Consider the following 227,769-nt stretch of genomic DNA (forward strand, 5'->3'; position numbering starts at 1 on the left):
GGTCAACAGCGCACCTGCGACCTCGGCGAGCCGCACGATGCCCGTCGCCGGGCGCGGCGCGTCCGACGCCGGCAGCGGCGCATAGAGCACTGCCGCCGCGACTTCCGAGCCGTCGTTCGCCGTGTTGTCGTATGGCGCATACTCACCGGTGCTCGTCACGCCGAGCACCTGTCCGGCCGGCAGCGCCGGCCCTGCCTTGACCACGATGCGCTCGCGCGAAATCTGCCCGTTGCCTTCCGACACGAGAAATTCGGCCGTCAGCACGCCTTGTTGCTTCACGTTCGACATGAGTTTTCCCCTCCTCGGGTAACGTCAAAGTTGCTTGCCGCTCTTGCGAGCCGCGTAGATGGACGCCGCTCGCGGCGCGTTCGCGACCACGGTCGACTCGGCCGGTGCGACCGGTTGAGCGCGATGATTGATCCGCGTCTGCGACGCGGTCACACGCTCGAACAGCCGTGCGCGAACCTGATCGGGCGACAGGCCGTCCGCCACGAAGCCCGCTGTCAGCTCGGTCAGATTCGCCGCGAGACAGATGCCCGCAATGTCCTGCGCGTTGCGGATCGCCGCATCGACCGTCGCGCGATCGCGCAGCCCGGTGGCGAGTACGATGCCTTCGGCGCAGTGCTCGATGCGCGCGTCACGGCACGCGGCGTACACGTGCGACGCAAGCGCCGTTACGTCCGGCGCCGGCTGCGGTGCCGGCGTCGAGGTGGGCTGCGGCTCAGGAACGGGCGGCGCTTCGGCATCGTCGGCAAGCAGCGCACGGATCGGATCCGGCACGGCCGCGAACCGCGCGACGTGTCGCGCAGCGCCCGCATACGCCGCGATACGGATCGGCTCGGCGATCGTGTCGCAGAACCCCTGCTCCTGCGCCTGCGCGGCGGTGAGCCACGTTTCCGCGTCCATGATGGCCCGCACTTCGTCCTCGGTCCGGCCGCTGCGCTCCACGTAAGCCGCGAGCATGTTGTCCGACGTGCTGTCGAGCAGGTCCGCGAGCTTGCGCAGGTCGGCGGCCTCGCCGGCTGCGACCGTGTGCGGGTTATGAATCATCAGCATCGCGTTCGACGGCATCACGATCTCGTCGCACGCCATCAGAATCAGCGATGCCGCCGATGCAGCGACGCCGTCGACGCGGCCCGTCACCTTGCCGGCGTGCCGACGCAGCGCGTTGTAGATCGTGAATGCGTCGAACACGTCGCCGCCCATCGAATTCACGGCCACGACGATCGACGTAGCCGTCGCGGCGACCTCATCGAGCTTCGACGCGAACAGCTCTGCGTCCGTACCCCAGAAGCCGATATCGCCGTAGATCCGGATCTCGGCCACCTGCTCGCCGGCCGCGTTCGCCTGCGCCCGGATGTCCCACCAACGCTTCTTTCCCTTCATTCGCCATCCCCATTTGAAAAACCGCCTCCACCGTCGACCGGTTCGAGCGTGTCGTACCGAAGGCCGAGCCGCCGCTCGCGCGCAAGATCGGCCGCGTTCTCGTCGTCCACCTGCTCGGGGTCGTCGCCGCGCGCGAGCACCGCGCCCGAACGGCTCGCCAGTCCGGCCCGGATCTCCATTCGCTTCGCCGTGACGTCCTGCACGGGATGGATGTACGGCCAGCCCTGCGGCACCCATCGAACCCGCAGGTAGTCGCGCCGGTTTCGGTAGTAGTCCGGCATCGGCATCGCACCCGACAACGCGCAAGCATCGACCCACCAGCGCCAGACCTTCCGGCAGAACTGGTGAATGAACACGTTCCATTGCAGCTGCTCGATCGAGCGGCGGAACTCGTTCAGGATCACGCGCAGCACGCGGTCGCTCACGTCGCGCAGGTCGCCGGTCAACACTTCGTACGGCATGCCGACCGACGCCGCTGCGGCCATCAGTTGCTGGCGCATGAACGGGCCGTAGTCGGCACCCGCACCCGGCGGCGCAGCGAACTTCACGTCCTCGCCGGGCGCAAGCTCCTGCATGCTGCCCGGCTCGAGCGAAACGACGGGCGAGAACCCGTCGACGTCGTACTGCATGGCGCCGCCGGTCACGGGGTCGCCCGGCATGCCCGGCTCGGTCGGCGGCTTCGTGATGAAGCCGGCAAAGAGGTTGCTGACCTCCTGCCGAAACAGCACCGCGTCATCGAAGTTGTCGAGTGACTTCAGCCGAAGCAACACGGTCGACAGCTCGGGAACGCCGCGCACCTGACCGGGCCGAAGCGCGAGGAAGACGTGCGCAATCTCATCGGCCGGCACGCGCACGGTCTGCATGTTCGCGATCGATGCGCGCCCGTACTCGCCGGGATGACGCCGCAGCAGGTGATACGCGACACGTCGGCCGTCTGCGTCGAACTCCACGCCGTTGATGACCTCGCCACCGGGAACCAGCTCGTTTTTCTCCATCGGCAGCAGATCGCCTTCGAGTAGCTGGATCTGCATCGGCACTGCAAGACCGTCACGCGGGCTGCGCATCCGGCGACGCACCAGCACCTCGCCGTCGCTGAAAAACGACCGTGCGGCGAGCGTTTGGATGCCCGCGATGTCGAACACGTCGTCGGCGTCAATCTCCTGCCCGCTGTCCTCCCAAAGTTGCTTTTGCATCTTGCGCACCGCATCGTTCGGATGCTGCGGATGCGCTTGAATACCCGTGCCGATCGTGTTCGAAACGAGCCGCGCGATCGCCGTCTTGGCCCACGGGTCGTTTCGGATCGCATCGCGCGCGCGAGACCGCATGAGCGACAGGTTTTGCACGGCAGCCGTGTTCGGCCCCGCTCCTGATACTCGCCACGACTTCGCCCGCGCCCCTACAGTGCTCGCCGATTCGTATGCCGCCGCCTTCAACCGCGTCGGCACCACGAAGCCACGCCGGGCGAGCGCGGGATACGTGCGACTCATCGCACCCCCTTGCCCGCATGCCGCAGCCGGAAGATCGTTGAGCGCCCTGCAGCGCCGCTCAGATCGCGAATGATCTCGGTGCGCGCTTCGCGCAGCTCGGCGATCGAGCGATATTTCACTCGTCGATCCGCGTACTGGACTTCCAGCTCGCCTTTAGCGATCGCCGACTGGATACGCTCCAGATCCTGCTTTGTGTATGCCATGAACACCTCCTAGCGTCGCGACAGGTAGCTCGACCGCCCGACTCGACGCCCCTGAATGCGCGAAACCCCGCTCGGTGGCGGGGTTTCGGTGGGTTTTGCAGCTTGCTGCGCGAGCCGCGGGGTCTCGACGGCAACCGGTTCGGCCGGCGGATCGGGCAACGGCTCAACCGGTAGCACCGAAGGCAACGTCTCCAACACGGGAACCGCGTCGAACAACGAAACCTGAGAGACACGGTGCTGTTCCAGTTGCCAGTGCTCCTCCTTCATCAGATGCACCTTGACGCTGCGAGCCGCATGCAGCGCGTAGCCTTCGCAGTCCAGCGCCTCGTTTCTCGCACCGGCCTTCTTCTGCCACACTCGCTTGCCGCCGCGCGGCCCCGGCACCTTCACCTCGGCCGTGAGCTGCGACAGGTAGTCGCCGCGTACGTCGCGATACCAGTGCATGCGGCCCGGCCCGTCGCCTTCGAGCTTCAGCCGGTTTTCCAAAATCAGATCCTTCGCGCGGCTCACGCCGACCATGTACGGGCGCAGACCGTACTTCGCGGCCTTGCTGTTGTTCCGGGTCGAATCGATCGACGCCTTCGGCACGCTGAAGATCTCCGCGTCCGGATTGCTGCTGCCCTTGACCGCCATCACGTGATGCCCGGCCTGTTGCGCCGCGCGCACGTACTTGTAGACGGCGTCCGACGTGGAGCCGTCCGACGAGTCGATCGACGTCGCGCGCACGCGCAGCAGCCAGCCGTTTTCATGCCGGTAGCCGTGCGTCAGAAGCGTCGTGAGCGCACCCCATACGCCGCCGACGAGCGGATCCTGCTGTTGCTCGAGCACGTTGCCGTGGATTTCGCCCCACGCGACCAGCCAACTTTCCTCGCCTCGCCCCCACGCACGCAGGATGATCGCCAGACGATCGTGCTGCACGTCGACGCCGAGCGTCAGCAGCAAGCCGCCGGCCGGCACCGTCAGTTCGTCGTACGGCAGCGCCCGTTCGGCGAGCACATCGAGCTCCGGCAGGTCGCTCTTGTACTTGTACGGCCGACCCTGCGAGTTGTTCACGAACGAGCGCATCTTCGTGTCGTCGCCCTCGCGCAGCGCCTTCTCGGCCGTCAGCCACTTCTTGACCAGCTCGGCCATGTTGGAGCCGGGAAACGGCGACACCAGCTCGTTGATACGAAAGCCGGCGACACCGTGAAACGGCGCAGTGGCGACCCACCGCCCGCGCCGTACCGCGCGAATGCGCATCGCGTCGTCCCACAACGAACCGCAGTGCGGACACGTGTAGCGGGCCGATTCCGGCCGAGCGCGGCCGTACACCTCGTGCACAACATCCGCGTCCTCGCTCCACGTGACGTTTTCCCACGCAAGTTCGTGCTCTTCGTCGCAGTCGGGGCACGGCACCAGATACACACGCTGGTCGGACGCTGCGTACGCCTGCTGGATCCGCGACAGGCCGTCGACGGTCGGCGTGCCGCCCAAGATCATCTTGCGGCGCCGGGCCGAATAGCTCTTGTTCCGCTCCTCGAGCAGCGTGATCGAGTCACCCTGCTCGCGCACGTTCGTGTTCGCGTCGTCCGGCTCCTCCACAGCCACGACCGGAGCCGGCGTCGACTTCACTTCGTCCGGCGCGTTCGAGGTGATGAACTTCAGGAACCCTCGCGCAAACGTCTTGTGATCCCACAGGTTGTTTTTATCCCGCGCCGAATGGACCGGCAGTTTCGCCGAAAGCCGAGGCGTCACCTCGACCATCGGTTCGAACTTTTCGAGATTGAACTTCTTCGCCGTCTTCTCTTTCGGGAACATCACGATCATCGGACACGGATCGACGTCGATCCGCTTGCCGATGTAGTTCAGCAGGACGCCGTCCGTCCACGCGACCTGCGCCGATTTCATGCACACGACCTTCTGCACGTTCGGATCGTCCAGCGCGTCGTGCATGCCAAACACCCACGGCGTGATGGCCGGGTTATAGCGCCCCGGCGTAGCGGTCGCTTTCGCGCTCATCCTCCGATGCTTGCGCGCCCATTCGGTCGTCCCGATCCGCTCGGGTGGACGCAGCATCTTCGCGATCCGGCGAATCACTGCGTGCACCGTCTGGGTCGTATTCAGAAAGCTGCTCAAGGCATCCATAGATATGCTCGTTCAACCATTCGACGTCGACGTGGACGCCGTATAGCGCGTGCAGCTCCTGCACCAGCTTGTCGGCGAGCGACAGCAGTTCCGTTTGAAAAGCGCCGACCATCAGGCCGTATGCCTGTTCCAGCTGCGCCGCGTTGACGAGCTGCCCCTTCTTCTCGGCCAGCGTCAGCAATTTGATCTCGCGATCAACGCGCTCCGTCATCGCGCGCTCGGCGACGAGATCGATGCCGGTCTCGCTCGCGCGGCCGGCAGCGACTTCGCGCAGGTGCCGGATATATGCGACGCGGATCTCGTCTATCGACGCGGTCTTGTAATCGAGCCGAGCCTTGTCGACAAACCGTGAAACGGCCGACTGATCAAGATCAAGATGCTCGGCGATCTGCTGCTGAGTCGGCATGAATATGACCCCCTAGGGAGACTCGCCAGTAGAGAAAAAACGCGGGTGCGAGCCCCCGCGTATGGCGATGCCCAGAGGGTCCCCGCCTGCTCAAAAAATAGGCAGACCCGTACCGATCGCGACATCCGCGGTCCCGCCGTCGCCTGCTCGGTCCATCGCCCACACGATACGGTCGATCGCGTCGTCAATCACGAAGCACCGCGCGGTAACGCGCCCCATGCTTCGATCTTCATCCCACGTCGACCAGACCTCACTCGGCCCGGCGCTCGTCGACTCGATTCGCATTTCAGCGCCCCAATGCAAAAAGCCCTGAGAGCGTTCGCACTCAGGGCTTCATATCTCTGTACAGCCGGTCACTGAGTACGCTGGCCGCGGCGTGTCACAATTGCACGCTCGGGGCCAAACAAACCAACACCGGAGCAATAATGGATAAGCCGGAAATTGAACAACTTCAGGCCGAGGTACAGCGACTTCGTGCCGAGGTACAGCTACTAATCAAAGGCACGCAGCTTCGCGACGCAAACGCAGCTGCCCACACCTCCATCCTGCAAGCCCTCGCCAACCTGACGATGTTGTCGCCGGATACTTGGGAGCCGCTGGCTGCTGCACTTCGCATGATGTACGAGATCCGACGCGACCAGCCGGGCGTCACCGCCCTATATCGAGAGCAATTCGAAGCTGCCTTCAAGGCAACGTTGCCCGACCATCTAAAGCGGCTCGTGCTGCCCGATTAACCTTCTCAACCGCAGCCACCTCATTCAAGGCGTCTGCTACCAGCCCCGAGCAGACGCGCGTCTGGATGACGCGGGAGATTGGGCCGGCAAATCCACTGCATGTGCTCAGGGCCGCGGACATCGTCCGTAACGCATCGACTCCATCAGCGTCACCCGCCGTCGCCCATGACAAACGCGCCCTGTCCTCGAGAAGTTCATCGCCGACCCGATACAAGCGCCGCGCAAGATCTACGTCGTCGGCCGCAACAACCAAGCCCTCCGAGCGCAACCACGACTCGAAGTCGTTCCATTCGCGCCACTCACCATACAGCCGGCCGTTACAAGCAACCACCAATCCCTCAGGCGCTTCAGTCAACAGAACCGGTCGGGCGACAAATCTCTGGCGCGCATCGCCCTGCCGCTCATCATCCGCATCCATTTGCCACGCGACGACGTCACCACAATAGCGTGCGAGCCGCCGGCTGTCGGCCTGAAGAATTCCCCACGCCATGTATCCCTGTTGCGCGGCGACAAAACGATTGTTGTTCATCGGATACCTCGACAGGACGCATGCCCCAAAAGAAAAAGCCCCGAGGGCTTTCGCACTCAGGGCTTTGGAATTCGTTTCGTAAGGGCGAACGCCCCCACACGACCTAACGGGCTCCGCTATGTGTTCTTATGTCCCGAGAGGTTTGCACGACTAACGCGCGGTGCCAGCGAACATCCAGTGATGCGGTAAAGGATGTGCGAAGTTTACGCGATCCGCTCTTGGAATGGAAGACGTTTCATTCTCGCAATTGCCGGCGCATTGTGTCGTACACCGATCCATTCACGCTATCGAGCAGCGCGAGCATGTCGTGAAAGCGACGCGTCCAGTGTCGTCGGTAGTCGGCAAGCGGGACACCGAGCGCGTGAGCACGTGCCGCCTCATCGATCGGGCGCTTGCCTGAACCGGAGCAATCGGGGCAGATATACCGGCCGCCCCGGCGCACCACGCCGCGGCCCTCGCATTGCACACATTGGTCGTTGACCCATTCGTCGAGCAACCGCAGCGCGAATCGCTCAACGATATCGACCTTCGCTCGCTCGACTTCGTATCCCGCGCGCTGCTCGCGGCGATCGTCGCGATTCAAACCGGTGAAGCGGTTGCGCTTGAACCGGCCCGACGTCCGGATCATCTGCGCCAACAGCAGCGTCGCGCGTCGCACAGTCTCACGCGTGACGTCCTGCCCGGCCTTGATTCGAACCAGCAACCGACCGAGATCGTTCGCAAAGGCGAGCGCACCCAAAGTAACTTTCGGATCGGCAATTGGGTCGGTGAACTGACCACGAACGCTCATTGCGATACCCGCACGCTCCATCAAATCAATCACGACTCTCTCCTATTCGTCCTAACGTCTCAATGTCCCAAGGGAAAAGGCTTGCAGGTGTGCGCGCCTACGACATGCGCGACATGCGCCCTCACGTCGCGCATGTCGCGCCCGCGCACCCGCGCCCGAGGCCGCGCTTTGGGACGTCGGGACATGGGACGTCCACGGCGCGCCAAAGCTGGCGCAGCGGCGCGCCGACAATGCCGGCACGGTGCGCCAACGCATTACAGCGGGCTGTCGTCATCACCGGCCGTAACCAGTTCGCGTTCGACTTCAGGCTCCTGTTCCTCGCGCACGTAGTACCAGCCGCGTGAACCGGTCGATTCGCGCTTGCGCACCCAACCGAGCGACTTCAACGCCTTGCCGATACGGCGCTGCTCCGGGAGCGTCCATTTCGACGTATCGAGCTTCAGGACGTCGGCGAGGATTTCTTCCATCGTCGTGCGCGCAACGTATTCGAGGGCCTTCGCGATCTTGTCTTCGTACACGTCGCCTTCGTAGCGCTCAGCCTGTTCGATCTCGAACAGGGGACGCTCGTCCTCCGTGACGTGCCAAACGACGCCCGAGCGGTACAGATGCACGGCCTCGGCCCACAGCTGATCGCGCACGGCGACGATGCCGTCGATGTCCACCATGCCGCCGACGCGCAGCGGCCAGTAGCGGCGGTTGCCCGATTCGTCCTTCAGGTACGTATCGAAGTTGACCGAGCCGGCGAACACGCACTGACGCGGCACGTCGGTCGCCCGCTTGCCGTAGAAGTTGCGGAACCGGTCAACGGCCGTCGCGAAGAAGCTCTTCACCGCCGAAGAATCGGCCTTGTTCAGCGAATCCAGCTCGGCCAGCTCGATCACCCACTTGCCGGCCAGCACGGCATACGTGTCCTTGTTGCCGATCTGGATCGGCGTGTCGGTGAACCACGGAGCGCCCGCCAGCACCTTCAGTGCGGTCGACTTGCGGTGTCCCTGCTTGCCTTCGAGGATCAGCACGTTATCGACCTTACAGCCCGGTTCCATGACGCGCGCGACGGCCGCGATCATCCATTTCATGAACGCGAGCTGCACGTACTCGCTGTCGGCCACGCGCAGGTACGTCGACGGCATCTTCCGCACGCGCGGCACGCCATCCCATTTGAGCCCTTCGAGGTATTCGCGGACCTCGTGGAAGTGGGTCGCGTCCGCCACCAGCAGCACCGCGTTCATCACGATGTCGGTGCGCACCGACAGACCGTACCGCTGCGACAACCACAAGGCGCAGCGCTGGTCATCCATGTCGGTCCACTCGCCCGTCACACCTTGCGGGAACGGCGGCGCTTTGCGCTTCATCACGCGGCCACCGAAGTCGTCCTGCTCGATCACGCCCTTCCACGCCTTGTGGTTCGACAGGATCATGTGCACGTTGCCGAGCGTTGGTAGCAGCGTGCCCTTCTCGGAGCGCGCGAGATCCTGTTCCCACGTATGGGCGCCGTTCTCCGCTTCGCGGCCATCCCATTGTGGCCCTTCTGCGGCAGCGGACGTCGCGGCGGGTTTCGATTTCGGCACGTCCGCGGTCGACGGTGACATCGTCGCGGGCCGAATGTCTGCGTTCGCTGGCGCGATGACGCGCAAGATCGCTGCTTGTACCTGCTCGGTGACGGCTTCGAGGCCTTCTTCGACATGCAGGTCGTTGAAGTCGGTTAGCTTGCGCTCGCCGCGATCGGCGAACACGGGATAGACGACGCTCACGTCGTCAACCTCGGCTGCCGCCTCGTACGCGCGTTTCAGGCCCGTGTTCTCGAAACGCTTCCGGCGCACTGGCATCACATCGTTGCCGTAGCTCACCTCAACGTACGGCACACCATTGTCATCATGACGGCGTGCTGCGGCGACCATGTACCACGTATTCTTCGCCTCGATCCGCACCGGGTCAGCACCGAAGATCAGTTCGCCCCGGAAAGCGAACTCGTCGGCCAGCCACTCGCGCATGCGCTGCTCGATTTTCCAGTCGTCGTCGGCGCAGATCAGGACGTGAACGTCCGGGTGCATCGCACGTAAGCGGCGCACGGCCGGCAGTATTCCGCCCGCGTCAAAGCAAACATCGACTGCGAATGCCCGGTCGACCGCCATGCGGATCGATCGTGCCGTCGCGTAGCCTTCGGCGACCATCACGATCTGATCGTCAGCCCCCACCACGCCAAGCAGGCACGATGCGCCCTTCTTCTCCATGCCCTTGCTGAAGCGTTTCGCGCCGTCGGGCGTGATCTTCTGCAGGCCAACAAGGCGCGGTTCTTCGCCGTACTGGTACATCGGCACGAACATCGTGCCGTCGACATCAAAGCGCACGCCTTCGGCCGTGATCTGCTTGCGCTCCAGGTATGCGGACGTGCCGTGTTCGGATGCACGGCCCCACTGATCACGTGCACGGTTCGCGGCCAGCTTCGCCTGCCGCGCGTCGCGTTCGGCCTGCTCGCGCTCGGCAGCTTCCTGACGGCGACGGGTTTCCGCCAGCGCTTCTTCGCTCAGCGGTGCACCGCCCCATTCGAAACGCTCGGTACCGGGATCGTCGCCCGAGAAGTGACCGTAAGTGCCGGCGTATCCGATCACCGCACCCTTGCTGACGACTTCGCGCAATTGGTACCAGTACTTCTTTCGCGGCCCGTAGCGGTGGTGCTTGCCATCCGCGATCGGGTGGCCAGCCGGCAGTTCCGGATGTCCAGCTGCCGCAAGCTGCGCGCGGATCTGGTCTAGCGACGACATTCAGCGATTCTCCTTTCCAGTTCACGTTGATGAAGGGTTGAGCGCCATGCCTTCCGGCCGGCGCTATACACATCGGTCCCGATCGTCTTGCGTTGCGGCATCGAATGCCGGCGGCGCAGGCCGCTGCTGACGCTCTGCAAAGTCACTTTGGTCTCCGGTTACTTGCCGCGCAGTCGACGCCATTCGGCGGACATACGCTCATCGAATGCGGAAAGATCGGCCGCACAAAGCTGGCCGACGATCTGATCGCGGAACGCGTGGCGTTCCGGCTTGGTGGGAAGTGCGCCGCAGAAACGGGCCGCCGCCGCGATGAACACGTCAACGCGACTGACTCGCTCCGCCTCCGCAAGAAACACGGCGACGCGATCGGGAAATGTCGCCATCAGATCACCAAGAAATCGGCCAGCGTCGTCAGGCGCAGTGGCAAAGCGATGAGCAAGGCTTGCGGTCGCGCACGCGAGCTGCTGCGAGTAGCTGCAGCACAGTTCGACCTGCTCGCGCGTCACACGGCAGCACCCCATGCCGGGCTTGAATCGCTCCATGTCAGCGGCGGCGGCGCTTCGCAAGGTTGCGGGCGGCATGGATCAGCCGCTGGAACAGGCGCTGCCCCTTTCGCCCCGTCGCGATGATCTCTTCGGCCTTGCGATCGTCGATCCGCTGATCTTCGAGCGCGCGGGTCACATCGTCCGCGACGCGGCCCACGTGCGCCTGCAGATGCAGCGCAGTCGAAACGAGCCGCATTGCGCCCGGCTCCAGCGCATCATCGACACCGTGCTCGTCCACGTGCTCTGCGACCAATCCGAAACGTGCGTTCAGTGCATGGAGCGCATCGAGTGCGTGCGCCTTGGCCTCGGTCTTTTCCTGCATCCACTCGATCAGCAGCTCGAACATTTCCATCGACAAGCGGCTATCGCCGACGCCGCGCAAGCGCAGGCGCAACGACTCTGTCGTGACGTTTTTGCCGCGTCGCACGGTGAGATAGTTGGCGGCGTCGGCGACGCCGCCGGGCGTGTTGCGAACGGACGTGTACAAGACGTCCAACCATTCAGTGCTGTCGTATCGGCAGGTCATTTTGACGCGAACTCCAAATTGATCGGGCATTGAATCTGGCGTACGCCCTCTCCACCAACGAATCTGGCCGCGACGGAGTGATACAGTCGAGTTCCGCAAAACAAACGAACGAGGAAGCCTATGGGATTGTTGGAAGACATCATGAAGACTCTCGAACGTGTACCGGGCTGGAAACGCATTTCGGGAGCGCCGGCAGAGATCGACGCGCTCAAGGCGCGTGTTGCGGCGCTCGAAGCGAAGCTCGCACCGGGCGGGCAGATGTGTCCGTTATGCAACGAGCCAGCAATGAAAGTCACTGCGTCGATTCCTCACCCGGAGTTTGACTTTGCGGGTGTGAAGCTCGACACGCTTCGTTGCTCCGCTTGTGGGCACGAAGAGACACGGCAGAGGGAACCGCGCTAGCTGCGGCCCGCCCGAGCACTTCGGCGATAGCGGACAGAACGTCCGAACCTGCATCCGCGTTATCCGTCATCCCCGCGATAACACGGATGCCCATAGGGTCGCCGCCGTCGTCAGCTTCCATCGTGATATGCACGACTCCACGAACCCAGTTCATCTTGCCTCCTGTGCAGCGGTTATCAAGGCGACCGTGAAACACACAGTCTCTGTCCGGACCAAGCTCCGGTAATTCAGTAGCGGAATCTCTTCCGTGCGCGCGCACGCGTGCGCCATCGATGTATCGGCAGGTCATATGAGGCGTTTGGGATTGAGATGCTTTCATCCTGTCGGGGCGGTACGCTGGCGATTACGATTCAGCCAAGATCCATGCATCCCGTAGACTCGACTGCTACTCGAGTCCCGGCACCGGGCGTATTACGACTCTTCGGCTTTTGAATCGAGAGCCTCGAACAAGTCAGGGCGCGCCAGTCGTAAAAACAGCAGACGCGCGCGCGGGATACCGTTTCTTCGCCATTCGGAGACAGATGGCATTCGCACTTGGCACAGTTGGGCAGTAGCGGCCGTTCCCCCAAATGCATCGATTACGGCGCACGCGTACGGGTCTAGGGGTGATGGTGTTTTCATACCGCTATGTTAGGCGTTCCTTACATCAAATGCAAGGCATTCCTTATTCGCATTGAGTTAGGCTTTCCTAATGACGACACTAGCCGAACGCTTGGAACAGGCAATGAAGATGCCGCCCGAAAAGAAGGCGGCCGACTTGGCGCGCGCGTGCCGCGTCCGTGCCCCGTCAGTCAGCGACTGGCTGAGCGGCAAGACCAAAAAGATGGAGGGCGCCAATTTGCTGCTCGCGGCCGAATTCTTGAATGTCGACCCGTGGTGGCTCGCGACAGGCGAAGGACAGATGGAGCGTCGAGCGAACGCACCAGCTCCGCAGAAGCAGGAGAAGCTGGGCGCTCACGCTCAGGCTCTTGTCGATGCGCTTACCGAAGCAGATAAGGTCGGGCTTCCGTCAAGCGCTTTTGTTGCGCTACTGCAAACCCTCAAGGTGTTTGAAGACCTGCGCGGACAGCAGCCGAATGACCTTCTCGACCTGAATGGTCCTGACCCGGAAGAGGCGTGAGGTTCCAATCGAACACAGCGGCCGTGCGGTATTCGCCAACGCGGCCCGTGCGTATCCCGCGCCCCCTGATCGGGCCGCTAAGAAGCTCCACGTCCCAATCGTAATCGGCAGTGCTGTGCGGGCCCACAACCCGCACTAGCATTCCAATGCGTGACTCGTTTTGGCAACGGCTCACGATCGCCAAATCCCCCGGTCTGCAGCGCATTTCTCCTTTCGACATAGCCCCGTAGCTTTCTCCCCTCGGCAATTCTTCTGCTCGAATACTGTATAAACATACAGTATTTCATCCGACTTATTCAAGAGCTTTCACGGACATTAGTCGTCACCGATTAGGCGGTCCTGTCATATTCTCGCGACCGAAGTTAGGAATTCCTATTGCAAAGAGACAAAGGAATGCCTAACATTCGACTCCATTGCTGCAGTTCGCAGCGTTCGGAGAAGCTATGAAAATGTTCGATCACCAGTCCACTGCCCGGCGCAATTGGCTTCGGGACGAGCAAGCAGCGCGCATCGCGCCGTCTGAGTCGGCACGCCAAAGCAACTTTGAGAAGTCGAAGGTCTTCCGCTGGACCGTCGTGGCGTGCCTGATATTCGTTGTCGTCAATGTGTTTCAGGACGATCCGGTCGTCGTGCCGACTACCGCGTATCAAGTCACCGTCTAATCCGCCCCGACACGCCGGGGCGGCCCGCCCCGGCGTCATGGAGACCCGCCATGTCGCGCATCAAATTCACAGCCGAGCCGCCTTTTGACGTCGTGCGTCGTGACACCCTGTCCCTTCGGAGCGTGGTGCGCTACGACCGAGACGCGAAGCGCCCGACAACCCCGATCCTCGTCGGCAAATACATCGTTGCCCGTCGGCCCCTCGCAGACAGCGTCCACACGCTCTACATGATCCTCGATGGGACGGAGATAGCCGGAACTCAAATCTCGTATCCAAGCGAAGATGACTGCGCCTCGGCGATCAAACGGCTGCGCGACGCGAAACGCGCACTGGAGGCAGCAGCAGCAGCGGCCGTGATCACCCGAGCGAAAAAGCCGCGGAAGCCGCGTGCGCTCACCATCCGGGAGGCCGCGTGATGATGAGCACGGTCGATTCCACGCAGTGCGTGAACCCGTTCGTCGACATGACGTCCGCACAACGCGCAGACCTCACCATCCGCATCCTCGACGTGTTCAAGCGACTGAATCGCGCGATGACATCCGAGGAAGTCTGCAAGATGTACTTCCCCGACATGGCCGGTGTTGCAGCTCAGCACATCGACAAGCTTGCGCGCGGGGGACTGCTGCGCCGACAGCCGCGGCCGCACGATCTACGCTTCGTGTACTGGCTTGCAGGATCCGATGCAGCGCCGCCCCTGCCGATTCCATGCAAGCAGGCCGACGGCACCTACACCACCGGCGCGGACGACTCATTTCGACCGCGGCGAGCGGCACATGCGGAGGTCGTCACCGGATCGATGCACACCCGCCCCGCGTTCCATCCGATCGTCACGCGCGACGGTCGCAACCACGTGTCCGTGTCGTTCCCGCACCTGTATCCGCTCGAGATCACGCCGGACACGCTGCAGGATTCCGCCGCGCACGCGTTGCGCTATCTCCGACTGTTCCGCCAGAGTATCGACCTCGAAGTCGCGCGCCTCGAATTCCTGATTCAACGTCGGAGGTGCGCATGATGGACGACCGTACGCAGCAACTCGACCTGACCTCCCCGATCCCGACCGGGAACATCAAAGCCGCCGCGGCCGCAGCCGGCGCGACGTCGGCTGACCTCTGGATGGTGCCGTACGAACAGCTTCGCTACGACCCGGCGGACAACATTCGCCCGGTCGATCCCGAATGGGTCGAGCACCTAACCGCGCTGATCGTCGCCAACGGATTCGACAAGGGCTCCCCGCTGCATTGCTACGCGCGAAAGGTCGACGGTAAAGACCTGCTGTACGTGTACAAGGGCCAGCATCGCTACCTCGCGGCAGGCAAGGCAATCGAGGCCGGTGCCAACCTGCATAAGATCCCTGTCGTAGTACGAGACGCGAAGACGGTCAATCGCGCCGAAATGATCATCGACGGCATCGTCAGCAACGAAGGCAAGCGGTCATCGCCGCTCGATCTGGCTGCGGCTATCGCGGAGTTGCGTGACGTTCATGGCATGACGGTCGCGACGATCTGCAAGCGGCTCAACATCACGGATCAAACCGTCCGTGATGTCGCGCTGCTCGAACGTGCACCAGCGGAACTGCACCAGATGGTCCGCGACGGGACGGTCTCGGGCACGCTCGCGATCGAACAGATCCGCGACCACGGGGCAGAGAAGGCGCTCGACCGGCTCCAGAAAGGGGTGGCAAAGGCTGCTGCGGCCGGCAAGACGCGCGTGACGAAGAAGCACCTCGACATGGCTCCTGCGTCCTGTACGTCTCGCGTCGCAGGTGTAGCTGCGTCGACCGCAGCAAAACCGGCCGCGCGCTCGAACGCGCCCCGCAAAGTCGCTGACGGGCAGGCCAAGCAACTTTTGCAGGCGCTGCAAGCAGTCCTGCACGACGACGGATTCGGCAAGCTTTCGCCTGCAACTATTGAAGCCGTCCACACAGCGCTGATGCCCGTCGCCGATTTGCTGGACGTTCGTCCAATCACCACGACGTCGGCCGCCGCGAAACGCGGGCTGCACCCCGCGACCGCATGGCCGTTTCCGACAGGAGTCGCCAATTGACCGCGCGCCCGGCCCTTTCTACCCCTCGTCCGCTGCCGCGAAAGCGGGAACACGCGAAAAAGCGCACGGCTATCGCACTGGCGAGCCTCAACGGCACTTCGTTGCAGTCGAACAACGATGGGCTGACGCCCGAAACAGCGATCCAGAAAAACGAAGCCTTGGCGGATACCCGCCAAGGCAACCTCGCGCGGCTCGACGCGATTCGCATCGAGATCCGCGCGTTGATCACTGAGATCTCGCACGCGGCCGACGTCGAGCTACTGGACCTGATGGCCAACGAGGTCGGCTCCTTCGCCCGCCATAAAGCCGCGCAGGAAGCCCGCACGTGGGCGGCGACTGCCAGCATCACCCTCGAGACCGGGCTCATGCAGCTCGATCGCGCAATACCTACCAGCTCAAAGCACGGAGGCCAATAATGGGTTCCCTAGTCAATCTTCCGGGCGTCGAGGCCGGCCGTATCGACAACGTACCCTTCTTCCAGTCTCCCGCTCATGCAATGCGCCTGCTTCGGCAACATCGCGCCTGTACCGACGCAGGCGATCACGGAGCAGTGTCGATTTGGCGAGCAGATGACGGTAAGTGGAACTGCCTGTTCAGTCGACGTCACGTCGACATCGAGCATTCGACCTTCGCGTTCAAGAAGCACGTACGCGCATGGCTCGAAACGTGGCATCCCAAGATCAACGGAGACCAACGATGACTTCAAACACGATCCGCGTCGTTCCCTGTACACGCCGCGACGGTTTCGACGTGATGTCGATCGCACTGGAACTCAACGTCGCGCGAGGGCAGTAACGCATGACCGTCGCAATGAAGCCGATCTATCTGGATATTGAATCGGTCTCCGCAGCTATCTCGCTTTCGCCCGCCGTCATTCATAAACTGGTTCGCCAAGACCAGTTTCCGAAGCCGCGGGCGCTCTCGGGTCGTCGCGTTGGATGGCTTACTCGGGAAATCGAAGAATGGGCCGAAGCTCGCACGCCCTCGGAGTTTCTGCCCCCGCCGAACTGTGGAACTGGCCGACGCAAGGCTAATGCGCACGCGCCCGAGTAAGTTGTATAGGCCGAGACCTCACCGGTCAATCAACGTCAGGTTAGGTCTCGGACAGTACGACCGCTCGTCGCCAATGGCGGTGATCGACCCGTTGCGGTCACCCGCAGATCCGTAACGCTGGTGGCCGTCCACGAAGTACAACGGTCGTTCCGCCGGCGCGCAGGTCCGATCACCTTCCGCAGGAGATAGCGGGGGACCGGATCTCTGCCCACATGCAGTCAGATTGGTCCGGGCAGTAATCATCGGCCCCAGCCGCTGCGCGACCACCCGGCTCCATACAAAGACTATGCCGCCGCCTCGTCGTCCTCGGCTGCGTCGCCGTTGCCCGGACGGTGCATCCCAAACCATCCGGTTCGCGAAACGCCTTTCTTAGACTGCCCCGCGAAGACGACCGCATCGAGTACGGCGAGGTTGACGATGTCCGCGCGGCGGTCTTGCACACTGATCAGCGCGCGCCGCAACAGGTCTTCTAGGAGCAGGTAGCGTGCCGGCGTAAGGCTGCAGTCCTCCGGTACGATACCTTGAAGGTACCCCATCCAGCGGGAATCTAACGGAACGACGTTGCGCGCCAAGCCTCCATTCACGAGGATATTTCTCAACTGCTTGTCGCCAATCCCTGTGAAATGTGTGTGGTCGAGCTTCTTGCTAAACGCTGCCGACCTATCAAGATCGTGATCGTCCACCGTTCCACGCGCGAGGTCGCAGAAAAGCTTGAGCGCCCCCTCTTCATAGCAGAGATCGGCGAGGCGATCGCCCGCCTTTCCCGCCTTCTCGAAGTGCGCAAAGTTTCCGACGATGAGCTTCACCTTGATCTTCGTAAAGCTCAGTCTGTGGCCTTCTATTTGGGACCGAACCCATTCCGGCTTGCAGTCCTCTACCCTGATTTTTTCCAGATCCAGCAGCGGGCCGTCGTCAGCCAGGAAAAGTGCAAGATTGCCGTCGTCCTCGGAGTTCTCCCGACTTGAGAAGCCACACACGACGAACAGTCTCCAAAGGTCGCCAAGGGTCTCCACCGGTGCTTTCTGCAATTCGCGCCGCGCGCGGCCGTTCGGGATGGTGTCAGCGAGCGGCAACTGCAGGAGCAGTTTTGCAACTCGGTCGACTGCGTCAGGGGAGAAGGGCAGTTTGATCATAAGCCCGTCCCTTCTCTCAGATTTGATCTTGGAGCCAGTGTCATTGCCGTTTTTCTTGACGTGCGGCTCGGGCGCATAACAGCCATCGGCCAGCACCTTATCGCAGGCTGCAACAATTACGGGCTTACGCCTTACGCCCGAGACAATTCTCGCGAAGCGCGAGGACGCCCTTACGGGGCAGCGTCCTGATCCGCTCGATGGGCCACTCGTTCTTATTCCAGGTCACGCTGCTTTCTATCGCTTAAAGGCTGAAGGTGTGATCGCAATCCATGCACTTATAGTTATCAAGTAGATGTTCGTCTACTACCTCCCCGGCTTTTGAGCCTATAAGGGCTCCCGCAGCCAAGCCCCCAAGAGCGCCGAGCACGCCGCCTACGACCGTCCCAAATCCAGGGATAATGGAGCCGATAGCCGCGCCAACCGCAGCCCCGCCTTCAGCACCTGCCAAGGTGCCCGCAACGCCTGCGACCGCGCCTGCTGCCGTGCCGGCTTTTTTCGCGTAGTTTCGTTTGTCGATATTGGTTCCGCCGCAACGCGGGCATTTTGCCACTGCCATCGCAAACTCCTGAAAGTCGTATGTAATATAAATCCGCAAGCAACACGCAGAGCGGACGAGAGAACGAATACCGATCGTTTACGGCAGTAGCGAAAGTTTCTTTAGTCACGCACTCCGTGTTTTAAATCGCGAAGAAGAGGTTCAACTGTTGATCGCAGACGCAGTAGCTGCGCGGGGCCCACAAGCTTCCATCGCGCATCTGGCAGGTTAAGAAATGAACGCGCCGTTGGAACGACCGCTGTCTGTGTTCCGCGAACGGCAACTATTGGCCGAACTGAGTCAGCCGATCTGACGCTGACCGTTGGATCTAGTCCAACCTTTTACAAGCAAGCTCTTCAAGCTTCGCATCCAGCTTCGTCAACCACTGCCGGCGCTCGGCGTCGTACCTGTGACGATTGTAAACGCCGCCGACTCCGGGCAGCATGTGCCCGATGATCGCCTCACCGACCTCGTATGGGCAGCCGAGCGCCGCCAGCATGGTGCGCGCTGTCCGACGCAGGTCGTGAGGTGCCCAATGCGTAACGGGTAGCCGCGGCCGAGACTGCTCCGGCCGCGTTTCGCTGTAGGGCATATGGAAATGAACCGCCTGCCCAAACACCTTTTGCTGCATCGGTCCGCCCCTTTCCGCCGGAAATAGCCATCCCTTGCCATAACGCGCGAGCCGGCGGCGCACGATCGCTTCTGCTCGGCCGATCAATGGCACTCGCAGGTCGGTAGCGTTCGCATGCCGTGCGTTCTTCGTCTTTGCCTTGGGAATCGTCCACCACAGGCCGTCTGGTTCGTCGCTAATCTCGGCGCCCTCCATCGAAGCAATCTCTGCGCCGCGCGTTCCGGTCCAGAGGTAAAGAGTCAAAGCGTCCTCAACGTTGCGGCTGAAGTTCGGCAACCAGTTTATTAACGCCCCAACCTCACCCTCATTCAGAAACCGCTTTACGGTCCCGACGGGCTGCCCCTGAATACGCTTGCCATTGCTCCTCAGCCTACCGCGCATAATTTGGCGCCACCAGTTCGGCGTCGACTCTGGAATCTTGCCGGCGTCTAACGCGTAGTCCCATGCCGCGCCCAGCTCGAGCCGGAGCTTCGACGCTTGCACCGGAATGTGCCGAAAGGCGTCGATTTTGGCGAACGCACGCTCGCGCGTCACCTCGGCAACCGGCAAGTCGGCGATGTCTTCGATCATGGTTCGGAACATGCGGGCGACCTCAGTCGCTCCCTTGACGCCTCGATTTACATCTATGTGGCCTTTCAGATATGCCGCACATATTTCGCGCACGGTCGGCGAATCCCCTTGCTGTACCATTACGCCGACAGAACCGTGTGCTTGCCGCTTCTTCAGCGCCGGATCGTTGCCTGCGTTGCGCTCGTCCCTCAAGCGCTCCCACTCAACGGCCGCCGCGGCGATCGACAGCGCGGGCCATTCGCCGATCTTGATTTGTCGCATACGTCCATCGACGGGCGACTTGTAACGGTAAATCCAGCTACGGCGCGACGTAGTCGCCTGCAGCCGAAGACCCGGACATCCGTCAATATTCAGGTGTGCACCGGGCAAAAGTTGCTTTGCCGTACGGGCGTCAAACCGCATTCAGACCTCAGCGTAGGTTTCTGCCATACGCTGGGGTAGCCCGGCGTAGGCTCGTGTTGTGACAGAGGCAAAAAGCTACGCTGACAACGGAAATTTCGCAAGATGTCGCGACATGGGGAAATTCGATAGCGGATACCCCAAAACGGACGGAATGCCTTGATGGATAAGGACGTGCAGGAAATTACGGAAGTGAAACAGCAGCTTACGGAAGCCGCAATAAGCAATCATACGCCAATGATGCAGCAGTACCTACGCATCAAGGCCGAGCATCCCGACACGCTCGTCTTCTACCGGATGGGCGATTTCTACGAGCTGTTCTTCGAGGACGCCGAGAAGGCCGCGCGCCTGCTCGACCTGACCCTCACGCAGCGCGGCGCATCGGCAGGCAATCCGATCAAGATGGCCGGCGTGCCGCACCATGCGGTCGAGCAATATCTGGCGAAGCTCGTGAAGATGGGCGAGTCGGTTGCGATCTGCGAACAGATCGGCGATCCCGCGACGTCGAAGGGCCCCGTCGAACGCAAGGTCGTGCGTGTCGTCACACCGGGCACGCTGACGGACGCGGCGCTGCTGTCCGACAAGAACGACGTATACCTGCTCGCGATGTGTACCGGGCACAACAAGCGCGGCGTGGCGGTCAACATCGGCCTCGCATGGCTGAACCTCGCGAGCGGCGCGCTGCGGCTCGCGGAAATCGAACCGGACCAGCTCGGCGCGGCGCTTGAGCGGATCCGGCCGGCCGAAATCCTGACGGCCGACGGCGCGACCGACGCGATTCCGGCCGGCGCAGGCGCGATCAAGCGCGTGCCTACATGGCACTTCGATATTGCTTCGGGTACGCAGCGTCTGTGCGAGCAGTTGGACGTCGCGAGCCTCGATGGATTCGGTGCGCATTCGCTGACAAGCGCGTGCGGCGCGGCTGGCGCGCTGCTGCTGTATGCGGCCGCGACGCAAGGCCAGCAACTGCGTCACGTGCGCAGCCTGAAAGTCGAAAACGAAAGCGAATACATCGGCCTCGATCCCGCGACGCGCCGCAATCTCGAACTGACCGAAACGCTGCGCGGCACCGAGTCGCCGACGCTCTATTCGCTGCTCGATACCTGCTGCACGACGATGGGCAGCCGCCTGCTGCGCCACTGGCTACATCATCCGCCGCGCGCGTCCGTCGCCGCGCAGTCGCGCCAGCAGGCGATCGGCGCGCTGCTCGATGCGCCGGCGGACGCCAGTCTCGACGCGCTGCGCAGTGCCCTGCGCCAGATTGCCGACGTCGAACGGATCACCGGGCGTCTCGCGCTGCTCTCGGCGCGGCCGCGCGACCTGTCGAGCCTGCGCGATACGTTCGCCGCACTGCCGGCGCTGCGCGAGCGCATCAAGCCGATCGTCGCGAACGCCGATGCGCTTGCGCGCCTGGACGCGGCGCTCGCCCCGCCCGCCGAATGCCTTGACCTGCTGACGACCGCGATCGCACCCGAGCCTGCCGCGATGGTGCGCGACGGCGGCGTGATCGCGCGCGGCTACGATGCCGAGCTCGACGAGCTGCGCGATATCTCCGAGAACTGCGGACAGTTCCTGATCGATCTCGAAGCACGCGAGCGCGCACGCACCGGCATTGCGAACCTGCGCGTCGAATACAACAAGGTGCACGGCTTCTATATCGAAGTCACGCGCGGCCAGACCGACAAGGTGCCCGACGACTACCGGCGCCGCCAGACGCTGAAGAATGCGGAACGCTACATCACGCCCGAACTGAAGACGTTCGAGGACAAGGCCCTGTCCGCGCAGGAGCGCGCACTGTCGCGTGAGCGCGCACTGTACGACTCGGTGCTGCAGGCGCTGCTGCCGTTCATTCCGGAATGTCAGCGCGTCGCCTCGGCGCTTGCGGAACTGGATCTGCTCGCCGCGTTCGCCGAGCGCGCACGCGCGCTCGACTGGGTCGCGCCGACGTTCACCGACGAAGTCGGCATCGAGATCGAACAGGGCCGGCATCCGGTCGTCGAAGCGCAGGTGGAGCAGTTCATCGCGAATGACTGCCGGTTCGGCGCCGAGCGCAAGCTGCTGCTGATCACGGGCCCGAACATGGGCGGTAAGTCGACGTTCATGCGGCAGACGGCGTTGATCGCGCTGATGGCCTACGTCGGCAGCTACGTGCCGGCGAAGTCCGCGCGCTTCGGCCCGATCGACCGGATCTTCACGCGCATCGGCGCAGCCGACGATCTGGCAGGCGGCCGCTCGACGTTCATGGTCGAGATGACCGAGGCCGCCGCGATTCTCAACGACGCAACGCCGCAGAGCCTCGTGCTGATGGACGAGATCGGCCGCGGCACGTCGACGTTCGACGGTCTCGCACTCGCCTGGGCGATTGCGCGCCACCTGCTCGCACACAACGGCTGCTATACGCTGTTCGCGACGCACTACTTCGAACTCACGCAACTGCCGCTCGAATTCCCGCAGGCGGCCAACGTGCATCTGTCGGCCGTCGAGCACGGGCACGGGATCGTGTTCCTGCACGCGGTCAACGAAGGGCCGGCAAATCAGAGCTACGGGCTGCAGGTCGCGCAGCTCGCCGGCGTGCCGGCGCCGGTGATCCGCGCGGCACGCAAGCATCTGGCGCACCTCGAACAGCAGTCGGCGGCACAGCAAACGCCGCAGCTCGACCTGTTCAGCGCGCAGCCGGCGCCCGGCGATCTCGAGTGTGCGGATGCGCCCGTCGTCCCCGACGCACCGCATCCGGCGCTCGAGAAGCTGCGCGAAATCGATCCGGACGATCTGAAGCCGCGCGAAGCGCTCGACCTGCTGTACGAGCTGCGCGCACTCGTGCGGGACCACGATGGCGACGCACGCGCGTGAGCGCGTGATGCCCCGCCTGCCGGCGTGCGCGATGGCTGCGCTCGCCGCAGCGGCAATCGTGCTGTCGCCGGCCCGCGCGCATGGCGCGCCGGCCGCGCGCGCGGCCGCACCCTACTCGTTCGCGGTCGTATCGGGCGTCATGAGCACGCCCGCCGACGAGCCCGCCGCGCAACGCATGCTCGAATCGATCGCACGCGAACGCAATCTCGCGTTCGTCGTCTATGCAGGCAACCTGAAGGGACCGAAAGAAGCGTGTCGCGACGCGATCTATACGCAGCGCAGTGCGATCCTCGACGCGTCGCGCGTGCCGCTCGTATTCGTCCCCGGCCACGACGACTGGGTGACCTGCGGGACACCGACGGGCGGGCATTACGATCCGGTCGAGCGACTCGACTTCCTGCGGCAGACGCTGCTCGCCGAATCTGCGCTGCCCGATCGCAACGCATTGCCGATCACGCGCGAAAGCGAAGTCGCGCGGTTCCGCCCGTATCGCGAAAACGCGCGCTGGATGCAAGGAGACGTCGTCTACGTCGCGCTGAATGCGCCCGCGCCGAACAACCACTTTCTGACGGCCGGCGGCCGCAACGGCGAATTCGAGGATCGCGTGATCGCCAACGCGTTCTGGGTCGACCATGCGGCCGAATACGCGAAGCGACGCGATGCGCGCGCGATGGTGGTGATTTTCGAAGGCGATCCGCAGTTCGATCGCTATGAACGCGCGGAACGCTTTGCGTGGCTGCGCTTCAACCGGCCGCGCGTGCGCGACGGATTCCGCGAGCTGAAACGCACGTTGGTCAAGGCAGCGGCGACATTCCGCGGGCCGATCCTCGTCATTCATGCGAGCGCGGAACCGCTCGCGAACGGCTTTCTGATCGACCGTCCGCTGCGCGCAGACGATGGCGAACCGGTGGGAAATGTGACGCGCGTCGCGATCGGCCCGCGTCAGCCGGCGAATCAGTGGGTCAAGGTGAGCGTGTCGCCGGCGCGGCAGACGCCGTTCGGCGTGAGCTTGCAGACGGTGCCGAAGAACGTGCCGGTGCCGCCCTCGCTGCCGCTCGTCCCGCACGACGACGTGCCGTTGCCGCAAATGCCGGAGATCCCGGCATTGCCTGCGCTGCCGGACTCGTCGTCGGTCGCGCCGCCGCTGCAGGGCGACGGCACGGCGCCCGGCAGCGCATCATGGCCGGCGCCGCCGCAGGCGACGCCAGGCGAACCGGCGAGCTCAGTGCAGCGTGCGTCCTGACGGCGACGCGTCGTTCGGGCGATCGTCTTCGTCGTCTTCGTCCTCGTCGACGATCTCCAGCCCTTCCGCGCCGTGCACGTGCTCGTGTTCGATCTCTTCCTCGGTCGCTTCACGCACGTCCTTCACGGTCAGCGCGAAACGCAGCGCCATGCCGGCGAGCGGATGGTTGCCGTCGAGCACGACCTTGTCTTCGGCGATGTCGGTGACCGTGTAGATCAGCGAGTCGACTTCCTCGTCGCCGTCTTCCGGCGTGCCTTCGAACTGCATGCCCACTTCGAGCGGCTCGGGAAAACGGTCGCGCGGCTCGATCTTCACGAGTTCGGGATCGTAGTCGCCGAACGCGTCCTGCGGCTCGAGCTGGATCTGCGTCTGGTAGCCGGGCTCCTGGCCATCGAGCTGTTCCTCGATCTTGGGGAACGTGCCATCATAGCCGCCGTGCAGATAGACCATCGGCTCGTCGCTTTCCTCGATCAGATTGCCTTGCGCATCCGACAGCTTGTAAGCGATAGACACGACAGTGTTTTTTGCGATTTTCATCCAATTCTCCCAAATACAAGTCTCATTATACGATGCGCAACCGGTCTCAAGCCGAACCGCGGAACGCCGCTGCCGCGCCGCTCGGCGCGCCGCCCCCCGATCTTCCCACTCCGCTGCTCGGCGGTCTCACCCCGGCGCAATTCATGCGCCGCTACTGGCAGAAAAAGCCGCTGCTGATCCGCCAGGCGATGCCCGGCGTAAAGCCGCCCGTCACGCGCGACGCACTGTTCGACCTAGCTGCAGACTATGACGCCGAATCGCGACTGATCACCCATTTTCGTAACAAGTGGCAACTGGCGCACGGTCCGTTCGAGCCGGGCTCGCTGCCGGCCGTGACGCGCGATGCCTGGACGCTGCTCGTGCAGGGGCTCGACCTGCACGTCGACGCGGCGCGCGCGCTCCTCGACCGGTTCCGCTTCATCCCCGACGCGCGTCTCGACGACCTGATGATCTCCTACGCGACGAACGGCGGCGGTGTCGGCCCGCACTTCGATTCGTATGATGTATTCCTGCTGCAGGTCGAGGGCCGGCGGCGCTGGCGCATCGGCGCGCAGCAGGACCTGTCGCTGCAGCCCGGCGTGCCGCTGAAGATTCTCGCGAACTTCGAGCCGACCGACGAATGGGTGCTGGAGCCGGGCGACATGCTCTATCTGCCGCCGCATATCGCGCACGACGGCGTCGCCGAAGGCGAATGCATGACCTGCTCGATCGGCTTTCGCGCGCCGTCCGCCGGCGAACTGGGCGCGCAGTTCCTGTATTACCTGGCGGAGCGCGGCGGCCTTCGCGACAGCGGCGCCGACGACCTCTACCGCGACCCGAAGCAGCCTGCGGTCGCCGCGCCGGCCGAACTGCCGCCGGCGATGGTCGCGCGCGTCGCCGAGATCGTCGATGCGATTCGCTGGCGCAAGCGCGACGTCGCGGAATTTCTGGGCTGCTACCTGAGCGAACCGAAGTCGAACGTGGTGTTCGAGCCGCCGGCACGGCCATTGTCCGAAGCCGCATTCGTTGCGCAGGCATCACGCCGCGGCATCCGTCTCGACAGACGCGCTGCATTGTTGTATAACGCGCGCTCGTACTTCATCAACGGCGAGGAAGGACCGCTCGAGGAGGCCGGAGAATGGCTGCCCGAGCTGGCAAATCAGCGCCAGATGGAGGCGAAACGGTTTGTAACACTATCCCGGGTTCCCTCCATGACAGCCCTGCTGCACGAGTGGTATCGTGCGGGCTGGATACGGGTCGGAAACCGGAATGAGTGGTAGCCGAACTGTTCGCCCATATGAATCAAATTTTGTATGGGAAAGACAACGTATTGACCCCGCATTTGTCGACGGTCGATAGGAAAGTGCATATAATTTCCGCCCAAGCCGTAGGGAAGATTCACGCTCTAGAAGTGCGTCTCCACCAGCGGCCCAGGTCGGTGTTGGAGCACATTACCGGTATTGTTTCGCGCTGTTGCTTACCTTTAACCATAAAAGGACGTGATCATGAAGAAATCCCTCCTCGTAGCTTCCCTGTTGGCTGCTGTTGCACTGGCTGCTTGCAACAAGAGCGCTGACCAAAGCGCTTCGTCGGCTGCTAGCGACGCTGCTGCTGCCGCTTCGTCGGCTGCTTCGGCAGTTGCCGGTGCTGCGAGCGATGCAGCTGCTGCTGCTTCGTCGGCGAGCGCTGCTGCGAGCGATGCAGCTGCTGCTGTGGCGTCGGCTGCTTCGGCAGAGACGGCTGCTCCGGCTTCGGGCGCAAGCCAGTAAGCGTCAGCATCAGCTGAAAAAAAACCGGCCCGAGGGCCGGTTTTTTTGTGTCCGTCGTTTTTGCAATCGCGCTCGGACCACGTGCTGCGGCGCCCCACCCTGCTCCTGCGCAGGTTCAGCCGAGCATGAGCCAGTCGAAGCCGGCCTCCTGCGTCGCGACGACCACGTCGTCGCCGTCCGTGCCGAGCACGTCGGCCAGCGCCGCGCGCGCGAGTTCCGGCCGGTTGTTCTGCTGACTGAGGTGAGCCGCAACGAGATGCTGCAGACGGCTGCGTTCCAGCGACGCCAGAATGCCCGCTGCCGCGTCGTTGCTCAAGTGCCCGTGCGTGCCGCCGATTCGCGCCTTCAGCGACTGCGGATAGCGGCTCGCGGCGAGCATCGCGGTGTCGTGGTTGGATTCGAGCACCAGCGCGTCGCAGCCGCTCAGCACGGCCGTGATGTGCGGCGTCGCCATGCCGACATCGGTCAGCACGCCGAGCCGTCGGCAACCGTCCATGAACACGAATTGAAGCGGTTCGCGCGCGTCGTGCGGCACCGTATAGGGCATCACAGCCAGATCGCCGATCGCGGCCGTTTCGTCGCCCCACAGCACGCGCAGATCGACGTCGGCTTCGTCCGCCCCCGCCGCGCGCGCAGTGCCCCAGCTCATGTAGAGCGGCAGCGATGCGCGCCGCGCGAGCGTCAGTGCGCTGCCGACATGGTCGCTATGTTCGTGGGTGACGAGGATCGCGTCGAGATCGTCGACGCAGAGATTCAGGCGGCCGAGCCGGCGCTCGACCTCTTTTGCGGAAAAGCCGCAGTCGAGCAGCACGCGCGTGGTCGTCGTGCCGCTCGTGGCCTCGACGACCAGCGCGTTGCCTTCGCTGCCGCTTCCCAGGCTGGCGAATCGCACGCGCTCAGTTCAGCTGCGCGTGGAGCAGCGAAATGATTCGCTTCGCATCCGACGAGTTGTCGACCTGGCCGTTCGCATCGACGACCGCGACCTGCGTGCCGCCGTTGCCCTGCGCGCGCACGTTGACCAGGAACTCCCTGCCCGGCTTCGCGGCCGACGGGCCGCCGTAGAACAGCTTGCCGAACAGGCCGTCGCGCTTGAGCTCTTCCATCGAGTTCGCGTAACGGACCGTGTACATGCCCTTCTCGCGGTCGCGGTTGTCGACCGTGAAGTTCGTCCGGTCGAGCGCGAGGCCGACGCGCAGCCACGCACGATCGAACGATTCCGCCAGTTGCAGCGTCGCCGCGCCGTCGCTCGTGTCGGCCACTTGCGCGGGCGCGGTGGCCGGACGCGCATCGGTCAGCAGCTGCTTCGCCTGCGCATCGGTCAGCCCGAACTTCTGCATCAGCTTCGTCAGGAACACCGCTTCGAGCACGGGGTTACGCGGACGCTCTTCCCAGCGCGACGACGTGCCGCCCTGCGGCCCGACCATCATTTCCTCCATCGCGCTGTGCGTGATCGAGATGTCGGTGTTGCCGCCCGACGTACGGCTCACCAGTGTGCGGAAGCGGTCGCGCGTGCCGGACGAGTACGCGAAGTCGATCACCTTGCCGATCGTGCGGCGGAACCAGTCGTCGGGAATGTTCGCGCGGTTCTCGGCCCAGTCGGTGACCATGATGCCGGTCGACGGCGCGTCGGTCTTCAGCGAGAAGCCGTTCTCCTGCCAGAACTCCTTCAGGATCGGCCACAGCTGCTCCGGCGTGCGGCCGTCGACGACGAGCCAGCGGCGGTCGCCGTCGCGCTCGATGTGCATGCCGAGCGGATCCTGCGCGTTCGGAATGCCGTCCGTCGCGTTGCCCGCCGCGGTGGTGGCGCGCGGCGGCAGCGTGCCGAGCCCGGCGTTGGTCGGCGGCGCGACGAACTGCTGTGTGGTCGGCACCGGCTTCAGGTCGCTCGGCACCGCGAGCGGCGGCGCCGAACCCGTGTTCTTGTAGTTGACCCGGTCGGGAGCCAGGTAGTCGTTCAGCGTATCGCAGCCGGCGAGCGCGCCCAGCGCAAGCACCATCACCGACATCTGGATGGCGCGAGAGGAAATGGCGAAACGTTTCATGAAATCCTTCGTCTTGCTAGAACGCTCGTCAGGAGCGGCGCCGGACGGAGCCGGCCGGTGCGGGTTGATCAGGGGTCGAGCCGGCGGCCGCAGGACGCGGCCGCCTCCGTGTCAGGCGAGAACGCCCGCCTCGACGAGTGCCGAACGCACGGCATCGTGGCAGCGCTCGTCGAGCGCCGTGAGCGGCAGACGGATGCCGCCCTGCATCTTGCCCATCGCATGCAGCGCCCACTTCACCGGAATCGGGTTCGCCTCGATGAACAGATTCTTGTGCAGCGACAGCAGCTTCATGTGCAGCTCGCGCGCAGTTTGCACGTCGCCGGCCAGCGCGGCGCGGCACAGCGCGCTCATCGCGCGCGGCGCGACGTTCGCCGTCACCGAGATGTTGCCGTGGCCGCCGAGCAGCATCAGCGCGATCGCGGTCGGATCGTCGCCGCTGTAGATCGCGAAATGCTTCGGCGCGGCCTTGATCAGCTGCGCCGCACGATCGATGTTGCCGGTCGCTTCCTTCACGCCGACGATCCCCGGCACCTGCGCGAGGCGCAGCATCGTTTCGTTCGACATGTCGGCCACCGTCCGGCCCGGCACGTTGTAGAGAATCACCGGCAGGTCGACCGCTTCCGCGATCGTGCGGAAATGCCGGTACATCCCTTCCTGCGTCGGCTTGTTGTAGTACGGCACGACCTGCAGCGTCGCATCGGCGCCGACCGCCTTCGCGTGCTTCGTCAGCTCGATCGCTTCGGCGGTCGAATTGCCGCCCGCGCCCGCGATGATCGGAATGCGTTTGGCCGCGTGCTCGACGGCCGTGCGGATCATCAGGATGTGCTCTTCGACGTTGAGCGTCGCGGATTCGCCGCTCGTGCCGACCACGACCAGCGCATCGGTACCTTCTTCGATATGCCAGTCGATCAGTTTGCGAAATGCCGGCAGGTCGAGACTGCCGTCTTCGAGCATCGGGGTGACGATCGCGGGGATGCTGCCGCGGATTTGAATGCCGTCTTGGGTGCCGTTAGCCATGAAACGCGATTGATTGTGTACCGGTAAACGTTGAGATTGTAGCGGATTAGCCGGGCAGTCCGTAACGTGGAATTCCCGCCCCCGCCTTCGGGGTCGCGTCCTCGCGCACCGCGCAGATGCGCTGAACGAACGCTTCGCGCGGCGCCGCGACGAAACCGTCTTCGTACGCGACCACCCGTAGATGGCCGCGCACGGCGTCCAGCAGCTCGCCCGGCGCAAGCAGGAACGCGGGGTTGGACGGTTTGCCGACCGTTTCGTTTCCGCGCGCGAACGTTTCGTAGATCAAAACGCCGCCCGGCTCGAGCGCGTCGAGCAGATGGGGCCAGAGCGGACGATGCAGATAATGCGTGACGACGACGGCCGCGAACCGCGCATCGGCCGGCAAGGGCCATGGCGCGCCTTCGAGATCGGCATCGCGCGCATCGACGCCGGGAATTGCGCCCAAGACGGAGAGCGCCGCCGGATCGCGGTCGAGCGCGACGACCGGATGCCCGCGCGACGCAAACCAGCGCGCATGGCGGCCGCCACCCGCCGCGACGTCGAGTACCGCGCCGTGCGCGCGCACGAGCGCCGACCAGCGCACGACCCAGCGCGACGGCTCGGTGTGGGCGACATGACCGCCCGCGGCGGCAAGGATCGGTTCACGCATGCGATCAGGTGTACGACAGACCCATCGCGTCGCGCACGTCGCGCATCGTTTCGGTCGCGTGCTTGCGCGCCTTGTCGCAGCCGTCCGCGACGATGGCGCGCAGCAGCGACGGATCGTCCATGTATTTCTGCGCGCGCTCGAGCATCGGCTGCTGCTCGCGCAGGATGCCTTCGATCACGGGCTGCTTGCAGTCGAGACAGCCGATGCCGGCCGAACGGCAGCCCTTCTGCACCCACTCGTGCGTCGCTTCGTCGGTATAGACCTGGTGCAGCTGCCACACCGGGCACTTGTCGGGATCGCCCGGATCGCTGCGGCGCACGCGCGCCGGATCGGTCGGCATCGTCCGGACCTTCTTCGTGATCGTCTCGGCGTCTTCGCGCAGGCCGATCGTGTTGCCGTACGACTTCGACATCTTCTGCCCGTCGAGGCCCGGCATCCGCGACGCTTCCGTCAGCAGTGCCTGCGGCTCGACGAGGATGATCTTGCGCGCACCTTCCAGATAGCCGAACAGGCGCTCGCGATCGCTCATCGACAGGCTCTGCGATTCCTGCAGCATCGCCCGCGCCTGTTCGAGCGCCTCGTCGTCGCCTTCCTGCTGATACGCGTTGCGCAGCTCGTGGTAGAGCTTGGCGCGCTTGCCGCCGAGCTTCTTCGCGGCTTCGAGCGCCTTCTCCTCGAAGCCCGGCTCGCGGCCGTACAGATAGTTGAAGCGGCGTGCGATCTCGCGTGTCATCTCGACGTGCGGCACCTGGTCCTCGCCGACCGGCACGAGCGAGCCGCGGTACAGCAGGATGTCGGCGGCCATCAGCACCGGGTAGCCGAGGAAGCCATAGGTCGACAGATCCTTGTCCTTCAGCTTCTCGATCTGTTCCTTGTAGGTCGGCACGCGTTCGAGCCAGCCGAGCGGCGTGCTCATGCCGAGCAGCAGCGCGAGTTCCGCGTGCTCGGGCACCTTGCTCTGGATGAACAGCGTCGCCTGCGCGGGATCGATGCCGGCGGCGAGCCAGTCGATCAGCACGTCCCATACGTTCTTCTCGATGACCTCGGGCGTCTCGTAGTGCGTCGTCAGCGCATGCCAGTCGACGACGCAGAAGAAACACGGGTACTCGGACTGCAGTTTCACCCAGTTTTTCAGCACGCCGTGGTAATGGCCGAGGTGCAGCGACCCGGTGGGTCGCATGCCGGAGAAGATACGATCTGGGAACATGATTGTCGTTAGAAAAGCAAGGCCAAAGGAGTCAGGATGGCGTTCAGGACGTCCGCGCCGACGTTGACGAGCGGACGCAGCCAGAAATTCGTCAGCACGCCCGTCGCAACCAGCACGAGGACGATGATGAAACCGTACGGCTCGATACGCGACAGCGCGATCGATTGTTTCGGCGGCAGCAGCGCCGCGAGGATGCGGCCGCCGTCGAGCGGCGGCAGCGGAAACAGGTTCAGCACGCCGAGCACGAGGTTCGCGCTGACGCCGGCGAACGCCATCCGCGTGAAAAACGGCTCGTCGACGCCCGCCGCGCGCAGCAGGACGCCGATCACGCCCCACGCCAGCGCCTGCACGAAGTTGCACGCCGGGCCCGCGAGCGACACCCACAGGCTGCCCCAGCGCGGATCGCGCAGGTTGCGGAAGGCGACGGGCACCGGCTTCGCATAGCCGAACAGGAACATGCCGCCGGTCAGGAAATACATCGCGAGCGGAATGGCGATCGTGCCGAGCGGATCGATGTGCCGCATCGGATTGAACGACACGCGCCCCATCATGTAGGCGGTGTTGTCGCCGAGCAGGCGGGCGGCATAGCCGTGCGCCGCCTCGTGCAGCGTGATCGCGAAGATCACGGGCAGCGCGTAGACGGCGATGGTCTGTATCAGGGAAGCATCCATATCGCGTTATTGTAACAAGCGCCTCCGCGCAAAAATGAAACGGCGCGCTTACGGCGCGGTGAGCCCGAACGGCTCGAGTGCGCCGCGCCCTGCGCGCACGAGTTGCGGCACGTCGCCGGTCAGGTCGATCACCGTCGACGGTTCGCGCGGACACGCGCCGCCGTCGATCACGAGATCGACCTGCTTTTCGAGCCGCGCGCGGATGTCCTCGGGATCGTTGAGCGGCTCGTCGTCCGGCGGCAGGATCAGCGTCGTGCCGAGCAGCGGCTGGCCGAGCGATTCCAGCAGCGCGAGCGTGATCGCGTGATCGGGCACGCGCAGCCCGATCGTCTTGCGCGACGGGTGCGACAGCCGGCGCGGCACTTCCTTCGTCGCCTGCAGGATGAACACGTACGGCCCCGGCGTGACCGACTTGATCTGCCGGTACTGGCGATTGTCGACCATCGCGAAGTTCGCGAGCTCCGACAGATCGCGCACGAGCAGCGACAAATGCTGCTTTTCGTCGAGGCCGCGAATGCGGCGCACGCGCTCGACCGCGTCCTTGTCGTCGAGGTGGCACGCGAGCGCATAGCTCGAATCGGTCGGCATCGCGACCACGCCGCCCTTGTTGACGATCTCCACCGCCTGCTTGATCAGGCGCGGCTGCGGATTATCCGGATGAATCCTGAAGAACTGGGACATGGGAGCACGTAAAGAGAAGGAGTTCGGACGCCGGCACGGGCCGCGGCACGCACGGCCGCGTGCCGCGGCGGCGCATCAGAGCCAGCGTGCCCAGACCGGTTTGAGATCGGACGGCAGCGGCGGCAGGCCGCCGAGCTCGACGCGGCCCTCGCCGGGCGCGTGAAAGTCCGACCCGCGCGACGCTTCGAAACCGAAGCGGCGCGCCACATCGGCGTATTCGCGATACTGATCCGGCGTGTGGCTGCCCGTCACGACTTCGATCGCGCGGCCGCCGAGATCGATGAATTCGCCGAAAAACGCGTCGAATTCGACCGGCGTATAGCGGTAGCGGCCCGGGTGCGCGACGATCGCCTCGCCGCCCGCGCCGCGAATCCATTGCACGGCGTCCGACAGCGTCGCCCAGCGGTGCGGGACGAAGCCCGGCTTGCCGTCGCCGAGCAGGCGGTCGAACACGTCGGCCGTCGATTCCGCGTAGCCGTTCTCGACGAGAAAGCGCGCGAAGTGCGTGCGCGAGATCAGGTCCGGGTTGGACACGTACTTCAGCGCGCCGTCGTACGCGCCCGGGATGCCGAGCGTCGCAAGCTGTGCGCCGATCGCCTGCGCGCGCGCCGCGCGGCCGTGGCGCGTGCGGAACAGCCCGTCGACGAGCGCCGCGTTCTCCGGATCGATGTTCAGGCCGACGATGTGCACGGTACGCGACGCCCACGTGACCGAAATCTCGACGCCGCTCAGGTAGCGCATGCCCAGCGCTTCGGCTTCGGCGCGCGCCGCCGCCTGGCCGCCGACCTCGTCATGATCGGTGAGCGCCCAGAGCGTCACGCCGCCGTCGTACGCGCGGCGCGCGACGTCGGCGGGCGACAGCAGCCCGTCGGAAACATTGGAATGGCAGTGGAGATCGGCGTTCATTGTCGGCATGGCAGGTGAAGCTTCATTCTACTGCAATGCGGCATTGCGCCGCCCGCCTGTCGGCGCGCCTGTCCGCCCGCCTCTGCGCGCGCCGGCTCGGCCGTCACGCCGCCTGCCGGCCGCGCCGCTACGCGCAGAACGCCTCGATCAGCGCCGCAATCTGCTCGGGCTGGTCGTGATGCACCATGTGGCCCGCATCCTCGACCAGTTTCTCGCGCCAGTCCGGGAATGCGCGGAAACGCGCCTTGAACTCGGGCAGCGGGATGTCGCCGGCAAGCTGCGCAAGCGTCGGCGAATTGACGGCCTCGACGTGCAGCACCTTCGCGCTGACCTTCGCCCAAATCGCCATCACCTCGTCGAGCCGGTACAGCAACGGCCCCGGCAGCTTGTGCGCGGGATCGGCGAGCAGATGGTAGAGGCCGTCGTCGCCGCGCTTCGACCAATGCGCGGCGAGAAACGCCGCGCGTGCCGGTGCGAGACGCGGATTGGTCTTGATCAGTCGCGCGGCAACCTCGTCGAGCGACGCGTACGCGCGCAGCGCCGGCGGCTCGCGCAGTTCGTCGAGCCAGCCGCGCAGCCGGCGCGGCGCCTGCTCGGCGCGCGCGGGCGCGAGCCCGAAGCCTTCGAGATCGACGACGCGCCGCACGCGCTCGGGACGCGCGCCCGCATAGAGACACACGACGTTCGCGCCCATGCTGTGGCCGACCAGGTTCACGGCGCCGGTCGGCGCATAGTGGTCGACGAGCGCGTCGAGGTCGGCCAGATAGTCGTGGAACCAGTAGTGACCGCCGCCCTGCCGCGCGACCGGCCAGTCCGACAGCCCGAAGCCGCGCGCGTCCGGTGCGATCACCTGCCAGTCGCCCGCAAGCGCATCGACGACGAACTGGAACGAAGCGGAGACATCCATCCAGCCGTGCAGCATGAACAGCGTCGGCGCATCGGGCCGGCCCCAGCGCCGCACATGCAGCCGGACGCCGCGCACGGTAACGAAATCGGAAACGGAACTCGAGGCATTCATTGCGGCCGCCAAAAAAAGAATGATCGTTCGATTATAGCGATCGCGGAGGCCGGCACGCGCCGGGGCACGGCGTTCCGCGCGCGTGTCGAGGCACTTCTCTAGCCTGACGAGAACGACGCGCGGCCGCGCTACTCGCCCGCCGGCCCGGCCGCGGCGTCCTGCGCGGCCAACTCGTCCAGTTCGGCCGGCTCGAAGCCCGCGCTGCGGCGCGCGTCGAAGTTGAACGGGCCGCGCAGCCGCGGCGCGCGGTACTGCTCGGCCAGCAGCCGGTAAGTCGGCACCGGATCGCGCCCGGCGGCCGCGCACAGGTGACGGAACCAGCGATTGCCGATCGCGACATGCCCGATCTCGTCGCGCAGGATCACGTCGAGAATCGCGGCCGATGCGTGATCGCCCGCCTGCGCGAGCCGTGCGCGGATCGGCGGCGACGCGTCGAGGCCGCGCGCTTCGAGCGTACGCGGCACGAGCGCCATGCGTGCGAGCACGTCGTCCTTGGTCCGTTCGCACATCTCCCACAGGCCGTTGTGCGCCGGAAAATCGCCGTACGCATGGCCGAATGCCGCGAGCCGATCGGCCAGCAGCGTGAAGTGATAGGCCTCCTCGGCCGCCACTTTCAGCCAGTCCGCATAGAACGCGTCCAGCTGGCCCGCGAAGCGCCAGACTGCGTCGAGCGCGAGGTTGATCGCATTGAATTCGATATGCGCGAGCGCATGCAGCAGCACCGCGCGCCCTTCGGGCGAGCGCATGCTGCGCCGCTCGAGCTGGCGCGGCTCGACGAGCGGCGGACGCGCCGGACGTCCGGGCAGATCGGCCGGTTCGGGCAGCGCGAGCGACGATGCGATCGCGGCCTGCCCGGCCTGGAGCGCGTCGTACAGCGCACGCACGCGCTCGGCCTTCGCGGCGGGCGCGGATTCACGCAGCGCGGCGAGCGCGGCGCGGCGCACGCATTGCGTCGCATCGGGAAAAGAAGACGCCATGTTCGAAAACGGGGACACTGTCGCGCCGCGCGCGCGAGCGCGCACACGCGACGGTTTACAATACGGACTTTCGCTGCGGCGCGACCGGCGCACCGCGCAGACGCGCCATTCTACCGGCGCCCATCATCGAAGAGACAAGGAGACTCCGTGACGATCTACAAGCTGGGCGATACGGCCCCGACGATCCACGAAAGCGTGTTCGTCGCCGATACGGCGGCCATCATCGGCAAAGTCGTGCTCGAGGAAAACGCGAGCGTGTGGTTCGGCGCGACGATTCGCGGCGACAACGAGACGATCACGGTCGGCGCGGGCAGCAACGTGCAGGAGGGTGCGGTGCTGCATACCGACCCCGGCTATCCGCTGACGATCGCCGAAAACGTGACGATCGGCCACCAGGCGATGCTGCACGGCTGCACGATCGGCGAAGGTTCGCTGATCGGAATTCAGGCGGTGGTCTTGAATGGAGCGGTGATCGGCCGCAACTGTCTGGTCGGCGCCGGCGCCGTGGTGACGGAAGGCAAGACGTTCCCGGACAACTCGCTGATTCTCGGCGCACCGGCGAAAGTCGTGCGCGAGCTGTCGGCAGACGACATTGCGCGGCTGCGCGCGAACGCGAAGACGTATGTCGAGCGGCGTGCGCATTTCAAGGAGCAACTCGTGCGGATCGGCTGATCGGCACGGATTTCAAGGAACAAGAGTGAGCGACCAGTTACAGAAATTCATGTTCAACGCAGCGCCCGTGCGCGGCGAGATCGTTTCGCTGCGCAACACGTGGCACGAAGTGCTCGCGCGGCGCGACTATCCTGCCCCGGTGCGCACCGTACTCGGCGAGATGATGGCCGCGTGCGCGTTGCTGTCCGCGAACCTGAAGTTCAACGGCACCCTCATCATGCAGATCTTCGGCGACGGGCCGGTGAAGATGCTGGTCGTCCAGTGCAGTTCGGATCTGTCGATGCGCGCCACCGCCAAATTCTCGGGCGACGCCGCGCAAACGATCGGCGACGATGCGACCTTCGCAACGCTCGTCAATGCGAGCGGCCACGGCCGCTGCGTGATCACGCTCGATCCGGCCGACAAGCAGCCGGGTCAGCAGCCGTATCAGGGCATCGTGCCGCTGAACGGCGCCGACGGCCCGCTCGAATCGGTGTCGCAGGTGCTCGAACACTACATGCACCACTCGGAGCAGCTCGACACGCGGCTGTGGCTCGCGGCCGACCGCGATCGCGCGGTCGGGATGCTGCTGCAGAAGCTGCCCGGCGACGGCGGCATCGTGCCGCGCAACGCGGAGACGGACATCGACACGTGGGAACGCGTGTGCACGCTCGGCGGCACGCTGTCCGCGAAGGAGCTGCTCGAGGTCGAGCCCGAGGTCGTGTTCCGCCGGCTCTTCTGGCAGGAAAACGTCCAGCACTTCGAGCCGGCCGGCACGCGCTTCCAGTGCACCTGCTCGCGCGAGAAGGTCGGCGCGATGCTGCGCATGCTCGGCCGCGACGAAGTCGACAGCGTCATCGCCGAACGCGGTCACGTCGAGATCCACTGCGAGTTCTGCAACCAGCGCTACGAATTCGATCCGGTCGACGTCGCGCAGCTGTTCGCGGCACCCGAACTCGCGAGCGGCATCACGCCCGCCGCCGAGCAGCGTCACTGAAGCGCGCGCCCGCACCGCGCGGGCGCATAATGACGCACGAGAGCGCCGCACTGCGGTCAGGCGCCCGGGCCTCGGCCCGCGGCGCCGATCGTTTCCCGCCGGCGGCGCGCTGCAGGAGAATCGCATGAACCGCCCGTTTCGCCTCTTCGTCCTGACGAGCGCCGCCGCCGGCACGCTCGCCGTTGCCGGCTGCGCAGTGCAGCCGTCGTCCACGATCCTGAGCCGGCTGCCGGAGCCGGGCGCATCGTCGGGGCAGCCGCCCGTGCTGTCGGCCGCCGAGCGCAAGCGCTACGACGAAATCGACAAGCAGGTGCTGCGCGACCAGAACAACGCGATGGCAGCCGAGGCCGCCGCCCGCGCGTGGTCGTACTATGCGGCGCCGCCCGTCACGGTGTACGGCGGGTATTACGGCGGATGGGGCAATCGCTGGGGAACCGGCATCAGCTACGGCTATCCGGGCTGGTGGTGGTAACGCCCACCGGAATCGCCGCCGATTGACACTCGGCAGGAAATAAAAAAGCGCGGCATTTCCCGCGCTTTTTCAATGGATCGGCTCATGCGCACTCAATGATGCGCGGCCTTACCCTTGTCGCCGCCGTGATGCCGCGACGGCTTCGCGATCGACTGCGGGTTCGGGACCACGCGCACCGGCGCCGCCGAGACGACGCCGCGCGTCGACGTATTCGACGGCGTGTTGCTGACCGGCGCGGGCGGCGCATTCGGCGACACGAACTGCACGAACACTTCGCCGTCCTTCACCATCCCCATCTCGTAACGCGCGCGCTCCTCGATGGCGGCCGTGCCGCTCTGCAGATCCTGCACTTCGCCTGCGATGCGCTCGTTGCGCAGCTTCTCGTCCGCATTCTTCTGAAGCTGGTCGTCAAGTTGCTGACGCAACTCGTGCACCCGCAGCCAGCCGCCGTGTCCCCACCATAGGGGGTACTGAATGAGCGCCAGCAGGACAATCAGGACGACAGTGACAAGCCGCATGTAGAAGACGCAGATATAAGAAGCGCCGCTCCGCGCGTCGGCACAGAGCGGCGTCGAGATGACGAACCCGATAGTAGCGCGTTAGCGCAGGTTATAGAAAGCCGATTTGCCCGGGTAGCTCGCGATGTCGCCGAGATCTTCCTCGATGCGCAGCAGCTGGTTGTACTTCGAGATGCGGTCGCTGCGCGACAGCGAACCCGTCTTGATCTGACCGGCGTTCAGGCCGACCGCGATGTCGGCGATCGTCGAATCTTCCGTTTCGCCCGAGCGGTGCGAGATCACGGCCGTGTAGCTCGCGCGCTTGGCCATCTCGATCGCTGCGAACGTTTCGGTCAGCGTACCGATCTGGTTGATCTTGATCAGGATCGAGTTCGCGATGCCCTTCTCGATGCCTTCCTTCAGGATTCGCGTGTTCGTGACGAACAGATCGTCGCCGACGAGCTGAACCTTCTTGCCGAGGCGATCGGTCAGCAGCTTCCAGCCGTCCCAGTCGCTTTCGTGCATGCCGTCTTCGATCGACACGATCGGGAACTTGTCGGCGAGCGTCGAGAGGTAGTCGGTGAATTCGGCCGACGACAGCTGCAGGCCTTCGCCCGCGAGCTGGTACTTGCCGTCGTGATAGAACTCGGATGCCGCGCAGTCGAGCGCGAGCAGCACGTCTTCGCCCGCGCGATAGCCGGCCTTCTCGATCGCCTGCAGGATCGTCGACAGGCACTCGTCGTTGCTGCCGAAGTTCGGCGCGAAGCCGCCTTCGTCGCCCACGGCGGTGCTCATGCCGCGGTCGCTCAGGATCTTCTTCAGCGCGTGGAACACTTCGGCGCCGCAGCGCAGCGCTTCGCGGAACGTCGGCTGGCTGACCGGGACGATCATGAATTCCTGGATGTCCAGGCTATTGTTCGCGTGCGCGCCGCCGTTGACGATGTTCATCATCGGGACCGGCAGCTGCATCGCGCCCGAGCCGCCGAAGTAGCGGTACAGCGGCAGGCCGGCTTCCTCGGCCGCCGCCTTCGCGACGGCCATCGACACGGCCAGCATCGCGTTCGCGCCGAGGCGCGACTTGTTGTCGGTACCGTCCAGCTCGAGCAGCGTCTTGTCGAGGAACGCCTGTTCCGACGCGTCGAGGCCCATGATGGCTTCGGAGATTTCCGTGTTGATGTGCTCGACGGCCTTCAGCACGCCCTTGCCGTTGTAGCGGCCGGCTTCGCCGTCACGCAGTTCGATCGCTTCGCGCGAGCCGGTGGACGCGCCCGACGGCACCGCCGCGCGGCCCATCGTGCCCGATTCGAGCAGCACGTCGCATTCGACGGTGGGGTTGCCGCGCGAATCCAGAATCTCGCGGCCGATGATATCTACGATTGCACTCATGGGTTTCCTCTGAGAATGACGATGGATTCTTCAAGCTGCGACGGCCTGCGCGCCGGGACTGCTTTCGCTACTGACGCCCGAAGCCGCCGCAAGGTTCATTCGGTCTTTAATTGAAATCGTTTTCCAGGAACGGACCGCGCTTCACCGCCTGGTCGAGCGTGACGAGCGTTTCGAGCAGCGCGCTCATCCGGTTCAGCGGCACTGCGTTAGGACCGTCCGACTTCGCTTCGGCCGGATTCGGATGCGTTTCCATGAACAGCCCCGCGACGCCGGTCGCGACCGCCGCCCGTGCGAGCACCGGCACGAACTCGCGCTGGCCGCCCGAGCTCGTCCCCTGCCCGCCCGGCAACTGCACCGAGTGCGTCGCGTCGAACACGACCGGCGCGTTCGTCTCGCGCATGATCGCGAGCGAGCGCATGTCGGACACGAGGTTGTTGTAGCCGAACGAGACGCCGCGCTCGCACGCCATGAAGCGGTCTTCCGAGAGACCGGCCTCACGCGCGGCATCGCGCGCCTTGTCGATCACGTTCTTCATGTCGTGCGGCGCGAGAAACTGGCCTTTCTTGATGTTGACCGGCTTGCCCGAGCGCGCGCACGCGTGGATGAAGTCCGTCTGGCGGCACAGGAACGCGGGCGTCTGCAGCACGTCGACGACCGACGCGACCTGCTCGATCTCGTCGATCGAATGCACGTCGGTCAGCACCGGCAGCCCGAGCTGACGCTTCACCTCGGACAGGATCCGCAGCCCCTCGTCCATTCCGAGGCCGCGAAACGACTTGCCCGAACTGCGGTTCGCCTTGTCGTACGACGATTTGTAGATGAACGGAATGTTCAGCTTCCCGCAGATCTCCTTCAGCCGGCCGGCGGTGTCGATCGTCATTTGCTCCGATTCGACGACGCAGGTACCCGCGATCAGGAAGAAAGGCTTGTCGAGACCGACCTCGAAATCGCAGAGCTTCATGCTTGCACTCCGGCGCGCGCTTCCTTGTTGGCGAGCGCGGCTTCGACGAACGACTTGAACAGGGGGTGACCGTCACGCGGCGTCGACGTGAATTCCGGGTGGAACTGTACGCCGACGAACCACGGGTGCATCGAACGCGGCAGTTCCATCATTTCCGGCAGATCCTCGCTCGGGGTACGCGCGCTGATGATAAGGCCGCCGCTTTCGAGCTGGGGCACGAAGCGGTTATTGACTTCATAACGGTGGCGGTGACGCTCGTTCACGTCCTTGCCGTAAATCTCTTCCGCGAGCGTGCCGGGCTTGATCGGGCAGCGCTGCGAGCCGAGACGCATCGTGCCGCCGAGATCGGAATCCTCCGTGCGCGTCTCGACCTTCCCTTCGCGGTCGTACCACTCGGTGATCAGCGCGACCACGCGTTCCGGCGTGTCCGGATCGAATTCCGTGCTGTTCGCCTGCTTCAGGCCGACGACGTCGCGCGCGAATTCGATCACCGCGAGCTGCATGCCGAGGCAGATACCGAGATACGGCACCTTCGCTTCGCGCGCATAGCGGATCGCCGCGATCTTGCCTTCGGTCCCGCGACGGCCGAAGCCGCCCGGCACCAGCACCGCGTCGAGATGCTTGAGGCTGTCGACGCCGTTCGTCTCGATCTCTTCCGAGTCGATGTACTCGATGTTGACCTTCGTCGACGTGTGCAGCGACGCATGGCGCAGCGCCTCGATCAGCGACTTGTACGACTCGGTCAGGTCGACGTACTTGCCGACCATGCCGATCGTCACTTCGTGCTTCGGATTCTCGAGCTTCTCGACGAGCTCCGACCACATGCTGAGGTCGGCGTCCTTCGGCGACAGCTTCAGTTCCTCGCAGATGATGCGGTCGAGGCCCTGGTCGTGCAGCATCTGCGGAATCTTGTAGATGCTGTCGACGTCCCACACGGAGATCACCGCGTCTTCCGGCACGTTCGAGAACAGCGAGATCTTCTTCGATTCGTCGTCGGGGATGCGGCGGTCGGCACGGCACAGCAGCACGTGCGGCGAGATGCCGATCTCGCGCAGCTTCTGCACGCTGTGCTGCGTCGGCTTCGTCTTCAGTTCGCCGGCCGTCGCGATGTACGGCACGAGCGTCAGGTGCACGAAGCACGCGCTGTTGCGGCCGAGGCGCAGGCTCATCTGGCGCGCGGCCTCGAGGAACGGCAGCGACTCGATGTCGCCGACCGTGCCGCCGATCTCGACGATCGCGACGTCCGGCTCGCCGCAGGTGGCCGACGCCGCGCCGCGCTCGATGAACGCCTGGATCTCGTTCGTGATGTGCGGGATGACCTGCACGGTCTTGCCCAGATAGTCGCCGCGGCGCTCCTTGCGGATCACCGATTCGTAGATCTGGCCGGTCGTGAAGTTGTTGGCCTTGCGCATCTTCGTGCTGATGAAGCGCTCATAGTGGCCGAGGTCGAGATCCGTCTCTGCGCCGTCTTCCGTCACGAACACTTCGCCGTGCTGAAACGGGCTCATCGTGCCGGGGTCGACGTTGATGTAGGGATCGAGTTTGAGGAGGGTGACTTTCAGACCGCGCGATTCGAGGATCGCGGCGAGAGAGGCGGCGGCAATGCCCTTGCCGAGGGAAGAAACTACGCCGCCGGTGACGAAAACATATTTGGTCATCGCTGGATGCTCGCGGGAAAAACGGATTATACCGTAAAGCCCGCCCTTCTCTCAGCAATCGACGCGGTGATCGCGCCCCTTCGCGCTGTGCCGCGCGCGGGCGCGTCAGCCGCGCGGACCGGCCGCGACCGGCGGCCCGTGCCGGCCTGCGGCGCGGCCGGCGCCGCGCGTCACGCGCTCTGTGCGAGCGGCAGCACCGCTTCGTCCGCGCGCAGCGAATTCAGCATCCGCTGCAATGCGCGGGCGGTCTCGAGCGGGCGCTCCATCGGGAACAGGTGGCTGCCCTCGATCCATTCGATGCGCCCGCGCGCCGCGCGCCGCGTCGCGTCGAGCCCGACCTGCCGCACCTCGCGCGAGCGCGTGCCGGCCAGAAAGCCGAGCGGTACCGGCGCGCCGTGCGCGAGCCGCGGCCCCAGCGTGTGCGGCAGCGTCCGGTAGATGAGGTATTCGATCTGCCGATCGAACGCGAGCGCGCGCGTGCCGTCGGCGTCGACCTGCGGAATGCCGTAGTCGATGTAGTCGGCGAGCATCCGTTCGTCCCAGCGCGCAAACGCCGGCTTCTCGCGAAAGTGCCGCCACGCTTCGTCGCGGTTCGCCCAGTGCGTGCGGCGGTTGCGCGTCGCGGCGGCCGGCGACAGCCGCTCGTCGAGCCCCGCCCACTGCGTCGCGCGCAGCGCGCCGGCACGCCACCCGGCGATGATCGGCGAATCGAGCATCACGACGCCGCGCACCCAGTGCGGCTTCTTCAGGGCCGCCATCAGCGACAGGTATCCGCCGAGCGAATGGCCGACGAGCCAGACGGGACGCTCGTAGCGGCTGCCGATGTCGTCGAGCAGTTGCTCGACGAGATGCGGCCAGTCGCGCGTCACCGGATAGCGACGGTCGTGGCCGATCCGCTCGATGTAGCGCAGCTCGTAATCGTCCGCGAGTTCGGCAAAGAGCGTCCGGTACGTCGAGGCCGGAAAGCCGTTCGCATGTGAAAAATGCAGAATGTCCTTCAAACGCCGTTGTCTCCTGTGTCGCCGCCCGCCCCGCGCCGTCGCATGCCTGCGTCAGCGGTCCATCCAGTACCGGCGTCGCTCATCGCGGTAGCGCGCGAATCCGAATCCGCGCTCGGCCGGCCCGACGTCGAAGCGCACCGCGCCGTCGCGATCGGTGCGCGGCAACGGAATGCCACGCGCCGCATAGCGCGCGATGACCGTGCGGTGCGGGTGCCCGAAATGGTTTCGATAGCCTACAGGAAATACCGCGACGCGCGGCCCGACCGAGTCGAGGAAAGGCTCGACCGACGAGGTCCGGCTGCCGTGGTGCGGAACGACGAGGATCTGCGCGGCCAGCGCGTCGCGCATCGTGTCGACGAGCCGGCGCTCCGCATACGCGTCGATGTCGCCGGTCAGCAATGCCGACGTGGCGCCCGCGTCGATGCGCAGCACGCACGACTGCCGGTTCGACGGCCCCGCGCGCGGGCCGCCCGGCGGCCACAGCACCGTGAAATCGACACCGTCCCAGCGCCAGCGCTGCCCCGCCGCGCACGGCACGCGGTCGGCCACGCCGGCCGCCTGCGCGTCGCGCCATCGCGCGTGGCCGGCCGGAATGCCGGCCAGCAGCTGCCGCACCTCGGCCGCGCCGTAGACGGCCGGCGCGCCGCCCGTATGGTCGCTGTCCGCGTGACTCAGCACGAGCGTATCGAGCGTGCGGATGCCGCGCGCACGCAGCGACGGCGCGACGATCCGCTGCCCGGCGTGCGTCGATTCGGCGCCCGGCCCCGCATCGAACAGCAGCGTGCGGCGCGCCGTTTCGACGAGCACCGACGTGCCCTGCCCGACGTCGAGCACGGTCAGCCGGAACGCGCCGATCGGCGGTGCGTCGGGCGCGGGCGCGACGAGCGGCAGCCACGTGAGCGGCGCCGCCCAGCGCAACGGCCAGCCGCGCGGCATCAGCATCCAGACGACGCCGACGCACGCGAGCACGAGCACGGGCGCGTCCGGCATGCGCAGCCACATCACGCCGGCCGGCCACGCGGCAAGCCGTGCCAGCAGCGCCATCATCGGTTCGAGCGACGCATGCGCGAGCCGCAGCATCGCCGCGTCGAGCGGCGCGGGCAGCACGAGGCCGGCAAGCACTGTCGGCGTCACGACGAAACTGACCCACGGAATCGCGAGCGCGTTGCCGAGCGGCCCCGACAGCGAGATCTGCGCGAACCATGCGGCCGTCAGCGGTGCGAGGCCGATCGTCACCGCATACTGCACGCGCGCGGCGTCCGCGAGGCGGTGCAGCGCACGCATGGTCCACCCATGCAGCCGCTGCATGACGCCGGGCGGTTCACCCTCGCTGTCGTGTTCGCGTACCGCGCGCCAGCCGGCCACGGACAGCAGGATCACCGCGACCGCACCGAACGACAGCCAGAAGCCGGCCGACAGCACGGCCCACGGATCGGCGAGCAGCACGCCGCCGAGCGCCGCGCACAGCACCGCGGACGTCGGCACGCTGCGGCCGGCCAGATACGCGACGCCGCCCGCGGCGATCATCCACCACGCGCGTTGCGCGGGCACGTTGAATCCCGCTAGCGCCGCGTAGCCGCCGGCCGCGGCAAGCGCCGCCAGCGCGGCGACGTACGGTGCGGGCACCACGAGCGTCGCGGCCCGCCCGCGCCGGTGCAACCGACGCCACACCGCCGACGCGAGCGCGCCCGCCAGTGCGCCGACCAGCCCGACGTGCAGCCCCGAGATCGCGACCAGATGACTCGTGCCGGTATCGCGCAGCACGCGCCAGTCGTCGTCGCCGATTGCCGACTGGTCGCCGATCGCGAGCGCGGCGACGATGCCGCGATGTCGCGCGTCGTCACCGAGCGCCGCGGCGATGCGTGCACGCAATATGTCGCGCAGCCGGTCGACGGACGCGCGCCAGCCCGATGCGCGCGCATCGATCAGCACCGCGCGCGACGGCGCGCTCACGTAGCCGACCGCGCGAATGCCGGCCGCGAGCCATGCGGCCTCGGCGTCGCGCACGCCGGGATTCGCCTCGGCGTGCGGGCGCTTCAGGCGCACGACGAACTGCCAGCGCTGCGCGGCGCGAAAGTCGGGCACGGCCGGCGCGCGATCGTTTCGCCACGATAGGCGGATCAACGGCGGGAACCGCGCGAGCCGCGCGTCATTCGACTCGACTGCGAACAGCAATCGCGCGCCCGTTTCGTCGACAATCGGCAGCCCCCGGATCACGCCCGTCACGACGATGTCGCGCCGCTCCCATTCGACCGGCAGCACGTCGCGCAGCCGCCATTCGGCGCGCGCGGCCGCGTAGCCGAACCCCGACACGCACGCCGCGACCGCACACAGTGTCCATCCCGGCACACCCTTCGCGCAGCGCCGCCAGCGCCGACGTGCCAGGTACAGCGCCGCGCAGGCGCCCAGCACCGCCGCGCCGGCCGCCCACATGCGCGGGCCGGGCAATGCCGCCTGCCGCTGCAGCACAACGACGCCGAGCGCAAACGCCATCCACCACCCACGCATCCCGCCTCCTTGCCGAACCGGCGCCGCGCTTGCGCATGCGGCGCTCTGCGGCAACGATTATGCGGACGAAAGCGCGAGGCGCGGCAGCGCGGCGAGCGCGTTAGCCGAAGTGGATAGGGACAGCGCGTGCGCGTCGATGCCGCGCAGTTCGGCGAGCACGTCGCCGATGCGCGGAATCTGGTCGGGCGTGTTGCGCGACTTGTATGCCCATTCGGGCGCGATGTCGGGCGCGTCGGTCTCGACGACGATCGCGTCGAGCGGCAACTGCGTCGCGAGCCGGCGGATCTGCCGCGCGCGCTCGAACGTCACGTTGCCGCCGAAACCGAGATGCAAGCCATGAGCGAGATACGCTTCGGCCTGCTGGAAGCTGCCGTTGAACGCATGCGCGATGCCGCGCCGCACGCCCGCGCGCCGCAGGCCCGCGAGCACGCGATCCTGCGACTTGCGGACATGGCACAGCACCGGCAGGTCGAATTCGCGCGCGAGCCGCAGCTGCCCCTGATAGAAGAGTTGCTGCCGGTCCTCGTCGAGGCCCGGCACGAAATAGTCGAGGCCGATTTCGCCGATTGCGACGAAGCGCGGATCGTCGATGCTCGCCTCGATCTCCATGCGCAGCCGGTCGAGATCCTCGTCGCGCGCTTGCGGCGTAAACAGCGGATGAATGCCGAGCGCATAGACGGCGCCCGGCGTGCGGTGCGCGAGCTCGCGCACGGTCGTGAAATTGTCGCGCCCGACGCTCGGAATCACGATGCGCGACACGCCGGCCGTGCGTGCCGCGTGCGCGACCGCGTCGCGGTCGCCGTCGAATTCGGCGGCATCGAGATGACAATGCGTGTCGATCCACATGTCGGCACTCCTGCATCCCGTGCGCCGCGCCGCCGCGCCGAGCCGCACGCGGCAGGCCCGGCACGCGGGCGTTCGTCGTTTACACCGGCAGCGCCGGCTCCTCGTGCAGCACGCCGTCGCGCAGCCGCATCGTGCGGTCGCAGCGCGCGGCAAGCTCCGGATCGTGCGTGACGATCACGAAGCTCGTGTCGAGCGTCTCGGACAGCTCGAGCATCAGGTTGAACACCGTGTCGGCCGTCGTGCCGTCGAGGTTGCCGGTCGGCTCGTCGGCCAGCACGCAGGCGGGCTTCGTCACCAGCGCGCGCGCGATCGCGACGCGCTGCCGCTCGCCGCCCGACAGCTCGCCGGGCCGATGCTTCGCACGCGGGCCGAGCCCCACGCGTTCGAGCATCGCGCGTGCCTGCTCGCGTGCGTCTTCGGTCGCCATCCGGCGGATGCGCAGCGGCATCGCGACGTTGTCGAGCGCGCTGAATTCCGGCAGCAGATGGTGAAACTGATACACGAAGCCGAGCGCGCGATTGCGCAGGTCGTTGCGTTCGCGTTCGGCCAGTTGCGTAAACGGCTTGCCGAGCAGCGAGACCTCTCCTGCGCTCGGCTCGTCGAGGCCGCCCAGCACGTGCAGCAGCGTGCTCTTGCCGGAGCCCGACGCGCCGACCACCGCGAGCTTCTCGCCGCGCCGCACCGCGAGTTCCGTGTTGTTGAGCACCTGCACGTTGAAGCCGCCCTGCACGAACGCTTTCGTGATGCCGCGCGCCTGAAGCACGTATTCCTGCATACCTGCCGAATCCTGTTTGAGGTGTTGTCGTGAATCCGCGAAGGCGGTGGCGTGATCATTCATAGCGCAGCGCCTCCGCCGGCTTCACCTTCGCGCCGCGCCAGCTCGGATAGAGCGTCGCAACCGCCGACAGCGCGAACGCGATCAGGCCGATCTTGATCACGTCGCTCGCGACGAGTTCGGACGGCAGTTCGCTGATGAAATACACGGACGGCGGCAGGAACTGCACGCCGAACAGATGCTCGATCATCGGGATCAGCCACGGAATGCTCCACGCGATCAGGCAGCCGAGCGCGACGCCCGACGCCGTGCCGACGAAGCCGATCGTCACGCCCTGCACGACGAAGATCTTCATGATCGAGCCGGGCTGCGCGCCGAGCGTGCGCAGGATCGCGATGTCGGCCTGCTTGTTGGTGACCGTCATCACGAGCGACGACACGAGGTTGAACGCCGCCACCGCGATGATCAGCGTGAGGATGATGAACATCATCCGCTTCTCGATCTGCACGGCCGAGAACCAGGTCTTGTTCTGCTGCGTCCAGTCGCGGATGTAGAGGCTGCCCGACAGCGTATGCGACAGCTCGAGCGCGACCTGCGGCGCCTTCTGCATGTCCTTGAGCCGCAGCCGTACGCCGGTCGGCGCGGACATCCGGAACAGCGCCTCGGCGTCGCGGATGTCGATCATCGCGAGCGTGCTGTCGTATTCGTAGTGGCCGGACTCGAACACGCCGACGACCGTGAACTGCTTGAGCCGCGGCATCATCCCGGCCGGCGTGATCGAACCTTCGGGCGCGACGAGCGTGATCTTGTCGCCGACGCTCACGCCGAGATTGCCCGCGAGCGCGTCGCCGAGCACGATGCCGAACTGGCCCGGCACCAGCGCGCTCAGTTGCCCGGCCTTCATGTCCTTGCCGATGTCCGACACCTGCGGTTCGAGCGACGGCTCGATGCCGCGCAGCATCACGCCGCTCACCGCATCCTGGCGCGTGAGCAGCGCCTGCGCTTCGACGTACGGCGCGGCGCCGATCACCGACGGGTTGCGGCGCGCTTCCTGCGCGGTCAGTTGCCAGTCGGGCATCGAACCCGTCGGCGAGAAGATCTCGACGTGCGCGAGCACCGACAGCATGCGGTCGCGCACTTCCTTCTGGAAGCCGTTCATCACCGACAGCACGACGATCAGCGCGGCAACGCCGAGCGCGATCCCGAGCATCGAGACGAGCGCGATGAAGGAAATGAAGCCGTTGCCGGTCGTGCGTTTGCCGGCGCGCGTATAGCGCCAGCCGATTTGCCATTCGTACGGAAGTTTCAAGCGAATCCTTTCTGCTGGTTACGGCGGGAGGGCGGCCGGCGCGCGGCACGCTGCGGCCGCAACGCCGCCGGCCGCGGACGCGGGTCGAAAAACGGCCGCCGGACGCGACCGGGCCGTCGGCCGGCCCGATCACGCGCGCAGTTTGCCATACAATGCGCAGCATCATGCACGACCGACGTCTCCATTTTCTCGTTCCGTTCGCGCTGCCGTCGGCGGCCGATGCGGCCTCGTCCCTGCACACGCTGGACAGTCCCGCGCTCGAAAAGTTGCTCGCGCGCGCGAGCGTCGTCGAGCGCGTGGCCGGCGAGGACTTCCAGCGCACGCTGCCGCACGAGCGCTGGCTGGCGCGCCAGTTCGGCGCGACGCACGGCAGCGCCGCCGACGAGGCGCCGCTCGCGCCCTACATGCTGCTCGCCGACGGCGGCGAGCCCGGCACGCAGCCGTGGGCCTGCGTCGAGCCCGTTCACGTCGAAATCGCGCACGACCATCTGGTGCTCGTCGACCCGGCCGCGCTCGCGCTCGACGACGGCGACGCCGCCGCGCTGCTCGCCGTCGCACGGCCGCTGATCGAGGAGCTCGGCGTGCGCGTCGAAGCGCCGACGCCGGCGCGCTGGTATCTGTCGAGCGATCAGCTCGCGCATCTGGCCGGCGCGGCACCGCTGCGCGCAAGCGGCCGCAACATCGAAATCTGGCTGCCGCACGAGGCGCACACCGGCGAGCGCTCGCGGATGTGGATGAAGCTGCAGAACGAAGTGCAGATGGCGTGGTTCCAGCACCCGGTCAACGAAGCGCGCGAAGCGCGCGGGCTGCCCGCCGTCAATTCGATCTGGTTCCACGCACAGGGCACGCTGAAACCGGTCGGCAAGCCGTTCGCGCGCGTGCTGTCCGCGTCGCCGGCCGCACTCGGCCTCGCGCGTGCAGCCGGCATCGATGGCGGCGCGCCGCCCCGCGCATTCGATGCGCTGCCGGCCGCCGAGGGCGCGACGCTCGTCGAGCTGACGCCCCTCACTACCCCGTTTATCGAACAGGACTGGGCACGCTGGCACGATGCGCTCGCCGCGCTCGAGCGCGACTGGTTCGCGCCGGCGCTCGCCGCCCTGCAGCGCGGCGAACTGGCCGGTATCGACGTCACGCTGTGCGGCGACACGAGTTCGGCCACGCTGCGCGCGACGCGCGGCGCACTGCGCAAGTTCTGGCGCCGCCGCGCGCTCGCCTCCCTGTTCGAATAAGCCCCACCCGATACCGAATGACCCGCATCGTTACCCGTCCCGTCGCGCCCGCCGACGCCGAAGCGCTCGCGCGCCACGGCCTGCATCCGGTGCTCGCGCGCCTGTACGCGTCGCGCGGCGTGCAATCGCCCGCCGACATCGAGACGGCGCTCGCGCGCCTCGTCCCGCCGACCGAACTGAAAGGCTGCGCCGACGCCGCCGCGCTGCTCGCCGACGCGATCGCCGAGAAGCGGCGCCTGCTCGTCGTCGCCGACTACGACTGCGACGGCGCGACCGCCTGCGCGGTGGCAGTGCGCGGGCTGCGCATGTTCGGCGCGCAGATCGACTACCTGGTGCCGAACCGCTTCGAATACGGCTACGGGCTCACGCCCGAAATCGTCGAGCTGGCCGCCGCGCGCAAGCCCGACCTGCTGATCACCGTCGACAACGGCATTGCGAGCGTCGCCGGCGTCGAAGCGGCGAACGCGCGCGGCATCGACGTGCTCGTCACCGACCACCATCTGCCCGGCGAAGCATTGCCGCCCGCGCGCGCGATCGTGAACCCGAATCAGCCCGGCTGCGCGTTTCCGAGCAAGCACATCGCGGGTGTCGGCGTGATGTTCTATGTGCTGCTCGCGCTGCGCGCCGAGCTGCGTCGCCGCGGCGCATTCGCGAGCAAGGCCGCCGAGCCGCGCCTCGACGGGCTGCTCGACCTCGTCGCGCTCGGCACCGTCGCCGACGTCGTCCGGCTCGACGGCAACAACCGCGTGCTCGTCGCGCAGGGGCTGCAGCGCATCCGCAACGGCCGCATGCAGCCGGGCATCGCCGCGCTGTTCCGCGCGGCAGGACGCGACGCCCGCACCGCGTCGGGCTTCGATCTCGGCTTCGGCCTCGGCCCGCGGCTGAACGCGGCCGGCCGGCTCTCCGACATGTCGCTCGGCATCGAATGCCTGATCACCGACGACATCGGCCGCGCCTGGGCGCTCGCGCAGCAGCTCGACACGATGAACCGCGAACGGCGCGAGATCGAGGCCGGCATGCAGCAGCAGGCGCTCGCCGATCTCGCCGACGTCGATCCGGCCGATGCGTGCTCGATCACGCTGTTCAATCCCGAATGGCACCAGGGCGTGATCGGCATCGTCGCCGGCCGGCTCAAGGAGAAGTTCCACCGGCCATCGTTCACGTTCGCGCACGCGGACGAGCACGGCACGCGCGTGAAGGGCTCCGGGCGATCGATTCCGGGCTTCCATCTGCGCGATGCGCTCGACCTCGTCTCGAAGCGCGAGCCGGACCTGCTCGTCGCGTTCGGCGGCCATGCGATGGCAGCCGGCGTCACGCTCAACACCGACAACGTGCCGCGCTTCGCCGCCGCGTTCGAGGCCGTCGCTCGCGAATGGCTGTCCGACGACGCGCTCGCGCGCGTGATCGAGACCGACGGCGAACTCGAGGACGCGTACTTCACGCCGCAGTTCGTCGGCCTGCTCGACGAGGCGGTCTGGGGCCAGGGCTTTCCGGCCCCGCTTTTCTCGGGCGAGTTCGACGTCGTGTCGCAAAGCCTCGTGAAGGACAAGCACCTGAAGCTGCAGCTCGCGCGCGGGCGCCAGCGCTTCAACGCGATCTGGTTCAACCGGACCGAGCCGCTGCCGGCGAGCGCGCTGCTCGCGTATCGGCTCGTCGCCGACACGTGGAACGGCGTCACGCGCGTGCAGCTGATCGTCGAGCACGCGGACGCGTGACGGGCACCGCGGCCTGGCGCGATGCCGCGCCGGACGGGCCCGCCGCGGCCGCCCGCATTCGATCGGCGCCACCGGGAGCCTCTGCCGATCGGCTATAATTCCGCTTTTTTACGAAGCACGAAAAGCGAAACGATCATGGAAGCGGAACGTCTCAACGCGATCGAAAGCTCCCTGCTCGACCTGCGCACGCGCGCGGGCGAGCTTCGGGGGTATCTTTGACTACGACGCCAAAGCAGCGCGTCTGACCGAAGTCAACAAGGAACTCGAAGACCCGAACGTCTGGAACGATTCGAAGAACGCCCAGGCGCTCGGCCGCGAAAAGAAGCTGCTCGAAGGCGTCGTCACGACGCTCACCGAACTCGATAACGACCTGCGCGACGCGCTCGACCTGTTCGAGCTTGCACGCGAGGAAGGCGACGAGGACACGCTCATCGCCTCCGAAGAGGACGCCGCGAAGCTCGAAGCGCGCGTCGCCGACATCGAATTCCGCCGGATGTTCTCGAACCCGGCCGACCCGAACAACTGCTTCATCGACATCCAGGCCGGCGCCGGCGGCACCGAGGCCTGCGACTGGGCGTCGATGCTGCTGCGCCAGTACCTGCGCTACTGCGAGCGCAAGGGCTTCAAGGCCGAAGTGCTCGAAGAATCCGACGGCGACGTCGCCGGGATCAAGAACGCGACGATCAAGGTATCGGGCGAATACGCATACGGCTACCTGCGCACGGAAACCGGCATCCACCGGCTCGTGCGCAAGTCGCCGTTCGACTCGTCGGGCGGCCGTCACACGTCGTTCTCGTCGGTGTTCGTCTATCCGGAAATCGACGACTCGATCGAAGTCGAGATCAATCCGGCCGACCTGCGGATCGACACGTACCGCGCATCGGGCGCGGGCGGCCAGCACATCAACAAGACCGACTCGGCGGTGCGGATCACGCACATGCCGACCGGCATCGTCGTGCAGTGCCAGAACGACCGCTCGCAGCACCGCAACCGCGCGGAAGCGATGGCGATGCTGAAGTCGCGCCTGTACGAAGCCGAGCTGCGCAAGCGCCAGGCCGAGCAGGACAAGCTCGAATCGAGCAAGACCGACGTGGGCTGGGGTCACCAGATCCGCTCGTACGTGCTCGACCAGAGCCGCGTGAAGGATCTGCGTACGAACGTCGAAATGAGCAACACGAAGGCGGTGCTCGACGGCGATCTCGACGACTTCATCAGCGCGAGCCTCAAACAGGGCGTGTAAGCGCCGCGGCGCGGCCGGGCCGCGCCGCCCTTCCCGTTTGCGTTGCCGCACCCATTCCGAATTCCGACCATCATGACCGAACCGACCCAAACGCAGCCCGCCGTCGCGGCGGACGAAAACCAGATCATCGCCGAACGCCGCGACAAGCTCCGCGCCTTGCGCGAGCAAGGCGTCGCCTATCCGAACGACTTCCGCCCGACGCACCGCGCGGCCGAGTTGCAGGCGAAATTCGCCGAGTCGGACAAGGAAGCGCTCGAAGCGAACCCGTTCGAGGTCGCCGTCGCGGGCCGGATGATGCTCAAGCGCGTGATGGGCAAGGCGAGCTTCGCGACCGTGCAGGACGGTTCGGGCCAGATCCAGTTCTTCGTGACGCCGAACGACGTCGGCGCAGAAACCTACGACGCGTTCAAGAAGTGGGACCTCGGCGACATTGTCGCAGCGCGCGGCGTGCTGTTCCGCACCAACAAGGGCGAGCTGTCGGTCAAGTGCACGGAGCTTCGGCTGCTGTCGAAGGCGCTGCGTCCGCTGCCCGACAAATTCCACGGCCTGTCCGACCAGGAAATGCGCTATCGGCAGCGCTACGTCGACCTGATCGTCACGCCGGAGACGCGCGACACGTTCCGTGCGCGCACGAAGACGATCGCATCGATCCGCAAGTTCATGAGCGATGCCGAGTTCATGGAAGTCGAGACGCCGATGCTGCATCCGATTCCGGGCGGCGCCGCGGCGAAGCCGTTCGTCACGCATCACAATGCGCTCGATATGCAGATGTTCCTGCGCATCGCGCCGGAGCTGTACCTGAAGCGGCTGATCGTCGGCGGTTTCGAGCGCGTGTTCGAGATCAACCGTAATTTCCGGAACGAAGGCGTGTCGCCGCGCCACAATCCGGAATTCACGATGATGGAGTTCTACGCCGCGTACACCGACTATCGCTGGCTGATGGACTTCACCGAGCAGCTGATCCGCCAGGCCGCGATCGATGCGCTCGGCACCGCGACGATCCAGTACCAGGGCCGCGAGCTCGACCTCGCGAAGCCGTTCCATCGGCTCACGATCACGCAGGCGATCCAGAAATACGCGCCGCAGTACACCGACGGTCAGCTGTCCGACGACGCGTATCTGCGCAGCGAACTGAAGCGCCTCGGCGTCGACGTCACGCAGCCCGCGTTCCTGAACGCCGGCATCGGCGCGCTGCAGCTCGCGCTGTTCGAAGAAACGGCCGAATCGCAGCTGTGGGAGCCGACGTTCATCATCGACTACCCGGTCGAAGTGTCGCCGCTTGCACGCGCATCGGACACGGTGCCGGGCATCACCGAGCGCTTCGAGCTGTTCATCACCGGCCGCGAGATCGCGAACGGCTTCTCGGAGCTGAACGATCCGGAAGATCAGGCCGCGCGCTTCAAGAAGCAGGTCGAGCAGAAGGATGCGGGCGACGAGGAAGCGATGTACTTCGACGCCGACTATATCCGCGCGCTCGAATACGGGATGCCGCCGACCGGCGGCTGCGGGATCGGCATCGACCGTCTCGTCATGCTGCTGACCGACAGCCCGACGATCCGCGACGTGCTGCTGTTCCCGCACCTGCGTCGCGAAGACTGACGGTTGGCGCGGTTGCGTGCGCCGCCGCTGCGGCGCACGCGCGTCAGCTTTGTAACGGCGCGTAAATCCTGCTGGCCGAGACGCGCCGGCCCTCGATCCTCCCCCGTTTTATTCGCTTCACCGGCGTCGCGCGCGCCCGGCCGCCCTCTCCTTCGCCGCCCCGGCATACGGGCGCGATCGCTGCAATTCGTTACACCTTGATACGGCACGCCGTTTGCGCGTGGACGACACTCCCGATGCGTCACCACGCATTGCAACGGGGCCGGCACGGCGGCATGCACGCCGCGTCCGATCGATCCCGACGCGTGGGATCCGCTTCAGCGCTGCTGCGCAACGCGGATCGACCCTCGGAGAGCCAAAATGGACAATCAGAATCAGACCACACCGCAAAAGCAACGCCTTCATCCGCTGATCGCCACGGCCGCGGGTGCCGTGATCGTCGCGAGTCTCGCGGCAACGGCCGCGATCACGGGCGTATTCCCGAAAGCGAACAGTACCGGCGAGCAGAACGGGCAGACCCAGGCCGCGCTGATCGCCTCGCAGCCGGCCGTCGATACGGCGGCGGCCGCAAGCGCCGCGCTCGCCGCGCAGGCGCAGCAGCAGGCGGCCGAACAGGCTGCGCAGCACAAGGCCGCGGCCGCTCAGCCCGAGCCGAACCCGGCGCCGCGCCCGGTTCACCGGCGCCATACGCCGGCGCCGCAGCCGCCGCAGTATGCACAGCAGCCGTCCGCGCCCGCGCAAGCCGCGTACTGCCAGTCGTGCGGCACGGTCGTCGCGATCACGCAGACGCGTACGGCCGGCCAGAGCTCGGGTATCGGCGCGATCGGCGGCGCGGCCGCGGGCGGCCTGCTCGGCAACCAGTTCGGGCACGGCAACGGCCGCACCGCGATGACGATCATCGGCGCGCTGGGCGGCGGTCTCGCCGGCAACCAGGTCGAGAAGCAGGTTCGCGCGGAAACCGACTATCAGGTGCAAGTGCAGATGGAGAACGGCGCGACGCGCACGTTCACATACCGCAACCCGCCGCCGTTCGGCCAGGGTCAGCGCGTACGCGTCGAGAACGGCACGCTGGTCGGTGCATGATCGTCGCGGCCGCCCGCACGGCGGGCGGCTACGCGCTGAGGCAATAAAAAACGGCTCGTGACGCAGGTCACGAGCCGTTTCTTTTGCGCGAAGCGCGGGGACGTCAGTCTTCGTCGTCGAAGTCCGATTCGTCGATCCAGTGCGCCTGGATCGCTTCGAGGATTTTCTCGCCGGAGCGGTTCGGATCGTCGTCGAACCCGTCGAGCGCGATCACCCACGCGCGCAGATCGACGAAATTGATCCGCTGCGGATCGACATCCGGATGCTTATCTGCAAGCGCGATCGCGATTTCGCGCGAATCGGTCCATTTCATGGCCTGCTCTCCCGTATCGATGGCGGGCCGGCCCGGCAGACAGGCCGCCTGTCGCCCCGCCCGTCCGTCAGTGATTTTCCTTCGCGTGATTGATCGAGTACTTCGGAATCTCGACCACCAGATCCGAATCCTCCTTGACGATCGCCTGACACGACAGGCGCGACGTCGGTTCGAGCCCCCACGCCTTGTCGAGCAGATCGTCCTCGTCCTCCTCGGACGGATCGAGTTCGTTGAAGCCTTCGCGGATCACCACGTGGCAGGTCGTACACGCGCACGACTTCTCGCACGCGTGCTCGATCTCGATGCCGTTGTCGAGCAGGTTGTCGCAAATACTCTTGCCGGGCGTCGCGTCGATCACCGCGCCGTCCGGGCACAGTTCGACGTGAGGCAGCACCACCAGTTGAGGCATGTCCGTTCCGTCAGTCAGAGTGCGGCGACGCGCGCCGCACGGTTCAATATCGCACGGGCCGTCGGGCCCGCGCGCGAGTCGTCGTTCGTTCAGATCTCGTCGAGCCGCCGGCCCGACAGCGCGCGCTTGATGCTCTTGTCCATCCGGCGCGCCGCGAATTCGTCGGTGCCGTCGGCGAGCGCCTTGGTCGCCGCTTCGATCGCGTCCGCGTCGTCGCCCTGCGCGATCGTGCGCAGCGCCGCGACGCGCGCATCGATTTCCGCGCGCTCCGCGGCATCGAGCAGTTCGCCGTCGGCCGCGAGCGCGGCCTGCGTCGCCTCGATCATTCGCTCGGCCTCGACCTGCGCCTCGCGCAGCGCACGTGCGCGCATGTCGACTTCGGCCGTCTTGAAGCTGTCCTCGAGCATCTTCGCAATGTCGTCGTCGGCGAGGCCGTACGACGGCTTCACGACGACCGACGCCTCGACGCCCGAATGCTGTTCGCGCGCGAACACCGAGAGCAGCCCGTCCGCATCGACCTGATACGTGACGCGAATGCGCGCCGCGCCGGCCGTCATCGGCGGAATGCCGCGCAGCTCGAAGCGCGCAAGCGACCGGCAGTCGGCGACGAGCTCGCGCTCGCCTTGCACGACGTGAATCGCCATTGCGGTCTGGCCGTCCTTGAACGTCGTGAATTCCTGCGCGCGTGCGATCGGAATCGTCGAATTGCGCGGAATGATCTTCTCGACGAGTCCGCCCATCGTCTCGACGCCGAGCGACAGCGGAATCACGTCGAGCAGCAGCCAGTCGTCGCCGCTGCCGCGATTGCCGGCGAGCAGATCGGCCTGGATCGCCGCGCCGAGCGCGACGACCTGGTCCGGATCGAGGTTGACGAGCGGCGGCTGGCCGAAATACTTCGCGACCGCCTCGCGGATCACCGGCATGCGCGTCGCGCCGCCGACGAGCACCACGCCCTTGATGTCGGCCGGCGTCACCTGCGCATCGCGCAGCGCCTTGCGCGTCGGCGTCAGCGTGCGCTGCACGAGCGGCTCGACAAGCGTCGCGAACGTGTCGTGCGAGATCGTCTGCGCGAGATGCGTGCCGTTCGACAACGTGACGTCGAGCGCCGCCTCGGGTGCCGACGACAGCGCCTCCTTCAGCACGCGCACGCGATCGAGCAGCAGGCGCACGTCTTCGGGCGCGAGCGTCTTCGCGTCGAGACCGGCCTGCGCGAGCACGTGATCGAACAGCGCGTGATCGAAATCGTCGCCGCCGAGCGCGGAATCGCCGCCCGCCGCCAGCACTTCGAACACGCCCTTCGTGAGCTTCAGGATCGACAGGTCGAACGTGCCGCCGCCGAGGTCGTAGACGGCGTAAAGCCCTTCGGCCGCATTGTCGAGACCGTATGCGATCGCCGCCGCGGTCGGCTCGTTCAGCAGACGCAGCACGTTCAGGCCGGCGAGCCGCGCGGCATCCTTCGTGGCCTGACGCTGCGCGTCGTCGAAGTAGGCCGGCACCGTGATCACGGCGCCGACGAGCTCGTCGCCGAGCGTGTCTTCGGCACGTTGCCGCAGCGTCGCGAGAATCTCGGCCGACACCTCGACCGGGCTTTTCACGCCGTCGACCGTGCGGATCTGCACCATGCCCGGCGCATCGACGAATTCGTACGGCGCGTTCGCCGCCCCTTCGACTTCGGCCTTGCCGCGCCCCATGAAGCGCTTGACCGACACGATCGTGTTGCGCGGATCGGTGGCGGCCTGCGCCTTGGCGTCGTGGCCGATACGGCGGCCGCCGTTCTCGAGATAACGGACCACGGACGGCAACAGCACGCGGCCCGCGTCGTCCGGCAGCACTTCGGGCACGCTGTTGCGCACGGCCGCGACGAGCGAGTTCGTCGTGCCGAGATCGATCCCGACGGCGAGCCGCCGCTGGTGCGGCGCCGGCGCCATGCCCGGTTCGGAAATTTGCAGTAAAGCCATCTTGGTTCGTTCGGGCGCTCGGCCCGTTTGCTGCGCGTGCCGCGAGGCACGCGGTTAAGTTTCGAGGCGCTCGATCTGCGCGCCCACTTCAGACGCGACGCGCTCGATGAACATCAGCTGGCGCACGGCCTCGGCGGCCGCCTGATCGGCGCCGCTGTCGAGCAGCGTGCCGAGCCGCTCGAGACGCGCGCGCTTCTCGTCGCGCAGTTCCGCAAGCAGGGCGTCGAGCGCATCGACGTTGCGGGCTGCCGCGGCGTCTTCGATGCTTTCGCGCCATTCCATCTGCTGCATCAGGAACGCGGGCTCCATCGCAGTGTTGTTCTCCGCGCCGATGTCGACGCCGCGCAGCGACAACAGATAGGTCGCGCGCTTCAACGGATCGCGCAGCGTCCGGTACGCTTCGTTCGCGCGCGTCGCCCACTGCATCGCGATGCGCTTCTGCGCGTCGCCGGCCGCGGCGAAGCGGTCCGGATGCACCTGCGTCTGCACGGCCCGATAGGCGGCGTCGAGCGCCGCTTCGTCGAGCGCGAACTGCGCCGGCAGATGAAACAGATCGAAATGGCTGTCTTTCAGCGAGACCATCGTCGCGTTCAATTCCGGTTCGTCGTGCGGCGAACGCCGCCCATTAAAAAGGCGGCCCGTGCCGCCTCTTGCCCGCGTCGCGCGGAGATCCGCGTCAGACGCGGAAGGATTCGCCGCAACCGCACTCGTCCTTCACGTTCGGGTTGTTGAACTTGAATCCTTCGTTCAGGCCTTCGCGCGCGAAGTCGAGCTCGGTGCCGTCGATATACGCGAGGCTTTTCGGGTCAACGACGACCTTCACGCCATGGCTCTCGAACACCTGATCCTCGGGGGCAAGCTCGTCGACATACTCGAGCTTGTACGCGAGCCCCGAGCACCCGGTCGTGCGAACGCCGAGCCGCAGGCCCAGGCCCTTGCCGCGACGGACCAGGTATTTCTGGACGTGCTGTGCTGCTTTTTCGGTCAGTGTAATTGCCATGATGTCCTTGCCGCGGCGCGCCGTCGGCACGCCGCGATTCCCTTCACAAGCCGCTCGATGCGTCAGGCCGCTGCCTGATCGTCCTGCTTCGTGTCGTGGCGCTTCTTGTAGTCGGCCACGGCTGCCTTGATCGCGTCTTCCGCGAGGATCGAGCAGTGGATCTTCACCGGCGGCAGCGCGAGTTCTTCGGCGATCTGCGTGTTCTTGATCGCGAGCGCTTCGTCGAGCGTCTTGCCCTTCACCCATTCGGTGACGAGCGAGCTCGATGCGATCGCGGAACCGCAGCCGTAGGTCTTGAACTTCGCGTCTTCGATCACGCCATCCGCGCCGACGCGAATCTGCAGCTTCATCACGTCGCCGCAGGCCGGCGCGCCGACCATGCCCGTGCCGACCGCATCGTCGTCCTTCGCGAACGAACCGACGTTGCGCGGGTTTTCGTAGTGATCCAGAACCTTGTTGCTGTAAGACATGACTCAGACTCCTTGACTCGTTACGTCTGCGTGCGCGAATCCGCCCGCGGGTATGTTCGATATGCGGTGCTCAGTGTGCGGCCCATTCGATCGTCGACAGATCGATGCCTTCCTGGTGCATTTCCCAGAGCGGCGACAGCTCGCGCAGCTTCGCGATCTTGCTGTTCAGCAGTTCGATCACGTAGTCGACTTCCTGCTCCGTCGTGAAGCGGCCGACCGTGAAGCGGATCGAGCTGTGCGCGAGCTCGTCGTTGCGGCCGAGCGCACGCAGCACGTACGACGGCTCCAGCGACGCCGACGTGCAGGCGGAACCCGACGACACCGCGACGTCCTTGATCGCCATGATCAGCGACTCGCCTTCGACGAAGTTGAAACTGATGTTGAGGTTGTGCGGGATACGGTGCTCCATGTCGCCGTTCACGTACGTTTCCTCGATCTGCGACAGGCCACGCAGCAGCTTGTCGCGCAGCATGCGGATGCGCTCGTTCTCGGTCGCCATTTCTTCGCGCGCGATGCGGAACGCTTCGCCCATGCCGACGATCTGGTGCGTCGGCAGCGTGCCCGAACGCATGCCGCGCTCGTGGCCGCCACCGTGCATCTGCGCTTCGATGCGCACGCGCGGCTTGCGACGCACGTACAGCGCGCCGATGCCCTTCGGGCCGTACGTCTTGTGCGCCGAGAACGACATCAGATCGACCTTCAGCTTCGCGAGATCGATCTCGACCTTGCCGGTCGCCTGGGCGGCATCGACGTGGAACACGATGCCCTTCTCGCGGCAGATCTCGCCGATCGTCTCGATGTCCTGGATCACGCCGATCTCGTTGTTCACGTGCATCACGGACACGAGGATCGTGTCGGGGCGCAGCGCGGCCTTGAACACGTCGAGGTCGAGCAGTCCGTTTTCCTTCACGTCGAGATACGTGACTTCGAAGCCGTCACGCTCGAGCTCGCGGCACGTGTCGAGCACGGCCTTGTGCTCGGTCTTCACCGTGATGATGTGCTTGCCCTTGCCCTTGTAGAAGTTCGCGGCGCCCTTGATCGCAAGGTTGTCCGATTCCGTGGCGCCGGACGTCCAGATGATCTCGCGCGGATCCGCGTTCACGAGCGCGGCCACCTGCTCGCGCGCCTCCTCGACCGCGCGCTCGGCATCCCAGCCGTACGCATGGCTGCGCGACGCCGGGTTGCCGAACTGTTCGCGCAGGTACGGCACCATCTTGTCGACCACGCGCGGATCGACGGGCGTCGTGGCGCTGTAATCCATGTAGATGGGCAGGTGGAGGGTCTGTTGAGTCATCTGTCGCTCCGGGATTCTGTGCAGGGACGATATGCGTTATAGGGTGTGGCGCGGTTCGCGCTCACGAACTCGCGATGTTGAACACCGAATTGGGACCGAGCGGCATCGTGCGCACCGGCTCGGCCGGCGCGGCGACGGGCTCCGGCGCGCGCCGGTCGCGCAGCACCGCGGGCGCGCCTTCGCGTGCGCGCTGCTGATCGACGAGATCCTGCAGCGACACGGAATCGAGGTATTCGACCATTTTCTGGTTCAGCGTCGACCACAGCTCGTGCGTCATGCAGTGGCCGTCCGGCTGCTTCGAGCCGTCGCACGTGCCCTTGCCGCCGCATTGCGTCGCGTCGAGCGGTTCGTCGACCGCGATGATGATGTCGGCAACGGTCACGTCCTGCGCGCGTCGCGCGAGGTTGTAGCCGCCGCCCGGGCCGCGCACGGATTCGACGATTTCATGCCTGCGCAGCTTGCCGAACAGCTGTTCGAGATACGAGAGCGAAATCCGCTGGCGCTGGCTGATGCCTGCAAGCGTCACCGGGCCCTGCTCCTGGCGCAGTGCCAAGTCGATCATCGCCGTGACGGCGAAACGGCCTTTGGTGGTGAGTCTCATGGTGTCTAGGGGACTGCAATCTTGACGATTTTGGTCAAGTATAAATATTTGACGATTTTAGTCAAGTATCCATGTCTTCGGCAGGGTATTCGCAGATCGCTGAATACCGCGCCGCGTTCAGCGGGCGAGGCGCGCGCGCAGCGTGTCGAGCAGGCCCTCGCACGCGCGCTCGACCTGGTCGAGCACCTGTTCGAAGCCCTGCGCGCCGCCGAAATACGGATCGGCCACCTCGGTTTCGGTCGCGTCGGGCGCGAATTCCATCAGCAAGCGCACCTTGTCGCGATGCGCGGGCGGGCAGCGCCGCCGCAATTCCGCGAGATTGGCTTCGTCCATCGCGAGCAGCAGGTCGAAGCGCTCGAAATCGTCGGCGCTCACCTGCCGTGCACGCAGCGTCGACAGATCGTAGCCGCGCGTGCGCGCCGCGGCCTGCGCGCGCGTGTCGGGCGGCTCGCCGACGTGCCAGTCGCCGGTGCCGGCCGAATCGATCTCGATATGGTCGGCCAGCCCTGCCGCGTCGACCTGATGCCGCATGACGCCCTCCGCGGTGGGCGAGCGGCAGATGTTGCCGAGACAGACGAAACAGATCGCAACGCGGGTCATCGCACTATCGGAAAGCCGCGGCGGACCGCGTGGAGGAAGAACGCGCCATTATACAAAGGCGCCCGAGATCGCGCCGTCGCGCCATGCGACGGCGACCTGTACTACAGCGTCTTCGGGGCGGCGAGCACGACGTCGCCGGAGGCGGCCGGCAACGGCTGCGACGCGTCGCCGACGAGACCGAACGACACGGCGCGCGCCAGTTCGGCGGAAGCCTGATGAACCGCGACCGGACCGCGCGACGGCGCGTTGTCCATCGCGTGCAGATAAGCGGCCGCTGCAAGCGGTACGACGATTGCAAGCGGCCAGTACGTCGCTATTGTCTTTCTCATGATGCGGACCTCGTTGACCTGATGCCCCGGAAACCCGATTCCGGGGAGTACAGGACGTATTCTATAGACCGCATCTATCAGGATAAATACGCAAATAGTGAATGCAGTGTTGCGTCGCGATGAACAGTATCAGCCGAGATGGCTTTGCGACGCCGCGTACAGCTCGCGGAACGTGCGCCCCGTCGGCGTCGGCATGTCGCGCGTGTCCATCCAGCCGCCCATCATCGGCAGCCGTCGCAGCATCCCGCCGTCGCCGCCGAGCCGCTCGAGAATCCGCACCGCCAGCTTCGTCGTCAGCGCGTACAGCATCGGACGGCGCGCGAGGAAGCCCCACGCGGCAAGCGCCGCGCGTTCGCGCCACGGCCGCAGGTGACGCTCCACCTGCTTTTCGCGCAACGTGCGCAACAGGTGCGACAGCGGAATCCCGACCGGGCACACGCTGTCGCATTCGCCGCAGAGCGTCGCCGCCTGCGGCAGGTCGAGCGCGCGGTCGAGCCCCACGTAGCTCGGCGTCAGCACCGATCCCATCGGGCCGGGATACACCCATCCGTAGGTGTGGCCGCCGACCTTCTGATACACGGGACAATGGTTCATGCACGCGCCGCAGCGGATGCAGCGCAGCATTTCCTGGAATTCGCCGCCGATGAGGCCGGTGCGTCCGCCGTCGACCAGCACGACGTAGTTGTGCTCGGGGCCGTCCTCGTCGCCGGGCCCGCGCGGGCCCGTCAGCAGCGAGAAATAGTTCGACGTCTTCTGGCCGGTCGCGGAGCGCGGCAGCAAGCGCATCGCGGTCGCGAGATCCTCGAGCGTCGGCAGCACCTTCTCGATGCCCGTCACCGCGACATGCACGCGCGGCATCACCGTGCACATCCCCTCGTTGCCCTCGTTCGTGACGAGCGCGACCGAGCCGGTTTCCGCGATCACGAAGTTGCCGCCCGTCACGCCCATGTCGGCCGACAGGAAGTGCGGGCGCAGCATCTCGCGCGCCTCGCGCGTCATGTCCGGGATCTCGGTCAGCCGCTCGCGCCGGTGCGTGCGCGCGAACAGATCGGCGATTTCGTCCTTGTCCTTGTGGACGACCGGCGCAATGATGTGGCTCGGCGGCTCGTTGTCGTTGATCTGCAGGATGTATTCGCCGAGGTCCGTCTCGATCGACTGCACGCCCATCTCGGCGAGTACCGCGTTCACGTGCATTTCCTCGGACACCATCGACTTCGTCTTGATGACCTTCTTCACGTCGTGACGGCGCGCGATGTCGGCGACGAGCCGCGCCGCGTCGGCCGTCGTTTCGGCGAACAGCACAGTCGTGCCGCGGCGCGTCGCTTCGCGCTCGAAGGCCTCGAGCCACACGTCGAGATTGTCGAGCGCGCGGTTGCGGCGCGCCTTCAGCGCCGCGCGCGTCGCCGGAAAGTCGATCGCCGTCATCGCGTCCGCGCGCGCGGACACGAACTTCGTCGACAGTTTCTTCAGGTTCTGCTGCAGACGCTGATCCGCCAGCTTCTGGCCGGCGCGCGCCTTGAAGTGCATCGATTGGACTTGCATCGCGGTATCGGGGGAAAGTGAGCGGAACCGGGCGTCAGACGTCGCCCGCCAGCACCTGCGCGACGTGCAGCACGCGCGTATCGCGGTCGCCGGTACGGCGCAACCGCCCTTCGATGTTCAGCATGCAGCCGAGATCGCCGAGCACGACCGTGCCGGCGCCCGACGCGCGTACGTTCGCGCACTTCTCGTCCGCGATCGCCGCCGAAATGTCGCCGTACTTGACCGCGAACGTGCCGCCGAAGCCGCAGCAATGCTCGCAGTCCTTCATCTCGGTGACCGCGACGCCGCGCTGCGCAAGCAACGCGCGCGGCTGCGCCTTCACGCCGAGTTCGCGCAACCCGGAACACGAGTCGTGATAGGTCACGGGCCCCGCGAACTCGCCGGGCGCCAGCGCGACCTTCGCGACGTTGACGAGGAAATCGGTCAGCTCGTAGACCTTCGGCTGCAGCCGCGCATAGCGGGCCATCAGCTCCGGATCGTCGCGGAACAGGTCGCCGTAGTGCGCGCGAATCATCCCGCCGCACGACCCGGACGGCGCGACGACATAGTCGAACTGCTCGAACTCGCGCAGCATCTTTTCGGCGAGGTCGCGCGCGAGCGCGCGCTCGCCCGAGTTGTAGGCAGGCTGGCCGCAGCACGTCTGCGCGGGCGGCACGAATACCTCGTAGCCCGCGTCGCGAATCAGCTTGAGCGCCGAGAAACCAATTTCGGGACGCATCAGATCGACCAGACAGGTCACGAACAAACCGACTCGCATACGCGCTCCTCCGGGAAAACGGCCCTCATTATCCGCCGTTTGGCCGACAAGACCAACGCCGGCGCGTGCCCCTGCCGCAAACGAGGACTTCCTCGAACAGCGTTCGCTTTTTTCACCATACGAGATACAATCGGTTCAACACCGCTTGCCGCGTCAACTGATTCTCCCGCCGACATGAACCAACCCACCCCGGATTCCAAAACGTCGATCCAGGTGATCGAACGCATGATGAGGCTGCTGGACGCGCTCGCCGCTCACAGCGATCCCGTCAGCCTGAAGGAACTCGCGCAGCGCACGGAACTGCATCCGTCCACCGCGCATCGCATCCTGAACGACATGGTGACCTGCCGCCTCGTCGACCGCTCCGATCCCGGCACGTACCGGCTCGGCATGCGGCTGCTCGAACTCGGCAACCTCGTGAAGGCGCGCCTGTCGGTGCGCGACGCGGCGCTGATGCCGATGCGCGAACTGCACCGCCTCACCGGCCAGACGGTCAACCTGTCGGTCCGGCAAGGCGACGAGATCGTCTATATCGAGCGTGCGTATTCGGAGCGCTCGGGCATGCAGGTCGTCCGCGCGATCGGCGGCCGCGCGCCGCTGCATCTGACCTCCGTCGGCAAGCTGTTCCTCGCGGCCGACGAAACGTCGCGCGTCCGTGCGTACGCGACGCGCACGGGGCTGTCCGGCCACACGCAGAACAGCATCACCGATCTGACCAAGCTCGAGCGCGAGCTGACGCTCGTGCGCCAGCAATCGTGCGCGCGCGACAACGAGGAGCTCGAGCTCGGCGTGCGCTGCATCGCGGCCGGCATCTACGACGATTCGGGCAAGCTCGTCGCGGGGCTGTCGCTGTCGGCGCCGGCCGATCGTCTGCAGGATGCGTGGATCAGCCAGCTCAGCCGCACCGCGCTGACGATCTCAGAAGCGCTCGGCTACCGACCGGAAGTCGTGAAGGAAGCGGAAGGCCTGCAACGGCAGGCATGATGCGCCGCCGCAGGCGCCGGAATGCAAAAAGCCTCGCTGTCGCGGGGCTTTTTTTCGACTTCGGGCGCGGCAACTGCAGCGGCAGCGCCGCGTCGCGCGATCGGGTTCAGGTGCCGCCGGCCGGCGTGTTGGCCGCGGTCAGGCGCTCGCCGCCGCCGGCGTCGAGCCAGTTGCGCAGGCGCGACGCATCGGCGAAACGCGAATACTTGCCGAACGAATCGAGCAGCACCATCACGACCGGGCGGCCGTGAATCGTCGCCTGCATCACCAGGCATTCGCCGGCCTCGTTGATGAAGCCCGTCTTCTGCAGACCGATATCCCACGAGCCGTTGCCGCGGATCAGCGCGTTCGTGCTGTTGTAGACGAGATTGCGCTTGCCCGTATAGACCTCGTAGGTGCGATCGGTCGAGAACTTGCGGATCAGCGGATACTGATACGCGGCGTTGACCATCTTCACGAGATCGCGCGCGCTCGACACGTTCGAGCTCGACAGCCCCGTCGAATTCTCGAAGTGCGTATCCGTCATCCCGAGCGCCTTCGCCTTCGCGTTCATCGCCGCGATGAAGGCCGGACGGCCGCCCGGGTAATAGCGCGACAGCGCGGCCGCCGCGCGGTTTTCCGACGCCATCAACGCGATGTGCAGCATGTCTTCCCGCGACAGCACCGAGCCGACCGACAGGCGCGAGCCCGTGCCCTTCTCGTAGTCGCGGTCTTCGTCGGTGACTTCGATCTGCTCGGTCATCGGCGCTTTCGAATCGAGCACGACCATCGCGGTCATCAGCTTCGAGATCGACGCGATCGGCACGACGGCGTGCGAGTTCTTGTCGAACAGCGGCTCGCCGGTGTTCTGGTCGACGACATACGCGACGCTCGAACGCAGCGCGAGCGCGTCCGGCGTGTCATGCAGGCCGAAGGCCTGGCCGACCGTCGGCTGACGCGGCTGGAACGCAACGCGGCGCACCGCGCCATGGTGGCCGCCGCGCACGTTCGCCGCGAGCGTCACGCGCTTGCGCGACGCCTTCGCGCGCGGCGCCTCGGCCGCAGCGACCTTCGCGGATTTGCCGGATGCCGCCTTCTGCTTCGCGGGCGAAGCGGCTTTCTTGGCGGCGTGGTGAGTCTTCGCAGTGGCGGCAAAGGCGTCAGCGGGCGTGACGGACGCGGCGGTCGCGAGCAGCGCGACGGCGACCGACACAGCCGTGCCGAGCGTCATGCTCTGCAACAATCTGCGCGGTGAAAACGATTCGGCTTTCATTGGGGTCTGGACAAAGCGGGCGGGAGGGTTCCGCCAGTGTAGTTAAAGCTGAAAAAAAGAGCAATATTAGGCACTTACCGAGCGTCGTTAAACCGAATTGTAAGCGTCCGCCAACATTCGGTCGATCGACCTGCGCGCTTCCATCGAAAAAAATCATCGATACGGCGCGACAGCGGCCGTCTCCCGATTACCGCACGGTTAATTGAGATAACGTCACTTCGGGGGCGTTTTAAAGCGGGGTTACTACGTAGTCCGCGCCAGGCCTGCCGCGGCGCGGGCTCGGCACGGGCGAAGGCACGTCGCCACGGGCGCGTGTGTCGAAACGGCGCGCATTTCGACACGGACATAAGCATAACGTTCCACGCGCGTGCGCGGTGTACCTGCGCGCGATCATGGTGCGCCGCGCGCCGGGGCACGCGCCGTGCACCAGGGTGGACAGCCGCTGAAACCGATTCCGGAACGCGGCGGTAAGCCGTTGTTTTGTCGATAATTTGTCGTTATTGTGCAATGCACAAAAAATGCTTGACAAGGTTTTTCTCTGCCCTAAAATAGGCTCCATTGCTGCGTTGCACAAAGCACGTCGCCGCAAGATTCCCCAGCGCAGTGCCCTTTACCCCGCGATCGACGCGATCGCTTTCCAGGAGCTTGACATGTCCTTGCTGACCCCCGAGCAAATCGCCGCCGCCCAAAAAGCCAACCTCGAGAGCCTGTTCGGTCTGACCACCAAGGCGTTCGAAGGCGTCGAAAAGCTGATCGAACTCAACCTTCAGGTCGTGAAGTCGACGCTGGCCGAAGGCCAGGAAAACGCGCAGCGTCTGCTGTCGGTGAAGGATGCGCAGGAGCTGATCGCGCTGCAGGCGAGCCTGACGCAGCCGGTCGCGGAAAAGGTGCTGTCGTACGGCCGTCATCTCTACGAAATCGCGTCGGCCACGCAAGCCGAGTTCGCGAAGGTTGCCGAAGCGCAATTCGAAGAGCAGAACAGGAAGGTGCAGGCGCTCGTCGACAACGTCGCGAAGAACGCACCGGCCGGTTCGGAAACGGCTGTCGCCGCGCTGAAGTCGGCGCTGAACGCCGCGAACACGACGTACGAAACGGTCCAGAAGGCCACGAAGCAGGCCGTCGAGATCGCCGAGACGAACTTCAACGCAGCCGCTGCGGTCGCGTCGAAGGCTGCGACCGCCGCTGCGTCGCGCCGTACGAGCAAGCCGGCCGCGTAAGCGTCCTCTGCTCCCGGAAAGAGCCGCGCACTGCGCGGCTTTTTTCATTTCCGCAGCTCGCGCAGGGACCGGCGAGCGCCCGCCCCAACGAAAACGCCGCCTGCCGGAAAGCCCGGGCAGGCGGCGTTCGTTTCGACCGGCGCGCGGCCGGTCGTGCGCGTTACTTCTTGCGCTGCGGCGGCAGGTCCGTACAGACGCCTTCGTACAGTTCGGCAGCCATGCCGATCGATTCGCCGAGCGTCGGGTGCGGGTGAATCGTCTTGCCGATGTCTTCGGCGTCCGCGCCCATTTCGACCGCGAGGCACACTTCGCTGATCAGATCGCCCGCGTTCAGGCCGACGATACCGCCGCCGATCACGCGATGCGTCTCCTCGTCGAAGATCAGCTTCGTGAAGCCTTCGTCGCGGCCGTTGGCGATCGCGCGGCCCGATGCGGCCCACGGGAACACGGCCTTGCCGTACTTGATGCCTTCGGCCTTGCACTGGTCTTCCGTCTTGCCGGCCCACGCGACTTCCGGATCCGTATAGGCGACGGACGGAATCTGCAGCGCGTCGAAGTACGCCTTTTCGCCGTGTGCGGCTTCGGCGGCGACGTGGCCTTCATGGACGGCCTTGTGCGCGAGCATCGGCTGGCCGACGATGTCGCCGATCGCGAAGATGTGCGGGACGTTCGTGCGCATCTGCTTGTCGACTTCGATGAAGCCGCGGTCCGTGACGGCGACGCCGGCCTTGTCGGCACCGATCTTCTTGCCGTTCGGGCTGCGGCCGACCGCGACGAGCACGAGGTCGTAGCGCTGCGGTTCCGCCGGCGCCTTCTCGCCTTCGAACTTCACGTAGATGCCGTCTTCCTTCGCTTCCGCGCCGACCGTCTTGGTCTTCAGCATCACGTTGCCGAAGCGCTTCGCGTTGTACTTTTCCCAGACCTTCACGAGATCGCGGTCTGCGCCCATCATCAGGCCGTCCATCATTTCGACGACGTCGATTTCGGCGCCGAGCGTCGAATAGACCGTCGCCATTTCGAGGCCGATGATGCCGCCGCCGATCACGAGCATCCGCTTCGGCAGCTGGCGCAGCTCGAGCGCACCCGTCGAATCGACGACGCGCGGATCTTCCGGCATGAACGGCAGCTTCACGGCCTGCGAGCCCGCGGCGATGATCGCCTGCTTGAACTTGACGACCTTCTTGCCGTTTTCGCCCTGCACTTCCATGTGGTGCGGATCGACGAACGTGCCGACGCCGGTCACGACTTCGACCTTGCGCGCCTTTGCCATACCGGCGAGGCCCGTCGTCAGCTTCTTGACGACGCCGCCCTTGAAGTCGCGCAGCTTGTCGAGATCGACCTGCGGCTTGCCGAACGAGATGCCATGCGCCGCGAGCGCCTCGGCTTCCTCGACGACGAGCGCCGTGTGCAGCAGCGCCTTCGACGGGATGCAGCCGACGTTCAGGCACACGCCGCCGAGCGTCGGGTAGCGCTCGACGAGCACCGTCTTCATGCCGAGGTCGGCCGCGCGGAACGCGGCCGAGTAGCCGCCGGGGCCGGCGCCGAGCACGAGCATGTCGCACTCGATGTCGGCTGCGCCCGCATAGCTGCCCGCTTGCGGCGCGGGTGCCGGTGCGGCTGCGGGGGCGGCCGCCGGCGCGGCTGCGGCGGGCTTGGCCGGCTCCGGCGCTTTCGCCGGTGCCGGGGCGGCTGCGCCTTCCGCTGCTTCGACGAGCGCGATGATCGTGCCTTGCGAGACCTTGTCGCCGGCCTTGATCTTGATTTCCTTGACGGTGCCGGCGACGTCGCTCGGCACTTCCATGGAGGCCTTGTCCGATTCGAGCGTGATGAGCGTCTGCTCTTTTTCGATCACGTCGCCCGGCTTCACGTTGACTTCGATGACATCGACGCCGCTGAAATCGCCGATATCCGGAACCTTGACTTCGATGAGACTCATATACGTCCCCTTCTTGTTTAGCTGCAGAGAGAGGAAGGGAAACTCGCATTGAACTACGGCCTGACCGGAGCACGCCGACACCGGCAGTACCCCCTTTGCCGTCCGCCCAAGGACGCGCCTTTCTTTTGGTTACTTTTCTTTGGCAAGACAAAGAAAAGTGACCGCCGCCCCGCGCAGGGGCGACGCCGGCAGACCGTCAAGAAAGCGAGTTCAACGACAGGGCGCGGATCACCGACATGCGGCCCGCGCCCCTGCGAGCACCCCTCAGCTCATCAAAGAATCACCCGACGGAAGTCGCCGAGCAACGACCCCAGATACGCATTGAACCGCGCGGCCTCCGCGCCATCGATCACACGATGGTCATACGACAGCGACAGCGGCAGCGTCAGACGCGGCACGAACTGCTTGCCGTCCCACACCGGCTTCATCTGGCCGCGCGACAAGCCGAGGATCGCGACTTCCGGCGCGTTGATGATCGGCGTGAAATGCGTGCCGCCGATCCCGCCGAGCGACGAGATCGAGAAGCAGCCGCCCTGCATCTGGTCCGGCTTCAGCTTGCCTTCGCGCGCGGCCTTCGACAGCTCCGCCATTTCCTTCGCGATTTCGACGAGGCCCTTCTTGTCCGCATCGCGGATCACCGGCACGACGAGACCGTTCGGCGTGTCGGCCGCGAAACCGATGTGGTAGTACTGCTTGAACACCAGGTTGTCGCCGTCGAGGCTCGCGTTGAAGGTCGGGAACTTCTTCAGCGCGGCGACGACCGCCTTGATCACGAATGCGAGCATCGTGAACTTCACGCCCGCCTTCTCGTGCTCCTTGTTCAGCTGCACGCGCAGCGCTTCGAGATCGGTGATGTCGGCTTCGTCGTTGTTCGTGACGTGCGGAATCATCACCCAGTTGCGATGCAGGTTCGCGCCCGAGATCTTCTTGATGCGCGACAGCGGCTTCGACTCGAACGGGCCGAACTTCGAGAAGTCGACCTTCGGCCACGGCAGCAGGTTCAGCTCGCCGCCGCCGGCCGGCGCGGCCGCTGCGGCCGGCGCCGCCTGCTGGCCCGTCATCACGCCCTTCACGAAGGCCGTGACGTCTTCCTTCGTGATGCGGCCCTTCGGACCGCTGCCCTGCACGCGCGACACGTCGACGCCCAGTTCGCGCGCGAACTTGCGCACCGACGGCGACGCGTGGCTCGCACGGTGTTCGCCCGACGGCGCAGCAGCGGCCGGCGCGGCAGCCGGTGCCGCGGCCTTCGCCGGTGCCGGTGCGGGCGCGGCAGCCGGAGCGGCGGCGGCCGGTGCCGGCGCCGGTGCGCTCGCCTGCGGCGCCGCAGCGGCCGGCGCTGCGCCGGCGGCCTCGAGCAGCACGATCAGCGTGCCTTCCGACACGGTGTCGCCCACCTTCACCTTGATGTCCTTCACGACGCCGGCGGCCGGGCTCGGCACGTCCATCGTCGCCTTGTCCGATTCGAGCGTGACGAGCGACTGCTCCTTCTCGACCGTGTCGCCGACCTTCACGCCGATCTCGATCACCGGCACGTCCTTGTAGTCGCCGATGTCGGGCACCTTCACTTCGAGCGTGCCGCCCGATGCGGCGGGCGCGGCGGCCGGTGCGGCAGCAGCGGGGGCCGCGGCAGCCGGTGCCGACGCGGACGCCTGGGCCGGTGCGGCCGCCGGCGCAGCGGCGCCGTTCGGCTGCGCGGCGGCGCCGCCTTCGAGCAGGATGATCAGCGTGCCTTCCGACACGGCGTCGCCCACCTTGACCTTCACTTCCTTGACCGTGCCCGCGGCGGGGCTCGGCACGTCCATCGTCGCCTTGTCGGACTCGAGCGTGACGAGCGACTGCTCGGGCTCGACCGTGTCGCCCGCTTTCACGAGCACCTCGATGACGGGCACGTCCTTGTAATCGCCGATATCCGGCACCTTCACTTCGATCGCTTGACTCATCTGTCTGTGTCTCCAGGACCGCGCGCCTCCCCGCGAGGCGGCGCGCGGCATCACGCGGCGCGTGTCGTTAAACGGTCATCGGGTTCGGCTTCGACGGATCGAGGTTGTACTTCGCGATCGCGTCGGCGACGATCTTGCGATCGATCGTGCCCTCGTCGGCCAGCGCGTTCAGCGCGGCCACCGTCACCCAGTAGCGGTCGACTTCGAAGAAGTGACGCAGCTTCTCACGCGTATCCGAGCGGCCGTAGCCGTCGGTGCCAAGCACGACGTAGCGGCGATCGATCTGGCCGCGGATCTGGTCGGCCAGCGCACGCACGTAGTCGGTCGAGGCGATGACCGGGCCCTGCGTGTCCTTCAGGCACTTCTGCACGTGCGACAGGCGGCGCTCCTCGGTCGGGTGCAGCAGGTTCCAGCGCTCGACGTCGTGGCCTTCGCGCGCGAGCTCGGTGAAGCTCGGCACGCTCCACAGATCGGCGGCGACGCCCCAATCCTTCTTCAGCAGATCGGCGGCAGCGATCACTTCGTTGAAGATCGTGCCAGCGCCGAGCAACTGCACGCGCGGCGCCTTCGCGTTGGCGTCCGCCTTGCGGAACGCGTACATGCCCTTGATGATGTCGGCCGCCACGTGCTCGCCCTGCGGAATCGCCGGGTGCTCGTAGTTCTCGTTCATCACCGTGATGTAGTAGTACACGTCTTCCTGGTCCTGCACCATTCGGCGCAGGCCGTCCTGGATGATGACCGCGAGCTCGTAGCCGAACGTCGGGTCGTAGCTGACGCAGTTCGGCACCGATGCCGCCCACAGCAGCGAGTGGCCGTCTTCGTGCTGCAGACCTTCGCCGTTCAGCGTCGTGCGGCCCGCGGTGCCGCCGAGCAGGAAGCCGCGCGAACGCATGTCGCCTGCCGCCCAGGCGAGATCGCCGATCCGCTGGAAGCCGAACATCGAGTAGAAGATGTAGAACGGCACCATGATCTCGCCGTGCGTCGAGTACGACGTCGCCGCCGCGATCCAGTCGCACATGCCGCCCGCTTCGTTGATGCCTTCCTGCAGGATCTGGCCGGTCTGCGATTCCTTGTAGAACATCAGCTGGTCGGAATCTTCCGGCACGTACTTCTGGCCTTCCTGGTTCCAGATGCCGATCTGGCGGAACAGGCCTTCCATGCCGAACGTGCGCGACTCGTCCGGGACGATCGGCACCACGCGCTTGCCGAGCGCCTTGTCCTTCAGCAGGATGTTCAGGATCCGCACGAACGCCATCGTCGTCGAGATCTCGCGGCCTTCGCCCGTGCCCTTGAGCAGCGGCTCGAACGCGTCGAGCGCCGGCACCGGCAGCGATGCCGCCTTCTGGCGACGCTGCGGCAGGTAGCCGCCAAGGTCCATGCGCTTCTGGCGCATGTATTCGAGCTCCTTCGAGCCTTCCTCGAACTTAAGGTACGGCACGTCGGCGATCTGCTCGTCGGTGATCGGCAGGCGGAACTGATCGCGGAACTTCTTCAGTTGCTCGACCGGCAGCTTCTTCTGCTGGTGCGTGATGTTCATCGCCTGACCGGATTCGCCCATCCCGTAGCCCTTGATGGTCTTCGCGAGGATGACGGTCGGCGCGCCCTTCGTGTGCGTCGCTTCATGGAACGCCGCGTAGATCTTGTGCGGATCGTGGCCGCCGCGGTTCAGGTTCCAGATGTCGTCGTCGGACCAGTCCGCGACGAGCGCCTTCAGCTCCGGCGTGTTGAAGAAGTGCTCGCGGACGAACGCGCCCGACTCCGACTTGTAGGTCTGGTATTCGCCGTCGACGACTTCCATCATCCGGCGCATCAGCGCGCCCGTCTTGTCGCGTGCGAACAGCGCATCCCAGCGGCTGCCCCAGATCACCTTGATGACGTTCCAGCCGGCGCCGCGGAATTCCGATTCCAGTTCCTGGATGATCTTGCCGTTGCCGCGTACCGGGCCGTCGAGACGCTGCAGGTTGCAGTTGATCACGAACACGAGGTTGTCGAGCTTCTCGCGGCTCGCCATCCCGATCGCGCCGAGCGATTCCGGTTCGTCGGTCTCGCCGTCGCCGAGGAACGCCCACACCTTGCGGCCTTCCGTCTTCGCGATGCCGCGCGCCTCGAGGTACTTCATGAAGCGTGCCTGGTAGATCGCCATGATCGGGCCGAGGCCCATCGAGACGGTCGGGAACTGCCAGAAGTCCGGCATCAGCCACGGGTGCGGGTACGACGAGATGCCGTTGCCGCCCACTTCCTGGCGGAAGTTGTCGAGCTGCTCCTCGGTCAGGCGGCCGAGCAGGAACGCGCGCGAGTACACGCCCGGCGACGAGTGGCCCTGCACGAACACGAGATCGCCGCCGTGCTGGTCGGACGGTGCGTGCCAGAAATGGTTGTAGCCGACGTCGTACAGCGTCGCGGCCGATGCGAACGACGCGATGTGGCCGCCGACGTTCGTGTCCTTGCCGGCGCGCAGCACCATCGCGAGCGCGTTCCAGCGCGTGTACGAGCGGATGCGGTGCTCGATGTCCTGGTCGCCCGGAATCTTGGCCTGGGCTTCGACCGGAATCGTGTTGATGTACGGGGTGTTCGCGGAAAACGGCAGATGTTCGCCGTGCATGCGTGCGAATTCGATCTGCTTTTCGATCAGGTAGTGCGCGCGGCCGGTACCCACGGAGGAGATCACGCCGTCCAGCGCCTCGAGCCATTCAACGGTTTCCTGCGGGTCGTCGTCACGCTCGGCGGCGACATACTTCATCACTTCGTTCGGTACAGCGGACATTCTCGTCTCCTGGGTCCTGGAATGTGAGGATCGCTCTCGTGCAGACGACGCGGCGCGGCCGGCTGCGGGCAAGCTCAGCGGATTGTAATGAGCGTGCCGGGCCGCACGCAACAAAATTTTCGAATTATGAGATCTTTTCTCGTAATGCGGAATATTGCTGCGCTGCACCCATGCTGCGGGGCGCTGCGGCCCGCGCCGGCCGCATAAATCCGTTTCGGCTCAACATATCGGGTATAGGTTTTCCATGTATTGCGCTGCGCTACAATCCTGCCATGTTGACCGATCGGCTTTTCGCACGCTCGGCGCGACCGTCGGGCCCGCCGGCGGAGTCGCAGCCGTCCCGTTGGCACCACGGACCGTGGTGGTCCAATTCCTATTTGCTGACGCCGCTGCTGTCGATCCTCGTGTTCCTCGTGGTGATGAGCCTCATTCTATGGAGCCTCAACCGCCGGGAACAGCAGCAGCAGGAAGACACGCTGTTCCGTAACGTCGCGTGGGCGCAGCAGCAGATCCGGCTGTCGATGACGGGCGCGCAGGAACAGCTGCAGGCGCTGTCGCGCGACCTCGCATCGGGCCGCCTCGACCAGAACGCGTTCCAGATGGCCGTCGCGGACGTCATGCAGACGCATCCGGAAATCCTCTATCTGAACTGGTATACGGCGCCCGGCGTGCAGCGCTGGCCGACCGTGCATCCGCCGCTGCTCGGCCAGCGGCTCGCGAAGCCCGGCGACGCGCAGCTGCAGGACGCGGTGCGCGGCGCCTACGACGAAGCGCGCAGCTCGCGCCGCCAGGCGTATTCGCCGCTGATCTACGACGACTTCGGCAACGGCTACATCACGCTGCAGACGCCCGTGATGCGCGGCGACCGCGACTATCTCGGCTCGCTCGCCGCGGTGTTCTCGGTCGAGGGCATCCTGAAGCACGACATCCCGCAGGAACTGTCGTCGAAGTACAAGATCTCGATCACCGACGCGAACAACCGCGAACTGTCGTCGACTTCCACGCGCCCGCGCCTGCCGCGCGACTCGCACTACGACCTGCCGCTCGATCCGCCCGGCCAAGGGCTCACGGTGCGCGTCTACGCGTTCCCGCAGCTCACGAACCTGACCAACAACACGCTCGTGTGGCTCGTCGCCGGCCTGTCGTGCTTCGTGCTGTGGAGCCTCTGGAGCCTGTGGAAGCACACGCGCCAGCGCTTCGAGGCGCAGCAGGCGCTCTACGCGGAAGCGTTCTTCCGCCGTGCGATGGAAAACTCGGTGCTGATCGGCATGCGCGTGCTCGACATGCACGGCCGCATCACGCACGTGAACCCCGCGTTCTGCCGCATGACGGGCTGGGACGAAAGCGATCTGGTCGGCAAGGTCGCACCGTTCCCCTACTGGCCGCGCGACGCGTATCCCGAAATGCAGCGCCAGCTCGACATGACGCTGCGCGGCAAGGCGCCGAGCTCGGGCTTCGAACTGCGCGTGCGGCGCAAGAACGGCACGCTGTTCCACGCGCGGCTCTACGTGTCGCCGCTGATCGACAGCTCGGGGCGCCAGACCGGCTGGATGTCGTCGATGACCGACATCACCGAGCCGAAGCGCGCGCGCGAGGAGCTCGCGGCCGCGCACGAGCGCTTCACGACGGTGCTCGAAAGCCTCGACGCCGCGGTGTCGGTGCTCGCGGCCGACGAAGCCGAGCTGCTGTTCGCGAACCGCTACTACCGCCACCTGTTCGGGATCCGCCCGGACGGCCATCTCGAGCTGTCGGGCGGCGGCTTCGACCGCGCGCAGGCGTCGTCCGATTCGATCGACATGGTCGATGCGTTCGCGGGCCTGCCGGCCACCGCGCTGACGAACACCGCGGCCGACGCGCAGGAGGTGTACGTCGAAAGCATCCAGAAATGGTTCGAGGTGCGCCGCCAGTACATCCAGTGGGTCGACGGCCACCTCGCGCAGATGCAGATCGCGACCGACATCACGACCCGCAAGAAGGCGCAGGAACTCGCGCATCAGCAGGAAGAAAAGCTGCAGTTCACGAGCCGGCTGATGACGATGGGCGAAATGGCGTCGTCGATCGCGCACGAACTGAACCAGCCGCTCGCGGCGATCAACAACTACTGCTCCGGCACGCTCGCGCTCGTGAAGAGCGGCCGCGGCACGCCGGAGATGCTGCAGCCGGCGCTCGAAAAGACCGCCCAGCAGGCGCTGCGCGCGGGCATGATCGTCAAGCGGATCCGCGAATTCGTGAAGCGCAGCGAGCCGAAGCGCCAGCCGGCGCGCGTCGCGGACATCGTCGCCGATGCGGTCGGGCTCGCCGAAATCGAGGCCAGGAAGCGCAGGATTCGGATCGTCACCGAAATCCTCGCAAGAATGCCTATTATTTATGTCGACCCCGTGCTGATCGAGCAAGTGCTCGTGAACCTGATGAAGAACGCGGCCGAAGCGATGGCAGACGTGAAGCCGCCGTCGGCCGACGGCGTGATTCGCGTCGTCGCCGACATCGACGCCGGCTTCGTCGACATTCGCGTGATCGATCAGGGGCCCGGCGTCGACGAAGCGACGGCCGAGCGCCTGTTCGAACCGTTTTACAGCACCAAGTCCGACGGCATGGGCATGGGGCTGAACATCTGCCGTTCGATCATCGAATCGCATCGGGGGCGCCTGTGGGTGGTCAACAACGTCGAGCCGGACGGCCGCATTTCCGGCGCGACGTTCCACTGCAGCCTGCCCATTGGGGAACCCGCTGATCTCGGCCAAGGGGGGTCCGAGACATCGGCATCACATACCGTTACGGGAGAACTATGAATAGTCCTGTCACCACCACCCAGGAAACCGTCTTTGTCGTCGACGACGACGAGGCCGTGCGGGACTCGCTGCGCTGGCTGCTGGAGGCGAACGGCTATCGCGTGCAATGCTTCTCGAGCGCGGAGCAGTTTCTCGACGCGTATCAGCCCGCGCAGCAGGCCGGCCAGATCGCGTGCCTGATCCTCGACGTGCGGATGTCGGGCATGAGCGGCCTCGAACTGCAGGAGCGTCTGATCGCCGACAATGCCGCGCTGCCGATCATCTTCGTCACCGGTCACGGCGACGTGCCGATGGCCGTGTCGACGATGAAAAAGGGTGCGATGGACTTTATCGAGAAACCGTTCGACGAAGCGGAACTGCGCAAGCTCGTCGAGCGGATGCTCGACAAGGCCCGAAGCGAAAGCAAGAGCGTGCAGGAACAGCGCGCGGCGAGCGAGCGCCTGTCGAAGCTGACCGCGCGCGAGCAGCAGGTGCTCGAACGCATCATTGCCGGCCGCCTGAACAAGCAGATCGCCGACGATCTCGGGATCAGCATCAAGACGGTCGAAGCGCACCGCGCGAACATCATGGAAAAGCTCAACGTCAACACGGTAGCCGACCTGCTGCGCCTCGCGCTGTCGAAGAAGCCCGCCTGAACACGCGGCGCGCACGCCGGGCCGCGCGGCCCGGTGCGCCCGCTCCCCTTCCGCCCCGAGCGATACGGCCCTCTCGCTCGGGGCGGCGTTGCTTGCGGCGCCCGTGCGCGCCGATCATGACGCATTCCGCGCATTCGCTGTCGGACCGCGACAGGCGAACGGTATAATTGCGTGCTTTGCTGCGGCGTTTCCCGACGCCGCACGCCCGCATTCCAACTTCCCGGCAGAACCCACCACCATGACAGCCCTCCTCATCGACGGCAACGCCCTCTCGAAGACCTTGCGCGCGCAGGCCGCCGAACGCGCCGCCGCCCTGACCGCCCGCGGCCACCAGCCCGGCCTCGCGGTGATCCTCGTCGGCGACAACCCGGCGAGCGAAGTCTACGTGCGCAACAAGATCAAGGCGTGCGAGGACAACGGCTTCTTCTCGCAAAAGGACGCGTACCCGGCGACGCTGTCCGAGGCCGACCTGCTCGCGCGCATCGACGAACTGAACCGCGATCCGAAGATTCACGGGATCCTCGTGCAACTGCCGCTGCCCGCGCATATCGACAGCCACAAGGTGATCGAGGCGATTGCGCCCGAGAAGGACGTCGACGGCTTTCACGTCGCCAACGCCGGCGCACTGATGACGGGCAAGCCGCTGTTCCGCCCGTGCACGCCGTACGGCGTGATGAAGATGTTCGCCGCGCACGGCATTGCGCTGCAGGGTGCGAACGCGGTCGTGATCGGCCGCTCGAACATCGTCGGCAAGCCGATGGCGATGCTGCTGCTCGAAGCGGGCGCGACCGTGACGATCTGCCACAGCAAGACGCGCGACCTCGCCGCGCATACGCGGCAGGCCGACATCATCGTCGCCGCGGTCGGCAAGCGCAACATCCTGACCGCCGACATGGTGAAGCCGGGCGCGACCGTGATCGACGTCGGGATGAACCGCGACGACGCAGGCAAGCTGTGCGGCGACGTCGATTTCGCGGGCGTGAAGGAAGTCGCCGGCTACATCACGCCGGTGCCGGGCGGCGTCGGGCCGATGACGATCACGATGCTGCTGATCAACACGCTCGAATCGGCCGAGCGCGCCGCCGCGGCCGCCTGACCCCATGCCCGCCGGCGCGTGTGCGCGCCGGCTTCCTGCCGGCCGCCGCTCGGCGGCCCCCGCGCGAGCGCCGCTCGCCGCGCGCCTCGCCCATTGCGCAGTGCGTACGCGCCGCGCATCCGACCCTGCCTCAATCGCGCCGTTAGAAACTAACGATTGGAAAGCGCGCGACGCGCCCCAATAATGTCGGTATCGGCGCGCCTCGCGCCTCACCGTTTTCATCCCGGTTCATCCGGCAACAGACAGGGAGTCTTATGTCCGACAGCGCCCACACCAATCCGCTCCTCGATTTCTCCGGCCTGCCCCGCTTCGGCGAGATTCGCCCCGAACACGTGACGCCCGCGCTCGACGCACTGCTCGATGCCGCCAATCGAGCGGTCGAAACCGCGAGCGCGCCGGCGACGCCCGCAACCTGGGCCGACGTCGTCGAAACGGTCGAGCGTGCGACCGAGCCGCTCGGCCGCGCATGGGGTATCGTCGGCCACCTGAACGCGGTCGCCGATACGCCCGAGCTGCGCGCCGCGTACGGCGAAAACCTGCCGCGCGTGACCGAGTTCTGGTCGAGCGTCGGCCAGAATCTCGCGCTCTACGACAAGTACAAGGCGATCGCGGCCGGCGCCGAATATGCGACGCTGTCCGCCGAGCGCAAGAAGATCCTCGACAACGCGCTGCGCGACTTCCGCCTGTCGGGCGCCGAGCTGCCCGAAGACCGGAAGCCGCGTTTCGCGGAACTGCAGGAGCAGCAGGCCGCGCTGGCGAAGGCGTTCTCCGATCACGTGCTCGACGCGACCAACGCGTATGCGTACTTCGCGCACGACGAAGCCGAACTGGCCGGCCTGCCGGGCGACGCGATCGAAGCCGCGCGCGAAGCGGCGCAGAAGGACGGCAAGGAAGGCTGGAAATTCACGCTGCACTTTCCCTCGTATTTCCCGGTGCTGCAGTACGCGGACAACCGCGCGATGCGCGAGGCGCTGTACCGCGCGTATGCGACGCGCGCCTCGGAGCTCGGCCCGCAGTACGGCGGCGGCAAGGCCGAATGGGACAACACCGCGATCGTCGCCGACGAACTGAAGCTGCGCCGCGAAGAGGCGCAGATGCTCGGCTACCGTAACTTCGCCGAAGTTTCGCTCGCGCCGAAGATGGCCGAGTCGCCGCAGCAGGTGATCGCGTTCCTCGAGGATCTCGCGACGCGCGCGCGTCCGCACGCGGAAAAGGACTGGGACGAGCTGCGCGCGTTCGCCTCGAAGGAACTCGGCCTCAGCGAACTCGCGCCGTGGGACGTCGCGTACGCGGCCGAGAAGCTGCGCCAGCAGCGCTATGCGTTCTCGGAAAACGAGGTCAAGCAGTACTTCCCGGAACCGGCCGTGCTGAAGGGTCTGTTCACCGTGACCGAGACGCTGTTCGGCGTGCAGATCAAGCCGGACGATGCGCCGGTCTGGCACAAGGACGTGCGCTTTTTCCGCGTCGAAAACCGCGACGGCTCCCTCGTCGCGCAGTTCTATCTCGATCTGTACGCACGCGAAGGCAAGCGCGGCGGCGCGTGGATGGACGACGCGCGTTCGCGCGCGAAGCGCGGCGACGGCGTGCAGACACCGGTCGCGTATCTGACCTGCAACTTCTCCGCGCCGGTCGGCGGCAAGCCCGCCTGCTTCACGCACGACGAAGTGATCACGCTGTTCCACGAATTCGGCCACGGGCTGCATCACATGCTCACGCGCGTCGACGAGCTCGGCGTGTCCGGCATCAACGGCGTCGAATGGGATGCGGTCGAGCTGCCGTCGCAGTTCATGGAGAACTTCTGCTGGGAATGGGACGTGCTGTCGTCGATGTCGTCGCACGTCGATACAGGCGCGTCGCTGCCGCGCGCGCTGTTCGACAAGATGATCGCCGCGAAGAACTTCCAGAGCGGGCTCGGCACGCTGCGCCAGATCGTGTTCTCGATGTTCGACATGCTGCTGCACGTCGATTTCGATCCGGCCGGCGCGCTCGCCGTGAACGACTTTGCGCGCGACATCAACGAGCGCTATCACGTGATCCCGCAGGCACCGTTCTCGCGCTGGCCGAACACGTTCAGCCACATCTTCGCGGGCGGCTACGCGGCCGGCTACTACAGCTACAAGTGGGCCGAAGTGCTGTCCGCCGACGCGTATGCGGCGTTCGAGGAAGCGGCCGCCGCGAACGGCAGCGTGCTCGATGCGGCAACCGGCACCCGCTATCGCCGCGAAATCCTCGAGGTCGGCGGCAGCCGCCCGGCGATGGATTCGTTCAAGGCATTCCGCGGCCGCGAGCCGAAGATCGACGCGCTGCTGCGTCATAACGGGATGGCCGCGCCCGCGCACTGACGGGCCGCGCCGCGTCGCCCCCGCACAGGCACCGCTTCGGCGGTGCCTTTTTCATTGCGCGCGCGATTCGTCGTCGAACAGCGAGAACTGCCCGTGGCGCTCGGGCGTGTTTTCGTCGATGCGCACGCCGACGCCGAGCAGCCGCACCGCCTGCGCGCGCCGCAGCAGCCCTTTCGCGAGCAGCGCGACGGCCGTATCGGCATTCGTGGCGTCGGCCACGCATTCGACCGTCGTGCGCTGAAAATCCGCGAAGCGGATCTTCACGTACAGCTTGCGGATCGCACGTGCGGCGCCTGCGCGGGCGATCCGCGCATCGAGCTGCACGACGAGCCGGCGGATCTCGTCCGCGCACTGCTCGAGGGTGGTCAGATCGGTCACGTAGGTCGTCTCGACGCTGACCGACTTGCGCTCCTGATCGGCCTGCACCGGCCGTTCGTCGATCCCGCGCGCGAGCTCGTACAGCCGCCGGCCGAATGCGCCGAATTCGCGATGCAGATCGATCAGCGACCAAGTCCGCAGCTGTGCGCAGGTCTGGATTCCGAGCCGGTCGAGCCGCGTGGCCGTGACCTTGCCGACGCCGTGCAGCTTGCGCACCGGCAGCGCGGCGACGAAGGCGTCGACTTCGTGCGGCCGCACGACGAATAGACCGTCGGGCTTGTTCCAGTCGGAGGCGATCTTCGCGATGAACTTGTTCGGCGCGACGCCGGCCGACACCGTCACGCCGACCGTCTCGTACACGCGCTGCCGGATCTCGCGCGCGATCAGCGTCGCGCTGCCCTGACAGCGCTCGGAGCGACTCACGTCGAGATAGGCTTCGTCGAGCGACAGCGGTTCGACGTCGGCGGTGTAGTCGCGGTAGATCGCCATGATCTGCCGCGATGCGGTGCGGTACTTGTCCATCGCGCTCGGCAGGATCAGCAGATCCGGACACTTGCGCATCGCCAGCGCCGACGACATCGCCGAGTGCACGCCATAGCGCCGCGCCTCGTAATTGCACGTCGCGATTACGCCGCGCTGGTCGAGCCGGCCGCCGACCGCGAGCGGACGATTGCGCAACGACGGATCGTCGCGCATCTCGACCGATGCGTAAAAGCAGTCGCAATCGCAGTGGATGATCTTGCGCACGCGCGGCGGTGCGTCGCCGTCGGGCGGCGGCTCGCGCGGATCGGAAGACGGAATGGCGGACGGATTCACGGTGCCGATACTGTACAAAAACACAGTGGGCGTTTCAACCGCCGCGTGAGGCAGGCGCGGACCGCCGTCGTGCGCTGCCCTGCCGCGCGCCGCCGTCTCGTACTGCGCCGTACCGGCCGGCTTTGCGCGAAGCGTACCGCCGCGCACGCGCACCGGCCCCTATACTCGACTGCGACCATACGAACCAAAGGGCAACGGATGAAGACGATCGGACTGATCGGCGGAATGAGCTGGGAATCGTCGGCCGAATACTACCGACTGATCAATCGCCATTCGAAAGCGCTGCACGGCGGTCATCACAACGCGAAGAGCGTGCTCGTGACCGTCGATTTCGCGGAGATCGAGGCGCTGCAGCGCGCGCACGACTGGCCTGCGCTCGGCGAACGGATGGCCGACGCCGCGCGGCAGCTCGAAGCGGCCGGCGCCGATCTCGTCGTGCTGACGACCAACACGATGCATCGCGTGCACGACGCGATCGAAGCGGCCGTCACACTGCCGTTCCTGCATATCGCCGATCCGACCGGCGCCGCGCTGCGCGACGCGGGCGTCGAGCGCGTCGCGCTGCTCGGCACGCGCTATACGATGGAACTGCCGTTCTACGCGCAGCGGCTGCGCGAGCGGTTCGGCATCGACGTGCTCGTGCCCGACGAACGCGAGCGCGCCGACGTGCACCGGATCATCTACGACGAGCTGTGCCACGGCATCATCGCGCGCGAGTCGCGCGGCACGTACGTGCGGATCATCGAATCGCTCGCGCAACGCGGCGCGCAGGCGGTGATTCTCGGCTGCACGGAAATCACACTGCTGATCGGCACCGACGATTCGCCGCTGCCGGTGTTCGACACGACGGCACTGCACGCCAAGGCGGCCGTCGAATGGGCCGCGCGCTGACGCAACGACGCGCAGCGGACGCACAAAACAAAAAACCCGGCACGGGGCCGGGTTCCTGTCGACGAAGCGCGCATCGGTCACTTGTGCTGCACATCGTCTGGTGTGCTTGGTTGCGGGGGTAGGATTTGAACCTACGACCTTCGGGTTATGAGCCCGACGAGCTGCCAGACTGCTCCACCCCGCGTCAGAGAAATAAATTATAGGGTGGCTAAGCACTTACGTCAACACTTTTGTCATATTCGTACTTAATGCATCGCGGCGCTTCGCGCGTTCCTGCCCCGTGCTCGCGGTAAGATGGCGGCCTTTGCATTGATCCGCACGCGCGCTTCCCCGTTCATGAAAATCGCCACCTGGAACGTCAACTCGCTCAACGTCCGCAAGCAGCACGTGCTCGACTGGCTCGCGCAAAGCGCCGTCGACGTACTGTGCCTGCAGGAACTCAAACTGCCGGACGAGAAATTTCCGCGCGCCGATCTCGAGGCGGCCGGCTATCGCAGCTGGTTCGCCGGCCAGAAGACCTACAACGGCGTCGCGATTCTCGCGCGCGACACGCTGCCGTTCGACGAATCGGACGTCGTGCGCAATATTCCGGGCTTCGAGGACACGCAGCAGCGCGTGATCGCCGTCACGATCGACGGCGTGCGGATCGTGTCCGCCTACTTCCCGAACGGTCAGGCGGTCGGCTCCGACAAATTCCTGTACAAGATGCAGTGGCTCGACGCGCTGCACGCGTGGCTGCGCACCGAGATGCAGCGCTACCCGAAGCTCGCGCTGCTCGGCGACTACAACATCGCGCCCGAAGATCGCGACGTGCACGATCCGGCGAAATGGGAAGGCGAGAACCTCGTGTCGCCGCAGGAGCGCGCGCACTTCGCGAAGCTGATCGAGCTCGGCTTCGTCGATGCGTTCCGCCGCTTCGAGCAGCCCGAGAAGACTTTCACGTGGTGGGACTACCGGATGTTCGCGTTCCGCCGCAACGCCGGGCTGCGCATCGACCACATCCTGCTGTCGCCGGCGCTCGCGGGCAGCTGCACGTCGTGCGAAGTCGATCGCGTGCCGCGCACGTGGGAGCAGCCGTCCGACCATACGCCGGTCGTCGCGGTCCTCGGCTGACGCCGCCGCCCTGCCGCTTCTGCCCTGCTCCTGCCCCGCGTGCCCTTAGATGCGCGCGGGCGCGGGCCCGAGATGGGCCCACAGAAAGCCGAATTCGGCCGCGTCGGATTCGGCGCGCTCCAGATCGTCGGCGCTGCCGTGACCGCCGTCGGTGTTCTCCCAGTACCACACGTTGCGATGACCGAGCGCCTGCATGCGCGCGGCCATCTTGCGCGCGTGCGCCGGATGCACGCGGTCGTCGCGCGTCGACGTCGTCAGCAGCAGCGGCGGATACGCGACGCCGTCGCGCACGCGGTGATACGGCGAATACGCGGCGAGCGCCGCGCCTTCGTCCGGATCGTCCGGGTCGCCGTATTCGTCGAGCCACGCGGCACCCGCATGCAGCTTCGGATAGCGCCGCATATCGAGCAGCGGCACGCGGCACAGCACGGCGCCGAACAGCGCCGGGCGCTGCACCATGCATGCGGCGACCAGCAGCCCGCCGTTGCTGCCGCCTTCGATGCCGAGCTGCGCGGCCGTCGTCACGCCGGTCGCGATCAGGTCCTCCGCGACCGCGATGAAATCGTCGAACGAACGCTGGCGATGTTCGCGCTGTGCGTCGACGTGCCAGCGCGGCCCGAATTCGCCGCCGCCGCGGATGTGCGCGAACGCCGCGACGCCGCCGCGCTCGAGCCACCCGATGCCGAGCGCGTCGCTGTAGCCGGGCAGGTTCGGCAGCGCGAAGCCGCCGTAGCCGGACAGCAGGCACGGCCGCGCGACGCGCGTAGCGCCGTCGAGCGCATCGCGCGGGCCGATCAGCGTGTACGGCACGCGCGTGCCGTCGCGCGAGCGTGCGCTCGCGCGACGCACGACGAGCCCGGCCGCATCGAACTGCACCGGCGGACGATCGAGCAGCACGCGCCGCGACGCGGCATCCGCCGCGCGGTCGGCTAGATCGGCGAGCCAGCATTCGGGCGGATCGAGATAGGTATCGACGTCCACGTAGACGTCGTCGTTCAGCGTCGGCTCGACGGGCTCGACGTCGATCTGCGCGTCGCCCGGCCAATCGAGCGGCCGCGCATCCCAGGTCCACGTACCGTCGGCCGACTGCCGCGGCTCCCATAGCAGCGTGCGGTTGTGCACGTCGTCGAGCCAGCTCGCGATCAGCGTGTGGCGCGTATGCGTCCACGTGCAGGCGGACGTCGACGGCTGCGGCTCGAACAGCGTCGTGAACGCGCGCGAACCTTCGAGGAACGCGCGCTCGCGGATCGCGAGCAACGACCCGCCCGCATGACGCACGCCGTCGCAGTCCCAGTCGAGCCGCGGCTCCAGCACGAGCCAGCCTTCCCAGAAGCCGACCTCGACGTGCGTCGGCACGTCGTAGCGCGCCCACTCGCCCGCCTCGGTCAGCCGGTAGGTATGCGCGTCGAAGAAGTCGACGCTGCGCCACGCGGCGTGACGACCGTCGATCGGATCGAACCACGCACCGGCGCTGATGTCGTCCGGTTCGCCGCGAAACACGACCGGCGCCTTTGCGAGCGGCGTGCCGCGCACCCAGCGCCGCACGTCGTACGGATAGCCGGCTGCGGTCGAATGCGCGTCGCCGCGATCCCAGCTCACGTACACCGTATCGCGATCGATCCAGCCGACCGTGTGATGGCCCGGCACGTCGATCGTGAAGCCGTCGTCGACGAAGCGCCGCAGCACGAGATCGAACTCCCGGACGACGACCGCATCCGCGCCGCCCGGCGACAGCGACAGCAATGCGCGATCGCCGTCCGGATACAGGATCGCGTCCTGCTCGAACACCCACGATTCGCCTTCGGCCGCACCGAGCGCATCGACGTCGAGCAGCGTCTCCCATTCGGCGCGGCCCGCACGCCAGTCGTCCCAGCGCGCGCGACGCCAGAGCCCCTTCGGATGCAGATCGTCCTGCCACAGGTCGTAGGCCCAGTCGCGCCAGCGCGTCGGAATGACCGGCCGTTCACGCGGCAGATACGCGCGTGCGAGCCGTGCGGCGAGCGCGCGATACGCGTCGTTGTCGCGCAGCGCGGCGCGCGTGCGCGCGTTCTGTTCGTCGACCCACGCGCGAGCGCGAGCGCTGTCGAGCGCTTCGAGAAAACGGAAGGGATCGGCCGCAGCGGGCCAGCGGAAGGAATCGGACATGACGGAATCGCGCGCGCAACACAAAGCGCGATTATGTCCGATCGCGGCATGCGCGGCGCCGCGCATGCCGCGATACAGGCTCAGGGCTCCAGGTGCAGTTCCTGGATCTTGCGCGTGATCGTGTTGCGGCCGATGCCGAGCCGCTCGGCGGCCTCGACCTTGCGGCCGCGCGTGAAGTCGAGCGCCTCGCGAATTACGGCCGCCTCGAAGCGGCGCGCGAGTTCGTCCATCACGCCGGCCGAATTCTCGCGCAGCAGTCGCGCGACTTCGGTGCGCAGCCCGTGCTCCCACATCGGGTAGCCGGCAGGCGCACCGTTCGGCGCAGCCGTGCCCGCCATCGATGCCAGCGGCACCGCGGCGGCGACCGTCGGCGCGGCCGGCGCCTCGTGGCTGCCGGGCGCATTCGCGCCGTCGCCGGCCGATACGGCGATCGGCGCGCCCGACGGGACGAGATCGGGCGGCAGATCCTTGATTTCGACCGTCTGCGCGGGCGCCATCACGGTCAGCCAGTTCGCGAGGTTCTCGAGCTGGCGCACGTTGCCGGGAAACGGCAGCGAGGTCAGATACGCGAGCGCCTCGTCCGACACGCGCTTCGGCTCGACGCCGAGATCGCGCGCACTCTTCTGCAGAAAATGGCGTGTGAGCAGCGGAATGTCCTCGCTGCGTTCGCGCAGCGGCGGCAGCCGCAGCCGGATCACGTTCAGCCGGTGATACAGGTCTTCGCGGAACAGCCCCTGCCGCACGCGCGCCTCGAGGTTCTGATGGGTCGCGGCGATCACGCGCACGTTCGCGCGCAGCGGGCTGTGCCCGCCGACGCGATAGAACTGCCCGTCCGACAGCACGCGCAGCAGCCGCGTCTGCAGATCGAACGGCATGTCGCCGATTTCGTCGAGAAACAGCGTGCCGTTCTCGGCCTGCTCGAAGCGGCCCTGCCGCGTCGTCTGCGCGCCGGTAAACGCGCCGCGCTCGTGGCCGAACAGTTCCGATTCGAGCAGATCCTTCGGAATCGCGGCCGTGTTGAGCGCGATGAACGGTCCGTTCGCACGCGGGCTATGTCGGTGCAGCGCACGCGCGACGAGCTCCTTGCCGGTGCCCGATTCGCCGGTGATCAGCACGGTCGCGGCCGAATGCGACAGCCGGCCGATCGCGCGAAACATGTCCTGCATCGCGGGCGCCTGGCCGAGCATCTCGGGCGCCTCGGCGACGCGGTCGTCCTGCGGCGTGCCGCCGCGCAGGCTCTCTTCGACCGCGCGGCGGATCAGCTCGACGGCCTTGTCGACGTCGAACGGCTTCGCGAGATATTCGAACGCGCCGCCCTGGAAGGCTGCGACTGCGCTGTCGAGATCGGAGAACGCAGTCATGATGATGACGGGCAGCCCGGGCAGGCGCTCATGCACGGCCTGCAGCAGCTCGAGCCCGGACCCGCCCGGCATCCGGATGTCGGATACCAGCACCTGCGGCGTCTCGTGATCGAGCGCGGCGAGCGCGTCGCGCACGTTGGCAAAGCTCTTGGTCGCGAAGCTGTCGCGCGCGAGCGCCTTCTCGAGCACCCAGCGGATCGATTGATCGTCGTCTACTATCCAGATCGGCTTCATAGGTCGGTCAGATATTGGTGTATCGCAATGTCGCCGCTCATGCGTCGAGCGGCAGCAGAATCTGAAATTCGGTACGCCCCGGCCGGCTTTCGACCTCGATCGTCCCGTCGTGCTGCTGCACGAACGTCTGGGCGAGCGTCAGGCCGAGGCCGCTGCCGTCGTCGCGGCCGGAGACGAGCGGATAGAAGATCCGGTCGCGGATCTCGTCCGGAATGCCGGGGCCGTTGTCGATCACATGCAAGTCCAGTGCCAGCCGGTACAGCCGCTTCGCGATCGTGACCTTGCGCGCGACGCGCGTGCGCAGCTCGATCTTCGCGTCGCCCTGCGCGATCCGTTCGCGCAATGCCTGCGCCGCGTTGCGCACGATGTTCAGCAGCGCCTGGATCAGCTGCTCCTTGTCGCCGCGCAGGTCCGGCACACTGACGTCGTAGTCGCGCACGATCGTGAGGCCGCGCGGGAATTCGGCGAGCATCACGGCGCGCACGCGTTCGCATACTTCGTGGATGTTCACGTCGCCGACGATGTGCGGATGCCGGTGCGGCTCCAGCAGCCGGTCGACGAGCGTCTGCAGGCGATCGGACTCCTTGATGATCACCTGCGTGTATTCGCGCAGCTCGCCGCGTTCGCGCTCGCCGAGCTCGAATTCGAGCAGTTGCGCGGCACCGCGGATGCCGCCGAGCGGGTTCTTGATCTCGTGCGCGAGATTGCGGATCAACTGCTTGTTGACCGCGGTCAGGTCGTGAATGCGCTCCTCGCGATCGGTGCGCGACTGCCGCTCGTTCTCGAACAGTTCGACGAGCACGAAATCGGGCGCGCTCTCGAGAAAGCCGACGATCGCATGCACGTGCAGCAGCTCGTGGCCGGGCCGGTCGAGCACGGTGTCGAGATGCGTCGCGTGAAAGCGCTCCTCGCCGATCGCGGTGATCGTCGAGGCGAGCTCGTTCGCGTTCGGGAAAATCTCGCCCCACGGCCGCTGCGCGAGCTGGCGGCGCGAGATGTCGAGCATCGCCTCCGCGGACGGATTCGCGAAGGCGATCCTGAGCGTCTTGCGGTCGAGCACGAGCACGACCGTCGGCAGCGCCTCGAGCCCGGCGAGCAGGCCGGAACGGGCGAGCCGCTCGTCGTCGGTCAATTGCTCGGGCTGTCCCGTCTTCGCCTTGATCAGATTCTTCAGAACCATCGTGCGTGCGTGTCGCGCGTTGCCGCGCCAAAGATTCGTCCAGTCGCGAACAAAAAAGGGACGGCTGGGCGCCGTCCCCTTTTCAGACTCCGCCGTTCCCGCCGCAAACCGCGCGACGGGAACGAATCGGCATGACGGCGCTGAATCGAAGCGCCATCGCCGATTACAGCGAGTAGTACATCTCGAACTCGATCGGATGCGTCGTCATGCGGAACTTCGCCAGCTCCTGCTCCTTCAGCGCGAGGTACGCGTCGATCATGCCGTCCGTGAACACGCCGCCGCGCGTCAGGAACTCGCGATCCTTGTCGAGCGCTTCGAGCGCCTGATCGAGGCCCGCGCAGACGGTCGGGATCTTTGCATCCTCTTCCGGCGGCAGGTCGTACAGGTTCTTGTCCGCTGCTTCGCCCGGATGGATCTTGTTCTGCACGCCGTCCAGACCGGCCATCATCAGCGCCGAGAAGCAGAGGTACGGGTTCGCCATCGGATCCGGGAAGCGCGTTTCGATACGGCGGCCCTTCGGGTTCGACACGTGCGGAATGCGGATCGATGCCGAACGGTTGCGTGCCGAGTACGCGAGCTTGACCGGCGCCTCGAAGTGCGGGACCAGACGCTTGTACGAGTTCGTCGTCGGGTTCGTGATCGCGTTCAGCGCGCGGGCGTGCTTGATGATCCCGCCGATGTAGAACAGCGCGAATTCCGACAGGCCGGCATAGCCGTTGCCCGCGAACAGGTTCTGGCCGTCCTTCCAGATCGACTGGTGAACGTGCATGCCCGAACCGTTGTCGCCGACGACCGGCTTCGGCATGAACGTCGCCGTCTTGCCGTACGAGTGCGCGACGTTGTGGATGATGTACTTCGACCATTGCGTCCAGTCGGCGCGCTGCACGAGCGTCGAGAACTTCGTGCCGATTTCGTTCTGGCCCTGGCCTGCCACTTCGTGGTGGTGCACTTCGACCGGAATGCCGAGTTGTTCGAGCAGCAGGCACATTTCCGAACGCATGTCCTGGAACGTATCGACCGGCGCGACCGGGAAGTAGCCGCCCTTCGTGCCCGGACGGTGGCCCGTGTTGCCGCCTTCGAATTCCTTGCCGGCCGACCACGGTGCTTCTTCCGAGTTGATCTTCACGAAGCAGCCCGACATGTCCGTGTTCCACTGGACCGAGTCGAAGATGAAGAATTCCGGCTCCGGACCGAAGTACGCGGTGTCGCCCAGGCCCGTGCTCTTCAGGTACGCTTCCGCGCGCTTCGCGAGCGAACGCGGATCGCGCTCGTAGCCCTTGCCGTCCGCCGGCTCGACCACGTCGCAGGTCAGCACGAGCGTCGACTCTTCGTAGAACGGGTCGATGAACGCAGCGCTCGGATCCGGCATGAGCAGCATGTCCGACGCCTCGATGCCCTTCCAGCCCGCGATCGACGAGCCGTCGAACGCATGGCCGCTTTCGAACTTGTCTTCGTCAAACGCCGAAACCGGCACCGACACGTGCTGCTCCTTGCCGCGCGTATCCGTGAAGCGGAAATCGACAAACTTGACGTCCTCGTCCTTCACGAGCTGCATGACGTCGGCGACGGTTTTACTCATAACCTCTTCTCCTGATTGAACAATTCCGGCGGACTGGGAACCGCCTCGTTTATCGAGCTGATCGGGCCCGTGCGCAGCGCCCCGATTCGACCGAATTCTTTAAAGCAGCTTCCGTGCCAGCATGTGCTCTTCGCATGCGAATCGCGCAGAGAGCTTGCTGCGTCGGGGCGCCGCTGCGCAGTTGCGGGGCGTCGCCCGCCGTATTGCGTTGCGCCGATGCACCGTACGAGTGCAGCAGCCGCGCTACGCGCGTCCGAACGTTTCGTTTTGGTGCATGCGCGCCATTCTGCACCTTTTTGGTGAGCGCGTGTGCGCGGTACGCGGGCGCTTGCCGGGAGACGCCCGCGCCGCGCGGCGGCGCTAGAATGCTCGTTTGACCGATACGGAGACTCCCGCCATGAGTACGCTCGAACAGCTTTACGCGAAGGCCGACGAACGCCGCGCGCAAGGCTCGCTCAACTACGCCGGCGCACTGCTGCCGGCCGAGGCCTTCGAACTGCTGCAGCTCGATCCGTCCGCGCGCCTCGTCGACGTGCGCACGCGTGCGGAGCTCGACTGGATCGGCCGACCGCTCGTCGGCGACGGCCAGTATCTGCACGTCGAATGGTCGCGCTACCCGGGCGGCGTGCCGAACACCGAATTCCTCGACGAACTGCGCGCCGCCGTGTCGCCCGACACGCCGGTGCTGTTCCTGTGCCGCAGCGCGGCGCGCTCGAAGCTGGCCGCGGTCGCCGCCGCGCAGGCCGGCTTCCGCAAGGCCTTCGATCTGCTCGAAGGCTTCGAAGGCGCGAAGGACGCCGAAGGCCATCGCAAGACGGTCGACGGCTGGTGCTTCCGCAAGCTGCCCTGGATCGGCGCCTGACCGCACGCCGCTGCCGGTCGCGTCATCGTCGAGCCGCGCGATGACATGCCGATGACGGGCCGCCCTGCGCGGCCCGACGCCACCCTACGCCCCTGGCTGGCCCGCGTGCCGGCCGCCGCGATTACGCGCGCGGCGCGGCGGCCGGCTCGACGATGTCGCCGCCGAGCAGATGCACGCCTTCGCGCAATTTCACGAACGCGGCCGCGACCGCTTCGGGCTCGCCCTTGACGCCGAGGTCGATATGGCGGCGCGCATAGATGCCGCCGCGCTCCGCGTCGCCGACGCTCGGCAGGCTGAACACGCGCACGCCGGGAAAGTCGCGCTCGATCTTCTCCATCAGCGGCGTCAGCGTCGATTCCGGCAGCTCGAACACGTACAGCGAGCGCTCCTCGTGCGGCGTCGCGTGATGCAGGTGCGCGTACTTCGTGTCGAGCACCCATTCGATCATCGGCCACGCCATTACCGGAAAGCCCGGCACGAAATGCAGATCGCCGACCGAAAAGCCCGGAATCCGGTTGTAGCCGTTCGGGATGATCGTCGCGCCGACCGGGAACACGCCCATGTTGAAGCGGTGGCGGTTCTCCGGCGAGTCGAAATCCACCGGACGGTCGGGATCGGCATGCGTCTCGCGGATCCGCTCCGCGATCAGCGCCTGCGCCTCCGGATGCAGTTCGAGCGGCACCCCGAGCGCCGCCGCCGCGCACTGGCGCGTATGGTCGTCCGGCGTCGCGCCGATGCCGCCCGTCGAGAACACGATGTCGCCCGAGGCGATCGCGCGCTTGAGCGTCGCGGTGATGCGCGCCGGATCGTCGCCGACGTATTCGGCCCAGTCGAGCGCAAGGCCGCGCGCGCCGAGCAGCTCGATGACCTTCGCCAGATGCTTGTCCTGCCGGCGGCCGGAGAGGATTTCGTCGCCGATGATGATGATGCCGATGCTCATGCGTGCCCCATGTCGATGGTGGTCGCGCGCGATGCCGCGCGCAGGTCTTCGAGCGCGCGCAGGCAGTAGTGCCCGAACCACAGCGCGGAGAAGACGAGAATGAAAGCGTAAACCCAGATCATCGCCGCCGCGACGAACGGAAACAGCACCATCATCCAGACCGACGATACCCACACGAAGGTCGGAACGGTGCCGAGCAGCCCGGTCGCGATGCCGATGCCGATCAGCGGCCAGCGATGGCGCCGCACGAGCGCGCGGCGCTCGTCGCGGCTTGCATGCAGCGCGAGCGCGTCGTAGGTCATCACGCGGTACGTGAGCCAGCCCCAGATCACCGGTGGCAGCAGCGCGAAGAACGGCGGGATCAGCCACAGCGGGATCGTGACGATCAGCAGCACGACGCCGACGATCGCCGCGCCCAGCGAATTGAACACGCTGCCGACGAAGGTGCCGCCGCGCTTCGCCTCCAGCGCGGCGAACTGCCGGTTCGACAGATGCTTGACGACGACCGGCATCGAGATCGACGCGATCAGCAGCAGCACGGTCAGCACGATCAGCGGAATCGCGAGCGACACGACGACGAACGGCGCAACGACCGCATGCAGCTGCGACATCCCGATCGCGTCGAATGCGCGGTACAGCGCGGCGGTCAGCACGAAGCCGTCGAGCGCGCCGCGCGCGGCGTCGACGAGCGTCTGCCACGAGAACCAGAGCACGACGCCCCATAGCAGCGCCGATACGACGAACGGCATCAGGGTGAGCCACAGCATGCGCGGGTGCAACGCGCTCGCCAGTGCGCGGACGAAGGAGCGCAGCAAGTCGTTCATGCGAGCCTGTATCGACGAAGAAAAACGGGGAAAGGATAAACCACACGGCCCGCATGCGCCAAAGCGCAGGCGGGCCGTGCGAGCGGGCGATGCACGCGGGACGGGCCGATCAGGCCGACGACGCGGCGCCGCGCTTGGCGGGGAACAGGCGACGGAAGATCCGCGCGAACGCGAGGCCGTGCTGCGCCCAGAAGCCGTCGCCGTACGAAATGCCTTCGACCTGTTCGCGGATGCCGGTCGGCTCGACCGTGCGATTCCACGACGCCGTGCCGAACATCATGTCCCACCACGGAAACAGCACGCCGAAGTTGCAGCCGTACTTCGTGCCTTCGTGCCCGTAGCCGACCGCGTGATGACGGCGATGGAAGGTCGGGCTGACGAGCAGCCGCTCGCCGAGCCGGCCGTACGACAGGCGCGCATTCGTGTGCTGAATGCTCTGCAGGAAGTTCGTGACAGCCGTGAGCACGACGAACTGCGACGGCGTCACGCCGATCACGAGCGCGATCGCCGCGAAGAAGCACGACTGGATCACGTCGTCGAGCAGGTGGTTGCGATCGTCGCACCACAGCGACATCTGCCGCTGGCTGTGGTGCACCGCGTGCAGCTCCCACCAGACGCCGAACTTGTGCTGCCAGCGGTGATACCAGTAGCCGGCGAAGTCGAGCACGACGAGGTAGATCGCGAACGCGACGATCGGCTGCGATGTGACGCCCGGCCACAGATAGTCGAGATTGAAGTTCGCGATGCCGTGCAGTCGCAGCCAGGCCTGGAAGCGGTCGAACAGCGGCTGCAGCGCGAAGAAGAAAAACAGCGAATAGATGCCGAGCTTCGCGATCGCCGTATAGATCACGTCGACGCGCACCGCCTTGCGGTCCTTCCACCGCTCGACCGGCCGCAGCGCCTCGAGCGGGCGCAGCAGCACGAACATCAGCACCATCTGCAGCGCGCCGATGATCACCCAGTACAGCGCGTCGTAGGTGTCCTCGTCATAGTCCATCAGGTTGAACTTGAAGAGGAGCGGCTGCACGACGTCGACGTACAGCCAGGTCTGGATGTCCGAGACGAACGCGTCGATCAGATGCAGCATGTTCCGCCCCCGTCCGTCACGCGCCGTTCGCCGCCTTCCACGGCGCACGGTCGTAAAAGTAGATGCCGTGCGGCGAGCGGCCGACCGCGATCGTCTGCACGAGCTTGCGCGACGCGAGATCGATGATCCCGACCTTCTTCGCGAAGCGGAACGTCACCCACAGCGTCTTCTTGTCGGCCGACAGTTCCATGTCGTCCGGGCCCGGCAGCAGCCCCGTGATGTCGCCGACGTTGGTCAGCGTGTTCTCGTCGATGATGCTGATCGTATTCGCGACGCGGTTCGTGACCGCGACGTGCGTGCCGTCGGCGAGCGAGCGGAAGTTGTGCGCGCCCTTGCCCGTGTAGATCTGCTTGACGACCTTCTGGTTGCGCCAGTCGACGACCGCGACGTAGTCGGCGCCCGTCATGCCGACGAGCAGGTACTTGTCGTCGGGCGTCAGCCAGAGCCCGGCCGGCACCTTGCCGACCTTCATCTTCCACTTGACCGTCTGCGTCGGCAGATCGATCGCCGCGATCTCGCCGGACACCTGCAGCGAGACGAGCAGCGTCTTGCTGTCCTTCGTGAACGCGAGGTGGCTCGGCATCACCGCGAGCGGCACGCGCTTCGCGAGATGCAGGTCGCGGCCGTCATACGTGTAGATATCGACGCGGTCGAGCCGCAGGCCAGCCGCCGCGAACCACTTGCGGTCGGGCGAGAAGCCGAGCTGGTACGGATCGTCGATGCCCTCGACGGTACGCTGCAGCTTGCCCGTCTTCGGATCGAGGAACATCAGGCTGTTCGAGACCGAATTTGCGACGATCAGCGACGAATTGTCGGGCGACGCCATCAGATGGTGCGGTTCCTTGCCGGTCGGCATCGTGCCGACGACTTCGCGGGTCTGCTGATCGATCAGGGAAAGCGTGGCTTCGGCCGAATTGAGGACGATCACGTTATTCGCGTGCGCGGCGGGCGCCAGCACGGCGGCGGCCAGCGCGAGCGTGCGGCCGAGGGAAAGGAAATTGCGCATGAAGACTCACGTCGTGGGACAACCGTCATTGTAAAACGGCCGACCGGCCCGGCCGGTTGACCGGCGCCCGGTCTTATTGCGCCACTTCGACGCACGCCGCCGCAGCCGTGCCGGCGCGCGCCGCGCGATACGGCTGGCCGCGCCGACGGTATCGCGCCGGAAACGCTGCCGCGCTAGCGCTGCATCGATTCCCAGACCTTGTACAGCCGCTTGACAGAGACCGGCATCGGCGTGCGCAGTTCCTGCGCAAACAGCGAAATGCGCAATTCCTCGAGCAGCCAGCGGAACTCGGCGAGCCGCGGGTCGACGACGCCGCCGCGCTGCGACACCGCGCGCTGGTACTGCTGGACGAGCGGCTGCAGCTCGCCGAGCTGCTTCGCGTCGCGGGCCGGATCGGCCTTCAGCTTGTCGATCCGCAGTGCGATGCCCTTCAGGTAGCGCGGGAAATGCACGAGCTGCGCGTAAGGCGTGTCGATCACGAAGCGCTTGCCGATCAGCGCCGACAGCTGCTGCTGCAGGTCCGCGTGCGCCTGCGCGAACGGCTTCGCCTGCGCGAGCTTCTTCACGACGCCCGCGTATTCGGTGAGGATCTGCCCGACGAGCCGCGCGATTTCCTGCGCGAGCAGGTTCAGCCGGCTGCGGCCTTCGTCGCGCCGCGCATGAAAGCTCGCGTCGTCGTCCGGCAGCGGGTCCTGCAGGCACGCGCGATCGAGCGCCGTATCGATCAGCTGATCGCGCAGCTCGTCCTGCGTGCCGAGCGACATGTACTGCATCGCCATCTCGCGCAGGCCCGGCAGGTTCTTCTCGAGATACTTGATCGGCTCCTTCAGCTGCAGCGCGAACAGCCGGCGCAGCCCCGCACGGTGGATCCGCGCGGCTTCCTCGGGCGAATCGAACACCTCGACGTCGCAGTGCGTGCCGCGATCGACGAGCGCCGGATAGCCGTACAGCGTCTGGCCGCGCCGCCGGATCTCCAGCAGCTCGGGCAGCTTGCCGAAGTTCCACGTCGTCAGGTTCTCGTACAGTGCGGTCGCGCCCGGCTCGGGCGCGGCGAGCGTCTGCGGTGCGACGGTTTTGCCGCCCTTCGCGCCGCGGCCGTCCTTGCCGGCGGGCTCGCCCGACGCGGCCGGCGCGGTGCCGCCGTCGGCATCGGCGCCGACCGCGAGCGTCGACGCCGCCGCGATCTTCTGGAACTGCTGCTGCGCCTGCGCGCCGAGTTCCTGTCGAAGCTGCGCGAGATTGCGCCCCATCGCGAGCTGGCGGCCGTGCTCGTCGATCACCTTGAAGTTCATGAACAGGTGCGCGGGCAACGTCTCGAGCTTGAAGTCGGCCGCTTTCATCGCGACCTGCGTCTGCTCGCGCACGTCGGCGATCAGCGCTTCGACGAGACCGCCCGCGCCGAAGCGCTCGCGGCCCGTGCGTTCGACGAAGCCGGCCGCGTAGTCGGGCAGCGGCACGCAATGCCGGCGCAGCTTCTGCGGCAGCGATTTCAGCAGCAGCTGCACCTTCTCCTTCAGCATTCCCGGCACCAGCCACTCGCAGCGGCGCGCATCGACCTGGTTCAGTGCGTACAGCGGCACCGCGAGCGTCACGCCGTCGCGCGGCGAGCCCGGCTCGAAATGGTAGGTCAGCGCCATCTCGACGCCCGCCATCGTCGCGCGCTTCGGGAACAGCTCGGTCGTCACGCCGGCCGCCTCGTGACGCATCAGGTCGTCGCGCGACAGGTACAGCAGGCGCAGCTTGTCGTCCGGCTGGCCGCTCTTTTTCACTTCGTCGCGATACCAGCGCTCGAACGCGGCGCCCGTATGAATGCCCGCCGGAATCGCGTGGTCGTAGAACGCATAGATCAGCTCGTCGTCGACCAGCACGTCCTGTCGGCGCGACTTGTGCTCGAGCTGCTCGATGTCGGCGAGCAGCTTGCGGTTGTGCGCGAAGAACGGCAGCTTCGTGTCGAACTCGCCGTCGACGAGCGCGCCGCGAATGAACAGCTCGCGCGCGCGTGCCGGGTCCTGCCTGCCGAACGCGACGCGTCGCCGATGGTAGATCGGCAGCCCGTAGAGCGTCGCGCGCTCGAACGCGCTGACCTGCGCCGGCCGCTTCTCCCAGTGCGGCTCCGACAGCGATTTCTTCAGCAGATGCGCGCCGACCTTCTCGACCCATTCGGGCTCGATCTTCGCGAGGCAGCGCGCGTACAGCCGGCTCGTCTCGACGAGTTCCGCCGCCATCACCCAGCGGCCGGCCTTCTTCGCGAGCGCGGAACCCGGCCACAGGTAGAACTTGATCCCGCGCGCACCGAGATAGTGCGGATCGTCGTCGGCCTTGAGGCCGAGGTTGCCGAGCAGGCCCGTCAACAGGGCCAGATGCACCTGCTCGTACGTCGCCTCCGATTCGTTGAGCCGCCAGCCGTGTTCGCGCACGACCGTCAGCAGCTGCGAGTGCACGTCGCGCCATTCGCGCAGCCGCAGATGCGACAGGAAGTTCTGCCGGCATGCGTCGACGAGTTGCCGGTTCGACTTCTTGTGCGCGACCGCTTCCTCGAACCACGACCAGATCTTCAGCCACTGCAGGAATTCCGAGCGCTCGTCGGCAAAGCGTCGATGCGCCTGGTCGGCCTGCTCCTGCGCGTCGATCGGGCGGTCGCGCGGGTCCTGCACGGACAGCGCGCTCGCGATGATCAGCACCTCGCGCAGCGACTGCTGGTCGCGTGCGGCCAGGATCATCCGGCCGACGCGCGGATCGAGCGGCAGCCGTGCGAGTTCGCGGCCGAGCGGCGTCAGCGCGTTGTCGTCGTCGACCGCGCCGAGTTCGTTCAGTAGCTGATAGCCGTCCGCGATCGCGCGCCCGGGCGGCGGCTCGAGGAACGGGAACGACTCGATCGCCGTCAGATGCAGCGACTTCATCCGCAGGATCACCGAGGCGAGCGACGAGCGCAGGATCTCCGGATCGGTAAAGCGCGCGCGCGCCTGGAAGTCGCTTTCGTCGTACAGGCGGATGCAGATGCCGTCCGCGACGCGGCCGCAGCGGCCCGCGCGCTGGTTCGCGGCCGCCTGCGAGATCGGCTCGACCTGCAGCTGCTCGACCTTGTTCCGGTACGAATAGCGCTTCACGCGCGCGAGGCCCGTGTCGACGACGTAGCGGATGCCGGGCACCGTCAGCGAGGTCTCCGCGACGTTCGTCGCGAGCACGATCCGGCGCGCGTTCGACGGCTTGAAGACCTTGTCCTGATCGGCCGCCGACAGCCGCGCGAATAGCGGCAGGATCTCGGTATGCGGCGGATGATGCTTGCGCAGCGCCTCGGCCGCCTCGCGGATCTCGCGCTCGCCGGGCAGGAACACGAGCACGTCGCCGGGGCCTTCGCGGCACAGCTCGTCGACCGCGTCGACGATCGCGTCCATCAGGTCGCGCTCGGCCTCGCGCGCGGTCTTCGCACGGTCCCGGCTCGCGGTGCCTTCCGCATGCTTGACGGCCGGCCGATCCTCGGCCACCGGGCGGTAGCGCACCTCGACCGGATACAGCCGCCCGCTGACCTCGATCACGGGCGCCGGGTGCGCGTCGCTGCCGAAATGGCGCGCGAAGCGATCGGCGTCGATCGTCGCGGACGTGACGATCAGTTTCAGGTCCGGCCGCTTCGGCAGGATCTCCTTCAGATAGCCGAGCAGGAAATCGATGTTCAGGCTGCGTTCGTGCGCCTCGTCGATGATCAGCGTGTCGTACGCCTTCAGCAGCGGATCGGCCTGCGTCTCGGCGAGCAGGATGCCGTCCGTCATCAGCTTCACGGACGCGCCCGGCGCGAGATTGTCGGTGAAGCGCACCTTGTAGCCGACCACTTCTCCGAACGGCGTGCCGAGTTCCTCGGCGATCCGGCGGCCGGTCGACGATGCCGCGAGCCGGCGCGGCTGCGTATGGCCGATCAGTCCGGTGCCGCCCGCGCCGAGCCCGCGGCCCAGTTCCAGGCAGATCTTCGGCAGCTGCGTGGTCTTGCCCGAGCCCGTTTCGCCGCTGACGATCACGACCTGATGCGCGGCGATCGCGCGCGCAATCTCGTCGCGCCGGCCCGATACGGGCAGGCTTTCCGGGTAGGTGATCGGCGGAACGGGATTCGGTGCGACCGCCGCGCGCGGCGGCCGTTCGCGGCGCGGTGCGCGCGCGTCCTGCGGTTGCGCGGCGCGCGGCGGCTTGCCGGCCTGCTCGTCCTGCTGCCGGCGCGGCGGCTGGCCCTGCTGCCCGCGCGCGTCGGCCGCACCATCCGGGTGCCGGGCCGACGGCGCTTTTGCCCGCGTCGCCGCGGGACTTTTAGGTACATTCGACATGGGGGCGCATTATAATCCCGCCCATGAATTCCCAAACCGACCTCCCCCCGGCGCAGACCGCCGACGCGAACCTGCCGGCCGCCGACGATTCGGCCCTCAGGCACGCGCAGTTCGTCGACTGGATGCGTTCCGTCGCGCCCTATATCCACAAGTTCCGCAACAACACGTTCGTCGTGGGGTTCGGCGGCGAGGTGGTGCAGCAGGGGCTGCTGAACGCGCTCGTGTCCGACATCGCGCTGCTGCAGGCGATGGGCATCCAGATCGTGCTCGTGCACGGCTCGCGGCCGCAGGTCGAGGAGCAGCTGAACCTGCACGGCGTCGAATCGGAGTTTTCGCACGGGCTGCGGATCACCGATGCGCGCGCACTCGAATCGGCGAAGGAAGCGGCCGGCGAAGTGCGCCTCGACATCGAGGCCGCGATCAGCCAGGGTCTGCCGAACTCGCCGATGGCGCATGCGCACATCAGCGTCGTGTCGGGCAACTTCGTCACCGCGCGGCCGGTCGGCATTCTCGACGGCGTCGATTTCGCGCACACGGGTATCGTGCGCAAGATCGACGCGGAGTCGATCCGCCATTCGCTCGCGAGCCGCAAGCTCGTGCTGCTGTCGCCGCTCGGCTTCTCGCCGACGGGCGAGGCGTTCAACCTGTCGATGGAAGACGTCGCGTCGGCCGCCGCGATCGCGCTACGCGCGGACAAGATCATCTTCCTGACGGACGGCCCGGGCATCGTCGACGACGCGGGCGAGCTGATCCGCGAAATGTCGCTCGACGCGGCGGCCGAACTGCTCGACTCGGGCAACATCCAGGGCGACGACGCCTTCTTTCTCAAGCATTCGATTCGCGCGTGCCGCGGCGGCGTCACGCGCGCGCACCTGATCCCGCAATCGCTCGACGGCAGCATGCTGCTCGAGCTGTTCCTGCACGACGGCGTCGGCACGATGATCTCGTACGAGAACCTCGAGAGCCTGCGCGAGGCGACGCCGGACGACGTCGGCGGCATCCTGTCGCTGATCGAGCCGCTCGAGGCGGACGGCACGCTTGTGCGGCGCGGCCGCCACCAGATCGAACGCGACATCGATCATTTCTCGGTGATCGAGCACGACGGCGTGCTGTTCGGCTGCGCGGCGCTGTATCCGTACCAGCAGGAGAAGATCGGCGAAATGGCGTGCCTGACGGTCGCGCCGGAAGCGCAGGGCTCGGGCGACGGCGAGCGTCTGCTCAAGCGCATCGAGCAGCGTGCGCGTGCACGCGGCCTCACGCACATCTTCGTGCTCACGACGCGCACCGAGCACTGGTTCCTGAAGCGCGGCTTCGTCAAGGCGACGGTCGACGACCTGCCGGAAGACCGCCGCAAACTCTATAACTGGCAGCGCAAGTCGCTCGTGCTGATGAAGCAGCTCTGAGCGCAGGCACGCCTGCCCTCCCCCAGACCGATTACAGGAGAAGTACACGATGGCTCGAATGATTCAATGCGCGAAGCTCGGCAAGGAAGCCGAAGGCCTCGATTTCCCGCCGCTGCCGGGCGAACTCGGCAAGCGCATTTACGAGAACGTCTCGAAGGAGGCCTGGCAGGGCTGGCTCAAGCAGCAGACGATGCTCATCAACGAAAACCGTCTGAACATGGCCGACCCGCGCGCGCGCCAGTATCTGATGAAGCAGACCGAGAAGTACTTCTTCGGCGAAGGCGCGGATCAGGCGTCCGGCTACGTGCCGCCCACCGAAGGCTGACGTGCGACAGGCGGGGCCGCGGCACAGCGCGCGGCCCGTGCCCAAAACGAGGCGGCACCGCGCATCGCACGGTGCCGTTTTTCATTGGCGAGGCCGCATGTGCGGCGGCGCGAGTGGCGACCCTGCCGTGCCGCACGCGATCATGCGGTTTCCCCGGCCGGCTTCAGCCTGCGCGCGTCGTCGCGCGGGGCCGCCGCGTCGCCGGCCGGCTCGGCCGCCCATTCGGCTGCATCGCTACGCTCGGCGCTCGACAACGCGTCCGCGCGATGGCCGGTGCGATTGAGCAGCGCGATCATGCAGACGAGCGACACGAGCGCGTAGATGCCCGACGCGATCGCGACGCCGACGATGCTGCCGGTCGAATTCAGGATCGCCTGCGCGAGCACCGGCGTGCCGCCGCCGACGACGAGCGCACTCAACTGATACGCGAGCGACAGCCCCGTATAGCGGACATTGGCCGGAAACACGCGTGCGAGCACCCCGCCGACCGCCCCGTAGAACATCGCGGACGGAATCGTCGAGATGCACATCCCCGCGACCGCGACCCAGTACGAACCGGTGCCGACCGCGTGGAACATCAGCGGCATCAGCACGATTTCCGGAATCAGGATCCAGCACATCGCGCGGCGCATGTCGACCTTCGACACGAACCACGCGCCGACCGGCTGCATCAAGAACTGCACGACGAGCGACATCGAGAGGATGCCGAGGAACGTGCCCTGCGCGTAGCCGAGTTCCTTCGTCGCCCACGACAGCGCGAACGTGCTGCGGAAATACGTGACGTTGATCACCGGCAGCGTGCCGGCCGCGAGCAGCACGACGACCCAGTGATCGCGCACGACCTCGCGCAGCGGCAGTTTCACGGTGCGCTTGCGTGCGAGTACGCGCTGCATGTCGGCCGACTCCTCGAGCTTCAGCCGGATCACCATCCCGACGATCACGAGCACCGCCGACAGCAGGAACGGAATGCGCCAGCCCCACATCAGGAAATCGGGCGTCGGCATCGCGCTCAGCGCGAAGAACGCGCCCGTCGCGAGCAGGTTGCCGGTCGGCGAGCCCTGCTGCGCGAATGCCGCGTAGAGGATGCTCTTGTGCTTTGGCGCGTTCTCGCTCGCGATCAGCACCGCGCCGCCCCACTCGCCACCGACCGCGATGCCCTGCAGCACGCGCAGCACGACGAGGCCCGCCGGCGCCCATACGCCGATCTGCGCGTAGGTCGGCAGCAGGCCGATGCCGGTCGTCGCGAGCCCCATCATCACGAGCGTGATGACGAGCGCGGTCTTGCGGCCGACGCGGTCGCCGAGATGGCCGAAGACGATGCCGCCGAGCGGCCGCGCGGCGAAGCCGGCCCAGAACGTGACGAACGCGAGCAGCGTCGCGACGCCCGCGTCCATGTCGCTCGAAAAGAACACTTTGCCGAACACGAGCGCGGCGGCCGTGCCGTAGATATAGAAGTCGTACCACTCGATCGTCGTGCCGACGAAGGCCGCGAACGCGGCGCGGCCGGGCTTCGCGGGCAATGCGGGTTGGGTGTGCGGACCGCTCATCGATGTCTCCATGTTTGTTGTCGGCGGCGCGATGCGGCGCGCCGTCCGTGCGGCCGGGATCGCCGCCGGCCGGCGGCGGCTCGTCAGCCGTGCGGTTCGCTCCCGGCGGCGCGTTCGGCGCAAACCTCGCCGCCGGCCGCTTGCTCACCGGACGCGTCCTTTAGCACGCCGGCATCGAACAGTTGCTGCTGCAGCGCCGGGTCGACGCCCAGCCGATCGAGTACCGCGCGCGTATCGCTGCCGAGTGCGGGCGGCGGCCGCCGATAGGTGGCCGGCGTGCGCGAGAGCTTCACCGGCGAGGCGGTGCCGCGATACGCGCCGATCTCGACGAACAGGTTGCGGTGCAGCGCATGCGGATCGCGCGCGACGTCGGCGACCGTACGCACGGGCCCGCACGGCACGCCCGCGGCCATCAGGTCGCGCGCGAGCGGTTCGCACGCATGCGCGGCGAGCCGCGCCTCCAGCGCGGCCTTCAATTCCGCGCGGTGCGCGCAGCGGCTGCGGTTGTCGACGAAGCGCGGATCGTCAGCCAGCGCCGGCACGCCGAGATGCCCAACGAGCCGCGCGAACTGCCGATCGTTGCCAACCGCAAGAAAGATCGGGACGGTCGCCGTCCGGTAGCTGTCGTACGGCGCGATGTTCGGATGCGCGTTGCCGCTGCGCTCGGGCACGCGCGCCGAGCCGAAGAAGTTCGGCAAATGCGGATGCAGCAGCGACACGCCGCAGTCGTACAGCGCGATGTCGACCGACTGACCGCGCCCGCTCTTCTCGCGCTCGGCGAGCGCGAGCAGGATGCCGGCCAGCGCGTTGAGGCCCGTCACCATGTCGACGATCGGCAGGCCGATGCGCGTCGCGTCGCCGTCGCGCTCGCCGTTCACGCTCATCAACCCCGCCATCGCCTGGATCACCGCGTCGTAGCCCGGCAAGCCGCCAAGCGGGCCGTCGGCGCCGAAACCCGTCACTGCACAGTGGATCAGCCTCGGGAAACGCGGCTGCAGGTCGCGCGTATAGTCCATCCCCCAGCGCGCGAGCGTACCGGGCTTGAAGTTCTCGACCAGCACGTCGGCGTCCTCCAACAGCCGCCAGAGGATCGCGCGCCCTTGGTCGCGCGACAGGTCGAGCGCGAGCCCTTCCTTGTTGCGGTTCACGCCCAAGAAGTACCACGCGGTGTCGCCCGCGAACGGCGGCCCCCAGCCGCGCGTCTCGTCGCCGGCGGGCGGTTCGATCTTGATGACCGTCGCACCGTGGTCGGCGAGTGCCTGCGTGCAGTACGGGCCGCCGAGCACGCGGCTCAGGTCGACGACCTTGAGGCCGTCCAGTGCGCCACGCGAAGCGTTCATCGCTCGACCTCCGGCAGCAGGTCGAGCGCGACGTCGAGCGACACCGGCGCGCCGCGCAGCAAGGTGTCGAACGCCGCGGCTTCGTCGTCGCGCGACGCCGGTGCGAGCGGATCGACGGGCAGCAGCTTGTGGCGCACGAGCAGATGCGCGAGCGCGAGACGGCGGTAATCGGGCGCGAGCCGCGCGCCCTCGCACGCCATCAGCACGACCGCGCTCGCGTAGTACAGCGCGGAAGCCGCCTGCCGCACGCACGCGTCGTCGCCGTCGGCCGCGACGCGCGCGAGCCCGTCGCAAGCGCGCGCCAGAATGCGCCGCAGCGCGGCGCGGCTCGCGTCCGGCAGCGGCGCCGCGCCGAGCCGGTCGCCGAGGAACGTGCGCAACGCGTCGAGCGCCTGCTCGCGCCGCGCGGCGCGCGCGACGTCGAGCGCGACGATATTGCTCGTGCCTTCCCAGATCGAGCCGAGATGGGCGTCGCGCACGAGCCGCGCATCGCTCCACTCCTCGATGTAGCCGGTGCCGCCGCGCACCTCCATCGCATCGCCCGTCACGCGCCGCGCATCGCGACACGCGCGGAACTTGATCAGCGGCGTCAGGATCCGCACGCAGCGCGCCGCCTGCTCGTCGCCTGCATCGGCCTGCGGCAGCAGCAGCGCGATCTGCATGAACATCGTGCGCGCGGCCTCGGCCGGCAGCAGCATCTTCATCAGCTGACGCTGCATCAGCGGCATGTCGATCAGCTTGCGGCCGAACGCTTCGCGATGCGCGGCCACGTGCAGCGCCTCGTTCATCGCGCGTCGCATCAGCCCGGCCGCGCGCACGCCGTTCGACAGTCGCGACATGTTGATCATGTCCGCCATCTGGTGAAAGCCGCGCCCGATTTCGCCGATCAGATACGCATGCGCACCGTCGAGCACGATCTCGCCGCTCGCCATCGAACGGCTGCCGAGCTTGTCCTTGAGCCGCACGATCCGGTAATGATTGCGCGTGCCGTCCGCTAGCGTCTTAGGCAGCAGGAACAAGGCGAGCCCGTGAATGCCGTCCGGCGCGCCGTCGGGGCGCGCGAGCACCATCGCGAGATCGGCGTCCGCGTTCGAGCAGAACCATTTGTCGCCGTATAGCCGCCACACGGTGTCGCCGTGCGCGTCGGTGTCGCGTGCGGCGCGCGTCGCGATCCGGCCGACGTCCGAGCCGGCCGCCTGCTCCGTCATGAACATCGCGCCCTGGTACAGCGTGTCGAAGTCGCGCGACGCGAGCATCGGCAGATAGCGCGCCACCAGTTCACGATCGCCGAAGCGGCGCAGCGTGCGCGTCAGCGAGTCGGTCATGCTGACCGGGCAGCACAGTCCGAATTCCGCCTGCACGAACAGAAAGGTCAGCGCGTACTTGACGAGCGGCGGCGCGGCGTCCGGCTGATGGCTGAGCGCCGAGAGCCCGAGCTCCGAATACGCGACGCGTTCGAGCGCGACGTACGCCGGATCCTTGTCGATCCGCTGCACGGCCTCGCCGCGCCGATTGCGATGCTCGAGCACCGGCGGATGCTTATCCGCGCGCGAAGCCCATTCATCGAGTTCGCCCGACACGCGCGCGCCGAGCGCGCGAAGCTGCGGTTCGAGTTCGGTGTAGTGCGCATCGCCGAGATGCAGCCTCAGCAACGCGCCGAGATCGGGATCGACGGAAAAGAAGTTGAGGCCCCGGCTGTCGGGGATATTGGACGCGCCGGCGGCCGGCGTGTGCGCTGTGTCGTTCATGTGCGTCTCCGATGTGCGCCGGCGTCGCGGCGTGTCGCGCGAGCCGGTCTCGTGCCGGGCGATTGCCCGGCGCCGATGCGCGGCCGGCAATCGCGGCGCGCGGTGTCAGGCGTTTCGGACAGCGTAGGCCTGCGGTCGATAAGCGTCCAATACAGGATTTATTCGGTACGATAGATATCGCTTATCGACGCGCGGACGAGGAGGACACACGATGGAACTGAGGCAGTTGCGCTACTTCGTGGCGGTCGCCGAAGAACTGCATTTCGGGCGCGCGGCGAAGCGCCTGTTCATCTCGCAGCCGGCGCTGAGTTTCGACATCCGCAAGTTCGAGGAGACGCTCGGCGTGCAGCTGCTGTCGCGCACGAACAAGGCCGTCGCGCTGACCAACGCGGGCGAAGTGCTGCTCGGCGAAGCGCGCCGGCTGCTGCTGCAGGCCGCCGAAGCGGAACGGCTGACGGTGCGGTCCGCATCCGGTCTCGCGGGCCGGCTGCGGATCGGCTTCGTCCACTCTATGCTCTATCGCGGGCTGCCCGATGCGGTACGTCGCTTCGAGGCCGATTACCCCGGCGTCGAGATCGTCCTGAGCGAGATGAACACGCAGGCGCAAGTGCAGGCCGTGCAGCGCGGCCAGATCGACCTCGGCTATGCACACTGGGGCCGCTTTCCGCCCGAGGTCGAATCGGCGCCCGTCTATGCGGAGCCGTTCGTCTGCTGCCTGCCGGCCGCACATCCGTTCGCGCGGCGCAGAAAGATCGCGCTCGCGGCACTCGCCGCGGAACCGTTCATCCTGTTTCCGCGCGACGCCGCACCGCACTATCACGATCTGATCATCGCGCAGTGCGTGAACGCCGGGTTCAGCCCGGTGATTCGCCACGAGGCGCGGCTGTGGCAGACGATCCTGTCGATGATCGAGTTCGGCATGGGCATTGCGCTCGTGCCGCGCGTACTGCAGCAGGCGAACAGCGAGCGGCTCGCGTTCCGGCCGCTGAAGGACGCGTCGCTCGAATCGCGCACGCTCGAGCTGAAACGCAGCGGCAGCGCGGAGCCGGTCGCGCTGCGCTTCGCCGAATATGTGCGCGCGTCGATCGATGCGCTCCCGGCACGCGCGCGCTGATGATGCCGGCCGCGGCGTGGCGACGGCGCGTTCGGCGTGTGGAACTGTTCGAAAACGAGCGTCGCAGCCGGACCTCGGCCTGCCCCGCGCATGCGCTCAAAAAAATTTGCAGAAAGGGCTTTACGAACCCAAAAAGCTCTGACATAATTTCAGCTTCTTTGGGCGGTTAGCTCAGCGGTAGAGCACTGCCTTCACACGGCAGGGGTCACTGGTTCGATCCCAGTACCGCCCACCAAAGAATTCGAGGGCCTGCGTTTCACGACGCAGGCCCTTTTCGTTTTTGCGGCGCGCACGCGCGCTCCGCCCGCGGTATCGCCCCCTGCGCTGGTCTACCCCACTCCCGACCGATGCGGACATTGTTGTAACGAACCGTAACTAATTCGTAATGCCGCATTGATAATGGTCGATTAGAATCGGCCGCCAACAATGTCGATCCATGAATCGACGCTGGTTACCGCGCCGTCCCCATTCCAGTCACGATGACCTCGTACCACTCCCATACGCTGTGGCTCACCGGCCTCAGCGGCGCCGGCAAATCGACGCTCTCGCAACGCGTCGCCGCGCATCTTCGTGAACGCCGGATCCCGGTCTGCATTCTCGACGGCGACGAACTGCGCTCCGGCGTCTCGCCCGACCTGGGCTTCAGGCGCGAGGACCGCTCCGAGAACTGCCGGCGCACCGCCGAAATCGCCAAGCTGCTGAACAGTCAGGGCATCACCGCGGTCGTCGCGCTGATCTCGCCGTATGCGGCCGACCGCCAGCGCGCGAGAGAGATCGTCGGCGACGATCGCTTCGTCGAAATCTATCTGAAAACCGACATCGCAACCTGCTCCGCGCGCGATCCGAAGCGCCTCTACGCAAAGGCGACGACGGGCCAGACGCCGCAGTTCACAGGCATCTCCGATCCGTACGAAGTGCCGGTCTCACCTGATCTCGTGATCGAAACCGGCGCGCTGACCGTCACCGATTCCGTCGCCCGCATCATCGCGTTCGAAGAACAGCGTTTCGCGCGCGCGTAACGGCGCCGACGCAACGCTCACGCGCTCCGCCGCACCCGCTCCGCCGTCGCATCGAATGCCCGCTTCGCGCTGTCGACGAGCGCATCGATCTCGTCGTCGCGAATCACGAGCGGCGGCGATAGCAGCATGCGGTCGCCGGTCGCGCGCATGATCAGGTTGCCGCTGAAGCAGAAGTCGCGGCAGATCGTGCCGACGTCGATCGCGGCGTCGAACCGCACGCGCCGTTCTCGATCGCGCGCGAGCTGGACGCCGGCGACGAGCCCCGCGCCTGCGATCTCGCCGACGATCGGATGGTCGGCGAGCGCCTCGCGCAGCCGACGCTGAAAATACGGCCCCGTATGCCGCTTCACGCGCTCGACGATGCCCTCGTCGCGCAGCAGCTTGAGGTTCGCGACCGCCACCGCCGCGGCCACCGGATGCCCCGAATACGTGAGCCCGTGATTGAATTCGCCGTTGTCGACGATCGGCCGCGCGACGCGCTCGTGAATGCCGACCGCGCCCATCGGCACGTAGCCCGACGTGAGCCCCTTGGCCATCGTGATCAGATCCGGTTCGAAGCCGAAGTGCTGATGGGCGAACCATTCGCCGGTACGGCCGAAGCCGCCGATCACTTCGTCCGCGACGAGCAGAATGTCGTACTTGCGGCAGATTCGCTGGATTTCCGGCCAGTACGTCGACGGCGGAAAGATCACGCCGCCCGCACCCTGGAACGGCTCGCCGATGAATGCCGCGACGTTCTCCGCGCCGAGCTCGAGAATCTTCGCCTCCAACTGCTGCGCACGCGCGAGCCCGAACGCTTCGGGCGTCTCGCCCGGCTGCGCTTCGCCGAAGAAATACGGCTGATCGATATGGACGATGTGCTCGACCTTCGACGGCATCTGCTCGTGCATGTAGCCCATGCCGCCGAGCGTGCCGCCCGCGATCGTCGAGCCGTGATAGCCGTTCTTGCGCGAAATCACGTACTTCTTCTGCGGCTTGCCCTGCACGCGCCAGTACTGATGCACGACGCGCAGCACGGTGTCGTTGCCTTCCGAGCCGCTGTTGCAATAGAAGAAGTGATTGAAGCCGGGCGGCGTGACTTCGGCGAGCATCGCCGAGAGTTCGATCACCGGCGGGTGCGTGGTCTTGAAGAACGTGTTGTAGAACGGCAGCTCCTGCAGTTGCCGATAAGCGGCGTCGGCCAGCTCCTTGCGGCCGTAGCCGACGTTCACGCACCAGAGCCCGGCCATGCCGTCGATGATCTGGTTGCCGTCGGAGTCCCACAAATAGACGCCGTCGGCCTTCACGATCACGCGGCTGCCGGCGCGGTTCAGCGCGCCCATGTCGGAGAACGGATGGATGTGGTGCGCGGCGTCGAGCGCGCGGTATTCGGCGGTCGAGCGCGCGCTCGGCCGTGCGTCGTGACGATCGTTCATGTTGCCTCCGGATGACGATGCCGCACGCTCATACGTGCAGCAGCAGATGGCGGCGCTCCCACGAGCTGATCACGCGGAAGAACGCTTCGTATTCGGTTTCCTTCAGCGCGAGATACGCCTTCACGAACTTGTCGCCGAGAATGTCGGCGAGCGGCGTGCACGCGGCCATCAGCGAGATGCCCTCTTCCAGGTTGCGCGGCAGCTGGTACGGCAGCGAGTAGCCGTCCGAGGCGATCGGCTCGGTCGGCGCGAGCTGCTGCTCGAGACCGAGATAGCCGGCCGCGAGCGTCGCCGCGAACGCGAGATACGGGTTGCAGTCGACACCCGGAATCCGGTTCTCGATACGCCGCGCGACCGGATTCGACTGCGGGATCCGGAAGCCGACCGTGCGGTTGTCGTAGCCCCATTGCACGTTGATCGGCGCAGCCATGAAGCGCGACAAGCGGCGATACGAGTTGATGTACGGCGCGAAGATCGGCATCAGCGCGGGCGTGTATTTCTGCAGCCCCGCGAGATAGCTATGGAACATCGGCGACACGGCCCCGCCTTCGTCGGCGAACAGGTTGCGTCCGGTGCGCGCATCGGCGAGGCTCTGATGGATATGCATCGCCGAGCCCGGTTCGCCTTCCATCGGCTTGGCCATGAACGTCGCGTACATGTTGTGGCGCAGCGCCGCTTCGCGCACGGTGCGCTTGAACAGGAACACCTGATCGGCAAGCGACAGCGCATCGCCGTGCACGAAGTTGATCTCCATCTGCGCGGCGCCGACCTCATGGATCAGCGTCTCGATGTCGAGCCCCTGCATCTCGCAGTATTCGTAGATGTCCTCGAACAGCGGATCGAACTCGTTGACGGCCTCGATCGAATACGACTGCCGCCCGGTCTCCGCGCGTCCGGTGCGGCCGACGGGCGGACGCAGCGGCAAGTCGGGATCGGCGTTCATGTCGACGAGATAAAACTCGAGCTCGGGCGCGACGACCGGCTGCCACCCCTTCTGCTTGTACAGCTCGAGCACGCGTCGCAGCACGTAGCGCGGCGAGATCTCGACCGGCGAGCCGTCGAAGTGCACGCAGTCGTGAATCACCTGCGCGGTCGGATCGACGGCCCACGGGATCAGGCAGATCGTCGACGGATCGGGCACGCACACCATGTCGGGATCGGTCACGCCGGTCAGCGTGCCGTCTTCCGGATAGTCGCCGGTCACGGTCTGCACCATCACGGCCTGCGGCAGCCGCATCGATTCGCCGGATTCGAATTTGTTGCGCGGAATGATCTTCCCGCGCGCGATGCCTGCCATGTCGGGGATGATCGCTTCGACCTCGGTGATGCGGTGCTGGCGCAGGAATTCGGTCAGTTCGGGTTGCATGATCGGCCTCTTTCAGTCGACGTCGGACGCGTTCGGCGGCGGCGACCCGCCGGCGAACGCATGAATGCGATGCGCCATTCGCGCGCGGCATGCCGCGCCGAATGCCGCGAAGATGTCGCGCGACAGCGGCTGCTCCGCGTAGCGCCATTCCGGATGCCATTGCACGCCGAGCGCGAACGCACGCGCACCGCGCACGCTGACGGCCTCGACGAGCCCGTCGTGCGCACGTGCCTCGACGACGAGCCCGGCGCCGATGCGCGCGATGCCCTGATCGTGCAGCGAGTTCACGCGCGCGTCGGTCGTGCCGCGGGCGATCCGCTGCAGCAGTCCGTTCGGCGTGAACTGCACGACGTGCGCGGGGCCGTACTGCCGCTCGAGCGGATCGTCGAGCCGTTCGCGGTGATCGTCGAAGCCGGCCGTCGCGTGCAGCCGCTGATGCAGCGTGCCGTCGTATGCGACGTTCAGCTCCTGCATGCCGCGACAGATCGCGAGCACGGGCACGCCGGCGTCGATCGCCGCGCGGATCAGCGGCAGCGCGGTCGCATCGCGCGCGCGATCGTGCAAGGTGTCGCGCGCGCTCGGCGCGCCGCCGTAATGATGCGGCTCGACGTTCGAATAGCTGCCGGTCAACAGCAGTCCGTCGATCGCCGCGACGATCGCGTCGAGCGGCTGGCGCGCACCGAGCGCGGGCAGTACCAACGCGAGCGCGCCGGCACCGTCGACGAGCGCGTCGAGGTACTTCTCGCCGGCCGTATGGTTCGGATGCGGACCGCGCATGATGCGGTCGGCGGTGACGGCTACGATCGGGCGTGCGCGCATGGTGGCGGCTCCGTTGTCTGCGCAACGAAAGTCTGTACGCAGCGCGACGCAGGCGCATGCGACACTGGCGCGCCTGCGCGGCGACGCGCGCCGCACGCGCGCACGCGTCGTCCGCGTGCACGCAGCGGCGGCACGGCATACGACTCGGTTCGCAACGGGAAGAGGACGCTAGGGCAACAACGACGCGCTGCCGTCGCACTGCACCGCGCTGAAGACGTGCGCGGTCGCGAGGTTGAAGCGGCGCACGCCGCAGCGGGAAACGGTCAAGCGGCAAGGCTTGCGCAAACGGGCGGCATGCGCGCCGCGATCAGCAGGCCGGATCGACCCGGCCTGAGTCGGCGCGCCCGCCGACGGACTTCGCGTCCGACGTATCGATGGGCTGGCGGCTTTCACGATCGTTCTCGATGGACAGACGAATGCTCGGACACGCGTCGCGATCGGGCGCAAGCGGCAGCCGCGCCGCGGCGACGCGTCGGGAAGCCGCCGAAGCCCGGCATCGCGCGGAGCGCCCCTCCCGAGCGCGGTCGCGGCCGATGCACGTGCGGCGACTTCCTGACATTCAGCTTATATCAACGAAAAATTGCGTCAAATTTTCGGGTGACGATCGGACGGTTCGCCGCGGCAAAAAAAACGGCATCGGCCGCAACGACCGACGCCGTGTTGTTGCGCCGCGGCAGCGCGACGTACGCACGAATAGAGGCGCGCCACGCCGCTTCGCCGCACTGCCGCATGCGGCGCGCGGGCGCTCAGCGGTACGCGAGCGCCGTTTCGACGAGCGTGCGCAGCAAGGGCGCGACGCGCGCGGCGCGCGCTTCGTCGTACGCATACGGCCGCGTCTCGTCCATGTACGTGATCTGCGACAGCTCGAGCTGCACGGCCTGCACGCCGGTCTCCGGCACGCCGTAATGACGCGTGATGTAGCCGCCCTTGAAGCGCCCGTTTGCGACCGCCGTATAGCCGCCGTGTTCGAGCACGCGCGCGGCGAGCGCTTCCGCGAGCCCGGGCGCGGCACTCGCGCCGCTCGCGGTGCCGAAATTGAAATCCGGCAGCCGCCCTTCGAAGAAACGCGGCACGTGCGAGCGGATCGAATGCGCCTCCCATACCAGCACGCGACCGTGGTCGCGCTTGAGCCTCGCGATCTCGTCCTGCAGCGCGCCGTGGTACGGACGCCAGTAGCGGTCGCGGCGGCGTGCGATCTCGTCGTCGTCGGGCAGCGCGCCCGCCGGATACAGCGGCAGCTTGTCGAACGTGTCGACCGGCACGAGCCCCGTCGTGTCCTGCCCCGGATAAAGGTTCTCGTTGTCGGGCGGACGGTTCAGATCGACGACGTAGCGCGCATGCGACGGCACGAGGATCGATGCGCCGAGTTCGACCGCGAACGCGTAGAGCCGCTCCAGATGCCAGTCGCAGTCGTCGACGAAGCGCGCATCGGGCGTCATCGTCGCCGCGATGTCGTCGGGGATGTGCGTGCCTGCGTGCGGAATCGAGATCAGCAGCGGCACGGTGCCCTGCTTCAGCGTGAATACAGCCGGTTGTTCAGTCATGTCGCGTCACCGTGGAAGTCGAGCGGCGCACGCGGGTGCGTGCGCCGGTAGCCGCGCGTCAGCGCAGCAGTTGCGCCAGTGCGGCGCGGTAGTCCGCATAGGCGGCCGCTTCGTCGCGATGGCGGCGGCCGCTCACCACGCGCTCGCCGCCCGTATAGACGTCGAGCACCGGCGTATCGCCGTGTTCGGCGAACACCGCGCCGGACAGCCACGCGGTGCTGTCGTGTTCGGCGATCGCCGGATGATCGGGATCGAGCACGAGCCAGTCCGCGCGGCAGCCTTCGCGCAGCGCGCCGATCGGCCGCCCGCTCGCCTGCGCGCCGCCCGCGAGCGAGGCGTCGAACAATCGATCGGCCACGTACGCGTGCGTCTCGCTCGCGAGCACGTTGCGCGCACGATGCACGAGCCGCTGCCCGTATTCGAGCAGGCGCAGCTCCGCGCGCCAGTCGACCGATGCATGGCTGTCCGAACCGATCCCGATCGCGCCGCGTTGCGCGAGATAGTCGACGGCCGGAAAGATGCCGTCGCCGAGATTCGCTTCGGTCGTCAGGCACAGGCCGGCTACCGCGCCGCGCTTCGCGAGCGCCGCCGTCTCGGCGGCGTCGATGTGCGTCGCGTGCACGAGGCACCAGCGCGCGTCGACGTCGAAGCGATCGAGCAGCCACTGCACGGGCCGCGCGCCGTACGCGCGCATGCAGTCGTCGACTTCGGCCGTCTGCTCGGCAATGTGGATGTGCACCGGCGCGTCGTTCGGCAGCCCGTCGAGCAGCACGCGCAGCCCGTTCTCCGACACCGCGCGCAGCGAGTGCGGCGCGACGCCGTAGCGCAGTCCGCCATGCTCGGGTGCCGTGCGGCGCATCGCGTCGAGCAGTTCGAGCAGGCCGTCCGGCGTGTTGATGAAGCGGCGCTGATCGTCGCGCGGCGGCTTGTTGCCGAAGCCCGCGAATTGATACGAGACCGGCAGCATCGTGATGCCGATGCCGGCCGCGCGCGCCGCGTCGATCACGCGCGTGCCGAGTTCGGCGATCTGCGGATAGCGCGAGCCGTCCTGCGCGTGATGCACGTAGTGGAACTCGCACACCGACGTGTAGCCGCACTTCAGCATCTCGACGTAGAGCCAGCGTGCGATTGCCGCGAGCGCGTCGGGCGTGATCTTCAGCGCGAAGCGATACATCAGGTCGCGCCAGCTCCAGAAGCTGTCGGCCGGATTCGCGCGGTATTCGGTGAGCCCCGCCATCGCGCGCTGGAACGCGTGCGAATGGAGGTTCGGCATGCCGGGCAATACGGGCCCGGCCGCGCGCGCGACGCCGGCCGGCGCATCGGTGTCGGGCGTCACGCCGGTCAGCGTGCCGCTCGCGTCCCAGCGCAGCAGCACGTTGCGGCGCCAGCCGTCGGGCAGATAGGCATGGTCCGCGAACAAGGTCATGTCGGTCATCGTGAGTCTCGTCTTGTCCAGGGCTAGCCGATCATCCGCCGAAACACGGTCGTGCCGCCGCGCACGACCTGCTCGCAGAGCGGCCGGCCGATCCAGTATGCGAGTTCCGCCAGCGAGCCGACCGACCACACCGCGAAATCGGCCTGCCGACCGACTTCGAGCGCGCCGTGGCGATCGGCTCGGCCGAGCGCGGCGGCTGCGTGGCGCGTGACGCCCTGCAGCACTTCGGGCACCGTCATCCGGAACAGCGTGCAGCCGAGATTCATCGTCAGCAGCAGCGATTCGAGCGGCGACGTGCCGGGATTGTGATCGGTCGCGAGCGCGATCGGCACGCCGTGCCGGCGCAGCAGATCGATCGGCGGCAACTGCGTCTCGCGAATGAAGTAGTACGCGCCCGGCAGCAGCACGGCGACCGTGCCGGCCGCCTTCATCGCTTCGATGCCGGCTTCGTCGAGAAACTCGAGGTGGTCCGCCGACAGCGCGCGATACCGCGCAGCGAGCGTGGTGCCGCCCGCGTTCGACAGCTGCTCCGCGTGCAGCTTCACCGGCAGCCCGCGCCGTGTCGCGGCTTCGAACACGCGCTCCGTCTGCGCGAGCGAAAAACCGATGCGCTCGCAGAACACGTCGACCGCATCGATGAGCCCTTCGTCGGCCAGTGTCGGCAGCATGCGCTCGCATACTTCGTCGATGTACGCGTCCGCGCGGCCCGCATATTCGGGCGGCAGCGCGTGCGCGCCGAGGAACGTCGTGTAGACGCTCACCGGAAAGCGTTCGCCGAGCTGCCGCGCGACGCGCAGCATCTTGCGCTCGCTCGCGAGGTCGAGACCGTAGCCCGACTTGATCTCGATCGCGGTCACGCCTTCGGCCAGCAGCGGCTGCAGCCGCGCGGCGGCCCGCAGGAACAGCGCGGTCTCGTCGGCCGCGCGCGTCGCGCGCACCGTCGACACGATCCCGCCGCCCTGCCGTGCGATCTCCTCGTAGCTGACGCCGGCGAGGCGCTGCGCGAATTCGTCCGCGCGCGTGCCGCCGTACACGAGGTGCGTGTGGCAGTCGACGAGGCCCGGCGTCACCCAGGCGCCGTGCAGGTCTTCGCGCCGCCAGTGCGCATAGCCGTGCGGCAGCGCAGCGCATGCGCCGAGCCACACGATCGCGCCGGTTTCGTCGACGGCGATCGCCGCATCGTCGATCGTTTCGTCGGGATGGCCGTGCGGACACAGCCTCAGGTGATGCCAGACAGTCGGTTTCATGCGTTCAGTCTCGTTCGCCGACGACGAGCGACACGGCCAGCAGCGCGCCGCCTCCGCTCACGACGACGTCAAGCGCACGCGGCGGCCCGTCGAGCCGCAACGTGTCCATTTCTTCCAGGGTGAAGCGCGCGTCGTCGAGCGCGACCTCGACGACGCCCGCCGCGCAGAACAGCAGCACGGTGTCGGCATGCGCGACGCGGTGCGTGCCCGCGCGCCATACGTCGAGCGTGCCGCGCGCGGCCGCGCGACGCGTCATCAGGTTGAAGTCGCGCGTCGGTCCGTCGTGCAGCGTCGCGTCGATCGACGTTTCGCCCGCGAAGTCGGCACGCGCGAGCGGCGCATCGAGCACGTGACGCCGCCCGCCCGCTTCCGCGAGCGTCATCCCGGCGCCGGACAGCAGCACGAGCGTGCGGTCGACGCCGTCGAAACGCGAGAACGGCCCGGCCGCGCCGACGTCGGCGACGCTCACGCGCCACACGAACGTGTCGAGCGCGCCGCCTCGCGGCGCGGCGGCGCCCGGCGCGTCGGCGCCCGGCGCGTCGGCATGGCCTGCTTCGGGGAATCCGGCGGCGATCTCGCGCGTCACGCCCCCGCCGTTCTTCCACGGCGACGCAACGAGATCCGCCGCGCGGATCAGCGCGGCGGCCATCGGCGCGCGGTCGTGCGCCGTCATGCTCAGCGACCGAGCATCGGCAGCTTCAGGCCGACTTCGCGGGCCGTCTGCTGCGCGAGTTCGTAGCCGGCGTCCGCGTGGCGCATCACGCCCGTCGCCGGGTCGTTCAGCAGCACGCGGCCGAGACGCTCGTGCGCGTCAGCCGTGCCGTCGGCGACGATCACGACGCCCGAGTGCTGCGAGAAGCCCATCCCGACGCCGCCGCCGTGATGCAGCGACACCCACGACGCACCACCCGCGGTGTTCAGCAGCGCGTTGAGCAGCGGCCAGTCGCTGACGGCGTCCGAGCCGTCCTTCATCGATTCCGTCTCGCGGTTCGGGCTCGCGACCGAGCCGGTGTCGAGGTGATCGCGGCCGATCACGATCGGCGCCTTCAGCTCGCCGTTCTTCACCATCTCGTTGAACGCCTGGCCGAGGCGGTAGCGATCCTTCACGCCGACCCAGCAAATGCGCGCCGGCAGACCCTGGAACGCGATGCGCTCGCGCGCCATGTCGAGCCAGTTGTGCAGGTGCGGATCGTCGGGGATCAGTTCCTTCACCTTCTGGTCGGTCTTGTAGATGTCTTCCGGATCGCCCGACAGCGCGACCCAGCGGAACGGCCCCTTGCCTTCGCAGAAGAGCGGACGGATATAGGCCGGTACGAAGCCCGGGAAGTCGAACGCATTCTCGACGCCCATCTCGAGCGCCATCTGGCGAATGTTGTTGCCGTAGTCGAGCGTCGCGGCGCCGCGTTGCTGCAGCGTCAGCATCGCGCGCACCTGCACGGCCATCGACTGCTTCGCGACCTTCACGATGCTCTGCGGATCGACCTTCTGCGCCTCGCGCCATTGCGCGACGGTCCAGCCCTGCGGCAGGTAGCCGTTGATCGGATCGTGCGCGCTCGTCTGGTCGGTCACGCAGTCCGGCGTGATCCCGCGCTCGACGAGTTCGGTGAACACGTCGGCCGCATTGCCGAGCAGGCCGACCGACACCGGCTTGCCGGTCCGCTTCGCTTCCTCGATCATGCCGAGCGCTTCGTCGAGCGTCGTCGCCTTCTTGTCGACGTAGCGCGTCTTCAGGCGGAAGTCGATGCGCGTCTCGTCGCATTCGACGGCGATCATCGAGAAGCCGGCCATCGTCGCGGCGAGCGGCTGCGCGCCGCCCATCCCGCCGAGGCCGCCCGTCAGGATCCAGCGGCCAGACGGATCGCCGTTGAAGTGCTGGTTCGCGACCGAGAAGAACGTCTCGTACGTGCCCTGCACGATGCCCTGGCTGCCGATGTAGATCCAGCTGCCGGCCGTCATCTGGCCGTACATCATCAGGCCCTTGCGATCGAGCTCGTTGAAGTGATCCCAGTTCGCCCAGTGCGGGACGAGGTTCGAGTTCGCGAGCAGCACGCGCGGCGCGTCCTTGTGCGTGCGGAACACACCGACCGGCTTGCCCGACTGGATCAGCAGCGTTTCGTTTTCCTCGAGATCCTTCAGCGACGCGAGGATCTGGTCGTAGCATTCCCAGTTGCGCGCCGCGCGGCCGATGCCGCCGTATACGACGAGCGCATGCGGATGCTCGGCGACTTCCGGGTCGAGGTTGTTCTGGATCATCCGGTACGCCGCTTCGGCGAGCCAGGTCTTGCAGGTCTTCTCGCTGCCGCGCGGCGCGCGGATCGTACGCGTCGGATCGAGACGGGGATCGATGTGTTTCGGATGGTTCATGACGACTGCTCCCGAAGGAAAGGAAATATCAATAGGAATCAGAAATGCCCGGTGAAGCGATAACGGCTGCCGGGATGCCACAAATTCGCCACCGAGGCGACGACGCCCTGCGACCAGGTGCGCCGATGTAAAACCAGACACGGCTCGACGTCGTCCATCCGAAGCTGCTCGCGCCGCTCGGGCGCGGGCACCGCCGCTTCGATCCGGTACTCGACGCGCTGCAGCGGCGCCGCGCGCATCAGGTACTGGTTCGGCGTCGTGTTCGTGAAGTCCTGCGCCGCGTAATCCGGCGCGACCGCCGGATTCACCCAGCGCTCTTCGAGCTGCACCGGTTCGTCGTTCTCGAAGTGCAGCACCTGCGAATGAAACAGCTTGGCGCGCACGGCCACCTGCATCTCGTCGGCGAGCGCGTCGTCCGCGCGGATCGTCTCGAGGCCGAGCACGCGCGCGTGATACGCATGCCCGCGCGCGTCGACCTCCTCGGAGATGCTGCGGATCGCGACCAGCGTCGACTCGTACTTCGGACGCGCGACGTAGGTGCCGGCGCCCTTCATCCGCGTGAGCACCTGCTCGTCCGTCAACTCGCGCAGCGCGCGGTTGACGGTCATGCGCGCGACCTTGAACTCGCGGGCCAGTTCGTTCTCGGACGGCACCTGATCGCCCTCCGCCCATTCGCCGGCGTGGATGCGGGCCAGGATGAAATCCTTGATCTCCTGGTAGACCGGCGCGCTCATCGGCTTACTGCTCCGATGCGAAGGCGAACGGGCAGTGCTTCGCGAACGCGCGCTCGCCGACGAGCTTCGCGATCACGGCGATGTCCGGCGCGAAGTAGTGGTCGAGCTCGTAATGCGCGACCTTGCTGCGAATCGTCTTCATCACTTCCGCGAGCTTCGGGCTCGTCTCGTTCTCGCGCAGATCGACGCCCTGCGCGGCCGCGAGCAGTTCGATCGCGAGGATGTGCTTCGTGTTGTCGGCGATGTCGGCCAGCTTGCGTGCCGCGAACGTCGCCATCGACACATGGTCTTCCTGGTTCGCGGACGTCGGCAGCGAATCGACCGACGCCGGATGCGCGAGCGTCTTGTTCTCCGATGCGAGCGCGGCAGCCGTCACGTGCGCGATCATGAAGCCCGAGTTCACGCCGCCATCCTTCACGAGGAACGGCGGCAGGCCCGACAGCGTCGCGTCGATCAGCAGCGCGATGCGGCGCTCGGCCAGCGCGCCGATTTCCGCAGCCGCGAGCGCGAGGTTGTCGGCCGCGAACGCGACAGGCTCCGCATGGAAGTTGCCGCCCGACAGCACTTCACCGGTGTCCGGGAAGATCAGCGGGTTGTCCGATACCGCGTTCGCCTCGACGAGCAGCACGTCGGCCGCATGACGCATCTGGTCCAGGCACGCGCCCATCACCTGCGGCTGGCAGCGCAGGCTGTACGGATCCTGCACCTTGCCGCAGTCGCGATGCGACAGGTTGATCGCCGAGCCTTCGAGCAGCTTGCGATACGCGGCCGCCGCATCGATCTGGCCGCGATGCCCGCGCAGTTCGTGGATGCGCGCGTCGAACGGCTTCACCGAGCCGGCCGCCGCATCGACCGACAGCGCGCCGGCGACGAGCGCCGTGCGGTACAGGTCTTCGATCGCGAACAGGTTGTCGAGCGCAAGCGCCGTCGACGCCTGCGTGCCGTTCAGCAGCGCGAGGCCTTCCTTCGCCTGCAGCGTCAGCGGCGCGAGGCCCGCGACGCGCAGCCCGTCGAGCGCGCTCGCGCGCTCGCCGCGAATGAACACTTCACCGACGCCGAGCAGCACCGCCGACATGTGCGCGAGCGGCGCGAGGTCGCCCGATGCGCCGACCGAGCCCTTCACCGGAATCAGCGGCAGCACGTCGGCGTTGAACAGCTTGATCAGCGCGTCCATCACTTCGCGGCGAATGCCCGAATGGCCGCGGCCGAGGCTCGACAGCTTCAGCGCGATCAGCAGACGCACCGACGAACGCGCCATCGGCTCGCCGACACCGACTGCATGCGACAGCACGAGGTTCTTCTGCAGCAGTTCGAGCTGATCGTGCGGGATATGCGTGCTGGCCAGACGACCGAAGCCCGTGTTGATCCCGTAGGCCGGCTCGCCCTTCGCGGCGATGTCGGACACGGCCTTCGCGCCCGCGTCGATCTTCGCGAAGCTGGCCGGATCCAGCATCAGCTGCACGGGCTCGCGCGCGATCTGGCGCAGTTGCGGGAGGGTCAGGTGGCCGGGGGTAAGCGTGATCATGTGTGCAATCCTGTCTAGACAAGTTCGGGATGGATTGCAGTGTAGCGACCGTGACTTGTCTAGACAACCCGTTTTCGCCGATTTCGACTCAGGAGTTTCCCTGATGTCCGGCGCGGGCCGCCGGCTCGGCCCGCGGCAGCACGGGTTTAACATATGTTGCAATTATTTTGTCTTTGGCAACATACGAATCACCATTCGCCTACAGAGACCCGCCATGAACTTCCCGTCCCGGCTCACCGCCCTGCTCGTCACCGCCGGCGCGCTCGCCGCCGGCACCGCGCACGCCGCCGAACCGCTCTCCGGCACGCTCGAGAAGATCCGGCAGAACAACCTGATCTCGATCGGCCATCGCGAAACCTCGGTGCCGTTCTCGTACGTCGACGCGAACGGCAAGGTGATCGGCTTCTCGCAGGATCTGTGCGACCGCGTGATCGCCGCCGTGAAGGCGCGCACCGGCAAGCCCGACCTGCAGGTGCGCTTCATCCCGGTCACGTCGCAGAACCGCATTCCGCTCGTGCAGAACGGCACCGTCGATCTCGAATGCGGCGTGACGACCAATCTCGCCGCGCGTCATGCACAGGTCGCGTTCTCGACGACCTTCTTCGTCGCGACGACGCGTCTGCTCACGCGCACCCAGTCGGGCATCCGAGACTTTCCCGATCTCGCCAGCAAGACGGTCGTCACGAACCAGGGCACGACGTCCGAACGCCTGCTGCGCAAGATGAACGAGGAAAAGAAGATGAACATGCAGATCATCAGCGCGAAGGACTATGGCGAAGGACGCCTCACGCTCGAATCGGGCCGCGCGGTCGCATACATGATGGACGACGTGCTGCTCGCGGGCGTGCGCCAGCTTGCGGCGAAGCCGGCCGACTGGCAGATCGTCGGCACGCCGCAGTCGTCGGAAGCCTACGGGTTCATGCTGCGCAAGGACGATCCGCAGTTCAAGGCGCTCGTCGACGGCGTGCTCGTCCAGCTGATGAAGCGCGGCGAGATCGACGCGCTGTACGACAAGTGGTTCATGAAGCCGGTGCCGCCGAAGGGGCTGTCGTTCGACTTCCCGATGAGCGACGTGATCAAGGCGCGCTACGCGTCGCCGAACGACCTGGCGCTCGAATGAGCGCCGGCGCCGCTCACGCGCGCGTCCACGCGACGCACGCCGCGTAGTCGGGCGCTGCGTCGAGCCAGGCGGCGTCGAACGCGGCCACGCCGGCGGCCGGCGCAGCCGGATCGACGATCGTGGTTGCGGGCGTCGCCGCGTCGCGCGGCGGCACGACCGCGAACGCGCTCAGGCCGCCGACGATGCCCGTGCCCAGCGCCTTCAGCAGCGCCTCCTTCGCCGACCACACGCGCATGAACGCGGACGCGCGCGCATCGTCCGGCAGGCTGTCGAGATACGCGGTCTCGGCCGGCGCGCACACTTCGCCGGCGAGTGCGCGCCAGTCCGTCGGACGGTGGCAGCACTCGATGTCGACGCCGACGCGGCCCGCCGGCGCCCAGGCGATCAGCGCGTGCTCGCCCGCATGCGACACGTTGAAATCGAGCGGCACGCGATGCGCGGGATCGAGCGACGGGCGCCCCGCTTCGTCGACGACGATCGCGATCGCGTGCGGTGCGACGTGCAGCGCCGCGCCGAGCACGTCGCGCAGCGCGGCCCGCGTCGCGGCGCTGCGCACGGCATCCGCGTGCCGTAGATAGCGCGCGGCCCGCGCGCGCTCCGCCTCGCTCAGCGCCGCATACGCGCGTGCGGTGAGCGGCACCTCCCAGTCGAAATCGACGCGCACGACCTGCACGCCGGCCCGCGCAGCGGCAGGCGGCACGTCGAGCGCGCGCATGCGGTAGGCGGACGGCGAATCGGCCGGGGAAACGGAATCGGGCGGCATGGACATCGGCGGGCGGTGAAACAAAACGTCCGATGGTAATCGATCGGCCGACCGCGGCGGCCGCGGCGATCGGCGCACGGCGTCCGCCATACGAGCACAGCGCGCCGCCGCCACGCGGCGCGTTGTCAGCCGTGGGCGACGGCGCCCGGCACGCGGCCACCACGCTGCGACGCATCGCGCGTCGCGGGATGATGCGCATATGCGTGCCCCGGCGCATCGTCCGGCAACGCCCCGTGCTGCAGCCACGACAGCGCCAGCGGCCACAGTGTCTCGGCGAAGCGGCTGTGGAAGAACGCGAAGTGCCCGATTGCGTCGACACCGATCGCGCGCGGCGCGATCCGCCAGTGCGTGACGTCGCTACCGGCGTAGTACGCGACGAGCCGCTCGATCGCGTCGACGGTGCCGAACGGATCGTCGTCGAGGCCGATCGCGAGCATCGGTGCGGACAGCGCCGCGAAGCGCGCGGGCAACGCAGCACGGCTCGCCGCAGTTTCGGCGAGCAGGCCGCGCGTGTAGGCGTCTTCGAAACGCGGCCGCGAACGCGCCCACGAGAGCGCGACGCCGCGCGGCGTGTCCTCCATCCAGCCGAGCCGCTTCGCGGGCACGTAGCCGAACGCGGCGGCGAGCACGGGCATCGCGACGTGCCACTTCCACCACATCCGCCGCCGCTCGGCCGGCAGGTAGTCGCGCCAGTACGCGAACTGCGCGCCGACCGTCACCGCGTGCCGCACATGCGCATTCGATGCGGCGAGCCCGAGCGCGACGCCGCCGATGCTGTGCGCGACGACATCGAGCGGCTGCCCGGGGAACGCGTCGCGCGCGTATCGCAACGCCGCGTCGCAATCGAGCCGCCCCCAGTCGAGCCAGTTCGCCTGCAGCGATGCGAGCCGCGCGGGCCGCGAGCCGCCGATGCCGCGATAGTCGTAGACGAGCACGTCGCGCCCGTGCGCGAACAGCCAGGCCGCGAACCGGAAGTAGTAGTCGCAGCGCACCGACGTCGCGCAATTGATCACCGTCACGGGCCGCACGGCGCCCGCCCCGCCGCGATGCCGCCACACGTGCGCGCGCAGCGCGTAGCCGTCCTCCGCGTGCAGCGTCACGGATTCGGGCGGCAGCGCCGCGCCGCTGCTGCGCTCGCCGCGCGCCGCGCCGCCACCTTGGTTCGAAATCGTCATGCCGTCTCCTGTCGCGTGCGCATCGGTCGCCGATATGCTGCGCGCGGTCGCCGATGCGCGCCGCGTCGCCCGTCCATTGAACTTGACGGGCGCCGCGTTCTCAACCAATCTTGCTGCTCCGTTCGCATGAGCCCCACGCATGTCAACGCCGCTCGTTCGCCTTCCGTCGCTCGATCTGGTGCGCGGCTTCGTCGCCGTCGGCCGCCGGATGAGCATCACGCTCGCCGCCCAGGATCTGTGCGTCACGCAGTCGGCCGTGAGCCGGCAGATCCATGCGCTCGAAGCGCATCTCGGCGTCGCGCTGCTGCGGCGCGGCTACCGGACGATCGCCTTCACGCCCGAGGGCGAGCGGCTGTTCCGCGCGGCCGATGCGGCGCTGCATAGCCTGCAGGACACCGTCGCGTCGCTCGCCGTCGCGCGCGAGCGTCAGCCGGTCACGATCACCGCGAGCATCGGCGTCACCGCGCTGTGGCTGCTGCCGCGGCTCGGCGGCCTCCAAGCGCGGTTTCCGGACGTCGATCTGCGCGTCGCCGCGAACGACAAGGTACTCGATTTGCGCGCCGAAGGCATCGATCTCGCGATCCGCTACTGCCCGCGCGATCGCGCGCCGGCCGGCGCGCTGCGGCTGTTCGACGAGATCGTGCTGCCGGTCGCACACCCGGCGCTCGCCGCGCGTCCGCTCGTCGATGCCGCCGCGCTCGCCGAGCACGTGCTGCTCGAATTCGACGGGCCGCCGCAAGCGCAGTTGCAATGGCAAGCGCACCTGCACGCGGCCGGGCTCGGCGATGCGCGGCCGAAGGGCGTGCTGCGCTTCAACCAGTACGACCAGGTGATTCAGGCGGCGATCGCGGGCCAGGGCGTCGCGCTCGGGCGCCTCGCGCTGGTCGCGCCGATGCTGTCGGACGGCCGGCTCGCGGTGCTCGGCCCGCGCATCCGCGCGCGGCCCGATACATACGGCTACTGGCTCTACCAGCACGATCCGGCGCCGCGCCGCGAAGTCGCCGACGTGCGCGACTGGATGCTCGCCGAAGCGGCCGCGTGCGACGTCGCGATACGCGCGCACGATGCGGCACGCGACTGAGGCGGCCGTGTCCGGCGCACGAGACTTCGGCGAAACGGACTGCACCGCACGACACCCACCGCGACGCCGGCGCACCGCCGCTCGCATTCCCGCCACGCATGCGAACCTGACCGAATGATCGCTTGAGCGACGATCGCGCCGATCGTCTAATCGGAAGCGGCGCGGCGCCTTTCGTCGCACACCTTCATCCGGAGACACACATGAGCCCGATCGAGCAAGACGCCCGACGCCGCTGGCTGCCCGTACTCGCCGGCGGCCTGATCATGGGCGCCGCGCTGGGTATCCGCCATGTGCAGGGCCTGTTTCTTACGCCGGTGACGCTCGACCACGGCTGGTCGCGCGAAGCGTTCGGCCTTGCGCTCGCGCTGCAGAACCTGATCTGGGGCATCGCGCAGCCGTTCACCGGGATGGTGGCCGACCGCTTCGGCTCGGTGCGCGTGATCGTCGTCGGCATGCTGCTGTACGCGCTCGGGCTCGTGACGATGGCACTGGCGGGCTCCGCCGCGCTGTTTACTGTCGGCGCGGGGCTCGTGATCGGCATCGCGCTGTCGGGCTCCGCGTTCGCGTCCGTCTACGGCGCGCTGAGCCGGCTTTGCGCGCCCGAGCGGCGCAGCTGGGCGCTTGGCGTCGCCGGCGCGATCGGCGGCCTCGGCCAGTTCTGCATGGTGCCCGTCGCGCAGACGCTGATCGGCGGAATCGGCTGGCAGCATGCGTTCGTCGCGCTCGCGCTGGTCGCGCTGCTGCTCGCGCCGCTCGCGGTGCTGCTGCGCGACCGCCCCGCACAGGCCGCGAACGCGCAGGCCGACGCCGAACAGTCGATCGGCGAGGCGGTACGCGAGGCGTTCTCGCATCGCGGCTTCTGGCTGCTGAACGCGGGCTTTTTCGCGTGCGGGTTTCAGCTTGCGTTCATCGCGACGCATCTGCCCGCGTATCTGCTCGACCACGGGCTGCCGTCGCGGCATGCGAGCGTCGCGCTCGCGCTGATCGCGTTGACCAACGTGGCCGGCACCTATGCGTGCGGGCACCTCGGCGGCCTGCTGCGTCGCAAATACGTGCTGTCGGTGCTGTATCTCGTGCGCGCATTCGCGATGGCGGCGTTCGTCGCCGTGCCGCTGTCGCCGGCGAGCGTGTACGTGTTCGCGGCCGTGATGGGCCTCACGTGGCTCGGCACGGTGCCGCTGACGAACGGCGTGATCTCGCAGGTGTTCGGCGTGCGCTACATCGCGACGCTGTTCGGCTTCGTCTTCTTCGGCCATCAGCTCGGCAGCTTCTTCGGCGTATGGCTTGGCGCAGTGGTTTACGACGCGACGCATTCGTACCTGCCGCTGTGGATCGGTTCGATCGCGCTCGGCGTGCTCGCGGCGCTGCTGCATCTGCCGATCGACGATGCGCGGATCGCGCGTCCGCTGGACGGCCGCGCCGCGTGGGCATGATTCGCGCGGCGCTTGCGGCCGGTGCGCTCGCGTTCGTCACGTGGTGCGGCACCGCGTATCTGCGGCCGGACGTCGCGTTCGCGCTGCTCGAGCACGTCGCGTTCTGCAATTGATCGGCGACGCCGTACAGTCGCATGCTGTGCGGCGAGTGGCGAGTGGCGAGTGGCGGGCGGCAAGCGATGAGCGAGGATTGGTTCATCGATGCCGGATTGCTCGCCGGTCGCGACGCGTCGCGCCGGCGATACGGCACGGCACGGCACGGCACGGCACGGCACGCAGATCGACGTCACATCGATGCGTGCGTTCGCGCATGCAACAGCGCCGGCACCCGCCTACAAGGCAATCAGCCTAGCCGGAACGCCGCCTCGAAGCGCGCGACGAACGCGTCGAATTCGCTTTCCGGCAAATGATTGATCCCGCCCGCGCGCTTGCGCCCGCCGCCGGTCGGAAAGCCGCGACAGAATTCGTCCGCGCCCAGCGGCCTGCCGTCGGGCACGCGCACGCTGACGACGAGCCCGCCCTGCGCACGCGGCGACAGCACCGCGAGAGCCGCATGCGGCGCGTCGCGCATCCGCTGGTTCGCGAGCATCCCGGCGACGCGGCGCGCCCACGGGTGATCGGGCATGCGGATCAGCGTCGCACCCGACACCTCGCGCAGCGGCGCGAGCGCGCAGGCGCGCGCCATGTCGTCGAGATAGCCGTCGCGCAGCGCGGCGAACACCGCGGTGTCGCGCACGAACTCGAGCGGATCCGCGCACGGCAGCATCGCATCGGCGAGCGCGGCCGGATCGAAATGCAGATCGCCGATGCAGTCTCCGTACGCGTTGTAGTTCAGATAGCGCCCGAGCTCGGCGAGCGTGTCGCGCTCCGCTGCATCGATCGCGTGCGCATGCGCGAGCGCGTCGCCGAGCGTCGGCAGCTCGTCGCCGAAGGCCGCGACGATCGCCCAGCGCACATGCCGGCCGCCGAGATAACGGTTCACGAGCACGCTCGTGCAGACGTCGGCCGACGTGTCGATGTGCGCATCGAAGCGCGGATCGTCCGGCAATTCGCCCGCGAAGTGATGATCGAAATAGCGGACCGTCGCGCCGGCCCGCAGGAGCCGCGCGCAGGCGTCGCGGTTCTGGTCGTGCGAGATGTCGAGCACGGTCACGCGATCGCCGGCGCGCGCATCGATCCGTTCCAGCAGCCGGATGTCGCGCTTCACGCCCGTCACGAGCGTGCCGCGCACGCGCTCCGCGAGCCGAAGCTGCTGAAGCGCGCAGAGGCCGTCCGCGTCGCCGTTGAAGGCGAAGAAATGTCGTTCGTCGTCGTGTTGCTGCACCGTCCGTTGCTCCCTCTCATCCCATGAATTCGCGACTGCGACCGCGGCGCACGACGCGCGGCACGCGTCGTGCCTGCGCAATACGCCGCGCCGCCGGCACGCCGCGCGTCCGTGCGGGACGACGTGCGGGCGCGCGCCCGTATTGTGCCGCGATCGGACACGGGCGCGGGCACGCTTCGACACAGCCCGGCGCAGGTCGCCTTCAATCGGCATGCGCGATACGCGCGCGCGACCGGCCTGCATGCGAGGCCCGCAACGCTTCTTCTCCTGCGCCCTTCCGTCTCACGTCGTCGCGCAGGCCGAGACAACATGCCGCCATATCATCGGTCATCCTACCTCCAGGAAACACCGGGACGTACAATGCGCCTCATCAACGACAGTGGACCATAGAGGAAAATCCCGGGTAAACCCGTGACGCCATTGCACCGCGCCCCGCGTACCATGTCATACGACGACATACTACGTAAATCGCAAATCGCCATCGGCGCACGCACGGCCAGCCGCTCCGTGCGCCGTCGGCTACCGCCGGAGACACGCCTTGACCTCGCCCGCCCCCGTCCTGCCCGAGCGCGATCCGCTCGCGTCCGCCGTGTCGAAAGTGAAATGGCACGTGCTGCCGCTCGTGCTCGTCATGTTCATCGCGAACTACATCGACCGCGTCAACGTCGGGTTCGTCGACCGCCATCTCGAAGCGTCGATCGGCATCGGTGCGGCCGCCTACGGGCTCGGCGCCGGCCTGTTCTTCGTCGGCTACGCGCTGTTCGAGGTGCCGTCGAACCTGCTGATGCAGCGCTACGGCGCGCGCGTCTGGCTCGCGCGGATCATGGCCACGTGGGGCATCGTCGCGGCCGCGATGGCGTTCGTCTGGAACGACACGTCGTTCTACGTGCTGCGCTTCCTGCTCGGCGCGGCCGAAGCGGGCTTCTTCCCCGGCGTCGTCCTCTATCTGTCGCAATGGCTGCCGCCGCGCGAGCGCGGCAAGGCGATGGCGATCTTCCTCGGCGGCTCCGCGTTCGCGTCGGTGCTGTCCGGTCCCGTGACGGGCGCGCTGCTGTCGATCCGCGGCCTCGGCCTCGAAGGATGGCAGTGGATGTTCATCATCGAAGGCCTGTTCTCGGTCGCGCTCTGCGGTGCGAGCTGGCTGCTGCTGAAGTCGCATATCCGCGATGCGACGTGGCTCGACGCGCAGGAGCGCGCGGCGCTCGAGCAGGCGCTCGACGAAGAACGCGCGCGCCGGGACGTGCGCGCGAACGGGCACGTGCCCGCACTCGCGCTGCTGCGCGATCCCCAGATCGTATTGTTCTGCTTCCTGTACTTCTCGATCCAGCTGACGATCTACGCGGCCACGTTCTGGCTGCCGACGATCATTCGCAAGATGGGCGGCCTCAGCGACTTCCAGGTGGGCCTGTACAACACGATTCCGTGGATGATCGCGATCGGCGCGATGTACGGCTTCGCGGTGCTGTCCGCGAAGTGGCGGCATCCGCAGCGCTGGCTCGCCTGCGCACTCGTGCTCGCCGCGTGCGGACTGTTCGCGTCGACGTCGCACGATCCGGTGTGGTCGTTCGCGTCGATCTGTTTCGCGGCGCTCGGCTTCAAGGCCGCGTCGTCGCTGTTCTGGCCGATCCCGCAGGGCTACCTCGACACGCGCGTCGCCGCGGCCGTGATCGCGCTGATCAACTCGATCGGCAACCTCGGCGGCTTCGTCGCGCCGACGGCCTTCGGCTATTTGAAGCAACATACGGGTTCGATCACCGGCGGGCTGTATGCGCTCGCGATCGCCTCGCTCGTCGCCGCGTTCGCCGCGCTGTTCGCGCGCACGCACCGGCGCAGCGATCCGCCGCGCGGCCTGCCTGCCGCCGATACCGTAACCAACGCTTCGATGCTCCGCCATGCCGAACACTGAACTTCCGACCGTCGTCGTGTCGAACGCCCTCGACGGCGACCTTGCCACATTCTCGCTCGCACACGACGGCACGCTCGCGCCGCTCGCGCGCTATCCGGCCGGCGACGCCACGATGCCGATCGCCGTGCAAGCCGACCGTGCGCGGCTGTACGTCGCGACGCGCGGCGAGTCGCCGGCGATCGTTGCGTTCCGCGTCGCACCGACCGGCGCGCTCGCACGGCTCGGCACGACCGCGATCGATGCGAGCCTCGCCTATCTGTCGGTCGACCGCAACGGCCGCTGGCTGCTCGGCGCCTCGTACGGCGGCCACACGTTCAGCGTCTACGATGCCGCGCGCGTGCGCGACGGCGACGGCACGCCGCTGCACGTCGCCGGCGGCATTGCGAACGCGCATGCGGTCATCGTCTCGCCCGACAACCGCTTCGCATACGTCAGCTCGCTCGGCTCCGATCGCGTGTTCTGTTTCGCGCTGATCGAGGATGCGGCCGGGCTGCGGGTGTGCGAGCAAGGCGAAGCGCGCGTGCCGGCCGGTTTCGGGCCGCGTCATCTGCGTTTCATGGAGGGCGGCCGCGCGCTCGTCGCAGTCAGCGAATTCCACGGCATGCTCGCGACGTTCGCGCGCGATGCCGACAGCGGCCGGCTCGGCGATGCGCAGGTCAGCGCGCGTCACCCGGCCGTCGCGGGGCTCCCGGCCGGCCATGCACGACCGCCCGCCCCGGCCGAGCCCGCCGTCTGGGCCGCCGATCTGCACCTGACGCCCGACGAGCGCTTCGCGTACGTCAGCGAGCGCACGACGAGCCAGTTGCTCTGCTATCGCCGCAGCGCGGACGGCCGGTTCGAGCCCGCGCATGCGACCGCCACCGAAACGCAGCCGCGCGGCTTCGCGATCGATCCGTCGGGACGCTGGCTCGTCGCGTGCGGCGAACGCTCGGAGCACGTGGCGGTGTACGCCGTGTCGCGCGACGACGGCACGCTGACGCTGCATACGCGCGTGCCCGGCGGGCGCGGCGCGAACTGGATCGCGATCGTCTGATCGCGTACGGCCCGGCGTGCGGCGCGCGCAGCGTCGCGCGCTCGCGGCGTGAGCGGCCGCGTCAGTCGCCGATCGGCGGCATCGGCTGCCGTCCGCGAATCCACGCCCAGGTCGCGAGCTCGGCCATTTCCTTGTCGCCGCGGCTGTCGCCGTAGGCGAACAGCCGTTGCGGCGGCCGCTCGCCCCACCATCCGCGCAGCCGCGCCACCTTCTGCGGCCCCCAGCAGTTTTCGCCGTCGAGGCGTCCGACAAATACGCCGTGCTCGAACGCGAGGCGCGTCGCGAGCACAGCATCGAAGCCGGCCGCCTGCGCCCACTTGTCGAGATACAGCGACGGCGACGCGCTGACGAGCACGAGCCGATGCCCGCGCGCACGATGTTCGCGCACGCGCTCGAGCATCTCGGGGCGCACGAGGCGCGGCAGATACGTATCGACGAACGTGCGCGCCAGCGCGTCGAGCGCGTCTTCGCGGATCGGCCCGAATGCGAACCACGCGAACTTCGCCTTCGCGTCGCCGCGCGACAGCAGCCCGGCCTTCATCGCGACGAGCCACGGCAGCGCGCGCAGCGCCGCCCACACGAAACGCGGCGTGCCGACGGATGCGCGTACGAAATGGCGAAAGCTGTCGGACGTCGTGATGGTGCCGTCGAAATCGAACGCGGCGACGATGCGGTCAGTCATGAAATGGCAGTGAGCAGGCAACGAGATGCCGGGGAAGATAGCAGAGTCGCGCGCGGTTGCGCCGATCGGCGACCGTCGCCTCCCACCCGCCATCCCAAATACTGATACGTCTCATTGTCAAATGACAATGATTCTTGTTTACGTTAAACTCCGCGCCGCTTTCTCAAAAACAACGCGTCCGCGATCGTACGGACCGATCTTTCCGCCCGGATTCCGACTTGCCGCCCTGGGACGGATCACCGATCACCTCCGTTTTGCGTTCCATGTCGACACCCTCATTTCCCGTTCGGCGTCTCACGCCGATTGCATTCGGCATCGCGCTCGCGAGTGCCGTCCCCGCGGCTGCGTTCGCGCAGGCCGCCGCTGTCTCCGCCGCGGCGCCCGCTTCGGCGGGTTCGTCCGCCTCGACGCCATCCGCCGACGGCGCCGTCCTGCCGTCGATCGACGTGACGGGCACCGTCGAACCGCTGCCCGGCGACCTCGCACCGACCTACGCGGGCGGCCAGGTCGCGCGCGGCGCAGATTTCGGCGTGCTCGGCCGCCAGAAAGCGAGCGACGTGCCGTTCAGCATGACGACCTACACGTCGAAGCTGATCGAGGATCAGCAGGCGCGCACGCTCGCCGACGTGCTCGACAACGACCCCGCGGTGCGCAGCGCGGCCGGCTACGGCAACTACGCGCAGGTGTTCGTGATCCGCGGCTTCAAGCTCGACGGCGACGATATTTCGCTGAACGGCCTGTACGGCGTCACGCCGCGGCAGCTCGTCGAGACCGATGCGATCGAGCGCGTCGACGTGTTCAAGGGTGCGAACGCGTTCCTGAACGGCGCATCGCCGAACGGCTCGGCCGTCGGCGGCGGCGTGAACGTGCAGCTCAAGCATGCGGACGACAAGCCGCTCACGCGCGTCACGGTCGACGGCTCCGTGTCGGGCTCGATCGGCACGCACGTCGACGTCGGTCGCCGCTTCGGCAGCGACGGTCAGTTCGGCATTCGCGTGAACCAGTCCATCAGCGGCGGCGATACGGCCGTCGACGACGAACGCCGCCGCAACAACGTGACGGCCGTCTCGCTCGACTGGCGCGGCGACAAGCTGCGCGTATCGGGCGACTTCCTGTATCAGCGGCAGCGCATCGACGGCGGGCGGCCGACCGTGCTCGTCGGCGGCAACCAGTTGCCGGCGGTGCCGTCCGCGACGCACAACTACGCGCAGCCGTGGAGCTTCAGCGAACTCGAGGACACGGTCGGCATCGTGCGCGCCGAATACGATTTCCTGCCCGCGTGGACGGCCTACGTGGCCGCCGGCGCGCGGCACACGAACGAACACGGCGACTACTACACGCCGACCTACACGAGCGCGGGCACGACGGGCTCGCGGCTCAGCGTGCCGTACAAGCAGGATGCGCAGTCCACCGAAGCCGGCGTGCGCGGCCGCTTCGCGACCGGCCCGGTCACGCATTTCGTGACGGCCGGTGCCTCGTTCATCCGGATCGAGAGCCAGTCCGCATACACGATGTCGAGCGCGTTTCCGACCACGCTGGACGATCCCGCGCCCGTCGCCTTTCCCGCGACCGTGTATGCGGGCGGCGACATGGGCGACCCGGGGACGGTCGCGAAGACATGGCTGCGCAGCGTCGCCGTATCGGACACGCTCGGCCTGTTCGGCGATCGCGTACTGTTCACGATCGGCGCGCGGCGCCAATCGATCTCGGTCGACAACTTCGACTACACGGGCACGCTGTCGGCCGCATACAGCGACGCGGTCACGACGCCCGTGTTCGGGCTCGTCGTGAAGCCGTGGCGCAACGTGTCGATCTTCGCGAACCGCAGCGAAGCGCTCGCGCAAGGCGAGACCGCGCCCAGTACCGCGCGCAACGCGGGCCAGTCGCTGGCGCCGTATCGTTCGAAGCAATACGAGGCCGGCATCCGGTACGACGCCGACAAGATCGGCGCGTCGCTTGCGCTGTTCCAGATCGAAAAGCCGATGGCGTACACCGATCCGTCGTCGAACGTGTTCGCCGCGAACGGCACGCAGCGCCACCGCGGCATCGAGACGGCCGTGTACGGCGAGCCGTGGAAGGGCGTGCGGCTGATCGCGGGCGTCACCTACCTCGACGCGACGCTGCAGCACACCGCCGGCGGCGCGAGCGACGGCAACCGGCCGATCGGCGTGCCGTCGTTCCTGCTCAATGCGGGCGCGGAATACGACGTGCCGCTGCTGCGCGGCCTCACGCTGAACGCGCGCTGGATCCATACCGGGCCGCAGTATCTCGACGTCGCGAACACGATGTCGATCCCCGCGTGGGACCGCTTCGATCTCGGCGCGCGCTATGCGACCGAGCTGTTCGGCCGGAAGACGACGTTCCGCGCGACGGTCCGCAATGTCGCGAACCACGCGTACTGGGCCTCGACGATCGGCGGCTATCTGACGCAAGGCAGCCCGCGGTCGGTCTGGCTGTCGATGACGACCGATTTCTGACGCGCTCGGCCGGCCGGCGCGCCGGATCGCGCGGGAGTGGCGAACCGCGACCGGAGTTTGCTATACTCTCGGTCTTCCCGGAGAGATGGATGAGTGGTTTAAGTCGCACGCCTGGAAAGCGTGTATAGGTTAATAGCCTATCGGGGGTTCGAATCCCCCTCTCTCCGCCAGATCCGAAATGCCCGCGCAAGCGGGCATTTCCCTTTCCGGCGTACCGCACCGCCCGCCTCGCGCATTCAAGGGTGCCGAATATAGTCGACGAGCGCCCGCGTATAGTCATCGGGCCGCCGATCGAGCAGGCTCACGACGATCGCCACCGCAAACCCGGCCGGCACGCCGAACACGCCCGAACTGATCGGCTCGATCCCGAACCACGTCGGCCCGGCAAAGCCCGTCAGCTGCGTGAAGAACGGATACGTCGACACGATGTAATAGACGCATACCGCAAGCCCCGTCACCATCCCGGCGATCGCGCCGCGCGTCGTCGTGCGCTTCCAGAACACGCCGAGCACGAGCACCGGAAAAAAGCTCGAGGCCGCGAGCGAAAACGCCGCGCCCACGAGAAACAGGATCTTCCCGGTATTGAGCGACGCGACGTACGACGCGAACAACGCGACGCCGAGCAGCAGCACCTTCGAGATCGTCACACGACGCTGACTCGTCGCGTCGGGCGCGACCATGCAGTAGTAGACGTCGTGCGACAGCGCATTCGCGATCGTCAGCAGCAGTCCGTCCGCGGTCGACAACGCGGCGGCGAGCGCACCGGCCGCAACGAGCCCGGACACGACATACGGCAGCCCCGCGATTTCCGGTGCGGCGAGCACGACCATGTCCGGCTGCATCTGGATCTCCGCCCCATGCACGATGCCGTCGCGGATCTCGTCGATCACGCTGATCAGGTCGGGCTCGAAGTGATGCCACTGCGTAACCCACGCGGGCAATTCCGCAAACGGCCGCCCGACGAGATTCGCGAGGATCTCGTACTTGATCATCACCGCGAGCACCGGCACGCTCAGATAGAACAGCGCGATGAAGAACAGCGTCCAGCCGACCGAGCGCCGCGCCGATGCGACCGACGTCGTCGTGTTGTAGCGCGTCAGGATGTGCGGCAGGCTCGCGGTGCCGAGCGACAGGCACAGCAGCAATGCGAGGAAATTGCGTTCGCGCGGCTTGCGCTCGGCATCGCTTGCGGCCGGAAACGGCTCGTGCATCGGCACCGGCGGTTCGGCGCGCGCGAGCAGTTCGTCGCGCATCTGCGTCCAGACGACGCGCGCTGCCGCCGGGTCGCGGGGAAACTCCGCGAGTTCGCGCTCGCGCAGCGTGATCTCGCGCAGCGGCCCGTTGTGACGCCGCAGGTCGGCGAGCTGATCGGCGAGCTGTCGGCGCGCATCGGCATACGAGCCCGGCAGCCGGTCGAGCTGCGTCTGAATCTGCGCCGCACGCCGCCGGTACGCGTCGCGCACCTGCTGCTCTTCGGCCCCATCGCGCACGCGCGCCTCGTACTCGGCGACGCGCTCCATCAGCTTGCCGTACGTGAACTGCGGCACGGGGCCGAGCCCGTTCTTCATCGCGATCAGCGACACCGGTATCAGGATCGCGCTGATCAGGATGATGTACTGCGCGACCTGCGTCCACGTGACGGCGCGCATGCCGCCGAGAAACGAACAGACGAGAATCCCCGCGAGGCCGCAGAAGATGCCGATCGCGAAATCGACGCCGATGAAGCGTGTCGCGATCAACCCGATGCCCTGAATCTGCGCGACCAGATAGACGAACGAACAGAGAATCGCCGCGCCAGCCGCGAGCGCGCGCACTGCCGTGCTGGAAAAGCGCGTGCCGAGAAAATCGGGAATCGTATAGCGCGCGAGCTTGCGCACGTACGGGGCGAGCAGAAACGCGACGAGACAGAAGCCGCCGGTCCAGCCCATCACGTATGCCAGCGCATCGTAGCCGGTCGCATAGAGCGACCCGGCGAGGCCGATGAACGAGGCGGCCGACAACCAGTCGGCCGCGGTCGCCATCCCGTTGAACGCCGACGGCACGCGCCGCCCCGCCACGTAGTATTCGACGAGATCGGACGTGCGCGACAACAGCCCGATCACCGCATAGACGGCAATCGGCACGAACAGGAACACGTAGCCGATCCAGACGCCGGAGCCGGTCGCGCGCTCGATGCGCCACAGCAGCAGCACGAAGCCGAGAAAGCCGAGCGTGTAGAGCGCGTACGCGCGAATGAGTCGATGCGTGAGCATGAATCAGCGGCCGCCGCGCGGGTCGTCCGCGCGCGTCGCGTAGAGATCGTACGTGCGGCGCAGCGTGCGATCGGCGCGCTGCATCAGCCCGATATAGACGGCGATCAGCACGAGGTAGACGAGAATCGCGCCTTGCGCGCCGACGTAGAACGGCAGGCTGAAGCCGGCAAAACGCAGGTGCGCGAGCGCGGGCGCGAAGAACGGCACGACGAACGATACCGAAAAGCCGATCGCCATCAGCACGACGATCAGCACGACGTTGAAACGCCAATAGCGCGCATGGGCGCGCGCGAGCGGCTCGGGAACGGGCGGTGGCGCGACGGGCGCCGGGCGGGTCGGAACGGTCATGCCGTTGTTTGACAAAAAGCCCCCGCGCGGACAATCCGGACGGCCGCGCAGGGGCTCATGCGCGCGACGCGCGCGACGGGGACGATCAGCGCGCTTCGGTCAGCTGCTCGAGAATCGCCGGATTCTCGAGCGTGGACGTATCCTGCGTGATGGCCTCGCCCTTCGCGAGCGAGCGCAGCAGGCGCCGCATGATCTTGCCCGAGCGCGTCTTCGGCAGGTTGTCGCCGAAGCGAATGTCCTTCGGCTTCGCGATCGGGCCGATCTGCTTGCCGACCCAGTCGCGCAGCGCCTTCGCGAGCGCCGCGGCTTCTTCGCCTTCGGGCCGCGCACGCTTGAGCACCACGAACGCGACCACCGCTTCGCCCGTCGTGTCGTCGGGACGGCCGACCACCGCGGCTTCGGCCACGAGCTCGTGCGCGACGAGCGCCGACTCGATCTCCATCGTGCCGAGCCGGTGACCGGACACGTTCAGCACGTCGTCGATGCGGCCCATGATCGTGAAGTAGCCGGTCTCCTTGTCGCGCACGGTGCCGTCGCCGGCCAGATACAGGCGCCCGCCGAGTTCCTCGGGGTAGTAACTCTTCTTGAAGCGCTCCGGGTCGCCCCAGATCGTGCGGATCATCGACGGCCACGGCCGCTTGACGACGAGAATGCCGCCCTGGCCGTTCGGCACGTCCTGGCCCGTCTCGTCGACGACCGCGGCCATGATGCCCGGCAGCGGCAGCGTGCACGAACCCGGCACCGTCGGCGTCGCGCCCGGCAGCGGCGTGATCATGTGGCCGCCGGTTTCGGTCTGCCACCACGTATCGACGATCGGGCAGCGCTCCTGGCCGACGTGCTTGTGGTACCACATCCACGCCTCCGGATTGATCGGCTCGCCGACCGTGCCGATGATGCGCAGGCTCGACAGGTCATAGCTCTTCGGATGCACTTTCTCGTCGGCCTCGGCGGCCTTGATCAGCGAGCGGATCGCGGTCGGCGCGGTATAGAACACGCTGACCTTGTGATCGCCGATCATCTTCCAGAAGCGGCCCGCATCGGGATACGTCGGCACGCCTTCGAACACGACCTGCGTGCCGCCGCAGGCGAGCGGTCCGTACGTGATGTAGGTATGGCCCGTGACCCAGCCGATGTCGGCCGTGCACCAGAACACGTCGGCGGGCTTCCAGTCGAAGGTCCACTTCATCGTCTGCGCGGCCCACAGCAGGTAGCCGCCCGTGCTGTGCTGCACGCCCTTCGGCTTGCCGGTCGAACCGGACGTGTAGAGGATGAACAGCGGATGCTCGGCGCCGACCCATTCGGGCGCGCAGGTGTCGGATTCGCCGTCGGCCAGTTCGTGCATCCACAGGTCGCGATCGGCATGCCAGTCGATCTTGCCGCCCGTGCGGCGATAGACGATCACGCTCTTCACCGCGTCGCAGCCGCCCATCGCGATCGCTTCGTCGGCGATGTTCTTCAGCGGCAGCGTCTTGCCGCCGCGCACCTGTTCGTCGGCGGTGATCAGCGCGACTGCCCCGACGTCGACGAGCCGTTCGTTCAGCGATTTCGCGGAGAAGCCGCCGAACACGACCGAGTGCGTCGCGCCGATGCGCGCGCAGGCCTGCATCGCGACGATGCCTTCGATCGACATCGGCATGTAGATGACGACACGGTCGCCCTTGCCGATGCCGCGTTTCTTCAGCGCATTGGCGAAGCGCGAGACGCGCGCGAGCAGGTCGGCATAGGTGACGCGCGTGACGGTGCCGTCGTCGGCCTCGAAGATTACCGCGACGCGCTCGCCGTTGCCGGCTTCGACGTGGCGGTCGAGACAGTTGTACGACGCATTCAGTTCGCCGTCGTCGAACCACTTGTAGAACGGCGCATCGGACTCGTCGAGCACCTTCGTAAACGGCTTGTGCCACGCGAGGCCCTCGCGCGCGAGGCGCGCCCAGAACCCTTCGTAATCGCGCTCGGCCTCGGCGGCCAGTGCGCGATAGGCTTCCATGCCGGAAATGGTCGCCGCCTTCTCGAGCGCCGCGGGAGGCGCAAACTGGCGGCTTTCGTGAAGAACCGATTCAATCGCAGACATCGACTACCCCTTGGTGAACATGAATCCTCTGCATGGCGGCGCGATCGTGCGCGCCGCGTCTTGGCCGGCGCCTCGGCGCCGCTGTCTCCCACTCACCCGCGCGCGACCCGGCAGGTCGCGCGCGATGCTGCACCGCGTCACGCACACGAAGGCGGTCGGCGGTCCGGCTGTTTCAAGATAAGCGCTTCAACTTACCCGTCACTTACGCGGCGGCCGGCGCTTGGCGCGCCGCCGGCCGCGACCCTACAATCCTAACTGAACTCGCCTTCCGGATTCCAGCTTGAATCGCTACGCATTCTGTCTCGTCCTGTCGATGCTCTTCGTCGGCGTCAACGTCGGCATCGGCAAATCGATCGTCGCCTTCGTTCCCGTCGCCCTGCTCGCTACCCTGCGTTTCGTGATCGCGATCGCCGTGCTGTGGCCGCTGTTCAATCCCGTCAAGATGCGCGCGGTGCGGCGCGCGGAATGGCTGAACCTGTTTCTGCAGGCGTTCTTCGGCACGTTCATGTTCACGCTGCTGATGCTCAACGGCGTACAGCGCACGAGCGCCGTCGCGGCCGGCGTGATCACGAGCACGTTCCCCGCGATCGTCGCGCTGTTCGCCTGGCTGTTCCTCGGAGAAAAGCCGAACGGCCGTGCGCTCGTGTCGATCGTGCTCGCGATCGCCGGCGTCGTGACGATCAACCTCGCGAGCGGCAATGCGTCCGCACAGGGCGCGCCGGCCGGTTCGCTGACCGGCAACCTGCTGATCCTCGGCGCCGTGTGCTGCGAATCGATCTACGTGATCCTGTCGCGCCGCCTGACGCAGACGCTCGCGCCGATCGACATCTGCGCCTACACGCACCTGTTCGGCCTGCTGCTGATGCTGCCGCTCGGCGCCGGCGCGTTGTGGCGCTTCGACTATGCGAGCGTGCCGGCCGGCACGTGGGCGCTCGTCGTGTGGTACGGGCTGTCGGCGAGCATCTTCTCGTTCTGGCTGTGGATGAAGGGTATCCGCCACGTGCCGGGCAGCCTCGCCGGCGTGTTCAGCGCGGTGCTGCCGGTCGCGGCAGCCGTCTACGGGATCGCGTTCCTCGGCGAGCGGCCGACGTTCGCGCATGGCATCGCGCTCGCGTGCGTGGTCGGCGGGATCGTGCTCGCGAGCCTGCGCATCAAATCGGCGGACGCCGCCGCCTCCTGATCCGTCCCCCGGCACATCGGCGCGTCGCTGCAGGCGCGCCGGCCGACGCGTTACAATAGCGCGCCCTTTAAGTTACCCACGATACCCACCCACCGCAGCACATTCACCATGTCCGCCCCGCACTCGCCCGGCCGTCCCGCCGCTCGTCCGTTGCGCCCTTTGCCCGCGCTGATCTTCATGAGCCGCTGGCTCCAGGTTCCGCTCTATCTCGGGCTGATCGTCGCGCAGGCGATTTACGTGTTCCTGTTTCTGAAAGAAGTCTGGCATCTGCTGTCGCACGCAACGAGCCTCGACGAAATCAGCGTGATGCTCGCGGTGCTCGGCCTGATCGACGTGGTGATGATCTCGAACTTGCTGATCATGGTGATCGTCGGCGGTTACGAGACGTTCGTGTCGCGTCTCGGCATCGAAGGCCATCCCGACGAGCCCGAATGGCTCGACCACGTGAATGCGGGCGTGCTGAAGGTCAAGCTGTCGATGGCGCTGATCAGCATTTCGTCGATCCATCTGCTGAAAACCTTCATCAACCCCGATCAGCACACGATGCACGCGATCATGTGGCAGGTGATCATCCACGTGTCGTTCCTCGTGTCGGCGCTCGTGATGGCGTGGGTCGACCGCCTCACGACGCACACGCATCCGGCCCATTTCCACGAGACGCAGACAGCCGCTGCGTCGCGCACGCCGGCCTGAACGGCCGGCCCAGCATTCCTACTGTCCCCACAGAGCCTCAGCCATGACCGTCATCAAACAGGAAGACCTGATCCAGAGCATCGCGGATTCGCTGCAATACATCAGCTACTACCATCCGCTCGACTACATCCAGGCGCTCGGCCGCGCATACGAGCTCGAAGAGAGCCCGGCCGCGAAGGACGCGATCGCGCAGATCCTCACCAACAGCCGCATGTGTGCGGAAGGCCGCCGTCCGATCTGCCAGGACACCGGGATCGTGACGATCTTCGTGAAGGTCGGCATGGACGTGCGCTGGGACGGCGCGACGATGAGCGTGACCGACATGATCAACGAAGGCGTGCGCCGCGGCTACACGCATCCGGACAACGTGCTGCGCGCATCGATCGTGAATCCGCCGGAAGGCGCGCGCAAGAACACGAAGGACAATACGCCGGCGGTGATCCACTACGAGATCGTGCCGGGCGACAAGGTCGACGTGCAGGTCGCGGCCAAGGGCGGCGGCTCCGAGAACAAGTCGAAGTTCGTGATGCTCAATCCGTCCGACTCGATCGTCGACTGGGTGCTGAAGACGGTGCCGACGATGGGCGCGGGCTGGTGCCCGCCCGGCATGCTCGGGATCGGCATCGGCGGCACCGCGGAGAAGGCGATGCTGATGGCGAAGGAATCGCTGATGGATCCGATCGACATCCAGGAAATCATCGCGCGCGGCCCGCAGGACTGGATCGAGGAACTGCGCGTCGAACTGCACGAGAAGGTGAACGCGCTCGGCATCGGCGCGCAAGGTCTCGGCGGCCTGTCGACCGTGCTCGACGTGAAGATCATGGCGGCGCCGACGCACGCGGCATCGAAGCCGGTCGCGCTGATCCCGAACTGCGCGGCCACGCGCCACGCGCATTTCGTGCTCGACGGCTCGGGCCCCGCGAAACTCGAGGCGCCGTCGCTCGACGCATGGCCGAAGGTCAACTGGGAGCCGAACACCGAAACGAGCAAGCGCGTCGACCTGAACACGCTGACGCCGGAAGAAGTCGCGAGCTGGAAGCCGGGCCAGACGCTGCTGCTGTCGGGCAAGATGCTGACGGGCCGCGACGCTGCGCACAAGCGCATCGCCGACATGCTCGCGAAGGGCGAGAAGCTGCCGGTCGACTTCACGAACCGCGTGATCTACTACGTCGGCCCCGTCGATCCGGTGCGCGACGAAGTGGTCGGCCCGGCCGGCCCGACGACCGCCACGCGGATGGACAAGTTCACCGAGACGATGCTCGCGCAGACGGGCCTGATCTCGATGATCGGCAAGGCCGAGCGCGGGCCGGTCGCGATCGAGGCGATCAAGAAGCACAAGGCGGCCTATCTGATGGCGGTCGGCGGCGCCGCGTACCTCGTGTCGAAGGCGATCCGCGACGCGAAGGTGATCGCATTCGAAGATCTCGGGATGGAAGCGATCTACGAATTCGACGTGAAGGACATGCCTGTAACAGTTGCTGTCGATTCTTCGGGCACGTCGGTGCACCAGACCGGTCCGAAGGAATGGCAGGCGAAGATCGGCAAGATCCCGGTCGCGACCGCTTAAGCGCAACGACGCGAAAGGCCGGACAGACCCTGTCCGGCCTTTTTCATTCCGGTATGCATTCGCGCGTATCGCGAATCGTTCCTTGCGGACCGTTCGCGGTTGATTCTCATTACGGCCGACAAGCCGATCGGACAAGGCTTCGGCGCTTGGCATTTCGTGTTCCAGCGATTATCGTTCGGTTTCTGAAGCGCTACTGAAGAAGGAAAAGCCATGCAAGGCGACAAGAAAGTCATCGAATACCTGAACGCCCAGCTGAAGAACGAACTCACGGCGATCAACCAGTACTTCCTGCATGCCCGCATGTACAAGCACTGGGGCCTCGACAAGCTCGGCAAGCACGAATACGACGAGTCGATCGGCGAAATGAAACACGCGGACTGGCTGATCGAGCGCGTGTTCATGCTCGACGGCCTGCCGAACCTGCAGGATCTGCACAAGCTGCTCGTCGGCGAGGAGACCGAAGAAATCCTGAAGTGCGACCTGAAGCTCGAGCAGATCTCCCAGGCCACCTGCAAGGAAGCGATCGCCTATTGCGAATCGGTGCGCGACTACGTGTCGCGCGAGATCTTCGAAAAGATCCTCGACGACACCGAAGAGCACATCGACTGGCTGGAAACGCAGATCGACCTGATCGGCAAGGTCGGCCTGCAGAACTATCAGCAGTCGATGATGGGTTCGCCGGAGTAAGCGCCCCCCGCCCGCTCGCCGTTCGCATGACGATGACGATTTCCCCGAGCGCCGCCGAAGCGCACCGCACCGCTACCGCTGCCGCCGCACCGATCGGGATCTTCGATTCCGGGCTAGGCGGCCTGTCGGTGCTGCGTGCGGTTCGTGCGCGGCTGCCCGGCGAGTCGTTCGTCTATGTCGCCGACACGCGCCATGCGCCGTACGGCGAGCGCGACGACGCGTTCATTACCGAACGCACGCTCGCGATCGGCGAGTGGCTCGTCGAGCAACGCGCCAAGGCGCTCGTCGTCGCGTGCAACACGGCAACCGCCCAATCGATCGCGGCGGTACGCGAACGTCTCGCGATTCCGCTCGTCGGCGTCGAGCCCGGCATCAAGCCGGCGGTCGAGCAATCGGCGAGCGGCGTCGTCGGCGTGCTGGCCACGCAAGCCACGCTGCGCAGCGCGCGTTTCCAGGCGCTGCTCGAACGCCACGGCGCCGGGTGTCGTTTCATCTGCCAGCCCGGTCACGGCCTCGTGCAGGCCGTCGAGCGCGGCGACACCGGCTCGCCCGCGCTGCGCGCGCTTCTCGACGGCTATCTGAAGCCGATGCTCGACGCAGGTGCCGACACGATCGTGCTCGGCTGCACGCACTATCCGTTTCTCACCACCGCGATTCGCGGCCTGATCGGCGAGCGCATAGCGATCGTCGATACGAGCGACGCGATCGCGCGCCAGCTGGCCCGCGTGCTGGAACAGCACGGGCTGCGTACGCCCGCCGGCATGCCTGCGGCCGCTCCCCGCTTCTGCTCGACGGGCGACGGGCGTCCGTTGCAGGCGCTCGCATCGACGCTGCTTGACCTCGACGCGCCGGTCGAAGCCGTCACGATCGCATCGCCGAACGCGCGCGCTTGCGCGTCCGCCTGACCCACCCTCTTCGCCGCGCATCGCAAGGTGCGGCGGCTCGCCCCTATCAGGGTCCGATGACCTTTAAAAAAACCGAACCCGCGCTTGTCAACGCCGCAGAATTTAATGATAATAATTCGCATTAACGTTAGCTATCGCACTCATCATGATCGTCTGCGTATGCAAGTCTGTTTCCGATCGGAAGATTCGCGCGTCCCTCGCGGAGGGCGTGGACTCGTTCGACGAGCTTCAGTTCGAGCTTGGCGTGGCGACCTGCTGCGGCAAATGCGAGGAGTCGGTACGCGACCTGATGGCCGAGCACGGCGTGTGCGCGAGCCGGTGCGGTGTCGAGCATCACGCTCATCCGATTCCGGTGACGTTCTACGAACGCAAGGCGGCCTGAGCGGGCCGAGCGTGCGTATGCGGCCCCGGCCGCATTTTTTGTTTTTCCCGTCAGCAAGCCATCGTCTGCGCAAGCCAGCGGTTTATTCGCGAAGGAGCTGGACATGGAACTGCTGATCGGTTTTGTAACCACCGTATGCATCTCGCTGCTGATCTTCCGCAAGTGATGCCGTTTCACCCGCCGCGCCCCGGGTGCGACGTCGTTCTTTCAAGCTAACATGCAGCCATCGCATTCCGCTTCTGCCGGCGCCTTGCCGGCTGTTCCACGTATGAATCTCCGAGTCGTCGCCGTCGCGGTCGGTGTGCTGGCCGCACACGCGATCATGCTGACGGCCGCATGGCTCCATCGCAGCGCGCCGCCGCCGAAATCCGTCGAGGTCCAGTCGATCACCGCGCAGCTGATCGCGCCGCCGGCACCGGTCGCGCAGCAGGTCGCGGCCGAATCGATCCCGCAGCCAACACCGCCGAAGCCGGTCCCGCACGTCAAGCCGAAGGTCGAGCCGAAGCCGGCGCCGAAGGTCGCGAAGCCGACGCCGCAGCCGGTCGCGCCGTCGCCCGAACCGTCGCCGACACCCGCCCCGGCCGCCGCCGAGCCCTCGCCCGCCGCGCCGGCCGCGGCAGCGCCCGCTCCCGCACCGGCGCCGGGCCCCGCCCGCGAAACGATGCAGGTCAGCGCGCCGAAGAACGTGCCGACGCTGCAGTGCTCGTTCGTGAAGCCCGACTACCCGGCGATGTCGCGCCGTCGCGGCGAAACGGGCACCGCGTACGTGCACTTCGTCGTCGGCGTGACGGGGAAGATCGAAAGCATCGAATTGCAGAAGAGCAGCGGCTATCCGCGTCTCGACGAAGCCGCGCTCGACGCGATGCGCGCGACCACCTGCCGTCCGTATATCGAAAACGGCCAGGCGATCCGCGCCGCTCGCACGCAGCCCTACAACTTCGGGCTCACCGATTAACCAGCCTTATCCGGAAAGATTCAAGGGAAACAAAAATGCAAAGCTACGGTATCGCGCACGTCTGGGCGCAAGGTGATTTCGTGACGCGCGCCATTGCGATCACGCTGCTCGTGATGTCGGTCCTGTCGTGGATCGTGATCGTCGTGAAGGGTTGGAACGTGGTGCGCCTGAACCGCCTGACGAAAAATGCGGAGCAAGCCTTCTGGCATTCGGACGACTTCGAGGACGGCATCAAGAAGCTCGGCCTTGCTGCGTCGACGCCGGTCGACAATCCGTTCCTCGCGCTCGCGCTGTCGGGCAAGGAAGCGGCCGACCACCACCATCAGACGCAGCCGCATCTGCATGACCGCATGGACGTGTCCGACTGGGTCACGCGCTGCCTGAAGGACACGATGGACGAAGGCATCGCGCGCATGCAGAGCGGCCTCGCCATCCTCGCGTCGATCGGCAGCACGGCGCCGTTCGTCGGCCTGTTCGGTACGGTGTGGGGCATCTATCACGCGCTGCTCGCGATCGGCATGACGGGCCAGACGTCGATCGATCAGGTCGCGGGCCCGGTCGGCGAATCGCTGATCATGACGGCATTCGGCCTGTTCGTCGCGATTCCGGCCGTGCTCGGCTACAACGCGCTCACGCGTGCGAACAAGGGCATCGTCAGCAAGCTGCGCCGCTTCGCGCACGGCCTGCACGCCTATTTCGTGACGGGCGAGCGTCTCGCATCGTCGTCGGATCGCAGCGGCCTGCGTCTCGCCGCGCGCGCCAGCTGAAGCGGGGGCGAACCATGGCAATGAATACCGGCTTCGGCGACGATGACGACGACGGCGTGATGAGCGAGATCAACATGACGCCGCTCGTCGACGTCATGCTGGTCCTGCTGATCATTTTCCTTGTGACGATTCCGGCCATGCAGCATGCGGTGAAGATCGATCTGCCGCGTGCAAGCAGTCAGCCCGTCGACGAGAAACCGCAGACGGTCGACGTCGCGATCCAGGGCGACGGCACGATCCTCTGGAACGACCATACCGTTACGCGCGACCAGTTGCAGGCGCGCATCGCGGAAGCGGCGCAGCATCAGCCGCAACCGGAACTGCATCTGCGTGCGGACCGCAAGGTCGCATACGAGCGCGTGGCCGAGGTGATGTCCGATGCGCAGGCGGGCGGCCTGACGAAGCTCGGCTTCGTGACGGAACCGGGCGCGAAAGTTAAGAAGTAACGAAGCGCGCTGCACAAAGTAAAAGGCCTTCATCGCCAGATGAAGGCCTTTTTTCATGCGCACGCGGGCGCCTTCGGGCGGCGGGCTCTTCGGCGGTATCGGTTGCGCCTCGAGCAACGCAAATGCGACTACCGTGGTCTGCACGGGTTGCGCGTTCTGCCCTATCTGGCTCGCAACATATGCGGCCACCTGATTCCGCTCAGAACTTCCTTCGCGAAATGGGATTTCAATATAGGCCTGCCCGCATCGGCATTCAAGTGCCTGTCGATTGAAACTTGCGATTGCCGGCGACGCTTCAATGACAAAACAAATCCGCCGCCTTGCGCATGCGACGTTCAGCTCGCCGCAACGTCCGCGGCCGCATCCTTCTTCGCGCGCTCGGGGCAGCTCGGCTGCTTGTATTCGCCGTGATCGAGCTTCTCCACCAGGTAGTCGACGAACGCACGCACCGCAGGCGGCATCCCCTGCCGCGATACGAACACCGCGTACAGCTGCGGGACCGGCAACGTCCAACCCGGCATCACCGGCGACAACTGGCCGGCGCGCAACGCATTGCCGTACATCATCTCCGGCAGCGCCGCGATGCCGAGACCGTCGAGCACCGCCTCGCGAATCGTCATCAGATCGGCCGTCACGAGGCGCGGATCGTGTTCGTGCACGTGACGCGTGCCGTCCGGCGCGATCAGGTTGAACACGTGCCGCCCGTCGACGCTCGGCGTATCGAGCGTTTCGAAATGCGCGAGATCTTCCGGCACGAGCGGCGGCGCATTCTGGCTCAACAGGCTCGGCGCGCCGACCAGCATCTGCTCGGTACGCCACAGCGGCCGCACCACGATGTTCGCGTTCTGCGGCGGCTCCGAGCGAACGCGCAGCGCGACGTCGATCGAATCCTCGAACAGGTCGATCACGCGATTCGTCACACGGATGTGCACCTTCACTTCGGGATAGCGATGCAGGAATTCCGGCAGGATCCGCGACAGCATCGTCTGCGACAGCGTGACCGGCACGCTGACGCGCACGGACCCGCGCGGCGACGCACGCAGCTGCTGCACCGCGTTCATGGCCGCCTGCGCCTCGGCCAGCATCGCCTGGCAGTGCTGGTAGAACAGCTCGCCCGCCTCGGTGAGCGCCAGCTTGCGCGTCGAACGCTGCAGCAGCCGCACGCCGAGGGCGCCCTCGAGTTCCGTCAGGCGCCGCGACAGGCGCGATTTCGAGATGCCGAGGACGCGCTCCGCCGCGGAAAAACCGCCGTGCTCGACGACCTGCGAAAAGTACATCAGGTCGTTCAGGTTATGTGCATCGATGTTCATGTCATCGTTCCAATTTCAGAACAATCCATTGCGGGTCACCGCAAATTCCCAAGCAAATCGGTCAATATAATAGCGTAGTGTTTCAAAAATAACGCTATTCCGTTGATTCGAGGGCTTCCCCATGACGACCGCTCGTTCGCTTGACCGCATCTACCCCGCCGTTCGGACGACCGAAGGCGGCGGCTTCGTGGTTCACCGCCCGTTCCCCACGCGTCAGCTGATGGACTTCGATCCGTTCCTCTTGCTCGACGAGATGGGCCCCGTCGACTATGCGCCCGGCGAGGCGAAAGGCGCGCCCGACCATCCGCACCGCGGCTTCGAAACCGTCACGTACGTGCTCGAGGGGCGGTTCCGTCATCGCGACTCGGCCGGCCATGCGGGCACGCTCGGGCCCGGCGACGTGCAATGGATGACGGCCGGCTCGGGCGTCGTGCACAGCGAGATGCCGGACCCCGAGTTCGCGCGAAGCGGCGGCCGCTCTCACGGCTTTCAGCTGTGGGTCAACCTGCCGCGCCGCGACAAGCTGATTGCGCCGCGCTACCAGGAAATGTCGGCCGACCGCATTCCGACCGCGACGTCGCCGGACGGGCGCGCACGCGTGCGCGTGATTGCAGGCGAAGCGTTCGGCGTGCGTGCGGCGATCGAGACGCGCACGCCGATCCTCTACCAGCACTTCACGCTGCAACCCGGCGCGACGGTCACGCAAGCGGTGCCGGCCGGCTATCGCGTGTTCGCCTATCCGCTCGAAGGAACGGGCCGCTACGGGCCTGATGGGCAAGCCGTCGACGCACGTCACATGATCGTGTTCGGCGACGACGGCGATACGGTCACGTTCGCCGCCGGCGACACGTCGCTCGACCTGCTGCTGATCGGCGGCACACCGCTGAACGAGCCGATCGTGCGCTACGGCCCGTTCGTGATGAATACCGAAGAAGAGATTCGGCAGGCCGTCGTCGATTATCAGACCGGTCGCATGGGGCGCATCGAAGCGTAATGCGTACGGGACGGGACGCGGGTGCCGCGAAGCCGCACGTTTTGCGTCACAATGACTTCCTGACTTGAACCACACGGCGTCCCGCCACAAGAAGGAAACCGTCCCCTTGAACTTCGAACACCTGATCCAGATCAACACCGACGATCCGGCCATCCCGACCCTCACGCGCGACCAGCTGTGGGAGGGCCTCGTGCTGCGCGCCGAGCAGCCGCAGCTGTTCGTGATCGGCCTCGACAGCTGCGTCGTTCGCGAGCGCACCGCGACCACGCTGGAGCGCGAACTGCATTACGGCCACGCGGTCGTGCGCGACCGCGTGACCTTCACGCCGAATCAGCAGGTCCGCTATGACATTCACGCGGCCGACGGCGAAATCGGCGGCTCGCTGACGATGACGATCGAGGAACGCGACGATCATGAGCTGTTCCTGCGTTTCGAATACCGGACGACGCTGACCGTCACCGACGACAGCGAGGAAGCGCGGCAGACGCACGGCATCGTGAAGGAAGCGTATCGCACCTCGGACATCGATACGGTGCGCCTGATCCGCGAATACGCGCAGGGACGCAAGGACCCGGATCCGCTGCACTGACACGGGCGGCGGCGTGCTCGCCGCCGTTTGCTTCAAGCTATCGACCCCGCTTCCCCGATCAATAAAGAGTTTTTGTAAATGGGAATAGTTATCATTTAGAATTCATTCCATCGTATCGACAGTCACCGATCAAACCGAATGACCGACACCATGCGCCCGACTACGCTGACCTTGCGCCGCACTGCGGGCACTGCAGGCGGCAGCCGTCAGAAGACGGCGGCGGTTACCGCTCCGGCGAAGCCTGCCGGCAACCGCGACAGCGGCACACGGGTCGTCAGCAGCGACGCGCTGCTGCAAGGTCACAGCCACATCAGCATTGCGCACAACGGCGAAACGTATCAGTTGCGCGCAACGCGGCTCGGCAAGCTGATCCTGACGAAGTAACGACAGAGTATTGTGGGGACCACCTCCCTGAGAGGTGTTGGGCATTAGCCAGCGCAACGGCTTGCACGCGAGATCTAGACCCCTTCGTGCAAACACACTCAAGCAGCCGTTGCAGCAAGCCAAGCCACTTTTTTGGTTCTCACGCGGCAACAAAAAAGCGACACGTCCTTCGACGTGTCGCTTTTTATTTGTGCTCTCGGATGCGCTCGCGCGGGAATGGAAAATCCATGAAGGCAGACCGAGCGCCGTTCGACGATCGGCCGCTGTGGCCGACGCGATTCGCGCAGCCGCTCAGAAACCCCAGAACATCAGCCACCACGCGCTATCGATCACCGCCAGCGCGGCGGCAAACCACGCGAAAGCCGCGAGCCGGCGCGGCCACGCCGCGTAGCGGCCCGTCACCTTCCATGCGAGCCAGGCGCTCCACGCGTTGGCGCCGATCAGAATCGCAATCCGCACATCGGCCGCCCAGCCGAGCGGCACATGTTCGGCGCGCAGCAGCGACAACGTTGTCGCCGACAACCCGAGGAACACGCCCGCACCCGCGATCGGAATCAACGCCTGCGCGAGATGATGGAGCCGGACGCGATCGAAGCGGCCGAGCATCAGCGTCGCGCCGGCCAGCAGCACGAGCAGCGCCGTACCGTATACGAGGCCCGTGCCGACGATATAGCCGACGATCAGCCCGCCGTCGAGCCACGAGAACACGTCGTTGCGGTCCGGATAGTGCGTCAGCAGGAACCACGGCGCGTCGGTCTCGAGCGGCCACGTGATGTCGTGGTCGATCAGCCAACCGGCAAGCCACTGCTTGATCTGCACGAACCACGGACTGACCGTCCAGTGGAACGCACCGATCGCAACGCCGAGCAGACCGTAGAGGATCAGCGCGGTATCCCAAGGATTCGCCTGCTGCGCGCCGAGATTGACGACTTCATCGGACGGCGAGCGCCACGACAACGCGATCGCGTCGCGATGCCCGCTGCAGCGGCCGCACATGTGACAGGCGGCGGCGCCCTTCATGTTGCGCAGCGGCACGAGCGGCGCGCAGTTGATCGGAATCACGCGGTGCCCGTGCTCGCCGTTCTTGTACGAGCGGCGCCACGCTTCCTCGTCGACCTTGTAGCGCATCGGCGCGAGCCGAGCGAGCAGCCCGAACACGCCGTTGACGGGGCACAGGTATTTGCACCACACGCGCTTCTCGCGACCGTACAGCAGCCCGATCACGATGGCGGCGGCCGTCGAGCCGCCGAGGACGAGCAGCACGGCAAGCGGATACTGATACACGCTGACCATCTGGCCGTAGATCGTCGTGATCCCGAACGCGACGAACGGCCAGCCGCCCCACCGCATCCAGCGCGGGATGGCGCGCCCGCGGCCGAAGCGGCTTGCATACTCGGCCAGCGCGCCCTCGGGACACAGCACGCCGCACCAGACGCGGCCGAGCATCACCATCGACAGCAGCACGAACGGCCACCAGATGCCCCAGAACACGAATTCCGCAGCGAGCGTCAGGTTGCTCCAGAGATGCGCAGAATCGTCCGGCAGCGGCGTGATCGCCGGCACGATGATCAGGAACGCATAGACGGCGACGACGACCCACTGGATGCCGCGAATCAGCGCCCCGTGGCGCTGCATCCAGTGGCCGGCCTGCGCGAGCCGGCCCGGCTTTGCTGCTGCGACGACACTCATGCCGCGCGACCCGCTGCGACGGCCGGGCGACGGCTCGCACGCTTCATCAGCAGCCACACGACCGCCCAGTACAGCGCATAGGCGATCAGGTTCGTCAGCGCCGGGTGCGCGCGATAACCGGTCAGCGTCGCGACGAGCGAGCCGAACGTGCCGGAATCGTCGAGGATCGCCGACGTATCCCACACCTGCGAGATGCCGAGCGGCAGGATTTCCTTGTCGATCAGCTTGTCGACGCCGGTCTCGAACAGGCCCGCGCCGAGGAACAGCAGCATCACTTCGGTCACGCGGAAGAAGTGCCGCCACGAGAAGTACTTGCCGCCGAGCTGCAGCAGGTAGAAGGTCAGGAACGCGAGGCCCAGGCCGATCACGACCGCGAGCATCTGGCTGCCGTCGACATGGCCGGACTGGCCGAAGCCGAGGCCGTACAGGAAGATCACCGTCTCGCTGCCTTCACGGGCGATCGCAAGCGCGACCAGCACCGCGACGCCCCACCAGTTCGAATCGCGCGTGCTTTGCTGGAGCGACTGCTCCATGTCGCGCTTCAGCGTGCGTCCGTGCCGGCGCATCCACAACACCATCTGCACGATCAGCACGCAGGCGATCAGCACCATCGCGGTCTGGAAATAGTCCTGCGCGTCGCCCGACAGCACTTCGGTGAACCCGACGAGCGCGGCGCCGAGGCCGACCGCCATCAGCAGGCCCACGACGACGCCGGTCCACAGGAAAGGCAGGCCGCGGCGCGCGTCGGCGTCGCCGTTCTTCAGCCATGCATACAGAATGCCGACGACGAGCAGCGCTTCGACGCTCTCCCGCCAGACGATGAACAAGATCTGACCCATCGATACCTCCTGACGTGCGAGCGGCGCATCCGCGCGCCAGCACGCAGACAAAACGTTACTTCGCGACGATCACACCCTGCGCCTGCTGGTGGAAATCGTCGAAAAACTTGTATTCGCCCGGCGACAGCGGGGCGACGACCACGAACGAATCGGCACCCGGCGCGAGCACCTTCTCCTTGCGCAGTTGCACGCTCTCGAATTCGGCGGCGCCCTTGCCGGTGTTCTTGATCTCGATCTTGAAACGCTGGCCGGCCGGAACTTCGATCCGGGCCGGATTCAGCTTGCCGTCCGCCATCTCGAGCTTGAACGTCGGCAAGTCGGCTGCGTACGTCGCGCCGGCGAGCCACATTGCGGCAACGGCGGCGACGATTTTCTGGGGAAATTTCATCGTGGGTTCTCTACGCCGACGGCGCGCCCGAAGCGCGCCGTCCGTGACCGATCAATACCCGCCCTTCTTGCCGATGCCGGCGAACGGGAAGTCGTATTCGAGCGTGATCGGCTTGAACCACGGGCCGACACCGGTTTCCTTGTCGACGTGGCGGCCGAACGCCATGTGGCCCGACTGCATCGGCGGCTTCACCATCAGCGTCAGGTGGTACTTGCCCGGGCCGTTCAGCTTCACGTTGTCGCCGTAGTGCGGGCCGTCGCTCGCAACCATGCCCATCAGGTCGCCCTCGGCCTTCCACTTCGTGTCGCCCTGCTTCGTCAGCTTGTACGACACCTGCAGATACGGCATCCAGTCGCCTTCCGCGAAGCCGGTCGGGTTGTTCTTCACCGCGTGGATGTCGGCTTCCAGATGGATGTCGGAATCGGACGCCTTGCGCATCATCCCTTCCGGATCCATCGTGATCGGCTGCAGATAGACGGCGCCGATTTCCATGCCGCCCTGAATCTGCTGCTTGCCGATCGGATATTCCGCAGCGCAAACCGACATCGCGGCCAGTGCCGCCGCCACCGCCACCGACGTGCGGATAAACGAAGAACCCAACATGGACACTCCTTGTTTTTGTCTGACAACACGTGCGAAACGCCCGGCCGGACGGCTCGCTGGAAACACTAACGCAACGAAGAACGTTAATGCGAACAATTCTCAATAATTGCGCAGTGTAGCACCGAACCGGTTTCCGAACAAACCGGAACGGCGGCAAACCCCTGATGCGACAAGGCTTACACGGCCGTTACCGGCAGGTTTCAGCAGTGTTGGGAAAGATTTACCGGCCGCCGCTCACGTGATCGCCGACATTCGCGCCGAACACGCGCTCACGCAGCAGCGCAAGCTGATCGCGCGTCGCGGCCGCCTTTTCGAATTCGAGGTTCTTCGCGTAATCGGCCATCTGCTTCTCGAGGCGCTTGATTTCCTTCGCGAGCTGCTTCTCCGACATGTCCTCGAATTTCGCGCGCTGCTGCGCTTCCTTCAGTTCGGCGCGCGCGTCGTCCGCGTTGTAGACGCCGTCGATGATGTCCTTGATGCGCTTGACCACGCCGCGCGGCGTGATGCCCATCTTCTCGTTGTACGCGATCTGCTTCGCGCGGCGCCGCTCGGTCTCGCCGATCGCGCGCTTCATCGACTCGGTCATCGTGTCCGCGTACAGGATCGCCTTGCCGTTCACGTTGCGCGCCGCGCGCCCGATCGTCTGGATCAGCGAACGCTCGGCGCGCAGGAAGCCCTCCTTGTCCGCGTCGAGGATCGCGACGAGCGACACCTCGGGGATGTCGAGCCCTTCGCGCAGTAGGTTGATCCCGACCAGCACGTCGAACGTGCCGAGCCGCAGGTCGCGGATGATTTCCACGCGCTCGACCGTGTCGATGTCGCTGTGCAGATAGCGCACCTTGATGCCGTGATCGGCGAGGAACTCGGTCAGCTGCTCGGCCATCCGCTTCGTCAGCACGGTGATCAGCACACGCTCGCCGGCCTTCACGCGTGCGTTGATTTCGGTCAGCACGTCGTCGACCTGCGAACTCGCGGGCCGCACCTCGATTTCCGGATCGACGAGCCCGGTCGGCCGCACGACCTGCTCCGCGATCTGCCCCGTCACGCGCTGCTCGTAGTCGGCCGGCGTCGCCGACACGAACACGACCTGGCGCATCTTGCGCTCGAACTCGTGGAACTTCAGCGGGCGGTTGTCGAGCGCCGACGGCAGCCGGAACCCGTAATTCACGAGATTTTCCTTGCGCGCGCGGTCGCCGTTGTACATGCCGTTCAGCTGGCCGATCAGCACGTGCGATTCGTCGAGCAGCATCAGCGCGTCGGGCGGCAGGTAGTCGACGAGCGTCGGCGGCGGCTCGCCGGGCGCCGCGCCCGAGAAGTGCCGCGAGTAGTTCTCGATGCCCTTGCAGAAGCCGAGCTCCTGCAGCATCTCGAGGTCGAAACGCGTGCGCTGCTCGAGACGCTGCGCTTCGACGAGCTTGCCTTCGCGGTGGAAGAATTCGAGCCGCTCGCGCAGCTCCTCCTTGATCGTCTCGACCGCGCGCATCACGGTGTCGCGCGGCGTCACGTAGTGCGACGACGGATACACGGTGAAGCGCGGGATCTTCTGGCGCACGCGCCCCGTCAGCGGGTCGAACAGCTGCAGCGTCTCGACCTCGTCGTCGAACAGCTCGACGCGCACGGCCATTTCCGCGTGTTCGGCCGGGAAGATGTCGATCGTGTCGCCGCGCACGCGGAACGTGCCGCGCTGGAAGTCCTGCTCGTTGCGCGTGTACTGCATCGCGATCAGCCGCGCGATCACGTCGCGCTGGCCGAGCTTGTCGCCGGTGCGCAGCGTCAGGATCATCTGGTGGTATTCGGACGGATTGCCGATACCGTAGATCGCCGACACCGTCGCGACGATCACGACGTCGCGGCGCTCCATCAGGCTCTTCGTCGCCGACAGCCGCATCTGCTCGATGTGCTCGTTGATCGACGAGTCCTTCTCGATGAACAGGTCGCGCTGCGGCACGTACGCTTCCGGCTGGTAGTAATCGTAGTACGACACGAAATACTCGACCGCGTTGCGCGGGAAGAACTCGCGGAACTCCGCGTAGAGTTGCGCGGCGAGCGTCTTGTTCGGCGCGAACACGATCGCCGGGCGGCCGAGCCGCGCGATCGTATTCGCCATCGTGAAGGTCTTGCCCGAGCCCGTCACGCCGAGCAGCGTCTGGAATGCGAGACCGTCCTGCACGCCTTCGACGAGCGTGTCGATGGCGGTCGGCTGGTCGCCTGCGGGCGGATACGGCTGATAGAGCTGGAACGGCGACCCTTCGAACCTCACGAATTTGGATTCGTCAAGCGTGTCGCCGATTTCGGCATGGTGTTCTGACATGGAGTGCAGCCGGTGCGGAGGCAAAAAAACTATTCTAGCGCTTCGCGACCGCTCGATCTGCTGCCGCCTCCCGACACGCCGCGCCCGTCCGGCATCGCGATCGGGCACGTCGCTCCGGCGCGAATTCGCTACAATGTCAGGCTGCTGCGCTTCCCGGCGTCGTGCCTGCCCGTGCGGGCGCTGCAGCGTCCGCCTTGCCGGTTGAAAGCCTGACCCTCTTTTTACTACTGCCGAATCATCATGTCGCTCTTCTCCGCTGTCCAGCTTGCTCCCCGCGACCCGATCCTGGGCCTGAACGAAGCCTTCAACGCCGATACGCGTCCGACCAAGGTCAATCTCGGCGTCGGCGTCTACACGAACGAAGACGGCAAGATTCCGCTGCTGCGCGCGGTTCGTGAAGCGGAAAAGGCACGCGTCGACGCCGGCCTGCCGCGCGGCTATCTGCCGATCGACGGCATCGCCGCGTACGACGCGGCCGTGCAGAAGCTGCTGCTCGGCAACGATTCGCCGCTGATCGCCGCGGGCCGCGTGGTCACCGCGCAGGCGCTGGGCGGCACGGGCGCACTGAAGATCGGCGCCGATTTCCTGCGCACCGTGAACCCGAACGTGAAGGTCGCGATCAGCGATCCGAGCTGGGAAAACCACCGTGCGCTGTTCGAAGCGGCCGGTTTCGAGGTCGTCGCGTATCCGTACTACGACGCGGCCACCAACGGCGTGAACTTCGAAGGCATGCTGTCGGCGCTGAACGGCTATGCGCCGGGCACGATCGTCGTGCTGCACGCGTGCTGCCACAACCCGACGGGCGTGGACCTGACCGAAGCGCAATGGCAGCAGGTCGTCGACGTCGTCAAGGCGCGCAACCTCGTGCCGTTCCTCGACATCGCGTATCAGGGCTTCGGCGAAAGCATCGAGGCCGATGCCGCGGCCGTGCGTCTGTTCGCGGCAGCCGATCTGAACGCGTTCGTCTCGTCGTCGTTCTCGAAGTCGTTCTCGCTGTACGGCGAGCGCGTCGGCGCGCTCTCGATCATCACGTCGAGCAAGGACGAAGCCGCGCGCGTGCTGTCGCAGCTCAAGCGCGTGATCCGCACGAACTATTCGAACCCGCCGACGCATGGCGGTGCCGTGGTTGCTGCAGTGCTCGCGTCGCCGGAACTGCATGCTGCGTGGGTGCAGGAACTCGGCGAAATGCGCGATCGCATCCGCGCGATGCGCAATGGTCTCGTCGAGCGCCTGAAGGCGAGCGGCGTCGATCGCGACTTCAGCTTCATCAACGCACAGCGCGGGATGTTCTCGTATTCGGGTCTGACCGCCGCGCAAGTCGATCGTCTGCGCGAAGAGTTCGGCATTTACGCCGTCGCAACGGGCCGGATCTGCGTCGCGGCGCTGAACACGCGTAACCTCGACGTCGTCGCGAACGCCGTCGCGGCCGTGCTGAAGTAAAGCGGCAGCGCGGCAGCGGTCGTCGCTGCCCGCCGCTCGGCCGAAACGAAAAACGCGCTCTCCGGAGCGCGTTTTTTTTATGCCATTCGCTGTCGCGCGCGCGGCAATGCGCGCAGCGGCGCTCGCTTTACTGCATATACCAGCCGTGGCTGACGACCACCGATTGACCGGTCAGCGCCGCGCTCGGGAACGCCGACAGGAACAGCACCGTCTGCGCGACGTCCTGCACGGTCGTGAACACGCCGTCGACCGTATTGCCGAGCATCACCTTCTTCACGACTTCCTCTTCGCTGATGCCGAGCTCCTTGGCCTGCTCGGGGATCTGCTTGTCGACGAGCGGCGTGCGCACGAAACCCGGACACACGACATGCGAACGCACGTTGTGCTTCGCACCTTCCTTCGCGAGCACGCGTGCGAGACCGAGCAGCCCGTGCTTGGCCGTCACGTACGCCGACTTCAGCGGCGACGCCTCGTGCGAGTGCACCGAGCCCATGTAGATCACGACGCCGCCGCGATCGTCCTTGTACATGTGCTTGAGCGCGGCCTTGGTCGTCAGGAACGCGCCGTCGACGTGGATCGCCTGCATCTTCTTCCAGTCGGCGAACGAATAGTTTTCGATCGGGTTCACGATCTGGATGCCGGCATTCGACACGAGAATGTCGACCGAGCCGAACGTCTCCGCGACCTTGTCGATGCCGGTGTTGACCGCTTCCTCGTTGGTCACGTCCATCGCGACGCCGATCGCCTTGCCGCCGGCCTTGTTGATCTCGTCGGCGACGGCCGTCGCGCCGTCCAGGTTCAGATCGGCGATCGCGACGGCCGCACCCGCCTTCGCCAGCTCCAGCGCGATTTCCTTGCCGATGCCGCTCGCGGCGCCCGTGACGACTGCGGTCTTGCCGCTCAGATCTGCTGCCATGCCCGTCTCCTTCTGTTATCGGATCGATAAAGCCTGCCTGCGCCGCGCCCGCCTTCACCCAGCGGCCGCACCGGCGAACCAGCCGCTATTGTGCACGATCGGCGCTGCCGGCCGCGCGCAAAACGTCTAAGCTTAAGGTCGATCGAGTCCACGCAGGAGAGTCGCATGCACTATCGGCGCCTTGGCCGCTCCGGCCTGCAGATCAGCGCGCTTTCGCTCGGTTCTTGGGTCACGTACGGCAATCAGGTCGACCAGCGGGTCGCGCGCGAATGTCTCGCCGCCGCGCGGGACGCCGGCGTCAATTTCTTCGACAACGCCGAGGTCTACGCGGGCGGCAGGTCCGAAGAAATCATGGGCCAGGCGCTGAAGTCGCTCGGCTGGCCGCGCGTCAGCTACATCGTGTCGACGAAGTTTTTCTGGGGGCTGGCCGAAGCGCCGAACCAGTACCACACGCTGAACCGCAAATATCTGCTGAACGCCATCGACGGCTCGTTGCGGCGGCTGCAACTCGACTATGTCGACCTCGTCTACTGCCATCGCCCCGATCCGCATACGCCCATCGAAGAAACCGTATGGGCGATGAGCGACATGATCGCGCGCGGCAAGGCACTGTACTGGGGTACTTCCGAGTGGAGCGCAGACGAGATCCGCGCCGCATACGACATCGCCGAACGGCATCATCTGCATAAGCCGATCGTCGAGCAGCCGCAGTACAACCTGTTCCACCGCACGCGCGTCGAGCAGGAATATGCGCGGCTCTACGACGATTACGGCCTCGGCCTGACCACATGGAGCCCGCTCGCGTCGGGCCTGCTGACCGGCAAGTATCGCAACGGCGTCCCGCCCGGCAGTCGCGCGCAGGTGCAGGGCTATGACTGGCTGCGCGATCGCCTCACCGATCCCGCAAGCAACGCGATCGTCGCGCAGCTCGGCGACATCGCGGCCGAACTCGGCTGTACGACCGGCCAGCTCGCGATCGCGTGGGTGCTCGCGAATCCGCGCGTGAGCTCGGTGATCACCGGCGCCTCGCGGATCGAGCAGATCGGCGACAACATGCGTGCGCTCGACGTCGTCGCGCGGCTCGCGCCGGACGTGAAGCAACGCGTCGAAGCGGTGATCGGCGACGCGTACGAGTAAGGCGCGACGACGCGCGTACCTCGCGTACAATACGCGGCCGCATCGGCGCCCGAGCGCGTCCGATTGCCGCTTTTCCCGATTCACCATTCGTTCCAGGCCGCCCGCCATGCTCAGCTATCGTCACGGTTTTCACGCAGGCAACCACGCGGACGTGCTCAAGCACGCCGTCGTCGTTCAACTGCTGCGCTATCTGAACAAGAAGGACAAGTCGTACTGGTACATCGATACGCATGCCGGCGCAGGCGTGTATTCGCTGCGCGACGGCTATGCGGCGAAGACGGCCGAGTACGATACCGGCATCGGCCGACTGTGGAACGACAAGAATCTGCCGCCGGCGCTCGGCGAGTATGTCGACGAAGTGCGCGCGCTGAACGACGACGGCGAACTGCGTTACTACCCGGGCTCGCCGTATCTGGCGTGGCGCTTGATGCGCGAACAGGACCGGATGCGCCTGTTCGAAATGCACACGACCGAAATCGACGTGCTGCGCCACAATTTTCGCGATGCCGGACGACGCGCCATGATCTTCGCCGGGGACGGCTTCGAAGGCATCAAGGCGCTGCTGCCGCCGCCGCCGCGACGCGCGCTCGTGTTGATCGATCCGTCGTACGAGGACAAGAAGGATTACGCGCGCACGATCACTTGCGTGACCGAGTGCCTCAAGCGCTTTGCGACGGGCTGCTATGCGATCTGGTATCCGCAAGTGACGCGGCCCGAATCGCAGCGTTTTGCGGAACAGCTGAAGCGCCTGCAGCCGGACAACTGGCTGCACGCGACGCTGACGGTGTCGAATCCGCCCGCAGACGGGCTCGGCCTCTACGGAAGCGGCATGTTCATTCTGAACCCGCCGTACACGCTTGCCCAAAGCATGAACGACGCGCTGCCCTATCTGGTCGAGACGCTCGGACAGGACAGCGGCGCGCGATGCCAGGTCGAGCACCGCGGCAATTGATCGGCGTTACGGCTGCAGCGGTCGCGGGCGCGGCGTGATGACGGCCGGCGAGCCGGTTCGCGATGCCCCTGCTGCCGGCACGTCGATGTACGGCGCGACGAACAGCGGAATCGACGAAGTGCCGGTCTGCCCTGCCGGCGCGCGCATGCCTGCCGGCTCGACAATCGGCTCCGACGATAGCGGTGCCGTCTGCAGAACCAGTCCGCCGCGGCCGTCCTGGATGCCGCGCTGAGTATCGAGGATCAACGGCTTCGACGACGTCGCAGCCGCAGCGACGATGCCGTGAAGCAGTATCGCGGCACCCGCAATGGCGTGCGCGCGCGCAGCGCGGCGCCCCGTGAAACGCAAGCGCATGATCGTGCCCCCTGATTGAAAAACAGGCCCATACCATAGCGCCATACGGCGAATTTCTCCAGTTTCGCTGCACAAAAAACAAAGCCCCGTTAATACGGGGCTTGCTTTTGGACCGGTGCCGCGCGGCACCTGGCGTTCACGGCAATTACCGCGAGTAGCCGTTGGTTTCGAGCGAACGGATACGTTGCTCGAGCTGGACGATGTCCGACGACGTGGCGAGATAAGCCTCACGGCGCTCGCGCTCTGCGGATTCGAACCAGTTGCTCAGCTTTTCGACGATGTAGGCGATCATGATGTTCTCCAAGGAAGGGGAACCCTGGCGAAGCGAGATTCAGGGATTTCCCGTATAGGGTTATCCCGAATTATAGCGATCCCACACCGCGATGCTAGTGAAATGCTTGCATGGCAGCCATTCCGTTTTGGAATGATGCGCTGCCGTCCGTTTGTAACCCATTGATTTTTAAAGGGGTGGAGTAAAACCTCGGCTCGGCGTGTCGAGCGCGCGCACTAATGTGGTTCACCGACGGGCTCGGCAAGTCGCGCCAAAATCGGGCATTCGGGACGCGCGTCACCGTGACAGTGCGCGGCGAGGTCCATCAGCGTGTTGCGCATATCGGTGAGTTCGGCGATTCGTTTGTCGAGCTCGGCGACATGGCCGAGCGCGATCGACTTCACTTCGGCACTGGCTCGCGACCGGTCTTGCCATAGCGTCAGCAGTTTTCGAATGTCCTCGACGAAAAAGCCGAGTCGACGCGCCTGGCGGATAAACCGCAGCGTATGGATTTCGTCCGGACCGTAGATCCGATAGCCGGCGTCGCTGCGCTTGCTTGGCGTCAGCAGACCGACCTGCTCGTAGTACCGGATCATTTTTGCGCTGACGCCGGATGCGCGCGATGCGTCGCCGATATTCATTCCATGCCCTCTTTCGCGATCTCGTTCGGATGACTGTCCGACAGATCTCGATCGTATCAAATCGTGGGGTTCGGCTTTCGGCTGCCGTTCGACATGGAAAGGGGTGGAGTTCGATCGAATGTCGGGGGCGTCGGCTGTGCTGCGTCGTCGAGCGCGACGCGAGAGCGCATTTCGGCCGCCGCAAATGCAAAAACCCCCGCCTGCTGGGCGGGGGTTCTTGGCTTAGGGAGCCTGACGATTACCTACTTTCACACGGGAATCCGCACTATCATCGGCGTAGAGTCGTTTCACGGTCCTGTTCGGGATGGGAAGGGGTGGGACCGACTCGCTATGGTCATCAGGCAAAGAGGGTTGTTGCGCCGCTTCGCAGCGCAACCAATCGGGAAGAAGCAGTAATTTTGGGTTGTGCGTATCGCACACGAGAATCCAACATGTCGCTTTGGATCGCAGCCGGTGCTGTCGCACGGCGCCGATCTACAAGGCAGACTTGTTATAGGATCAAGCCTTACGGGCAATTAGTATCGGTTAGCTGAACGCATTACTGCGCTTACACACCCGACCTATCAACGTCCTGGTCTCGAACGACCCTTCAAGGAGGTCAAGCCTCCAGGGATATCTCATCTTAAGGCGAGTTTCCCGCTTAGATGCTTTCAGCGGTTATCTCTTCCGAACATAGCTACCCGGCGATGCGACTGGCGTCACAACCGGTACACCAGAGGTTCGTCCACTCCGGTCCTCTCGTACTAGGAGCAGCCCCCTTCAAATATCCAACGCCCACGGCAGATAGGGACCAAACTGTCTCACGACGTTTTAAACCCAGCTCACGTACCTCTTTAAATGGCGAACAGCCATACCCTTGGGACCGGCTACAGCCCCAGGATGAGATGAGCCGACATCGAGGTGCCAAACACCGCCGTCGATATGAACTCTTGGGCGGTATCAGCCTGTTATCCCCAGAGTACCTTTTATCCGTTGAGCGATGGCCCTTCCATACAGAACCACCGGATCACTATGACCTGCTTTCGCACCTGCTCGACTTGTCGGTCTCGCAGTTAAGCACGCTTATGCCATTGCACTATCAGCACGATTTCCGACCGTACCTAGCGTACCTTCGTACTCCTCCGTTACCCTTTGGGAGGAGACCGCCCCAGTCAAACTGCCTACCATGCACTGTCCCCGATCCGGATCACGGACCAAGGTTAGAACCTCAAACAAACCAGGGTGGTATTTCAAGGACGGCTCCACCGAAACTAGCGTTCCGGTTTCATAGCCTCCCACCTATCCTACACAGATCGGTTCAAAGTCCAATGCAAAGCTACAGTAAAGGTTCATGGGGTCTTTCCGTCTAGCCGCGGGTAGATTGCATCATCACAAACACTTCAACTTCGCTGAGTCTCGGGAGGAGACAGTGTGGCCATCGTTACGCCATTCGTGCAGGTCGGAACTTACCCGACAAGGAATTTCGCTACCTTAGGACCGTTATAGTTACGGCCGCCGTTTACCGGGACTTCAATCAAGAGCTTGCACCCCATCATTTAATCTTCCGGCACCGGGCAGGCGTCACACCCTATACGTCCACTTTCGTGTTTGCAGAGTGCTGTGTTTTTATTAAACAGTCGCAGCCACCAGTTTATTGCAACCCCTTCACCCTTCCAGCGCAGGCTGGTCAAGCTACAAGGGCGTACCTTATCCCGAAGTTACGGTACCAATTTGCCGAGTTCCTTCTCCCGAGTTCTCTCAAGCGCCTTAGAATACTCATCTCGCCCACCTGTGTCGGTTTGCGGTACGGTCATCGTTAGACTGAAGCTTAGAGGCTTTTCTTGGAACCACTTCCAATTGCTTCGCGACCGAAGTCGCTCGCGCCACACCCTTGAATCCTGCGCCCGGATTTGCCTAAGCGCCTTCTCCAATGCAGCGACCGGGACGTCCAACACCCGGACAACCTTCCGCGATCCGTCCCCCCATCGCATCTAACGACGGTGCAGGAATATTGACCTGCTTCCCATCAGCTACGCATTTCTGCCTCGCCTTAGGGGCCGACTCACCCTACGCCGATGAACGTTGCGTAGGAAACCTTGGGCTTACGGCGAGGGGGCCTTTCACCCCCTTTATCGCTACTCATGTCAGCATTCGCACTTCCGATACCTCCAGCATCCTTTACAAGACACCTTCGCAGGCTTACGGAACGCTCTCCTACCATGCGAGCAAGCTCGCATCCGCAGCTTCGGTATATGGCTTAGCCCCGTTACATCTTCCGCGCAGGACGACTCGATCAGTGAGCTATTACGCTTTCTTTAAAGGGTGGCTGCTTCTAAGCCAACCTCCTGACTGTTTTAGCCTTCCCACTTCGTTTCCCACTTAGCCATATTTGGGGACCTTAGCTGGCGGTCTGGGTTGTTTCCCTCTTGACACCGGACGTTAGCACCCGATGTCTGTCTCCCGTGATTGCACTCTTCGGTATTCGGAGTTTGCTATGGCGGGGTAATCTGCAATAGACCCCCCAACCATGACAGTGCTCTACCCCCGAAGGTGAGACACGAGGCACTACCTAAATAGTTTTCGGAGAGAACCAGCTATTTCCAGGTTTGTTTAGCCTTTCACCCCTATCCACAGCTCATCCCCTAACTTTTCAACGTTAGTGGGTTCGGACCTCCAGTACGTGTTACCGCACCTTCATCCTGGCCATGGATAGATCACCTGGTTTCGGGTCTACGCCCAGCAACTGAACGCCCTATTCGGACTCGCTTTCGCTACGCCTGCCCTATACGGTTAAGCTTGCTACTGAACGTAAGTCGCTGACCCATTATACAAAAGGTACGCCGTCACCCCTTACGAGGCTCCGACTGTTTGTATGCATGCGGTTTCAGGATCTATTTCACTCCCCTCCCGGGGTTCTTTTCGCCTTTCCCTCACGGTACTGGTTCACTATCGGTCGATCACGAGTATTTAGCCTTGGAGGATGGTCCCCCCATCTTCAGACAGGATTTCACGTGTCCCGCCCTACTTGTCGTACACCTAGTTCTTTCATACTGTTTTCGCCTACAGGGCTATCACCTGCTATGGCCGCACTTTCCAGAGCGTTCGGCTAACAATACGAATAAAGAGTACAAGGCTCATCCCATTTCGCTCGCCACTACTTTGGGAATCTCGGTTGATTTCTTTTCCTGCGGTTACTTAGATGTTTCAGTTCACCGCGTTCGCTTCACATGACCTATGTATTCAGTCATGGATACTCCATACGGAGTGGGTTTCCCCATTCGGACATCCCCGGATCAAAGCTTGTTTGCCAGCTCCCCGGGGCTTTTCGCAGGCTACCGCGTCCTTCATCGCCTGTGATCGCCAAGGCATCCACCACATGCACTTGTTCGCTTGACCCTATAACGAGTCTGTCTCGTCGACAGTCGTTACAGGTTGAGTTCTCGCGTTGTGCCGTATTCCAATTAGAGCCGAACATGAAGTTCGAATCATCTTGAGATACATCGATACAATCACAACCCGGATAGTTTCCACGTCCATCTCATAAGACGCTTCCGCTATCCAAATTACTTACTTCTTCCTGATTGTTAAAGAACGACAGCCGATACAGTTTCCTGCATCACTCTGACTGGCTCAATCGCCAATGCCAAATCCTCGGTTCGCTTTCGAACCAAGCACTTCGCATTGAAGATTGTGGTGGAGGCAGACGGGATCGAACCGACGACCCCCTGCTTGCAAAGCAGGTGCTCTCCCAGCTGAGCTATGCCCCCATACAGAGACCACTCAGGTTTCTTCTCGCCAGACAACTTGGTGGGTCTGGTTGGATTCGAACCAACGACCCCCGCCTTATCAAGACGGTGCTCTAACCGACTGAGCTACAGACCCCTGAGTCTGTCTTGATTACAGCCGATAAGCGTGAGCGCTCAACTTCGCGAGATAGCTCTGGAAAGGAGGTGATCCAGCCGCACCTTCCGATACGGCTACCTTGTTACGACTTCACCCCAGTCATGAATCCTACCGTGGTGACCGTCCTCCTTGCGGTTAGACTAGCCACTTCTGGTAAAACCCACTCCCATGGTGTGACGGGCGGTGTGTACAAGACCCGGGAACGTATTCACCGCGGCATGCTGATCCGCGATTACTAGCGATTCCAGCTTCATGCACTCGAGTTGCAGAGTGCAATCCGGACTACGATCGGTTTTCTGGGATTAGCTCCCCCTCGCGGGTTGGCAACCCTCTGTTCCGACCATTGTATGACGTGTGAAGCCCTACCCATAAGGGCCATGAGGACTTGACGTCATCCCCACCTTCCTCCGGTTTGTCACCGGCAGTCTCCTTAGAGTGCTCTTGCGTAGCAACTAAGGACAAGGGTTGCGCTCGTTGCGGGACTTAACCCAACATCTCACGACACGAGCTGACGACAGCCATGCAGCACCTGTGCGCCGGTTCTCTTTCGAGCACTCCCGAATCTCTTCAGGATTCCGACCATGTCAAGGGTAGGTAAGGTTTTTCGCGTTGCATCGAATTAATCCACATCATCCACCGCTTGTGCGGGTCCCCGTCAATTCCTTTGAGTTTTAATCTTGCGACCGTACTCCCCAGGCGGTCAACTTCACGCGTTAGCTACGTTACTAAGGAAATGAATCCCCAACAACTAGTTGACATCGTTTAGGGCGTGGACTACCAGGGTATCTAATCCTGTTTGCTCCCCACGCTTTCGTGCATGAGCGTCAGTATTGGCCCAGGGGGCTGCCTTCGCCATCGGTATTCCTCCACATCTCTACGCATTTCACTGCTACACGTGGAATTCTACCCCCCTCTGCCATACTCTAGCCTGCCAGTCACAAATGCAGTTCCCAGGTTGAGCCCGGGGATTTCACATCTGTCTTAACAGACCGCCTGCGCACGCTTTACGCCCAGTAATTCCGATTAACGCTCGCACCCTACGTATTACCGCGGCTGCTGGCACGTAGTTAGCCGGTGCTTATTCTTCCGGTACCGTCATCCCCCGACTGTATTAGAGCCAAGGATTTCTTTCCGGACAAAAGTGCTTTACAACCCGAAGGCCTTCTTCACACACGCGGCATTGCTGGATCAGGCTTTCGCCCATTGTCCAAAATTCCCCACTGCTGCCTCCCGTAGGAGTCTGGGCCGTGTCTCAGTCCCAGTGTGGCTGGTCGTCCTCTCAGACCAGCTACTGATCGTCGCCTTGGTAGGCCTTTACCCCACCAACTAGCTAATCAGCCATCGGCCAACCCTATAGCGCGAGGCCCGAAGGTCCCCCGCTTTCATCCGTAGATCGTATGCGGTATTAATCCGGCTTTCGCCGGGCTATCCCCCACTACAGGACATGTTCCGATGTATTACTCACCCGTTCGCCACTCGCCACCAGGTGCAAGCACCCGTGCTGCCGTTCGACTTGCATGTGTAAGGCATGCCGCCAGCGTTCAATCTGAGCCAGGATCAAACTCTTCAGTTCAAACCTGTTACTGTTTTCGGTTCTCTCGAACCGGTCGCTCACTCAAAGCTGACAGGTCATATGAATTGCTTCATAAACCTGACTTACTTTAGTGTGAGACTCTTGATACTTTTGCTATCCCGATCCGAAGATCAGGGCTCGCTCACATCAAGCGCCCACACTTATCGGCTGTTAGTTTTTAAAGAACATGTCTGCGAGCAGATCGTCTTGCTCAGCAGCGCTGCGTTGTCAGCAGCAGAGAAGCGAGATTATGAACACTGTTTCGCAGCTCGTCAACAACTTTTTTCACTACATCGTTGCGACTGCGGGGTTCTTCTTCCTTCGTCGGCCGGGCGCTCCATGCTGCAGCACACATCCGGCTCCGCTTCCCCTCCCGCGCCGCGTTTCCGTTAGCGCGAAAGAGGCGTGATTCTATGCAGCTCGCGCAGGATGCGCAAGGGGGTCGACGCACTTTTTTTGTCCCCGCGATTTCATCGCAGCGAGACCGCCGAGTAGCACGACAGCGCTTATGGCGCGCAGAACGGACTAGAATGTGAGGTTCTTCGCCTCTTTCTATACGTATTTAATATGCGCCAGCGAATCGCCAAACGTCTTCCCCCCGATGCCGACAAGCTCGTCGGCCTGTCGCTTGCGCTCTTCGCTTCGGGCAGCCGCATCGAAGATCGCTTCTGGGAAGCGAAGCTCGATGCCCTGCTTGCCAAGATCGTTCGCAACGGCAATCAGACCACGCTCGACGCAGCGCTCGACCATCTGCAACAGAATCATCCCGACGCGTACGGTGCGCTCGCCGACATGGCAGAAACGCACAGCGAGTCGATGGTGATCGAGCACGACGGCCAACCGTACGACGCACTGCTCGTCGCGGTGCCCGTGCTCGCCTGGACGCGCTATGTGATTCCGTCGGGTCCGCTCAAGAGCGACATCGCCGACGCGCTGCGTGCGCACCTGCAGGCCCACGTGCTCGCCAACGGCACGCTGGTCGGGCTCGCGCCGTTCATGTACAGCATCGATCAACTGCCGCGGCACCACGTCGAAACCTACCGGCTCGCGCAGCAGCTCGCGCATGCGGCCCTCGGCCAGCATGCGGCCAAGCTCAATTTCGGCGACCTGCCGGAAACGTCCCCGATCCTGGCCGACCCGCGCTTCCTGCTCGCGGTCGTCGCCGCGCCCGCCGGCGCACCGCTGTTCCGCTGGCAGGAAGAAGAGCACGGCAACCGCATCGAGCGCGGCCAGTGTCTCGAGCAATGGACGGCCCAGGGCGGCCCGAACCTGTCGCTCGCACTGCCCGGCTGCGAGTTCGAGTGCCTGCTTCCGGACGCGTACTATTCGGCATGCCGCGATGCGGACGAACGCATACGTCCTCACACGGTCCGTACCGCGATTCGTTATCTTTTCGACACACTTGGTGCAGCGCCGCAGGAACTGCGCGCGGTCGTCGCCGGCTTCGGCGACCGACGCATCGACGAATATCGCGTGGGCTTCACGCGGCGCGGCAGCAACGACGTGATCTATGGCGTCGTCTGGCCGCTGTACGGCCGCGAGAACGGCGACGTATCGATCGACAGCGCGACGCTCGAGGGCGAAGCGCCGATCGACGGCCCGCTCGAGGAAATCGTGAGCCTGCTGAAGGAATGCGGCGTCACGGACATCCGCCGGCACGCCGGGCGTTTCGAGCCGGAATACTGCGACGATTGCGGCGTGCCGCTCTATGCCGATCCGCTCGGCGAAATCGTCCATGCCGAGATGCCGGAAGACGCGTCGCCTGCGCAGCCGCATTTCCACTGATCGCCGGCACGGGCCGCCACGACCCGCAACGAGCCATCGCGTAAGCCGCTTCCGCCCCGTGCGGAAGCGGCTTTTTTCTTGTCTGCCTCCTTTGCCGCCAAATTTCGAACTTCTCCTAAGCCATTCAGCCAAGCAGACAACGTGTAAGGTATTTGTCATGATCGGCGCTCGACATACTTGCCGACAGATCAACGACACATTCGTAAGGAGGCTGAATATGCGGTTCCTGGTGGTCAATTCGGATGCCGAGCGGCGTGACGGGCTCAAGGCCCTGTTGCGGCAGATCGACCGTCACGCGCGTATCAACGACGCGCCCGACGGTTTCCAGGCGCGTCGCCTGCTGCGCACGCAGCGCTTCGATCTCGTCGCGATCGACTGGCTGGACGTCGGAAAGGTCAGCGAACTCCAGGCGCTGTGCACGGCCTGTTCGCCGACGCCCGTCGCGATGCTGATCGGCGACACGACCCCGGAAGCGGTTCAGAACTTCTTCGACTATGGCGTCGCGGGCGTGATTCCACATGCCACGCGTCCGCATCTGCTGGTTCGCGCGCTCGAGATGGTGCTGCTCGGCGGTCACTATATTCCGCCGATCGCCCTGCGGCTGCTGCCTTCCGCGGCCGTCACCCGTCACGATGCGCGTTTCCAGACGCTCGCGAACGCATTGCCGCGCCGCTCGCCGGCCGGTCTGCTGTCGCCGCGACAAGCGCAGATCATGCGCTTCGTCCACATGGGCAGCACGAACAAGATGATCGCGCGCACGCTCGGCATCAGCGAAGGCACCGTGAAGATCCATCTCGCGAGCATCTTCCAGCAGCTCGGCGCCGCGAACCGCGCCGCCGCGGTCGCCATCTACAACGGCTGGCTGTCGCCGCATCTCGAGGTGCTGCTTGCGGACCGCGATCGCGCGCGCAAGCCCGTACTCGGCGAACGCGGCCCGGTCCCGCTGCGCGCACAACGGAACACGCGCCCGTATCCGCTGCCGAGCGCGACCGTCGACGATCCGGAACTGCCGCTCGCCGCCGAGGCGCTGCCCCGTTTCCGGCGCAGTCACTAGACGAACAGTCTCGATATTGCGACGGTCGACGTGTGCGGATTCCCACCTTTGATGCTCAACGAGTAATATGGACGCATGGGTTTTCTTTTCACACCGCTTCCGCTCTGGGTTGGCATCGGTGGCTGGATCGCCGCCGCGGCGCTGCTCGCGCTCGCGTTCTGGAAGCGCCCGTTCGTCCGCCTGCACGATGCGACGCTGCAGCACGTCTGGCTCGCACTCGTGACGGCCATCACCGTTCTCTGGGCGTCCAACGCATGGCTGGAGGACGGTGTCGTCATGCATCTGCTCGGCGCGACGCTGCTCGTCACGCTGTTCGACTGGACGCTCGCGCTGGTCGCGATGGGCGCCGTCACGGCGATCGCCGCGATTATCTTCGATGCATCGTGGCAAGGGGTCGGCCTGACCTACCTCGTCTACGGCGCGCTGCCCGTCGCGGTATCGGCATTGCTGCAGCGCGCGGCAATCGCATGGCTGCCGCACAATCTGCTGTCGTTCATCGCGGGGCAGGGTTTCGTGTCGCCGGCCGTCGCGATCGTTGCAGCTGCGGCCGCGGCGGCCGGCGTGCAGCTCGCGCTTGCCAACGGCGCGCCTGTCGTAATTCCGGGCGGCTACCTGTTCAACACGGTACTGCTCGCGCTCGGCGAAGCGTGGTTCACCGGCATGACGACCGCGCTAATCGCCGTCTATCGTCCCGCGTGGGTCACCACGTTCGACGTCCGCCGTTATCGTCTGGGTGGCCCGCGCGCTTGAACGTGCTGCGCCCCCGCGCGGCGCCGGCGCGTACCGCTTGCGCAGCGCAGGCGAGTCGGCCGTCTACTGCCGCGCTACTTTTTTACGCTAAGATTGAACTCCTGTTCTTCATCGGGCCTCTATACCTGCCCGATGCCTCATTCGCTCCTCACCAATAACCAGATGGACAGCTCAACTGCCTCGCTCCGGATCGTCCGGACGCTCGGCAAGCTGGCGGCCTGTGTCGCGGGCTTGTCGCTTGCACTTCCGGCACCGGTCTTCGCCGACCTTCTCGACCAGCGTTCCGAGCTGATCAATAAATTCGTCAACGAAATGCACGCCGATCCGCTCGTCGCCGACTGCGCCGCGCACGGCAGCTTCATCGCGAGCACGTCGACTGCCTTCGACCGCGTCGAGTTTGCGCCGAATGCATTCGAAAACGGCAACGCGACGATCACGCCGTGGAACGATTCGTTCGATCAAGGCAAGCAGCGCGTGAAGGTCGACAACATCGTCACCGTCGACGGGCTCGGCATTCGGACGAACGGCGGCGATCCCGAACCGCTGAAGTTTCGCTGCGGCTATGTCGGTCAGCAGATGCTCGCGTTCAGCTGGAACGATCCCGTTCCGCCGCTCAAGCCGCGCGTCGAGCGCCCGGCACCGTCGACGAAGAAATTCAAGGGCAAATCGCACAAGGGCAAGGTGAAGGCCAAGGCGACCGGGCGTCCCGCGAAAAAGGCCGTCACGAAAAAATCGACCGCGACGAAAAAAACCGTCAAGAAAAAGACCGCGAAGAAGTCCTGACGCGACGCAGCGGCAACGTCAGAAGCGAAAAAGCCGGCGCATCGTTCGATGCGGCCGGCTTTTTCGTTACCGACAATGCGTTTACGCGAACGTCTCGATCTGCTTGAGGATCGCCGCCAGCATCGCCGCGCCAAGCGCCGCGCTACGTTCGCCGTTCCAGCCGACGCGCTCGTCCGGCAGATTCGCGTTGTCCTTGAACGGCATCTCGAGCGTCAGCGACAGACAGCCGAACCGGTGTCCGACGTACTTCGACGCGAGCTTCAGCGCGTCCTCCTTGTACTTGCTAGCCGCATAGCCGTGCTCGGTCTGGAAGTCGGGGCTCGCGACCTTGAACGCTTCGATGAAGGCGCCCTGCTCCTTGCGCTGCTGCTCGGTAAAGCTCGGCAACATCTCCGAGCCGGCGACGAACACGTACGGCAGATCCTCGTCGCCGTGGATGTCGAAAAACATGTCGCAGCCAATCGCATGAATCGCATCGCGCACCGCGAGCACCTCGGGGCTGCGCTCGGCATCGGGCGCCATCCATTCGCGATTCAGGTTCGCGCCGGCCGCATTGGTGCGCAGATTGCCGTGCACGCTGCCGTCGGGATTCATGTTCGGCACGATATGAAAGATCGCGCGATCGTAGAGCTTGCGCGCAACCGGATCGCCGGCCCAGTCGCCCCATCCGGCCAGCCGCTTCACGAGCCCTTCGACGAACCATTCGGCCATCGTCTCGCCCGGATGCTGCCGCGCGATGATCCACACCTTCTTCTTCGGCGCGCCATCGGTTTCCGGCGTACCGAGCGTCAGCAGCGACATCGGACGGCCTTCCACCGTACGGCCGAGTTCGACGACGCTCGCCTGCGGCAACTGCTGGACCGCACCGAGAAACGCGGCGTGGCGCTCGTCCGAATACGGTTCGAAGTACGCGTAATAGATGCTGTCGAATTCGGGCGTATGGTCGATCGTCATCGTGCGGCCGTCGAACGTCGTCGGCACGCGGAACCAGTCGACGCGATCGTAGCTCGCGACCGCGCGGTAGTCGCGCCAACCCGACGGATACGCACACTGCGCGGCGTTCTCGAACGTCATCACGCAGCGCTCGCCGCGCGCGCCAGTCACGCGGAAATAGAACCACTGCGCGAATTCCGAGCGATTGTCGCCGCGCACGCGCAGCCGGATCGCGTCCGCGCTGTCGCAGGACACGACGTCGATTGCGCCCGCGTCGAAGTTGCTGGTGATCGAAAGAGCCATCCGTTTCTCCTTGAGCGGCCGTCACGCGCGGTGTGCCGCGCGCCGCGCCTCATGCATGCGCCGGCCGTCTCATGAACGGCCGGCAGGGTCACTCGCCGACACGCCGGCGATATACGTAAGTCGAGTCGTTCGACGCGGCCGCGTCGAATGCATAGCCTTCCATCGCGAATGCCTGCAGCGCCTTCGGCTCGGCGATGCGGTTCTCGACGACATAACGCGCCATCAGCCCGCGCGCGCGCTTCGCGTGGAAGCTGATGATCTTGTAGCGGCCGCCCTTCCAGTCCTCGAAGACCGGCGTAATGACCGGCGCGGCCAGCAGCTTCGGCTTGACCGACTTGAAGTATTCGGTCGACGCGCAGTTGATCAGCACGCGCGATGCGCCGCGGCGCGTCTCGAGCTGCTCGTTCAGCGCGCGCGTGATGCGGTCGCCCCAGAACGCGTACAGGTCCTTGCCGCGCGTATTCGCGAAGCGCGTGCCCATCTCGAGCCGGTACGGCTGCAGCAGGTCCAGCGGACGCAGCAGGCCATACAAGCCCGACAGCACGCGCACGTGTTGCTGCGCATAGTCGAGATCGGCGGCCGACAGCGATTTCGCGTCGAATCCTTCGTACACGTCGCCGTTGAACGCCAGCACGGCCTGCTTCGAATTGGCGGGCGTGAAGATCGGCGACCAGTCCGCGTAGCGCTGGTAGTTCAGCCGCGCGAGCGGATCGGAGATGTCCATCAGCGTCGCGATGTCCTGCGGCGACAGCTTGCGCAGGCCCGCGATCAGTTCCGACGCGTCGTCGACGAATGCAGGCTGCGTGTAAGACTGCACGTGGGCGGGCGTCTCGTAGTCGAGGGATTTGGCGGGAGAGAGAACGATTATCATAGAGGCTCGCTGGCACGCCGTGCCGTGCGGTCAGACGAAAACCACCGATTGTAACGAATGCCCAGCTCCCTCGCCCCACCCGCCGCGCGCCGCGTCGTGCTCGACTCGAACGTGTGGATCGACATCCTCGTGTTCGACGATCCGGCCACGCGGCCGATTCTCGCCGCGCTGGAATGCGGCACGCTCGCGGCCGTCATCGACGGCCGGTGCCTGACGGAGCTCGAGCATGTGCTCGACTATCCGCAGTTTCGCGCGCGCGCGATCGACAAGGCGGCCGCGCTCGCGACGGTCGCGCGCCTCGCGCACGTCGTCGAGCCGGCGCCGGCCGACGCAGACGCGCCGCCGCTGCCGAAATGCAAGGACCGCGACGACCAGAAATTTCTCGAGCTGGCCCGCGCCGCACAGGCCGAGTGGCTCGTGTCGAAAGACCGCGCGCTGCTGAAGCTCGCGAAGCGCACAGCGCGCGATTTCGGCTTCCGCATCGCGCAACCCGCACCGTTTACCGAGGCCTGCGCGCTCGCCGCCGCAACGGCCGCCACTGTCACGCCGGCCTGACGCTGCCGGCATCACCACTTCGACCGTACCGATGAACGCTCCTTCCGACATGCCAACGTCCCCCGTTTTCCCGTCGCGCCTGCCGAACGTCGGCACGACGATCTTCACGGTCATGAGCGCGCTCGCCGCCGAAAAAGGCGCGGTGAATCTCGGGCAGGGCTTTCCGGATTTCGACTGCGACCCGCGCATCGTCGACGCGGTCGCGGCCGCGATGCGCAGGGGCCACAACCAGTACCCGCCGATGGCGGGCGTCGCGCCGCTGCGCGAAGCGATCGCGGACAAGATCGCGCAGCTCTACGGCCGCCGCTACGATGCCAGCACCGAAATCACCGTGACGGCCGGCGCGACGCAGGCGCTGCTGACGGCCATCCTGTGCGCCGTGCATCCGGGCGACGAAGTGATCGTCGTCGAGCCGACCTACGACAGCTATCTGCCGTCGATCGAACTCGCCGGCGGCAAGCCCGTCTTCGTCACGCTGGAAGCGCCGGACTACGCGATTCCGTTCGACCGTCTCGCGGCCGCGATCACGCCGAACACGCGGATGATCCTGATCAACACGCCGCACAACCCGACCGGCACCGTGTGGCGCGAAGCGGACATGCGCAAGCTCGAGGACATCGTGCGCGGCACCAACGTGCTGATCCTGTCGGACGAGGTGTACGAGCACATGGTCTACGACGGCGAGCGTCACGAAAGCGTCGCGTGCTATCCGGAGCTCGCCGCACGCAGCTTCATCGTGTCGAGCTTCGGCAAGACGTATCACGTGACCGGCTGGAAGGTCGGTTACGTCGCGGCACCGGCCGCGCTGACTGCCGAGTTCCGCAAGGTCCATCAGTTCAACGTGTTTACGGTCAATACGCCGATGCAGATCGGCCTCGCCGACTATCTGCGCGATCCGGCGCCGTACCTGACGCTCGCGGGCTTCTATCAGAACAAGCGCGACTTTTTCCGCGCGGGCCTCGAACGCACGCGCTTCAAGCTGCTGCCGTGCTCGGGTACGTACTTCCAGTGCGTCGACTATTCGGCGATCAGCGACCTGCCGGAAGCGGAATTCTCGAAGTGGCTGACGTCGGAAATCGGCGTGGCCGCGATTCCGGTGTCGGCGTTCTATCACGAGCCGCACGAGTCGGGCGTCGTGCGCTTCTGCTTCGCGAAACAGGAGAGCACGCTCGCGACCGCGCTCGAGCGGCTCGCGCGGCTGTAACGCGCTGGCCGGGCGCGGCGCTGGCCGACGCGCGGTGCCCGGCGATGCCGCGCTCGCGTGGGTAATGCACCTCGCCCGCACGCGACGCGGCCGCCGGCATCGCTCGAGCGCCGCTTACGCGCGCGCGGCGCTCGCAGCCTCCATGTAGGCCTTGCGGTCCGCCGCGACGCGCTGCGCGGCCGGTCGCTCGCCGACCTTCTTCGCATGCGCCTTCCAGTCGATGCCCGCATCGAGCACGAAGTCGCGGCCGAAGATCGTCTTCGTCGCCATCGCGACGATCGGCAAATGGATCGATGCCACGATGTCGGCAAGACCGAACGACTCGCCGAGCACGTACGGCGAGAACTGCGTCATCCGCTTGAACGCGTCGATCGCGCGCGGCAGCCGCTTCTCGACGTGCGCTTTCGTGCCGTCGCTGACCTTGCCGCCGAAGAACGCTTCCGCATAGACCTCGCGCGTGGTCCACTCGATATACAGCTCGAGCGTCTGGACGAGTTCACGCACCTTCGCGGCCGCGAATGCGCCCGACGGAAAAATCGGCTTCTCCGGATAGCGCGCCGCCAGATACTCGACGATCGCCTGTGACTCGAACAGCGCGCCTTCTTCGGTTTTCAGAAACGGAATCTTGCCGAGCGGCGAATCGGCGAGCTGCGCCGGATCCGTGATCGGCAGACTGCATGCGCATTCCTCGAACGGAATATCGTGCTCGAGCAGCACGAACTTCACCTTGTTGTAGTAGTTCGACAACGGAATACCGCACAGCTGTAGCATCGGAGTCTCCTTCGTTGTCGGCACGGTCGCACACGGTTCGCCGCGCCGGGGATGTCGCGCTGAAAAAGCACGTTCGTGCTAGTCTAAAGCAGTTTCGCGCCGTCACGACAACATTGCATCCGCCGAAGCAGCCGCTTCGTCTGCCGCCGCACCGAACGCGGCGCGGCCGCCTCGCCATCCGATGGAGACACGCTCGCATGAGTGCCGAACTGCTGGCCACGCGCCCGCCCGAGAGCGAATCGACGCTCGTCCTCACGATCTCGAATCCCGGCGCACGCAACGCGCTGCATCCCGACATGTACGCGGCCGGCGTCGAAGCGCTCGCGACCGCCGAGCGCGACCCGAGCATTCGTGCGGTCGTGCTCACGGGCGCCGATCGTTTCTTCTGCGCCGGCGGCAACCTGAACCGGCTGCTCGACAATCGATCGAAGGACCCGTCGTTCCAGGCGGCGAGCATCGATCAGCTCGCGGCGTGGGTGGCCGCGATCCGCGCGTCGACGAAACCGGTGATTGCCGCGGTCGAAGGCGCGGCGGCCGGCGCGGGCTTCTCGCTCGCACTCGCGTGCGACCTGATCGTTGCGGCGCACGATGCGAAGTTCGCGATGTCGTACGCGCGGGTGGGCCTGACGCCCGACGGCGGCGGTTCATGGTTCCTCGCCCGTGCGTTGCCGCGCGCGCTGGCGGCCGAGATTCTGCTCGAAGGCAAGCCCGTCGCCGCGGAACGCCTGCACGCGCTTGGCGTCGTCAACCGGCTCGCGACACCGGGCGCCGCGCTGAGCGATGCGCTCGCGTGGGCCGACACGCTCGCCGGCATCTCGCCGAATGCGCTGACGCGCATCAAGACGCTGCTCGACGATGCGCTCGCGCAGCCGCTCGAGTCGCACCTCGGCACGGAGCGCGATCATTTCGTCGCGTCGCTGCATCATCCGGACGCGCTCGAAGGCATCACCGCGTTTCTCGACAAGCGTCAGCCGCACTACAAGCGCTGACGCCACGCCGCCTGCGCGCGCGGCGCCCCTCCTCGCGTAGAGGCATGCCCTGCAGCGCGCATCGATCCGTGCTGTAATGACCGCCTGCCGCGGCGCGCGCGCCGCTTCCGCTTCCGTTGATGAACCGAAGGAGTTTGACGATGATCGACGTCTACAGCTGGGCGACCCCGAACGGTCACAAGGTGCACATCATGCTCGAGGAAACCGGCCTCGCGTATCGCGCGCATCCGATCGATATCGGCACAGGCGACCAGTTCAACGCCGAGTTCCTGAAGATCAGTCCGAACAACAAGATCCCCGCGATCGTCGACGATGAAGGCCCGGGCGGGCGGCCGATCTCGCTGTTCGAATCGGGCGCGATCCTGATCTATCTCGCGGAGAAAACCGGCCAATTCCTGCCGACCGATCCGGCTGCGCGCTATGCGACGCTCCAGTGGCTGATGTTCCAGATGGGCGGCGTCGGCCCGATGCTCGGCCAGACGCATCACTTCCGCATCTATGCGCCGGAAAAGATCGAATACGCGATCAACCGCTACACGAACGAGGCGAAGCGGCTGTACAACGTGATGGACAAGCGCCTCGGCGAATCGGAATATCTGGCCGGCGACGCGTACACGATCGCGGACATCGCGACGTTCCCGTGGACGCGTTCGTGGCAGAACCAGGGCATCGAGCTCGACGCATTTCCGAACGTCAAGCGCTGGCACGAAGCGATCGCCGCACGCCCTGCCGTGCAGCGCGGCGTCGAGGTGCTCGCGTCGCTGCGCAAGGCGCTGCAGGACGACAAGGCGCGCGAGGTGCTGTTCGGCGCGACGCAGTACGCGAAGCGCTGAGCGGTACGCCGCCGTACGGCTCGGCAGCGGCCATGCGCGGCGTCAGGACGTCAGAAGTAATGCAGCGTGATGAATTCCGCCGCACAGACCGGGAGCGGTCCGTCGGGCCGCTGCGCTTCGATCGAGACCGACCATGTGACCTGCACGCCGCCTCGCGCCGCGTCGGCCGCTTCCTTCACCGCGAACGACGCGCGCACGCGCGCGCCGACCGGCACCGGCTTCAGGAACCGCACGCGGTTCAGCCCGTAGTTCACGCCCATCTTCTGTTCGAAGCGCATCGCGTCGATCATCAGCGCCGGAATCAGCGACAGCGTCAGAAACCCATGCGCGATCGGGCCGCCGAACGGCGACTCGCGTCGCGCGCGTTCCGGGTCGACGTGAATCCATTGATGATCGCCGGTCGCGTCGGCGAAACCGTCGACGCGTCGCTGGTCGATCTCGATCCAGCCGCTCACGAGCGGCGCTTCGCCGACCCGCGCGCGCAGCGCCTGCGCCGACGCGATCAGCGGCAACGTGATGTCGGTCATCCCTGCTCACCTCCCGGATGACGCAGCCCGAAGATCACCTTCGAGCGCACGGTGATCACGGTCTCGCCGCTGCCGTTCACGCCGATCCATTCCGTCGACACGATGCCGCGATCGGGCTTGCTCGCCGACACGCGCTTGTCGAGGATCTTCTGATGCATCGTGATCGTGTCGCCGGCGCGCACGGGCTTGATCCAGCGGATCTCGTCGATGCCGGGCGAGCCCATGCTGGTCGAATCGGTGCCGAGATGTCGGACGAGCAGGCCCATGAAGACCGAACACGTATGCCAGCCGCTCGCGACGAGGCCGCCGAACGGCGAAGCCTGCGCGGCCGTTTCGTCGACGTGGAACGGCTGCGGATCGTAGCGCGAGGCGAATGTCTTGATGTCGTCGGCTTCGAACGTGTAGCGGCCGATTTCGACGGTACTGCCGACTTCGAGATCTTCGTAGCTGATGCCCACTGCGGGTCTCCTGGTGATTGGCGCGCCCGGCGCGCCGACGTCATGCCGCGTCGGTCTGCGCGAAGTCGGGCAGCGCCGCGATGCGCGCAAGATGATGATCGGTATCGCCGAGCGTCGTTTCGATGATCGACAGCCGCTTGAACAGATGCGCCGCCGCCACTTCGTTCGTCACGCCCATTCCGCCATGCAGCTGAACGGCCTGCTGGCCGACGAACCGCGCGGCCGCACCGACACGCGCCTTCGCGGCCGAGATGGCCTTGCGTCGCGCATCGGCATCGCTGCTCGCATAACGCACGGCCGCGAGATACGTGAGCGAACGCGCCTGCTCCGCGTGGATCAGCATGTCGACCATCCGGTGCTGCAGCACCTGGAAGCGCGCGATCGGCATGCCGAACTGTTCGCGCGTCTTCGTGTAGTCGACCGTCGCACGGTTGAGCTCGTCGAGCGCGCCGACCGCTTCCGCACACAGCAGGAACGTCGCGTAATCGGCGATCTGCTCGAGTGCGGCCGCGTCGCGCGCGCCGCCCGTCAGCCGCCGCGCAGGCGTATCGTCGAATACGATCGTCGCTGCACGCTGGCCGTCGATGGTCCGATAGTCGACGACTTTCGCGCCGGCCGTCTCGCGGTCGACGACGAACAGCGCAATCGCGCCGTCGTCGAGACGCGCGGGAACGATCCACGCATGCGCCTGCGCACCGTGCTGCACGACCGACTTCGTGCCGGACAGCCGCACCGTGCCGCCCTGCTCATGCGCGCGCGTCGCGAGCTCGAACAGGTCGTAGCGTGCATGCGGCTCGTGAAATGCCACGGCGAGACGCTTGCGGCCCTGCGCGACCGCTTCCAGCAGCGCCGCGTCGTCGCCGGTGCCGGCGCCCGCGATACGCAGCGCTTCGACGCCGACCGCGGTCGCCCAGTAAGGCTCGACCACGAGCGCACGCCCAAGCTCCTGCATCGCGACCAGCATGTCGACTGCGCCGCCGCCGAAGCCGCCTTGCGCCTCGGGCACCGGCAACGCGGTCAGCCCGAGTTCCGCGAATGCCTGCCATTGCGTTTCCGACACGCCCGCGTCGCTGCGCACGATCGCCTGACGCGCATCGAAGCCGTACTGCTCGCCGAGATAACGGCGAAGCGCCTCGGCGAACTGCTGCTGCTCATCGGTAAAGGTGAAATCCATCGTTGTCTCCGATCGCGTGAGCTCGGCTCAGAGCCCGAGAATCATCTGCGCGATGATGTTTTTCTGAATTTCGTTCGAGCCGCCGTAGATCGACGTCTTCCGGTAATTGAAGTAGTACGCGGCAAGCGGCGCCGCGTCATCGTCGTTCGCAATGCTGTGCTCGCGCTCGCCTTCGAGAAACGGCACGTCGAACGGCGCGGCAAGCGGTCCGATCGCTTCGAACATGAGCTCGGTAAGCGCCTGCTGCACCTCGGTGCCCTTGATCTTCAGCATCGACGCTTCCGGCCCCGGCCCCTTGCCGCTCGTCTCGCGGCTCACGACGCGCAGCACCGTGACCTCGAGCGCCATCAACTCGACTTCGAGCGCCGCGACCTTCGCGGCGAACACCGGATCGGCAAGCAGCGGCTTGCCGTTCTTGCGCTGGTTCGATGCGATGCGCTTGAGGAACGCGAGTTCGCGCTTCGATGCGCCGACGCGCGCGATCCCCGTACGCTCGTGGCCGAGCAGGTATTTCGCGTAGGTCCAGCCGCGGTTCTCGTCGCCGACGAGATTCTCGACCGGCACCTTCACGTCCTCGAAGAACACCTCGTTGACTTCGTGATCTTCGTCGAGCGTGATGATGGGACGCACCGTGATGCCGGGCGTCTTCATGTCGATCAGCAGGAACGAAATGCCTTCCTGCTTTTTCGCGGACGGATCGGTGCGCACGAGGCAGAACATCATGTCCGCATACTGGCCGAGCGTCGTCCACGTTTTCTGGCCGTTCACGACGTAATGATCGCCGCGACGTTCGGCGCGCGTGCGCAGCGACGCGAGATCCGACCCGGAACCCGGCTCCGAGTAGCCCTGGCACCACCAGTCGGTGCCGTCGAGGATGCGCGGCAGGTAATGGCGCTTCTGCGCCTCGCTGCCGTATTTCATCAGCACGGGCGCGACCATCGATACGCCGAACGGCAGCACGGTCGGCGCACCGATGCGCGCGCACTCTTCATCCCAGATGTGTCGCTGCGTCGCGTTCCACCCCGGCCCGCCGTATTCGGCCGGCCATGAGGGCGCGGACCAGCCGCGCCGACCGAGAATGCGGTGCCAGCTCGCGTAGTCTTCGCGATCGAGTCGTTTGTGATCGAGAACCTTCGCGCGCAGCGTTCGAGGCAGGTTCGCCTCGAGCCACGCGCGGATGTCGGCGCGGAACGCGTCGTCGGCGGGGGAATAATCCAGATCCATGCGCAGTGTCTCCTGTCGCCAGCGCGCGTACCTGAGGCGGTACTGCACTGGCCCATGCTTTGCGATCCACCCGATGCGGCGCATACGCGCGGACCGGGCCCGGGCAAGGCTTGCCGCGGCCGTCCGGCCGGGCAAGGACACACTGCGTACGTTATTGCAGCGGTTCTTTCAGCGCGGCAGGAATCGGCAGCGGCATCACATCGATGCCTTCTTCGACCAAGGCTTGCGCATCTTCCGGCGTGGTGACGCCACGAATGCTGCGCGCCGGCGCTTCGTTGTAATGAATGCGCCGCGCTTCCTCGGCGAAGCGCTCGCCCACGTTCTCGGTCTTCGCCAGCACCTCGCGCAACGCACGCATCACCTGCGCCTGCAGCGCACGCGGATCGATCGGCTGCGCCTGCGTCGCCCCCGACAGATTCAGGCGCGGCGCGGACGGCATACGGCTGACCTCGGTCGTCCCGCACACCGGACATTCGACCAGCTTGCGGGACAACTGCGATTCGAATTCATCGGCCGAAGCGAACCAGCCTTCGAACCGATGACCATGCGGGCACTGTAAATCGAGGACCTTCATGCTGAATCAGGGCGTCTGACGAGTGTAGCGCAAAAAACGGTTTTGTGAACGGTCGTGCTAAATCACGATCGGGCGCGTGATGACGCGCATGTGACCGGATTGTAACGCGCCGCTCCGCGCGCCGCTGACGCTGCGTTCAAGGCGTCAGAACGGCGCCGAGCGGCCATGTGCCGGACAGCACGCGCTCCAGCCACATCGTGCCGATGATCGTTTTCACGTCGCTGATCTGGCCCGTGCGCACCCATTCGAGCAGGTCGGGCAGCGTCGCCGTGAAGGTTTCGAGGAATTCGCCGTCGTCGAGCTTGCGCTCGCCGGCGGTGAGCCCGCGCGCGAGATACAGGTCGATGAATTCGGTCGAGTAGGAAATGATCGGATGAATCCGCGTGAGGAACACGTATTCGCGGGCCGTATAGCCCGTTTCCTCGCGCAGTTCGCGTACGGCGCACGCGAGTGCGCCTTCGTCCGGATCGAGCTTGCCGGCCGGAAATTCGGCCATCACCTTGCCGATCGGGTAGCGGTACTGGCTTTCCATCAGCACGCGGCCGTCGTCGAACAGCGGGATCACCATCACCGCGCCCGGGTGCTGGACGTATTCGCGCGTTGCGCGCTTGCCGTCGGGCAGACTGACGGTATCGCGCTTCAGTTTCAGGAACGCGCCTTCGAAAATCGATTCGCTTTCGAGGCAGGTTTCGGTGAGTGCGGCGTCGTGATTGGGCAATTCGGCCATCGGCGGCTCCGTGATGAGGCGTGACGACGAAGGGCCGGCACGCCGGAAACGTGCTTGCGCCGGCCGTCATGCGAACCGGGCGCAAGGACTGCGCCCGGCCGCACGCGTGTGCGAAGCCGCGACGAGCGCGGCCGGGACGTTGTCAGCGTCGTTTGACGAGATACTGGAACGTGAAGCCGGGAAACGCGAACACGACGAACAGACTGAACGTGATCGCGTAAAACTGCCAGCCTTGTTCGAAGCGGTTGCCGGCGCGCGATTCGAGCCAGAAGCCGAGCGCGCCGACAACGAAATACAGCACGATCAGTTCGCCGATCCGGATCCACGCGCCCTTCTTCGCCGCGCCGATCGGCACGACGGCGAACAGACGCTGGTTCAGAAACGGCAGGTTGGCGCCCGCGAGCGCCAACAGCACGATAAACCAGCCCGCGGCCGACATTACAGCGTCGGCAGCGAGTGACGGAGTGCGTCCAGGCACACCGTCAGCAGCGGGCTCGGGATCAGGCCGAGCACGACGACCGCGATGCCGTTGAGCACCAGGATCGTGCGCTTGCAGAAATCGCCGGCGATCGGTGTCGAGTCTTGCGGTGCGTCGAAGTAGATCAGCTTGACGATGCGCAGGTAGTAGAACGCGCCGAACAGCGACGTGATCACGGCCAGCACGGCCAGCCACGTGAGGCCCGCGTTGACGGTCGCCTCGAGCACCGCGAGCTTCGCGTAGAAGCCGACGGTCGGCGGAATGCCGGCCAGCGAGAACATCATCACCATCATCACGAACGCGAACACCGGGCTGCGCTTGTTGAGGCCCTTGAAGTCGTCGATCGTTTCCGCTTCGAAGTCGCGGCGCGCGAGCAGCATCACCACGCCGAACGAGCCGAGCGTCGTGATCAGATAGACGATCGCGTAGAACATCGCCGAGCTGTACGCGTTTGCCGGTGCGGCCGCGTCGCCCTTCACGATGCCGGCGAGCAGGCCGAGCAGCACGAAGCCCATGTTCGAGATCGCCGAGTACGCGAGCATCCGCTTGATGTTGCGCTGGACGATACCGGTGATGTTGCCGACGATCAGCGACAGCGCGGCGAGGATCACGAGCGCGGTCTGCCAGTTCTGCGCGAGCGGCAGCAGGCCCATCACCAGGAAACGCAGCCCCCAGGCGAACGCCGCGACCTTCGGACCGCCGCCGACGAACAGCGTCATCGCGGTCGGCGCGCCCTGATAGACGTCCGGCACCCACATGTGGAACGGCACGGCGCCGAGCTTGAACGCGATACCGGCCACGATGAAGATCACGCCGAACATCAGCACCGCGTCTTCGGTGCCGCCGCTGCTCACGGCCTTGTACACGTCGGCGAGATCGAGCGAGCCGCCCGTCGCGCCGTACAGCATCGAGATCCCGTACAGCACGAAGCCCGAAGCGAGCGCGCCCAGCACGTAGTACTTCATCGCGGCTTCGCTCGACACCGCACCGTCGCGACGCAGTGCAATCACCGCGTACAGCGACAGCGACATCAGCTCGAGGCCGAGGTACAGCGTCAGGAAGTTGTTGCCCGAGATCATCACGAGCTGACCGAGCAGCGAGAACATGCCGAGCAGGAACACGTCGCCGCGGAACATGTCGCGATCTTCGAGGTACTTGCGCGAATAGATCAGCGACACGGCGAAACCGAGCGACACGACCGCCTTCATCGCGCTCGCGAACGCATCGACGACGACCATCCGCGAGAAGAAGTAGTAATGCTGCGGATCGAGCGCCTGCACCGCAAACCAGACGCCGGCGACCACCGACGAGACCACCGCGATCAGATATGTGAGGCGGCGGCCGGATGCACCGGTAAAGGTGTCGTTCAGCCAAGCGACGATGATGGCGGCCATCACCAGCGCGTCAGGCAACAGGACATTCATAGGAGCGTTCATGATCTTGATTTCCTCCGCTCGCGATTACTGGGCCAGCGGCAGCTTCGACTGCGCGACATGGGAGAGGAGGTTTTCCACGGAAACGTGCATCACGTCGGTGAAGGGCTTCGGATACAGGCCCATCAGCAGCGTGAACGCGGCAAGCACGGCGAGCATCAGGAATTCGCGGCGGCCGATGTCCTTCAGCTTCGCGACGTGATCGTTCGCGACCGCGCCGAAGTAGACGCGCTTGTACATCCACAGCGTGTAGGCCGCGCCGAGGATCAGCGTGAACGCCGCGCCGAAGGCGATCCAGAAGTTGTACTGGACGGCCGCGAGAATCACCATGAACTCGCCGACGAAACCGGACGTGCCCGGCAGGCCGCAGTTCGCCATCGAGAACAGCATCGCGAACGCCGCGAACTTCGGCATCACGTTGACGACGCCGCCGTAGTCGGCGATCTGGCGCGAGTGCACGCGGTCGTACAGCACGCCGATGCAGAGGAACATCGCGCCCGACACGAAACCGTGCGAGATCATCTGCACGATCGCGCCTTCGACGCCGAGCTGGTTGAAGATGAAGAAGCCGAGCGTCACGAAGCCCATGTGCGCGATCGACGAATAAGCGACGAGCTTCTTCATGTCGGCCTGCACCATCGCGACGAGGCCGATGTAGATCACCGCGATCAGCGACAGCGTGATCACGACCGGTGCGAGGAAGTGGCTTGCGTCAGGCGTGATCGGCAGCGAGAAACGCAGGAAACCGTATGCGCCGAGCTTCAGCATGATCGCCGCCAGCACGACCGAGCCGCCCGTCGGCGCTTCCACGTGCGCATCCGGTAGCCAGGTGTGGACCGGCCACATCGGCACCTTCACCGCGAACGCGAGGAAGAAGGCGATGAACAGCAGGATCTGCGGCGTCATGGCGATCTTCGCGTTCTGCCACGTCGCGAGGTCGAACGAGTGCGTCTCGGTGTACAGGTAGATCAGCGCGACCAGCATCAGCAGCGAGCCGGCCAGCGTGTACAGGAAGAACTTGAACGCCGCGTACACGCGGTTCGGGCCGCCCCACACGCCGATGATGATGTACATCGGGATCAGCGTCGCCTCGAAGAACACGTAGAACAGCAGGCCGTCGGCCGCCGAGAACACGCCGATCATGATCCCGGACAGGATCAGGAACGCGGCGAGGTACTGCGCGACGTTCTCGGTGATCACTTCCCACGCAGCGATCACGACGATCACCGTGATCAGCGCGGTCAGCACCACGAACCACATCGAGATGCCGTCGACGCCGAGGTGATACGAAATCTTGAAGCGCTCGATCCACGTCGATTGCTCGACGAACTGCAGCGCAGCGGTGCTCGCATCGAAGCCCGTGATCAGCGGGATCGTGACGGCGAGACCGAGCAGCGAGCCGATCAGCGCGATCCAGCGTGCCGGCCCCGGGTTCTTGTCGTTACCGACCGCGAGCACGAGGAGGCCGAAAACGATCGGCAGCCAGATCGCGGTACTGAGAATCGGAAAAGCGTGCATTAGTTGTCCCCCCGCCTTATTTGCCGCCGAGCGTTACAAACAGGGTCAGGAGCCCCAGCATGCCGATGATCATGGCGAACGCGTAGTGATAGATGTAACCGGATTGGAGGAAGCGGATCACGCTGGCGAACCAGCCGATGAACTTGGCGCTGCCGTTGACGAGGCCGTCGATCACCACGACGTCGCCCTCCTTCCACAGGCCGCGGCCGATCGCCACCGAACCGCGGGCGAACACCACTTCGTTGATCTTGTCCATGTAGTACTTGTTATCCAGCAGCGTATAGATCGGACCGAACGCGCGGCGGATCGACGCCGGCAGATCCGGACGCTTCAGATACAGGAACCATGCGACGACGACACCGGCCAGCGCCAGCCACACCGGCAGGCCCGATACCGAATGCAGGCCCATGCCGACCCAGCCGTGGAACTCCTCGGCCATCTCGGCCAGCGCCGGATGGTTTTCGCCGATGAAGATCACCTTGTCGAACGCGACGCCGTGCTGGAAGAAATCGCCGAACAGCATCGGGCCGATCGCGATCGCACCGATGATCACCGACGGGATCGCCAGCAGGACCAGCGGCACCCAGACGACCCACGGGGTCTCGTGCGGCTCGTGTGCGTGATCGTCATGACCGTGGCCATGGCCGTGATCGTCGTGGCCGTGCGCGGCCGCCATGCCCATCGGCGACTCGGGATGCTTCGGATGGCGGAAGCGCTCTTCGCCGTGGAACACGAGGAAGTACATGCGGAACGAGTACAGCGCCGTGACGAACACGCTCGCGACGACCGCGAAGTACGCGAAGCCCGAACCCGGCAGGTGCGACAGCTTCACCGCGTCGATGATCGAGTCCTTCGAGTAGAAGCCCGAGAAGAACGGCGTACCGATCAGCGCAAGCGAACCGATCAGCGACGTGATCCAGGTGATCGGCATGTACTTGCGCAGGCCGCCCATGTTGCGCATGTCCTGATCGTGATGCATGCCGATGATCACCGAGCCGGCGCCGAGGAACAGCAGCGCCTTGAAGAACGCGTGCGTCATCAGGTGGAACACCGCCACCGGATAGGCGGACACGCCGAGCGCGACCGTCATGTAGCCGAGCTGCGACAGCGTCGAGTAAGCGACGACACGCTTGATGTCGTTCTGGACGATCCCGAGGAAGCCCATGAACAGCGCCGTGATCGCGCCGATCACCGTGATGAACGACAGCGCGGTATCCGACAGCTCGAACAGCGGCGACATGCGCGACACCATGAAGATGCCGGCCGTCACCATCGTCGCCGCGTGAATCAGCGCCGAGATCGGCGTCGGGCCTTCCATCGAGTCGGGCAGCCAGACGTGCAGCGGGAACTGCGCCGACTTGCCCATCGCGCCGATGAACAGGCAGATGCAGGCGACCGTCAGCAGGCCCCAGTCGGTGCCCGGGAAATGCAGGCTCGCGAGTTCCGCGCGCTTCGCGAACACTTCGCCGTAGTTCATCGAGCCGGCGAACGCGAGCAGCAGGCCGATGCCGAGCAGGAAGCCGAAGTCGCCCACGCGGTTCACGAGGAACGCCTTCATGTTCGCGTAGATCGCGCTCTCACGCGTGAAGTAGAAGCCGATCAGCAGGTACGACACCAGACCCACCGCTTCCCAGCCGAAGAACAGCTGCAGGAAGTTGTTGCTCATCACGAGCATCAGCATCGAGAACGTGAACAGCGAGATGTACGAGAAGAAGCGCTGGTAGCCGTCCTCTTCCGACATGTAGCCGATCGTGTAAATGTGCACCATCAGCGACACGAAGGTCACGACGACCATCATCATCGCCGTCAGCGAATCGACGAGGAAGCCGACTTCGAGCTTCAGCGAGCCGACGTGCATCCATTCGTAGACGGTCGCGTTGAAGCTTGCGCCGCCCATCACGTCGACGAAGACTTTCGCCGACAGCAGGAACGCGATCAATACGCCGAGGATCGTGATCCGGTGTGCGCCCTTGCGCCCGACTGCGTTCCCGAACAGCCCCGCAATCAGCGAGCCGGCCAGCGGAGCGAGCGGAACCGCCAGCAGCAGGTTTTCATTGAGTGTCGTTGACATAACAGCGTTGCCTGAAATTAACCTTTGAGCTGATCGAGATCCTCGACATTGATCGTGTCGAGCTTACGGAACAGGGTCACCAGAATCGCGAGACCGATCGCGGCTTCCGCTGCGGCGACGGTCAGCACGAAGAACACGAAGATCTGGCCGTGCACGTCGCCGAGGTAGTGCGAGAACGCGACGAAGTTGGTGTTCACCGCGAGCAACATCAGTTCGATCGCCATCAGGATGATGATGATGTTGCGGCGGTTCAGGAAAATCCCGACGATCGCGATCGCGAACAGGATCGCGCCGAGCACGAGGTAGTGAGCAAGAGTCAACATGGTTTTCTTTTCCTCCGCTTAGCCGTTCGCGCCCGTACCGGCTTCGCTCTGCGCCGTTTCCGGCTGCGGCTTGTCCGCTTCCATCTTCACGAGGCGCACGCGATCGTCGCGACGCACCTTGACCTGATCCGACACGCGCTGGCGCTTGCTGTCCTTGCCCTTGTGCGAGGTCAGCCCGATCGCGGCGATGATCGCGACCAGCAGCACGAGGCCGGCGATTTCGAACGCGAAGATGTAGTCGGTGTAGATCACCTTGCCGATCAGGCGCGTGTTCGACCAGCCTTCGGTCGCACCCGACGTCATCGCGTGCACGGCATGCGTGTCGCCGTAGCCGCGCCACAGGATCAGCGCCGTTTCTATCACGATGATCGCGCCGACGACGGTCGCCATCGGCACGAAGCGCTTGAAGTCGCGTCGCAGGAAGTCGATGTTGATGTCCAGCATCATCACGACGAACAGGAACAGCACCATCACGGCGCCCACGTAGACCAGCACCAGCAGGATCGCGAGGAACTCCGCTTCGAGCAGCATCCAGATCGCGGCGGCGTTGAAGAACGCCAGCACAAGGAAAAGCGCAGACGCCACCGGGTTGCGCGAAGTGATCACCTTCAGCCCTGATACCACCAGGAGCAGCGCGAAGATGTAGAACAGTACGGTCGTGAATTCCATGATTACCGGTTCATCGTTAGGCCATAGTCAGGCGCGGCTTGCGGGACGCTCTCGCGTGCCGCACCCGTCGCGGCGGCACAGCCCGTACATCGCCGATGCGCGGGCCGGCACTGCAAACACAATCAACGATACGGCGCGTCGGCAGCCTTCGCCGCGGCGATGTCCTTCTCGTAGCGATCGCCCACCGCGAGCAGCATTTCCTTCGTGAAATACAGGTCGCCGCGCTTTTCGCCGTGGTACTCGAGAATCTGCGTCTCGACGATCGAATCGACCGGGCAGCTTTCTTCGCAGAAACCGCAGAAGATGCACTTGGTCAGGTCGATGTCGTAGCGCGTCGTGCGGCGCGTGTTGTCCGCGCGCGTTTCCGATTCGATCGTGATGGCGAGCGCCGGGCACACGGCCTCGCACAGCTTGCATGCGATGCAGCGCTCTTCGCCGTTCTCGTAGCGGCGCAGCGCGTGCAGCCCGCGAAAACGCGGCGAAATCGGCGTCTTCTCTTCCGGGAACTGCACGGTGAACTTGCGCCGGAACGTGTAACGGCCGGTCAGCGCGAGCCCCTTCAGCAGTTCGGTCAGGAAGAAGGTCTTAAAGAAGTGTTGGATTGCCGTCATGATTTCGTCCGATTACTTCACCCAGATGTTGAGCGGCGACATCATCCAGAAGCCGACCACGACCACCCAGATCACCGTGACGGGCAGGAACACCTTCCAGCCGAGGCGCATGATCTGGTCGTAACGGAAGCGCGGGAACGTCGCGCGCACCCAGATGAACACCGACAGCAGCGCGAATACCTTCAACACCAGCCAGAAGATGCCCGGGATGAACGACAGGAATTCGAACGGTGCATCCCAGCCGCCGAGGAACAGCGTCGCGGCCAGTGCCGAGATCACGATCATGTTGATGTACTCGGCGAGGAAGAACAGCGCGAACGCCATGCCCGAGTAGTCGATCATGTGACCGGCGACGATTTCCGACTCCCCTTCCACCACGTCGAACGGGTGACGGTTCGTTTCGGCGATGCCCGAGATGAAGTAGACGACGAAGGCCGGCAGCAGCGGCAGCCAGTTCCACGACAGGAAGTTCACGCCGTGGCCGGCGAAGAAGCCGTGCTGCTGCGAATTGACGATTTCCGAGAGGTTCAGGCTGCCGGCCGTCATCAGCACGAGCACGAGCGCGAAGCCCATCGAGATTTCGTACGACACCATCTGGGCCGCGGCGCGCATCGCGCCGAGGAACGCGTACTTCGAGTTCGACGCCCAGCCGGCGAGAATCACCGCGTACACGCCGATCGACGAGATCGCCATCGCGTAGAGCAGGCCCGCGTTCACGTTCGCGAGCACCGCTTCGGCCTGGAACGGGATCACCGCCCACACCGCGAACGCCGGCACGACGGTCATGATCGGCGCGATCAGGTACAGCCAGCGGCTGGCGGCGGTCGGCTGAATCACCTCTTTCAGAAGCAGCTTCAGCACGTCGGCGATCGGCTGCAGCAGGCCGGCCGGGCCGACGCGGTTCGGGCCGAGACGCACGTGCATCCAGCCGATCAGCTTGCGCTCCCACAGAATCAGGTACGCGACGCACAGCAGGATCACGACGGCGACGACGAGGATGCGCACGAGCGCCCACACCGTCGGCCATGCGACGCCGAGAAGCTGGGCTCCGCCCGCGTTGATCGTATCGAACAAGCTCATTTACGCCTTCTCCACCACCAGTTCACCGGACAGGCTGCCGAGCGCTGCGCCGGCAGGCGTCGCCGCCGACACGCGAACGACCGTCTCCGCAAGATTCGCGTCGCGCACGGCCGGCAACTGCACCGCACGCTCGCCCTGGCGCACGCGCACCGCGTCGCCTTCCTTCAAGCCCAGCTTGTCGAACAGCGCGGCCGGCAGGCCGACGGTGTTCGCCGCCTTCGCGGCCGCCGTCAGGTGCAGCGCACCCGCACGGCGCACGAGTGCGTCGGCGTGATAGATCGGCACGTCGGCGAGGCGCTCGAGGCTGCCGTTCGCGGCCTTCGCCGCGACGCGCGCCGGCGCGACCGACGTCTTGTTCGACAGACGGCTCGCGACGCCTGCTTCGCCAAGTGCGGCGAGGCGCACTTCTTCCGCCGTTTCGTATTCGAAGTTCGGCAGGCCGAGCAGGCTGCCGAGCACGCGCAGCACCTTCCACGCCGGACGCGTTTCGCCGAGCGGACGCACGACGCCGTTGAAGCTCTGCACGGTGCCTTCCGCGTTGACGAACGTGCCGGCCGTTTCGGTGAACGGCGCGATCGGCAGCAGCACGTCCGCATAGTCGAGACCGTGCTTGAACGGCGACATCACGACGACCATCTCGGCCTGGTTCAGCGCGGCGAGCGCCTGCACCGGATCGGCCGTGTCGAATTCCGGCTCGACGTTCAGCAGCACGTAGCCCTTGCGCGGCTGCGCGAACGCTTCGCGCGCATTCAGCCCGCCGTGGCCCGGCAGTGCGCCGACGACGTGCGCGCCGACCGTGTTCGCCGCTTCGGTCAGGAAGCCGAAGGTTGCGCCGGTGTTGTCGGCGATCCACTGCGCGACGGCGTGCAGCTTCGCGAATTCCGGATGACGGACGGCCGCGTTGCCGAGCAGCAGCACGCGACGCTCGCCGTTCGCGAGCGACTGTGCGACAGCCTGCGCGGCCGCCGACGCCGTGACGCCCGCGAGCGTGTCCGGCAGCGCGACGCTGCGCAGTTGCGCGACCGCCGCGGCGATGCCGGCGAGTTCGTCGAGCCAGGCGGACGGCGCGGCGACGATGCGCTGCGCGGTCGGGATCAGGGCGTCGTCGCCGGTCGCGTGCAGGAAATGCACCTTCGCGCCGTTCTTCGCGGCCTGACGCAGGCGCGCTGCGAACAGCGGGTGATCGCGGCGCAGATCCGAACCGACGACGAACGCGGCGTTCACGTTCGACAGATCGGCGATCGGCATGCCGAGCCACGGCGCGCCGTCGACGGGCGCCGAGAAATCGAGCTGACGCAGACGGAAATCGACGTTCGGCGTCTTCAGTTCGTCTGCGAGCTGTTTCAGCAGGAACAGTTCTTCAGCCGTGCTGTGCGCGCTCGACAGCATCGCCAGCGCGTTCGCGCCGTGATCGGCCGCGATGCCCTTCAGGCCCTTCGCGACGTACTCGAGCGCGGTCTGCCAGTCGGTCTCGATCCACTGGCCGCCCTGCTTGAGCATCGGCTTGGTCAGGCGCTCTTCGCTGTTCAGGCCTTCGTACGAGAAACGATCCTTGTCCGAGATCCAGCACTCGTTGATCGCTTCGTTCTCGAACGGCAGCACGCGCATCACGCGGTTGTTCTTCACCTGCACGACGAGGTTCGCGCCGACGGAATCGTGCGGGCTCACCGACTTGCGGCGCGACAGTTCCCAGGTACGCGCGCTGTAGCGGAACGGCTTGCTGGTCAGCGCGCCGACCGGGCACAGGTCGATCATGTTGCCCGACAGCTCGGAATCGACGGTCTTGCCGACGAAGGTCGTGATTTCCGAATGTTCGCCGCGGCCGAGCATGCCGAACTCCATCACGCCGGCGATTTCCTGGCCGAAACGGACGCAGCGCGTGCAGTGAATGCAGCGCGACATCTCTTCCATCGAGATCAGCGGGCCCACGTTCTTGTGGAACACCACGCGCTTCTCTTCCGAGTAGCGCGACGACGACTTGCCGTAGCCGACCGCCAGATCCTGCAGCTGGCATTCGCCGCCCTGATCGCAGATCGGGCAGTCGAGCGGGTGGTTGATGAGGAGGAATTCCATCACCGACTGCTGCGCCTTCACGGCCTTGTCGGACTGCGTGCGCACGATCATGCCGGCCGACACGGGCGTCGCGCAGGCAGGCACGGCCTTCGGCATCTTCTCGACTTCGACGAGACACATCCGGCAGTTGGCCGCGACCGACAGTTTCTTGTGATAGCAGAAGTGAGGAATGTACGTATCCGCCTTGTGCGCAGCCTGGATCACCATGCTGCCTTCGGGCACCTCGACCTTCTTGCCGTCTATTTCAAGTTCAACCATGATGGTGAATGGTCCTTAACCTATTTCCGCCCGTTCGCGCATTCGCCCGACCGTGCGCTCAAATTCCGCAACCGGTTTCGCGTCAGGCCGCCGCCGCGTGCGCGTGACCGCCGACCATGCAGCGCTTGTGCTCGACGTGGTACGCGAATTCGTCCCAGTAGTGCTTGAGCATCCCGCGCACCGGCATCGCAGCCGCGTCGCCCAGCGCGCAGATCGTGCGCCCCATGATGTTCTCGGCGACCGAATTGAGCAGATCCAGGTCTTCCTGGCGGCCTTCGCCGTGCTCGATGCGGTTGACGACGCGATACAGCCAGCCGGTACCTTCGCGGCACGGCGTGCACTGACCGCACGATTCCTCGTAGTAGAAGTACGACAGGCGCAGCAGCGAGCGCACCATGCAGCGCGTCTCGTCCATCACGATTACCGCGCCCGAACCGAGCATCGAGCCGACCTTCGCGATCGAGTCGTAGTCCATGTCGGTCTGCATCATGATGTCGCCCGGCACCACCGGTGCGGACGAGCCGCCCGGAATCACGGCCTTGATCTTCTTGCCGCCGCGCATCCCGCCGGCGAGCTCCATCAGCGTCGCGAACGGCGTGCCGAGCGGCACTTCATAGTTGCCCGGACGCTCGACGTCGCCCGACACCGAGAAAATCTTCGTGCCGCCGTTGTTCGGCTTGCCGAGCTCGAGATAATTCTGCGGGCCGACGGCGAGCAGGAACGGCACCGCGGCGAACGTCTCGGTGTTGTTGATCGTGGTCGGCTTGCCGTACACGCCGAAGCTCGCCGGGAACGGCGGCTTGAAGCGCGGCTGGCCCTTCTTGCCTTCGAGCGATTCGAGCAGCGCCGTTTCCTCGCCGCAGATGTACGCGCCGTAGCCGTGGTGCGCATGGAGCTGGAACGAGAATTCCGAGCCCATGATGTTGTCGCCGAGGAAACCGGCCGCGCGTGCCTCTTCCAGCGCCGCCTCGAAGCGTCGATACACTTCGAAGATCTCGCCGTGGATGTAGTTGTAGCCGACCGTGATGCCCATCGCGTAGGCGCCGATGGCCATCCCTTCGATCAGCGCATGCGGATTCCAGCGCAGGATGTCGCGATCCTTGAACGTGCCCGGCTCGCCTTCGTCCGAGTTGCAGACGAGGTACTTCTGCCCCGGGAACTGACGCGGCATGAAGCTCCACTTCAGGCCGGTCGGGAAGCCCGCACCGCCGCGGCCGCGCAGGCCCGACGCCTTGACGTCGGCGATCACCTGCTCGGGCGGAATCTTTTCTTCGAGAATGCGGCGCAGCTGCTTGTAGCCGCCGCGCGCAACGTAGTCTTCGAGATGCCAGTTCTCGCCGTTCAGACCAGCGAGGATCAGCGGTTTGATGTGACGGTCGTGAAGGGACGTCATTTCGAGAGCTCCTCAAGCAGCTGGTCGATCTTCTCGCGGCTCATGAAGCTGCACATTTTGTGATTGTTCACCAGCAGCACCGGGGCGTCGCCGCACGCGCCGAAGCACTCGCCCTCCTTCAGCGTGAACTTGCCGTCCGGCGTGGTCTCGCCGAAGTCGATGCCGAGCTTCTGTTTCAGGTAGTCGGCCGTCGCCTCCGCGCCGCCGTGCGGTCCGAGCTGGCACGGCAGGTTCGTGCAGAGCGTGATCTTGTGCTTGCCGACCGGCTTGAGCTCGTACATCGTGTAGAACGTCGCGACTTCCTGCACGGCGACGGCCGGCATGCCGAGATAGTCCGCAACGAACTGCATCAGTTCGGGCGACAGCCAGCCATGCTCTTCCTGAGCGACGGCCAACGCCGACATCACGGCGGACTGCTTCTGATCGGCGGGATACTTCGTCAACGCTCGATCGATTTCCTTCAGGCCTTCAGCTGAGATCATTTTCAGACACGACTCTTTCAATTCCTACCGAACGAACAACCTGCCGCACGGCGTGCGTGGACGGCAGACCTGGCGCTCACTGTTGACAGCTTGCGAAGCCGCGCCGGTTCAGCGCGCATCGCGTGTGACTTACTGCTCGCCGCCCGCTCGCGCAGGCGGCGCAACCATTAGCGATCGATTTCGCCGAACACGATGTCCTGCGTACCGATGATGGTGACGGCGTCGGCGATCATGTGACCGCGCGCCATTTCGTCGAGCGACGCCAGGTGCGCGAAGCCCGGTGCGCGAATCTTGAGACGATACGGCTTGTTGGCACCATCGGACACGAGATAGATGCCGAACTCGCCCTTCGGATGCTCGACCGCCGCGTACGCTTCGCCTTCCGGCACATGGAAACCTTCGGTGAAGAGCTTGAAGTGGTGAATCAAGTCTTCCATGTTGGTCTTCATGCCGACGCGCGACGGCGGCGCAACCTTGTGATTGTCCGTCATCACGGGGCCCGGATTCTTGCGGAGCCACTCAATACACTGTTTCGCGATGCGGACGGACTGGCGCATTTCCTCGACGCGCACCAGATAGCGGTCGTAGCAATCGCCGTTCACGCCGACCGGCACGTCGAAATCCATGCGGTCGTACACTTCGTACGGCTGCTTCTTGCGCAGATCCCACGCGATGCCCGAGCCGCGCAGCATCGGGCCGGTGAGCCCCATCTGCAGCGCACGTTCCGGGCTCACGACGCCGATGCCGACCAGACGCTGTTTCCAGATCCGGTTGTCGGTCAGCAGCGTTTCGTACTCGTCGATGCACTTCGGGAAGCGCGTGAAGAAGTCGTCGATGAAGTCGAGCACCGAGCCGCTGCGCGCTTCGTTCATCTTCGCGAGCGCTTTCTCGTTGCGGATCTTCGACGCCTTGTATTGCGGCATCGCGTCCGGCAGGTCGCGATAGACGCCGCCCGGACGATAGTACGCCGCGTGCATCCGTGCACCGGACACCGCTTCGTACACGTCCATCAGGTCTTCGCGCTCGCGGAAGGCGTACAGGAACACCGCCATCGCGCCGACGTCGAGTGCGTGCGCGCCGATCCACATGAGGTGGTTCAGCACGCGCGTGATTTCGTCGAACAGCACGCGGATGTACTGCGCGCGCTCCGGCACCGCGATGCCGAGCAGTTTCTCGATCGCGAGCACGTAGCCGTGCTCGTTGACCATCATCGACACGTAGTCGAGACGGTCCATGTACGGCACGGACTGGATGAAGGTCTTGTTTTCCGCGAGCTTTTCGGTCGCGCGGTGCAGCAGGCCGATATGCGGATCGGCGCGCTGGATGACTTCACCGTCGAGCTCGAGCACGAGGCGCAGCACGCCGTGCGCTGCCGGGTGCTGCGGGCCGAAGTTGAGCGTGTAGTTCTTGATTTCTGCCATGACGCCCCCTTAATGTTTCAGACCGCCATAGCGATCCTCGCGGATCACGCGCGGCGTGATTTCGCGCGGCTCGATCGTCACCGGCTGGTACACGACGCGCTTCTCTTCCGGGTCGTAACGCATTTCGACGTAGCCCGACACCGGGAAGTCCTTGCGGAACGGATGGCCGATGAAGCCGTAGTCGGTGAGGATGCGGCGCAGGTCGGGGTGGCCTTCGAACACGATGCCGTACAGGTCGAACGCCTCGCGCTCGTACCAGTTCGCGGAATTCCAGATGTCGACGAGCGACGGAACGATCGGCAGATCGTCGTCGGGTGCGAACACGCGCAGGCGCAGACGCCAGTTGTTCGTGACCGACAGCAGGTGCGTGACGGCCGCGAAGCGCGGGCCGTCGTAGGCGCCGTCGCCGTAGGTCTGGTAGTCGACGCCGCACAGGTCGATCAGTTGCTCGAAGCGCAGCTTCGGATCGTCGCGCAGCGTCGTCGCGACGTCGAGGTAATCGCTCGCCTTCACGACGAGCGTCAGTTCACCGATCGCTTCGGTAAGGCTCACCACGCGCGCGCCGAGCGCGGCTTCGAGGTTCGCCTTGAGGGTCTCGATTTTGCTTGCCATATTGGGGGACGCTCGGGGCTTATTGACGGGCGATGGTATTGGTGCGGCGGATCTTCGCCTGAAGCTGGATCACGCCGTAGACTAGCGCCTCGGCCGTCGGCGGGCAGCCCGGCACGTAGACGTCGACCGGCACGATCCGGTCGCAGCCGCGAACCACCGAGTACGAGTAGTGGTAGTAGCCGCCGCCGTTCGCGCACGACCCCATCGAGATCACCCAGCGCGGCTCGGCCATCTGGTCGTACACGCGGCGCAGCGCGGGCGCCATCTTGTTGCACAGCGTGCCGGCGACGATCATCACGTCGGACTGACGCGGACTCGGACGAAACACGACGCCGAACCGGTCCAGATCGTAACGGGCCGCGCCCGCATGCATCATCTCGACGGCGCAACACGCAAGCCCGAACGTCATCGGCCACAGCGAGCCGGTACGCGTCCAGTTGATCAGCTTGTCAGCCGTGGTGGTGACAAACCCTTCCTTCAAGACCCCTTCGATACTCATTTGCTTTCCACTCCAGACGGGCGACCGGGCGCGGCCACCCATGCAAACCGGCGATTAACCCATCACTCCCAGTCGAGGCCGCCTTTCTTCCAGATATAGGCAAAGCCCAGCAGGAATTCGAGCAGAAAAATCATCATTGCGATGAAACCGGGCCAGCCGATGTCGCGGAGCGCGACGCCCCACGGAAACAGGAATGCGGTTTCGAGATCGAAGATGATGAACAGGATGGCGACGAGGTAGTACCGGACGTCGAATTTCATCCGGGCGTCTTCGAAGGCTTCGAAGCCGCACTCGTACGGTGCGTTCTTCTCGACGTCCGGCTTGTTGGGACCCAGGAGCTTGCCGATGCTGACCAGCGCTATACCTAAACCAGTGCCCACGAGAAGGAACAACAAGACGGGGTAATAGGCTGCGAGGTTCAAGGCAATCCTCTATCGGTTGGTTCTGAGCGTCCGGAGAATACCACCATCCGGCGGAAGGGATCATTTCGGAGTGCATGCGATCGCAAGACATCCGAAAGCGCACCCCACAAATGAAAAATGCCAGCCACGAGAAGCGGCTGGCATTGAGTAACTTTGGTGCCGACGGCGAGACTCGAACTCGCACAGCTTTCGCCACTACCCCCTCAAGATAGCGTGTCTACCAATTTCACCACGTCGGCACTGCATGCAACCCGGGCTTGACTGCTGTTACCCGCGAATCGCTTCAAGAATTAAATTCTAACCTGACTTCCAGAATTGTTCAACGCACAAACGGAAAAATTTTAATTTTTTATTTCGGGACGTCCTGGCCCGGCGCGCTCGCCGTCGAGGCGGCCGCAGCGGACGCAGGCGCAGCCGGCGTCGATGCCGCCGAAACAGGTGCCGGTGCGGTCGCCACGCCGCCGAGCACGCCGGCCGACGGCGTCGACTTGTACGAGCCGATGTACGTCAGCGCGAGCGTCGCGACGAAAAAGACCGTCGCCAGCACGGCGGTCGTGCGCGACAGAAAGTTCGCCGAACCGGTCGCGCCGAACAGGCTGCCCGAGGCACCGCTGCCGAAGGCGGCGCCCATGTCGGCGCCCTTGCCGTGCTGCAGCAGCACGAGTCCGATCACACCCAGTGCAGACAGCACTTGCACGACAATAATCAGCGTCTTGAATAACAGCATCACATCCACCCGATTGGATCGGGCGACCGGACTCGCCGGCCGCCGTCATGGTTCAATTCGATCGCCGACCGCTCAACGCGCGGCCCGGCAGATCGCCAGAAAATCTTCCGCCTTCAGCGACGCGCCGCCGATCAGGCCGCCGTCGATGTCCGGCTGTGCGAACAGTTCTTCCGCGTTGTCCGGCTTCACGCTGCCGCCGTACAGCACCGATACGTCGGCCGCACCCTTGGCCGCGAGCCGCGCGCGCAGGAATGCGTGCACGTCCTGCGCCTGCGCGGACGTCGCGCTCTTGCCAGTGCCGATCGCCCACACCGGTTCGTACGCGACGACGATGCGCGCGGCTTCGTCCGCGCTCAACACCGCGAGCACGGCATCGAGCTGCGCGCCGACGACCTGCTCGGTCGCGCCCGATTCGCGCTGCTCGAGCGTCTCGCCGACGCAGACGACGGGCGTCAGCCCCGCGGCGAGTGCGCGCTGCGTCTTCGCCGCGACCGTCTCGTTGCGCTCGCCGTGATACGCGCGGCGCTCCGAGTGGCCGACGATCGCGTAGCACGCGCCGAATTCAGCGACCATCGCCGCCGCGACTTCGCCGGTGAACGCGCCCTGCTCGTGTGCCGACACGTCCTGCGCGCCCCACGCGATACGGCTGCCGCCGAGCTGCGCCTGAACCTGCGCGAGATACGGGAACGGCACGCACACGCCGATCGCCGTGTCGGCCGCCACGGCGCCCGCACCCTGCACCACTTCGTTCAGCAACGCCTGGTTGCCGGCCAGCCGGCCGTGCATCTTCCAGTTGCCGATCACCCGCTTTGTTCTCTGTTTCGACATCGTGTCTGTCTCGTCATCGACGTGCCGTGCGAGCCGGCCGTCAGGTTTGATCTGGCGAAGCAAACCCGCGATTTTACTGCGCGCGGCTTGAACCGGTCAAACCGCGCATGTCAAGTCCGGCAGCCGCGGCCGTTACGCGCTCGTACCCCAATCGAGCACGATCTTGCCGATGTGCTCGCTGCTTTCCATCAGCGCATGCGCCTGCGCGGCCTCGGCGGCAGGCAGCACGCGATAGATGACGGGCTTGATGCGGCCGTCCTCGATCAGCGGCCACACGCGCGCCTTGAGCTGCGCCGCGATCTGCGCCTTGAACTCGACGGGCCGCGGACGCAGCGTCGAGCCCGTGATCGTCAGCCGGCGGCGCAGGATCTCGCCGAGATTGACTTCTGCCTTGGCGCCGCCGAGCAGCGCGATGATCACGAGCCGCCCGCCGTCGGCCAGCGCGGAGAGTTCGCGCGGCACGTAGGAGCCCGCGACCATGTCGAGAATCACGTCGACGCCGCGATCGTTGGTCAGCGACTTCACGACTTCGACGAAGTCCTCGGTCTTGTAGTCGATCGCGCGCTCCGCGCCTAGCGCCTCGCACGCACGGCACTTCTCCGCCGTGCCCGCCGTCGCGAACACGCGAAAGCCGAGCGCATGCGCGATCTGGATCGCCGTCACGCCGATGCCGCTCGAACCGCCCTGCACGAGCAGCGTTTCCTGCTCGCCGCCCTCGCCCGCGCCGAGCTGCGCGCGATCGAACACGTTGCTCCACACGGTAAAGAACGTCTCGGGCAGCGACGCCGCTTCGATGTCGGTGAGGCCGCGCGGCACCGGCAGACACTGCAGCAGCGGCACGGTCGCGTATTCGGCATAGCCGCCGCCCGCGAGCAGCGCGCACACGCGGTCGCCGAGCTTCAGCCCGAACGGATTTAACGCGGCGTCGGACAGATCGCCGCCGACGATTTCGCCCGCGATCTCGAGACCCGGCAGATCGGACGCGCCCGGCGGCGGCGCATACGCGCCCTTGCGCTGGAACACGTCGGGCCGGTTCACGCCGGACGCCGCCACCTTGATCAGCACTTCGCCGCGCTGCGGCTCGGGGCGCGGGCGCTCCGTCAGCTTCAGCACGTCGGGGGCGCCGAATTCGGTGATTTCGATCGCTTTCATGGTTTCGTCGCTCCTGGGTCGGGATCGGATGCACGTCCGCCGCGCGCGGACGCATGGCCGGCGCTGCTGCGCCGCACAACGATGCTACAGAAAAAACGGCCGGCCCGCTTTCGCGCAGCCGGCCGTTCGTTCGCCGTTCCGCTTACTGCTGCGGCGGCGTATCCGACTGCGCCGCAGCCGCTGCTTCGTTCAGCAGCGCCTTCGCCGACAGACGCACGCGACCCTTCTCGTCCGTCTGGATCACCTTGACCTTCACCTGCTGACCTTCCTTCAGGTAGTCGTTGATGTCCTTCACGCGCTCGTTGACGATTTCCGAGATGTGCAGCAGGCCGTCCTTGCCCGGCAGCAGGTTCACGATCGCGCCGAAATCGAGCAGCTTCAGCACCGTGCCTTCGTACACCTGGCCGACTTCGATCTCGGCCGTGATGTTCTCGATGCGCTTCTTCGCTTCGGCCATGCCTTCGCTGCTCGTGCTCGCGATCGTCACGACGCCGTCGTCGGAGATGTCGATCGTCGTGCCCGTTTCTTCGGTCAGCGCGCGGATCACCGAGCCGCCCTTGCCGATCACGTCGCGGATCTTTTCCGGGTTGATCTTGATCGTGATCATGCGCGGTGCGAATTCGGACAGCTGCGTGTTCGCGCCGGCCACCGCTTCCGTCATCTTGCCGAGGATGTGCATGCGGCCTTCCTTCGCCTGCGCGAGCGCGACCTGCATGATTTCCTTCGTGATGCCCTGGATCTTGATGTCCATCTGCAGCGCCGTCACGCCCTGCGCGGTGCCCGCGACCTTGAAGTCCATGTCGCCGAGGTGATCTTCGTCGCCGAGGATGTCGGTCAGCACCGCGAACTTGTTGCCTTCGAGGATCAGGCCCATCGCGATGCCCGCGACGTGCGCCTTCATCGGCACGCCGGCGTCCATCAGCGCGAGGCAGCCGCCGCACACCGATGCCATCGACGACGAACCGTTCGACTCGGTGATTTCCGACACGACGCGAATCGAGTAGCCGAACTCTTCGGCGCTCGGCAGGCATGCGACGAGCGCGCGCTTCGCGAGGCGGCCGTGACCGATCTCGCGGCGCTTCGGCGAGCCGACGCGGCCCGTTTCGCCGGTCGCGAACGGCGGCATGTTGTAGTGGAGCATGAAGCGCTCGCGGTATTCGCCTTCGAGCGCGTCGATGATCTGCTCGTCACCCTTCGTGCCGAGCGTCGCGACGACGAGCGCCTGCGTCTCGCCGCGCGTGAACAGCGCGGAGCCGTGCGTGCGCGGCAGCACGCCCGTGCGGATCTCGATCGGACGCACGGTGCGCGTGTCGCGGCCGTCGATACGCGGCTCGCCGTTCAGGATCTGGCCGCGGACGATCTTCGCTTCGAGATCGAACAGGATGTTGCCGACCGTGGCCTTGTCGGCCGCGACCGTGCCGGCCGCCAGCGCATCCTCTTCCAGCTTCGCGGACGTCGCTGCGTACACTTCCTTCAGCTTCGTCGAACGCGCCTGCTTGTCGCGGATCTGGTACGCGGCGAGCAGTTCCGGCTGCGCGATTTCCGTCACGCGGGCGATCAGCGCCTCGTCCTTCGGCGCCGGCTGCCAGTCCCACTCGGGCTTGCCGCCGTCGCGCACGAGTTCGTGGATCGCGTCGATCGCGGTTTGCATCTGCTCGTGGCCGAACACGACCGCGCCGAGCATCACCTCTTCCGGCAGTTGATCGGCTTCCGATTCGACCATCAGCACCGCACGCTCGGTGCCGGCGACGACGAGGTCGAGACGCGAGGACTTGAGCTGCTCGCGGGTCGGGTTCAGCACGTACTGGTCGTTCACGTACGCGACGCGCGCAGCGCCGACCGGGCCGTTGAACGGCAGGCCGGACACGGCGAGCGCGGCCGATGCGCCGATCAGCGCGGGGATGTCGGCCGGGATTTCCGGGTTCACCGACAGCACGTGGATCACGACCTGCACTTCGTTGTAGAAGCCTTCCGGGAACAGCGGGCGCAGCGGACGGTCGATCAGGCGCGACGTCAGCGTTTCGTGTTCCGACGGACGACCTTCGCGACGGAAGAAGCCGCCCGGGATCTTGCCGGCCGAATAGGTCTTTTCGATGTAGTCGACGGTCAGCGGGAAGAAGTCCTGGCCGGGCTTCGCCGACTTCGCGCCGACGACGGTCGCGAGCACGACGGTGTCCTCGACGTCGACGATCACCGCGCCGCTCGCCTGGCGCGCGATTTCGCCGGTTTCGAGGCGCACCTTGTGCTGGCCCCACTGGAATTCCTTCACGACCTTGTTGAACATGGACATGGTTGCTCCTTTGTATTCATGCATTTCGTTCGCCGCGCCGGTCATCCCGCGCGGCGGCGTCCCGACCGAATCACCCGGAGCAAGGTGTGTTTTTTATGCCATTCCAGCGCGGCGCTCGCAAAGCGCGCGCGCTGGAATGACACAAATCCCGACCCCGGTATCGATCGTTGCGGCAGCCCGCCGAGAACGGCCTGACTGCCTGCGGTGCGCGTGACGCTACGCACCGCGCAAAAACAAAATGCCTGCATCAGCGGACTGACACAGGCATCTTGCTGGCGGCAATCGCCCCGCGATTACTTACGCAGACCCAGCTTCTCGATCAGCGCGCGGTAACGGTCGGCATCCTTGCCCTTGAGGTAGTCGAGCAGCTTGCGGCGACGGCTCACCATGCGCAGCAGGCCGCGGCGGCTGTGGTGATCCTTCGCGTGGGTCTTGAAGTGACCCGTCAGTTCGACGATACGTGCGGTCAGCAGTGCGACCTGGACTTCGGGCGAACCCGTGTCGTTGGTACCGCGGGCGAACTGAGCAACGACTTCCGACTTCTTGATATCTGCAACAGACATGTGATTTCCTTTCAAACTAAACAGGCGGACACGGAAGAACGGCCGTGCCGTGACTTACAACCGGCGCGCATTGTAGCACAACTCCGCGTCGCGCCTAAGCGCTTGCGGTCACGGGCGCTTCATCGAGCAGGTCGACAGCGCCTCCGTGCGCGCCGCCGGCACGGCGAGCACGGTCCGGAACCCGTACCCCGAGCCTTCGTTGTCGAAGCGCACGCCCGGCGTGCCCGCCTTGTCCATTTCCATCACATAAAGGGGCTGGATCAGCTGGTGGTCCTGCGCGCGCATCCGCACCGGATGAAAGCCGTCGTCGAACGACAGTCCCTCCAGCGCACGCGCGACGGCGACCGGGTCGGCCGAGCGCGCGCGGTCGATCGCGGCGGCGAGCATTTCGATCATCTCGCTCATGCGCCGCACCGGGTAGTCGTCCTGCGCCGCCGGAAAACGGGCGCGGAACGCACGGTAGAACGCGTCGGATTTCGCGCCGCCGACGTTCGGATGCCAGTCGGCGACCGCCACCACGCGCGCGACGCCCGCGTCGCCGAGCGCGGCCGGCGCGCCGAGGCTGTTGCCGTAGAACGTGTAGAACTTCGCGTTCAGCCCCTGCTCGCGCGCCGCCTTCACGAGCAGCGTCAGATCGTTGCCCCAGTTGCCGGTGACGACCGCGTCGGCGCCGCTCGCGCGAATCTTCGCGACATACGGCGAGAAATCCTTGATGCGGCCGATCGGATGGAATTCGTCGCCGACGATGCGCACGTCCGCACGGCGCGCCGCGAGCGTCTGCCGCGCGAGCGCGCTGACGTCGCGCCCGAAGCTGTAGTCCTGGTTCAGCAGGTACACGTTGCGCAGCGCCGGGTCGCGCGCCATCACGTCGGCCAGCGCGGCCATCCGCATGCCCGCGTGCGCGTCGAAGCGAAAGTGCCAGAAGCTGCAGCGCGCGCCGGTCAGCGCCGGATCGTCGGCCGAATAGTTCAGGAACAGCATGCGGTTGTCGGGATCGCGCGCATTCTGCTTGTCGAGCGCCGCCACGAGCGCGGCCGCGACGGCCGAGCTGTTGCCCTGCGCGACGAAGCCGATGTGCCGGTCGGCGGCCGCGCGCAGCTGCATCAGCGCCTCTTCGGGGCTGCCCTTGCTGTCGAGTACGACGAGCTCGAGCGGATGCGCGCCGTCGCGCAGCTTCACGCCGCCCGCCGCGTTAACCTGCTCGACACCGAACCGCAGGTTGCGCTCGACCGCCGCCCCCGCATTCGCGAACGGCCCGGACATCCCTTCGATCAGCGCGATCCGCACCGGCTCGCCGCCCGCGAACGCGGACGCCGCGATCGTCCATCCGGCGCTCCATGCGAGCGCGCAACGCTTCCATCCGTGCATCGGTTTTCCGCCCTTCGATCCGTTCCGAGAAGCGCCGAATCATAGGCCCGCTGCCCGCGCGCCGGCAAGCGGCCGGCCGCGTCGCCGATCCGCACCGATTTTTTCCAACGCCGCGCGCCGGCGCGCGCCGTCCGTGATACAACTGGACTGTTTTCCCGTGTACTGGAGAATCCCGATGCGCATTCGCATTCCCGCGCGCCTGCCGGTCCTGCTCGCCTGTGCGGCGGCGCTGCTGGCCGGTTGCGCGCAACCGTGGCAGCAATACCAGGCCGGTCAGGACTCGTCGGCGATCGTCGCCCGCATGGGCCCGCCGCGCGAGATCTACGACCTGCCCGACGGCGGCAAGCGGCTGATGTGGCCGACGCAGCCGATGGGCGAAATCACCGTCGCGGCCGACGTCGACGCGGCGGGCAAGATCGTCAACGTCCGCCAGGTGCTGCAGCCGAGCGAGTTCTATCGCGCCGAGATCGGCAAGTGGACGAAGACGGACGTGCTCGTCAACTTCGGCCGCCCGGTCGAGACGTCGTATTTCCCGCTGATGAAGCGCGAGGTGTGGACGTACCGGTATCTCGAGGACAACGTCTGGTACCTGATGTACAGCTTCTATTTCGATCCGCAGGGCATTCTGCGCATGACGCAAAAGACGCCCGATCCGCTGCACGACCCCGATCGCCGCAATCTGTTCTGAATCGCGCCGATTCATTTCCGGACGATTTTTCCGCCGCTTTTTCGAAATGGCCATTCACAAGCGATCGTGAATGGCCATTTGCTTTATTTCACCGCTCGATTCAATCGCGCGTCGCAGCTTTCGCGTGCTCGCGGCCGCGCGTTCGGCCGCGACGCTTTGTATGGCGGGCTTCCCGCGGCGACCGCCGTCGTCGCGATTGCATGCGTTGCTTTGGTGCGCCGATGCACCTCGATACGTCAATTTGAAACAATTTGTTTCTCCTCACCCGAAGCGCTAGGGCATACCCCTAATATCAGTCGAAACCAACCTTTCAATTCAGAAAGCATGTCGATGCGTCGCTTTGAGCGATATTTCTCTGTCTCGATATAAAAGGAGTCCTGATGAACCGCCCCAAGAGCATGCTGGTTGCCAACATCGCCTGGGCCCGCGAAACGCGCGAACGCACGCCCGGCTTCTTCGACGCGCTCGCGCGCGGGCAGAACCCGCGCGTGCTGTGGATCGGCTGCGCGGACAGCCGCGTGCCGGCCGAGACGATCACGCATTGCGCGCCCGGCGAACTGTTCGTTCATCGCAACATCGCGAACCTGTTCCATCCGGACGACGACAACGCCGCGAGCGTGCTCGAATACGCGGTGCGCGTGCTCGCAGTCGATCACGTGATCGTCTGCGGTCACTACGGATGCGGCGGCGTACGCGCATCGCTGCTGCCGCCGCCCGCCGATCTGCCGCACGTCGCGCGCCGGATCGCACCGCTCTGCTCGCTCGCGCGGCGCCATCGTCACGAGCTCGACGGGCTCGACGATGCGGCCGCCGCCGATCGCCTCGCGGAGCTGAACGTGCTCGAGCAGGTGCGGCTGCTGCGCGCGTCGCCGATCGTGCGCGAACGCGAACGGCCACCGCTCGTACACGGCTGGATCTTCTCTCTCGCCGACGGCCGCCTGAAGGAGCTCGATTCCGGATATGCGGCCGCCGCCGCCGATCCCGCCGCCGCCCCGGCCGCGATGGCCGACGCGCTCGGCTGATGCCCCTTTCCTCGCCCTCAACATCGCCCATCATGAAACTCAACGAGCGTCTCTCCACCGTGCCGCGCGACATCGTCGCCGGCATTGTCGTATTCCTCGTCGCGCTGCCGCTCTGCCTCGGCATCGCGAATGCCTCCGGCGTCGAACCGTTCGCCGGACTGATGTCGGGCATCGTCGGCGGCATCGTCGTCGCGCTGCTGAGCGGCTCGTCGCTGTCCGTCAGCGGGCCGGCGGCCGGCCTCGTCGTGATCGTCGTCGACGGCATCGCGCAGCTCGGCAGCTTCTCCGCGTTCCTGCTCGCCGTGCTGCTGTCCGGCGTACTGCAGTTCGTGTTCGGCATGCTGCGCGCCGGGCGCTTCGCCGCGTACGTGCCGTCATCCGTCATCAAGGGCATGCTCGCCGCGATCGGCGTGCTGCTGATCGTCAAGCAGATTCCGTTCGCGCTCGGCATCGGCGGCGCGTCCGCGCAATCGTTTGCGTCGTGGTCCGCTCAGCCTGCCGCCTGGGCCGCGACCGCGATCGCCGTCGTGTCGCTCGCGCTGCTGGTCGCATGGGATTCGAGCGTGCTGCGCCGCTTCGCATGGGCGCGCGCGGTGCCGGCCCCGCTCGCGGTCGTCGTGCTCGGCATCGGCGCGACGCTCGTGCTCGGCGCAGTCGCACCGTCCGTCGCGCCGGGCGCCGCGCAACGCGTCGCGCTGCCGGAACTCGAATCGTTCGCGGCGTTCGCCGCGTCGCTGAAGCACGCGGAGCTGGGCCCGAACTTCGCGCAGCTCGCCAATCCCGACGTGTGGCGCGTCGCGATCACGCTGGCCGTCGTCGCGAGCCTCGAAACGCTGCTGTGCCTCGAAGCGGTCGAGCAGATTGATCCGAAGCGCCGGCCCGTGCAGCCCGATCGCGAACTGAAGGCGCAAGGCGTCGGCAATCTGGTCGCCGGTGCGGTCGGCGGCCTGCCGATCACCTCGGTGATCGTGCGCAGCTCGGTCAACGTCAATGCGGGCGCGCAAAGCCGCGTGTCGGCCGTCGTGCACGGCGTGCTGCTGCTCGTGAGCGTGTTCGCGCTGACCGGCCTGATCAACCTGATTCCGCTCGCGAGTCTCGCCGCGATCCTGATCCATACGGGCCTCAAGCTCGCGAAGCCGGCACTGTTTCGTGCCGTGCTCAAGCAGGGGCCGGCCGCGTTCGTCCCGTTCGCGGCCACGATCGCCGGCGTGCTGGCCGTCGATCTGCTGTTCGGCATCGCCGCCGGTCTCGCGTGCAGCGTGCTGACGGTCGCGGTCGCGAACCTGAAAAGCCCGGTCACGCTCGCGCAGCACGACGACCACTTCCTGCTGTCGTTCCGCAAGGACGTATCGTTCCTCGGCAAGGTTCAGGTCAAGCACCATCTGCGGCACATTCCGGACCGCGCGGCCGTGATCGTCGACGCGACGCGCGCCGACTACATCGATCACGACGTGCTCGAACTGCTCGACGCGTTCATCGCCGATGCGCCGCGACGCGGGATCGCCGTCGAGTTCCGCCGCCCGCACGCGCAGCCGGGCAGCGCACCGCGACGCTGGGGGTTCCGCGCGCCGGCCGCGGAATGACGCGCGCATAAAAAACGCCCCGGCGGCACAAGGCCGCTCGGGGCGTTTCGGCATGCGCTCGACGCGACGCTCAGGAGCGCTGCGGGTTGAGCTTGTCGTCCTTCGAATGCAGCTTGTTCAGCGCGGCGATATACGCCTTCGCCGAGGCGGCGACGATGTCGGGATCGGTGCCGACGCCGTTGACGATCCGGCCGCTCTTCGACAGCCGCACGGTCACTTCGCCCTGCGCCTGCGTGCCGGTCGTGATCGCATTCACCGAGTACAGCAGCAGCTCGGAGCCGCTGCCCACCTCGCTCTCGATCGCGTTCAGCGTCGCGTCGACCGGGCCGTTGCCGCGAGCCTCGCCCGCCACTTCCTTGCCGTCGACCGAGAATACGACCTTCGCGTGCGGCTGTTCGCCCGTTTCCGAATGCTGCGACAGCGACACGAACTTGAAGTGTTCCTGCTCCTGCGCGAGCGCCGATTCCTGCGACACGATCGCGATGATGTCCTCGTCGAAGATTTCCGACTTGCGATCGGCGAGATCCTTGAAGCGCATGAACGCGGCGTTCAGTTCGGCTTCGCTGTCGAGCGACACGCCGAGCTCCTGCAGACGCTGCTTGAACGCGTTGCGGCCCGACAGCTTGCCGAGCACGATCTTGTTCGCGGTCCAGCCCACGTCTTCCGCGCGCATGATCTCGTACGTGTCGCGCGCCTTCAGCACGCCGTCCTGGTGAATGCCGGACGCATGCGCGAACGCGTTCGCACCGACCACAGCCTTGTTCGGCTGGACGACGAAACCGGTGATCTGCGACACGAGCTTCGAGGTCGGCACGATCTGCGTGGTGTCGAGGCCGACGTCCAGACCGAAATAGTCCTTGCGCGTCTTCACGGCCATCACGATTTCTTCGAGCGACGTGTTGCCCGCGCGCTCGCCGAGACCGTTGATCGTGCACTCGACCTGACGCGCGCCACCGATCTTCACGCCGGCCAGCGAGTTCGCGACCGCCATCCCGAGATCGTTGTGGCAGTGCACCGAGAAGACCGCCTTGTCCGAGTTCGGAATGCGCTCGCGCAGCGTCTTCACGAGGTTGCCGTACAGCTCGGGCACGCCGTAACCGACCGTGTCCGCGATGTTGATCGTCGTTGCGCCCTCGGCGATCACCGCTTCCAGCACGCGGCACAGGAAGTCCATGTCGGAGCGGCTGCCGTCTTCCGGCGAGAATTCGACGTTGTCGGTGAACTTGCGCGCGAAGCGCACCGCGAGACGCGCCTGCTCGAACACCTGGTCGGGCGTCATCCGCAGCTTCTTCTCCATATGCAGCGGCGACGTCGCGATGAACGTGTGGATCCGGAAGCTCTCGGCCGGCTTCAGCGCGTCGGCCGCACGCTGGATGTCCTTGTCGTTCGCGCGTGCCAGCGAGCAGATCGTGCTGTCCTTCACGAGACCGGCGATCGTATGGATCGCGTCGAAGTCGCCGTTCGAGCTGGCCGCGAAGCCCGCTTCGATCACGTCGACCTTCATGCGCTCCAGATGCTTCGCGATGCGGATTTTCTCTTCCTTCGTCATCGACGCACCGGGCGATTGTTCGCCGTCACGCAAGGTCGTATCGAAAATGATCAGCTTGTCTGTCATGGGGAGGCTCCAGGGCTCTTTATACGGAAGTCAACGTAATGAGATCGCGCCACCGCTGGCGACGCTCAACAACAGACGAGGCTTGACGGAGGGCGAGAACGGTCAGCGCGGCAGGCGCGCCGAAGCTAGCGCGCGTAGCGGCGCACCGGCTAGAAGGAGGGAGAGGCGGGAGAACGCAGTCATGCCGGAGACTATAGCGGCATTCCGCAACGTACGCAATCGGACGGCGCCCGAAGCGCGACGCACGCGCCAGCGAAACAGGGACAAATAAAAACGGCGGCCTCGAGGCCGCCGTTGCATGCAGAGCGATGCGTCAGTGATCGCGCTGCGACGAGCGCGCGGGATTCGCGCGTCCGCGCACGGCCATGTAGGCCCAGAACACGTAGCCGGACAGCCCGTACAGCACGAACAGACAGAACAGCATCAGCGGCGGATCGGACGACACCAGCACGAACGCGACGACGACGAGCAGGATCGCCGCGAACGGCACGCGGTGGCGGACGTCGAGCGCCTTGCCGCTGTAGAACGGCGCGTTCGACACCATCGTCACGCCTGCGTAGATCGTCAGCGCGAACGCGACCCACGGCAGCCAGCCGAGCTTCATCGGCACGCGGTTGTCGGTCGCGAGCCAGACGAATCCGGCGATCAGCGCGGCGGCGGCCGGGCTCGGCAGGCCCTGGAAGAAACGCTTGTCGACGACGCCGATATTCGTGTTGAAACGCGCGAGACGCAGCGCGGCGCCCGAGCAGTAGACGAATGCGGCGAGCCAGCCCCAGCGGCCGAGATCCTTCAGCACCCACTCGTACATCACGAGCGCCGGCGCGACGCCGAACGACACCATGTCCGACAGGCTGTCGAATTGCTCGCCGAAGGCGCTCTGCGTGTGCGTCATCCGCGCGACGCGGCCGTCCATTCCGTCGAGCACCATCGCGACGAAGATCGCGATCGCGGCGATTTCGAACCGCACGTTCATCGCCTGCACGACCGCGAAGAAGCCGCAGAACAGCGCGGCCGTCGTGAACGCGTTCGGCAGCAGATAAATGCCGCGGGTCTTCAGGAACCGCTGGCGCGCGGCGCGGCGGCTCTCGATCGGTGCCGGCTCGGGCGTGAGCGCCTTGTTGCGGCGGAACGAGCGCGGCGGCTGGTTGACGCCGTTGCGCGGGCGGCGCGGTTTGAATGCGGCCATCGTGCGCCTCGCCGCTTACTGTTCGAGCTCGGCGAGGATCGTCGACGACGCGTACACCTTCTCGCCGATCGACACCTTCGCGCGGCTGCCGAGCGGCAGATACACGTCGACGCGCGAACCGAAGCGGATGAAACCGTAGCGCTGACCGCGCGACAGCGGCTCGCCGGCACGCACGTAGCAGAGAATCCGGCGCGCGATGAGGCCGGCGATCTGCACGGAGGTCACGGTCTTGCCGCTTGCCGTCTGGATCACGACCGCGTTGCGCTCGTTTTCGGTCGACGCCTTGTCGATCGCCGCGTTCAGGAATGCGCCCGGGAAGTATTCGACCTTGGTGATCGCGCCGTCGACGGGCGAACGCTGCGAGTGCACGTTGAAGACATTCATGAACACGCTGATTTTCAGCGCTTCGCGATTCGCATACGGATCGTGCGCGGTCTCGACCGCGACGATGCGGCCGTCCGCCGGGCACAGCACCGCATTCGGCTGCGCCGGAATCGGGCGCTGCGGATCGCGGAAGAACTGGACGACGAAAACGAGCAGGAGCCAGAACGGCCACGCGAAGCCGAAGCCCCCGACGGCGTGGATCAACAGCGCGATGACGGCTGCAATCGCGATGAACGGCCAGCCTTCGCGCGCGATGATCGGATGAGGATAGTTCATGGATTCGTTCTGTGTTCGGTGAATTGCAAAGCACGTAGCATAGCAAAAGCCGCCCGGGGCACTGCTGCCTTCGGGCGGCTTTTTGACACCGACCCTCCGTTCGAAGGGCCGGAACAGCACGCGGTGCTTAGTTCTTCGTCTGGTCGACGAGCTTGTTCTTCGCGATCCACGGCATCATCGCGCGCAGCTTCGCGCCGACCTGCTCGATCTGGTGCTCGGCCGTCAGGCGGCGACGCGACTGCAGCGTCGGTGCGCCCGCCTTGTTTTCCAGAATGAAGCTCTTCGCGTATTCGCCGGTCTGGATGTCGGTCAGGCACTGCTTCATCGCCTTCTTCGTCTCTTCCGTGACGACGCGCGGGCCCGTCACGTACTCGCCGTACTCGGCGTTGTTCGAGATCGAGTAGTTCATGTTCGCGATGCCGCCTTCGTAGATCAGGTCGACGATCAGCTTCAGTTCGTGCAGGCACTCGAAGTACGCCATTTCCGGCGCGTAGCCCGCTTCGACCAGCGTTTCGAAGCCGGCCTTGATCAGCTCGACGGTACCGCCGCACAGCACGGCCTGCTCGCCGAACAGGTCGGTTTCGGTCTCTTCACGGAAGTTCGTCTCGATGATGCCGGCACGGCCGCCGCCGTTCGCTGCCGCGTACGACAGCGCGATGTCGCGCGCCGCGCCCGACTTGTTCTGCGCCACGGCGATCAGGTGCGGCACGCCGCCGCCCTGCGAGTACGTGCCGCGCACGGTGTGGCCCGGTGCCTTCGGCGCGATCATGATCACGTCGAGGTCGGCGCGCGGGATCACCTGGCCGTAGTGGACGTTGAAGCCGTGCGCGAATGCGAGTGCCGCGCCCTGCTTGATGTTCGCGTGCACTTCCTTCGCGTAGACGTCGGCGATCTGCTCGTCCGGCAGCAGCATCATCACGACGTCGGCGCCCTTCACCGCTTCCGCGATTTCCTTCACCGCGAGGCCCGCGTTCTCGGCCTTGCTCCACGACGCGCCACCCTTGCGCAGACCGACCGTCACGTTCACGCCGCTGTCCTTCAGGTTCAGCGCGTGTGCGTGGCCTTGCGAGCCGTAGCCGATGATCGTGACTTGCTTGCCCTTGATGAGGGAGAGGTCGGCGTCTTTGTCGTAGAAAACGTTCATGGTGGTTCCTTCGCTAATTCAAAAATTCAACGATTCGTTCAAATGGAGTACTGCGGGCCGGGACCTGACGGCGCACCCGGCGTGCCGTGCGGCGTACCGCCCGGCATCACACCTTCAGGATGCGCTCGCCCCGTCCGATGCCGGAGCTGCCGGTGCGCACGGTCTCGAGGATCGCACCCGCGTCCAGCCCCTGGATGAATGCGTCGAGCTTGTCGCTCGCGCCCGTCAATTCGATCGTGTAGGTCTTCTCGGTCACGTCGATGATGCGGCCGCGGAAAATATCCGACATCCGCTTCATTTCTTCGCGCTCCTTGCCCACTGCACGGACCTTGATCAGCATCAGCTCGCGTTCGATGTGTGCACCGTCGGTCAGGTCCACCACTTTCACCACCTCGATCAGGCGGTTCAGATGCTTCGTGATCTGTTCGATCACGTCGTCGGAGCCAATGGATACGATGGTGAGCCGCGACAGCGATTGGTCTTCGGTCGGCGCCACCGTCAAGGTTTCGATGTTGTAGCCGCGTGCGGAAAACAGACCGACCACGCGCGACAGCGCACCCGGTTCGTTTTCCAGCAGGACGGAAATGATGTGTCTCATGTTCGCTTCTTCCAGAATGTGTCCGTGTCGATTCACTCGCGCCGCGCGCCGCCCGGTGCCGCACCGCCCTTCGTGAAGGCGGCGGCCCCGCGCGCTGCGCGCGTCGCGCCGTTACAGATCTTCCGATCCGAGCAGCATCTCGGTGATGCCCTTGCCGGCCTGGACCATCGGCCAGACGTTTTCGGTCGGATCGGTCTGGAAGTCGAGAAACACGGTGCGGTCCTTCAGGCGCAGCGCCTCCTTCAGCGCCGGCTCCACATCCGAAGTCTTTTCGATCCGCATGCCGACATGGCCGTACGCTTCGGCAAGCTTCACGAAATCGGGCAGCGCATCCATGTACGAATGCGAATAGCGCTTGCTGTATTCGATCTGCTGCCACTGGCGAACCATGCCGAGGTAGCGGTTGTTCAGCGAAATGATCTTCACGGGCGTGTCGTACTGCAGGCAGGTCGACAGTTCCTGGATGCACATCTGGATCGAGCCTTCGCCCGTGATGCACAGCACGTCGTCGTCCGGGTGCGCCATCTTGACGCCCATCGCCGCCGGCAGGCCGAAGCCCATCGTGCCGAGCCCGCCGGAATTGATCCAGCGGCGCGGCTTGTTGAAACGGTAGAACTGCGCAGCCCACATCTGGTGCTGGCCGACGTCGGAGCACACGAACGCGTTGCCGTCCGTCAGTTCCCACGCCTTCTCGACCACGTACTGCGGCTTGATGATCTCGCTCTCGCGGTCGTACTTCAGGCAGTCCTTCGCGCGCCAGCTCTCGATGTCCTTCCACCATTGCGCGAGCGCTTCGGTATCGGGGCCGTGCTCGGCCGTCTGCAGCTGCTCGATCAGCTCCTTCAGCACTTCCTTCACGTCGCCGACGATCGGGATGTCGACCTTCACGCGCTTCGAGATCGACGACGGGTCGATGTCGATGTGGATGATCTTGCGCGGACGCGATGCGAAGTGCGCCGGATCGCCGATCACGCGATCGTCGAAGCGTGCGCCGATCGCGATCAGCACGTCGCAGTGCTGCATCGCCATGTTGGCTTCGTACGTGCCGTGCATGCCGAGCATGCCGAGGAATTTCTTGTCCGACGCGCGATAGCCGCCGAGGCCCATCAGCGTGTTCGTGACCGGATAGCCGAGCAGATCCGCGAACTGGTTCAGCTCGCGCGACGCATCGGCGAGGATGATGCCGCCGCCCGTATAGATGTACGGACGCTTGGCCGACAGCAGCAGCGACACGGCCTTGCGGATCTGGCCCGAGTGGCCCTTCGTGACCGGGTTGTACGAGCGCAGCGACACACTCTTGACGGGCTCGTACTGGCACGGCGTCTTCGAGATGTCCTTCGGGATGTCGATCAGCACCGGGCCCGGACGGCCGGTGCGCGCGATGTAGAACGCCTTCTTGACGGTCTCCGCGAGGTCGCGCACGTCCTTCACGAGGAAGTTGTGCTTCACGCACGGGCGCGTGATGCCGACCGTATCGCATTCCTGGAACGCGTCCTGGCCGATCGCCGCGGTGGGCACCTGGCCGCTGATCACGACCATCGGGATCGAATCCATGTAGGCCGTCGCGATGCCGGTGACCGCGTTCGTCACGCCGGGGCCCGACGTCACGAGGCACACGCCGACCTTGCCGGTGGAGCGCGCATAGGCATCGGCTGCGTGCACGGCCGCCTGTTCGTGGCGCACCAGCACGTGCTGAATCTTGTCCTGCTTGTAAAGCTCGTCGTAGATATAGAGAACCGAGCCGCCGGGATAGCCCCAGATGAATTCGACGTTTTCGTCGGCCAGTGCCTTCATGAGCACGGTGGCGCCGATGGAGTCGCTATCGGGAGGGGAAAGGGGTTCCGACGTGGAGAATTCCGCGCTGGGCATGTTCATTTTGACCTTTCGAATTTTCGGCAAAAAATTGATCGGGTGCTCTCTGCCGGGCTTGTGGCTCGGGTTCAAGCGGCGCGTCCAGTTGAAGGGCGGGCTTCATGGGCCAGCCTCAAATGAGACCATCACTTCATGTTGCGAATCGCCGACGATAGCGGCTCGCCGATGCGCCGTCAAGCAAAATATCCCGCAGCGCATCATGCGCGGCCGGACACGCACGACCGGCGCGGCTCGCGCACAACGCGTACGCCGCGCGTCGGTGCCAAGCGGCGCGAAAATTTGTTAGCATCCGCGGGTTTTACGAAATTTTTCGACCTTTCACACCACGCAGCGGTCCGCAGCGCATACCTTCACGGAATGGCATCAGACAAGGAACTCGCCGACTTTCTGGCGGGCGTCGAAAGGCGCGCGTTCAAGCAGGCTGCGTACGCGGTGCGTGACGACGATGCGTCGCTGGACATCGTGCAGGACGCGATGATCAAGCTGGCGGAGAAATACGGCGACCGGCCGGCGGCCGAGCTGCCGCTGCTGTTCCAGCGGATTCTGCAGAACGCGATCCACGACTGGTTTCGCCGGCAGAAGGTCCGCAACACGTGGGTCACGCTGTTCTCGTCGCTCAATACCACCGACGACGACGATTTCGACCCGCTCGAAACGCTCGAGACCGCGGACGACAATCCCGGCGTGGAGAGCAGCGAGCATCGCCTCGAGCGCGAACAGGTTCTGGCCCTGATCGACGAAGAGATCCAGAAATTGCCGGCGCGTCAACGGGAAGCGTTCCTGATGCGTTACTGGGAAGATATGGATGTCGCCGAGACTGCAGCCGCGATGGGATGCTCCGAAGGCAGCGTCAAGACGCATTGCTCGCGAGCCACCCACGCCCTGGCGCTAGCGCTCAAGGCCAAAGGAATCACGCTATGAGCTCCGCTCCCGCAAACCGAGAACTCGAATTCGCGCTGAAGGTGCGTCGCGCGCTCGACGAGCGCGCGGCCGCGCTGCCCGGCGCCACCACCGAGCGGCTGGCCGCGGCCCGCCGCGCCGCGCTCGCGCGCAAGAAACCCGAAGCGGCCACCGCGCCGGTGTTCGTGCCCGCCTTCGCCGGCGCGGCCGGCGCGCATGCGCCCGTCCTCCGCGCGAACCGTCCGCAGGCGTCGTTCGCGCGCCGCCTGCTGCGCGCATGGCCGCTCGCGCTGCTGCTGGCCGGGCTCGTCGGCATCGCGTACTGGGAAGACATGCAGCGCACCGCCGAGCTCGCCGACATCGACGCGGCCATGCTCAGCGACGACCTGCCGCTCAACGCCTATCTCGACCACGGGTTCAACGCGTATCTTTCGCACGCACGCTAACAGACAACAACGAGGGGATCGCACGGGTGAGTCAGAAGCGCGGCCTGGCCGTATTTTTCGGATGCGTGATCGCAGTCGCCGTGTCGTACGTGGCCACGTATCCGCGATTCCACCCGACACCCGCCGCGACCACCGCCGCGGCAACCAGCACGCCCGCGCCGTCGTCGGCGGCGACCGCGCTCGGCGCCGATCTCGCGCCGCTGCCGCTTCCGCTGCCGGTCGCCAACGGCCCGCTGTCGTGGGCGCGCCTGAGCGCGGCGCAGCGCGAGGCGCTCGCGCCGTTCGCCGATCAGTGGGACGGCTTCAGCGAAGCACGCAAGCGCAAATGGCTGAAGATCGCGTCACGTTTCCAGAAAATGACGCCTGAAGCGCAGAAACGCCTGCAGGCCCGCATGTCCGAATGGGTGCGCATGACGCCCGAGCAGCGCCGCGTCGCGCGCGAGAACTACCAGAGCGCGAAGGCGCTGTCCGCGCAGGCGCGCGAACGCGCGTGGAAGGCGTATCAGCAGCTGCCGCCGGAACAGAAGGAACGCCTCGCGGCCGCCGAGCGCCGTCGCCGGCCGAGCGTGGTCAGCGCACCGCCGACCGGCGCCGATCGCGACGTGCGCCGGATCGTCAACGGGCGTGTGCAGCCGGCCAGCAGCCCGGCGGTCGTGCCGGCGCCGGCGTCGGCATCGGCCGGCACCGCGACGCCGCCGGCCGTCGCGTCGTCCGGCGCCGGTACGACGTCCGTCCCCGCGACCGTGACGCCGGTGTCGCCGGCGGACGCGCCGTCGCTCTTCAAAGGCTCCTGAGCGGCCGTGGCCGACACGTCCGCCCTTCCCGCCGCGGCCGACGTGCCGTCCGTCCGCCGGCGGCTCGCCGCGATGCTCTACGAGGCCGTGCTGCTGTTCGGCGTCGTATTCTTCGCGGGCCTCGCGTTCGGCCTGGCGACGCAGCAACGCAACGGCCTCGTCCATCACAACCTGCTTGCCGCCTGGATCGCGCTCGTCGTCGGGGCGTATTTCGTCTGGTTCTGGACGCACGGCGGCCAGACGCTGCCGATGAAGACCTGGCGGCTGCGGCTCGAAGCCGCGAACGGCCGGCCGCTGAGCGCGGGTCACGCGATCGTCCGCTATGCGCTCGGCTGGCTGTGGTTCCTGCCGCCGCTCGCGCTGCACCCGCTGCTCGGGCTGTCCGTGCCCGTCACGCTCGCGCTCGCGGCCGCGTGGATCGTCGTCTGGGCCGGCGCGGCCCGGCTGCACGCGGATCGCCAGTTTCCGCACGACCGGCTCGCGCGCACGCGCATCGTCGCGATGCCGCACTGACGCTGCGCGCGACATCGTTCGCGCCGCGCTCATCCGTCCGACGAAAACGCCGGCCTGCCTGGCCGCGCCGGCCTCGCCCACGTCCAACGCACGCCGCGCAACAGCGCGACATTCACTGCTAAACATACCGCACGGGACGTAATAAGAACGTCTTGTGACTGTCATGGCGCAGTCACGCCCGCATGGCGCAATGCCTGTCATGTCAACCGGCGCGAGTCATGCATGGGCCAGAAAACGTCCGCGACCTCCCTGTTCCGTCACCCTTTCGGCGCCCGCGCCGCCACCGCGTTCCTGTCCGGCGCCGCCGCGACCGACACGCCGTCGCGCGACGCGGCGCCCGCCGAGCCCGTCTCGCGACACGACGATCCGGCGCCGCCCGCGCACCGCTACCGCACGATCTGGCTGTCCGACATCCATCTCGGCTCGAGCGGCTGCCAGGCGTCGTACCTGCTCGACTTCCTGCGCCACAACGAGTCGGAATACCTGTATCTGGTCGGCGACATCATCGACGGCTGGCAACTGAAGAAGGGCTGGTACTGGCCGCAGGCGCACAACGACGTCGTGCAGAAGATCCTGCGCAAGGCGCGCAAGGGCACGCAGGTCGTCTACATCCCCGGCAATCACGACGAGGGCGCGCGGCAGTTCTGCGACCTCGCGTTCGGCGACATCCAGGTGCGCGGCGAAGCGTTCCATACGACGCTCGCAGGCAAACGTTTGTGGATCGTGCACGGCGACCTGTTCGACGGCGTGATCCAGCACGCGAAATGGCTCGCGTATCTCGGCGACACGCTCTACACGCTGATCCTCGTGCTGAACCGCTGGTTCAACCGGATCCGCAGTCGGCTCGGCTTCCAGTATTGGTCGCTGTCGCAGTACCTGAAGCATCAGGTCAAGAACGCGGTCAACTTCATCTCGCAGTTCGAGAGCGTGATGACCGACGAAGCGCGCCGGCGCGGCTGCGACGGCGTCGTGTGCGGACACATCCACAAGGCCGAGATCCGCGACATCGACGGCGTGCTGTATTGCAACGACGGCGACTGGGTCGAGAGCCTGTCCGCGCTCGTCGAAACGCTGGAAGGCGAACTGAAGATCGTCTACTGGACGGTGATGCGCACCGCACCGTCCGCCGCCCCGGCGCGCAAGACGCGCGCCGCGGCCTGACCTCCACCTCTTACAGGACACATGCCGCGATGAAGATCATGATCGTCACCGACGCGTGGGAACCGCAGGTCAACGGCGTCGTGCGCACGCTGAAGAGCACGTCGCGCGAGCTCACCGCGCTCGGCCACCGCGTCGAACTGCTGACGCCGCTCGAATTCCGCACGGTGCCCTGCCCGACCTATCCCGAAATCCGCCTGTCGATCCTGCCGTATCGCAAGCTGCGCGAACGGATCGACGCATTCGCACCCGACGCACTGCACATCGCGACCGAAGGCCCGCTCGGCCTCGCCGCGCGCCGTTACGCGCGCGCACGCAAGCTGCCGTTCACGACCGCCTATCACACGCGCTTTCCCGAATACGTGCAGGCGCGTTTCGGAATTCCGCTCGCGGCGACCTACCGCTTCCTGCGGTGGTTCCACGGCCCGTCGCTCGCGGTGATGGCGCCGACGCCCGTGGTTCGGCAGGATCTCGAAAAGTACGGGTTCACGAACGTCGTGCTGTGGACGCGCGGCGTCGACCTCGACATCTTCCGGCCGATGGAGTCGAAGGTGCTCAATACCGCGCGGCCGATCTTCCTGTACGTCGGGCGCGTCGCGATCGAGAAGAACGTCGAGGCGTTCCTGCGTCTCGATCTGCCGGGCTCGAAGTGGGTCGCGGGCGAAGGTCCGGCGCTCGCCGAGCTGAAGTCGCGCTATCCGGAGGCGAACTATCTCGGCGTGTTGTCGCAGGCCGAGCTCGCGAAGGTGTATGCTGCGGCCGACGTGTTCGTGTTCCCGAGTCGCACCGACACGTTCGGCCTCGTGCTGCTCGAGGCGCTCGCCTGCGGCACGCCGGTCGCCGCCTATCCGGTGACGGGCCCGATCGACGTGCTCGGCGACGGCGGCGCCGGCGCGATGCACGAGGATCTGCAGGAAGCCTGCCTCGAAGCGCTGAAGATCGAACGCTCGACCGCGCGTGCGTGGGCCGAGCGCTTCTCTTGGCGCGCGGCGTCCGAGCAGTTCGCGTCGCACCTGAAGCCGCTGCCGAAGACCGCGTACTCGCCTGCCGAAGGTGCCGCCGTTTGAAACGAGATCTGCACGACAAGACCGCGCTGTCCGCCGCCATGCCGACGCGGCACGGGCCGTTCGACGAGGACGACGCGCATGCCGACACGGACACGCATGCGCACGAACCGCTCGGGCCCGACGATCCGCTGTCGCCGCTGCCGCCGAATCCGTACAAGCGCCACCGCGGGATCACGCGCGCGTGGTACGCGCTCAAGCATTCGCTGAATGGCTTTCGCGTCGCGATCCGCGAAGAAAGCGCGTTTCGTCAGGAGCTCACGCTGGCGGCACTGATGCTGCCGATCGGTGCATTCGCACCGGTGCCGGCCGCGTCGCGCGCGCTGCTGATCGGCTCGGTGCTGCTCGTGCTGATCGTCGAGCTGCTGAATTCGAGCGTCGAAGCCGCGATCGATCGTATCTCGCTCGAGCGCCACGAGCTGTCCAAACGCGCGAAGGACCTCGGCAGCGCGGCCGTGACGGTCGCGCTGTTCGCCTGCGTGACGACGTGGGGCTTCGTGCTCGGGCCGGTCGTCGCGCGCTGGCTCGGCTTCTAGGCACGCACCTGCGCACTCTGCGCGTGCGGCGCTGCACCATCCGCGCGCTGCGCACCGAATCACGAAATGCGCGCGGTGTCGCGAAACCCCGGTTTATAATCGTCCGCTAGATTGAGCACAGCAACCCGCGCCGGACGAATCCGCAGCATCTGCAGCGCCCGCCAGTCCGGCACACACAGGGCCGGACGACATGGAAGCGAAACCTCCCCGCCGCACCCGCGAACGGATTCTCGAGTTGTCGTTGAAACTCTTCAACGAGATCGGCGAACCGAACGTCACGACGACGACGATCGCCGAGGAAATGGAAATCAGTCCAGGCAACCTGTACTACCATTTCCGCAACAAGGACGACATCATCAACAGCATCTTCGCGCAGTTCGAGCAGCAGATCGAACGGCGTCTGCGCTTCCCCGAAGATCACCGTCCGACGATCGACGAAACCTGGTCGTATCTGCAGTACATGGCCGATTTCATGTGGACCTACCGGTTCCTGTATCGCGACCTGAACGACCTGCTCGCCCGCAACCGCACGCTCGAGACGCACTTCAAGCAGATCATCAGCCACAAGGTGCGCTTCGCGCGCGAGATGTGCGAACTGCTCGTGTCCGATGCGGAGATGGTCGCGACGCCCGCCGAAATCGAAGTGATCGCAACCAACATGGCCGTGATCTCGACGTACTGGCTGTCGTATCAGTACGTCATGCATCCGCGCAAGTACAACGACCAGGACGCGATCCGCGAGGAGCTGCACCAGGTCAGCATGCATGTGATCTCGGTGATGGCGCCGTATCTGCGCGGGCGCTCGCGCCAGCTGTTCGACGATCTCGTGTCCGGCAAGCTGCCGAAGCGCGAATTCACCGACTACCTGCCGCCGCGCGACGGTTCGCCGCGGGCGGCGGCGGCCGCGAAGGACACGAAGCAATGAAGGCCGTCTGCGTTTACTGCGGGTCCGCGCCCGGCGCGCGTCCCGTCTATACCGAAGCGGCACGCGCATTCGGCCGTGCGCTCGTCGACGCGGGCCTCACGCTCGTCTACGGCGGCGGCCGCGTGGGACTGATGGGCGTGATCGCCGACGAAGTGATGGCGGCCGGCGGCCGTGCGGTCGGCGTGATTCCGGAACTGCTCGTCGACAAGGAAGTCGGCCACACGGGGCTGTCCGAGCTGCACGTCGTGCCCGACATGCATCACCGCAAGAAGATGATGGCCGACCTCGCCGATGCGTTCGTCGCGATGCCGGGCGGCGCCGGTACGCTCGAGGAGTTCTTCGAGGTCTATACGTGGGCGCAGCTCGGCTATCACCGCAAGCCGGTCGCGCTGTACAACATCGATTCGTTCTACGATCCGCTGATCGCGCTGCTGCGTCATACGGTCGACGAAGGCTTCATGCGCGCGACCTATTTCGACGCGCTCTGCATCGACTCGCAGCCGGCCGGGCTGATCGACCGGCTGCGCCGCTATCAGCCGCCCGCCCGCGACAAGTGGGCGCAGGACGCCGCGAAATAACCCGTTCCGCCCGGAGCCGCACGCGATGACCGCACCGTCCGACCGCAAGGCCGTTCTCATCACCGGCGCGAGCCGCGGAATCGGCCGCGCGACGGCCGTGCTCGCGGCCGCACGCGGCTGGGACGTCGGCATCAACTATGCGCGCGACGCGGCAGCGGCCGAACACACCGCGCAGGCCGTGCGCGATGCGGGCGGACGCGCGTGCGTCGTCGCCGGCGACGTCGCGAACGAAGCCGATGTCGTCGCGATGTTCGACGCGGTCGCGGCCGCGTTCGGCCGGCTCGACGCGCTCGTCAACAATGCAGGCATCGTCGCGCCGTCGATGCCGCTCGCCGACATGCCGCTCGACCGGCTCACGCGGATGTTCGACACGAACGTGCTCGGGGCGTATCTGTGCGCGCGCGAAGCCGCGCGCCGCCTGTCGACCGATCGCGGCGGCCGCGGCGGCGCGATCGTCAACGTGTCGTCGATCGCCGCGCGGCTCGGTTCGCCGAACGAATACGTCGACTACGCTGGCTCGAAAGGCGCCGTCGACACGCTGACCGTCGGCCTCGCCAAGGAACTCGGCCCGCACGGCGTGCGCGTCAATGCGGTGCGTCCGGGCCTGATCGAGACCGACATCCACGCGAGCGGCGGCCAGCCCGGCCGCGCCGCGCGCCTCGGCGCGCAATCGCCGCTCGGGCGCGCCGGCGAAGCGCATGAAGTCGCCGAAGCGATCGTCTGGCTGCTCAGCGACGCCGCGTCGTACACGACCGGCACACTGCTCGACGTCGGCGGCGGCCGGTAGGCGCGCTTGCCCGTCGTACCGCGCCCGATAACCGCGCCGTGCGTTGCGGCCCGGATCCGTCACGACACCACAAATCTCCACAATTCCGTGACAGTTCCTGTAAACATCCGTAACAATTTCGTGCTCTACTAGCGGCCAGTCAGACAGACGGCCGCGCCGTCCGTCCTTCGCCGTACCGATGCGGCCCTTTGCCGGTCCCCCGTCCGCTGCAGGCCCGGCACGATCGACCCGAGATCCTTTTCCATGTCTGGAACCGCCACGTCCAGCCGGCGACGCACGTCCGTGTCCGCCCCGGCTCAGCACGTCCGTTCGGCCGGCACCGCCGGCACCGACCTCGCCGACACGCACGACGCCGGCGCCGCGACCGCACACGCCACGACCGATGCGGTGCGCAGCGGCAGCCTCGCGCGGCTCGGCTGGCGCGCCTGGCTGCTGGCCGCGATCGTGTTCTGTGCGTACGCGCTGCCGGGCGTGCTCGGCCACGACCCGTGGAAGCAGGACGAGACCTATACATTCGGCATCATCCAGCACATGCTGGAGACCGGCGATCTCGTCGTGCCGACCAATGCGGGCCAGCCGTTCATGGAAAAGCCGCCGCTCTACGCGTGGGTCGCGACGAGCCTCGCGTGGCTGCTGCAGCGCGTGATGCCGCTGCACGATGCGGCGCGGCTCGCGAGTGCGCTGTTCGTCGCGCTCGCGTTCGCATTCGTCGCGCGCGCGGCGCGCCTCGCCCATCGCGCGGACAGCGTATTCGACCTGCGCGTGATTGGCACGGTCGCGCTCTGCGCGAGCACGCTCGTCGTGATCAAGCACGTCCACGACATGATGACCGACGTCGCGCTGCTGGCCGGCACGGCGATGGGCTTTTGCGGACTGCTCGAACTCGTGATCGCGCATACCGCCGATGCGCGCCGCGTCCGGCATGGACTGCCCGCGCGGCGCGCGAACCGCTGGGCCGCGCCGTTGTTCGGCGCGGGCGTCGGCATCGCGCTGATGGCGAAGGGGCTGTTCGTGCCGCTCGTGTTCGCCGCGACGCTCGTCGCGGTGCTCGCGCTCTACCCTGCCTGCCGGTCGCGCGCGTTCGCACGTGCGCTCGGCGTGGCCGCGATCGTGTTCGCGCCGTTCGCGCTCGTGTGGCCGACCGCGCTGCTGATGCGCTCCGAGACGCTGTTCGCCGCCTGGTTCTGGGACAACAACGTCGGCCGCTTCTTCGGCTTCTCGGTGCCCGAGCTCGGGGCGGAAAACGACAAGCCGCTCTTCATCGTGCGCGCCTTCCTGACGGTCGGCTTCCCGGTCGCGCCGCTCGCGCTCGTGGCCGTCGCGCGCGGCGCATGGCGCGACTGGCGCGCGCCGCGCATCGCGCTGCCGCTGTTGTTCGCCGGCATCGGCCTCACGGTGCTGCAGATCTCCGCGACGTCACGCCAGCTCTATATCCTGCCGTTCTGTGCGCCGCTCGCGCTGGTCGCCGCGCTGGCCGTCGAGCGGGTGCCGCACCGGCTGCATACCGCGTGGGACTATCTGAGCCGCGTGCTGTTCGGCACCGTGGTCGGGCTCGCGTGGGCGATCTGGTCGATCATGGCCGATTCGTCCGCGTCGCGCGAACGGCTCGCGCCGCTCGGCCGCTGGCTGCCGCTCGACTGGACGATCCCGGTCGAGCCCGCGCTCGTCGCCGGCGCGCTCGCGCTGACGCTCGGCTGGCTGTCGGTCCTGCCGCTGCTGCGCACGAGCGGCCGCTGGCGCGGCGTGCTGTCGTGGGCCGCCGGTGCGCTCGTCGCGTGGGGGCTCGTCTATACGCTGCTGCTGCCGTGGCTCGACGTCGCGAAGAGCTACCGGTCGGTGTTCGACGATCTGAACGCGCATCTCGCGCTCGAATGGAACGACGGCGACTGCATGGCGAGCCTGCACGGGCTCGGCGAATCGGAAGCGCCGATGCTGTACTACTTCTCCGGCATCGAGCACATCCCGACCGACGACGCGAAGGCGACGCGCTGCACGTGGATGATCGTGCAGGGCGTGCGGACCGTCGATCCGGCGCCCGGCAGCGAATGGAAACTGTTCTGGTCCGGCGCGCGGCCCGGCGACGACGCCGAGTTGCTGCGCGTCTACGTGCGCACGCCCGAGGAGCAGTACGAGCCGTGATCGCCGCCGGCGCCGCCGGCCATCAGAACGACGAACCGGGCTGCCGCAGAAACGCCGCCTCTTCGTCGGTCGACGCGCGGCCGAGAATCGCGTTCCGATGCGGAAAGCGCCCGAACCGCGCGATCACGGCCGCATGCCGCAGCGCGAAGTCGTGATAGCCGGCGCAGCCGGCCTCGTCGCGGATGCCCGCGCATAGCCGCACGGCCTCGCGCTGACTCTCGTCTGCCTCGTCGTGCTCGAACGGCAGATACGCGAACGCGCGATGATGGCCGCTCGGCAACTGCGCATCCCACCCTGCCGACACGACCCGGCGCGCGAGCGCGAGCGCCTTCTTGTCGGCCGCGAACGCGCGCGGTGTGCCGCGATGCATGTTGCGCGAGAACTGATCGAGCACGACGATCAGCGCGAGCGCGCCGAGCGGCGTCGCGGCCCAGTGATCGCACGCGCCTTCGCAGGCGGCATCGTGCAGCGTGCCGAAGCGCGCACGCAGCACGTCGTCGAACGCCGCGCCGCCCTTGAACCAGATCTTGCGCGCGTGGCCGAATTCGGCCGAGCCCGGCTCGCCGAACCAGAAGTCGAGCACCTCGCGCGCGCGCGGATCGAGTGCCGCCGTGTCGTTCGCCGCTGCGTCGCGCGTCATGCGAACTCCAGCACCAGGCGCCGCGTGCGCGCACTCTTCTTTTCCAGTTTCGCAACGCGCAGTGCGCCGATCTCCGACGTGTTGCGCACGTGCGTGCCGCCGCACGGCTGCAGATCGACACCGTCGATGCGCAGCAGCCGCACGCGGCCAAGCCCCATCGGCGGCTTCACGCTCATCGTGCGCACGAGTTCCGGCCGCGCAGCCATCTCTTCGTCGGTGATCCATTCGGTCGTGACCGGATGCGCGCCACGGACGAGCTCCGCGAGGCGCCGCTCGACGTCGTCGCGATCGATCGCATCGGACGTCGCGAAGTCGAGCCGCACGTAGTCGGCCGTCACGCTGCAGCCGTCGACCGCGTACGGCAGCACCGCGCACATCAGATGCGCGGCCGTATGCAGCCGCATGTGTCGGTAGCGGCGCACCCAGTCGATCGTCGCGACCACGCGCGTGCCCGGCGCGAGCGCCGCGACATCTGCGTCCTGCCCCGGCGCGGGCACGTGCACCGCATCGTCGGGCGTCGCGCCGTCGAACTTCGCCTTGCGCGTGTCGGCGATCGCGATCGTGCCGCCGTCCGGCAGCGTCAACGTGCCGGCGTCGCCGGCCTGGCCGCCGCCGAGCGGATAGAACACCGTGCGGTCGAGCCGGATGCCGTCGTCGCCGACGGCCTCGACGATCGCCTCGCAGTGCGCAAGATAGGCGTCGTCGCGAAATAGCGCTTGTGTCGTCATCGGGCAGATCTCGTATCGAAGGGAAAGCGGACAGTGTCGCGCCGCGGCGCGCCTCGGCCCAGCGCCGATCGCCGCACGCGAGAACGGCGGCGTACCGGTCGATCAACCGGGCCGGTTGCGCATCCAGTCGGCCGTGTCGTAGAACGAATGCATGAGCCGCTCGCGCAGCGGCTCGGGCAGCCCGACGTCCTCCATGGCCCACGCCATGCAGCGCAGCCACTGGTCGCGCTCGACCGACGCGATCGGGAACGGCAGATGGCGCGCGCGCAGCCGCGGATGGCCGAACCGGCTGATGTAGTGGTCGGGCCCGCCGAGCCAGCCGCACAGGAACCAGAACAGCTTGTCGCGCGAGCCGTCGAGCGACGCCGGATGCAGCGCGCGGATCTGCGCGAACTCGGGCTCGAGGTCCATCAGGTCGTAGAAGCGGTCCACCATTTCGCGCACGCGGGCTTCGCCGCCCACGAGCTCGAACGCCGTCGGCTGCGACGGCGCATCGTCATTCACATCGGTCATACGGATAGTCTGAATCAGGATCGTCGGAAGCCGCCGGCCACGCTCACGCGTCGCGCAGCGACTGCAGCGCGGGGCGCCGCAGCACATTATGCAGGCTCAGCCAGCCGGCCGCACCGGCGCATGCGACGCCGGCCGCGATGCCGGCCGGTACGAGCCACGGATCGACGGCGAGCTGGAAGTCGAACACGCGCGACGCGAGCACCCAGCCGACCGCGATCGCGCCGGCCGCTGCGAGCACGCCGGCGAGCGCGCCGACGACCACGAACTCCGCGCGCTGCACCGCGTTGACCTGCGCGCGCGACGCGCCGAGCGCGCGCAGCAGCGCGGCCTCGCGCACACGTTCGTCGCGCGAGCCGGCAAGCGCGGTGTACAGCACGAGCACGCCGGCCGCGAGCGTGAACGCGAACAGGAACTGCACCGCGCCGACCACCTGCAGCATCATGCGCTGCAGCTGCGCGAGGATCGGCGCGACGTCGATCGCGGTCAGGTTCGGATAGCGTGCGATCAGCGGGTCGAGCAACGCCGCGTCGGACGCCGGCAGATGGAAGCTCGTCAGATAGACGGTCGGGAAATCCTTCAGCACCGCGGGCGGCATCAGCACGAAGAAGTTGACGCGGAACGTGCCCCAGTCGAGCTTGCGCACGCTCGTGACCGGCGCATCGACGGTCAGGCCCGTCACGTCGAAGCGCAGCACGTCGCCGCGCTTCACGTTCAGCGTCTTCGCGAGGCCGGCCTCGATCGAAATCTGCGGCGTCGACGCGCTGCCGAACCAGTCGCCTTCGACGATCCGGTTGTCGGACGGCAGCACGGTCGTATACGACAGGTTGAACTCGCGATCGACGAGCCGGCGTGCTTCGTCGGACCGATAGGCGTCGGGGTTCACCGGCTTGCCGTTGATCGCGACGAGCCGGCCGCGCACCATCGGCGCCGGCACCGCGTCGCGCACGCCGTGCGCGGCGAGATAG

General features: G+C 66.1%; 209 protein-coding genes, 6 tRNA genes, 3 rRNA genes and 2 pseudogenes (2 of these 220 running past the window's edge). 81 read left to right on the forward strand and 139 right to left on the reverse strand.

Annotation, left to right across the window (positions count from 1 at the left end):
• The 6 genes in view from NP80_RS23265 to NP80_RS31555 are tightly spaced (at most 24 nt apart) and all read right to left on the reverse strand, a layout consistent with a single transcriptional unit that may run on beyond the window.
• On the reverse strand, window positions 1–288 hold the 5' portion of the coding sequence (locus NP80_RS23265) for a head decoration protein (RefSeq protein WP_006412178.1). The gene continues 57 nt to the left of window position 1, outside the view; 288 of the gene's 345 nt are visible here — the first part of the coding sequence; it begins with the start codon at window positions 286–288; its stop codon lies off the left edge, out of view.
• A 24-nt stretch (window positions 289–312) separates the two neighbouring features.
• Window positions 313–1,386 (reverse strand): head maturation protease, ClpP-related, encoded by a 1,074-nt coding sequence (locus NP80_RS23270; RefSeq protein WP_006412159.1) that lies wholly within the window; start codon window positions 1,384–1,386, stop codon window positions 313–315.
• Window positions 1,383–2,873 (reverse strand): phage portal protein, encoded by a 1,491-nt coding sequence (locus NP80_RS23275; protein WP_006412170.1) that lies wholly within the window; start codon window positions 2,871–2,873, stop codon window positions 1,383–1,385. The genes NP80_RS23270 and NP80_RS23275 overlap by 4 nt, the downstream gene beginning before the upstream one ends.
• Window positions 2,870–3,076: a phage head-tail joining protein gene (locus NP80_RS23280; RefSeq protein WP_006412163.1), complete on the reverse strand. Its 207-nt coding sequence runs from the start codon at window positions 3,074–3,076 to the stop codon at window positions 2,870–2,872. The genes NP80_RS23275 and NP80_RS23280 overlap by 4 nt, the downstream gene beginning before the upstream one ends.
• Before the next feature lie 9 nt (window positions 3,077–3,085).
• The gene (locus NP80_RS23285; RefSeq protein WP_172488703.1) at window positions 3,086–5,074 is read right to left on the reverse strand and encodes a phage terminase large subunit family protein; all 1,989 of its coding nucleotides are present in this window, start codon (window positions 5,072–5,074) and stop codon (window positions 3,086–3,088) included.
• The gene (locus NP80_RS31555) at window positions 5,037–5,606 is read right to left on the reverse strand and encodes a hypothetical protein (RefSeq protein WP_006412168.1); all 570 of its coding nucleotides are present in this window, start codon (window positions 5,604–5,606) and stop codon (window positions 5,037–5,039) included. The genes NP80_RS23285 and NP80_RS31555 overlap by 38 nt, the downstream gene beginning before the upstream one ends.
• A 425-nt stretch (window positions 5,607–6,031) precedes the next feature.
• On the opposite strand from NP80_RS31555, the gene NP80_RS23300 reads away from it, so the two are divergent.
• Window positions 6,032–6,340, forward strand: a complete 309-nt coding sequence (locus NP80_RS23300) for a hypothetical protein (RefSeq protein ID WP_035948626.1) — start codon at window positions 6,032–6,034, stop codon at window positions 6,338–6,340.
• Here the strand turns inward: NP80_RS23300 and NP80_RS31095 are convergent.
• The 5 genes from NP80_RS31095 to NP80_RS23320 all read right to left on the reverse strand — a co-directional run bounded on the left by NP80_RS31095 (window position 6,291) and on the right by NP80_RS23320 (window position 11,492).
• Window positions 6,291–6,869 (reverse strand): hypothetical protein, encoded by a 579-nt coding sequence (locus tag NP80_RS31095; RefSeq protein WP_140401752.1) that lies wholly within the window; start codon window positions 6,867–6,869, stop codon window positions 6,291–6,293. The two genes, NP80_RS23300 and NP80_RS31095, sit on opposite strands and share 50 nt — an antisense overlap.
• Window positions 6,870–7,104: 235 nt before the next feature.
• The gene (locus NP80_RS23305; protein ID WP_035948622.1) at window positions 7,105–7,692 is read right to left on the reverse strand and encodes a hypothetical protein; all 588 of its coding nucleotides are present in this window, start codon (window positions 7,690–7,692) and stop codon (window positions 7,105–7,107) included.
• A gap of 221 nt (window positions 7,693–7,913) precedes the next feature.
• Window positions 7,914–10,421, reverse strand: a complete 2,508-nt coding sequence (locus NP80_RS23310) for a virulence-associated E family protein (protein ID WP_006412165.1) — start codon at window positions 10,419–10,421, stop codon at window positions 7,914–7,916.
• A gap of 158 nt (window positions 10,422–10,579) precedes the next feature.
• Window positions 10,580–10,963: a hypothetical protein gene (locus NP80_RS23315; RefSeq protein ID WP_035948643.1), complete on the reverse strand. Its 384-nt coding sequence runs from the start codon at window positions 10,961–10,963 to the stop codon at window positions 10,580–10,582.
• A gap of 1 nt (window position 10,964) precedes the next feature.
• A complete protein-coding gene (locus tag NP80_RS23320) occupies window positions 10,965–11,492 on the reverse strand; it encodes a phage regulatory CII family protein (RefSeq protein WP_035948620.1) in 528 nt (175 codons plus the stop codon).
• Between the two features lie 120 nt (window positions 11,493–11,612).
• Between NP80_RS23320 and NP80_RS30245 the strand changes: the two genes are divergently transcribed.
• The 9 genes and pseudogenes from NP80_RS30245 (at window position 11,613) to NP80_RS30260 (ending at window position 16,772) form a co-directional block, all read left to right on the forward strand.
• Window positions 11,613–11,894, forward strand: a complete 282-nt coding sequence (locus NP80_RS30245; RefSeq protein WP_006414271.1) for a coiled-coil domain-containing protein — start codon at window positions 11,613–11,615, stop codon at window positions 11,892–11,894.
• 724 nt (window positions 11,895–12,618) lie between these two features.
• A complete protein-coding gene (locus NP80_RS23325; protein WP_226823086.1) occupies window positions 12,619–13,014 on the forward strand; it encodes a helix-turn-helix domain-containing protein in 396 nt (131 codons plus the stop codon).
• Between the two features lie 443 nt (window positions 13,015–13,457).
• A complete protein-coding gene (locus tag NP80_RS23335; protein ID WP_006412176.1) occupies window positions 13,458–13,676 on the forward strand; it encodes a hypothetical protein in 219 nt (72 codons plus the stop codon).
• Between the two features lie 50 nt (window positions 13,677–13,726).
• Window positions 13,727–14,092 carry a hypothetical protein gene (locus tag NP80_RS23340; RefSeq protein ID WP_035948618.1) on the forward strand — a complete coding sequence of 122 codons (366 nt, stop codon included), beginning with the start codon at window positions 13,727–13,729 and terminating at the stop codon, window positions 14,090–14,092.
• A gap of 2 nt (window positions 14,093–14,094) precedes the next feature.
• A complete protein-coding gene (locus NP80_RS23345) occupies window positions 14,095–14,688 on the forward strand; it encodes a hypothetical protein (RefSeq protein ID WP_226823088.1) in 594 nt (197 codons plus the stop codon).
• Window positions 14,688–15,638: pseudogene (locus tag NP80_RS23350) on the forward strand (ParB/RepB/Spo0J family partition protein); the annotation flags it as partial. The gene NP80_RS23345 and the pseudogene NP80_RS23350, both read left to right, overlap by 1 nt.
• Window positions 15,639–15,715: 77 nt before the next feature.
• Window positions 15,716–16,135 (forward strand): hypothetical protein, encoded by a 420-nt coding sequence (locus tag NP80_RS23355; RefSeq protein WP_226823090.1) that lies wholly within the window; start codon window positions 15,716–15,718, stop codon window positions 16,133–16,135.
• Window positions 16,135–16,419, forward strand: a complete 285-nt coding sequence (locus tag NP80_RS30255; RefSeq protein WP_140401365.1) for a hypothetical protein — start codon at window positions 16,135–16,137, stop codon at window positions 16,417–16,419. The genes NP80_RS23355 and NP80_RS30255 overlap by 1 nt, the downstream gene beginning before the upstream one ends.
• 110 nt (window positions 16,420–16,529) lie before the next feature.
• Window positions 16,530–16,772: a helix-turn-helix transcriptional regulator gene (locus NP80_RS30260; RefSeq protein WP_080594108.1), complete on the forward strand. Its 243-nt coding sequence runs from the start codon at window positions 16,530–16,532 to the stop codon at window positions 16,770–16,772.
• 284 nt (window positions 16,773–17,056) lie between these two features.
• Here NP80_RS30260 and NP80_RS23360 read toward each other — a convergent pair whose 3' ends face one another.
• The 3 genes from NP80_RS23360 to NP80_RS23365 form a co-directional block, all read right to left on the reverse strand.
• Entirely contained in the window at window positions 17,057–17,905 is an 849-nt protein-coding gene (locus NP80_RS23360) for a hypothetical protein (protein ID WP_035948614.1), read from the reverse strand.
• A 241-nt stretch (window positions 17,906–18,146) separates the two neighbouring features.
• Window positions 18,147–18,461: a hypothetical protein gene (locus NP80_RS30265; protein WP_080596289.1), complete on the reverse strand. Its 315-nt coding sequence runs from the start codon at window positions 18,459–18,461 to the stop codon at window positions 18,147–18,149.
• A 307-nt stretch (window positions 18,462–18,768) separates the two neighbouring features.
• A complete protein-coding gene (locus NP80_RS23365) occupies window positions 18,769–20,043 on the reverse strand; it encodes a tyrosine-type recombinase/integrase (protein WP_006412172.1) in 1,275 nt (424 codons plus the stop codon).
• A gap of 159 nt (window positions 20,044–20,202) precedes the next feature.
• Here NP80_RS23365 and mutS point away from each other — a divergent pair, with 159 nt between their 5' ends.
• Both mutS and NP80_RS23375 read left to right on the forward strand, forming a co-directional pair.
• Window positions 20,203–22,890: a DNA mismatch repair protein MutS gene (gene mutS, locus NP80_RS23370; RefSeq protein WP_006412174.1), complete on the forward strand. Its 2,688-nt coding sequence runs from the start codon at window positions 20,203–20,205 to the stop codon at window positions 22,888–22,890.
• A 7-nt stretch (window positions 22,891–22,897) separates the two neighbouring features.
• Window positions 22,898–24,133, forward strand: a complete 1,236-nt coding sequence (locus NP80_RS23375) for a hypothetical protein (RefSeq protein WP_006412162.1) — start codon at window positions 22,898–22,900, stop codon at window positions 24,131–24,133.
• Here NP80_RS23375 and NP80_RS23380 read toward each other — a convergent pair.
• Window positions 24,113–24,670 carry an FKBP-type peptidyl-prolyl cis-trans isomerase gene (locus NP80_RS23380; RefSeq protein WP_006401918.1) on the reverse strand — a complete coding sequence of 186 codons (558 nt, stop codon included), beginning with the start codon at window positions 24,668–24,670 and terminating at the stop codon, window positions 24,113–24,115. The two genes, NP80_RS23375 and NP80_RS23380, sit on opposite strands and share 21 nt — an antisense overlap.
• A 32-nt stretch (window positions 24,671–24,702) precedes the next feature.
• On the opposite strand from NP80_RS23380, the gene NP80_RS23385 reads away from it, so the two are divergent.
• Entirely contained in the window at window positions 24,703–25,929 is a 1,227-nt protein-coding gene (locus NP80_RS23385) for a cupin domain-containing protein (RefSeq protein WP_035488295.1), read from the forward strand.
• Between the two features lie 50 nt (window positions 25,930–25,979).
• Window positions 25,980–26,225 (forward strand): hypothetical protein, encoded by a 246-nt coding sequence (locus NP80_RS31955; protein WP_011657350.1) that lies wholly within the window; start codon window positions 25,980–25,982, stop codon window positions 26,223–26,225.
• Window positions 26,226–26,245: 20 nt separating this feature from the next.
• Here the strand turns inward: NP80_RS31955 and NP80_RS31320 are convergent, their stop codons facing one another.
• The 11 genes from NP80_RS31320 to NP80_RS23440 all read right to left on the reverse strand — a co-directional run bounded on the left by NP80_RS31320 (window position 26,246) and on the right by NP80_RS23440 (window position 35,586).
• Window positions 26,246–26,428, reverse strand: coding sequence for a hypothetical protein (locus NP80_RS31320; RefSeq protein WP_006412183.1), 183 nt, complete (start codon window positions 26,426–26,428; stop codon window positions 26,246–26,248).
• Between the two features lie 105 nt (window positions 26,429–26,533).
• The gene (locus NP80_RS23395; RefSeq protein WP_006408194.1) at window positions 26,534–27,310 is read right to left on the reverse strand and encodes an MBL fold metallo-hydrolase; all 777 of its coding nucleotides are present in this window, start codon (window positions 27,308–27,310) and stop codon (window positions 26,534–26,536) included.
• A gap of 4 nt (window positions 27,311–27,314) precedes the next feature.
• Window positions 27,315–28,460, reverse strand: coding sequence for an outer membrane protein assembly factor BamC (gene bamC, locus NP80_RS23400; RefSeq protein WP_006408193.1), 1,146 nt, complete (start codon window positions 28,458–28,460; stop codon window positions 27,315–27,317).
• Window positions 28,461–28,571: 111 nt separating this feature from the next.
• Window positions 28,572–29,477 carry a 4-hydroxy-tetrahydrodipicolinate synthase gene (gene dapA, locus NP80_RS23405; protein ID WP_006401923.1) on the reverse strand — a complete coding sequence of 302 codons (906 nt, stop codon included), beginning with the start codon at window positions 29,475–29,477 and terminating at the stop codon, window positions 28,572–28,574.
• 46 nt (window positions 29,478–29,523) lie between these two features.
• Complete coding sequence (locus NP80_RS23410) at window positions 29,524–30,126, reverse strand: class I SAM-dependent methyltransferase (protein WP_006408192.1); 603 nt, start codon at window positions 30,124–30,126, stop codon at window positions 29,524–29,526.
• Window positions 30,127–30,130: 4 nt separating this feature from the next.
• On the reverse strand, window positions 30,131–31,333 hold the full coding sequence (locus NP80_RS23415; RefSeq protein WP_006401925.1) for a tryptophan--tRNA ligase: 1,203 nt from the start codon (window positions 31,331–31,333) through the stop codon (window positions 30,131–30,133).
• Between the two features lie 8 nt (window positions 31,334–31,341).
• Window positions 31,342–32,004 (reverse strand): site-2 protease family protein, encoded by a 663-nt coding sequence (locus NP80_RS23420; protein WP_006408191.1) that lies wholly within the window; start codon window positions 32,002–32,004, stop codon window positions 31,342–31,344.
• Window positions 32,005–32,052: 48 nt separating this feature from the next.
• Window positions 32,053–32,685 (reverse strand): L-threonylcarbamoyladenylate synthase, encoded by a 633-nt coding sequence (locus tag NP80_RS23425; RefSeq protein WP_006401927.1) that lies wholly within the window; start codon window positions 32,683–32,685, stop codon window positions 32,053–32,055.
• 75 nt (window positions 32,686–32,760) lie between these two features.
• Entirely contained in the window at window positions 32,761–33,591 is an 831-nt protein-coding gene (locus NP80_RS23430; RefSeq protein ID WP_035948606.1) for a 3',5'-nucleoside bisphosphate phosphatase, read from the reverse strand.
• 127 nt (window positions 33,592–33,718) lie between these two features.
• Window positions 33,719–34,609: an alpha/beta fold hydrolase gene (locus NP80_RS23435; RefSeq protein ID WP_035948603.1), complete on the reverse strand. Its 891-nt coding sequence runs from the start codon at window positions 34,607–34,609 to the stop codon at window positions 33,719–33,721.
• Between the two features lie 128 nt (window positions 34,610–34,737).
• Window positions 34,738–35,586, reverse strand: coding sequence for a ferritin-like domain-containing protein (locus NP80_RS23440; protein ID WP_035948598.1), 849 nt, complete (start codon window positions 35,584–35,586; stop codon window positions 34,738–34,740).
• A gap of 147 nt (window positions 35,587–35,733) precedes the next feature.
• On the opposite strand from NP80_RS23440, the gene NP80_RS23445 reads away from it, so the two are divergent.
• The 3 genes from NP80_RS23445 to NP80_RS23455 all read left to right on the forward strand — a co-directional run bounded on the left by NP80_RS23445 (window position 35,734) and on the right by NP80_RS23455 (window position 37,706).
• Window positions 35,734–36,258: a gamma carbonic anhydrase family protein gene (locus NP80_RS23445; protein ID WP_006412160.1), complete on the forward strand. Its 525-nt coding sequence runs from the start codon at window positions 35,734–35,736 to the stop codon at window positions 36,256–36,258.
• Between the two features lie 25 nt (window positions 36,259–36,283).
• Complete coding sequence (hslO, locus tag NP80_RS23450) at window positions 36,284–37,234, forward strand: Hsp33 family molecular chaperone HslO (RefSeq protein WP_006408187.1); 951 nt, start codon at window positions 36,284–36,286, stop codon at window positions 37,232–37,234.
• A gap of 124 nt (window positions 37,235–37,358) precedes the next feature.
• Window positions 37,359–37,706: a hypothetical protein gene (locus NP80_RS23455; protein WP_006401933.1), complete on the forward strand. Its 348-nt coding sequence runs from the start codon at window positions 37,359–37,361 to the stop codon at window positions 37,704–37,706.
• Between the two features lie 92 nt (window positions 37,707–37,798).
• Here NP80_RS23455 and ftsB read toward each other — a convergent pair whose 3' ends face one another.
• From ftsB to NP80_RS23500, 9 genes are all read right to left on the reverse strand, one after another.
• Window positions 37,799–38,224, reverse strand: coding sequence for a cell division protein FtsB (gene ftsB, locus NP80_RS23460; protein WP_006401934.1), 426 nt, complete (start codon window positions 38,222–38,224; stop codon window positions 37,799–37,801).
• A gap of 81 nt (window positions 38,225–38,305) precedes the next feature.
• Entirely contained in the window at window positions 38,306–39,589 is a 1,284-nt protein-coding gene (eno, locus tag NP80_RS23465; protein WP_006401935.1) for a phosphopyruvate hydratase, read from the reverse strand.
• A gap of 106 nt (window positions 39,590–39,695) precedes the next feature.
• On the reverse strand, window positions 39,696–40,550 hold the full coding sequence (kdsA, locus tag NP80_RS23470) for a 3-deoxy-8-phosphooctulonate synthase (protein WP_006412164.1): 855 nt from the start codon (window positions 40,548–40,550) through the stop codon (window positions 39,696–39,698).
• Window positions 40,547–42,208: a CTP synthase gene (locus NP80_RS23475; RefSeq protein WP_006401937.1), complete on the reverse strand. Its 1,662-nt coding sequence runs from the start codon at window positions 42,206–42,208 to the stop codon at window positions 40,547–40,549. The genes kdsA and NP80_RS23475 overlap by 4 nt, the downstream gene beginning before the upstream one ends.
• A gap of 170 nt (window positions 42,209–42,378) precedes the next feature.
• Window positions 42,379–43,209: an alpha/beta fold hydrolase gene (locus NP80_RS23480; protein WP_006408185.1), complete on the reverse strand. Its 831-nt coding sequence runs from the start codon at window positions 43,207–43,209 to the stop codon at window positions 42,379–42,381.
• Window positions 43,210–43,260: 51 nt separating this feature from the next.
• Window positions 43,261–45,717, reverse strand: coding sequence for a DNA internalization-related competence protein ComEC/Rec2 (locus NP80_RS23485; RefSeq protein ID WP_045594174.1), 2,457 nt, complete (start codon window positions 45,715–45,717; stop codon window positions 43,261–43,263).
• 57 nt (window positions 45,718–45,774) lie between these two features.
• The gene (locus NP80_RS23490) at window positions 45,775–46,563 is read right to left on the reverse strand and encodes a TatD family hydrolase (protein ID WP_006409118.1); all 789 of its coding nucleotides are present in this window, start codon (window positions 46,561–46,563) and stop codon (window positions 45,775–45,777) included.
• 79 nt (window positions 46,564–46,642) lie between these two features.
• Window positions 46,643–47,338: a lipoprotein-releasing ABC transporter ATP-binding protein LolD gene (gene lolD, locus NP80_RS23495; protein WP_006408182.1), complete on the reverse strand. Its 696-nt coding sequence runs from the start codon at window positions 47,336–47,338 to the stop codon at window positions 46,643–46,645.
• A gap of 55 nt (window positions 47,339–47,393) precedes the next feature.
• Window positions 47,394–48,647: a lipoprotein-releasing ABC transporter permease subunit gene (locus NP80_RS23500; protein WP_006408181.1), complete on the reverse strand. Its 1,254-nt coding sequence runs from the start codon at window positions 48,645–48,647 to the stop codon at window positions 47,394–47,396.
• A gap of 164 nt (window positions 48,648–48,811) precedes the next feature.
• On the opposite strand from NP80_RS23500, the gene NP80_RS23505 reads away from it, so the two are divergent.
• From NP80_RS23505 to NP80_RS23530, 5 genes are all read left to right on the forward strand, one after another.
• Entirely contained in the window at window positions 48,812–49,876 is a 1,065-nt protein-coding gene (locus tag NP80_RS23505; RefSeq protein ID WP_006408536.1) for a hypothetical protein, read from the forward strand.
• Between the two features lie 17 nt (window positions 49,877–49,893).
• The gene (gene recJ / locus NP80_RS23510) at window positions 49,894–51,591 is read left to right on the forward strand and encodes a single-stranded-DNA-specific exonuclease RecJ (protein ID WP_006408179.1); all 1,698 of its coding nucleotides are present in this window, start codon (window positions 49,894–49,896) and stop codon (window positions 51,589–51,591) included.
• A gap of 135 nt (window positions 51,592–51,726) precedes the next feature.
• Window positions 51,727–52,831, forward strand: a protein-coding gene (gene prfB, locus NP80_RS31105; protein WP_100085614.1) for a peptide chain release factor 2 whose coding sequence is annotated in 2 segments (ribosomal slippage) — window positions 51,727–51,807 and window positions 51,809–52,831 — 1,104 coding nt in all. Because the reading frame shifts where the segments join, the coding sequence is not laid out codon by codon here.
• Between the two features lie 72 nt (window positions 52,832–52,903).
• Complete coding sequence (gene lysS / locus NP80_RS23525) at window positions 52,904–54,430, forward strand: lysine--tRNA ligase (RefSeq protein ID WP_006401946.1); 1,527 nt, start codon at window positions 52,904–52,906, stop codon at window positions 54,428–54,430.
• Window positions 54,431–54,790: 360 nt separating this feature from the next.
• Window positions 54,791–55,513 carry a glycine zipper 2TM domain-containing protein gene (locus tag NP80_RS23530; protein ID WP_006409697.1) on the forward strand — a complete coding sequence of 241 codons (723 nt, stop codon included), beginning with the start codon at window positions 54,791–54,793 and terminating at the stop codon, window positions 55,511–55,513.
• 103 nt (window positions 55,514–55,616) lie between these two features.
• Here NP80_RS23530 and iscX read toward each other — a convergent pair whose 3' ends face one another.
• From iscX to NP80_RS23590, 12 genes are all read right to left on the reverse strand, one after another.
• Window positions 55,617–55,826, reverse strand: a complete 210-nt coding sequence (iscX, locus tag NP80_RS23535; RefSeq protein ID WP_006408177.1) for a Fe-S cluster assembly protein IscX — start codon at window positions 55,824–55,826, stop codon at window positions 55,617–55,619.
• A 67-nt stretch (window positions 55,827–55,893) separates the two neighbouring features.
• Window positions 55,894–56,235, reverse strand: coding sequence for an ISC system 2Fe-2S type ferredoxin (fdx, locus tag NP80_RS23540; protein WP_006401949.1), 342 nt, complete (start codon window positions 56,233–56,235; stop codon window positions 55,894–55,896).
• Between the two features lie 89 nt (window positions 56,236–56,324).
• Window positions 56,325–58,193, reverse strand: a complete 1,869-nt coding sequence (gene hscA, locus NP80_RS23545) for a Fe-S protein assembly chaperone HscA (RefSeq protein WP_006409699.1) — start codon at window positions 58,191–58,193, stop codon at window positions 56,325–56,327.
• A 54-nt stretch (window positions 58,194–58,247) separates the two neighbouring features.
• Complete coding sequence (gene hscB, locus NP80_RS23550; RefSeq protein ID WP_012213077.1) at window positions 58,248–58,775, reverse strand: Fe-S protein assembly co-chaperone HscB; 528 nt, start codon at window positions 58,773–58,775, stop codon at window positions 58,248–58,250.
• Window positions 58,776–58,869: 94 nt separating this feature from the next.
• Window positions 58,870–59,193, reverse strand: a complete 324-nt coding sequence (gene iscA / locus NP80_RS23555) for an iron-sulfur cluster assembly protein IscA (protein ID WP_012213076.1) — start codon at window positions 59,191–59,193, stop codon at window positions 58,870–58,872.
• Between the two features lie 62 nt (window positions 59,194–59,255).
• Window positions 59,256–59,663: a Fe-S cluster assembly scaffold IscU gene (iscU, locus tag NP80_RS23560; RefSeq protein ID WP_006401953.1), complete on the reverse strand. Its 408-nt coding sequence runs from the start codon at window positions 59,661–59,663 to the stop codon at window positions 59,256–59,258.
• A 70-nt stretch (window positions 59,664–59,733) separates the two neighbouring features.
• On the reverse strand, window positions 59,734–60,957 hold the full coding sequence (locus NP80_RS23565; RefSeq protein WP_006401954.1) for an IscS subfamily cysteine desulfurase: 1,224 nt from the start codon (window positions 60,955–60,957) through the stop codon (window positions 59,734–59,736).
• Window positions 60,958–61,018: 61 nt separating this feature from the next.
• Window positions 61,019–61,558: a Fe-S cluster assembly transcriptional regulator IscR gene (gene iscR / locus NP80_RS23570; RefSeq protein ID WP_006401955.1), complete on the reverse strand. Its 540-nt coding sequence runs from the start codon at window positions 61,556–61,558 to the stop codon at window positions 61,019–61,021.
• A 117-nt stretch (window positions 61,559–61,675) separates the two neighbouring features.
• Window positions 61,676–62,158, reverse strand: coding sequence for a low molecular weight protein-tyrosine-phosphatase (locus NP80_RS23575; RefSeq protein WP_006401956.1), 483 nt, complete (start codon window positions 62,156–62,158; stop codon window positions 61,676–61,678).
• A 101-nt stretch (window positions 62,159–62,259) separates the two neighbouring features.
• Window positions 62,260–62,487 (reverse strand): hypothetical protein, encoded by a 228-nt coding sequence (locus NP80_RS23580; protein WP_006408174.1) that lies wholly within the window; start codon window positions 62,485–62,487, stop codon window positions 62,260–62,262.
• A gap of 129 nt (window positions 62,488–62,616) precedes the next feature.
• Window positions 62,617–64,029 carry a lactate utilization protein B gene (locus NP80_RS23585; RefSeq protein ID WP_006408173.1) on the reverse strand — a complete coding sequence of 471 codons (1,413 nt, stop codon included), beginning with the start codon at window positions 64,027–64,029 and terminating at the stop codon, window positions 62,617–62,619.
• 34 nt (window positions 64,030–64,063) lie between these two features.
• Window positions 64,064–64,786 (reverse strand): (Fe-S)-binding protein, encoded by a 723-nt coding sequence (locus NP80_RS23590; RefSeq protein ID WP_006409547.1) that lies wholly within the window; start codon window positions 64,784–64,786, stop codon window positions 64,064–64,066.
• A 174-nt stretch (window positions 64,787–64,960) separates the two neighbouring features.
• Between NP80_RS23590 and NP80_RS23595 the strand changes: the two genes are divergently transcribed.
• Entirely contained in the window at window positions 64,961–65,770 is an 810-nt protein-coding gene (locus NP80_RS23595) for an IclR family transcriptional regulator (protein ID WP_006401960.1), read from the forward strand.
• A gap of 106 nt (window positions 65,771–65,876) precedes the next feature.
• On the opposite strand, the gene pbpG is transcribed toward NP80_RS23595, so the two are convergent.
• The gene (pbpG, locus tag NP80_RS23600; RefSeq protein WP_006408170.1) at window positions 65,877–67,022 is read right to left on the reverse strand and encodes a D-alanyl-D-alanine endopeptidase; all 1,146 of its coding nucleotides are present in this window, start codon (window positions 67,020–67,022) and stop codon (window positions 65,877–65,879) included.
• A 650-nt stretch (window positions 67,023–67,672) separates the two neighbouring features.
• Between pbpG and NP80_RS23605 the strand changes: the two genes are divergently transcribed.
• The gene (locus NP80_RS23605; RefSeq protein WP_006408169.1) at window positions 67,673–68,239 is read left to right on the forward strand and encodes a phasin family protein; all 567 of its coding nucleotides are present in this window, start codon (window positions 67,673–67,675) and stop codon (window positions 68,237–68,239) included.
• 160 nt (window positions 68,240–68,399) lie between these two features.
• Here the strand turns inward: NP80_RS23605 and lpdA are convergent, their stop codons facing one another.
• The 4 genes and pseudogenes from lpdA to NP80_RS31930 all read right to left on the reverse strand — a co-directional run.
• Window positions 68,400–70,175 carry a dihydrolipoyl dehydrogenase gene (gene lpdA / locus NP80_RS23610; RefSeq protein WP_045594180.1) on the reverse strand — a complete coding sequence of 592 codons (1,776 nt, stop codon included), beginning with the start codon at window positions 70,173–70,175 and terminating at the stop codon, window positions 68,400–68,402.
• A gap of 272 nt (window positions 70,176–70,447) precedes the next feature.
• Window positions 70,448–72,115 (reverse strand): dihydrolipoyllysine-residue acetyltransferase, encoded by a 1,668-nt coding sequence (gene aceF, locus NP80_RS23615; protein WP_045594181.1) that lies wholly within the window; start codon window positions 72,113–72,115, stop codon window positions 70,448–70,450.
• Between the two features lie 67 nt (window positions 72,116–72,182).
• Window positions 72,183–74,879, reverse strand: coding sequence for a pyruvate dehydrogenase (acetyl-transferring), homodimeric type (gene aceE, locus NP80_RS23620; RefSeq protein WP_006401967.1), 2,697 nt, complete (start codon window positions 74,877–74,879; stop codon window positions 72,183–72,185).
• A gap of 135 nt (window positions 74,880–75,014) precedes the next feature.
• Window positions 75,015–75,232 (reverse strand): annotated as a pseudogene (locus NP80_RS31930) (hypothetical protein); the annotation flags it as partial.
• Between NP80_RS31930 and fixL the strand changes: the two are divergent.
• The 4 genes from fixL (at window position 75,152) to NP80_RS23640 (ending at window position 81,741) form a co-directional block, all read left to right on the forward strand.
• Window positions 75,152–77,668 carry an oxygen sensor histidine kinase FixL gene (gene fixL, locus NP80_RS23625; protein WP_012213070.1) on the forward strand — a complete coding sequence of 839 codons (2,517 nt, stop codon included), beginning with the start codon at window positions 75,152–75,154 and terminating at the stop codon, window positions 77,666–77,668. The pseudogene NP80_RS31930 and the gene fixL overlap by 81 nt on opposite strands.
• Window positions 77,665–78,303, forward strand: coding sequence for an oxygen response regulator transcription factor FixJ (gene fixJ, locus NP80_RS23630; protein WP_006401970.1), 639 nt, complete (start codon window positions 77,665–77,667; stop codon window positions 78,301–78,303). Before fixL ends, fixJ begins: the two co-directional genes overlap by 4 nt.
• Window positions 78,304–78,541: 238 nt before the next feature.
• Window positions 78,542–79,399 (forward strand): bifunctional methylenetetrahydrofolate dehydrogenase/methenyltetrahydrofolate cyclohydrolase FolD, encoded by an 858-nt coding sequence (gene folD / locus NP80_RS23635; protein WP_045594183.1) that lies wholly within the window; start codon window positions 78,542–78,544, stop codon window positions 79,397–79,399.
• 254 nt (window positions 79,400–79,653) lie between these two features.
• Window positions 79,654–81,741: a M3 family metallopeptidase gene (locus NP80_RS23640; protein WP_006407988.1), complete on the forward strand. Its 2,088-nt coding sequence runs from the start codon at window positions 79,654–79,656 to the stop codon at window positions 81,739–81,741.
• Window positions 81,742–81,792: 51 nt separating this feature from the next.
• On the opposite strand, the gene dinB is transcribed toward NP80_RS23640, so the two are convergent.
• Window positions 81,793–82,959 (reverse strand): DNA polymerase IV, encoded by a 1,167-nt coding sequence (gene dinB / locus NP80_RS23645; protein ID WP_006411996.1) that lies wholly within the window; start codon window positions 82,957–82,959, stop codon window positions 81,793–81,795.
• Window positions 82,960–83,133: 174 nt separating this feature from the next.
• On the opposite strand from dinB, the gene NP80_RS23650 reads away from it, so the two are divergent.
• Window positions 83,134–83,826 carry an aspartate/glutamate racemase family protein gene (locus NP80_RS23650; RefSeq protein ID WP_006411998.1) on the forward strand — a complete coding sequence of 231 codons (693 nt, stop codon included), beginning with the start codon at window positions 83,134–83,136 and terminating at the stop codon, window positions 83,824–83,826.
• A 107-nt stretch (window positions 83,827–83,933) separates the two neighbouring features.
• On the opposite strand, the gene NP80_RS23655 is transcribed toward NP80_RS23650, so the two are convergent.
• A tRNA-Met gene (locus NP80_RS23655) sits at window positions 83,934–84,010 on the reverse strand.
• A 152-nt stretch (window positions 84,011–84,162) separates the two neighbouring features.
• Between NP80_RS23655 and xth the strand changes: the two genes are divergently transcribed.
• Window positions 84,163–84,939 (forward strand): exodeoxyribonuclease III, encoded by a 777-nt coding sequence (gene xth, locus NP80_RS23660; RefSeq protein ID WP_193019403.1) that lies wholly within the window; start codon window positions 84,163–84,165, stop codon window positions 84,937–84,939.
• Between the two features lie 45 nt (window positions 84,940–84,984).
• On the opposite strand, the gene NP80_RS23665 is transcribed toward xth, so the two are convergent.
• From NP80_RS23665 to glnA, 4 genes are all read right to left on the reverse strand, one after another.
• Window positions 84,985–87,084: a prolyl oligopeptidase family serine peptidase gene (locus tag NP80_RS23665; RefSeq protein ID WP_172488702.1), complete on the reverse strand. Its 2,100-nt coding sequence runs from the start codon at window positions 87,082–87,084 to the stop codon at window positions 84,985–84,987.
• 80 nt (window positions 87,085–87,164) lie between these two features.
• Entirely contained in the window at window positions 87,165–88,679 is a 1,515-nt protein-coding gene (gene ntrC, locus NP80_RS23670; RefSeq protein WP_006407983.1) for a nitrogen regulation protein NR(I), read from the reverse strand.
• A 37-nt stretch (window positions 88,680–88,716) separates the two neighbouring features.
• Window positions 88,717–89,859 carry a nitrogen regulation protein NR(II) gene (glnL, locus tag NP80_RS23675; RefSeq protein WP_006401978.1) on the reverse strand — a complete coding sequence of 381 codons (1,143 nt, stop codon included), beginning with the start codon at window positions 89,857–89,859 and terminating at the stop codon, window positions 88,717–88,719.
• 163 nt (window positions 89,860–90,022) lie between these two features.
• Window positions 90,023–91,438: a type I glutamate--ammonia ligase gene (gene glnA / locus NP80_RS23680; protein WP_006401979.1), complete on the reverse strand. Its 1,416-nt coding sequence runs from the start codon at window positions 91,436–91,438 to the stop codon at window positions 90,023–90,025.
• Window positions 91,439–91,835: 397 nt separating this feature from the next.
• Between glnA and NP80_RS23685 the strand changes: the two genes are divergently transcribed.
• Window positions 91,836–92,300, forward strand: a complete 465-nt coding sequence (locus NP80_RS23685) for a rhodanese-like domain-containing protein (RefSeq protein WP_006401980.1) — start codon at window positions 91,836–91,838, stop codon at window positions 92,298–92,300.
• 121 nt (window positions 92,301–92,421) lie between these two features.
• On the opposite strand, the gene NP80_RS23690 is transcribed toward NP80_RS23685, so the two are convergent.
• The 5 genes from NP80_RS23690 to hrpA form a co-directional block, all read right to left on the reverse strand.
• Complete coding sequence (locus NP80_RS23690) at window positions 92,422–93,240, reverse strand: competence/damage-inducible protein A (protein ID WP_006407981.1); 819 nt, start codon at window positions 93,238–93,240, stop codon at window positions 92,422–92,424.
• Window positions 93,237–94,064, reverse strand: coding sequence for an EI24 domain-containing protein (locus NP80_RS23695; RefSeq protein WP_006407980.1), 828 nt, complete (start codon window positions 94,062–94,064; stop codon window positions 93,237–93,239). The genes NP80_RS23690 and NP80_RS23695 overlap by 4 nt, the downstream gene beginning before the upstream one ends.
• Window positions 94,065–94,173: 109 nt before the next feature.
• A complete protein-coding gene (locus NP80_RS23700) occupies window positions 94,174–95,151 on the reverse strand; it encodes a sterol desaturase family protein (RefSeq protein ID WP_006407979.1) in 978 nt (325 codons plus the stop codon).
• 16 nt (window positions 95,152–95,167) lie between these two features.
• The gene (locus NP80_RS23705; protein ID WP_006401984.1) at window positions 95,168–96,157 is read right to left on the reverse strand and encodes a YVTN family beta-propeller repeat protein; all 990 of its coding nucleotides are present in this window, start codon (window positions 96,155–96,157) and stop codon (window positions 95,168–95,170) included.
• A 173-nt stretch (window positions 96,158–96,330) separates the two neighbouring features.
• A complete protein-coding gene (gene hrpA / locus NP80_RS23710; protein WP_045594184.1) occupies window positions 96,331–100,467 on the reverse strand; it encodes an ATP-dependent RNA helicase HrpA in 4,137 nt (1,378 codons plus the stop codon).
• A 23-nt stretch (window positions 100,468–100,490) separates the two neighbouring features.
• Between hrpA and argA the strand changes: the two genes are divergently transcribed.
• Together argA and NP80_RS23720 are read left to right on the forward strand one after the other, a co-directional pair.
• Window positions 100,491–101,870 (forward strand): amino-acid N-acetyltransferase, encoded by a 1,380-nt coding sequence (gene argA, locus NP80_RS23715; protein WP_006407977.1) that lies wholly within the window; start codon window positions 100,491–100,493, stop codon window positions 101,868–101,870.
• Window positions 101,871–101,919: 49 nt separating this feature from the next.
• On the forward strand, window positions 101,920–102,195 hold the full coding sequence (locus tag NP80_RS23720) for an oxidative damage protection protein (protein ID WP_006401987.1): 276 nt from the start codon (window positions 101,920–101,922) through the stop codon (window positions 102,193–102,195).
• A 140-nt stretch (window positions 102,196–102,335) separates the two neighbouring features.
• Here the strand turns inward: NP80_RS23720 and NP80_RS23725 are convergent, their stop codons facing one another.
• From NP80_RS23725 to NP80_RS23735, 3 genes are all read right to left on the reverse strand, one after another.
• Complete coding sequence (locus NP80_RS23725; protein WP_006409430.1) at window positions 102,336–103,742, reverse strand: MFS transporter; 1,407 nt, start codon at window positions 103,740–103,742, stop codon at window positions 102,336–102,338.
• 83 nt (window positions 103,743–103,825) lie between these two features.
• The gene (locus NP80_RS23730; RefSeq protein WP_045594186.1) at window positions 103,826–105,082 is read right to left on the reverse strand and encodes a CaiB/BaiF CoA transferase family protein; all 1,257 of its coding nucleotides are present in this window, start codon (window positions 105,080–105,082) and stop codon (window positions 103,826–103,828) included.
• Window positions 105,079–106,830 carry an acyl-CoA dehydrogenase family protein gene (locus NP80_RS23735; protein WP_006407974.1) on the reverse strand — a complete coding sequence of 584 codons (1,752 nt, stop codon included), beginning with the start codon at window positions 106,828–106,830 and terminating at the stop codon, window positions 105,079–105,081. The genes NP80_RS23730 and NP80_RS23735 overlap by 4 nt, the downstream gene beginning before the upstream one ends.
• Before the next feature lie 211 nt (window positions 106,831–107,041).
• On the opposite strand from NP80_RS23735, the gene NP80_RS23740 reads away from it, so the two are divergent.
• The 3 genes from NP80_RS23740 to cysC all read left to right on the forward strand — a co-directional run bounded on the left by NP80_RS23740 (window position 107,042) and on the right by cysC (window position 108,963).
• Window positions 107,042–107,944 carry a LysR family transcriptional regulator gene (locus NP80_RS23740; RefSeq protein ID WP_006410780.1) on the forward strand — a complete coding sequence of 301 codons (903 nt, stop codon included), beginning with the start codon at window positions 107,042–107,044 and terminating at the stop codon, window positions 107,942–107,944.
• A 160-nt stretch (window positions 107,945–108,104) separates the two neighbouring features.
• A tRNA-Val gene (locus tag NP80_RS23745) sits at window positions 108,105–108,179 on the forward strand.
• A 244-nt stretch (window positions 108,180–108,423) separates the two neighbouring features.
• On the forward strand, window positions 108,424–108,963 hold the full coding sequence (gene cysC, locus NP80_RS23750) for an adenylyl-sulfate kinase (protein ID WP_006410767.1): 540 nt from the start codon (window positions 108,424–108,426) through the stop codon (window positions 108,961–108,963).
• A gap of 17 nt (window positions 108,964–108,980) precedes the next feature.
• Here cysC and NP80_RS23755 read toward each other — a convergent pair whose 3' ends face one another.
• The 10 genes from NP80_RS23755 to hutH form a co-directional block, all read right to left on the reverse strand.
• Window positions 108,981–110,378 (reverse strand): aspartate aminotransferase family protein, encoded by a 1,398-nt coding sequence (locus NP80_RS23755; RefSeq protein WP_006410769.1) that lies wholly within the window; start codon window positions 110,376–110,378, stop codon window positions 108,981–108,983.
• A gap of 28 nt (window positions 110,379–110,406) precedes the next feature.
• Window positions 110,407–111,744, reverse strand: a complete 1,338-nt coding sequence (locus NP80_RS23760; protein WP_006410777.1) for a glutamine synthetase family protein — start codon at window positions 111,742–111,744, stop codon at window positions 110,407–110,409.
• Window positions 111,745–111,756: 12 nt separating this feature from the next.
• Complete coding sequence (locus NP80_RS23765; protein ID WP_006410772.1) at window positions 111,757–112,563, reverse strand: gamma-glutamyl-gamma-aminobutyrate hydrolase family protein; 807 nt, start codon at window positions 112,561–112,563, stop codon at window positions 111,757–111,759.
• Between the two features lie 746 nt (window positions 112,564–113,309).
• The gene (hutG, locus tag NP80_RS23775) at window positions 113,310–114,107 is read right to left on the reverse strand and encodes an N-formylglutamate deformylase (protein ID WP_006410770.1); all 798 of its coding nucleotides are present in this window, start codon (window positions 114,105–114,107) and stop codon (window positions 113,310–113,312) included.
• 58 nt (window positions 114,108–114,165) lie between these two features.
• The gene (locus tag NP80_RS23780) at window positions 114,166–115,542 is read right to left on the reverse strand and encodes a formimidoylglutamate deiminase (RefSeq protein WP_006410776.1); all 1,377 of its coding nucleotides are present in this window, start codon (window positions 115,540–115,542) and stop codon (window positions 114,166–114,168) included.
• A gap of 23 nt (window positions 115,543–115,565) precedes the next feature.
• Window positions 115,566–116,789 (reverse strand): imidazolonepropionase, encoded by a 1,224-nt coding sequence (hutI, locus tag NP80_RS23785; RefSeq protein WP_006410775.1) that lies wholly within the window; start codon window positions 116,787–116,789, stop codon window positions 115,566–115,568.
• 4 nt (window positions 116,790–116,793) lie between these two features.
• Window positions 116,794–117,462, reverse strand: a complete 669-nt coding sequence (locus NP80_RS23790; protein ID WP_006410778.1) for a HutD/Ves family protein — start codon at window positions 117,460–117,462, stop codon at window positions 116,794–116,796.
• Between the two features lie 2 nt (window positions 117,463–117,464).
• Window positions 117,465–119,153 carry a urocanate hydratase gene (gene hutU, locus NP80_RS23795; RefSeq protein WP_006402003.1) on the reverse strand — a complete coding sequence of 563 codons (1,689 nt, stop codon included), beginning with the start codon at window positions 119,151–119,153 and terminating at the stop codon, window positions 117,465–117,467.
• A 38-nt stretch (window positions 119,154–119,191) separates the two neighbouring features.
• On the reverse strand, window positions 119,192–119,887 hold the full coding sequence (gene hutC, locus NP80_RS23800) for a histidine utilization transcriptional repressor HutC (RefSeq protein WP_006407961.1): 696 nt from the start codon (window positions 119,885–119,887) through the stop codon (window positions 119,192–119,194).
• Between the two features lie 4 nt (window positions 119,888–119,891).
• Window positions 119,892–121,412 carry a histidine ammonia-lyase gene (gene hutH, locus NP80_RS23805; RefSeq protein ID WP_006410768.1) on the reverse strand — a complete coding sequence of 507 codons (1,521 nt, stop codon included), beginning with the start codon at window positions 121,410–121,412 and terminating at the stop codon, window positions 119,892–119,894.
• Window positions 121,413–121,626: 214 nt separating this feature from the next.
• On the opposite strand from hutH, the gene NP80_RS23810 reads away from it, so the two are divergent.
• On the forward strand, window positions 121,627–122,532 hold the full coding sequence (locus NP80_RS23810; RefSeq protein WP_006410771.1) for a glutamate/aspartate ABC transporter substrate-binding protein: 906 nt from the start codon (window positions 121,627–121,629) through the stop codon (window positions 122,530–122,532).
• A gap of 13 nt (window positions 122,533–122,545) precedes the next feature.
• Here NP80_RS23810 and NP80_RS23815 read toward each other — a convergent pair whose 3' ends face one another.
• Both NP80_RS23815 and NP80_RS23820 read right to left on the reverse strand, forming a co-directional pair.
• On the reverse strand, window positions 122,546–123,301 hold the full coding sequence (locus NP80_RS23815) for a 4'-phosphopantetheinyl transferase family protein (RefSeq protein ID WP_045594188.1): 756 nt from the start codon (window positions 123,299–123,301) through the stop codon (window positions 122,546–122,548).
• 119 nt (window positions 123,302–123,420) lie between these two features.
• The gene (locus NP80_RS23820; protein WP_006411244.1) at window positions 123,421–124,470 is read right to left on the reverse strand and encodes an alpha/beta hydrolase family protein; all 1,050 of its coding nucleotides are present in this window, start codon (window positions 124,468–124,470) and stop codon (window positions 123,421–123,423) included.
• A gap of 139 nt (window positions 124,471–124,609) precedes the next feature.
• On the opposite strand from NP80_RS23820, the gene NP80_RS23825 reads away from it, so the two are divergent.
• The 3 genes from NP80_RS23825 to NP80_RS31860 all read left to right on the forward strand — a co-directional run bounded on the left by NP80_RS23825 (window position 124,610) and on the right by NP80_RS31860 (window position 127,097).
• On the forward strand, window positions 124,610–125,551 hold the full coding sequence (locus tag NP80_RS23825; protein WP_006402011.1) for a LysR substrate-binding domain-containing protein: 942 nt from the start codon (window positions 124,610–124,612) through the stop codon (window positions 125,549–125,551).
• A gap of 200 nt (window positions 125,552–125,751) precedes the next feature.
• Window positions 125,752–126,984 carry an MFS transporter gene (locus NP80_RS23830; protein ID WP_035947754.1) on the forward strand — a complete coding sequence of 411 codons (1,233 nt, stop codon included), beginning with the start codon at window positions 125,752–125,754 and terminating at the stop codon, window positions 126,982–126,984.
• Window positions 126,975–127,097, forward strand: a complete 123-nt coding sequence (locus NP80_RS31860) for a hypothetical protein (RefSeq protein WP_006407953.1) — start codon at window positions 126,975–126,977, stop codon at window positions 127,095–127,097. Before NP80_RS23830 ends, NP80_RS31860 begins: the two co-directional genes overlap by 10 nt.
• 230 nt (window positions 127,098–127,327) lie before the next feature.
• Here the strand turns inward: NP80_RS31860 and NP80_RS23840 are convergent, their stop codons facing one another.
• Window positions 127,328–128,308: a hypothetical protein gene (locus NP80_RS23840; RefSeq protein ID WP_006411253.1), complete on the reverse strand. Its 981-nt coding sequence runs from the start codon at window positions 128,306–128,308 to the stop codon at window positions 127,328–127,330.
• A gap of 538 nt (window positions 128,309–128,846) precedes the next feature.
• Here NP80_RS23840 and NP80_RS23845 point away from each other — a divergent pair.
• Together NP80_RS23845 and NP80_RS23850 are read left to right on the forward strand one after the other, a co-directional pair.
• Window positions 128,847–130,214 (forward strand): MFS transporter, encoded by a 1,368-nt coding sequence (locus NP80_RS23845; protein WP_006411251.1) that lies wholly within the window; start codon window positions 128,847–128,849, stop codon window positions 130,212–130,214.
• Window positions 130,201–131,247 (forward strand): lactonase family protein, encoded by a 1,047-nt coding sequence (locus NP80_RS23850; RefSeq protein WP_006411250.1) that lies wholly within the window; start codon window positions 130,201–130,203, stop codon window positions 131,245–131,247. Before NP80_RS23845 ends, NP80_RS23850 begins: the two co-directional genes overlap by 14 nt.
• 61 nt (window positions 131,248–131,308) lie before the next feature.
• On the opposite strand, the gene NP80_RS23855 is transcribed toward NP80_RS23850, so the two are convergent.
• Entirely contained in the window at window positions 131,309–131,929 is a 621-nt protein-coding gene (locus tag NP80_RS23855) for an HAD family hydrolase (RefSeq protein ID WP_006407948.1), read from the reverse strand.
• A 263-nt stretch (window positions 131,930–132,192) separates the two neighbouring features.
• On the opposite strand from NP80_RS23855, the gene NP80_RS23860 reads away from it, so the two are divergent.
• A complete protein-coding gene (locus NP80_RS23860; protein ID WP_006411247.1) occupies window positions 132,193–134,406 on the forward strand; it encodes a TonB-dependent receptor in 2,214 nt (737 codons plus the stop codon).
• A gap of 79 nt (window positions 134,407–134,485) precedes the next feature.
• Window positions 134,486–134,576: transfer RNA gene (locus tag NP80_RS23865), tRNA-Ser, on the forward strand.
• A gap of 66 nt (window positions 134,577–134,642) precedes the next feature.
• Here NP80_RS23865 and NP80_RS23870 read toward each other — a convergent pair.
• The 3 genes from NP80_RS23870 to acs form a co-directional block, all read right to left on the reverse strand.
• The gene (locus NP80_RS23870; protein ID WP_006411246.1) at window positions 134,643–136,658 is read right to left on the reverse strand and encodes a sodium:solute symporter family protein; all 2,016 of its coding nucleotides are present in this window, start codon (window positions 136,656–136,658) and stop codon (window positions 134,643–134,645) included.
• A gap of 3 nt (window positions 136,659–136,661) precedes the next feature.
• A complete protein-coding gene (locus tag NP80_RS23875) occupies window positions 136,662–137,006 on the reverse strand; it encodes a DUF4212 domain-containing protein (RefSeq protein WP_006402028.1) in 345 nt (114 codons plus the stop codon).
• Window positions 137,007–137,091: 85 nt separating this feature from the next.
• Window positions 137,092–139,074: an acetate--CoA ligase gene (acs, locus tag NP80_RS23880; protein WP_045594189.1), complete on the reverse strand. Its 1,983-nt coding sequence runs from the start codon at window positions 139,072–139,074 to the stop codon at window positions 137,092–137,094.
• A gap of 280 nt (window positions 139,075–139,354) precedes the next feature.
• On the opposite strand from acs, the gene NP80_RS23885 reads away from it, so the two are divergent.
• The 9 genes from NP80_RS23885 to NP80_RS23925 all read left to right on the forward strand — a co-directional run bounded on the left by NP80_RS23885 (window position 139,355) and on the right by NP80_RS23925 (window position 146,656).
• Window positions 139,355–140,254 (forward strand): DMT family transporter, encoded by a 900-nt coding sequence (locus NP80_RS23885; RefSeq protein WP_006408911.1) that lies wholly within the window; start codon window positions 139,355–139,357, stop codon window positions 140,252–140,254.
• 108 nt (window positions 140,255–140,362) lie between these two features.
• A complete protein-coding gene (locus NP80_RS23890; RefSeq protein ID WP_006407941.1) occupies window positions 140,363–140,947 on the forward strand; it encodes a TIGR00645 family protein in 585 nt (194 codons plus the stop codon).
• A 43-nt stretch (window positions 140,948–140,990) separates the two neighbouring features.
• The gene (locus NP80_RS23895) at window positions 140,991–142,514 is read left to right on the forward strand and encodes a fumarate hydratase (RefSeq protein ID WP_006402033.1); all 1,524 of its coding nucleotides are present in this window, start codon (window positions 140,991–140,993) and stop codon (window positions 142,512–142,514) included.
• A gap of 210 nt (window positions 142,515–142,724) precedes the next feature.
• Window positions 142,725–143,201 carry a bacterioferritin gene (bfr, locus tag NP80_RS23900; RefSeq protein WP_006402035.1) on the forward strand — a complete coding sequence of 159 codons (477 nt, stop codon included), beginning with the start codon at window positions 142,725–142,727 and terminating at the stop codon, window positions 143,199–143,201.
• A 26-nt stretch (window positions 143,202–143,227) separates the two neighbouring features.
• A complete protein-coding gene (murI, locus tag NP80_RS23905) occupies window positions 143,228–144,106 on the forward strand; it encodes a glutamate racemase (RefSeq protein WP_006408910.1) in 879 nt (292 codons plus the stop codon).
• Window positions 144,107–144,251: 145 nt separating this feature from the next.
• Window positions 144,252–144,488, forward strand: a complete 237-nt coding sequence (locus NP80_RS23910; protein ID WP_006402037.1) for a (2Fe-2S)-binding protein — start codon at window positions 144,252–144,254, stop codon at window positions 144,486–144,488.
• 217 nt (window positions 144,489–144,705) lie between these two features.
• On the forward strand, window positions 144,706–145,443 hold the full coding sequence (locus NP80_RS23915) for an energy transducer TonB (protein WP_045594191.1): 738 nt from the start codon (window positions 144,706–144,708) through the stop codon (window positions 145,441–145,443).
• Between the two features lie 35 nt (window positions 145,444–145,478).
• Window positions 145,479–146,210: a MotA/TolQ/ExbB proton channel family protein gene (locus NP80_RS23920; RefSeq protein ID WP_006409593.1), complete on the forward strand. Its 732-nt coding sequence runs from the start codon at window positions 145,479–145,481 to the stop codon at window positions 146,208–146,210.
• Between the two features lie 14 nt (window positions 146,211–146,224).
• Window positions 146,225–146,656, forward strand: a complete 432-nt coding sequence (locus NP80_RS23925; RefSeq protein WP_006402040.1) for an ExbD/TolR family protein — start codon at window positions 146,225–146,227, stop codon at window positions 146,654–146,656.
• A gap of 335 nt (window positions 146,657–146,991) precedes the next feature.
• On the opposite strand, the gene NP80_RS23930 is transcribed toward NP80_RS23925, so the two are convergent.
• Window positions 146,992–147,966, reverse strand: a complete 975-nt coding sequence (locus NP80_RS23930; RefSeq protein WP_006407935.1) for a LysR family transcriptional regulator — start codon at window positions 147,964–147,966, stop codon at window positions 146,992–146,994.
• Between the two features lie 121 nt (window positions 147,967–148,087).
• Here NP80_RS23930 and NP80_RS23935 point away from each other — a divergent pair, with 121 nt between their 5' ends.
• From NP80_RS23935 to hemP, 3 genes are all read left to right on the forward strand, one after another.
• Window positions 148,088–148,960 carry a pirin family protein gene (locus tag NP80_RS23935; RefSeq protein WP_006402042.1) on the forward strand — a complete coding sequence of 291 codons (873 nt, stop codon included), beginning with the start codon at window positions 148,088–148,090 and terminating at the stop codon, window positions 148,958–148,960.
• Between the two features lie 106 nt (window positions 148,961–149,066).
• On the forward strand, window positions 149,067–149,549 hold the full coding sequence (locus tag NP80_RS23940; RefSeq protein WP_006407933.1) for an SRPBCC family protein: 483 nt from the start codon (window positions 149,067–149,069) through the stop codon (window positions 149,547–149,549).
• Window positions 149,550–149,687: 138 nt separating this feature from the next.
• Entirely contained in the window at window positions 149,688–149,933 is a 246-nt protein-coding gene (gene hemP, locus NP80_RS23945) for a hemin uptake protein HemP (RefSeq protein ID WP_006402044.1), read from the forward strand.
• A 291-nt stretch (window positions 149,934–150,224) separates the two neighbouring features.
• Here the strand turns inward: hemP and NP80_RS23950 are convergent, their stop codons facing one another.
• From NP80_RS23950 to uvrB, 5 genes are all read right to left on the reverse strand, one after another.
• The gene (locus NP80_RS23950) at window positions 150,225–151,622 is read right to left on the reverse strand and encodes a 4Fe-4S binding protein (RefSeq protein WP_006409596.1); all 1,398 of its coding nucleotides are present in this window, start codon (window positions 151,620–151,622) and stop codon (window positions 150,225–150,227) included.
• On the reverse strand, window positions 151,619–152,461 hold the full coding sequence (locus tag NP80_RS23955; RefSeq protein ID WP_006409594.1) for an FTR1 family iron permease: 843 nt from the start codon (window positions 152,459–152,461) through the stop codon (window positions 151,619–151,621). Before NP80_RS23955 ends, NP80_RS23950 begins: the two co-directional genes overlap by 4 nt.
• Window positions 152,462–152,516: 55 nt before the next feature.
• Window positions 152,517–152,849: a cupredoxin domain-containing protein gene (locus tag NP80_RS23960; RefSeq protein ID WP_006407930.1), complete on the reverse strand. Its 333-nt coding sequence runs from the start codon at window positions 152,847–152,849 to the stop codon at window positions 152,517–152,519.
• 51 nt (window positions 152,850–152,900) lie between these two features.
• On the reverse strand, window positions 152,901–153,452 hold the full coding sequence (locus NP80_RS23965) for an iron transporter (RefSeq protein WP_006407929.1): 552 nt from the start codon (window positions 153,450–153,452) through the stop codon (window positions 152,901–152,903).
• 220 nt (window positions 153,453–153,672) lie between these two features.
• Window positions 153,673–155,763 carry an excinuclease ABC subunit UvrB gene (gene uvrB / locus NP80_RS23970; protein WP_006409595.1) on the reverse strand — a complete coding sequence of 697 codons (2,091 nt, stop codon included), beginning with the start codon at window positions 155,761–155,763 and terminating at the stop codon, window positions 153,673–153,675.
• A gap of 240 nt (window positions 155,764–156,003) precedes the next feature.
• Here uvrB and NP80_RS23975 point away from each other — a divergent pair, with 240 nt between their 5' ends.
• The gene (locus NP80_RS23975; protein WP_006407927.1) at window positions 156,004–157,203 is read left to right on the forward strand and encodes an amino acid aminotransferase; all 1,200 of its coding nucleotides are present in this window, start codon (window positions 156,004–156,006) and stop codon (window positions 157,201–157,203) included.
• A 127-nt stretch (window positions 157,204–157,330) separates the two neighbouring features.
• On the opposite strand, the gene NP80_RS23980 is transcribed toward NP80_RS23975, so the two are convergent.
• Window positions 157,331–158,119: a 3-hydroxybutyrate dehydrogenase gene (locus NP80_RS23980; protein ID WP_006407926.1), complete on the reverse strand. Its 789-nt coding sequence runs from the start codon at window positions 158,117–158,119 to the stop codon at window positions 157,331–157,333.
• A 165-nt stretch (window positions 158,120–158,284) separates the two neighbouring features.
• Between NP80_RS23980 and NP80_RS23985 the strand changes: the two genes are divergently transcribed.
• Both NP80_RS23985 and NP80_RS23990 read left to right on the forward strand, forming a co-directional pair.
• On the forward strand, window positions 158,285–159,256 hold the full coding sequence (locus NP80_RS23985) for a potassium channel beta subunit family protein (RefSeq protein ID WP_006407924.1): 972 nt from the start codon (window positions 158,285–158,287) through the stop codon (window positions 159,254–159,256).
• 106 nt (window positions 159,257–159,362) lie between these two features.
• A complete protein-coding gene (locus NP80_RS23990) occupies window positions 159,363–160,208 on the forward strand; it encodes a 23S rRNA (adenine(2030)-N(6))-methyltransferase RlmJ (protein WP_006407923.1) in 846 nt (281 codons plus the stop codon).
• 6 nt (window positions 160,209–160,214) lie between these two features.
• Here NP80_RS23990 and NP80_RS23995 read toward each other — a convergent pair whose 3' ends face one another.
• The 8 genes from NP80_RS23995 to NP80_RS24025 all read right to left on the reverse strand — a co-directional run bounded on the left by NP80_RS23995 (window position 160,215) and on the right by NP80_RS24025 (window position 166,929).
• The gene (locus NP80_RS23995) at window positions 160,215–160,562 is read right to left on the reverse strand and encodes a hypothetical protein (protein ID WP_006409589.1); all 348 of its coding nucleotides are present in this window, start codon (window positions 160,560–160,562) and stop codon (window positions 160,215–160,217) included.
• Between the two features lie 145 nt (window positions 160,563–160,707).
• Entirely contained in the window at window positions 160,708–160,854 is a 147-nt protein-coding gene (locus tag NP80_RS30305; protein WP_006402056.1) for a DUF3563 family protein, read from the reverse strand.
• Window positions 160,855–161,069: 215 nt separating this feature from the next.
• Complete coding sequence (gene cueR / locus NP80_RS24000; protein WP_006407921.1) at window positions 161,070–161,474, reverse strand: Cu(I)-responsive transcriptional regulator; 405 nt, start codon at window positions 161,472–161,474, stop codon at window positions 161,070–161,072.
• A gap of 229 nt (window positions 161,475–161,703) precedes the next feature.
• Window positions 161,704–161,816: ribosomal RNA gene (gene rrf / locus NP80_RS24005) — 5S ribosomal RNA — on the reverse strand.
• 152 nt (window positions 161,817–161,968) lie between these two features.
• A 23S ribosomal RNA gene (locus NP80_RS24010) occupies window positions 161,969–164,849 on the reverse strand.
• A gap of 295 nt (window positions 164,850–165,144) precedes the next feature.
• Window positions 165,145–165,220: transfer RNA gene (locus NP80_RS24015), tRNA-Ala, on the reverse strand.
• A gap of 38 nt (window positions 165,221–165,258) precedes the next feature.
• Window positions 165,259–165,335: transfer RNA gene (locus tag NP80_RS24020), tRNA-Ile, on the reverse strand.
• Window positions 165,336–165,396: 61 nt separating this feature from the next.
• Window positions 165,397–166,929, reverse strand: a 16S ribosomal RNA gene (locus NP80_RS24025).
• Together the 16S, 23S and 5S rRNA genes with 2 tRNA genes alongside form the textbook arrangement of a ribosomal RNA operon.
• Before the next feature lie 567 nt (window positions 166,930–167,496).
• Here NP80_RS24025 and NP80_RS24030 point away from each other — a divergent pair.
• The 4 genes from NP80_RS24030 (at window position 167,497) to NP80_RS24045 (ending at window position 171,301) form a co-directional block, all read left to right on the forward strand.
• Entirely contained in the window at window positions 167,497–168,714 is a 1,218-nt protein-coding gene (locus tag NP80_RS24030; protein WP_006398828.1) for a DUF2863 family protein, read from the forward strand.
• A gap of 217 nt (window positions 168,715–168,931) precedes the next feature.
• Window positions 168,932–169,768 carry a LuxR C-terminal-related transcriptional regulator gene (locus NP80_RS24035; RefSeq protein WP_006398827.1) on the forward strand — a complete coding sequence of 279 codons (837 nt, stop codon included), beginning with the start codon at window positions 168,932–168,934 and terminating at the stop codon, window positions 169,766–169,768.
• A gap of 75 nt (window positions 169,769–169,843) precedes the next feature.
• Complete coding sequence (locus tag NP80_RS24040; RefSeq protein WP_006405544.1) at window positions 169,844–170,518, forward strand: energy-coupling factor ABC transporter permease; 675 nt, start codon at window positions 169,844–169,846, stop codon at window positions 170,516–170,518.
• A gap of 132 nt (window positions 170,519–170,650) precedes the next feature.
• The gene (locus NP80_RS24045) at window positions 170,651–171,301 is read left to right on the forward strand and encodes a BspC domain-containing protein (protein ID WP_080559082.1); all 651 of its coding nucleotides are present in this window, start codon (window positions 170,651–170,653) and stop codon (window positions 171,299–171,301) included.
• 81 nt (window positions 171,302–171,382) lie between these two features.
• On the opposite strand, the gene NP80_RS24050 is transcribed toward NP80_RS24045, so the two are convergent.
• Complete coding sequence (locus tag NP80_RS24050; RefSeq protein ID WP_006410119.1) at window positions 171,383–172,537, reverse strand: M14 family metallopeptidase; 1,155 nt, start codon at window positions 172,535–172,537, stop codon at window positions 171,383–171,385.
• Between the two features lie 88 nt (window positions 172,538–172,625).
• A complete protein-coding gene (yaaA, locus tag NP80_RS24055) occupies window positions 172,626–173,408 on the reverse strand; it encodes a peroxide stress protein YaaA (RefSeq protein ID WP_006410116.1) in 783 nt (260 codons plus the stop codon).
• A 57-nt stretch (window positions 173,409–173,465) separates the two neighbouring features.
• Here yaaA and NP80_RS24060 point away from each other — a divergent pair, with 57 nt between their 5' ends.
• Window positions 173,466–173,963, forward strand: a complete 498-nt coding sequence (locus NP80_RS24060) for a putative toxin-antitoxin system toxin component, PIN family (RefSeq protein ID WP_006398822.1) — start codon at window positions 173,466–173,468, stop codon at window positions 173,961–173,963.
• Between the two features lie 31 nt (window positions 173,964–173,994).
• Window positions 173,995–175,167 (forward strand): pyridoxal phosphate-dependent aminotransferase, encoded by a 1,173-nt coding sequence (locus tag NP80_RS24065; RefSeq protein ID WP_006410107.1) that lies wholly within the window; start codon window positions 173,995–173,997, stop codon window positions 175,165–175,167.
• Window positions 175,168–175,281: 114 nt separating this feature from the next.
• Here the strand turns inward: NP80_RS24065 and NP80_RS24070 are convergent, their stop codons facing one another.
• Window positions 175,282–175,938: a glutathione S-transferase family protein gene (locus NP80_RS24070; protein WP_006405551.1), complete on the reverse strand. Its 657-nt coding sequence runs from the start codon at window positions 175,936–175,938 to the stop codon at window positions 175,282–175,284.
• A 197-nt stretch (window positions 175,939–176,135) separates the two neighbouring features.
• On the opposite strand from NP80_RS24070, the gene NP80_RS24075 reads away from it, so the two are divergent.
• Both NP80_RS24075 and NP80_RS24080 read left to right on the forward strand, forming a co-directional pair.
• Window positions 176,136–176,927, forward strand: a complete 792-nt coding sequence (locus NP80_RS24075) for an oxepin-CoA hydrolase, alternative type (RefSeq protein ID WP_006405552.1) — start codon at window positions 176,136–176,138, stop codon at window positions 176,925–176,927.
• Window positions 176,928–177,067: 140 nt separating this feature from the next.
• Window positions 177,068–177,760, forward strand: coding sequence for a glutathione binding-like protein (locus NP80_RS24080; RefSeq protein ID WP_006410121.1), 693 nt, complete (start codon window positions 177,068–177,070; stop codon window positions 177,758–177,760).
• Window positions 177,761–177,810: 50 nt separating this feature from the next.
• Here the strand turns inward: NP80_RS24080 and NP80_RS24085 are convergent, their stop codons facing one another.
• From NP80_RS24085 to NP80_RS24220, 28 genes are all read right to left on the reverse strand, one after another.
• Window positions 177,811–178,287 (reverse strand): MaoC family dehydratase, encoded by a 477-nt coding sequence (locus NP80_RS24085; protein ID WP_006410111.1) that lies wholly within the window; start codon window positions 178,285–178,287, stop codon window positions 177,811–177,813.
• Window positions 178,284–178,745: a MaoC family dehydratase gene (locus NP80_RS24090; protein ID WP_006405555.1), complete on the reverse strand. Its 462-nt coding sequence runs from the start codon at window positions 178,743–178,745 to the stop codon at window positions 178,284–178,286. Before NP80_RS24090 ends, NP80_RS24085 begins: the two co-directional genes overlap by 4 nt.
• Window positions 178,746–178,785: 40 nt before the next feature.
• Window positions 178,786–179,919 carry an acyl-CoA dehydrogenase family protein gene (locus NP80_RS24095; protein ID WP_006410125.1) on the reverse strand — a complete coding sequence of 378 codons (1,134 nt, stop codon included), beginning with the start codon at window positions 179,917–179,919 and terminating at the stop codon, window positions 178,786–178,788.
• Window positions 179,920–179,946: 27 nt separating this feature from the next.
• Complete coding sequence (locus tag NP80_RS24100) at window positions 179,947–181,143, reverse strand: acyl-CoA dehydrogenase family protein (protein WP_006410117.1); 1,197 nt, start codon at window positions 181,141–181,143, stop codon at window positions 179,947–179,949.
• Between the two features lie 151 nt (window positions 181,144–181,294).
• A complete protein-coding gene (locus NP80_RS24105; protein WP_006410122.1) occupies window positions 181,295–181,717 on the reverse strand; it encodes a DUF1178 family protein in 423 nt (140 codons plus the stop codon).
• A 136-nt stretch (window positions 181,718–181,853) separates the two neighbouring features.
• The gene (locus NP80_RS24110; RefSeq protein ID WP_006405558.1) at window positions 181,854–182,444 is read right to left on the reverse strand and encodes an NUDIX domain-containing protein; all 591 of its coding nucleotides are present in this window, start codon (window positions 182,442–182,444) and stop codon (window positions 181,854–181,856) included.
• Between the two features lie 142 nt (window positions 182,445–182,586).
• Window positions 182,587–182,883, reverse strand: coding sequence for a DUF2818 family protein (locus tag NP80_RS24115; RefSeq protein WP_006398811.1), 297 nt, complete (start codon window positions 182,881–182,883; stop codon window positions 182,587–182,589).
• Complete coding sequence (gene nuoN / locus NP80_RS24120; RefSeq protein ID WP_006410118.1) at window positions 182,883–184,346, reverse strand: NADH-quinone oxidoreductase subunit NuoN; 1,464 nt, start codon at window positions 184,344–184,346, stop codon at window positions 182,883–182,885. The genes NP80_RS24115 and nuoN overlap by 1 nt, the downstream gene beginning before the upstream one ends.
• A 36-nt stretch (window positions 184,347–184,382) precedes the next feature.
• The gene (locus tag NP80_RS24125) at window positions 184,383–185,873 is read right to left on the reverse strand and encodes an NADH-quinone oxidoreductase subunit M (protein ID WP_006405561.1); all 1,491 of its coding nucleotides are present in this window, start codon (window positions 185,871–185,873) and stop codon (window positions 184,383–184,385) included.
• 16 nt (window positions 185,874–185,889) lie between these two features.
• Complete coding sequence (gene nuoL / locus NP80_RS24130) at window positions 185,890–187,944, reverse strand: NADH-quinone oxidoreductase subunit L (protein ID WP_006410108.1); 2,055 nt, start codon at window positions 187,942–187,944, stop codon at window positions 185,890–185,892.
• Between the two features lie 17 nt (window positions 187,945–187,961).
• Window positions 187,962–188,267 carry an NADH-quinone oxidoreductase subunit NuoK gene (gene nuoK, locus NP80_RS24135; RefSeq protein ID WP_004185739.1) on the reverse strand — a complete coding sequence of 102 codons (306 nt, stop codon included), beginning with the start codon at window positions 188,265–188,267 and terminating at the stop codon, window positions 187,962–187,964.
• A gap of 18 nt (window positions 188,268–188,285) precedes the next feature.
• The gene (locus tag NP80_RS24140) at window positions 188,286–188,936 is read right to left on the reverse strand and encodes an NADH-quinone oxidoreductase subunit J (RefSeq protein ID WP_006405563.1); all 651 of its coding nucleotides are present in this window, start codon (window positions 188,934–188,936) and stop codon (window positions 188,286–188,288) included.
• A gap of 122 nt (window positions 188,937–189,058) precedes the next feature.
• The gene (nuoI, locus tag NP80_RS24145; protein WP_006398806.1) at window positions 189,059–189,547 is read right to left on the reverse strand and encodes an NADH-quinone oxidoreductase subunit NuoI; all 489 of its coding nucleotides are present in this window, start codon (window positions 189,545–189,547) and stop codon (window positions 189,059–189,061) included.
• A gap of 12 nt (window positions 189,548–189,559) precedes the next feature.
• A complete protein-coding gene (nuoH, locus tag NP80_RS24150) occupies window positions 189,560–190,627 on the reverse strand; it encodes an NADH-quinone oxidoreductase subunit NuoH (protein ID WP_006398805.1) in 1,068 nt (355 codons plus the stop codon).
• Window positions 190,628–192,958, reverse strand: a complete 2,331-nt coding sequence (gene nuoG, locus NP80_RS24155; RefSeq protein WP_006405564.1) for an NADH-quinone oxidoreductase subunit NuoG — start codon at window positions 192,956–192,958, stop codon at window positions 190,628–190,630.
• Window positions 192,959–193,040: 82 nt separating this feature from the next.
• Window positions 193,041–194,351, reverse strand: a complete 1,311-nt coding sequence (nuoF, locus tag NP80_RS24160; protein WP_006398803.1) for an NADH-quinone oxidoreductase subunit NuoF — start codon at window positions 194,349–194,351, stop codon at window positions 193,041–193,043.
• Window positions 194,348–194,833, reverse strand: a complete 486-nt coding sequence (gene nuoE / locus NP80_RS24165) for an NADH-quinone oxidoreductase subunit NuoE (protein WP_006398802.1) — start codon at window positions 194,831–194,833, stop codon at window positions 194,348–194,350. The genes nuoF and nuoE overlap by 4 nt, the downstream gene beginning before the upstream one ends.
• Window positions 194,834–195,000: 167 nt before the next feature.
• Window positions 195,001–196,254: an NADH-quinone oxidoreductase subunit D gene (locus tag NP80_RS24170; RefSeq protein WP_006398801.1), complete on the reverse strand. Its 1,254-nt coding sequence runs from the start codon at window positions 196,252–196,254 to the stop codon at window positions 195,001–195,003.
• A gap of 9 nt (window positions 196,255–196,263) precedes the next feature.
• A complete protein-coding gene (locus tag NP80_RS24175; RefSeq protein ID WP_006398800.1) occupies window positions 196,264–196,866 on the reverse strand; it encodes an NADH-quinone oxidoreductase subunit C in 603 nt (200 codons plus the stop codon).
• Between the two features lie 19 nt (window positions 196,867–196,885).
• Entirely contained in the window at window positions 196,886–197,365 is a 480-nt protein-coding gene (locus NP80_RS24180) for a NuoB/complex I 20 kDa subunit family protein (RefSeq protein WP_006398799.1), read from the reverse strand.
• A 62-nt stretch (window positions 197,366–197,427) separates the two neighbouring features.
• Window positions 197,428–197,787, reverse strand: a complete 360-nt coding sequence (locus tag NP80_RS24185) for an NADH-quinone oxidoreductase subunit A (protein ID WP_006398798.1) — start codon at window positions 197,785–197,787, stop codon at window positions 197,428–197,430.
• Between the two features lie 154 nt (window positions 197,788–197,941).
• Window positions 197,942–198,026: transfer RNA gene (locus NP80_RS24190), tRNA-Leu, on the reverse strand.
• A gap of 110 nt (window positions 198,027–198,136) precedes the next feature.
• The gene (gene secG / locus NP80_RS24195) at window positions 198,137–198,514 is read right to left on the reverse strand and encodes a preprotein translocase subunit SecG (protein WP_006398797.1); all 378 of its coding nucleotides are present in this window, start codon (window positions 198,512–198,514) and stop codon (window positions 198,137–198,139) included.
• Window positions 198,515–198,586: 72 nt separating this feature from the next.
• On the reverse strand, window positions 198,587–199,342 hold the full coding sequence (gene tpiA / locus NP80_RS24200; RefSeq protein WP_035946806.1) for a triose-phosphate isomerase: 756 nt from the start codon (window positions 199,340–199,342) through the stop codon (window positions 198,587–198,589).
• A 132-nt stretch (window positions 199,343–199,474) separates the two neighbouring features.
• Entirely contained in the window at window positions 199,475–200,494 is a 1,020-nt protein-coding gene (locus NP80_RS24205; RefSeq protein WP_006410110.1) for an NAD(P)H-quinone oxidoreductase, read from the reverse strand.
• Between the two features lie 142 nt (window positions 200,495–200,636).
• Window positions 200,637–202,784, reverse strand: coding sequence for a polyribonucleotide nucleotidyltransferase (gene pnp / locus NP80_RS24210; protein WP_006410113.1), 2,148 nt, complete (start codon window positions 202,782–202,784; stop codon window positions 200,637–200,639).
• Between the two features lie 293 nt (window positions 202,785–203,077).
• Window positions 203,078–203,347 (reverse strand): 30S ribosomal protein S15, encoded by a 270-nt coding sequence (gene rpsO, locus NP80_RS24215; protein WP_006398792.1) that lies wholly within the window; start codon window positions 203,345–203,347, stop codon window positions 203,078–203,080.
• 108 nt (window positions 203,348–203,455) lie between these two features.
• Window positions 203,456–204,715, reverse strand: a complete 1,260-nt coding sequence (locus NP80_RS24220) for a branched-chain amino acid ABC transporter substrate-binding protein (RefSeq protein ID WP_006410112.1) — start codon at window positions 204,713–204,715, stop codon at window positions 203,456–203,458.
• 175 nt (window positions 204,716–204,890) lie between these two features.
• Between NP80_RS24220 and NP80_RS24225 the strand changes: the two genes are divergently transcribed.
• From NP80_RS24225 to NP80_RS24235, 3 genes are all read left to right on the forward strand, one after another.
• A complete protein-coding gene (locus NP80_RS24225) occupies window positions 204,891–205,403 on the forward strand; it encodes a hypothetical protein (RefSeq protein ID WP_006398789.1) in 513 nt (170 codons plus the stop codon).
• A gap of 380 nt (window positions 205,404–205,783) precedes the next feature.
• Entirely contained in the window at window positions 205,784–206,425 is a 642-nt protein-coding gene (locus NP80_RS24230; RefSeq protein WP_006405572.1) for a carbonic anhydrase, read from the forward strand.
• Window positions 206,426–206,457: 32 nt separating this feature from the next.
• On the forward strand, window positions 206,458–208,008 hold the full coding sequence (locus NP80_RS24235) for a SulP family inorganic anion transporter (protein WP_035488718.1): 1,551 nt from the start codon (window positions 206,458–206,460) through the stop codon (window positions 208,006–208,008).
• A gap of 70 nt (window positions 208,009–208,078) precedes the next feature.
• On the opposite strand, the gene NP80_RS24240 is transcribed toward NP80_RS24235, so the two are convergent.
• The 6 genes from NP80_RS24240 to NP80_RS24265 all read right to left on the reverse strand — a co-directional run bounded on the left by NP80_RS24240 (window position 208,079) and on the right by NP80_RS24265 (window position 215,086).
• Window positions 208,079–209,623, reverse strand: coding sequence for a 2-isopropylmalate synthase (locus tag NP80_RS24240; RefSeq protein ID WP_006405574.1), 1,545 nt, complete (start codon window positions 209,621–209,623; stop codon window positions 208,079–208,081).
• Between the two features lie 313 nt (window positions 209,624–209,936).
• A complete protein-coding gene (gene pssA, locus NP80_RS24245; protein WP_006398784.1) occupies window positions 209,937–210,809 on the reverse strand; it encodes a CDP-diacylglycerol--serine O-phosphatidyltransferase in 873 nt (290 codons plus the stop codon).
• Window positions 210,810–210,824: 15 nt separating this feature from the next.
• Window positions 210,825–211,469 (reverse strand): phosphatidylserine decarboxylase, encoded by a 645-nt coding sequence (locus NP80_RS24250; protein WP_006398783.1) that lies wholly within the window; start codon window positions 211,467–211,469, stop codon window positions 210,825–210,827.
• A gap of 127 nt (window positions 211,470–211,596) precedes the next feature.
• Complete coding sequence (ilvC, locus tag NP80_RS24255; protein WP_006398782.1) at window positions 211,597–212,613, reverse strand: ketol-acid reductoisomerase; 1,017 nt, start codon at window positions 212,611–212,613, stop codon at window positions 211,597–211,599.
• 106 nt (window positions 212,614–212,719) lie between these two features.
• Window positions 212,720–213,211, reverse strand: coding sequence for an acetolactate synthase small subunit (gene ilvN, locus NP80_RS24260; protein ID WP_006398781.1), 492 nt, complete (start codon window positions 213,209–213,211; stop codon window positions 212,720–212,722).
• Window positions 213,212–213,322: 111 nt separating this feature from the next.
• A complete protein-coding gene (locus NP80_RS24265) occupies window positions 213,323–215,086 on the reverse strand; it encodes an acetolactate synthase 3 catalytic subunit (RefSeq protein ID WP_035488715.1) in 1,764 nt (587 codons plus the stop codon).
• A gap of 354 nt (window positions 215,087–215,440) precedes the next feature.
• Here NP80_RS24265 and NP80_RS24270 point away from each other — a divergent pair, with 354 nt between their 5' ends.
• From NP80_RS24270 to NP80_RS24320, 11 genes are all read left to right on the forward strand, one after another.
• Window positions 215,441–216,004, forward strand: a complete 564-nt coding sequence (locus NP80_RS24270) for an RNA polymerase sigma factor (protein WP_012213003.1) — start codon at window positions 215,441–215,443, stop codon at window positions 216,002–216,004.
• Window positions 216,001–216,429 (forward strand): DUF3619 family protein, encoded by a 429-nt coding sequence (locus NP80_RS24275; RefSeq protein WP_045594195.1) that lies wholly within the window; start codon window positions 216,001–216,003, stop codon window positions 216,427–216,429. Before NP80_RS24270 ends, NP80_RS24275 begins: the two co-directional genes overlap by 4 nt.
• A gap of 26 nt (window positions 216,430–216,455) precedes the next feature.
• The gene (locus tag NP80_RS24280; protein ID WP_006405577.1) at window positions 216,456–217,223 is read left to right on the forward strand and encodes a DUF3106 domain-containing protein; all 768 of its coding nucleotides are present in this window, start codon (window positions 216,456–216,458) and stop codon (window positions 217,221–217,223) included.
• Window positions 217,224–217,229: 6 nt separating this feature from the next.
• Window positions 217,230–217,736, forward strand: coding sequence for an RDD family protein (locus tag NP80_RS24285; protein WP_006411042.1), 507 nt, complete (start codon window positions 217,230–217,232; stop codon window positions 217,734–217,736).
• 222 nt (window positions 217,737–217,958) lie between these two features.
• A complete protein-coding gene (locus NP80_RS24290) occupies window positions 217,959–218,897 on the forward strand; it encodes a UDP-2,3-diacylglucosamine diphosphatase (protein ID WP_006411031.1) in 939 nt (312 codons plus the stop codon).
• A gap of 29 nt (window positions 218,898–218,926) precedes the next feature.
• Window positions 218,927–219,961: a glycosyltransferase family 4 protein gene (locus NP80_RS24295; RefSeq protein WP_006398774.1), complete on the forward strand. Its 1,035-nt coding sequence runs from the start codon at window positions 218,927–218,929 to the stop codon at window positions 219,959–219,961.
• On the forward strand, window positions 219,958–220,494 hold the full coding sequence (locus NP80_RS24300) for a diacylglycerol kinase (protein WP_006411034.1): 537 nt from the start codon (window positions 219,958–219,960) through the stop codon (window positions 220,492–220,494). Before NP80_RS24295 ends, NP80_RS24300 begins: the two co-directional genes overlap by 4 nt.
• Before the next feature lie 190 nt (window positions 220,495–220,684).
• The gene (locus NP80_RS24305; protein WP_006411041.1) at window positions 220,685–221,419 is read left to right on the forward strand and encodes a TetR/AcrR family transcriptional regulator; all 735 of its coding nucleotides are present in this window, start codon (window positions 220,685–220,687) and stop codon (window positions 221,417–221,419) included.
• Window positions 221,416–221,997: an LOG family protein gene (locus NP80_RS24310; protein WP_006405583.1), complete on the forward strand. Its 582-nt coding sequence runs from the start codon at window positions 221,416–221,418 to the stop codon at window positions 221,995–221,997. Before NP80_RS24305 ends, NP80_RS24310 begins: the two co-directional genes overlap by 4 nt.
• A 25-nt stretch (window positions 221,998–222,022) precedes the next feature.
• Window positions 222,023–222,784 carry an SDR family oxidoreductase gene (locus tag NP80_RS24315; RefSeq protein ID WP_006405584.1) on the forward strand — a complete coding sequence of 254 codons (762 nt, stop codon included), beginning with the start codon at window positions 222,023–222,025 and terminating at the stop codon, window positions 222,782–222,784.
• 243 nt (window positions 222,785–223,027) lie between these two features.
• Entirely contained in the window at window positions 223,028–224,923 is a 1,896-nt protein-coding gene (locus NP80_RS24320) for an ArnT family glycosyltransferase (protein ID WP_035947566.1), read from the forward strand.
• A gap of 22 nt (window positions 224,924–224,945) precedes the next feature.
• On the opposite strand, the gene NP80_RS24325 is transcribed toward NP80_RS24320, so the two are convergent.
• The 4 genes from NP80_RS24325 to NP80_RS24340 all read right to left on the reverse strand — a co-directional run.
• Window positions 224,946–225,563, reverse strand: coding sequence for a DUF924 family protein (locus NP80_RS24325; protein ID WP_006411029.1), 618 nt, complete (start codon window positions 225,561–225,563; stop codon window positions 224,946–224,948).
• Window positions 225,560–226,291 carry an alanyl-tRNA editing protein gene (locus NP80_RS24330; protein WP_006411032.1) on the reverse strand — a complete coding sequence of 244 codons (732 nt, stop codon included), beginning with the start codon at window positions 226,289–226,291 and terminating at the stop codon, window positions 225,560–225,562. The genes NP80_RS24325 and NP80_RS24330 overlap by 4 nt, the downstream gene beginning before the upstream one ends.
• 102 nt (window positions 226,292–226,393) lie before the next feature.
• The gene (locus tag NP80_RS24335; protein ID WP_006398765.1) at window positions 226,394–226,804 is read right to left on the reverse strand and encodes a group II truncated hemoglobin; all 411 of its coding nucleotides are present in this window, start codon (window positions 226,802–226,804) and stop codon (window positions 226,394–226,396) included.
• A 43-nt stretch (window positions 226,805–226,847) separates the two neighbouring features.
• Window positions 226,848–227,769, reverse strand: partial view of an ABC transporter permease gene (locus tag NP80_RS24340; RefSeq protein ID WP_226823128.1) — the 3' portion only. 1,574 nt of this gene lie beyond the right edge of the window; the window shows 922 of its 2,496 coding nt (coding positions 1,575–2,496); the start codon falls outside the window, past its right edge; it ends in the stop codon at window positions 226,848–226,850.

Origin of the sequence: Burkholderia multivorans ATCC BAA-247 (assembly GCF_000959525.1) — a bacterium.
Lineage (GTDB): Bacteria > Pseudomonadota > Gammaproteobacteria > Burkholderiales > Burkholderiaceae > Burkholderia > Burkholderia multivorans.

Excerpts from the sequence above, each read along its gene's own strand:
- NP80_RS23270 (WP_006412159.1), bottom strand. The coding sequence starts at position 1,386 with ATGAAGGGAAAGAAGCGTTGGTGGGACATCCGGGCGCAGGCGAACGCG.
- NP80_RS23275 (WP_006412170.1), bottom strand. The coding sequence starts at position 2,873 with ATGAGTCGCACGTATCCCGCGCTCGCCCGGCGTGGCTTCGTGGTGCCG.
- NP80_RS23280 (WP_006412163.1), bottom strand. The coding sequence starts at position 3,076 with ATGGCATACACAAAGCAGGATCTGGAGCGTATCCAGTCGGCGATCGCT.
- NP80_RS23285 (WP_172488703.1), bottom strand. The coding sequence starts at position 5,074 with ATGAGCGCGAAAGCGACCGCTACGCCGGGGCGCTATAACCCGGCCATC.
- NP80_RS31555 (WP_006412168.1), bottom strand. The coding sequence starts at position 5,606 with ATGCCGACTCAGCAGCAGATCGCCGAGCATCTTGATCTTGATCAGTCG.
- NP80_RS23300 (WP_035948626.1), top strand. The coding sequence starts at position 6,032 with ATGGATAAGCCGGAAATTGAACAACTTCAGGCCGAGGTACAGCGACTT.
- NP80_RS31095 (WP_140401752.1), bottom strand. The coding sequence starts at position 6,869 with ATGAACAACAATCGTTTTGTCGCCGCGCAACAGGGATACATGGCGTGG.
- NP80_RS23310 (WP_006412165.1), bottom strand. The coding sequence starts at position 10,421 with ATGTCGTCGCTAGACCAGATCCGCGCGCAGCTTGCGGCAGCTGGACAT.
- NP80_RS23315 (WP_035948643.1), bottom strand. The coding sequence starts at position 10,963 with ATGGAGCGATTCAAGCCCGGCATGGGGTGCTGCCGTGTGACGCGCGAG.
- NP80_RS23320 (WP_035948620.1), bottom strand. The coding sequence starts at position 11,492 with ATGACCTGCCGATACGACAGCACTGAATGGTTGGACGTCTTGTACACG.
- NP80_RS30245 (WP_006414271.1), top strand. The coding sequence starts at position 11,613 with ATGGGATTGTTGGAAGACATCATGAAGACTCTCGAACGTGTACCGGGC.
- NP80_RS23325 (WP_226823086.1), top strand. The coding sequence starts at position 12,619 with ATGAAGATGCCGCCCGAAAAGAAGGCGGCCGACTTGGCGCGCGCGTGC.
- NP80_RS23335 (WP_006412176.1), top strand. The coding sequence starts at position 13,458 with ATGAAAATGTTCGATCACCAGTCCACTGCCCGGCGCAATTGGCTTCGG.
- NP80_RS23340 (WP_035948618.1), top strand. The coding sequence starts at position 13,727 with ATGTCGCGCATCAAATTCACAGCCGAGCCGCCTTTTGACGTCGTGCGT.
- NP80_RS23345 (WP_226823088.1), top strand. The coding sequence starts at position 14,095 with ATGAGCACGGTCGATTCCACGCAGTGCGTGAACCCGTTCGTCGACATG.
- NP80_RS30255 (WP_140401365.1), top strand. The coding sequence starts at position 16,135 with ATGGGTTCCCTAGTCAATCTTCCGGGCGTCGAGGCCGGCCGTATCGAC.
- NP80_RS30260 (WP_080594108.1), top strand. The coding sequence starts at position 16,530 with ATGAAGCCGATCTATCTGGATATTGAATCGGTCTCCGCAGCTATCTCG.
- NP80_RS23360 (WP_035948614.1), bottom strand. The coding sequence starts at position 17,905 with ATGATCAAACTGCCCTTCTCCCCTGACGCAGTCGACCGAGTTGCAAAA.
- NP80_RS30265 (WP_080596289.1), bottom strand. The coding sequence starts at position 18,461 with ATGGCAGTGGCAAAATGCCCGCGTTGCGGCGGAACCAATATCGACAAA.
- NP80_RS23365 (WP_006412172.1), bottom strand. The coding sequence starts at position 20,043 with ATGCGGTTTGACGCCCGTACGGCAAAGCAACTTTTGCCCGGTGCACAC.
- mutS (WP_006412174.1), top strand. The coding sequence starts at position 20,203 with ATGGATAAGGACGTGCAGGAAATTACGGAAGTGAAACAGCAGCTTACG.
- NP80_RS23375 (WP_006412162.1), top strand. The coding sequence starts at position 22,898 with ATGCCCCGCCTGCCGGCGTGCGCGATGGCTGCGCTCGCCGCAGCGGCA.
- NP80_RS23380 (WP_006401918.1), bottom strand. The coding sequence starts at position 24,670 with ATGAAAATCGCAAAAAACACTGTCGTGTCTATCGCTTACAAGCTGTCG.
- NP80_RS23385 (WP_035488295.1), top strand. The coding sequence starts at position 24,703 with ATGCGCAACCGGTCTCAAGCCGAACCGCGGAACGCCGCTGCCGCGCCG.
- NP80_RS31320 (WP_006412183.1), bottom strand. The coding sequence starts at position 26,428 with ATGCTGACGCTTACTGGCTTGCGCCCGAAGCCGGAGCAGCCGTCTCTG.
- bamC (WP_006408193.1), bottom strand. The coding sequence starts at position 28,460 with ATGAAACGTTTCGCCATTTCCTCTCGCGCCATCCAGATGTCGGTGATG.
- dapA (WP_006401923.1), bottom strand. The coding sequence starts at position 29,477 with ATGGCTAACGGCACCCAAGACGGCATTCAAATCCGCGGCAGCATCCCC.
- NP80_RS23410 (WP_006408192.1), bottom strand. The coding sequence starts at position 30,126 with ATGCGTGAACCGATCCTTGCCGCCGCGGGCGGTCATGTCGCCCACACC.
- NP80_RS23415 (WP_006401925.1), bottom strand. The coding sequence starts at position 31,333 with ATGTTCCCAGATCGTATCTTCTCCGGCATGCGACCCACCGGGTCGCTG.
- NP80_RS23420 (WP_006408191.1), bottom strand. The coding sequence starts at position 32,004 with ATGGATGCTTCCCTGATACAGACCATCGCCGTCTACGCGCTGCCCGTG.
- NP80_RS23425 (WP_006401927.1), bottom strand. The coding sequence starts at position 32,685 with ATGTCCCAGTTCTTCAGGATTCATCCGGATAATCCGCAGCCGCGCCTG.
- NP80_RS23430 (WP_035948606.1), bottom strand. The coding sequence starts at position 33,591 with ATGAACGCCGATCTCCACTGCCATTCCAATGTTTCCGACGGGCTGCTG.
- NP80_RS23435 (WP_035948603.1), bottom strand. The coding sequence starts at position 34,609 with ATGAATGCCTCGAGTTCCGTTTCCGATTTCGTTACCGTGCGCGGCGTC.
- NP80_RS23440 (WP_035948598.1), bottom strand. The coding sequence starts at position 35,586 with ATGGCGTCTTCTTTTCCCGATGCGACGCAATGCGTGCGCCGCGCCGCG.
- NP80_RS23455 (WP_006401933.1), top strand. The coding sequence starts at position 37,359 with ATGAACCGCCCGTTTCGCCTCTTCGTCCTGACGAGCGCCGCCGCCGGC.
- ftsB (WP_006401934.1), bottom strand. The coding sequence starts at position 38,224 with ATGCGGCTTGTCACTGTCGTCCTGATTGTCCTGCTGGCGCTCATTCAG.
- eno (WP_006401935.1), bottom strand. The coding sequence starts at position 39,589 with ATGAGTGCAATCGTAGATATCATCGGCCGCGAGATTCTGGATTCGCGC.
- kdsA (WP_006412164.1), bottom strand. The coding sequence starts at position 40,550 with ATGAAGCTCTGCGATTTCGAGGTCGGTCTCGACAAGCCTTTCTTCCTG.
- NP80_RS23475 (WP_006401937.1), bottom strand. The coding sequence starts at position 42,208 with ATGACCAAATATGTTTTCGTCACCGGCGGCGTAGTTTCTTCCCTCGGC.
- NP80_RS23485 (WP_045594174.1), bottom strand. The coding sequence starts at position 45,717 with ATGCGTGGGTGGTGGATGGCGTTTGCGCTCGGCGTCGTTGTGCTGCAG.
- NP80_RS23490 (WP_006409118.1), bottom strand. The coding sequence starts at position 46,563 with ATGTGGATCGACACGCATTGTCATCTCGATGCCGCCGAATTCGACGGC.
- lolD (WP_006408182.1), bottom strand. The coding sequence starts at position 47,338 with ATGCAGGAATACGTGCTTCAGGCGCGCGGCATCACGAAAGCGTTCGTG.
- NP80_RS23505 (WP_006408536.1), top strand. The coding sequence starts at position 48,812 with ATGCACGACCGACGTCTCCATTTTCTCGTTCCGTTCGCGCTGCCGTCG.
- recJ (WP_006408179.1), top strand. The coding sequence starts at position 49,894 with ATGACCCGCATCGTTACCCGTCCCGTCGCGCCCGCCGACGCCGAAGCG.
- lysS (WP_006401946.1), top strand. The coding sequence starts at position 52,904 with ATGACCGAACCGACCCAAACGCAGCCCGCCGTCGCGGCGGACGAAAAC.
- NP80_RS23530 (WP_006409697.1), top strand. The coding sequence starts at position 54,791 with ATGGACAATCAGAATCAGACCACACCGCAAAAGCAACGCCTTCATCCG.
- iscX (WP_006408177.1), bottom strand. The coding sequence starts at position 55,826 with ATGAAATGGACCGATTCGCGCGAAATCGCGATCGCGCTTGCAGATAAG.
- fdx (WP_006401949.1), bottom strand. The coding sequence starts at position 56,235 with ATGCCTCAACTGGTGGTGCTGCCTCACGTCGAACTGTGCCCGGACGGC.
- hscA (WP_006409699.1), bottom strand. The coding sequence starts at position 58,193 with ATGGCTTTACTGCAAATTTCCGAACCGGGCATGGCGCCGGCGCCGCAC.
- hscB (WP_012213077.1), bottom strand. The coding sequence starts at position 58,775 with ATGGTCTCGCTGAAAGACAGCCATTTCGATCTGTTTCATCTGCCGGCG.
- iscA (WP_012213076.1), bottom strand. The coding sequence starts at position 59,193 with ATGGCAATTACACTGACCGAAAAAGCAGCACAGCACGTCCAGAAATAC.
- iscU (WP_006401953.1), bottom strand. The coding sequence starts at position 59,663 with ATGTCTTACAGCAACAAGGTTCTGGATCACTACGAAAACCCGCGCAAC.
- NP80_RS23565 (WP_006401954.1), bottom strand. The coding sequence starts at position 60,957 with ATGACTCAACAGACCCTCCACCTGCCCATCTACATGGATTACAGCGCC.
- iscR (WP_006401955.1), bottom strand. The coding sequence starts at position 61,558 with ATGAGACTCACCACCAAAGGCCGTTTCGCCGTCACGGCGATGATCGAC.
- NP80_RS23575 (WP_006401956.1), bottom strand. The coding sequence starts at position 62,158 with ATGACCCGCGTTGCGATCTGTTTCGTCTGTCTCGGCAACATCTGCCGC.
- NP80_RS23580 (WP_006408174.1), bottom strand. The coding sequence starts at position 62,487 with ATGAGAAAGACAATAGCGACGTACTGGCCGCTTGCAATCGTCGTACCG.
- NP80_RS23585 (WP_006408173.1), bottom strand. The coding sequence starts at position 64,029 with ATGCAAGTCCAATCGATGCACTTCAAGGCGCGCGCCGGCCAGAAGCTG.
- NP80_RS23590 (WP_006409547.1), bottom strand. The coding sequence starts at position 64,786 with ATGCGAGTCGGTTTGTTCGTGACCTGTCTGGTCGATCTGATGCGTCCC.
- NP80_RS23595 (WP_006401960.1), top strand. The coding sequence starts at position 64,961 with ATGAACCAACCCACCCCGGATTCCAAAACGTCGATCCAGGTGATCGAA.
- pbpG (WP_006408170.1), bottom strand. The coding sequence starts at position 67,022 with ATGAAAGCCGAATCGTTTTCACCGCGCAGATTGTTGCAGAGCATGACG.
- NP80_RS23605 (WP_006408169.1), top strand. The coding sequence starts at position 67,673 with ATGTCCTTGCTGACCCCCGAGCAAATCGCCGCCGCCCAAAAAGCCAAC.
- lpdA (WP_045594180.1), bottom strand. The coding sequence starts at position 70,175 with ATGAGTCTCATCGAAGTCAAGGTTCCGGATATCGGCGATTTCAGCGGC.
- aceF (WP_045594181.1), bottom strand. The coding sequence starts at position 72,115 with ATGAGTCAAGCGATCGAAGTGAAGGTGCCGGATATCGGCGATTACAAG.
- aceE (WP_006401967.1), bottom strand. The coding sequence starts at position 74,879 with ATGTCCGCTGTACCGAACGAAGTGATGAAGTATGTCGCCGCCGAGCGT.
- fixL (WP_012213070.1), top strand. The coding sequence starts at position 75,152 with ATGTTGACCGATCGGCTTTTCGCACGCTCGGCGCGACCGTCGGGCCCG.
- fixJ (WP_006401970.1), top strand. The coding sequence starts at position 77,665 with ATGAATAGTCCTGTCACCACCACCCAGGAAACCGTCTTTGTCGTCGAC.
- folD (WP_045594183.1), top strand. The coding sequence starts at position 78,542 with ATGACAGCCCTCCTCATCGACGGCAACGCCCTCTCGAAGACCTTGCGC.
- NP80_RS23640 (WP_006407988.1), top strand. The coding sequence starts at position 79,654 with ATGTCCGACAGCGCCCACACCAATCCGCTCCTCGATTTCTCCGGCCTG.
- NP80_RS23650 (WP_006411998.1), top strand. The coding sequence starts at position 83,134 with ATGAAGACGATCGGACTGATCGGCGGAATGAGCTGGGAATCGTCGGCC.
- xth (WP_193019403.1), top strand. The coding sequence starts at position 84,163 with ATGAAAATCGCCACCTGGAACGTCAACTCGCTCAACGTCCGCAAGCAG.
- NP80_RS23665 (WP_172488702.1), bottom strand. The coding sequence starts at position 87,084 with ATGTCCGATTCCTTCCGCTGGCCCGCTGCGGCCGATCCCTTCCGTTTT.
- ntrC (WP_006407983.1), bottom strand. The coding sequence starts at position 88,679 with ATGAAGCCGATCTGGATAGTAGACGACGATCAATCGATCCGCTGGGTG.
- glnL (WP_006401978.1), bottom strand. The coding sequence starts at position 89,859 with ATGGTTCTGAAGAATCTGATCAAGGCGAAGACGGGACAGCCCGAGCAA.
- glnA (WP_006401979.1), bottom strand. The coding sequence starts at position 91,438 with ATGAGTAAAACCGTCGCCGACGTCATGCAGCTCGTGAAGGACGAGGAC.
- NP80_RS23685 (WP_006401980.1), top strand. The coding sequence starts at position 91,836 with ATGAGTACGCTCGAACAGCTTTACGCGAAGGCCGACGAACGCCGCGCG.
- NP80_RS23690 (WP_006407981.1), bottom strand. The coding sequence starts at position 93,240 with ATGAGCATCGGCATCATCATCATCGGCGACGAAATCCTCTCCGGCCGC.
- NP80_RS23695 (WP_006407980.1), bottom strand. The coding sequence starts at position 94,064 with ATGAACGACTTGCTGCGCTCCTTCGTCCGCGCACTGGCGAGCGCGTTG.
- NP80_RS23700 (WP_006407979.1), bottom strand. The coding sequence starts at position 95,151 with ATGCTGCATCTGATCGACGCGTTCGTCTCGGACATCCAGACCTGGCTG.
- NP80_RS23705 (WP_006401984.1), bottom strand. The coding sequence starts at position 96,157 with ATGCGCAATTTCCTTTCCCTCGGCCGCACGCTCGCGCTGGCCGCCGCC.
- hrpA (WP_045594184.1), bottom strand. The coding sequence starts at position 100,467 with ATGTCGAATGTACCTAAAAGTCCCGCGGCGACGCGGGCAAAAGCGCCG.
- argA (WP_006407977.1), top strand. The coding sequence starts at position 100,491 with ATGAATTCCCAAACCGACCTCCCCCCGGCGCAGACCGCCGACGCGAAC.
- NP80_RS23720 (WP_006401987.1), top strand. The coding sequence starts at position 101,920 with ATGGCTCGAATGATTCAATGCGCGAAGCTCGGCAAGGAAGCCGAAGGC.
- NP80_RS23725 (WP_006409430.1), bottom strand. The coding sequence starts at position 103,742 with ATGAGCGGTCCGCACACCCAACCCGCATTGCCCGCGAAGCCCGGCCGC.
- NP80_RS23730 (WP_045594186.1), bottom strand. The coding sequence starts at position 105,082 with ATGAACGCTTCGCGTGGCGCACTGGACGGCCTCAAGGTCGTCGACCTG.
- NP80_RS23735 (WP_006407974.1), bottom strand. The coding sequence starts at position 106,830 with ATGAACGACACAGCGCACACGCCGGCCGCCGGCGCGTCCAATATCCCC.
- NP80_RS23740 (WP_006410780.1), top strand. The coding sequence starts at position 107,042 with ATGGAACTGAGGCAGTTGCGCTACTTCGTGGCGGTCGCCGAAGAACTG.
- cysC (WP_006410767.1), top strand. The coding sequence starts at position 108,424 with ATGACCTCGTACCACTCCCATACGCTGTGGCTCACCGGCCTCAGCGGC.
- NP80_RS23755 (WP_006410769.1), bottom strand. The coding sequence starts at position 110,378 with ATGAACGATCGTCACGACGCACGGCCGAGCGCGCGCTCGACCGCCGAA.
- NP80_RS23760 (WP_006410777.1), bottom strand. The coding sequence starts at position 111,744 with ATGCAACCCGAACTGACCGAATTCCTGCGCCAGCACCGCATCACCGAG.
- NP80_RS23765 (WP_006410772.1), bottom strand. The coding sequence starts at position 112,563 with ATGCGCGCACGCCCGATCGTAGCCGTCACCGCCGACCGCATCATGCGC.
- hutG (WP_006410770.1), bottom strand. The coding sequence starts at position 114,107 with ATGACTGAACAACCGGCTGTATTCACGCTGAAGCAGGGCACCGTGCCG.
- NP80_RS23780 (WP_006410776.1), bottom strand. The coding sequence starts at position 115,542 with ATGACCGACATGACCTTGTTCGCGGACCATGCCTATCTGCCCGACGGC.
- hutI (WP_006410775.1), bottom strand. The coding sequence starts at position 116,789 with ATGAAACCGACTGTCTGGCATCACCTGAGGCTGTGTCCGCACGGCCAT.
- NP80_RS23790 (WP_006410778.1), bottom strand. The coding sequence starts at position 117,462 with ATGACGGCGCACGACCGCGCGCCGATGGCCGCCGCGCTGATCCGCGCG.
- hutU (WP_006402003.1), bottom strand. The coding sequence starts at position 119,153 with ATGAACCATCCGAAACACATCGATCCCCGTCTCGATCCGACGCGTACG.
- hutC (WP_006407961.1), bottom strand. The coding sequence starts at position 119,887 with ATGAGCGCGCCGGTCTACCAGGAGATCAAGGATTTCATCCTGGCCCGC.
- hutH (WP_006410768.1), bottom strand. The coding sequence starts at position 121,412 with ATGATCACGCTTACCCCCGGCCACCTGACCCTCCCGCAACTGCGCCAG.
- NP80_RS23810 (WP_006410771.1), top strand. The coding sequence starts at position 121,627 with ATGAACTTCCCGTCCCGGCTCACCGCCCTGCTCGTCACCGCCGGCGCG.
- NP80_RS23815 (WP_045594188.1), bottom strand. The coding sequence starts at position 123,301 with ATGTCCATGCCGCCCGATTCCGTTTCCCCGGCCGATTCGCCGTCCGCC.
- NP80_RS23820 (WP_006411244.1), bottom strand. The coding sequence starts at position 124,470 with ATGACGATTTCGAACCAAGGTGGCGGCGCGGCGCGCGGCGAGCGCAGC.
- NP80_RS23825 (WP_006402011.1), top strand. The coding sequence starts at position 124,610 with ATGTCAACGCCGCTCGTTCGCCTTCCGTCGCTCGATCTGGTGCGCGGC.
- NP80_RS23830 (WP_035947754.1), top strand. The coding sequence starts at position 125,752 with ATGAGCCCGATCGAGCAAGACGCCCGACGCCGCTGGCTGCCCGTACTC.
- NP80_RS23850 (WP_006411250.1), top strand. The coding sequence starts at position 130,201 with ATGCCGAACACTGAACTTCCGACCGTCGTCGTGTCGAACGCCCTCGAC.
- NP80_RS23855 (WP_006407948.1), bottom strand. The coding sequence starts at position 131,929 with ATGACTGACCGCATCGTCGCCGCGTTCGATTTCGACGGCACCATCACG.
- NP80_RS23860 (WP_006411247.1), top strand. The coding sequence starts at position 132,193 with ATGTCGACACCCTCATTTCCCGTTCGGCGTCTCACGCCGATTGCATTC.
- NP80_RS23870 (WP_006411246.1), bottom strand. The coding sequence starts at position 136,658 with ATGCTCACGCATCGACTCATTCGCGCGTACGCGCTCTACACGCTCGGC.
- NP80_RS23875 (WP_006402028.1), bottom strand. The coding sequence starts at position 137,006 with ATGACCGTTCCGACCCGCCCGGCGCCCGTCGCGCCACCGCCCGTTCCC.
- acs (WP_045594189.1), bottom strand. The coding sequence starts at position 139,074 with ATGTCTGCGATTGAATCGGTTCTTCACGAAAGCCGCCAGTTTGCGCCT.
- NP80_RS23890 (WP_006407941.1), top strand. The coding sequence starts at position 140,363 with ATGTCCGCCCCGCACTCGCCCGGCCGTCCCGCCGCTCGTCCGTTGCGC.
- NP80_RS23895 (WP_006402033.1), top strand. The coding sequence starts at position 140,991 with ATGACCGTCATCAAACAGGAAGACCTGATCCAGAGCATCGCGGATTCG.
- bfr (WP_006402035.1), top strand. The coding sequence starts at position 142,725 with ATGCAAGGCGACAAGAAAGTCATCGAATACCTGAACGCCCAGCTGAAG.
- murI (WP_006408910.1), top strand. The coding sequence starts at position 143,228 with ATGACGATGACGATTTCCCCGAGCGCCGCCGAAGCGCACCGCACCGCT.
- NP80_RS23910 (WP_006402037.1), top strand. The coding sequence starts at position 144,252 with ATGATCGTCTGCGTATGCAAGTCTGTTTCCGATCGGAAGATTCGCGCG.
- NP80_RS23915 (WP_045594191.1), top strand. The coding sequence starts at position 144,706 with ATGCAGCCATCGCATTCCGCTTCTGCCGGCGCCTTGCCGGCTGTTCCA.
- NP80_RS23920 (WP_006409593.1), top strand. The coding sequence starts at position 145,479 with ATGCAAAGCTACGGTATCGCGCACGTCTGGGCGCAAGGTGATTTCGTG.
- NP80_RS23925 (WP_006402040.1), top strand. The coding sequence starts at position 146,225 with ATGGCAATGAATACCGGCTTCGGCGACGATGACGACGACGGCGTGATG.
- NP80_RS23930 (WP_006407935.1), bottom strand. The coding sequence starts at position 147,966 with ATGAACATCGATGCACATAACCTGAACGACCTGATGTACTTTTCGCAG.
- NP80_RS23935 (WP_006402042.1), top strand. The coding sequence starts at position 148,088 with ATGACGACCGCTCGTTCGCTTGACCGCATCTACCCCGCCGTTCGGACG.
- hemP (WP_006402044.1), top strand. The coding sequence starts at position 149,688 with ATGACCGACACCATGCGCCCGACTACGCTGACCTTGCGCCGCACTGCG.
- NP80_RS23950 (WP_006409596.1), bottom strand. The coding sequence starts at position 151,622 with ATGAGTGTCGTCGCAGCAGCAAAGCCGGGCCGGCTCGCGCAGGCCGGC.
- NP80_RS23955 (WP_006409594.1), bottom strand. The coding sequence starts at position 152,461 with ATGGGTCAGATCTTGTTCATCGTCTGGCGGGAGAGCGTCGAAGCGCTG.
- NP80_RS23960 (WP_006407930.1), bottom strand. The coding sequence starts at position 152,849 with ATGAAATTTCCCCAGAAAATCGTCGCCGCCGTTGCCGCAATGTGGCTC.
- NP80_RS23965 (WP_006407929.1), bottom strand. The coding sequence starts at position 153,452 with ATGTTGGGTTCTTCGTTTATCCGCACGTCGGTGGCGGTGGCGGCGGCA.
- uvrB (WP_006409595.1), bottom strand. The coding sequence starts at position 155,763 with ATGTCAGAACACCATGCCGAAATCGGCGACACGCTTGACGAATCCAAA.
- NP80_RS23975 (WP_006407927.1), top strand. The coding sequence starts at position 156,004 with ATGTCGCTCTTCTCCGCTGTCCAGCTTGCTCCCCGCGACCCGATCCTG.
- NP80_RS23980 (WP_006407926.1), bottom strand. The coding sequence starts at position 158,119 with ATGGCAGCAGATCTGAGCGGCAAGACCGCAGTCGTCACGGGCGCCGCG.
- NP80_RS23985 (WP_006407924.1), top strand. The coding sequence starts at position 158,285 with ATGCACTATCGGCGCCTTGGCCGCTCCGGCCTGCAGATCAGCGCGCTT.
- NP80_RS23990 (WP_006407923.1), top strand. The coding sequence starts at position 159,363 with ATGCTCAGCTATCGTCACGGTTTTCACGCAGGCAACCACGCGGACGTG.
- NP80_RS23995 (WP_006409589.1), bottom strand. The coding sequence starts at position 160,562 with ATGCGCTTGCGTTTCACGGGGCGCCGCGCTGCGCGCGCGCACGCCATT.
- NP80_RS30305 (WP_006402056.1), bottom strand. The coding sequence starts at position 160,854 with ATGATCGCCTACATCGTCGAAAAGCTGAGCAACTGGTTCGAATCCGCA.
- cueR (WP_006407921.1), bottom strand. The coding sequence starts at position 161,474 with ATGAATATCGGCGACGCATCGCGCGCATCCGGCGTCAGCGCAAAAATG.
- NP80_RS24030 (WP_006398828.1), top strand. The coding sequence starts at position 167,497 with ATGCGCCAGCGAATCGCCAAACGTCTTCCCCCCGATGCCGACAAGCTC.
- NP80_RS24035 (WP_006398827.1), top strand. The coding sequence starts at position 168,932 with ATGCGGTTCCTGGTGGTCAATTCGGATGCCGAGCGGCGTGACGGGCTC.
- NP80_RS24040 (WP_006405544.1), top strand. The coding sequence starts at position 169,844 with ATGGGTTTTCTTTTCACACCGCTTCCGCTCTGGGTTGGCATCGGTGGC.
- NP80_RS24045 (WP_080559082.1), top strand. The coding sequence starts at position 170,651 with ATGCCTCATTCGCTCCTCACCAATAACCAGATGGACAGCTCAACTGCC.
- NP80_RS24050 (WP_006410119.1), bottom strand. The coding sequence starts at position 172,537 with ATGGCTCTTTCGATCACCAGCAACTTCGACGCGGGCGCAATCGACGTC.
- yaaA (WP_006410116.1), bottom strand. The coding sequence starts at position 173,408 with ATGATAATCGTTCTCTCTCCCGCCAAATCCCTCGACTACGAGACGCCC.
- NP80_RS24060 (WP_006398822.1), top strand. The coding sequence starts at position 173,466 with ATGCCCAGCTCCCTCGCCCCACCCGCCGCGCGCCGCGTCGTGCTCGAC.
- NP80_RS24065 (WP_006410107.1), top strand. The coding sequence starts at position 173,995 with ATGAACGCTCCTTCCGACATGCCAACGTCCCCCGTTTTCCCGTCGCGC.
- NP80_RS24070 (WP_006405551.1), bottom strand. The coding sequence starts at position 175,938 with ATGCTACAGCTGTGCGGTATTCCGTTGTCGAACTACTACAACAAGGTG.
- NP80_RS24075 (WP_006405552.1), top strand. The coding sequence starts at position 176,136 with ATGAGTGCCGAACTGCTGGCCACGCGCCCGCCCGAGAGCGAATCGACG.
- NP80_RS24080 (WP_006410121.1), top strand. The coding sequence starts at position 177,068 with ATGATCGACGTCTACAGCTGGGCGACCCCGAACGGTCACAAGGTGCAC.
- NP80_RS24085 (WP_006410111.1), bottom strand. The coding sequence starts at position 178,287 with ATGACCGACATCACGTTGCCGCTGATCGCGTCGGCGCAGGCGCTGCGC.
- NP80_RS24095 (WP_006410125.1), bottom strand. The coding sequence starts at position 179,919 with ATGGATTTCACCTTTACCGATGAGCAGCAGCAGTTCGCCGAGGCGCTT.
- NP80_RS24100 (WP_006410117.1), bottom strand. The coding sequence starts at position 181,143 with ATGGATCTGGATTATTCCCCCGCCGACGACGCGTTCCGCGCCGACATC.
- NP80_RS24105 (WP_006410122.1), bottom strand. The coding sequence starts at position 181,717 with ATGAAGGTCCTCGATTTACAGTGCCCGCATGGTCATCGGTTCGAAGGC.
- NP80_RS24110 (WP_006405558.1), bottom strand. The coding sequence starts at position 182,444 with ATGGCCGAATTGCCCAATCACGACGCCGCACTCACCGAAACCTGCCTC.
- NP80_RS24115 (WP_006398811.1), bottom strand. The coding sequence starts at position 182,883 with ATGTCGGCCGCGGGCTGGTTTATCGTGCTGTTGGCGCTCGCGGGCGCC.
- nuoN (WP_006410118.1), bottom strand. The coding sequence starts at position 184,346 with ATGAATGTCCTGTTGCCTGACGCGCTGGTGATGGCCGCCATCATCGTC.
- NP80_RS24125 (WP_006405561.1), bottom strand. The coding sequence starts at position 185,873 with ATGCACGCTTTTCCGATTCTCAGTACCGCGATCTGGCTGCCGATCGTT.
- nuoL (WP_006410108.1), bottom strand. The coding sequence starts at position 187,944 with ATGTCAACGACACTCAATGAAAACCTGCTGCTGGCGGTTCCGCTCGCT.
- nuoK (WP_004185739.1), bottom strand. The coding sequence starts at position 188,267 with ATGTTGACTCTTGCTCACTACCTCGTGCTCGGCGCGATCCTGTTCGCG.
- NP80_RS24140 (WP_006405563.1), bottom strand. The coding sequence starts at position 188,936 with ATGGAATTCACGACCGTACTGTTCTACATCTTCGCGCTGCTCCTGGTG.
- nuoI (WP_006398806.1), bottom strand. The coding sequence starts at position 189,547 with ATGACGGCAATCCAACACTTCTTTAAGACCTTCTTCCTGACCGAACTG.
- nuoH (WP_006398805.1), bottom strand. The coding sequence starts at position 190,627 with ATGAGCTTGTTCGATACGATCAACGCGGGCGGAGCCCAGCTTCTCGGC.
- nuoG (WP_006405564.1), bottom strand. The coding sequence starts at position 192,958 with ATGGTTGAACTTGAAATAGACGGCAAGAAGGTCGAGGTGCCCGAAGGC.
- nuoF (WP_006398803.1), bottom strand. The coding sequence starts at position 194,351 with ATGACGTCCCTTCACGACCGTCACATCAAACCGCTGATCCTCGCTGGT.
- nuoE (WP_006398802.1), bottom strand. The coding sequence starts at position 194,833 with ATGATCTCAGCTGAAGGCCTGAAGGAAATCGATCGAGCGTTGACGAAG.
- NP80_RS24170 (WP_006398801.1), bottom strand. The coding sequence starts at position 196,254 with ATGGCAGAAATCAAGAACTACACGCTCAACTTCGGCCCGCAGCACCCG.
- NP80_RS24175 (WP_006398800.1), bottom strand. The coding sequence starts at position 196,866 with ATGGCAAGCAAAATCGAGACCCTCAAGGCGAACCTCGAAGCCGCGCTC.
- NP80_RS24180 (WP_006398799.1), bottom strand. The coding sequence starts at position 197,365 with ATGAGTATCGAAGGGGTCTTGAAGGAAGGGTTTGTCACCACCACGGCT.
- secG (WP_006398797.1), bottom strand. The coding sequence starts at position 198,514 with ATGCTGTTATTCAAGACGCTGATTATTGTCGTGCAAGTGCTGTCTGCA.
- tpiA (WP_035946806.1), bottom strand. The coding sequence starts at position 199,342 with ATGTCGAAACAGAGAACAAAGCGGGTGATCGGCAACTGGAAGATGCAC.
- NP80_RS24205 (WP_006410110.1), bottom strand. The coding sequence starts at position 200,494 with ATGAAAGCGATCGAAATCACCGAATTCGGCGCCCCCGACGTGCTGAAG.
- pnp (WP_006410113.1), bottom strand. The coding sequence starts at position 202,784 with ATGTCCATGTTCAACAAGGTCGTGAAGGAATTCCAGTGGGGCCAGCAC.
- rpsO (WP_006398792.1), bottom strand. The coding sequence starts at position 203,347 with ATGTCTGTTGCAGATATCAAGAAGTCGGAAGTCGTTGCTCAGTTCGCC.
- NP80_RS24220 (WP_006410112.1), bottom strand. The coding sequence starts at position 204,715 with ATGCACGGATGGAAGCGTTGCGCGCTCGCATGGAGCGCCGGATGGACG.
- NP80_RS24225 (WP_006398789.1), top strand. The coding sequence starts at position 204,891 with ATGCGCATTCGCATTCCCGCGCGCCTGCCGGTCCTGCTCGCCTGTGCG.
- NP80_RS24230 (WP_006405572.1), top strand. The coding sequence starts at position 205,784 with ATGAACCGCCCCAAGAGCATGCTGGTTGCCAACATCGCCTGGGCCCGC.
- NP80_RS24235 (WP_035488718.1), top strand. The coding sequence starts at position 206,458 with ATGAAACTCAACGAGCGTCTCTCCACCGTGCCGCGCGACATCGTCGCC.
- NP80_RS24240 (WP_006405574.1), bottom strand. The coding sequence starts at position 209,623 with ATGACAGACAAGCTGATCATTTTCGATACGACCTTGCGTGACGGCGAA.
- pssA (WP_006398784.1), bottom strand. The coding sequence starts at position 210,809 with ATGGCCGCATTCAAACCGCGCCGCCCGCGCAACGGCGTCAACCAGCCG.
- NP80_RS24250 (WP_006398783.1), bottom strand. The coding sequence starts at position 211,469 with ATGAACTATCCTCATCCGATCATCGCGCGCGAAGGCTGGCCGTTCATC.
- ilvC (WP_006398782.1), bottom strand. The coding sequence starts at position 212,613 with ATGAACGTTTTCTACGACAAAGACGCCGACCTCTCCCTCATCAAGGGC.
- ilvN (WP_006398781.1), bottom strand. The coding sequence starts at position 213,211 with ATGAGACACATCATTTCCGTCCTGCTGGAAAACGAACCGGGTGCGCTG.
- NP80_RS24265 (WP_035488715.1), bottom strand. The coding sequence starts at position 215,086 with ATGAACATGCCCAGCGCGGAATTCTCCACGTCGGAACCCCTTTCCCCT.
- NP80_RS24270 (WP_012213003.1), top strand. The coding sequence starts at position 215,441 with ATGGCATCAGACAAGGAACTCGCCGACTTTCTGGCGGGCGTCGAAAGG.
- NP80_RS24275 (WP_045594195.1), top strand. The coding sequence starts at position 216,001 with ATGAGCTCCGCTCCCGCAAACCGAGAACTCGAATTCGCGCTGAAGGTG.
- NP80_RS24290 (WP_006411031.1), top strand. The coding sequence starts at position 217,959 with ATGGGCCAGAAAACGTCCGCGACCTCCCTGTTCCGTCACCCTTTCGGC.
- NP80_RS24295 (WP_006398774.1), top strand. The coding sequence starts at position 218,927 with ATGAAGATCATGATCGTCACCGACGCGTGGGAACCGCAGGTCAACGGC.
- NP80_RS24305 (WP_006411041.1), top strand. The coding sequence starts at position 220,685 with ATGGAAGCGAAACCTCCCCGCCGCACCCGCGAACGGATTCTCGAGTTG.
- NP80_RS24310 (WP_006405583.1), top strand. The coding sequence starts at position 221,416 with ATGAAGGCCGTCTGCGTTTACTGCGGGTCCGCGCCCGGCGCGCGTCCC.
- NP80_RS24315 (WP_006405584.1), top strand. The coding sequence starts at position 222,023 with ATGACCGCACCGTCCGACCGCAAGGCCGTTCTCATCACCGGCGCGAGC.
- NP80_RS24320 (WP_035947566.1), top strand. The coding sequence starts at position 223,028 with ATGTCTGGAACCGCCACGTCCAGCCGGCGACGCACGTCCGTGTCCGCC.
- NP80_RS24325 (WP_006411029.1), bottom strand. The coding sequence starts at position 225,563 with ATGACGCGCGACGCAGCGGCGAACGACACGGCGGCACTCGATCCGCGC.
- NP80_RS24330 (WP_006411032.1), bottom strand. The coding sequence starts at position 226,291 with ATGACGACACAAGCGCTATTTCGCGACGACGCCTATCTTGCGCACTGC.
- NP80_RS24335 (WP_006398765.1), bottom strand. The coding sequence starts at position 226,804 with ATGACCGATGTGAATGACGATGCGCCGTCGCAGCCGACGGCGTTCGAG.